This is a genomic window from Xanthomonas hydrangeae (assembly GCF_032697525.1).
GTDB classification, from domain to species: domain Bacteria; phylum Pseudomonadota; class Gammaproteobacteria; order Xanthomonadales; family Xanthomonadaceae; genus Xanthomonas; species Xanthomonas hydrangeae.
On sequence record NZ_CP103836.1, the window covers coordinates 4,428,265 to 4,658,950 of the forward strand.

Annotated in this window: 158 protein-coding genes, 1 other RNA gene and 3 pseudogenes (2 of these 162 running past the window's edge); 46 read left to right on the plus strand and 116 right to left on the minus strand. The window is 65.2% G+C overall.

What is annotated here, in order from left to right:
• The 29 genes and pseudogenes from NYR97_RS18820 to NYR97_RS18960 all read right to left on the minus strand — a co-directional run.
• Positions 1-1,233 carry the 5' end (the start) of a methyl-accepting chemotaxis protein gene (locus NYR97_RS18820; protein ID WP_316695244.1) on the minus strand. It extends 1,242 nt beyond the left edge of the window, so the window shows 1,233 of its 2,475 coding nt (coding positions 1-1,233); it begins with the start codon at positions 1,231-1,233; its stop codon lies beyond the left edge, outside the window.
• A gap of 89 nt (positions 1,234-1,322) precedes the next feature.
• Positions 1,323-3,572 (minus strand): methyl-accepting chemotaxis protein, encoded by a 2,250-nt coding sequence (locus tag NYR97_RS18825; RefSeq protein ID WP_316695245.1) that lies wholly within the window; start codon positions 3,570-3,572, stop codon positions 1,323-1,325.
• 388 nt (positions 3,573-3,960) lie between these two features.
• Positions 3,961-6,264 (minus strand): methyl-accepting chemotaxis protein, encoded by a 2,304-nt coding sequence (locus NYR97_RS18830; protein WP_316695246.1) that lies wholly within the window; start codon positions 6,262-6,264, stop codon positions 3,961-3,963.
• 213 nt (positions 6,265-6,477) lie between these two features.
• Complete coding sequence (locus tag NYR97_RS18835) at positions 6,478-8,832, minus strand: methyl-accepting chemotaxis protein (RefSeq protein ID WP_316695247.1); 2,355 nt, start codon at positions 8,830-8,832, stop codon at positions 6,478-6,480.
• 13 nt (positions 8,833-8,845) lie between these two features.
• Positions 8,846-9,495 (minus strand): annotated as a pseudogene (locus tag NYR97_RS18840) (transporter).
• A 316-nt stretch (positions 9,496-9,811) separates the two neighbouring features.
• Complete coding sequence (locus tag NYR97_RS18845) at positions 9,812-12,637, minus strand: methyl-accepting chemotaxis protein (protein ID WP_316695248.1); 2,826 nt, start codon at positions 12,635-12,637, stop codon at positions 9,812-9,814.
• Between the two features lie 55 nt (positions 12,638-12,692).
• Positions 12,693-14,870, minus strand: coding sequence for a methyl-accepting chemotaxis protein (locus NYR97_RS18850; RefSeq protein ID WP_316695249.1), 2,178 nt, complete (start codon positions 14,868-14,870; stop codon positions 12,693-12,695).
• Positions 14,871-15,218: 348 nt separating this feature from the next.
• A complete protein-coding gene (locus tag NYR97_RS18855) occupies positions 15,219-15,752 on the minus strand; it encodes a hypothetical protein (RefSeq protein ID WP_316695250.1) in 534 nt (177 codons plus the stop codon).
• A gap of 634 nt (positions 15,753-16,386) precedes the next feature.
• Positions 16,387-18,525, minus strand: a pseudogene (locus tag NYR97_RS18860) (methyl-accepting chemotaxis protein); the annotation flags it as partial.
• Between the two features lie 341 nt (positions 18,526-18,866).
• Positions 18,867-21,158 (minus strand): methyl-accepting chemotaxis protein, encoded by a 2,292-nt coding sequence (locus NYR97_RS18865; RefSeq protein WP_316695251.1) that lies wholly within the window; start codon positions 21,156-21,158, stop codon positions 18,867-18,869.
• A gap of 261 nt (positions 21,159-21,419) precedes the next feature.
• Positions 21,420-23,420 carry a chemotaxis protein CheA gene (locus NYR97_RS18870; protein WP_316695252.1) on the minus strand — a complete coding sequence of 667 codons (2,001 nt, stop codon included), beginning with the start codon at positions 23,418-23,420 and terminating at the stop codon, positions 21,420-21,422.
• 33 nt (positions 23,421-23,453) lie between these two features.
• Entirely contained in the window at positions 23,454-23,819 is a 366-nt protein-coding gene (locus NYR97_RS18875) for a response regulator (RefSeq protein WP_002806565.1), read from the minus strand.
• Positions 23,816-24,124 carry an STAS domain-containing protein gene (locus tag NYR97_RS18880; protein ID WP_006448510.1) on the minus strand — a complete coding sequence of 103 codons (309 nt, stop codon included), beginning with the start codon at positions 24,122-24,124 and terminating at the stop codon, positions 23,816-23,818. Before NYR97_RS18880 ends, NYR97_RS18875 begins: the two co-directional genes overlap by 4 nt.
• A 103-nt stretch (positions 24,125-24,227) precedes the next feature.
• A complete protein-coding gene (locus NYR97_RS18885) occupies positions 24,228-25,478 on the minus strand; it encodes a chemotaxis protein CheW (protein WP_316695253.1) in 1,251 nt (416 codons plus the stop codon).
• Positions 25,475-26,257 carry a ParA family protein gene (locus tag NYR97_RS18890; protein WP_055826914.1) on the minus strand — a complete coding sequence of 261 codons (783 nt, stop codon included), beginning with the start codon at positions 26,255-26,257 and terminating at the stop codon, positions 25,475-25,477. Before NYR97_RS18890 ends, NYR97_RS18885 begins: the two co-directional genes overlap by 4 nt.
• Before the next feature lies 1 nt (position 26,258).
• Entirely contained in the window at positions 26,259-27,233 is a 975-nt protein-coding gene (gene motD, locus NYR97_RS18895) for a flagellar motor protein MotD (protein WP_316695254.1), read from the minus strand.
• 7 nt (positions 27,234-27,240) lie between these two features.
• On the minus strand, positions 27,241-27,981 hold the full coding sequence (locus NYR97_RS18900) for a flagellar motor protein (RefSeq protein ID WP_026064871.1): 741 nt from the start codon (positions 27,979-27,981) through the stop codon (positions 27,241-27,243).
• Between the two features lie 852 nt (positions 27,982-28,833).
• Complete coding sequence (locus tag NYR97_RS18905; protein ID WP_316695255.1) at positions 28,834-30,969, minus strand: TonB-dependent receptor; 2,136 nt, start codon at positions 30,967-30,969, stop codon at positions 28,834-28,836.
• A gap of 81 nt (positions 30,970-31,050) precedes the next feature.
• Entirely contained in the window at positions 31,051-34,458 is a 3,408-nt protein-coding gene (locus NYR97_RS18910) for a hypothetical protein (RefSeq protein ID WP_316695256.1), read from the minus strand.
• Positions 34,455-35,345, minus strand: coding sequence for an ABC transporter ATP-binding protein (locus tag NYR97_RS18915; RefSeq protein WP_316695257.1), 891 nt, complete (start codon positions 35,343-35,345; stop codon positions 34,455-34,457). Before NYR97_RS18915 ends, NYR97_RS18910 begins: the two co-directional genes overlap by 4 nt.
• 585 nt (positions 35,346-35,930) lie before the next feature.
• The gene (locus NYR97_RS18920) at positions 35,931-36,686 is read right to left on the minus strand and encodes a class I SAM-dependent methyltransferase (RefSeq protein WP_316695258.1); all 756 of its coding nucleotides are present in this window, start codon (positions 36,684-36,686) and stop codon (positions 35,931-35,933) included.
• Between the two features lie 90 nt (positions 36,687-36,776).
• Complete coding sequence (locus NYR97_RS18925) at positions 36,777-39,746, minus strand: salicylate synthase (RefSeq protein WP_316695259.1); 2,970 nt, start codon at positions 39,744-39,746, stop codon at positions 36,777-36,779.
• Between the two features lie 4 nt (positions 39,747-39,750).
• Positions 39,751-40,527: a thioesterase II family protein gene (locus NYR97_RS18930; protein ID WP_316695260.1), complete on the minus strand. Its 777-nt coding sequence runs from the start codon at positions 40,525-40,527 to the stop codon at positions 39,751-39,753.
• Positions 40,524-41,669, minus strand: a complete 1,146-nt coding sequence (locus NYR97_RS18935; protein ID WP_316695261.1) for a Gfo/Idh/MocA family oxidoreductase — start codon at positions 41,667-41,669, stop codon at positions 40,524-40,526. Before NYR97_RS18935 ends, NYR97_RS18930 begins: the two co-directional genes overlap by 4 nt.
• The gene (locus NYR97_RS18940; RefSeq protein WP_316695262.1) at positions 41,666-51,352 is read right to left on the minus strand and encodes an SDR family NAD(P)-dependent oxidoreductase; all 9,687 of its coding nucleotides are present in this window, start codon (positions 51,350-51,352) and stop codon (positions 41,666-41,668) included. Before NYR97_RS18940 ends, NYR97_RS18935 begins: the two co-directional genes overlap by 4 nt.
• A complete protein-coding gene (locus NYR97_RS18945; RefSeq protein WP_316695263.1) occupies positions 51,345-52,589 on the minus strand; it encodes an MFS transporter in 1,245 nt (414 codons plus the stop codon). The genes NYR97_RS18940 and NYR97_RS18945 overlap by 8 nt, the downstream gene beginning before the upstream one ends.
• Positions 52,586-58,834: a non-ribosomal peptide synthetase gene (locus NYR97_RS18950; RefSeq protein WP_316695264.1), complete on the minus strand. Its 6,249-nt coding sequence runs from the start codon at positions 58,832-58,834 to the stop codon at positions 52,586-52,588. The genes NYR97_RS18945 and NYR97_RS18950 overlap by 4 nt, the downstream gene beginning before the upstream one ends.
• An 87-nt stretch (positions 58,835-58,921) precedes the next feature.
• Positions 58,922-59,359, minus strand: a complete 438-nt coding sequence (locus NYR97_RS18955; protein ID WP_316695265.1) for a hypothetical protein — start codon at positions 59,357-59,359, stop codon at positions 58,922-58,924.
• A 253-nt stretch (positions 59,360-59,612) separates the two neighbouring features.
• On the minus strand, positions 59,613-60,578 hold the full coding sequence (locus NYR97_RS18960) for a helix-turn-helix transcriptional regulator (RefSeq protein ID WP_316695266.1): 966 nt from the start codon (positions 60,576-60,578) through the stop codon (positions 59,613-59,615).
• A 267-nt stretch (positions 60,579-60,845) separates the two neighbouring features.
• Between NYR97_RS18960 and NYR97_RS18965 the strand changes: the two genes are divergently transcribed.
• From NYR97_RS18965 to NYR97_RS18975, 3 genes are read left to right on the plus strand one after another with little or no spacing between them, the layout of a single operon-like run.
• A complete protein-coding gene (locus tag NYR97_RS18965) occupies positions 60,846-63,017 on the plus strand; it encodes a TonB-dependent receptor (RefSeq protein WP_316695267.1) in 2,172 nt (723 codons plus the stop codon).
• Positions 63,007-64,911 carry an ABC transporter ATP-binding protein gene (locus NYR97_RS18970; protein WP_316695268.1) on the plus strand — a complete coding sequence of 635 codons (1,905 nt, stop codon included), beginning with the start codon at positions 63,007-63,009 and terminating at the stop codon, positions 64,909-64,911. The genes NYR97_RS18965 and NYR97_RS18970 overlap by 11 nt, the downstream gene beginning before the upstream one ends.
• On the plus strand, positions 64,908-66,701 hold the full coding sequence (locus NYR97_RS18975; protein WP_316695269.1) for an ABC transporter ATP-binding protein: 1,794 nt from the start codon (positions 64,908-64,910) through the stop codon (positions 66,699-66,701). Before NYR97_RS18970 ends, NYR97_RS18975 begins: the two co-directional genes overlap by 4 nt.
• A gap of 229 nt (positions 66,702-66,930) precedes the next feature.
• Here NYR97_RS18975 and NYR97_RS18980 read toward each other — a convergent pair.
• Positions 66,931-67,393: pseudogene (locus NYR97_RS18980) on the minus strand (chemotaxis protein CheW); the annotation flags it as partial.
• Between the two features lie 701 nt (positions 67,394-68,094).
• Here NYR97_RS18980 and NYR97_RS18985 point away from each other — a divergent pair.
• A complete protein-coding gene (locus NYR97_RS18985; protein WP_316695271.1) occupies positions 68,095-71,247 on the plus strand; it encodes a TonB-dependent receptor in 3,153 nt (1,050 codons plus the stop codon).
• A 157-nt stretch (positions 71,248-71,404) separates the two neighbouring features.
• On the opposite strand, the gene NYR97_RS18990 is transcribed toward NYR97_RS18985, so the two are convergent.
• Positions 71,405-76,498, minus strand: a complete 5,094-nt coding sequence (locus tag NYR97_RS18990) for a hypothetical protein (RefSeq protein WP_316695272.1) — start codon at positions 76,496-76,498, stop codon at positions 71,405-71,407.
• Between the two features lie 520 nt (positions 76,499-77,018).
• Between NYR97_RS18990 and NYR97_RS18995 the strand changes: the two genes are divergently transcribed.
• From NYR97_RS18995 to NYR97_RS19005, 3 genes are all read left to right on the plus strand, one after another.
• The gene (locus tag NYR97_RS18995; RefSeq protein ID WP_316695273.1) at positions 77,019-77,291 is read left to right on the plus strand and encodes an XAC0095 family protein; all 273 of its coding nucleotides are present in this window, start codon (positions 77,019-77,021) and stop codon (positions 77,289-77,291) included.
• Positions 77,288-77,704, plus strand: a complete 417-nt coding sequence (locus NYR97_RS19000) for a SymE family type I addiction module toxin (RefSeq protein WP_316695274.1) — start codon at positions 77,288-77,290, stop codon at positions 77,702-77,704. Before NYR97_RS18995 ends, NYR97_RS19000 begins: the two co-directional genes overlap by 4 nt.
• A gap of 354 nt (positions 77,705-78,058) precedes the next feature.
• Positions 78,059-79,168, plus strand: a complete 1,110-nt coding sequence (locus tag NYR97_RS19005) for a serine hydrolase domain-containing protein (RefSeq protein ID WP_316695275.1) — start codon at positions 78,059-78,061, stop codon at positions 79,166-79,168.
• 250 nt (positions 79,169-79,418) lie between these two features.
• On the opposite strand, the gene NYR97_RS19010 is transcribed toward NYR97_RS19005, so the two are convergent.
• The 60 genes from NYR97_RS19010 to NYR97_RS19310 all read right to left on the minus strand — a co-directional run bounded on the left by NYR97_RS19010 (position 79,419) and on the right by NYR97_RS19310 (position 146,849).
• Positions 79,419-81,077, minus strand: coding sequence for a chemotaxis protein CheA (locus NYR97_RS19010; RefSeq protein WP_183086768.1), 1,659 nt, complete (start codon positions 81,075-81,077; stop codon positions 79,419-79,421).
• 2 nt (positions 81,078-81,079) lie between these two features.
• A complete protein-coding gene (locus NYR97_RS19015; protein ID WP_006450905.1) occupies positions 81,080-81,706 on the minus strand; it encodes a protein phosphatase CheZ in 627 nt (208 codons plus the stop codon).
• On the minus strand, positions 81,706-82,098 hold the full coding sequence (gene cheY, locus NYR97_RS19020; RefSeq protein WP_002813536.1) for a chemotaxis response regulator CheY: 393 nt from the start codon (positions 82,096-82,098) through the stop codon (positions 81,706-81,708). The genes NYR97_RS19015 and cheY overlap by 1 nt, the downstream gene beginning before the upstream one ends.
• 35 nt (positions 82,099-82,133) lie before the next feature.
• Positions 82,134-82,907 (minus strand): RNA polymerase sigma factor FliA, encoded by a 774-nt coding sequence (locus NYR97_RS19025; RefSeq protein WP_210761753.1) that lies wholly within the window; start codon positions 82,905-82,907, stop codon positions 82,134-82,136.
• On the minus strand, positions 82,904-83,788 hold the full coding sequence (locus NYR97_RS19030) for a MinD/ParA family protein (RefSeq protein WP_006451802.1): 885 nt from the start codon (positions 83,786-83,788) through the stop codon (positions 82,904-82,906). Before NYR97_RS19030 ends, NYR97_RS19025 begins: the two co-directional genes overlap by 4 nt.
• Entirely contained in the window at positions 83,775-85,460 is a 1,686-nt protein-coding gene (gene flhF, locus NYR97_RS19035; protein WP_316695277.1) for a flagellar biosynthesis GTPase FlhF, read from the minus strand. Before flhF ends, NYR97_RS19030 begins: the two co-directional genes overlap by 14 nt.
• Before the next feature lie 679 nt (positions 85,461-86,139).
• On the minus strand, positions 86,140-88,212 hold the full coding sequence (flhA, locus tag NYR97_RS19040) for a flagellar biosynthesis protein FlhA (protein WP_316698358.1): 2,073 nt from the start codon (positions 88,210-88,212) through the stop codon (positions 86,140-86,142).
• A 17-nt stretch (positions 88,213-88,229) separates the two neighbouring features.
• Positions 88,230-89,360: a flagellar biosynthesis protein FlhB gene (gene flhB, locus NYR97_RS19045; RefSeq protein ID WP_316695278.1), complete on the minus strand. Its 1,131-nt coding sequence runs from the start codon at positions 89,358-89,360 to the stop codon at positions 88,230-88,232.
• A 286-nt stretch (positions 89,361-89,646) separates the two neighbouring features.
• Positions 89,647-91,227: a putative bifunctional diguanylate cyclase/phosphodiesterase gene (locus tag NYR97_RS19050; protein WP_316698360.1), complete on the minus strand. Its 1,581-nt coding sequence runs from the start codon at positions 91,225-91,227 to the stop codon at positions 89,647-89,649.
• A gap of 56 nt (positions 91,228-91,283) precedes the next feature.
• Positions 91,284-94,205: a ligand-binding sensor domain-containing diguanylate cyclase gene (locus NYR97_RS19055; protein ID WP_316698362.1), complete on the minus strand. Its 2,922-nt coding sequence runs from the start codon at positions 94,203-94,205 to the stop codon at positions 91,284-91,286.
• A gap of 290 nt (positions 94,206-94,495) precedes the next feature.
• A complete protein-coding gene (locus NYR97_RS19060) occupies positions 94,496-97,444 on the minus strand; it encodes a ligand-binding sensor domain-containing diguanylate cyclase (RefSeq protein WP_316695279.1) in 2,949 nt (982 codons plus the stop codon).
• Positions 97,445-97,551: 107 nt separating this feature from the next.
• Positions 97,552-98,343, minus strand: coding sequence for a flagellar biosynthetic protein FliR (gene fliR / locus NYR97_RS19065; protein ID WP_205391545.1), 792 nt, complete (start codon positions 98,341-98,343; stop codon positions 97,552-97,554).
• Between the two features lie 13 nt (positions 98,344-98,356).
• Positions 98,357-98,626 (minus strand): flagellar biosynthetic protein FliQ, encoded by a 270-nt coding sequence (locus NYR97_RS19070; RefSeq protein ID WP_005917968.1) that lies wholly within the window; start codon positions 98,624-98,626, stop codon positions 98,357-98,359.
• A gap of 90 nt (positions 98,627-98,716) precedes the next feature.
• Complete coding sequence (gene fliP, locus NYR97_RS19075; RefSeq protein ID WP_006449775.1) at positions 98,717-99,556, minus strand: flagellar type III secretion system pore protein FliP; 840 nt, start codon at positions 99,554-99,556, stop codon at positions 98,717-98,719.
• 1 nt (position 99,557) lies between these two features.
• A complete protein-coding gene (gene fliO, locus NYR97_RS19080; RefSeq protein ID WP_006449776.1) occupies positions 99,558-99,965 on the minus strand; it encodes a flagellar biosynthetic protein FliO in 408 nt (135 codons plus the stop codon).
• Positions 99,962-100,300 carry a flagellar motor switch protein FliN gene (gene fliN / locus NYR97_RS19085; protein ID WP_316695284.1) on the minus strand — a complete coding sequence of 113 codons (339 nt, stop codon included), beginning with the start codon at positions 100,298-100,300 and terminating at the stop codon, positions 99,962-99,964. The genes fliO and fliN overlap by 4 nt, the downstream gene beginning before the upstream one ends.
• A complete protein-coding gene (gene fliM / locus NYR97_RS19090) occupies positions 100,297-101,310 on the minus strand; it encodes a flagellar motor switch protein FliM (RefSeq protein WP_023903929.1) in 1,014 nt (337 codons plus the stop codon). Before fliM ends, fliN begins: the two co-directional genes overlap by 4 nt.
• Before the next feature lie 10 nt (positions 101,311-101,320).
• On the minus strand, positions 101,321-101,872 hold the full coding sequence (locus NYR97_RS19095) for a flagellar basal body-associated FliL family protein (RefSeq protein WP_316695285.1): 552 nt from the start codon (positions 101,870-101,872) through the stop codon (positions 101,321-101,323).
• A 165-nt stretch (positions 101,873-102,037) separates the two neighbouring features.
• Positions 102,038-103,339 (minus strand): flagellar hook-length control protein FliK, encoded by a 1,302-nt coding sequence (locus NYR97_RS19100; protein ID WP_316695286.1) that lies wholly within the window; start codon positions 103,337-103,339, stop codon positions 102,038-102,040.
• Positions 103,336-103,791, minus strand: coding sequence for a flagellar export protein FliJ (gene fliJ, locus NYR97_RS19105; RefSeq protein ID WP_055826858.1), 456 nt, complete (start codon positions 103,789-103,791; stop codon positions 103,336-103,338). The genes NYR97_RS19100 and fliJ overlap by 4 nt, the downstream gene beginning before the upstream one ends.
• A gap of 3 nt (positions 103,792-103,794) precedes the next feature.
• Positions 103,795-105,177, minus strand: coding sequence for a flagellar protein export ATPase FliI (gene fliI / locus NYR97_RS19110; protein ID WP_316695287.1), 1,383 nt, complete (start codon positions 105,175-105,177; stop codon positions 103,795-103,797).
• On the minus strand, positions 105,174-105,794 hold the full coding sequence (locus NYR97_RS19115) for a FliH/SctL family protein (RefSeq protein ID WP_316695288.1): 621 nt from the start codon (positions 105,792-105,794) through the stop codon (positions 105,174-105,176). Before NYR97_RS19115 ends, fliI begins: the two co-directional genes overlap by 4 nt.
• Complete coding sequence (fliG, locus tag NYR97_RS19120) at positions 105,791-106,780, minus strand: flagellar motor switch protein FliG (RefSeq protein WP_205394853.1); 990 nt, start codon at positions 106,778-106,780, stop codon at positions 105,791-105,793. The genes NYR97_RS19115 and fliG overlap by 4 nt, the downstream gene beginning before the upstream one ends.
• Positions 106,781-106,790: 10 nt before the next feature.
• Positions 106,791-108,521, minus strand: a complete 1,731-nt coding sequence (fliF, locus tag NYR97_RS19125; protein ID WP_316695289.1) for a flagellar basal-body MS-ring/collar protein FliF — start codon at positions 108,519-108,521, stop codon at positions 106,791-106,793.
• Positions 108,522-108,534: 13 nt separating this feature from the next.
• Entirely contained in the window at positions 108,535-108,906 is a 372-nt protein-coding gene (gene fliE / locus NYR97_RS19130) for a flagellar hook-basal body complex protein FliE (RefSeq protein WP_006449786.1), read from the minus strand.
• A gap of 698 nt (positions 108,907-109,604) precedes the next feature.
• Complete coding sequence (locus NYR97_RS19135; RefSeq protein WP_425613007.1) at positions 109,605-113,144, minus strand: glycosyltransferase; 3,540 nt, start codon at positions 113,142-113,144, stop codon at positions 109,605-109,607.
• Positions 113,145-113,215: 71 nt separating this feature from the next.
• Positions 113,216-113,440 (minus strand): hypothetical protein, encoded by a 225-nt coding sequence (locus NYR97_RS19140; protein ID WP_316695291.1) that lies wholly within the window; start codon positions 113,438-113,440, stop codon positions 113,216-113,218.
• 861 nt (positions 113,441-114,301) lie between these two features.
• Entirely contained in the window at positions 114,302-115,009 is a 708-nt protein-coding gene (locus NYR97_RS19145) for an FkbM family methyltransferase (RefSeq protein ID WP_316695292.1), read from the minus strand.
• Positions 115,010-115,041: 32 nt separating this feature from the next.
• Positions 115,042-115,791 (minus strand): 3-deoxy-manno-octulosonate cytidylyltransferase, encoded by a 750-nt coding sequence (locus NYR97_RS19150; protein ID WP_316695293.1) that lies wholly within the window; start codon positions 115,789-115,791, stop codon positions 115,042-115,044.
• Between the two features lie 43 nt (positions 115,792-115,834).
• Positions 115,835-117,109 (minus strand): hypothetical protein, encoded by a 1,275-nt coding sequence (locus NYR97_RS19155; protein WP_316695294.1) that lies wholly within the window; start codon positions 117,107-117,109, stop codon positions 115,835-115,837.
• A 278-nt stretch (positions 117,110-117,387) separates the two neighbouring features.
• Complete coding sequence (locus NYR97_RS19160; RefSeq protein ID WP_316695295.1) at positions 117,388-118,911, minus strand: FkbM family methyltransferase; 1,524 nt, start codon at positions 118,909-118,911, stop codon at positions 117,388-117,390.
• Entirely contained in the window at positions 118,908-119,531 is a 624-nt protein-coding gene (locus NYR97_RS19165) for an LbetaH domain-containing protein (RefSeq protein ID WP_316695296.1), read from the minus strand. The genes NYR97_RS19160 and NYR97_RS19165 overlap by 4 nt, the downstream gene beginning before the upstream one ends.
• Positions 119,521-120,666, minus strand: a complete 1,146-nt coding sequence (locus tag NYR97_RS19170; RefSeq protein WP_316695297.1) for an aromatic ring-hydroxylating oxygenase subunit alpha — start codon at positions 120,664-120,666, stop codon at positions 119,521-119,523. The genes NYR97_RS19165 and NYR97_RS19170 overlap by 11 nt, the downstream gene beginning before the upstream one ends.
• A 13-nt stretch (positions 120,667-120,679) precedes the next feature.
• The gene (locus NYR97_RS19175) at positions 120,680-121,345 is read right to left on the minus strand and encodes a PglD-related sugar-binding protein (RefSeq protein ID WP_316695298.1); all 666 of its coding nucleotides are present in this window, start codon (positions 121,343-121,345) and stop codon (positions 120,680-120,682) included.
• Positions 121,342-122,121 (minus strand): SDR family NAD(P)-dependent oxidoreductase, encoded by a 780-nt coding sequence (locus tag NYR97_RS19180; protein ID WP_316695299.1) that lies wholly within the window; start codon positions 122,119-122,121, stop codon positions 121,342-121,344. The genes NYR97_RS19175 and NYR97_RS19180 overlap by 4 nt, the downstream gene beginning before the upstream one ends.
• Positions 122,118-122,885: an SDR family NAD(P)-dependent oxidoreductase gene (locus tag NYR97_RS19185; RefSeq protein ID WP_316695300.1), complete on the minus strand. Its 768-nt coding sequence runs from the start codon at positions 122,883-122,885 to the stop codon at positions 122,118-122,120. Before NYR97_RS19185 ends, NYR97_RS19180 begins: the two co-directional genes overlap by 4 nt.
• Positions 122,882-123,922, minus strand: coding sequence for a ketoacyl-ACP synthase III (locus tag NYR97_RS19190; RefSeq protein ID WP_316695301.1), 1,041 nt, complete (start codon positions 123,920-123,922; stop codon positions 122,882-122,884). Before NYR97_RS19190 ends, NYR97_RS19185 begins: the two co-directional genes overlap by 4 nt.
• Positions 123,923-123,927: 5 nt before the next feature.
• Positions 123,928-124,152, minus strand: coding sequence for an acyl carrier protein (locus tag NYR97_RS19195; protein WP_006452276.1), 225 nt, complete (start codon positions 124,150-124,152; stop codon positions 123,928-123,930).
• A 65-nt stretch (positions 124,153-124,217) separates the two neighbouring features.
• The gene (locus NYR97_RS19200; RefSeq protein WP_316695302.1) at positions 124,218-125,327 is read right to left on the minus strand and encodes a DegT/DnrJ/EryC1/StrS family aminotransferase; all 1,110 of its coding nucleotides are present in this window, start codon (positions 125,325-125,327) and stop codon (positions 124,218-124,220) included.
• 121 nt (positions 125,328-125,448) lie between these two features.
• On the minus strand, positions 125,449-126,933 hold the full coding sequence (locus NYR97_RS19205; RefSeq protein ID WP_255085293.1) for a sigma-54 dependent transcriptional regulator: 1,485 nt from the start codon (positions 126,931-126,933) through the stop codon (positions 125,449-125,451).
• The gene (locus tag NYR97_RS19210) at positions 126,926-127,309 is read right to left on the minus strand and encodes a response regulator (protein WP_005997154.1); all 384 of its coding nucleotides are present in this window, start codon (positions 127,307-127,309) and stop codon (positions 126,926-126,928) included. The genes NYR97_RS19205 and NYR97_RS19210 overlap by 8 nt, the downstream gene beginning before the upstream one ends.
• Positions 127,310-127,317: 8 nt before the next feature.
• On the minus strand, positions 127,318-128,721 hold the full coding sequence (gene rpoN / locus NYR97_RS19215; protein ID WP_316695303.1) for an RNA polymerase factor sigma-54: 1,404 nt from the start codon (positions 128,719-128,721) through the stop codon (positions 127,318-127,320).
• A 225-nt stretch (positions 128,722-128,946) separates the two neighbouring features.
• Complete coding sequence (locus NYR97_RS19220) at positions 128,947-129,579, minus strand: response regulator transcription factor (protein WP_003482986.1); 633 nt, start codon at positions 129,577-129,579, stop codon at positions 128,947-128,949.
• A gap of 70 nt (positions 129,580-129,649) precedes the next feature.
• Entirely contained in the window at positions 129,650-130,216 is a 567-nt protein-coding gene (locus tag NYR97_RS19225) for a PilZ domain-containing protein (protein ID WP_316695304.1), read from the minus strand.
• Positions 130,216-130,509, minus strand: a complete 294-nt coding sequence (locus NYR97_RS19230; protein ID WP_115038934.1) for a hypothetical protein — start codon at positions 130,507-130,509, stop codon at positions 130,216-130,218. Before NYR97_RS19230 ends, NYR97_RS19225 begins: the two co-directional genes overlap by 1 nt.
• A gap of 8 nt (positions 130,510-130,517) precedes the next feature.
• Entirely contained in the window at positions 130,518-130,931 is a 414-nt protein-coding gene (fliS, locus tag NYR97_RS19235) for a flagellar export chaperone FliS (protein ID WP_023903949.1), read from the minus strand.
• A gap of 151 nt (positions 130,932-131,082) precedes the next feature.
• Positions 131,083-132,408: a flagellar filament capping protein FliD gene (gene fliD, locus NYR97_RS19240; protein ID WP_316695305.1), complete on the minus strand. Its 1,326-nt coding sequence runs from the start codon at positions 132,406-132,408 to the stop codon at positions 131,083-131,085.
• A 263-nt stretch (positions 132,409-132,671) separates the two neighbouring features.
• Positions 132,672-133,871, minus strand: coding sequence for a flagellin (locus NYR97_RS19245; RefSeq protein WP_316695306.1), 1,200 nt, complete (start codon positions 133,869-133,871; stop codon positions 132,672-132,674).
• Positions 133,872-134,189: 318 nt separating this feature from the next.
• Complete coding sequence (gene flgL, locus NYR97_RS19250) at positions 134,190-135,395, minus strand: flagellar hook-associated protein FlgL (protein WP_316695307.1); 1,206 nt, start codon at positions 135,393-135,395, stop codon at positions 134,190-134,192.
• Positions 135,395-137,269: a flagellar hook-associated protein FlgK gene (gene flgK / locus NYR97_RS19255; RefSeq protein ID WP_316695308.1), complete on the minus strand. Its 1,875-nt coding sequence runs from the start codon at positions 137,267-137,269 to the stop codon at positions 135,395-135,397. Before flgK ends, flgL begins: the two co-directional genes overlap by 1 nt.
• Before the next feature lie 11 nt (positions 137,270-137,280).
• A complete protein-coding gene (gene flgJ / locus NYR97_RS19260) occupies positions 137,281-138,471 on the minus strand; it encodes a flagellar assembly peptidoglycan hydrolase FlgJ (protein WP_316695309.1) in 1,191 nt (396 codons plus the stop codon).
• 1 nt (position 138,472) lies between these two features.
• Positions 138,473-139,591, minus strand: a complete 1,119-nt coding sequence (locus tag NYR97_RS19265; protein ID WP_006452264.1) for a flagellar basal body P-ring protein FlgI — start codon at positions 139,589-139,591, stop codon at positions 138,473-138,475.
• A 10-nt stretch (positions 139,592-139,601) separates the two neighbouring features.
• On the minus strand, positions 139,602-140,294 hold the full coding sequence (gene flgH, locus NYR97_RS19270) for a flagellar basal body L-ring protein FlgH (RefSeq protein WP_210761734.1): 693 nt from the start codon (positions 140,292-140,294) through the stop codon (positions 139,602-139,604).
• A gap of 38 nt (positions 140,295-140,332) precedes the next feature.
• Positions 140,333-141,118: a flagellar basal-body rod protein FlgG gene (flgG, locus tag NYR97_RS19275; RefSeq protein WP_006452262.1), complete on the minus strand. Its 786-nt coding sequence runs from the start codon at positions 141,116-141,118 to the stop codon at positions 140,333-140,335.
• 769 nt (positions 141,119-141,887) lie between these two features.
• Positions 141,888-142,643 (minus strand): flagellar basal-body rod protein FlgF, encoded by a 756-nt coding sequence (gene flgF / locus NYR97_RS19285; RefSeq protein ID WP_006450210.1) that lies wholly within the window; start codon positions 142,641-142,643, stop codon positions 141,888-141,890.
• A gap of 157 nt (positions 142,644-142,800) precedes the next feature.
• Positions 142,801-144,024, minus strand: coding sequence for a flagellar hook protein FlgE (gene flgE / locus NYR97_RS19290; RefSeq protein ID WP_205391516.1), 1,224 nt, complete (start codon positions 144,022-144,024; stop codon positions 142,801-142,803).
• Between the two features lie 31 nt (positions 144,025-144,055).
• Entirely contained in the window at positions 144,056-144,721 is a 666-nt protein-coding gene (locus NYR97_RS19295; RefSeq protein WP_205391515.1) for a flagellar hook assembly protein FlgD, read from the minus strand.
• Positions 144,722-144,758: 37 nt separating this feature from the next.
• Positions 144,759-145,166 carry a flagellar basal body rod protein FlgC gene (flgC, locus tag NYR97_RS19300; RefSeq protein WP_023903962.1) on the minus strand — a complete coding sequence of 136 codons (408 nt, stop codon included), beginning with the start codon at positions 145,164-145,166 and terminating at the stop codon, positions 144,759-144,761.
• Positions 145,167-145,169: 3 nt separating this feature from the next.
• A complete protein-coding gene (gene flgB, locus NYR97_RS19305; RefSeq protein ID WP_205391514.1) occupies positions 145,170-145,571 on the minus strand; it encodes a flagellar basal body rod protein FlgB in 402 nt (133 codons plus the stop codon).
• 333 nt (positions 145,572-145,904) lie between these two features.
• A complete protein-coding gene (locus tag NYR97_RS19310; protein ID WP_055826768.1) occupies positions 145,905-146,849 on the minus strand; it encodes a chemotaxis protein in 945 nt (314 codons plus the stop codon).
• 296 nt (positions 146,850-147,145) lie between these two features.
• Between NYR97_RS19310 and flgA the strand changes: the two genes are divergently transcribed.
• The 4 genes from flgA to NYR97_RS19330 all read left to right on the plus strand — a co-directional run bounded on the left by flgA (position 147,146) and on the right by NYR97_RS19330 (position 149,910).
• Entirely contained in the window at positions 147,146-147,790 is a 645-nt protein-coding gene (gene flgA / locus NYR97_RS19315) for a flagellar basal body P-ring formation chaperone FlgA (protein ID WP_006450204.1), read from the plus strand.
• A gap of 66 nt (positions 147,791-147,856) precedes the next feature.
• Positions 147,857-148,168, plus strand: a complete 312-nt coding sequence (gene flgM / locus NYR97_RS19320) for a flagellar biosynthesis anti-sigma factor FlgM (protein ID WP_006450203.1) — start codon at positions 147,857-147,859, stop codon at positions 148,166-148,168.
• 15 nt (positions 148,169-148,183) lie between these two features.
• Positions 148,184-148,516, plus strand: a complete 333-nt coding sequence (locus NYR97_RS19325; RefSeq protein WP_205391512.1) for a flagellar protein FlgN — start codon at positions 148,184-148,186, stop codon at positions 148,514-148,516.
• A gap of 167 nt (positions 148,517-148,683) precedes the next feature.
• Positions 148,684-149,910 carry an ATP-binding protein gene (locus NYR97_RS19330; protein ID WP_268211637.1) on the plus strand — a complete coding sequence of 409 codons (1,227 nt, stop codon included), beginning with the start codon at positions 148,684-148,686 and terminating at the stop codon, positions 149,908-149,910.
• A 141-nt stretch (positions 149,911-150,051) separates the two neighbouring features.
• Here the strand turns inward: NYR97_RS19330 and NYR97_RS19335 are convergent, their stop codons facing one another.
• Together NYR97_RS19335 and NYR97_RS19340 are read right to left on the minus strand one after the other, a co-directional pair.
• Positions 150,052-151,773: an EAL domain-containing protein gene (locus tag NYR97_RS19335; protein ID WP_006450200.1), complete on the minus strand. Its 1,722-nt coding sequence runs from the start codon at positions 151,771-151,773 to the stop codon at positions 150,052-150,054.
• A 3-nt stretch (positions 151,774-151,776) separates the two neighbouring features.
• Positions 151,777-153,870: a sensor histidine kinase gene (locus NYR97_RS19340; RefSeq protein WP_316695310.1), complete on the minus strand. Its 2,094-nt coding sequence runs from the start codon at positions 153,868-153,870 to the stop codon at positions 151,777-151,779.
• A 157-nt stretch (positions 153,871-154,027) separates the two neighbouring features.
• Here NYR97_RS19340 and NYR97_RS19345 point away from each other — a divergent pair, with 157 nt between their 5' ends.
• On the plus strand, positions 154,028-156,814 hold the full coding sequence (locus NYR97_RS19345; RefSeq protein WP_316695311.1) for a bifunctional diguanylate cyclase/phosphodiesterase: 2,787 nt from the start codon (positions 154,028-154,030) through the stop codon (positions 156,812-156,814).
• 102 nt (positions 156,815-156,916) lie between these two features.
• A non-coding RNA gene (locus tag NYR97_RS19350) (sX9 sRNA) lies at positions 156,917-156,993 on the plus strand.
• Between the two features lie 1,003 nt (positions 156,994-157,996).
• Here the strand turns inward: NYR97_RS19350 and NYR97_RS19355 are convergent.
• The 5 genes from NYR97_RS19355 to NYR97_RS19375 all read right to left on the minus strand — a co-directional run bounded on the left by NYR97_RS19355 (position 157,997) and on the right by NYR97_RS19375 (position 161,909).
• Positions 157,997-158,281, minus strand: a complete 285-nt coding sequence (locus tag NYR97_RS19355) for a hypothetical protein (RefSeq protein ID WP_316695312.1) — start codon at positions 158,279-158,281, stop codon at positions 157,997-157,999.
• Between the two features lie 83 nt (positions 158,282-158,364).
• A complete protein-coding gene (locus tag NYR97_RS19360) occupies positions 158,365-159,642 on the minus strand; it encodes a methyl-accepting chemotaxis protein (protein WP_316698365.1) in 1,278 nt (425 codons plus the stop codon).
• Positions 159,643-159,703: 61 nt separating this feature from the next.
• Entirely contained in the window at positions 159,704-160,318 is a 615-nt protein-coding gene (gene hflD, locus NYR97_RS19365; protein WP_205391507.1) for a high frequency lysogenization protein HflD, read from the minus strand.
• Positions 160,318-161,454, minus strand: coding sequence for a tRNA 2-thiouridine(34) synthase MnmA (gene mnmA / locus NYR97_RS19370; RefSeq protein WP_316695313.1), 1,137 nt, complete (start codon positions 161,452-161,454; stop codon positions 160,318-160,320). Before mnmA ends, hflD begins: the two co-directional genes overlap by 1 nt.
• A complete protein-coding gene (locus NYR97_RS19375) occupies positions 161,451-161,909 on the minus strand; it encodes an NUDIX hydrolase (RefSeq protein ID WP_205391506.1) in 459 nt (152 codons plus the stop codon). The genes mnmA and NYR97_RS19375 overlap by 4 nt, the downstream gene beginning before the upstream one ends.
• A gap of 261 nt (positions 161,910-162,170) precedes the next feature.
• Between NYR97_RS19375 and clpS the strand changes: the two genes are divergently transcribed.
• Entirely contained in the window at positions 162,171-162,491 is a 321-nt protein-coding gene (gene clpS, locus NYR97_RS19380) for an ATP-dependent Clp protease adapter ClpS (protein ID WP_043889778.1), read from the plus strand.
• 142 nt (positions 162,492-162,633) lie between these two features.
• Positions 162,634-164,916, plus strand: a complete 2,283-nt coding sequence (clpA, locus tag NYR97_RS19385; protein WP_115038957.1) for an ATP-dependent Clp protease ATP-binding subunit ClpA — start codon at positions 162,634-162,636, stop codon at positions 164,914-164,916.
• 147 nt (positions 164,917-165,063) lie between these two features.
• Here the strand turns inward: clpA and infA are convergent, their stop codons facing one another.
• The 4 genes from infA to trxB form a co-directional block, all read right to left on the minus strand.
• On the minus strand, positions 165,064-165,282 hold the full coding sequence (gene infA / locus NYR97_RS19390; protein WP_002813418.1) for a translation initiation factor IF-1: 219 nt from the start codon (positions 165,280-165,282) through the stop codon (positions 165,064-165,066).
• A gap of 78 nt (positions 165,283-165,360) precedes the next feature.
• Positions 165,361-166,110, minus strand: a complete 750-nt coding sequence (gene aat / locus NYR97_RS19395; protein ID WP_316695314.1) for a leucyl/phenylalanyl-tRNA--protein transferase — start codon at positions 166,108-166,110, stop codon at positions 165,361-165,363.
• A 192-nt stretch (positions 166,111-166,302) separates the two neighbouring features.
• Positions 166,303-167,421, minus strand: a complete 1,119-nt coding sequence (locus NYR97_RS19400; protein WP_316695315.1) for a GNAT family N-acetyltransferase — start codon at positions 167,419-167,421, stop codon at positions 166,303-166,305.
• A 57-nt stretch (positions 167,422-167,478) separates the two neighbouring features.
• A complete protein-coding gene (gene trxB / locus NYR97_RS19405; protein WP_023903978.1) occupies positions 167,479-168,447 on the minus strand; it encodes a thioredoxin-disulfide reductase in 969 nt (322 codons plus the stop codon).
• Positions 168,448-168,730: 283 nt separating this feature from the next.
• On the opposite strand from trxB, the gene NYR97_RS19410 reads away from it, so the two are divergent.
• From NYR97_RS19410 to crcB, 5 genes are all read left to right on the plus strand, one after another.
• Positions 168,731-171,088 carry a DNA translocase FtsK gene (locus NYR97_RS19410; protein WP_205391502.1) on the plus strand — a complete coding sequence of 786 codons (2,358 nt, stop codon included), beginning with the start codon at positions 168,731-168,733 and terminating at the stop codon, positions 171,086-171,088.
• A 446-nt stretch (positions 171,089-171,534) separates the two neighbouring features.
• On the plus strand, positions 171,535-173,460 hold the full coding sequence (locus NYR97_RS19415) for a DUF3857 domain-containing transglutaminase family protein (protein ID WP_316695316.1): 1,926 nt from the start codon (positions 171,535-171,537) through the stop codon (positions 173,458-173,460).
• 64 nt (positions 173,461-173,524) lie between these two features.
• Positions 173,525-174,196 (plus strand): outer membrane lipoprotein periplasmic chaperone LolA, encoded by a 672-nt coding sequence (gene lolA / locus NYR97_RS19420; RefSeq protein ID WP_205391500.1) that lies wholly within the window; start codon positions 173,525-173,527, stop codon positions 174,194-174,196.
• 159 nt (positions 174,197-174,355) lie between these two features.
• A complete protein-coding gene (locus tag NYR97_RS19425; RefSeq protein WP_316698368.1) occupies positions 174,356-175,645 on the plus strand; it encodes a replication-associated recombination protein A in 1,290 nt (429 codons plus the stop codon).
• 316 nt (positions 175,646-175,961) lie between these two features.
• Entirely contained in the window at positions 175,962-176,363 is a 402-nt protein-coding gene (gene crcB / locus NYR97_RS19430; protein ID WP_316695317.1) for a fluoride efflux transporter CrcB, read from the plus strand.
• A gap of 98 nt (positions 176,364-176,461) precedes the next feature.
• Here crcB and NYR97_RS19435 read toward each other — a convergent pair whose 3' ends face one another.
• The 3 genes from NYR97_RS19435 to NYR97_RS19445 form a co-directional block, all read right to left on the minus strand.
• Positions 176,462-177,667, minus strand: coding sequence for an acetyl-CoA C-acyltransferase (locus NYR97_RS19435; protein WP_316695318.1), 1,206 nt, complete (start codon positions 177,665-177,667; stop codon positions 176,462-176,464).
• 155 nt (positions 177,668-177,822) lie between these two features.
• Positions 177,823-180,195 carry a 3-hydroxyacyl-CoA dehydrogenase/enoyl-CoA hydratase family protein gene (locus tag NYR97_RS19440; protein WP_316695319.1) on the minus strand — a complete coding sequence of 791 codons (2,373 nt, stop codon included), beginning with the start codon at positions 180,193-180,195 and terminating at the stop codon, positions 177,823-177,825.
• 25 nt (positions 180,196-180,220) lie between these two features.
• Entirely contained in the window at positions 180,221-180,853 is a 633-nt protein-coding gene (locus tag NYR97_RS19445; RefSeq protein WP_316695320.1) for a TetR/AcrR family transcriptional regulator, read from the minus strand.
• A 219-nt stretch (positions 180,854-181,072) separates the two neighbouring features.
• Between NYR97_RS19445 and ndk the strand changes: the two genes are divergently transcribed.
• The 8 genes from ndk to NYR97_RS19485 all read left to right on the plus strand — a co-directional run bounded on the left by ndk (position 181,073) and on the right by NYR97_RS19485 (position 189,143).
• Positions 181,073-181,498 (plus strand): nucleoside-diphosphate kinase, encoded by a 426-nt coding sequence (gene ndk / locus NYR97_RS19450; protein WP_006448732.1) that lies wholly within the window; start codon positions 181,073-181,075, stop codon positions 181,496-181,498.
• Between the two features lie 18 nt (positions 181,499-181,516).
• A complete protein-coding gene (gene rlmN, locus NYR97_RS19455; protein ID WP_425613008.1) occupies positions 181,517-182,722 on the plus strand; it encodes a dual-specificity RNA methyltransferase RlmN in 1,206 nt (401 codons plus the stop codon).
• 10 nt (positions 182,723-182,732) lie between these two features.
• A complete protein-coding gene (gene pilW, locus NYR97_RS19460; RefSeq protein ID WP_205394850.1) occupies positions 182,733-183,521 on the plus strand; it encodes a type IV pilus biogenesis/stability protein PilW in 789 nt (262 codons plus the stop codon).
• Entirely contained in the window at positions 183,518-184,378 is an 861-nt protein-coding gene (locus NYR97_RS19465) for a RodZ domain-containing protein (protein ID WP_316695321.1), read from the plus strand. Before pilW ends, NYR97_RS19465 begins: the two co-directional genes overlap by 4 nt.
• Before the next feature lie 70 nt (positions 184,379-184,448).
• Positions 184,449-185,087 carry a YfgM family protein gene (locus NYR97_RS19470; RefSeq protein WP_205391493.1) on the plus strand — a complete coding sequence of 213 codons (639 nt, stop codon included), beginning with the start codon at positions 184,449-184,451 and terminating at the stop codon, positions 185,085-185,087.
• The gene (bamB, locus tag NYR97_RS19475; RefSeq protein WP_205391492.1) at positions 185,087-186,304 is read left to right on the plus strand and encodes an outer membrane protein assembly factor BamB; all 1,218 of its coding nucleotides are present in this window, start codon (positions 185,087-185,089) and stop codon (positions 186,302-186,304) included. The genes NYR97_RS19470 and bamB overlap by 1 nt, the downstream gene beginning before the upstream one ends.
• A 10-nt stretch (positions 186,305-186,314) precedes the next feature.
• Entirely contained in the window at positions 186,315-187,712 is a 1,398-nt protein-coding gene (der, locus tag NYR97_RS19480) for a ribosome biogenesis GTPase Der (protein WP_006448726.1), read from the plus strand.
• Positions 187,713-187,922: 210 nt separating this feature from the next.
• Positions 187,923-189,143 carry a molybdopterin molybdotransferase MoeA gene (locus tag NYR97_RS19485; protein ID WP_316695322.1) on the plus strand — a complete coding sequence of 407 codons (1,221 nt, stop codon included), beginning with the start codon at positions 187,923-187,925 and terminating at the stop codon, positions 189,141-189,143.
• Between the two features lie 157 nt (positions 189,144-189,300).
• Here the strand turns inward: NYR97_RS19485 and moeB are convergent, their stop codons facing one another.
• Positions 189,301-190,443 carry a molybdopterin-synthase adenylyltransferase MoeB gene (gene moeB / locus NYR97_RS19490; RefSeq protein ID WP_425613084.1) on the minus strand — a complete coding sequence of 381 codons (1,143 nt, stop codon included), beginning with the start codon at positions 190,441-190,443 and terminating at the stop codon, positions 189,301-189,303.
• 102 nt (positions 190,444-190,545) lie between these two features.
• On the opposite strand from moeB, the gene NYR97_RS19495 reads away from it, so the two are divergent.
• Both NYR97_RS19495 and xth read left to right on the plus strand, forming a co-directional pair.
• Positions 190,546-190,761 carry a hypothetical protein gene (locus tag NYR97_RS19495; RefSeq protein WP_316695324.1) on the plus strand — a complete coding sequence of 72 codons (216 nt, stop codon included), beginning with the start codon at positions 190,546-190,548 and terminating at the stop codon, positions 190,759-190,761.
• 194 nt (positions 190,762-190,955) lie between these two features.
• Positions 190,956-191,927, plus strand: a complete 972-nt coding sequence (gene xth / locus NYR97_RS19500) for an exodeoxyribonuclease III (RefSeq protein WP_316695325.1) — start codon at positions 190,956-190,958, stop codon at positions 191,925-191,927.
• Here the strand turns inward: xth and NYR97_RS19505 are convergent.
• Entirely contained in the window at positions 191,920-192,195 is a 276-nt protein-coding gene (locus NYR97_RS19505; RefSeq protein ID WP_115038990.1) for a hypothetical protein, read from the minus strand. The two genes, xth and NYR97_RS19505, sit on opposite strands and share 8 nt — an antisense overlap.
• Before the next feature lie 204 nt (positions 192,196-192,399).
• Here NYR97_RS19505 and NYR97_RS19510 point away from each other — a divergent pair, with 204 nt between their 5' ends.
• The 3 genes from NYR97_RS19510 to NYR97_RS19520 are packed head-to-tail and all read left to right on the plus strand — an operon-like array spanning position 192,400 to position 194,615.
• Positions 192,400-193,653, plus strand: coding sequence for a molybdopterin molybdotransferase MoeA (locus NYR97_RS19510; protein WP_316695326.1), 1,254 nt, complete (start codon positions 192,400-192,402; stop codon positions 193,651-193,653).
• A 46-nt stretch (positions 193,654-193,699) separates the two neighbouring features.
• Positions 193,700-194,269, plus strand: coding sequence for a molybdenum cofactor guanylyltransferase (locus tag NYR97_RS19515; protein ID WP_210761723.1), 570 nt, complete (start codon positions 193,700-193,702; stop codon positions 194,267-194,269).
• Positions 194,253-194,615, plus strand: coding sequence for a hypothetical protein (locus NYR97_RS19520; protein WP_316695327.1), 363 nt, complete (start codon positions 194,253-194,255; stop codon positions 194,613-194,615). The genes NYR97_RS19515 and NYR97_RS19520 overlap by 17 nt, the downstream gene beginning before the upstream one ends.
• Before the next feature lie 28 nt (positions 194,616-194,643).
• On the opposite strand, the gene NYR97_RS19525 is transcribed toward NYR97_RS19520, so the two are convergent.
• Complete coding sequence (locus tag NYR97_RS19525) at positions 194,644-195,642, minus strand: NAD(P)-dependent oxidoreductase (RefSeq protein WP_316695328.1); 999 nt, start codon at positions 195,640-195,642, stop codon at positions 194,644-194,646.
• 82 nt (positions 195,643-195,724) lie between these two features.
• Between NYR97_RS19525 and NYR97_RS19530 the strand changes: the two genes are divergently transcribed.
• The 7 genes from NYR97_RS19530 to cobA all read left to right on the plus strand — a co-directional run bounded on the left by NYR97_RS19530 (position 195,725) and on the right by cobA (position 206,011).
• On the plus strand, positions 195,725-196,297 hold the full coding sequence (locus NYR97_RS19530; RefSeq protein WP_316698373.1) for an ANTAR domain-containing response regulator: 573 nt from the start codon (positions 195,725-195,727) through the stop codon (positions 196,295-196,297).
• Between the two features lie 4 nt (positions 196,298-196,301).
• On the plus strand, positions 196,302-197,366 hold the full coding sequence (locus NYR97_RS19535; protein ID WP_316695329.1) for a CmpA/NrtA family ABC transporter substrate-binding protein: 1,065 nt from the start codon (positions 196,302-196,304) through the stop codon (positions 197,364-197,366).
• Positions 197,367-198,392: 1,026 nt separating this feature from the next.
• Positions 198,393-199,562 carry a nitrate/nitrite transporter gene (locus tag NYR97_RS19540; RefSeq protein WP_316698375.1) on the plus strand — a complete coding sequence of 390 codons (1,170 nt, stop codon included), beginning with the start codon at positions 198,393-198,395 and terminating at the stop codon, positions 199,560-199,562.
• Positions 199,563-199,620: 58 nt separating this feature from the next.
• Positions 199,621-202,038 (plus strand): nitrite reductase large subunit NirB, encoded by a 2,418-nt coding sequence (gene nirB / locus NYR97_RS19545; RefSeq protein WP_316698377.1) that lies wholly within the window; start codon positions 199,621-199,623, stop codon positions 202,036-202,038.
• Complete coding sequence (nirD, locus tag NYR97_RS19550) at positions 202,035-202,400, plus strand: nitrite reductase small subunit NirD (protein ID WP_316695330.1); 366 nt, start codon at positions 202,035-202,037, stop codon at positions 202,398-202,400. Before nirB ends, nirD begins: the two co-directional genes overlap by 4 nt.
• Positions 202,397-205,195 carry a nitrate reductase gene (locus tag NYR97_RS19555; protein ID WP_316695331.1) on the plus strand — a complete coding sequence of 933 codons (2,799 nt, stop codon included), beginning with the start codon at positions 202,397-202,399 and terminating at the stop codon, positions 205,193-205,195. The genes nirD and NYR97_RS19555 overlap by 4 nt, the downstream gene beginning before the upstream one ends.
• A 69-nt stretch (positions 205,196-205,264) precedes the next feature.
• On the plus strand, positions 205,265-206,011 hold the full coding sequence (gene cobA / locus NYR97_RS19560; protein WP_205394845.1) for a uroporphyrinogen-III C-methyltransferase: 747 nt from the start codon (positions 205,265-205,267) through the stop codon (positions 206,009-206,011).
• Between the two features lie 61 nt (positions 206,012-206,072).
• On the opposite strand, the gene NYR97_RS19565 is transcribed toward cobA, so the two are convergent.
• Genes NYR97_RS19565 through NYR97_RS19590 form a run of 6 tightly spaced genes read right to left on the minus strand, consistent with a single transcriptional unit; the run spans position 206,073 to position 212,106 of the window.
• On the minus strand, positions 206,073-207,128 hold the full coding sequence (locus tag NYR97_RS19565) for an acyltransferase family protein (protein WP_316695332.1): 1,056 nt from the start codon (positions 207,126-207,128) through the stop codon (positions 206,073-206,075).
• Positions 207,129-207,160: 32 nt separating this feature from the next.
• A complete protein-coding gene (locus NYR97_RS19570) occupies positions 207,161-208,462 on the minus strand; it encodes an NAD(P)H-dependent oxidoreductase (protein ID WP_316695333.1) in 1,302 nt (433 codons plus the stop codon).
• Positions 208,459-209,040 (minus strand): dTDP-4-dehydrorhamnose 3,5-epimerase, encoded by a 582-nt coding sequence (rfbC, locus tag NYR97_RS19575; RefSeq protein WP_316695334.1) that lies wholly within the window; start codon positions 209,038-209,040, stop codon positions 208,459-208,461. Before rfbC ends, NYR97_RS19570 begins: the two co-directional genes overlap by 4 nt.
• Entirely contained in the window at positions 209,037-210,086 is a 1,050-nt protein-coding gene (locus tag NYR97_RS19580) for an NAD-dependent epimerase/dehydratase family protein (protein ID WP_205391480.1), read from the minus strand. Before NYR97_RS19580 ends, rfbC begins: the two co-directional genes overlap by 4 nt.
• A 4-nt stretch (positions 210,087-210,090) precedes the next feature.
• Positions 210,091-210,864 carry a glucose-1-phosphate cytidylyltransferase gene (rfbF, locus tag NYR97_RS19585; protein WP_006451332.1) on the minus strand — a complete coding sequence of 258 codons (774 nt, stop codon included), beginning with the start codon at positions 210,862-210,864 and terminating at the stop codon, positions 210,091-210,093.
• A 57-nt stretch (positions 210,865-210,921) separates the two neighbouring features.
• Entirely contained in the window at positions 210,922-212,106 is a 1,185-nt protein-coding gene (locus NYR97_RS19590; protein ID WP_316695336.1) for a glycosyltransferase, read from the minus strand.
• Between the two features lie 239 nt (positions 212,107-212,345).
• Here NYR97_RS19590 and NYR97_RS19595 point away from each other — a divergent pair, with 239 nt between their 5' ends.
• The 5 genes from NYR97_RS19595 to NYR97_RS19615 all read left to right on the plus strand — a co-directional run bounded on the left by NYR97_RS19595 (position 212,346) and on the right by NYR97_RS19615 (position 216,657).
• Positions 212,346-213,521 carry an NAD(P)/FAD-dependent oxidoreductase gene (locus NYR97_RS19595; protein WP_316695338.1) on the plus strand — a complete coding sequence of 392 codons (1,176 nt, stop codon included), beginning with the start codon at positions 212,346-212,348 and terminating at the stop codon, positions 213,519-213,521.
• Between the two features lie 150 nt (positions 213,522-213,671).
• Entirely contained in the window at positions 213,672-213,929 is a 258-nt protein-coding gene (locus tag NYR97_RS19600; protein WP_316695339.1) for a KGG domain-containing protein, read from the plus strand.
• A gap of 484 nt (positions 213,930-214,413) precedes the next feature.
• On the plus strand, positions 214,414-214,923 hold the full coding sequence (locus NYR97_RS19605; RefSeq protein ID WP_006451335.1) for a ferritin-like domain-containing protein: 510 nt from the start codon (positions 214,414-214,416) through the stop codon (positions 214,921-214,923).
• Between the two features lie 174 nt (positions 214,924-215,097).
• The gene (locus NYR97_RS19610; protein WP_316695340.1) at positions 215,098-216,018 is read left to right on the plus strand and encodes a M14 family metallopeptidase; all 921 of its coding nucleotides are present in this window, start codon (positions 215,098-215,100) and stop codon (positions 216,016-216,018) included.
• A gap of 48 nt (positions 216,019-216,066) precedes the next feature.
• On the plus strand, positions 216,067-216,657 hold the full coding sequence (locus NYR97_RS19615; protein ID WP_205391475.1) for a DUF1349 domain-containing protein: 591 nt from the start codon (positions 216,067-216,069) through the stop codon (positions 216,655-216,657).
• A gap of 9 nt (positions 216,658-216,666) precedes the next feature.
• Here NYR97_RS19615 and NYR97_RS19620 read toward each other — a convergent pair whose 3' ends face one another.
• Entirely contained in the window at positions 216,667-218,478 is a 1,812-nt protein-coding gene (locus NYR97_RS19620) for an EAL domain-containing protein (protein WP_316698380.1), read from the minus strand.
• A gap of 776 nt (positions 218,479-219,254) precedes the next feature.
• On the opposite strand from NYR97_RS19620, the gene NYR97_RS19625 reads away from it, so the two are divergent.
• On the plus strand, positions 219,255-229,451 hold the full coding sequence (locus NYR97_RS19625; protein ID WP_316695342.1) for an autotransporter-associated beta strand repeat-containing protein: 10,197 nt from the start codon (positions 219,255-219,257) through the stop codon (positions 229,449-229,451).
• 226 nt (positions 229,452-229,677) lie between these two features.
• On the opposite strand, the gene NYR97_RS19630 is transcribed toward NYR97_RS19625, so the two are convergent.
• On the minus strand, positions 229,678-230,686 hold the 3' portion of the coding sequence (locus NYR97_RS19630; protein WP_316695343.1) for a S8 family serine peptidase. 1,772 nt of this gene lie beyond the right edge of the window; 1,009 of the gene's 2,781 nt are visible here — the last part of the coding sequence; its start codon lies beyond the right edge, outside the window; its stop codon occupies positions 229,678-229,680.

Genomic DNA, 230,686 nt, shown 5'->3' on the forward strand with positions numbered 1-230,686 from the left:
CATGGTGGCGTAGGCACCGGGGAAGGTTTCGGACTGCATGCGATAGCCGATCTGGCCGGTGTCGTGGCGCTGCGCCATCTCGCTTTGTGCGGCCAGCACGGCCTGCAGCTGTTCCTGCATCTGACGCATGTTGTCGAGCAACTGCCCGGTTTCGTCGCGGCTGGGCGCGGCGATGCGCTCGTCCAACCGGCCTTGCGCGATGTTGGCGGCCACCGCGGCGGCGCGGCGCACATTGCGGGTGAGCCTGGACAAGGTGTACCAGCCCAGCGCTGCAATCAGCACGGCCAGCACCGACAGGCCGGCGATCGCTTGCCACATCGCAGTGCGGGCTTCGACCAGGTGACGCTCGGACTGGCGCTGCAAGGCCTGCAACGACACGCCGCTCAAGTCCTGCATGGCCTGGCCGAGATCATCGAGCGCGGCATTCCAGCGCGTATCGGCCTGTGCGTCGCTGCCTTCCAGCGCGCTGCGCAGTGCAGCCAATGCCGCGTTTGCACGCGCTGCTTCGGTTTTGGCGGCAGTCGCCAGGGCGGAGTCGGGTTGCTCCAGCAAGCCCATCGCCTTGTCCAGCTCATGGCGAAAGCGCAGGTGGTTGCGTGCGAGCTGGCCCAGTTGTTCGCGCAGCATGGCGCGGCTGTCCGCTGCCTGCGAGGGGTCGTTGGCCGCGTCCAGCCGGGTCAGCGACTCGGTGGCATCGGGGCTGTAGATCAGCGTGGAGACCACCAGGTGGTAGCTCTCGATATACGGGGTGTAGACCAGTTGGCTGTCGTCGCGTAGCGCATCCAGCGCGGCAAATGCCTGCTCGCTCACTGCGGCATAACCCTCCGCTGCAACGCCGGCGATATGGCGTTTTTGCAAGGCGAGCAATTCTTTCTGGCTGCGTTCGAAACCGGGCATGCGCGCGGTGGTGGCGAGCAGCTGCTGCAGATCGCGATTGGCGCGTTGCGCGGCGTTACTGGCGGCGCTGCCGCTGTCCACATGTGCGGCGTGCAGGTCGGTGATCAGACCCAGCATCTGCCCGAGCGGGGCATAGCTGCGCAGTTCGTTGCTGCTGATGGCCACACTTTCATTGAGCTTGCCGCGATAGAGCAGCACCGGGATGACCATGCCTGCCAAGGCAAGCACACCGATCGCGCCGAGCTTTCTTGCGATTGCCAGATCGTCCCAGCGCCTGCTCCAGCGGCGCGGGGAGGGGGGGGCAGTCTGAGGCGACAGCGCGGGCGAAGTGGTCATTGATGCTTCTCGTAGGCGTACGCAACCTATCGGCCAATAGCTGCTATGCCTTGAGCCGGCCGGCACGATGGCCGGCCGGCTCCATTCAGTCAAAACTCCTGCCAGCTGCTGTCGTTGCTGGGTGCGGTGACCACAGCACGCGGCCTGGACGCGGGGCTGCGACCGGCTGCGGCGACCTTGGCCTTGACGGCCGTGGTCACTGCCGGGCGCAGCACCGCAGCGCGTACCGGTGCCTGGGCATAGGCGAGATCGGTCTTGAACACCGCCACCGCGTCGGTGAGCTGGGTGGCCTGGTCTTCCAGCGCACGTGCGGCGGCAGTGGCTTCTTCCACCAGCGCGGCGTTCTGCTGGGTGGTTTCGTCCATCTGGGTGATGGTCTGGTTGACCTGTTCGATCCCGGCCGACTGTTCCTGCGAGGCGGCGGAAATCTCGCCCATGATGTCGGTCACGCGCTGCACGCTGGCGACCACTTCGCCCATGGTCTTGCCGGCGGTGTGCACCAGTGCCGAGCCTTCGGCGACACGTTCGACCGAATCGTCGATCAGGCCCTTGATCTCCTTGGCCGCAGCAGACGAACGCTGCGCCAGCGTGCGGACTTCCGAGGCGACCACCGCAAACCCGCGGCCCTGTTCACCGGCACGCGCCGCTTCCACCGCCGCGTTCAACGCCAGGATATTGGTCTGGAAGGCGATGCCGTCGATGACGGAGATGATGTCGGCGATCTTCTTGGACGAGGCTTCGATGCCGCTCATGGTCTGCACCACCTTGCCGACCACGTCGCCGCCTTGCGAGGCCACGCTGGCCGCGCCGATGGCGAGCTGGTTGGCCTGGCGCGCGCCTTCGGCATTCTGCTTGACGGTGGAGGTGAGCTCTTCCATCGAGGCGGCGGTTTCTTCCAGGTTGGCCGCCTGCTGCTCGGTACGCTGCGACAGATCCTGGTTGCCGGCGGCGATTTCGCTGGCGGCGCCCTTGATCGAAATCGCCGAGGCCTTGATGCCGCTGACGATCTCGGCCAGCTGCGTGGCCGTGGCATTGGCATCGTCACGCATCTGCGCGAACACGCCGCGGAAATCGCCGCTCATGCGTGCGGTGAGATCGCCGGCAGCGATCGACTGCAACAGGCCGGACAACGCCTGCAGGTTGCCGTCGGCGGTGGACATCAGGTTATTGAGGCTTTCCACCATCACACGGAAGTCGTACTGGAAGCGCTCGGCATCGCCGCGGGCGCTGAAGTCGCCATTGGCGGCCGACTGGGCCAGGTGCTTGATCTCGGTATTCATCGCACCGAGGTTGAGCTTGACCTGCGCCATGGTGTCGCTGAGCACGGCCTTCTCGCCGGGCAGCTTTTCCATGTCCTCGGACAGATCACCGATCGCGTAGCGGCCCATGATCTGCGCCAGACGCATCTTCACCGCGATGTGCGAGCCCACCAGATTGTTGGTGTCGTGCGCCATGCGGCCGTACTCGCCCGGGAAGGCTGCCGCATCGATGCGGAAGCTGATCTGACCGTCGTCGTGGCGCCTGGCCATGTCGGTCTGCGCGCTGAGCAGGTTGCGCAGCTGCAGCTGCATCTTGCTCATGGCCTTGAGCAGGCGGCCGGCTTCGTCGTTGGCCTGCGTATTGACGTCGTTTTCCAGGTTGCCGCCGGCAATCGCTTCTGCGGCGCGGGTGGCGCGGCTCAACGGCTGGGTGAGGCTGCGGGTGATCAGCAGGCCCAGCGTACCGCTCAGCAGCACCACCAGCAGCGAACCGCCGATCAGCAGCTTGCGTGAGTCGTCCATGGATTGCAGTGCTTCAGCGGACGCCTCGCCGGCCAGCTTGTCCTGCAGATCGATGTTTTCGCCAATCTTGTCCTGCCATTGCTGCATTGCCGGTGCGGCCTTGGTCAGCAGCAGGGGCAGTGCCTCGTCGCTGTGATTGGTCATGACCAGATCGATGACCTTGTCGTTAAATCCCTTGGCGATCTCACGGCGGCGATCGATTTCCGCCCGGATGGCCTTGCCTTCTTCGGAGGGCGGAATTGCATACAAGGTTTCGCGTGCCTTGAGGTAATCGGCGCGCGCACCCTTGATGATCTCGATGAATCGGAGATTGTCTTCGTTGGAGGTCGGCAGCACGACATTGCGAATCTGCATCGAAATGATGTAATTGGCATTCATCATGTCGTTGGACAGCCGGATCTTCTCCATGTTCTGGTGCACCAGATGGTCCACGAGTGCGCGTGCAGAAGTCAGCCCACGATAACCGATGAAGGCGATGATGCCCGACAACACGATCAGCACAGCAAAAGCCGCCGCCAATCGAGGGCCGACGTTGTAGCGTTGGAGAAGTGCGGTCATGACAGATCCTGGATGGCGTTATGCGATGAAAGGGAGCGACCGAGCAGCGCCGACCACTTGCTGTATGCCGCGTCGCTATGCGCAGTAACGGCTCGCCATGCCAATTACTTAATACCTCAATAGCGTAAATATATAAGTCAAGTCATGCTTGTGAAAATGGCGTCGCCAACTAAATCGTTTTGCGGTCCGGATTAAAGGTTTCCAATTGTCGATCGCGCCGAACTCGACCGCTGACTAATAAATACATAAGTAAAATATTATTATCTATATGCGTTTATTCTTGCCTCATCGCTGAGGCTGCTTTCGAAACATTGCGGCAATAAAAAACCGCGCTCCCGAAAGAGCGCGGCTTGGACTGCAGCGACTTGTATGTCGGCAATCTGCGCGTTTAGAACTCCGCCCAATCCGACTCGTTGGACGGCGCCGCTGCAGCGGCAGTGCGTGCGGTCGACCGTGCGGTAGCCGGCTTGGAGGCAGCCAGCTTGGACACCGATGACCTGGCAGCGGGCGTCTTGGCAGCAGGCGCAGTGCTGGCGGCAGGGTGCTTGGCGGTGATGTGGCGCACCACCGGGGTGGCGCGTGTCACTGCTTCCAACTCGGCCGACAGCCGGAACAGCGCGACCGCTTCGGTGAGTTGCTGCGCCTGCTCTTCCATCGAGCGTGCGGCGGCGGTGGCTTCTTCCACCAGCGCGGCATTCTGCTGGGTGGCCTCGTCCATGTGGGTGACGGTCTGGTTGACCTGCTCGATGCCGGCCGACTGCTCCTGCGAGGCGGCGGAGATCTCGCTCATGATGTCGGTGACGCGCTGCACCGAAGAGACGATCTCGCTCATCGTGCTGCCGGCCTGATTGACCAGCGCCGAGCCTTCGGCCACCTTGCTCACCGAGTCGTCGATCAGGCTCTTGATCTCCTTCGCTGCGCCGGCCGAACGCTGTGCCAGCGTGCGCACTTCCGAGGCGACCACCGCAAATCCACGGCCCTGCTCACCGGCGCGCGCCGCTTCCACCGCCGCGTTCAACGCGAGGATATTGGTCTGGAAGGCGATGCCGTCGATGACGCTGATGATCTCGGCGATCTTCCTGGACGAGGTTTCGATGCCGGACATGGTGGTGACCACCTGGCCGACCACGTTGCCGCCGTGCGAGGCCACACCGGCTGCGCCGATCGCCAATTGATTCGCCTGGCGCGCGTGTTCGGCGTTCTGCTTGACGGTGGAAGTGAGCTCTTCCATCGAGGCGGCGGTTTCTTCCAGATTGGCGGCCTGTTGTTCGGTGCGCTGCGACAGGTCCTGGTTACCGGCGGCGATTTCGCCTGCGGCGGTGTTGATGGCCAAGGTGGAGTGCTTGATGCGGCCGACGATGTCGGTCAGGCGCTGGGTGGTGGCATTGGCATCGTCGCGCAGACGCGCGAACACGCCGTGGAACTCGCCATCCATACGCGCGGTGAGATCACCCTCGGCAACGGCGCCGAGCAACTGCGAGAGCTTGCCCAGATTGCGGTCGCTGACTTCCATCATCGAGTTCAGATCCGACACCATCACCGCGAAGTCGTACTTGAAGCGTGCTGCGTCGCCACGTGCGCTGAAATCGCCGGCGGCGGCGGCCTGTGCCAGCTGCTTGATCTCGGTGTTGATCGACAACAGGCTGGCCTTGGCCGCATCCATCGCTTCATGCAGGATCGCGCGGCTGGCCGGCAGACGGCGTGCGTCCTGGGTCAGGTCGCCTTGCGCGTACTGATTGAGGATGCGGACCGAATCGGTGATGGCATCCAGATGCTCGAAGATCATCGTGTTGATGCCGCCGGCCAGGTTGCCGTACGCGCCGGGGAAGTCTTCCGGCATGCGGTGGGTGATGTCTTCGGCCGCATGCAGGTGCGACATGCGCGCGGTCTCGTCGGTGAAGCGGCGCAGCATTTGCGTCATGCCACCGGTGGCCTCCAGCATTTGACCGATTTCGTCGTTGCTGGTCTTGCCGACCTGCACGCTCAGATCGCCACGCGAGACCGCCTTGATGGCGCCCAGTGCCTTGGACAGCGGGGTGGTGATGCTGCGTGCGATCAACCAGCCGAAGGTGACCGACAACGCCGCCATCAGCAGCGTGCCGAGCAGCAGCACCGCGCTGGTGAGTTTGAACGAGGCTGCGCTGGCGGTCACCATATCGCTCAGTGCCTTGGACTGCTGCGCATAGAGCTTGTCGACCGAGGCGAACAGTTCCTTGCGGATCTCGCCGGACTGCTTGCGCGAAAATTCCATCGCCGCGGCGCGGTCTGGGTCTGTGTAAAGCGTGCGCAGTTGCTGGTTGGCCGCGAAGTAGCGCTTGCTGGCATCGGTCAGCTTGGCGTACTCGGCCTTCAACGGCGAGGCGGCGCCGATCTTGGTATCCAGGGCCTTTTGCGTTTCGACATATTTGGCCTGGATCTCGTCCATGCGCTTGAAGAACATCGCATAGCGTTCCGGATCGTCAAGATTGACGAACTGGCCCACTTCATAGACGCGGAATTCGCCAGCGAAACCACGCAACTCGGACAGGCGGCTCAGGACCGGCACCACGTCCTGATTGATCAGGTCGGTTTCCTGCTGCATCTGCTTCATGCGTGAAAAGCCGAGTCCACCCAGCAGGGCAGTCAGCACGGCGCTCAGGCAGAAGGCAAACATCAGTTTGCGGCGGATCGGCCAGTCGTTGAACTTGTTCATCATTTACCTCGGGTTTACGCAGAGACGTTGTCCAGCACGCTAGCGGCCCGGCCGGAAGATTCTTTATTCATGAAGAAGAATCGGTCATGCGGCAGGCGCTGTTTCCATGGTCCAGGCTGCTGCAATACGCAGTTTCGATAGGGCAGGGCATGCGTGACGGTCGCGCGCGCAGCGCTGCGCACGCGACCGGTGCAGGGTTCAGAAGTCCTGCCACTAGCTGTCGTTGCCGGCAGTTGCCGCAGGCGTACTGCTCGATCGACGTGGCGACGCCGGTGCACGCGTCGCGGTAGCGGTTGCGCGCTTGGCTGCGGCGCTGGCCGATTTTTTCGTAGGCGCGGCAACGGCGATGCCGGGCGTCGTCTCCAGCGTGAAGCGCGCCACTGTCAGCGCCAGTTGCCCGGCCTGCTCTTCCATCGTGCGTGCGGCGGCGGTGGCTTCTTCCACCAGCGCGGCGTTCTGCTGGGTGGCCTCGTCCATCTGGGTGATGGTGCGGTTGACCTGTTCGATGCCGGACGACTGTTCCTGCGAAGCCGCTGCAATCTCGCCCATGATGTCGGTCACGCGCTGCACGCTGGCCACGATATCGGACATGGTGGTGCCGGCCTGGTGCACCAGCAGCGAGCCTTCGGTCACCTTGCCGACCGAGTCGTCGATGAGGTGCTTGATCTCTTTTGCCGCGCCGGCCGAACGCTGCGCGAGCGTGCGCACTTCGCTGGCGACGACGGCGAATCCGCGGCCCTGTTCGCAGGCACGCGCCGCTTCCACTGCGGCATTCAAGGCCAGGATGTTGGTCTGGAAGGCGATGCCGTCGATGACGCTGATGATCTCGGCGATCTTCTTGGATGACACCGCAATTGCGGACATGGTGGTCACCACCTTCGCCACCACCGCACCACCTTGCGAGGCGACACCGGCTGCGCCGATGGCCAGCTGATTGGCCTGGCGCGCGCTTTCGGCATTCTGCTTGACGGTGGAGGTGAGCTCTTCCATCGAGGCGGCAGTTTCTTCCAGGTTGGCCGCTTGCTGTTCGGTGCGCTGCGACAGGTCGTTGTTGCCGGCGGCAATTTCGCTGGATGCGGTATGGATGCTGCCGGCGGCCTGCTGGATGTGTCCGATCACCTGCGCCAGTTGCTCGGCGGTGCTGTTGGCATCGTCGCGCATGCTGGCGAATACGCCCTGAAAATCGCCGTGCATGCGTGCACTCAAATCGCCCTCGGCCAGCGCGCTGAGCAGGCGCGAGACCTCGGCGATGCTGCCTGCATTGGCATCGAGCAAGGCGTTGAGCTGTTGCGCCAACTGCAGGAAGAAGCCCTGCTTGCCGGCACTGTCGATGCGCTTGGACAGGTCGCCTGCGGCCGCGCTGCGTACCACGTCGGCCACGGCGATTTCGACCTGCGCTTCGGCGCTGCGGTCGCGCCATTCGCAGACAAACCCCAGGTGTGCGCCGGCCGCGTCGCGGATCGCCGAGACATCCTGCACGATGCAGGCGGCGCGATACTGCACTTCGCGCTGTGCCGAGCCCTGGCGATCCAGGCGTTGATAGATTTCCGCGTCCTGCGCGTTGCCCACTTCCAGCTGCGACACCGGTTGGCCGATCAATGGTGCAGCGCGGTCGTAGGCGGGTGCGCAGGCGTGGATATCGTCGGCGTAGGTGTGCAGCAAGGTCTTCAGCGCGTTGTTGGTGTAGATGATGGTCAGATCCGGATCGGCGATGTACATGCCGGTGGAAGCGTTGTCGAGCGCGGTGCGGATGCGCAGGTTTTCGGCGGCGATGCTGCGCTCGCGCTCCAATCGTTCGCGCAGATCGCGCTGCATGCGTGCCAATGCCGCCATCAGACTGCGTGCGTGTTTGGCGGCGACCGGAATCGGCTGATCCAGGCGGCCCTCGGCGATGTGTTGTGCGGCGGCCATGGCCAGCTGCGGTTCGCCGCCGAGCAGGCCGAACACCGAGCGCAGAATCCAGCCAGCCGCCAGCGCCAGACACACGAACGCGAGCACCACCGCGCCGCCTTGTTGCCACATCACCCGCTGGCTGTAGTGCTCGGCCTGGCTGCGGTTGGCCGCGTTCAAGGCCAGGATGCGCTCGCTGATCGCGCCCATGCGGGTTTCGAGCTGGCCGAATTTGTCGTTGAAATCGGCGTAGGCCGCGTCGCTGTCGGCATGGGTTTCGGCCAGTGTCATCACCTGATCGGCCGCGGAGATGTAGGCCTGCAAGGTCGGTGTCACCGCTTCCAGCTCGCTGCGCAATGCCGGGTTGAGCGGTAACGTGCGGTTGGCCTCCAGCGACTGGCGAAATTCTGCGGCGTGTTCGCCCAGCGAGGTGCGTGCGGCGGCAATGGCGGCATCGTCCTGCCTGGATGCGGCAAGCAGGGCGGCAGTGACATCGCCGCGCAAGGCGTCATGCATCATGTCCGCCTGCATGTGGTTGCGCAGTGCATCGGAAGAGATCACCTGCGCGGCGATCACCGCAAGCAAGCCGCGTTGGCCGTTGTAGCCGACGCCGCCCAGGGCGAGCAGCGCCAGCGCAGCCACCAGTACCAGAATGCCCAACATGTGCATGATTTTCATTGTGCGGCCTGTTTCAGAAGCGGAAAGACAGACCCACGCCGAGTGCGTGATCCGGTGAGCGGTCGTTGAGCCCGTGGCTGTACACCGCGTCCAATTGCACATCGTTGCTCAGCAGCCAGGCCGAGCCGACATCGAGCAGTGCCACGGTGCCGCCGTTCTCGCTGCTGGCGATTTCACGCCGGGCATCATGCCGGCCGAGATGCTGTCGCTGAGATCCCACTCGGCCACCAGCCGGAACGATGGCCGCGCGCCATGCCCGCGCAGGGCACGTGCGCCGCTGGGCAGATCCACATGCAGCAGCCAGGCCAGCGAGGTCTTGCCGCTGTCGGAACTGGCCAGATGGTGTTTGATGCCGAGCGCGACATCGGACATGCCGCTGAGCGTGGCTTCGCCGGGTGCGTCGATGCGCTGCCAGCCATCGGTTTCCAGCCGCAATTCCCAGGTCTGGCCCAGGCCGTAGCGGAACAAGGTGGGCGTGGCGTAGCCATCGATCGCGTCATCGCGTTCCCACGCGACGCTGGTTTCCACCTGCAGCCGGCGGTCGCCGACGGTCAGGCTGGACTCGACGAAATCGGGGCGGTCGGTGGCGATCGGATCTTCGGCGCGGGCATGGCCGACGACGCCGAACAGGATGAGGCAGCTGGCAAGAATACGTGGCTTCATGGCGACCCCTGAAACGCGCGAACATCCGGAACGCATACGTCTGCTTGTACTGTCTGACAACAGCGCGCATGCGGTGCTAGACCGGCTGTTGCGGTGGGGCGCAGGCAGTCGATGTCTTCCTCGCTAGCGGCAACGGCGGATGAATCTTGATGCGTGGCCGATGGACGGAGCTGTAGTCGGGGAGGGCGTCTGCCACGTGCCGGCTGTGCAGCGTGCGCGCTGCCTGGATCAATCAATGCTGCGGCATGCATCCGGTTGACGAGTGCAACCGGATGCCGCTACGCACACGCGTGTGCGCATGCACCGAACGCCTGTCTCAGAATTCGTGCCACTGACTGTCGTTGCCCGCGTTGCTGGACGTCTTGCCTGCCGCGTGAGGCTGCGGCGCTGGCATGTGCTTGCGGGCTGCTGGCGCACGCTTGGGCGATGGCGTGGCGCTGACGGCCGGTTTGACGTTCGATTTGGCGCTCGACGTGCCGATCGATTTGGTGGTGGATGCAGCAGGCTTGGGCCTGGCTGCCTGCGTGAGCTTGAACACTGCCACCGCGTCGGTCAGCTGGCCGGCCTGTTCTTCCATTGCACGCGCGGCAGCGGTGGCTTCTTCCACCAGCGCGGCGTTCTGCTGGGTGGCTTCGTCCATCTGGGTGACGGTGAGGTTGACCTGCTCGATCCCGCTGGATTGCTCCTGCGAAGCGGCCGAAATCTCGCCCATGATGTCGGTGACGCGCTGCACGCTGGCCACGATTTCACTCATGGTGGTGCCGGCCTGATGCACCAGCGACGCGCCCTGCGCAACCTTGCTCACCGAGTCGTCGATCAGGTGTTTGATTTCTTTTGCAGCGCCGGCCGAACGCTGTGCGAGCGTGCGTACCTCGGAGGCCACCACCGCAAATCCACGGCCCTGTTCGCCGGCACGCGCCGCTTCCACTGCCGCGTTCAAGGCCAGGATATTGGTCTGGAACGCGATGCCGTCGATGACGCTGATGATCTCGGCGATCTTCTTGGACGAGGTCTGGATGCCGGACATGGTGGTGACCACCTGCGCCACCACCGCGCCGCCATGCGAGGCGACATCGGCGGCGCCGATCGCCAGCTGGTTGGCCTGACGCGCGCTTTCCGCATTCTGCTTGACGGTGGAGGTGAGTTCCTCCATTGAGGCGGCGGTTTCTTCCAGATTGGCCGCCTGTTGTTCGGTGCGTTGAGACAGATCGTTGTTGCCGGCGGCAATTTCACTGGCGGCCGCACTGATCTGTGTGGCAGAGGTCTGGATGCCGGAAACGATCTCGGTCAACTGCGCCACGGTGGCATTGGCATCGTCGCGCATGCGCGCAAACACGCCCTGGAAGTCGCCATCCATGCGCACGCTGAGGTCGCCTTCAGCCAGCGCGCTGAGCAGGCTGGAAATACGCTCCAGTCCCTGCGCGGTGGTGTCCAGCAAGCCGTTGAGCTGACGGCCGAATTCCAGATAGAAGCCGTGCTTGTCGTCCAGTGCCAGGCGCTGCCCGAAGTCACCCATCAAGGCGGACTGCACCACTGCAGCGACTTCTCGTTGCGTGCTGACCTCGGCGCTGACATTGAGCCACAGCAACATGCTGCCGCTGCGATGGCCGTCGGCGGCATACAGTGGAGTCATGGTCAGGTCCAGCGTCACCGGACCGAAGGTGTAGCGTTCCAGGGAGGTGGACTGCAACTGCTGCAGGCGCTGCAAGCGCGCCCTGCCGTCGGCATCGGTGCCGAACACATACTCCAGCGGGTTGCCCACCACTGCATCGGCGCTGAATCCCTGCTGGCCCTTGGCATGAAATGCCGCTTCGCCGCATTTCAACGAGGCATGCAGTGCCTCGGTGATGAACACCGCATTGTGCTGCTCGTCGGCCAGCAGCACTTCCATCTCCGAATGCTCCAGCGCGGTGCGGATGCGCAGGTTTTCGTTGGCGATCTGCGCATCGCGCTCGATGCGCTGGCGCAGGTCGGTCTGCATGCGCTGCATGGCGCCCATCAGGCGGCCGACTTCGTCCTGGCGCTGCGCGGCAATCTGGTTGTCCAGCTTGCCGGAGGCAATCGCATTGGCCACCTTGGCAGCGGCATCCAGCGGACCCACCACCTGACGGCGCAACAGTGCAAACAGCGCAATGCTGAGCACCAGCGCCGAGCCCAGGCCAACTGCCAGAATGGTCCACAACAGACGATGTGCCTGCTGCATGATCGCCGCATACGGCACCACCACACCCAGCGCAAAACGCTCCTGCGCCTGACCGATCTGCAACGGCACATAGGCGCTGACCGTGCCGGCTGCATCCGGCGTGAAATCCAGATAGTCCTTGCCGGCCCTGGTCGCCTCCAGCATCGCGCGATAGTCGGCGCCGTCGGCCGGCTTGCCGATCCGCGCAGCGTCACGCGAGGCCAGAATCACCCCGGCAGGCGAGATCAGCTCGACATAGCCGTCGTCCATCGGTCGTAGCGCACCCAGGCGTTTCTGCAACGCGGCCAGGGCGAAATCCACCGAGACCACGCCCACATACCTGCCCTGATCCATGATGGGCGTGGACAAGGTGGTCATCAACACCGGCTTGCCGCCGATCTGGTAATCGTAGGGGCCGGCCACGATCTGCCGGCCCAGCTCGCGCGGTTTGAGGTTCCAGTCGCCGTCGCCGGGTTTTTCGTAACCGACCAAGGGTTCGCGGATCAGCGACTGGCCGTTGTAGGCCCAGTAGGTCATGAAACGACCGGTGTTGTCGTGGCCCTGGGCATCGACATAGTCGCCGTCCTTGCCATCGAAGGCCTGCGGCTCCCACAACGTCCCCATGCCCACCCATTCGGGATGGTTCTGCAGCTGGTCGTGCACGATCGCCGCCGCCGCATCGCGGCTCACCCCACCATGGGCACGCTGCGCCAGCAAGGCGCTGGCGACCGACTGGCCGGTGGTGAACGCCTGCCCCAGCTCGTTGCCGATCTGCTCGGCCTGATAGCGCGCCGCGTTCTGCATCGTGGTCTGTGCCGAGGCGATCAGCGCGCGACTGCTTTGCCAGTAGCTGATCGCTGCAGTCAGACCGAAACACAGCAATGCAGCCACTGCGGTGCCCAGCATCAGGCGGTACGCCAGACTGCCGCCGGAGCGAGATTGCGTGGAAGAAACGGTCATGGGAGTCGCTGCGAAAGAAGGGGTTGACTGCTGAAGGCGACGGTGTGGATGTTGCTCAGCCGGTGGCGAGCAGGGCTCCTGCGTGTGCGCCAACGCGGCTATGGCTGCGCTGTGCAGGAACCGCTGCGCTCACCCGGAAGCTGGACACCGCTTCGTCGAGCTGCTGCGCCTGCTGCTGCATGGCGTTGGCGGCGGCGGTGGCTTCTTCCACCAGCGCGGCGTTCTGCTGGGTGCTCTCGTCCATCTGGGTGACGGTGAGATTGACCTGCTCGATACCGGCCGATTGCTCCTGGGAGGCGGCGGAGATCTCGCTCATGATGTCGGTGACGCGCTGCACCGAGGACACGATCTCGGCCATGGTCTTGCCAGCCTGATCCACCAGCGCCGACCCCTGCGCCACCTTGCCGACCGAATCGTCGATCAGGTGCTTGATCTCTTTCGCCGCGCCGGCCGAGCGCTGTGCCAGCGTGCGCACCTCGGAGGCCACCACGGCAAACCCGCGGCCCTGTTCGCCGGCACGCGCGGCTTCCACCGCGGCGTTCAAGGCCAGGATATTGGTCTGGAACGCGATGCCGTCGATGACGCTGATGATCTCGGCGATCTTCTTGGACGAGGTCTGGATACCGGACATGGTGTCCACCACCTGGCTGACCACGTGCCCGCCTTGCGATGCCACCGATGCCGCACCGATCGCCAGTTGATTGGCCTGACGTGCGCTCTCGGCGTTCTGCTTGACGGTGGAGGTGAGTTCCTCCATCGAGGCGGCGGTTTCTTCCAGGTTGGCTGCCTGCTGCTCGGTACGCTGCGACAGGTCGTTGTTGCCGGCGGCGATCTCGCTGGCCGATCCGGTGATGGAACTGGCGGCTTGCTGGATGCGTCCGACGATGCCGGCCAGCTGCGTGGCGGTGGTGTTGGCATCGTCGCGCATGCGTGCAAACACGCCGTGGAACTGGCCGTCCATGCGCGCGGTGAGGTCGCCCTCGGCCAGCGCGGCCAGCAACTCGGACAGCTTGCCCAGATTGCGATCGCTGACCTCCATCATCGCGTTGAGGTCGTTGATCATCCGTGCCGAATCGTGCTTGAAGCGTGTGGCATCGCCGCGCTGGCTGAAGTCGCCATTGGCCGCGGCCTGGGCCAGGCGCTTGATCTCGGTGTTGATCGCCAGCAGGCTGGCCTTGGCCGCATCCATCGCTTCGTGCAGCAAGGCACGCGTGCCGGGCAGGCGTGCGGCGTCGCGCGACAGGTCGCCCTGCGCGTATTCGTTGAGTACCCCGATCGCATCGATGATGGCGTCCAGGTGTTCGAAGATCATGGTGTTGATGCCGCCCGCCAGCTCGCCGTAGACACCGGGGAAATCGGTCGGCATGCGGTGGCTGACGTCTTCGCCAGCGTGCATGTGCATCATCACCTTGGTCTGCGCGGAGAAGCGCTCCAGCGTGTGCACCATCTCGTCGGTGGCCTTGAGCATCTGGCCGATTTCATCGCTGCCGTGCTGGGCGGTGCGCACGCTCAGATCGCCACGCGCCACACCCTTGATGGCGGCGAGCGCACGCGACACCGGCTCCAGAATCGAGTTGCCGATCAGCCAGCCCACCAGCAGATTGATCAGTACCAGCACGCCGCCGGCCACGGCGACAATGCCGGTGAAGGCCAGCGCCTGCGCCTGGGTGTCGTCCAGATACACGCCGGTGCCGATCACCCAGCCCCACGGCTTGTACAGCGCCGCGTAGGAGGTCTTCTGCACCGGGTCTTTTTCGCCCGGCTTGGCCCAGGCGTAATCGACGTAGCCGCCGCCAGCCTGCGCGGCAGTGACGAATGCCGGAAAGATGCGCTTGCCGTCCGGGCTCAGCACATCGTTGAGCGGTTTGCCGTTGAGATCCGGGCGGGTGGGGTGCATCAGCATCACCGGCGCCTGGTCGGTGACGTAGATGTAATCCACACCGCCGCGTGCGCGCATGGTGGACAAGGTATGCAGCGCGGCCTTCTTGGCGGTCGCCACATCCATTTCGCCTTTTTCGGCGCGCTCGGCATACCCATTGACCACCGCAATCGCCATTTCGATCTGGCTCTTGAGCCCATCGCGGCGCGTATCGGTGAGATCCACGTATTGCATGCGCGCGGCGATCACCGCCAGCGCGATGATGCCCAGCGCCACCAACGCAGTCTGGAACAGGAACTTGCGCTTGAGCGGCACGTTGGCCAGCGTGTTTGCGATCGTGGTCTTAAACGTCATGGCAGGTATCCAGTGAAAGGATGTGTGACCGGGATATGTCGGATAGCGACCCGATTGCAGAAAGGTTGAGCGTTGCCCGACGGCTGGTGTGGGGGTGGCTTGCAGTGCTTTTTTGAAGCCATTTTTGAAGCCGTTGCTGGTCCCGCGCCGGCACACGACTCGGTAAGCCTGCGGCGGGTTACGCGCACCGTCAGGCCGCACAGCGCACGCCGCACGCCGACCTGGACGTCAGGTCGCGTGGATCGGCGCAGCGTGGGGGGCTGGCTGGAATGTGCTTGCGGTGCCACCACGACCGAGGAGTGGCGGGGTAGGCGTTTTGCGGATGCGCAGTAGTTTTGTTAGCCGCTCTTAGTTGCGCTGCGTGCTGCTGACGCTTGCCACGGACTGCTGCAGGTTCTGCAGTTCGCTCCACAACTGGTGGCGGGTATCGCCGTCGTGGCCGAGCGACAAGGCTTGTGCGGTTTGCAGATCGCCATCGTGCAGGGCGCGATTGGCCTGACGGTGTTGCGCCAGATACTGGCCCAACTGCTGCTGCACCAGCGCAAACTGCCGTGCCTGTTCGCCTTGCGGTGCAGTGGCCTGGAAGTAACCGGCATGCCGCGCGATACGTTGACGCAGATGGCCCAGACGCTCGTCGTAGGCATCGACGCGTGCGAGGTCATGCGAGGCGGCAAGCTGCGCACGCTGGTCGTCGCGCAATTGCACCAGATCGATGGCAAGCGACTGCAGCGCGCTCACCGGGACGTTGTCCAGAAGCACCGAGACCGGCGCCGCCGGTGCGGCGAAGGAGGGGGGCAACGACACACCGGCAGCCAGCAGCGCGACAACGAGCATGGAGCCCAGCATGTGGCGGGCAGAGCGTGTGGAATTGGTGGTGTGCATGCGGAGTTCCTTCGACGTAGCGCGGGCAAGACTGCCCTCATTGCTCTGTGTATCGGCCGCAGAAGCTTGCGCTTGATCACCTTTCGACCAACGGCAATGTTGGGTGGAATCTCAGGGGCCTTGCGATGTGGCAGGGGGGGCGAGGTGGGGTATGTCTGCCGGTTTTTGCCTGATAGCAAAACGCCCCGACAGGATCGGGGCGTTTTGAGCGTCAGTGGCAACGTGCGCGAAGCGTCTAGTAGCTGTGCCAGCATTGCGTGTGATTGGTGATTGGTGATTGGTGATTGGCTGCGGCGCCGTACCCTCACCCCAATCCCTCTCCCGGCGGGAGAGGGGCTATGAACCCTTCTCCCTGCGGGAGAAGGTGGCGCGAAGCGCCGGATGAGGGTACGGGCGAAGCCTCGTTCACTAAAAAGCGCGTCGCTGGAACTGGCAGAGCAGTTGGTGGACAACTTAATTGGCACAGGGCTTCGCTCCGTACCCTCACCCCAACCCCTGCTCCGCGCCCCGGCCCGCGCTTGCGGCGCGGGCGCTCCAAGGCACGCGCGCCGATGGCGCGCAAGCTGTGCCTTGTCGCCCCGGCGGGAGAGGGTCTTTAAATCTGGCGCCTTCAGCCCTCGCTCCCTTAAACCGCTGCCAGACGCCGCAGGGCCGGGATGTTCGTTGCCGACGGCAGCGCAGCGTTCGGCTGGATCTTGAAGATCGCCACCGCATCGGACAGCTCACCGGCCTGTTGTTCCATCGCACGCGCGGCGGCACTGGCTTCTTCCACCAGCGCGGCATTCTGCTGGGTGGCTTCGTCCATCTGCGTCACGGTGAGGTTGACCTGTTCGATACCGGCGGATTGCTCCTGCGAGGCGGCGGAGATCTCGCCCATGATGTCGGTCACGCGCTGCACGCTGGCGACCACTTCGGTCATGGTGGTGCCGGCCTGATTCACCAATAGCGAGCCTTCGGCGACCTTGCCGACCGAATCGTCGATCAGGTGCTTGATCTCCTTGGCCGCGTCAGCCGAGCGTTGGGCCAGCGTTCGCACTTCCGAGGCAACCACGGCAAAACCGCGGCCTTGATCCCCCGCCCGCGCCGCTTCCACCGCGGCGTTCAAGGCCAGGATGTTGGTCTGGAAGGCGATGCCGTCGATGACGCTGATGATCTCGGCGATCTTCTTCGACGATGCCTCGATGTCGGCCATCGTGGCGACCACCTTGTTCACCACCTCGCCCCCTTGCGAGGCGACGCTGGCCGCGCCGATCGCCAATTGGTTGGCCTGGCGGGCGCCTTCGGCGTTCTGCCTGACGGTTGAGGTGAGTTCTTCCATCGAGGCAGCGGTTTCTTCCAGGTTGGCCGCTTGTTGTTCGGTGCGCTGCGACAGGTCGTTGTTGCCGGCGGCGATTTCGCTGGCGGCGGTGTTGATCGAAACGGTGGCGTGCTGGATGCGCCCGACGATGCCGGACAGCTGCTCGGTGGTGGCATTGGCATCGTCACGCATCTGCGCGAACACGCCATGGAACTGGCCGTGCATGCGCTCGGTCAGATCACCCGCAGCAATCGCCTGCAGCACCTTGGACAGCGCGCCCAGATTGCCATCGGCGGTGGCCATCAGCTGATTGAGGCTCTCCACCATCGCGAGGAAGTCGTACTGGAAGCGCTGCGTATCGCCGCGCACGCTGAAGTCGCCATTGGCAGCGGCCTGCGCCAGCAGCTTGATTTCGCTGTTCATCGCCGAGAGATTGCGCTTGACCGCATCCATGGTGTCGCTGAGTACGGCTTTTTCGCCGGGCAGGCGGTCCATGTCCTGGCTCAGATCGCCGACCGCATAGCGCGACATGATGCGGGCCAGCTTCATCTTCACTGCAACATGCGATTCGACTAGTGCATTGGTGTCGCGCACCATGCTGCCGTATTCGCCGGGAAACACTGCCTCGTCCATGCGGAAGCTGATCTGCCCGCTGTCATGCCGGCGCGCCATCTCCTGCTGCGCGGCGGCAACGGCCTTGAGCTGGTCCTGCATGCCGCGCATGCTGGTCAACAACTGGCCGGGCTCGTCGCCGGGCTGCGGGCCGATCGGGTTGTCCAGCTTGCCGTGCGCGATCGCTTCGGCCACTTGCGTGGCTTGCGTCAATGGACGCACCAGGCTGCGCGAAATCAGCCACGCCAGTGCGGCAGCGAGGAACGCCGACAGCAGGCCGAAAGCGATCAAGGCCCGGTTGGCCAGCGCGACGCTGCCCAGGATGGCCGCTGCACCTGCAGCGTTCTGTTGGTTCTGCAGTTCCACTGCGGCGGCAATCGCGTTGGAGCGACGTTCCAGCAGCGGCTGCGCTTCACCGTTCAACAGGTGTTTGGCGCCTTCCAGATCGCCGTCGCGGGCCATTCCCAGCAGGCGATTATTGGTGGCTCGGGCGGCGGTGAGGCTGTCTTCGATGACCTGACGCGCGCGCATGCCTTCGGTGGTGGTCGGCAAACGCTTGAGCGCGGCCCACAGCTCCGCGTAGTGGGCGCGATTGGTCTTGAGCTCTGTGTCGATCGCGGGCTGTTGTTGCGGCGTCGCCAGCAGGAAGTCGCGGATATAGCGCTCGCCGAGCATGTTGCTTTCGCGCATCTGGTTGAGCAGCTGCGCTTTGCGGTTATTGATTTCGATGATGATCGAGACCTGGTTCTTGACCGTCTTGAACTCGTATAAGGCCAGGCTGGTGGAGCCGGCCAATAGAACGATCAACAAGGTGAAAGCCAACGCCAGGCGTCGCCCGACGTTGAGCGAATGCAGAAATTTCATGGTGTTCTCTGGGAGGGAGGGAGGAAAAGAGGTACAGCGGTAGCGTCCGCTCGCCGAGCTTCTTGAGCTGGCCGGCGTTCGCTGGCGCGCTTGCGTTCATGGTCATCGCGACGTCCGCGCGGGCGGCTGAGTGCGCAACGTCAGTACTGAGCAAGCGGAGCAGGGCGCGGCAGAATCGCCGAGCGCGGCGCGCAGAAACGTGCGGCATGAGCAAAGGGGCGCTGCCAAACAGGTCAACGCACGGCGCGGTGCGCAGCAATAAAGAAAAAGCCCCGGCAGCGCTGCCGGGGCTTCTCGTCGAGGTGGCCGCCAGAACCGCGGCCGTGCGAGGTGCTGAAAAATCAGAACTCGTGCCAGCTCGAATCGCCGTCGGCCGCTGCTGCGACCGATGCACGTGCGGCCATTGCCGGCTTGCGCCGGGGCTTGGCTGCAGCGGCAGTGGTGGTGCTCGCGGTTGCCGGTCGCTTGGCGACAGCGGCCTTGTCGTTTGCCACACGCTGCGGCGCTGGGCGGCTTGGCGTCGACGGCAGCGCCGCAGCCTGCTGCACCTTGAAGATCGACACCGCATCGGAGAGATGCCCGGCCTGTTCTTCCATCGCACGCGCGGCGGCGGTGGCTTCTTCCACCAGCGCGGCGTTCTGATGGGTGGCTTCGTCCATCTGCGTCACAGTGAGATTGACCTGCTCGATGCCGGCCGATTGCTCCTGCGAGGCGGCGGAGATCTCGCCCATGATGTCGGTGACGCGCTGCACCGACGACACGATCTCGGCCATGGTCTTGCCGGCCTGATCCACCAGTGCCGCCCCCTGCGCCACCTTGCCGACCGAGTCGTCGATCAGGTGCTTGATCTCTTTCGCAGCGCCGGCCGAACGCTGCGCCAGCGTGCGCACCTCCGATGCCACCACCGCAAACCCACGCCCCTGTTCGCCGGCACGCGCCGCTTCCACTGCGGCATTCAAGGCCAGAATATTGGTCTGGAAGGCGATGCCGTCGATGACGCTGATGATCTCGGCGATCTTCTTGGACGACACCTCGATGCCCGACATGGTGGTGACCACCTGCGCCACCACATTGCCGCCTTGCGCGGCGACGTTCGCCGCGCCGATCGCCAGTTGATTGGCCTGGCGTGCGTGCTCGGCGTTCTGCTTCACGGTGGAGGTGAGCTCTTCCATCGAGGCGGCGGTTTCTTCCAGATTGGCCGCTTGTTGCTCGGTGCGCTGCGACAGATCCTGATTGCCGGCCGCGATGTCGCTGGCAGCCGAATTGATCGAGCTGGTGGCGTGCTGGATGCGCGCGACGATGCTGGACAGTTGTTCGGTAGTGGCGTTGGCATCGTCGCGCATGCGCGCGAACACGCCATTGAACTGGCCGTGCATGCGCTCGGTCAGATCGCCGGCGGCGATGGCCTGCAGCAATTTCGACAACGAACTCAGATTGGCATCGGCGGTGGCCATCAGCTGATTGAGGCTGTCCACCATTGCGTGGAAGTCGTACTGAAACCGCTGCGCATCGCCACGCACGCTGAAGTCGCCATTGGCGGCGGCCTGTGCGAGCACCTTGATCTCGCTGTTCATCGCCGACAGGTTGGCCTTGACGGTGTCCATGGTGTCGCTGAGCACGGCCTTTTCGCCGGGCAGGCGATCCATGTCCTGGCTCAGATCGCCGATCGCATAGCGCGACATGATCTGCGCGAGCTTCATCTTGACCGCGATATGCGCGCCGACCAGGCTGTTGGTGTCGTGCACCATGGTGCCGTAGTCGCCCGGGAACGCGGTCTGATCCATGCGGAAGCTGATCTCGCCGGCATCGTGGCGTTGCGCCATTTCCGACTGTGCGGCGAGCACGGCCTGCAACTGACGCTGCATGCCCTGCATGCTCTGCAGCAACTGCCCGGCCTCGTCGCGGCTGTCGATATGGATGGCGTTATCCAGCTTGCCTTGCGCGATGGCACCGGCCACTCGCGTGGCGCGACCCAGCGGGCCGGCGATGCTGCGCGCAATGAACCAGCCGGCGAACGCGGCCAGCAACACCGCCAGCGTCATCGCCGCAATCATGATGCGCACCGAGCGCTGGTACGCCGCTTCGGCGCTGGCGATCTCGGTATTCATATGCGCGGTGTTGAACTTGGTCAGTTCCACCAGCTTGGCGAACAGGTCGCGCCGCGCCGGGCGCGATTGTTCGTCGGACACCGCATTGGCCGTGACCAGATCGCCGGCACGCACGGCTGCGCCGAGCGCGGCGTTGGCCTTGTAGTAGTCGGCGAGCTTTTGCTTGACCCCGTCGTACAGCTCGGCTTCTTTGCCGGGCATGGTGGTCTTGGCGTATGCGGCTTGTGCCAGATCCACTTCGCCGCGCGCCTTGTCCATGCGCTCGAAGTAGTTCTGTACCGCCTTCGGGTCGTCGGCATGCGCAAGTTGCGCAAGCTCGTAGGTGCGGAATTCGCCCAGCAGGGCGCGCATTTCGCTGAGCTGCTGCACCGCCGGTGCCCAGGTATGGCCGATCTCGCGCAACAGATGCGCATTGGCTTGCATGCGTGCCAGGGCGAACACGCCCAGGCTCAAGGTGATCAGTGCGGTAAACGAAAAGGCGACAGCCAGCTTGCGTGCGACGGCGAGATTGCGGAACCAGTTCATCGGAGTCATCTCTTGCTTACAGAGATCAATGGGCACCGTTGGCGTCTGGCAATGCATCAGGCGCGCTAGGACGGTCGCTGAGTCAGACGTGGCCGAGGGCCAAGACACACCGCGGGTCGTGCCATGCCGCGCGGGTTCGTAGATGCCGGCGGGCCCCAGACCGCCGGAAAACATCACACCATGATGTTGCTGTTGTTGCTGTTGTTGCCGTTGTTACGCGGCGTCCATGCCGCATCGCTGCATACCCTTGGACAGCTTGTGTCAGGCGGCTTGCGGTACGCGCAGTGAGCGCACCAGGCCACCGATGTCCACGATCAGCGAGACCCGGCCATCGCCCAGGATGGTGGCGCCGGAGACGCCCGGGATACGGCGATAGTTGTTTTCGATGTTCTTGACCACGACCTGCTGCTGGCCAAGCAATTCGTCCACTTCCAGCGCGATCTTCTGGCCGTCGCCTTCGACCACCACCACCAGCGATTCCTTGGAGGACTGTTGCCCGCCGAAACCGTAGTAATTGGTGAGCGACAGGATCGGCAGATATTCGCCACGCACCCGCAGCACCCGGCCGTCGCCGGCCATCGAGCGGACATCTTCCGGCGCCGGCTGCAGCGCTTCGAGCACGTAGGACAGCGGCAGGATCAGGGTTTCGCCGGCGACCGATACGGTCATGCCGTCCAGGATGGCCAGGGTCAGCGGCAGACGGATCAGCACGCGGGTACCGCTGCCGGCGCTGCTTTCCAGCTGCACTTCGCCACCCAGGCCCTGGATGTTGCGGCGGACCACGTCCATGCCCACGCCACGACCGGAGAGATCGGTCACTGCGTCAGCGGTGGAGAAGCCCGGTGCGAAGATCAGATCCCACACCTGCGCATCGGTCGGGTTGTCCGGCACGGCAATGCCGCGTTCGGCCGCTTTTTCCAGGATCTTGGCGCGATTGAGGCCACGGCCGTCGTCGCTGACTTCGATCACGATGTGACCGCCCTGGTGCGATGCAGCCAGGGTGATGGTGCCGGTCTCGTCCTTGCCGGAGGCGCGGCGCGCATCGGGCATTTCCAGACCATGGTCGATCGAGTTGCGCACCAGGTGCACCAACGGATCGGCAATTTTTTCGATCAAGCCCTTGTCCAGTTCCGTGCTTTCGCCAATCGTGCGCAGACGCACCTGCTTGCCGAGGCGGCTGGAGAGGTCGCGCACCAGACGCGGGAAGCGGCGGAACACCGCATCGACGGGCAGCATGCGCACGCCGATGACCGCTTCCTGCAGATCGCGGGTGTTGCGCTCGAGCAGATCCAGACCGGCAAACAACTGTTCGGCATGCGCCGGGTCCAGGCCGGTGGAGACCTGCTTGAGCATGGCCTGCGTAATGACCAGTTCGCCGACCAGGTTGATCAGGGCATCGACCTTGTCGACGCTGACGCGGATGGAGCTTTCGGCTTCGGCCGCGGCGGCCTTGGCAGGCGTGGCAACGGCGGCGGCAGGTTCTGCAGCGGCCGTTGGTGCAACCGCGACGGCGGCAGTGTCAGCCGCGTCGACCGCCAGGCTCGGCGGTGGGCCGGGCACGGCCATCGGGCGGATATCCAGCTCGCAATCGTCCACCACCCAGGCAAAGGTATCTTCGATCTTGCTGCGCGGAATCTTGCCGATCAGGCCCAGATCCCAGGCCAGATAGGCTTCCAGCGGGTCGATGTTTTCAAAGCCCGGCATGCGCTCCAGACGTGCGGCAATCTGCAGCGGGCCCAGGTGCTCGAGCTCGCGGATGATGCGCAGCGGGTCGTTGCCGCTCATGAACAGCGACGGCGCCGGGGTAAAGCCGATGTGCCAGGCTTCGGGTTCTTCTTCCTTCGGCTTGGCAACGACTGCAGCTACCGGGGCTTCGCCAGCCAGCACCGCGTTCAAGCGGGTGTGCACGGCCTTGACCGCAGCCGGGTCGGCCGGGGTGCCGTGTTCGGCTTCGCGCAGCAGGGCGCGCAGCACGTCGACCGAGCCGAGCATGGCATCGACCGCGTTGGGTGCGAGCTGGCGCTTGTTGGAGCGCAGTTCGTCCAGCAGCGTCTCAAGCACGTGGGTCAGGCCGGCGACGGCCTCGAAACCGAAAGTGGCAGCGCCACCCTTGATCGAGTGCGCGGCGCGGAACACCGAGTTGATGATTTCCGGGTCGCGGTTGCCCTCTTCAAGGGACAGCAGCCCGGCCTCCATCGCGTCGAGCCCTTCACGGCTTTCCTCGAAAAAGGTGGCGTGGAAACGTTGCAGGTCCATGCTCATGGGTGCGAAATCCGATGGTGAGGCGAGAGAGAATTAACCCAGAACTTTCTGGACGGTGGCGATCAGCTGTTCTGGATTGAACGGCTTGACCAGCCAGCCGGTGGCACCGGCAGCTTTGCCTTCGGATTTCTTGTCGGCCGCCGATTCGGTGGTGAGCATCAGCATCGGGGTGAACTTGTAGTCCGGCAGTTGGCGCAGTTCGCGAATCAGCGAAATGCCGTCCATGTTGGGCATGTTCACGTCGGTCACCACCGCATTGAAGCGCTGGCCCTTCGCGCGGCCCAGCGCAACGGCGCCGTCTTCGGCTTCTTCGACGGCAAAGCCGGCAGAGGTGAGGGCGAAAGAGACCATCTGGCGCATTGACGCCGAATCGTCCACCACCAAGATACGTGCGCTCATGCGGCGTTCTCCACAGATTTCAGGTTGTCATTGGATGCGGAAAGTCCGAGCGCGTCGGTGACGCCGAGCAGACGGACCGCATCTCTAAAAGTGTCGTTGCAGCCATCGAACTCGGTGTTCAACCCGGCCTGGCGGCGGGCCTGGACGAAGGCGCAGAGCAACTGCACGCTGGCGGTGTGGATACGGCGGACTTCACCGGCGTCAAGCACCAGGTCGCCATCCTCCGCGAGGACTGCGGCTAGCTTTTGCTTGAGGTCGGTGCTGGTCTCGATGCCGAGATCCTCACCCAATGTCACTGTGCTCATCGTTGCTCCGAACGGACGGTTCTATGCGTACTAACGGCGGGGGGCGGGAAAGCTTTAACGTTGAATCGCTGCGCGTGCATGCGCGCGTCAGCTATGCGGCGCATCAATGCAGCAGATGGCTGGCGTCGAGCAGGATCATCGGCTGATGACCCAGGCGCGCGACGCCGCGGAACAGGTTGTTGGAAATGCGGCACAGGCGGGCGTTGTCCGGTGGCTCGATCTGCTGATCGGTGAGGCTGGTGACGTCTTCCACCGCCGACACGCGCAGACCCATGGTTTCGCCGTTTTCTTCCAGCACCACCACGCGGGTGTGCAGGTCCATGTCCACCGCCGATGCACCGAGATGGATACCCAGATCCATCACCGGTACTACCTGGCCACGCAGATTCATGATGCCGAGCATCGCGCTGGGGGTGCCGCGCAATGGCAGCAGCGGCACCGGCAAGACCACTTCCTGCACCTTGAGCAATTCGAGTGCATACGTCTGTTCGCCGCAGCGCAGGCGCAGCCAACGCGTACTGCGTTCGGCCGCGCGTCGTTCGGCATGGATACGCTCGGCCTGGCCGGGCGCGAGCAGCGCTTCGAGGCCTTGCGGATAGATCGATGGCGGTGGCGCGCGGTGCGGTGCGATCGGCGCTTGCGCCGCGCGCGCAGGTGCCGGCGCGGCTGGTGCGGCAAGACCGAAGGCCGGGTCCGCGTCCATCTCCGACAACAGATCGGCAGCCAGCAAGTCGGCACTGGAGGCGGCGGTGCCGAAGGCCGGGTCTGCGTCCATTTCGGCCATCAGATCGGCCGTGCTCATGAACGGGCTGGGCGCGGCGGTGGCGAAGGCGGGATCGGCATCCATTTCGGCCAGGAAATCGGCGGCGATGTCTGCAGCGCTCGGCGCGGCAACGACGGGCGGGCCGAAGGCGGGATCGGCATCCATTTCGGCCAGGAAATCGGCGGCGATGTCTGCAGCGCTCGGTGCGGCAACGACGGGCGGGCCGAAGGCCGGATCGGCATCCATTTCGGCCAGGAAATCGGCGGCGATGTCTGCAGCGCTCGGCGCGGCAACGACGGGCGGGCCGAAGGCCGGGTCGGCATCCATTTCGGCCAGGAAATCGGCGGCAATCGCTTCGGCACTGAGGACGGGGGTGATTGCTTCCGGCACAGCGACGGCCTGCACGGGTGGCTCTGCCAGCGCGACATCTGCATCGGTGTCGGCAAGCGCCGGTGCCGCGGCGATGTCGGCAGTCGCCACCGCAGCGGTGACAGCAGCGGCAGTCGCGGCAGCGGGGATCTCCACGCCGGCATCGTGCAGCAGGCCTTCCAGATAATCGTCGAGCTCACCGTTGGCGGTGTGGTTGCTCATGCGGCTTGCTCCATGGGCAGCGCGTCATCGGCCAGCACCCATTCCAGCGCGCGGCGATAGGCAGACAGGCCACGGCCCTGATAGTCGCCGCCGGTGGCGGGAACGGTCAGTGCCGCAGCGTTACAGATACGGGTATCCACCGGCACCGCGTCTTCCCAGACGACTGCGCCGTAAGTGGCCTGCATTTCCTTGAGCGTCTCGGTGCCGGCGCGGGTGCGGCGGTCGAACAGGGTCGGCAGGATCGACACCGGCAACGGACGGCGACGCGAGCGCTGCACCATGTCGGCGGTGCGCACCATGCTGGCCAGGCCATGCAGGGCGAGCGGCTCGGCCTGGGTCGGCACCACCACGCGGTCGCAGGCCGCCAATGCATTGATCATCAGCAGGCCGAGCGTGGGCGGGCAGTCCAGCAGGATGTAGTCGTGCTGGCCGGCGTGGCGGGTCATCGCGTTCTGCAGCGCCAGGCCCAGGCCGGGCTGATTGGCGCTACGGCGTTCCAGCGTGGCCAGCGCGGCTTGCGCGCACACATACGACAGGCCGGGAATGCTGCTTTCGTGCGCCAGGCTGGCCAGATCGCTCGGCGGGGTGCCGAACAGGTCCAGCACCCCGCGCGGCGGCGGGTCCACCGCCACGCCGAACGCGCGGGTCAGCGAGGAGTGCGGATCGAGATCGACCAACAGCACCCGGTGGCCGAGCGCGGCCAGGCCGCGACCCAGTGCCAGCGTCGTGGTGGTCTTGCCCACGCCGCCCTTTTGGTTGGCGATTGCCCAGATACGCATCTCACTGCACTCCTTGAATTACGGCGGGGACGGAACTTGTGCCGCTTTCGGTGGTGACGGCCGTTTGGCCGCCGTCAGACTTGGGAAGCTTCGGCGCCCCGGCGGCGGTCGCATGCATCTGCGATGGCGGATCGGGTGCGAGTGAGCCAGCCGAATCAGCGAGGATGATCAACACCACGCGCCGGTTCGCATTCCGTCCCGCCTCAGTGCTGTTATCGGCACGTGCGCGGAATTCTCCATAGCCCACCATCGCCAATCGCTGCGGGGCGACGCCGTCGTCGGCAAACAGGTGCACCACGCTGGCGGCGCGCGCGGCCGACAGCTCCCAGTTGGAGGGGAACTGTGCGGTGGCGATCGGCTGGTTATCGGTATAGCCCTCCACGCGCACGCCGTTGGGCGCATCGCGCAGCACCGAGGCGAGGGTGGACAGCGTGTCGCGGGCGGTGCCGGCCAAGGCGGCCGAGCCGGTGCCGAACAGGATGTCGCTGTTGATCTCCACTTCGATCCACAGATCGTTGCGGCGGATGGTGATGAGTTTCTTGTCGATCAGCGGCGCCAGCGTCTTGCTCAGCTGCGCGGCCACCGCATCCATCTGCCGCTGCGCACGCGCCAGTTGCGCCTGGTTGCGCAGCGACACCGGCATGCGCATCTGCGCGGCCATCGATGGCAGCAGGGTGGGGTCGGTGGGGCCGTTGGAGGCGGCCATCTGTGCGCCGGCCTTGATCACCGACGGGCGGTCGTAATCGGCCCCCAGGGTCTGGGTCTTGCCGATCTGCACCGGGCTGGCGGCAGTGGACGAGCCACCGAACGCGGTGGTCAGCGCCTGTGCCATGACCTTGTACTTGCCCTCGTTGAGCGAGGAGATGGCGTACATCACCACGAAGAACGCCAGCAGCAGCGTCATCAGATCGGCATACGGAATCGCCCACGCTTCGTGGTTGCCATGGTCTTCGTGATGTTTGCGACGGCGGGCCATGGGGGGGCTAATGCAAGTAGCCTGCCAATTTCGATTCGATGTTGCGCGGGTTCTCGCCCTGGGCGATCGCGATCAAGCCTTCGATCGCCATTTCGCGCTCGTTGGTGCTGCAATGGATGACGCTCTTGAGCTTGGCGGCCACCGGCAGGAACAGCAGGTTGGCCGAGGCGATGCCGTAGATGGTGGCGGTGAACGCCGCGGCGATGCCATGGCCGAGCATGGCCGGGTCGGCCAGGTTCTTCATCACCGCCATCAGCCCCAGCACCGCACCGATGATGCCCAGCGTGGGCGCATAGATGCCCATGCCTTCGAACACCTTGGCCGCGGCAAGATCCTGACGCTCCTGGTTGTCCATTTCGATCTCGAGCATATGCCGCATGGATTCGGGCTCCACGCCATCGACCAGCATCTGCAGGCCCTTGCGCAGGAACGCGTCGTCCTGGCGCGGGAGCTGGTCTTCCAGGCCCAGCAGGCCCTGGCGACGGGCGATGTTGCTCCATTCGACAATGCGCGCCAGCAGCTGCGGGCGGTCGCTGGCCGGCGGCTGGATCACCCAGCGCAGGATCTTGAAGGCGCGCCGGAAAACCGCCGGAGAGGTGTGCAGCAGGATCGCCGCCACGGTGCCGACGATGACGATCACGAAGGCAGCCGGCGACCACAGCGACGAAATGCCGGCGCCTTTCAACACGCTGCCGCCCACGATCGCCACGATCGCAAGCACCAGTCCGATAATGCTCAGTCTGTCCATGCAAGCGGTATCGGCGCGAGCGCGGCGGACTTGATAGACGTGCTCGGTCGATGCGCCAGAAAGTTGTCGTTCTGGGCCATGCGCCCTTTTATCGCTGCGGGCTCAAGGCATCCGTAGCGCTCGTTTAAAGCCCCTCTCCCCCCGGGAGAGGGGTTGGGGTGAGGGTACGGCGAAGCACTACGCCTGTCGGTACTAGCTTCGGTAAGGGGCGGCAGCGCGGCCGGGGATCGGCTCCTCGGCTCGGTCAGACATCCTGTCTGACTCGCCGCGCGGCACATCCATGTGCCGCTCTCCGCCGATCCCCGGCCACGCTGCCGCCTCGGTACTTCGTTGCTGTGACTCAGTCGAGATGAGTGCATCGATAACGCCAGTCGCCTGAAGCCCCTCTCCCCCCGGGAGAGGGGTTGGGGTGAGGGTACGGCGAAGCACTACGCCTGTCGGTACTAGCTTCGGTAAGGGGCGGCAGCGCGGCCGGGGATCGGCTCCTCGGCTCGGTCAGACATCCTGTCTGACTCGCCGCGCGGCACATCCGTGTGCCGCTCTCCGCCGATCCCCGGCCACGCTGCCGCCTCGGTACTTCGTTGCTGTGACTCAGGCGAGATGAGCGCATCGATAACGCCAGTCGCCTGAAGCCCCTCTCCCCCCGGGAGAGGGGTTGGGGTGAGGGTACGGTTGGCCAGTGTTATTGCGGCACACGTACCCTCATCCGGCGCTACGCGCCACCTTTTCCCGATGGGAGAAGGGAACAAGTCGCCGCGCTAGCACTGCAGGTCACCTACGACCTGAAGACCTTGCCCAATCGCAGCGAGATGGAACGCGCCGTGTGGCGGCGTAGGTGTAAGTGGCGTGCGCTCAGAAAGCGTATTGGAACCCCAGCCCCAACGTGCGGCCGCGCGCCGGCAAGCCGGTGATGACGCCTGGAGCCGCGTAGTTGCCGTATAGGTCGTAGCGGTCGTCGCCGAGATTGTCGGCCCAGGCATACAGCTCGGCGTTGCCGTTTTCCAGGCCGATGCGCAGGTCGATTTTCTGGTAACCGGCCAGGTCGAAGTTGTTTTGCGGATTGGCCGGGCGATTGCCGACGCCGCGGTAGCCCAGACGTGCATTCAGCGCGGGCGCTGCCAGGCCCCAGAACTGGGCCAGTTCGCGGTGGTAGGCAAGACTGAGATTGCCGCTCAGGTGCGGAACATCGGAGACACGGTTGCCGGCGGCGACATCGCCACCGGAGACGCCAATGGCGGTGCTGGTGATGTTGGCATCGATGTAGCTGAGGCCGGCGCCGAGCGTCCAGCCGCTCGGCAGGTGCCAGTTGCCCTGCAGTTCGGCGCCCTTGCTGCGGGTGTCCGCATTGACCGTGCTGACCGCCAGCGTAGCGACGTCATAGCCAAGCAGATGGTCGTCGTGGACCTGGTTCAAGTACACCGCGCCGTCCAGCGAGAAACGTTGGTCTGCGGAGGCATGCTTGAAGCCGATCTCGCTGCTGTTCACGGTGGCGGCGCGATAGGGCCGGCTGTCGATCGGCTGGGTCGCGTAGTCGTTGAACCCCTGCGATTTGTACCCGCGTGCGTACACCGCGTAGAGGTTGGTGGTCTCGGTCCAGGCGTAGGACAGCGCGGTGCGGCCGGTCAGGTAATCGTCGCCAACCCGGCGGCTGTCGCCGACAGCGCTGCCGCCGACGCCATACAGCCCGCGGTAGGTCTTGCGATCGCGCGAGTAGCGCAACCCGCCGGTGAGCTTGAACGCCTCACCCAACGGCAGCGTGGCCTCGCCGTACAGCGCGTAGCTGTCGGTGCCGAAGTCGCGCTGCTGCTGGTTGCCGGTGCTTGCAAACAGCGAGTCGAAACTGCGTTGCGAATGCAGCAGGTTCACCCCGGTTACCCAGAACACCTGCGCCTGCGGCAACGAGGACCAACGCAGGTCCTGGCTGTTGACGCGTTCTTCGGAGAAGTCGGTGGCCAGATACTCGAACGCCGAGCCGAACAGGGCCTGGGTGAGACGGCGGTCGTACCCCTTGCCGCCGGTGAAGTCGGCACGGGTCTGCGCGGTGATCGAGGTGATGCGGCTGTTGTCCAGGTCATGGTCGATCTGCAGCGAGTAGCGCCGCATCTGCTTGCGGTTGCCATCGAACACGCCGGGCGTCAGGTCCAGGCTGGGCTGCTCGCCGAACGGACGCAGCACCTCCTGGGCCACCTCATGGCGGGTGTTCTGGCCTTCGAGGATCAGCAGCACCTTGGTGCTGTCGGCGAGCTCCCATAGCAGGCTGCCGCGCAGCGCAGTTTCGCTGGGTTCGACCAGTGGGCGGCCGTCCTGTGCGTTGTCCACCCAGGCGTCGTAGCCGCTGTGACGCACCGCGATGCGCCCGGACAGATGCTCGGACAGCGCGCCGCCAAGCGCGGCCTCCTGCAACTGCTGGCCCTGCTCGCCGGCTTCCACGCGCACATAGCCTTCGCGGTCGCGGGTTGGCCGGCGACTGGTCACATTGATGGCGCCGGCTTCGCTGTTGCGGCCGAACAAGGTGCCTTGCGGCCCCTTGAGCACTTCGACCTGCTCGACATCGAAGGTCGCCAGCGCGGCGTGGCGCATCGAGATCGCCACGCCATCGACATTCAACACAACCGAGCCGTCGTCCATGCTGACCTGATTGAGCGAGCCGACGCCGCGGATGCGGACATTGCCGTCGTTGCTGCCACCGTACGAACTGACGTCCACACCGGGCGTGTTGCGCAGCACCTCCTTGATGTTGAGCAGGCGCCCGGCCTCGATATCGCTGCGACGCGTCACGCTGAGGCCGAACGGCACATCCTTGGCGCTTTCGTCGGCCAGCCGCGCACTGACGCTGACGGTGGGCAGGTCGGTGGCCTGTTTGGCATCGTCGTTGGCGGAGTCGGCGAGCGCGGCGACCGGCAGCAGGGCCAGGACGATGGCCACGGCGAGCGCGTCGGCGCGGTGACGCGATCTGCCGCGAGCGGCAAGTAATACGGTGGACGGCATGGAGAATCCTTGGATGGGCAAAGGCGAACAGGAGAGGCGGCTGGCGCTGCTGCAGCGCCACGGTTGGCGGGCATCGCGCGATCAGGGCGGTGGCGCGCTGGCCGTCTCGGGATGCAGCAGCAGCTGTTGCGGGTTGCGCTGATAGGACGGCCAGGCGTCGAGCAGCAGTCCGTCGCTGTCGGGTGGATAACGCGTGTAACTGGAAGGCGCGGCCTGCAAGCGCACGACCCCGTCGCGACGCGTCAGCAGGCGGTAATGCGGGACGCTGTCGGTTGCAGGTTTCCAGCCGCCGCCGTGCCAGCGCCAGCGGCTGGCGTCGATGCGGGTGCCGGCGCGATCGCGCTGCAGTGACAGCTGCGAGGCCAGCGGTGCGCCCAGTTGTTCTGCGGCGGCCTGCGGCCCGGCGTGTGCGGCCAGTGCGTCGGCCAACGGCACCCGTGCGGCGAGCTGGCGGGTCACGTTGTCGAAATCCTGCGGACGCTGGCGCGCGGTCCAGTCCAACGCCGCCAATGCGGCGTAGTGCTGCGCCCAGCCGGAACTGCGCGCCAGGGTCAAGGCGCCGACCGGGACATCGCTGTCGGCCAGCACGCGTGCGGTGGTGTCCGAGCTGCGGATGAGTGCCTGCTGCAAGGCGGCCAGCCCATCGACATCGCCAACACACAGCAGGCCGAGCGCACCGGCTACGCCGTCGCCCAGCCAGGCGGCGCTGCGGCCCTGGCGCAGATCGGCCGCGTTGGCCAGCGCTTGCCGTGCCAGTGCCGAGGCGATGCGCGCGCGCCGCAGCGAGCGGCCAACGCCTAGATCGGCCACGTCCCAGCTGGGCGCTTCCGGCAACACCAGGGTGGTGCCGAGCAGACGTGGTTCGCCCAGGCCGCGCGGCCACTGCGCGATCTCCTGCACCACGCCGACGTGTCCCAGTCGCCGCTGCACGCAGGCCTGCATGGCCTGCACGTCGGTGCCGATACCGGGTGCGCTGTCGGCGCGCCAGCGGTCGTGGACGATCCGCAATGGACCCACCAGGGTCTGGTGCGGATCAGCCGCCCACGCCACTGCGAACGTCAACGGCCCCTGCGTCCGGCCATGGGTGACGGCAGTGGAGACGGCGCCGCCGCGTTGCAACGACCAGCGCCATGTGCCGCGCGGGGCGATCGCGTCGCTGGCGACCGATGCGGCATCGGGCGGCAGGACGGCAAGCGCACCCAGGCCGTAGCGACGCCGATCGCCGGCGTTTCTGAGCACCCGATCCGGATCCAGCCCCAGGCGCGGCGCAGCGTCCTGGGCACGTAACCAGAACCCAGCGTGACCCAGCCATGCCGGCTGGCCTTCGGCCGACCATCCGTTGGGCGCGAGCGACCACTGCAGTCGTAGCGTACAGCCGGGGGCACGGGTGGCGCAGGCGCCGAGCGGCACGACCAGATGCGCGTAGGCCACCTCGGCGCTCACGCGGCGGCCGTCGACCGTGGCGGCTTGCAGGACGAACCCGTTCGGCAGTTCGGCATGCAGGCTGCCGGTGGCCGCACGCACGCCGTGCAGCGTCCACGCTCCCTGCAGGCGCTCGGCGGCTGGATCGAGCTGCAGGCGCAGGTCGCCGCCGGCGACCGTGTAAGCACTGGCGTCGGCCAGCCAGCGCCGTTCCCAGGCGGCGTCCTCGCGCTGGATGAGCGCCAACGGCCGATAGCCGCCATGGCCGATCAGCTGTGCATTCAGCAGCGTACCCAGCGCCAGCAGACCGACCAGCGCAACGCTGGCGAGCACGCCCACCGGTCCGCGCAAGCGGTTGCCGATGTGCCTGGCGCCCTGGCGCAACCGGCTGTCGACACCGCGTGGCAGCACCAGCACAGCAGCGGCCACCAACGACGCGCACAGCGCCAGCTTGTAGCCGTCCAGGGCGAGCAGGTACGCGCGCCAGGGTGCCCAGCCGCTCAGCCCCGACAGCTGCAGATGGACCGGAATGCCGACCTGGTACAGCGGGTAGTCCGCCATCCCCAGCTCATGGTTCACCACCAGGATGAAGGTCAGCAGCATCGACAGGCTGTAGGCGACACCGGCCCGGCGGCACAGCGCATGTACCAAAAAGCTCACTAGGCCCAGCTCGAGCAGCGGCGGCGCCATCACCAGCAGCTGATAGAGCAGGGCATCGCTCAGGTCCAGGGCCGCAGGCAAGGCCAGCGCGGTGACCAGCACGGCGGCGGCACCCGGCAGCAGCGACAGCAGCACGGTCATGGCGATCACCGCCAGGGCGCGCGCGAACGGACGCAGCCAGACCGGCGCAGGGAGCGCATCGAACATGCTGTCGAAACCATCGACCTGGTCGCGTCGCCAGACCCAGCCGGTCAAGGCGGCGATCAGGAACGCGATCACCAGATAGGTGGCGTCCTTGAGCAGCGGCAGCAGCAGGTCCGGTCGTGGCAGCAGCGGGCCGTCGGCATGCCAGATGCCGTGGACGAATGCGCTGAGTACGCACATCGCGGCCAGGACGGTCATGCCGGCCCACCAGCCACGGCTGCGTGCGAGTTGACGTAGCTGCCAATAGGTTTCCAGCCACAGCGCGCTCCCCCAGTGCGAGGCAGCAACCGGCGCCAGTGACCGCTGCACGGCCGGCGTCTGGGTGGCCGCCGCGGCGGGTACCGCAGCCGCAGCAAGCGGTGCCGCCGCCTCCAGCACCATCGATTCGCGTCGGACGCCATGCAGCGCCCAGGCCAGCAGCGCCAGCGGCAGTGCACCCCACACTGCGCGATTGAGCACGAACCCCGGCGTCATCGGCAGCAACGCGGTGGATTTCTGCAGAGGCGTCCAGGCCTCGATGCGGGTATGCGCAAAGGTGAACAGCGACGGATCCAGCACTGCCGCCAACAGCGGATTGATGTCGCCGCCTTTGAGCACCACCACCGCGAACATCCACAGCAACATCAACAGCGCCGACAGACCGAAGGCGCCGGCCACGCTGCGGGTGCGCAGGGTGATCAGGTAGTACAGCGCGCCGATGCCGGTGCCGGCCGGCAGCAACAGCCAGCCCCAGGCGAACAGCAATGCGCGCCATGGCGGGGCCGCGATCGAGCCGGCTGGCACCAGGCCCAGCCAGCCCAGTACCGGGGCGGCGATGAAACCCACGATCAGCGCACTGGCCAGCAGCGCGCCGACCAGCGCGGCGCCAATGAAGCGTCCCCACAGCAACGCCGGCAGGCAGACCGGCAGCGACAACACCACTTCATGCAGATCGGCCTGGCGGTCGCGCAGCAGCGGTTGCGCAAACACCCAGGCCCAGGCGAAGAACAGGAAGAACATGCAGCCGGTGGACATCAGGTAGATCAGGCTGGGGGCGTTGCGCGGAATGTCGGTGCCGCCCATCTGCTGCACGTAATCGGCATTGGTCAGGCACATCAGCAGATAGCCGGTCAGGCCGACAAAGACCAGCCCGACGATGCCGCTGCGCAACCCGGCGCGCAGCTCCGCGCGCGCTTCCTGCAGCAGCAGCTGCGCTGCGCTCATGCCGCCTCCGCGGCGTTGGCGTGCGCCTGCGCCAACGCGGCGTAATACACGTCTTCCAGGCGCGGCAGGTGCGGCACGAAGCGTGGGTCCGGCGCTTGCTGCGCCAGTACGATCACGTGCGAGCCCTCGGGGCTGGCGGTGGCGTGCAGATGGGGCGGCAATGGCTGACTGCGCGGCACCACGCAGTGCCACAGGCGACCGCAATAGGGCGCGATCAGCTCGGCCGGGGTGCCTTCGGCGACGATGCGCCCGGCCGCCAGGATCGCCAGGCGCCGGCAGAGGTTTTCCACGTCCTCGACGATGTGGGTGGACAGCAGCACGATTGCGTCGGCCGCCACCTCGGCCAGTACATGATGGAAGCGATTGCGCTCGGCCGGATCCAGCCCGGCGGTGGGTTCGTCGACGATCAGCAGACGTGGCGCGCCCACCAGTGCCAGCGCGATGCCGAAGCGGCGCAGCATTCCGCCGGAATAGCTGGCGACTTCGCGGTCGGCGGCCTGGGCCAGATTGACCTTCTCCAGCAGGCCGTGCACTTCGTCGCGGCGCTCGCCTCGGTCGGTGCGTCCCTTGAGCCAGGCGAACCTATCCAGCAGCGTGCGCGCGGACATGCCGGGATAGGCGCCAATGTGCTGCGGCAGATAGCCCAGGCGGCGGCGCAGGTGGTCCGGGTCGGCGAGCACGTCCACACCATCGAGCTGAATCCGGCCGCCGTCGGGCGTCTGCAAGGTGGCCAGGGTTCGCATCAGGCTGCTTTTGCCGGCGCCGTTGGGCCCGAGCAGCCCATACATGCCCGATTGCACATGCAGGTCCACTCCGGCGAGCGCGTGGACGCCGTTGCGGTAGGTCTTGCTCAAGCCTTCGATCAGTAAGCCGGAGGTGGCGGTCATACGCGTCCAGTGCCTTGAAGAATGGGGGCTGTGAATGTGGAAGAGGCGCAGCACCGGCGACTTGCTGCGGCAGTGCCTGCGGGCGATGCGTAGGCGATGTCGGTCCGGATTTGGTGCTGCGCCAGTCAGGTGGTCGTGTGTGGCGTTGCATGCCGTCGCCGGTGGCAGCGGGATGCGCATACGTCGCTGCAGCCAGTGCCCGCAAAGGCCCGGTGCCGTCAGTACAAGTGGGCGATCACCCGCGCAGCGCTGGAGTGCCGAAGTCGCGTGCCGGTCCGCGCGGGCCGGCAGCGCAACGCCGGCACCTCCACTCACGCGAACGAGGTGTCGGTACGCAGCACAGGGGCTTGATGGTCATTGATGAAGTCGATGTCGGGCCGCAATCGCCAGGTGAAGATAATGTTATGTTTTAACATAACAATTGATGTCCGTCACGGTTAAGTGTGGTCGGCAGGGGCTTGCCTCGCGTAGGAATTCCGCGCGTGCAACCGCCGCTTCAGGTCTGCAGCGCGCGCAACGCGTGCCGGACCGTGCGAACGCGTTGCCGACGGCATCCGCACCATCGGCCAGGGCGTGACTGCACGCCTATGTCAGCCGCAGCAGCGCGGCAGGAACCGGGCTGTCGGCCAGCCGCTCTGCCGTGAAGCCGGCTGCGGCGGCTTCGTCCAAGACGGTGTCCAGGCCGAACGCCCGCCATTCGCGCTCGATCGCAAAGCTACGCAGCTGCGTATCGCCGTCGCTTTGACCAAAGCGCGTCCGCCAGCGGATCAGCTCCGGGTCCGCTTCGGCGGGTTGCCCACTGAGCCAGATCTGGTAACGGTGCCGTCCCACCTGGACGTCGGCCACCTGCGACTCGGGGATGGATTGCGGCCGGTCCAGCGGCATCACGTCCACCAGCACCACGCCTGCCGGTGCCAGCGCTGCTGCCAGTCGTGGCCAGAGCGCGCGCCGCGTGGGCGGGTCGAAGAAGCCGATGCATCCGCAGGCCAGCGCCACATCGATGCTGGCAGGCAACGGGGCCTGGGCGATGTCGGTGGGGTGCACGGTGACCCGGCTGCGCAGTTGGGCGTCGGCCAGGATGCGCGCCATCAGCCCTACGCGCATCGAGGCGGAGGGTTCTATGGCGTGGATGTCGGCCAGTGGCAAGGCGTCGGCGATGAGCTTGAGCGCCATGCCGGTGCCGGTACCGATGTCGAGCACGAGGCGTGCGTCGGGGCAAGCGGCGCGCAGGGCACCGGACACCGACGCGTGGCGCGCTTTCCAATGTTGTTCGGACAGGATGTCGTACCACTCGGCGGACTGGGTGTAGGCGTCCTGGGATGCGGCGAGGTTGTCTGTCATGGGGGATCCTGGTGAGCGGTGATGTGCGGCGATCGGCGCGGGGGAAGGCAGGCGTGTGTGCGAAGTCGTGCTGGCGCGGTGCGGGGGATGTCAGGCGGCGTCGTCGGGGCGGGGACGTCGACGTAGATGGCAAGCCACCGAGGCCAGTTTTTCGCAGGTTTCGGTCCATTCCCGTTCCGGGGTGGAGGAGGGCACCAGGCCGGCGCCGGCCTGCAGCCAGCAGCGCTCGCCGTGTCGGTAAACCGCGCGCAGGACCAGTGCGGCGTCCATCGCGCCGTCGCTATCGACCAGCAGGACGCAGCCGCTGTAGAGCCCGCGCGGCGCCGGTTCGTGGCGTCGGATGCTGTCCAGCGCCTCGCGTTTGGGGATGCCGGATGCGGTCACCGCCGGGAACAGCGTTTCGAAGGCACTCCAGGCATCGCGGCCCGATGCCAGCTGGCCGCTGACCCGCGAGGCCAGGTGTTGCACACTGCCTCGGCAAGAGACCTCCATGAACTCGCTCACGCCCAGCGAATCGGGGCTGCAGATGAGCGCCATTTCCTGCAAGGCGAGCTTCACCGAGACGGCGTGTTCGGCGATTTCCTTGGGGTCGGCGAGCAGCTCGCGGCGTAGCCGTTCGTTCTCTGCCGAGTCGCCGCACAGTGCGCGGGTGCCGGCCAGCGGTTGGGTGGAGACCCGGCCCAGGGCATCGATTTCCACCACCGTCTCGGGGCTGAATCCATACGCCTGGACGTCGCCGTCGCGCAGCAGGAAGGAGCGTGCCGGCGTGTTGCAGCGGCGGCCTGCCCGATAGCTGGCCACCATATCGAGGTCGGCCGGTGCGTCGACGGTGCGCGACAGAATGACCTTCTGGTAGGCCTGCGCATGCATCTCGGCAAGGGCAGCGGCGACGTGCTGCTTGTAGCGGTGCTCGTCGCCCGCGTGCGTGTCCACGGGGATCTGGACAGCTTGGCCAGCCGGCGGCTCGCTGGCGGCATCCTGGGCGAGCACGTGCGCCTGCAGTTGATCCAGATCGGCCGAACTCAGCGCACGCAGCAGCGCCTGGCCGGGGCGCAAGCGGATTTCGGCGCGGGGAATGGACAATGTCAGCAATGGCCGGCTGCCCTGGCTGCCGCCAAGGCCATATATCAGGTGGGCCAATTCGAAATCGGCGCGGCCATAGGCGCGCCAGCCTTCGAACGGAATCCCGGCGAGCGCCTGGGCGACGCCCGCGCATGGCGAGGACGCCGGGCCGAGCGCAGCGTCGCTGCGGCGCACGGTTCCATCCGGCTCGATCACCACCTGCAACAGCGCATCCAGGCCGATGCTGCATTCGTCGCCGCGTTCGTACAGCGTGTAGTGCTGCGACTCCACCGTGGCGGCCAGCCGCGTGGCCAGCTCCAGTGGCGCAGTGGTCACTGCGATGCGGCGTTCGGCGTAGCGCGCGGCGGGCGGCGGCGCTGCTTCGGACGCGCTGGCGCGGCGCTGCTGGGCGATTGCGATCAGCCGCTGCTTGTCGATCTTGCCCACCGGGGTCAGTGGCCAGGCGGCGATCGTCTCGGATTGGTCGGGCAGTTTGAAGGCGCTCAGGCCTTGCGCGCGCAGCGCCTGGCGCAGGCTGGCGGTGTCGATGCCGTTGTCGCTGGGCTGCACGAAGGCGCAGATTCGCTCGCCCAGCACTGCGTCGGGTACCCCCACGACCACCGCTGCCCCCACACCGGCCAGCTGGCCGAGTGCGAACTCGACCTCGGCGGTGGAGATCTTCTCGCCGCCGCGCTGGATCTGCTCCTTGAGGCGGCCTTCCACGATCAGGTTGCCGGCCGGGTCCTGGCGCACCAGATCGCCGGTGCGGTAATAGCCATCGCGGGTGAAGCTGCCGGCATGCTGTTCGGTGGCGCGGTAATAGCTGCCGATGGTGTAGGGGCCGCGGGTGAGCAGTTGCCCCACCTCGCCCGGCGGCACCTGTTGCTCGTGCTCGTCGACGACACGGATCTGGTCCTGCGGCGACAGCGGGCGTCCCTGGGTGTGCAGGATGGTGTCGACCGGATCGTCGAGCCGGGTGTAGCACAGCAGCCCTTCGGCCATGCCGAACACCTGTTGCAGCGGACCCAGTGCGTCGTGGACGCGCCGTGCCAGTGCCGGATCCAGCCGCGAGCCGCCGATCTGGACCAGGCGCAGGCTGGACAGGTCGCTGTCCTCCCAGTCGCGGGCCTGCACCCACAGCTGCGCCAGCGGCGGTACCAGCGCCACATGGGTGACGCGTTCGCGTTCGATCAGCGGCATCGCCTCGTCGCAGCTGGCACTGCGCGACAGCACCACGGTGCCGCCACGCGCCAGCGTGCCGAGGATGCCGGGGCAGGCCAGGGTGAAGTTATGCGCGATCGGCAGCACCGCCAGGTACACGGTGGTCTCGTCCAGCCCGCAGAGTTCGGCCGAGGCGCTGAAGTTGTAGGCGTAATCGCGATGGGTGCGCGCAATCAGCTTGGGCACGCCGGTGGTCCCGCCCGACAGCAACAGCAACGCGGTGTCGCCAGGCGCAGGCACCGGCCATGGCCGTGGTTCGCCATCCAGGCTGGCGAGCGCGTAGGTGCCGGGAGCCTGTGGGCCGGGCTCGCCATCGATGACCACCGCGCGCAGGCAGGGGTGCGCCTGCGTCATCTGCGCGGCCAGCGGCCGGTAGTCGAAACCGCCGAGCTGGTCCGGCACGAAATAGGCTGCCGGCTCGGCCAGGCGGCACAGCGCGTCGATGTCGTGCGCGCGCTGGGTGGGCATCGCCAACACTGGAATCACGCCCAGGCGCAGCAGGGCGAAGCAGACCGTGACAAATCCCATGCCGTTGGGCAGTTGCAGCATCGCGCGGTCGCCGCTGCGCAGTCCCACCGCATGCAGGCCGGCAGCCAGCCGGTCCACGCGGCGGTCCAGGTCGGCGAACGACATCCGGCTGTCTTCGTCCACCAACGCGGTGCGGGACGCATGCAGATGTGCCCAACGGCGCAGGCATTCGCCTAGCGCGGGATGCGGTTCGGACTGGCCGCAGGCCAAAGCGGCGTCTGCAAGCGGATTGCTGCTGAGTGCGTTCATCGAGTCACCTGGCGTGGATCACGCCTGTGGAGTGGAAGGCAAAGCGGCGCGCCAGATGGCGCAGGAAGGCGCGTGGCCGCCGGGTGGCGTAGAAGTGGTCGCCGGCGATGCAGACCGGGCCCTCGGCGTTGCGTAGCCACTGCGCCCACGCCGCAACCTCGCCGCGATCGGCTTCGGCGTCGTTGCTGCCGTGAATCAGCAGGGCGGGCGTGCGCAGGCGCTGCCGGTCCGATGACGCGGGGCGGTGGTAATTTTCGGTAGCGCGGAAGTCGGCGCGCAGCATGGGCAGGAACAGCGCCATCAGCGCAGGCTCGGCCAGCAGCTCGGCGCTGCAGCCGCCGATGTCGACCAACTGCGTCAGGAAGGCGCGGTCGTCCAATGGGCTGAGCCGCCGTCGCCCCCGCAGGTGGGGCGCGTGGCAGCCGGACAGCGCCAGGCCGGCCGGCGATGCGCCCTGGCGTTCCAGCAGCGCACAGGCCTCGAACGCGACCTGCGCCCCCATGCTGTGGCCGGCGAGCACTGCGCGCTGCGGGGCGATGTGCGCTTGCGCAAGCGCTGCGACCAGGTCGGCGGCGAGCGCACCGATGTCCGTGCTGCACGACTCGTGCAGGCGATGGTCGCGGCCGGGATAGATCGCCAGGGACACCTGCAGCTCGCCGGCGTCGATGCCGTGCCAGCTGCGGAAGGCCGCGCCGCTGCCGCCGGCGAACGGGCACAGCACCACGTGCAGCGCCGGGTCCGGCGCCGTCACCAGTGTGCGCAGCCTGCCGTCCGGGGTCATCGCGCCGCGATCGGTTCAGCGTGGCCCGGCGTGGCCGGTTCGCTCAGGTCGAGCAGGTCGAGCAGACGTGGCGCGGGCAGGCTGCGCCCGTGGGCGGGGCCGGCGCAGCGCAGCACCTGTTGCCACAGGCTGGCCAGGGCGAGTTGGTAATCCGGACCGAACGCCGATGGCAGCGCCGCGCCATCCAGATGCTGACGAAGCAGCTGCAGCACCCGGCCCACGCCGGTGGGACCGTCGATCTCGAGGCTGTGCCGCCAATCCGGCGGCGCCGGGTGCAGCACCTGGGTGGCGGGGCGCGCGAACGGATCCTGGCTCTGGTCGTGCGCGCGCTGGTACAGGCTGCGGTCGCTGTCGTGGTGGTGTGGGTCGTACAGCGCCGCTGTCCACAGCACCGGCCCGTGACTGGCTTCCAGCGACAGATAACCGGACGGCCAGCCCAGCGTGAGCTGGTGCATGACCAGGCTGTGCAGGTCCGGATCCTGCGGGTCCAGATAGGTCTGCAGGCGCAGCGAGGCCTGGCACTGCCCCAGGTTCAACCGCAGCAGGGCGAAGGCCCGATCCTGGTCGGCGGTGGCTTCGACAGCGACGTCTGCGGCGCTGCCAGGGACCTGGCAGGCCTGCAGCAACAGGTCCAGCGACGAATACAGCAGTTGCCGGCTGGTGGTCAGCTGGGCGAAATGCGCCGCCTCACCGTCCAGCAACTGGCGGACGCGGCGCGCCCGATCGATCCAGCACACGCCGGCCGGGGTATGCGCGTAGTAGCTGTTGATCCAGTAGGCCCGGCCGTGCGCATGCGCCAGTGCCTGCAGGCGTGCGGCGTCGTCCGGATGCATGGGGTGCTCCTGGATCACGTGCATCCCGCGGCGCAGGAAGGCCTCGGCCAGCGCCGTCCCGGTGCCGCCCACCACGGTGGAGCGCACCACCACGCAGGCGATGTCGATGTCGTCCGGAAGCTGTTCGATGGCGGTGTACAGCGGAATCCCGAAGGCATGCGCCAACTGCTGCGCGCGTGCACTGCCGGTCGCCAGCAGGCCCGCCAGCTCCAGACCGGGCTGGTCCTGCAGAAAGGCGTTGAGGTACATCTCGCCGAACTTGGCGCCGGCGATCAGCACCCGCCGGGGGGTGGGGGAGGAGGCGGTCATGCGGTCTGCTCGGCGATGCGATGGGGGCGTTGTTGCCACTGGCGGATCAGACCAGCGGCGCGTCGGGCACTGCCGTCGTCCATCAGCAGTTGCCAGTGGTCGGCCTCGAGCGTGTGCCGCTCGGCGTGCGGCGCCCACAGCGACCAGTCGTGCTCGGCGGGTGTCCAGTGCGCCGGGCGGCGGGTCGCGCTCAGCCACAGGCACGGCACCGGCAGCAGGTCCGGCGCGGGATGCCGGGCCAGCAGCTCCAGCAACCGCGCGATGCGCTCGATCCAGGCGCGCGCCTGTGCGGGATCGCAGGGGACGGCAGGCACCCCGGCTGCTTCGGCGTTGCGTGCGAAGCAGGCGAGCTGTGCGTCGGAGTCGAGCTGTTCCAGGTCGTCGGGCAGCGGCACCTGGACCCTGCCGTTGGCGATCAGGCGCAGCAGCGTCGCGCGGTTGGAGAAGGCGAAGTCGGCGCGGCAGACCGGATCGATCAGCACCAGCTCCACCTTCGCGCCGGCCTGATGGAGCTGGCGTGCGGTCTCGGCGGCGACGAACGCGCCGTAGGACCAGCCGATCAAGGTCGACGGCCCCTGCGGCTGCATGCGGCCGATCGCAGCGGCATGGCGTGCGGCCAGCGCGTTCAGGCTGCCGGCGGTCACCACCTCCGGAGCCTGCAGCCCGAACACGTCGGTATCCAGGGCATTGGCCAGCAGTCGATAGGCACCGAGTTCGCCATCGGAGGCATGCAAGACGAAGGCGCGCCCGGCTTGGCTACCGCGCGCCAGTGCGATGGGGGCAGGGGGGGGATCGGCCTCGCGCGGGGAATCGAGCAGGCTGCAAAATGCGGCCAGCACTGGATGGGCGAACAAGCCCTGCAGCGTGGCGCCGCGCAGGCCTTGCCGGTGCAACCGGGCAATCATCCGCGTGGCGATCAGGCTGTCGCCGCCGCACTGGAAGAAATCGCTGTCGCGCTGGATCGGCCTGGCCAGCAGTTCCTGCCAGATTCCGGCGAGCTGCCGCTCCAGTGCGGCACGATCGGCTGCGTCGTCGTCCCGCGTGCTGGCGCGCTGCGGGCTGTCGGCAGCGGTGGAAGGCGCTGCCGGCGCTGGTGCCGGCGTGGTGTCGGTGCTGCCCAGGCGTTCGCACTGGCGCAGTTGCAGGGCAGGAAGTCGCGTGCCGAAACGGGCTCGCAGGTCGTCTGCGATCGCCTCCAGGTCGAGCCGGCCGATGCGCTCGGCGCGGGCGACGATCAGGTGCTGGCGCAGCGGCGAGGGCGCCTGCTCCGGCCATGCCAATTCGATGCCGAAGCCGGCCTGCTCCAGGGCGCTGCGCCACATCGGCAGGTCGAGCATCGGCTTGTCGTCCAGAATGCGCGCGTCCTGATAGCCGACCAGGCCTTCGATGAAGCCGACACTGGCCATCTGCAAGGCGCTGTCGCGTTCGGTGGCCTCGGTCAGCATCAGCCGGCCGCCGGGCCTGAGCAGCATGCCGAGTCGGCGCAGCGTGCGCACCACATGGCTGGCGTCGTGCATCACCTGCCCGGCGAAGATCAGGTCGTAGCCCTGTGCCGGGTGCTGGTCGAAGTCGACCGGGCAGTTGATGTCGAGCAGGGCGTAGTCGACATGGGAGGTACTGGCGAACAAGGTGCGCGCATCGTCCAGAAACAGGGTGGAGACGTCGGTGAACCGGTACTGCGCCAGCCGCCCCTGCAGCGCCGGCAGCAGTTGCCGGGTGGTCGAGCCGATGCCCGCGCCGACTTCCAGCACGCGCAGGTCCGAGCGCCCTTCGCTCAGCGCGCGCGCCACCTGCGCGGCGTGCCCGTTGAGACAGCGCGAGGCGGGGTTGTCGATATAGAGCGCATGGGTGGTGGCAGCGCTGTCGGCGAACAGCAGTTCCAGCGGCGAGCGGGTGCCGGTGAGCAGGGCGGCATGTTGGTCGATGCAGCTGTCCAGATAGCCGGCGATGCTGCGGCACCACGGCGCATCCGGTGGCGCTTGCGCCGGGCCAGGATCGACGGCGAGCGCACGTTCGCAGACGAAAGCGTCGCCGTCCTGGCGCAGCCAGCCGCGTGCGCACAGCAGGTGCAGCCATTGTCGTAGCAGGCGGCGGTACTGGGGCAGCGCGCGCAGCCTGGCGTGGACCTCGTCCAGACGATGCCGCTGACCTTGCCGCTCGAACAACCCATGGCCCAGCAGCGTTGTGACGATGCCGCGCACCGCGCGCGTTTCCAGCCAGCTCCAGGCGCCGTCGAGCTCTTGTTGCTGCGCGGTATCGAGCGGCGCGAGCGGGCCTGGATCGCAGGGCGCCTGTTCGGAGGGCAGGCAGTCGCGGTCGGCGGCGACCAGTTGCACCTCGAGCGCGTCGCCTTCCAGGGCGGGCACCGCCTCGGCCTGCGCGATGTCGCTGCGTTCGCGCAGGGCGTCCTCGAGATCGCGTAGGTCGATGCCGGCGTCGTGCACCAGTGCAGGCCAGGGCGCGCGCGCGAATGCGGCCATGCCGCCGCCGTCCAGCAGCTGCATCAATCCGGCCTGCTGCATCACTTCCGGCTGCGCTGCCACCGCGGCCAGCACGGCGCGGTAGTCCTCGAACATGGCCTGGGCCGCTCCGTGTTCGAGCACCTCGTCCATGCAGTACCAACTGCACACCAGTTCACTATCGATCTCCATCACCTGGTGGTCGAGCCAGACCTGCGGGGTCTGCGTGAACACGTGTACCGGATCGCCGAGCAGTCCGGTCAGGGCCTGGTCGATGGCCAGCCCATCCAATGACACGCCGAGCATGCTGGTGAACACCACCGGCATCAGCGGCTGACGCTGGCGCCCGCGGCCCTTGCCGAGTTCGCGCAGCAGTTCCACCCCATTGACCTGGCTGTGCGCGAGGCGTTGCCACAGCCGCTGCTGCGTCCGTTCGATCGACGCGCGCAGCGAGATCGGACCGCTGAGGTCGAAGTCCACCAGCAGCACCGAGGTGAAGTCGCCGATCAGCGCGCGGATCTGCGGGTGGATCGGCCGGCGGTCGAAGAAGGTGAGGTTGAGCGTGAAGTCCGGCTGCCGCGACCAGCGCTCCAGGGTATGGGCGAACAGCGTCAACAGCGCCGCCGACGGCGTGACGCCCCAGCGCTGCCATTCCTGTTTGAGGGCCGCCCAGGCGGACGCGTCCAGCCGGGTCTGATAGGTGGTGAAGCGCGGCTGGGTCGTCGCACACGCGGCCGCCAGCGGCAGGCGCGGGGCGGGCGGGAGGTCGGCGAGCAGCGCTTGCCAGTAGCGCCAGGACGCCTGCCAGCTGTCCTCCTGGCGGCGGGCCTGTTCGGCCAGCACGTAGTCGCGGAAGGTGATGGGCAGCGGCGGTAGATCCTCGCTGCGGTATGCGCGGGCCAGGTCGTCCAGCATGACCTTGAAGCTCTGCACGTCGAACATCAGCAGATCCAGGTTCATGTGCAGCCGGTAATGGCGACCATCCAGTTCGCTGGCGACCAATTCGAACAGGGGCCAACGATCGGTGGGCGGCACGCGGTAGGACAACGCCTGTCGGGTGTCTGCGAGCGCCTGCTGCCGCTGTTGTGCAGAGAGCGCACGCAGATCGTGGCGTTCGATTCGGTAGACCGGCACCTGGGCGAGGATGCGCTGCTGGCCGTCGGCATCCACCACCATGCGCAACATGTCGTGGCGCTGCACCAACGTGTTCCAGGCGCGCTCCAGGCGCACAAGGTCGAACGCGTCGTGGCGCAGGTCCCATTCGAACAGCACATGGCAGGCCACGCCGCCGTAGTCGATCAGATCGGTGCGGCCGAGCCAGTAAGCGTGCTGGATCGCGGTCAGCGGGAACGGCTGGTGGCGGCCGGGCGCGTCGTGCTCCAGCGCGGCTGGCACCTGCCCGGTGGGGGTGACGGAGGCGGGGTCGCCGGCCAACGCGGCGATCAGCGTGGTCAGCCCGGTCACGCTGAGGTCGCGATACGCGCGTTCGGCGTCCAGGCGCACGCCGAGCTGGCGCTGGATGTCGCTGCTCAGTTCCAGGAACAACAGCGAATCGAGCCCCAACTGCAGCAGGTCGCGTCCGGGCGAGAGCCGGCTGGGATCGTCCAGCCGCAGTTGCGCGGCGATGCGCTCGCTCAGCCAGGCACTCACCGCCGCGGTGTCGTGGAGGTCGGTCGGTGCCGGCGACGACGTGGCCTGGTCGGGTGTGGCGTGGCCGGCGCGTGCGGTTCTGGCGTTGCTGGCAGCCGATGGGTCGGCGCCGACGACGGGCGCCAGCAGGGCGCGACGCTGGGGGTCCAGTCGCTCGGTCAGCACGCGCATGGCCAACCGGTAGGGCGCTGCGCGCATCACCGCCTGGTCCAGATGCCACAGGCCTTCGGCGCTGGCCAGCAGTCCCATGCCGCTGGTGGCGAGCTGGTTCTGCAGGGCGGGATCGACGGCGCGGCCGGTGTCGCCCCAGGCGCCCCAGCCGATGGACATGACCTTGGGCAAGGTGTGCGGATCTTGCGCCAGGGCCAGGCCGTCCAGATAGGCGCTGGCCAGCGCATGCGCGCCCTGGCCGGCGGCGCCCAGCGCCGCGGCGGCCGACGAATACAGCAACAGATAGCGTCCGTGATGTGCCTGCAGCCAGGCCTGTAGCCTGCGTGCGGCCTGCGCTTTCACCGCCAGCACCGCTGCCATCCGGGTGCGGTCCAGTGACGCCAACGGCGCATCGTGCAGCAGCCCCGCCGAGTGGATGACCCCGGCGATGCCGCCGTCTGCCTGCAGTGTCTCCAGTGCCTGGGTGAGCTGCTCCGGATCACCGACGTTACATGGCAGCCAGTGCAGCCGGCAACCGTCCCGTTCGCTCAGCATGTGCTGGAAGTCCGCCCAGTCCGCAGGGGCGCGCGGCGCCAACAGCGCGATCCGGCGTGCACCATGCCGGGCAAGCCATTGCACGCTGAGGCGGCCCAGGCCGCCGAAGGCACCGGTCACCACATGCCAGCCCGCATCCGCCAAGCCGGCAGGAGGCAACGCGGGCGCGCAGTGAGGCTGGGCAACCAACTGCGGCAGCAACACGCGGCTGCCACGCACCGCGATCCAGCGCTGGCCTGCCGCCGCGGCTGCGAGTGCCGGCAGCAGGTCCTCCCAGCCGGTCTGGGCATCCAGATCCACCACCGCGAGCGCGCGTGCGGGGTGTTCGGCGGCGGCCACCCGCAACAGTCCCCAGGCCGCATGGTGCACCGGGTCGACACGCGCATCGGCGCCGATCTTCCAGGCACAGCGGGTGACCACCACCAGCGGCTGGTCGCCCGAGAGCGCAGCCAGCAACGGGGTGACGATCGACAGTGGATCCTGGTCGCCGCTGTCCAGTAGCAGCAGTGCCTGCGGCGCCTGTGGCGCAAGCCGGACGCCTGCCGCGTGCAGCGCCGCCACGGTCTCTGCGGTGGCATCGCACAGGGCAAATTGCTGCGGCGTGGCAGCGCAGGCGGCAGCGATCGACCATTGCCACGCGTAGTGCGTGGCCGGGGCCGGCAGCGGCGCGGGTAGGCCCGGCGCGGCAGCGCAGGCGGCCAGGGTGAAGCGCCATCCGTCCTGGGCGTCGCCGGCCTCGATGTCGACCTGCGGCGCAGCGAATGGGGCAGCCCGCCAGCGCAGCCGCACCAGCGCCAGCTGCCTGGGGACTGCCGGCGTGTCGGCCGGAACCAGCGTCTGGCCGCTGCCGTGGCGACGCGCCAATTCGGCGCATGCGGCATGGACGCGCTCCTGCCAGCGCGTGTCCTGACCGGCACAGTCCGACCAATCGGCCAGATAGCAGCCGTCGTCGGTGAGCGCGTGACCGAGGATGCTGTCGCCAGCGCCGGCCTGCCAGGGCAGTACCAGGTCGGTCGCCTGTCCCGGTGCGGTCGCCAGCAGGATGTGCTCGCTGATTGTCGCGGTCGGGGTGCCGTCCTCGGGCAGCCAGTCGACGCGTTCGAAACCGGCGGCCAGGCAATGCTGCTTCCAGCGCGCAGTGCTGAGGAACAATTCGCCGCCACGGGCTGCGGCGTCATGCAGCGGTGCGACCAGCGGGCCGAACACGAAATCGAACAAGCGCATCGGCCGGGTGATCTCGCGCAGCAGCAGCCGGCCGCCCGGCTTCAGCAGCGGATAGAGGTTGGCGAGGGTGCGCCCGACATGCTGGGTGGCATGGATCACGTTGGCGGCCACGATCAGGTCGTAACCGGCAGCGTCGAAGCCTTGCGCCTGCGCGTCCTGCTGCAGATCCAGTTCGCGGTACGCCACAAAGCCGTACTGGGCGAACTTGCGCTCGGCGCGGCGGGTGAACAGCGCCGAGATGTCGGTGAAGTCGTAGTGCAGGGCGGGCTGGTCGGCCAGCTCGGGCAGCAACCAGGCGGTGGTGCCGCCGGTGCCGCCACCGACCTCGAGGATGCGGTAGGGCTGGTGCTGGCGGCGCTGCGCCTGGCGTTCCTGCATCAGACCCGCCAGCGTGCCGGCGGCGATCTGGTTGAAGTAGCGCCCGAAGCTGAAGTCCTGGTAGAGCACTTCGACACCGGCGGATGCGCCTTCGGGAAAGATGACCGCGACCGGCTCCACCTGACCGCTCATCATCGCGTACAGCTGCTCGCCGGCGCGGGCGACGGTATCGGCGATGACATCCAGACCTTCGCAGCAGGCGCGCAGCGTCTCGATCAGCGCCGCGCGCGGCTCCTGCGGAAGCGCGCCGGCGGCGCTGTAGCGGTGGTTGTCGCGGCGGTAGTAGCCATCCTCGACACAGGCATCGAGCAGGCGGGTGAGCAACTGGCGGTGGCGCGGCAGCAGGCGCCCGCCGCGCAGCACCTCCAGCACGCTCGCGCCTTGCTCGATGCGCGCGCCGACGCAGCGCCGCACCAGCGCGTCGACGTCGATGGCGTGCAGCTTGGTCACGCAGGCATACAGCGCATGCAGGCGTGGCAGATCGAGTTGGGTGGCGGCCTGCAAGGCGATGCGCCGGCCCGCCTCCAGTGCGCCTGACCCGACCCAGGACGCCTGCGCCGCAGCCCCGGGAACCGGTTCGGCTTCGCGCCAATAGCGTTCGGTGTCGAACGGGTACAGCGGCGCGTGGATCTTGCGACCCGATGAAGCCAGCAGGCTGTGCCAGGGGAGCTCCACTCCGGCCGCATACAGCTGCAGCAAGGCCTGCTGCAACTGGGCCGGCGCGGGTTGATGGCGCCGGGCGCTGGCGATCCACGTCGCTGCGTCCGCCAGCTCACGGGTGCCGATGCCGGTCAGCGGGGCGTCCGGGCCCAGTTCCAGGAAAACATCCGCACCCTGCGCGAGCGCGGTGCGCAGGGCCTGGATGAAACGCACCGGCTCGCGCAGATGGCGGCGCCAGTAGTCGGGTGCGTCGAGTCCCTGCGCGTCGATGACCTCGCCGGTCAGCGTGGAGATCAGCGGCAGGCGGCCGGGCGTGGCGTGCAGGCTGGCCGTCGCGCGCTGGAAATCGTCGAGGATGGGGTCGAGCTGCCGGGAATGCGCCGCGCCGGCAACCGACAGCCGGTTGCAGCGGATTTCGCGTGCGTCCAGCGCCGCAGCGAACGCGTCGATGGCCTCGCGCTCGCCGGAGAACACCAGATGGCGATCGCCGTTGCAGGCGGCCAGTTCCAGGCCGAGCGGCGCGGCCAGCGGCAGCAGGGTGGCGTGGTCGGCAAACGCCGACAGCATGCCGCCGCCGCTGCAGCGCTGCATCAGCGCGCCGCGCAAGCAGACCAGACGCATCACCGCATCGGCCGGGTAGTGTCCGGCGACCACTGCGGCGGCGAATTCGCCCACCGAATGGCCCAGCACCAGGTCCGGCTGCAGCCCCAGCGATTGCCAATGCGCGGCCATCGCCAGTTCGAAGGCGACGATCGCCGGCTGTGCGTAGTCGGTGCGTTCCAGCAGCGCGCCGTGCTGCCCCAGCAAGGCCTCGCGCAGCGAGGGCGTGAGCGGTTGGTCACTGCCCTCGCAGGCGGCCAGGCAGTGGTCAAGGCGGTCCGCGAAGGCGGGCGAGTGCCGATACAGGGCCTGGCCCATGCCGGGCCAGTGCGACCCCTGGCCGGTGAACAGCCAGGCCTGCTTGCCAGGCTCGCCATCGCCCTGCTGCAGCAGCACGTCGTCCTCGCCGGCGGCGCAGGCGGCCAGTGCGGCAGCGGTTTCCTCCGACAGCGGCGTGGCCAACCGGAAGCCGAGCTGCAACTGGCGGCCGTGCAAGGCGGTGTGGGCCAGATCGGCCGGCTGCGCGCTGTCCAGCGCTTGCGCATAGGCACCGGCCAGGCGCCGCAACGCGGCTTCGCTGGCGGCGCTGAGCAGCAATGTGCCGGTTTGGGCAGCGTTCGCGTCCGGGCCGGCGGCGGTCGCGGCGGCGCGCAGTGGCTCGGGCAGGCAGGCAACGATCAGGTGGCAGTTGGTGCCGCCGATGCCGAACGAGGAGACTCCGGCGCAGCGGATCGGCGCGTGCCACGGTTCGGCCTGGGTGGGGACGTGGAAGGGGCTGTCTTCCAGTCGCAGCGCCGGATTGGGGCTGCGGAAATGCAGGCACGGCGGAATGATCGCGCGCTCCACCGCCAGGACTGCCTTGAGCAGGCTGGCGATGCCGGCGGCGGTGTCCAGATGGCCCAGGTTGCTCTTGACCGACCCCAGTGCGCAGGCCGGGCCGTCGTCGCGCCGGTGGAACACCGAGCGCAGCGCCTCCACTTCGATCGGATCGCCCAGCGGGGTGGCGGTGCCGTGCGCCTCGATCAGGCCGATCTGCCGGCTCTCCACGCCTGCCAGCGTCATTGCCTCGCGAATCACCTCGCCCTGGCCGGCGACCGAGGGCGCGGTGTAACCGACCTTGCGCCCGCCGTCGTTGTTGACGGCACTGCCGAGTACGACCGCGACGATCGGGTCGCCGTCGCGCAGCGCGTCGGCCAGGCGGCGCAACACCACCGCGCCGGCCCCGTTGCCGCCGAAGGTGCCCTGGGCCTGGGCGTCGAACGGCCGGCACAGGCCATCGGGGGAGAAGATCATGCCCGGCTGGTACAGATAGCCCGATTGCTGGGGAAACGACACCGCGACCCCGCCGGCCACCGCCATGTCGCATTCGCCGGCGCGCAGGCTCTCGCAGGCCATGTGCACCGCTACCAGGGAGCTGGAACAGGCGGTCTGCACCGAGATCGCCGGGCCGTGCAGGTTCAACTTGTAGGCCGCGCGGGTGGCCACGTAGTCCTTGTCGTTGCCCATCAACGATTGCAGGCCCTTGACCTGCGCCACCTCGGCAATGCGCAGCGGTTCCTTGCCCGGATAGGTGCTGACCCGGGCGGAACCGAACACGCCGGTCTTGTGGGGCACCTGGCGGGGGGCATAGCCGGCGTGCTCCAGGGCATGCCAGGCGATCTGCAGGAACAGCCGCTGCTGCGGGTCGATCGATTCGGCTTCCTGGCGTGAATAGCCGAACAGGCCGGCATCGAAGGCGTCGGCATCGGCGACCACGCTGCCGACCCCGACGAAGTTGGGCGCATCGATGGTGGAAGCCGGCAGGCCGGCATCGAGCAGTTGCTGCCGCGAGAAGTGGCGGCTGCAGGCCTGCCCGTTCACGAGGTTGTGCCAGAGCGCCTCGTTGTCGGGAGCGTCGGCGAAGCGGCCGGCGTGGCCGATCACCGCGACCGGATCGCAGCCGGGATAGTGCTGGGTCACCAGGGCGCGAAAATCGGGTTGCGCGTTGCCGGGCGAGGCGTCATCCATTGCGGGGGCTCAGGCAGGTGTCGAGAGGGGCTGCCGGCTGCGCGCGAGCGCTCCGGCAGACGCGGCGACGCAACCGGCTGGCAGGCCACAGGCACAGCACGGCGACTGCGGCGAGCAGGGTCAGGGCGCTCTGGTAACCGGCGTGGTGCGCAAGGCGCAGGGTTGCCATGGACGCGGCCAGGGCGACGGCCATGTCCAGCGACTGGAACAGCGCGTAATCGGAGGCCGGCTGGTGCGGCCGCACCAGGCCCATCAGCACGTTGTAGAGCATCACAAAGCCAATCGCGGCAGCGGTGTTGACCAGTCCGAACACCACCAGCCAGGCGCTCAGCCCGAAACGCGAGTAGCCCAGCGCGATCGCGCAGGCCAGCGCGGCATGCAGCAGCATCACCGGCAGCAGACCGCGCGCTGCACCGACGCGCCGCGCCAACCAGCCACCGAGCACCACGCCCAGGCCGCTGGCGAGGGTGCTGAACACGGTGATCGCCTGACCCAGCGCGACCAGGCTCAGTCCCTGGTCCACCAGCAGCACGGTCTGCAGCGCCATCAGGCCGCGCATGGCCAGGTAGTAGATGGCGGTCAGCGCCAGCGCCGGCCACAGCATGCGCAGGCCGGCGGGATCGAACCGGGGCTGCGCGGGAAGCGTGCTGTGCGCAATGGGTTGACGCACCAGCAGCACCGGAATCAGCAGCAGCAACGACATCCCCGCCATGCACAGGAAGCCGGCAGTCCAGCCGGCCTGCTGCGCCACTGCCAGGAAGCCGAACACGCCCAGCGGAATGCCCAGGTAGCTGCCACCGACCTGGGCGGCGTTGGCGAGCGGGCGGCTGCCTGCGTCGGTGGTGCAGATGACGATGCCGTTGGCATAGATGCCATGGCTGGCCGACAGCAAGGTCAGCAGCATCAGCGCGCAGACCACCACGGCGGTGGAGCGGGTTGGGTCGGTCAGGGTGGGCGCGATCAGCGCGATGCCGGCCAGCGACGCAGCCATGCCGAGCTGCAACAGCACCAGACTGCCGAGGAAGCGGTTGCCGCGCAGCGACCGCGCATTCCGCTCGCACCAGGGCGCCCACAGGAATTTGCCGACCCAGGGCAGCATCGCCAGCGACAGCCAACTGAGCTGTGCAAGGTCCAGTCCCGCGTGGCGGTAATAGCCGACCACGCCCTGCATCACCAGGGCGGTGAGCATGCCCTGGTGCAGGTAGTAGCACCAATGCGGGAGGTAGCGGGCGATCATGCCTCGCCCCGCCGACGCTGTGCACGCGCCTTGCGCTGCTCCAGCAGCGTTTGCCGCCCGGGTTCCGGCAAGGGGGCGGTGGCGGGGGCAGCGCCGGCCAATCCAGCCAGATGCAGCGCCAGCGCGTGCGGCGTGGCATGTGCGAACAGGTCGGTCACCGCGAGGCCGGCGTGCCCGGCCTGGCGCAGCTGCAGATGTAACTGCACCAGCTGTAACGAGGAGGCACCTGCCTCGAAGAAGCTTTGCCGAGCGGCGATCGGCAGCTCGGTGACGCGTTGGAACTGTGCGCGCAACGTGTCCACCAGCACCGCATCGGCCGCTGGCGGCTGGGCGGCGGCAGCGGCGGTGGTCATTTGGGCGAGCGGCGCCGTTGCGACACGTGCGGTGGCGTGCCCCAGCGCCGGCGGCACCAGCGAGTCGAGTGTCAGATCCCAGGCGCCGGGATCGCCGGCGAGGCGGCGCAGCAGGGCTGCGTACTGGTCGAACATGGCCGACAGCTGCGCCGGGTCGAACAGCGCTTCCACCGCGTCCCAGTTGAAGCGCAGCTCACCTTCTGACTCGTAGACCTGGTGGTCCAGCCAGACCTGTGGCGTCTGCGAGATGCCCCGGCGCGGTTTCAGCGCTGCGGCCTGCGCCAGGAACCGGTCGCCGGCAAACCCGATTGCGCTGGTAAAGACCACCGGCATGGCCGCCGCCGACTGGCCGCGGCGCTGCGCCAGCTCGCGCATGACGCGGATGGCCGAGACATCGCGATGCACCAGGTCCTGCCGTAGGCGCTGCTGCAGCTGCTGGGCGCTGGTGCGCCAGTCCATGGCGGGCTGCCAGGCCACCAGCAGCAGCGAGGTGAAGTCGCCCAGCACCGCGTCGATCTGCGGATGCAGCGGACGCCGGTCGAACAGGGTGAGGTTCACGCACAATTCGCTGTCCGCGCTCCAGGCCGACAGCACCGCCGCGTAGGCGGACAACAACAACGCCGACGGCGTCAGCCCTGCCTGCTTGGCGCAGGCCTTGAGCGCGGCCCATTCGCCCACGCTGAGGCGGTCGGACAGGCGCACGAAGTGCGGCACGCCGATATCGACCGGATCGCGACGCAGCGGCAGTTGCGGCGCGGCCGGCAGGCGATCCAGTCGCCGCTGCCAGTACGCCAGCGAGGCGTCGCTGGGTGGCTGGCCGGCGATATGCGCCAAATAGTCGCGAAAGCCGATGTCCAGGTGCGGCAACGCACGCTCGGGGTCGGCGTAGAGCTGCTCCAGCTCGGCCAGCAGGATCTGCATGCTCAGTCCGTCCAGCAGCAGGTTGTCGAGGCAGACGAACACGCGGCCGTTGCCGCTGTCGTCCTCGGCTGCCTGCACGTCGAAGACCGGCCAGCGTGTCGGATCGAGCACCTGACAGGACAGCCGCGCGTACAGCGCGCTGGCCTCGGCGTGGTCGAAATGCGCGACGCGATGACGCTGCAGGGTGAACGCCGGAACTTCGGCCAGCACCTGCTGCCGGCCCTCGCGTACCACCGCGCGCAGCATGTCGTGGCGGGCGATCAGGCGGTTCCAGGCGGCCTCGAAGCGGGGCACGTCCAGGTCGGCGACCTCGAATTCGACAAAGAAATGCGCGCCGACGCCGCCGAGCGGGAAGCCGGGCTGGCGTCCCACCAGATAGGCCTGCTGCACCTCGGTGAGCGCAAACGGCGTGTGCCGCGCTGTCGGGTCGGCTCGCAGCTGCTCGGCACCACGATCGCCTCGCGTTTGCACGGTGGCCGCAAAGGTGGCCAGCGTGGGGTAGTCGAATAGATCGCCCAGGCGGGCAGCGAAGCCGGCCTGATCCAGTGCGCCGATCAGCCGGGTTGCCAGCAGGCTGTCGCCGCCGAGCTGGAAGAAGTGGCTCTGCCGGTGCAGCGCCGGCGCCTGCAGCAGCGCGCGCCACGCGGCGGCGATGGCGATCTCGACATCGCCACACGGCGGTTCTGGTGCGGCCTCGGCCGGTTGGGCGGGTTGGCAGAGCGCGCCCAGGGCCTGGTGGTCGACCTTGCCGTTGGCGGTGAGCGGCAGCGCGTCCAGGAAGACCAGTCGCTGCGGCACCATGTAGGCAGGCAACTGTGCGGCCAGCGCCGCCGACAGTTTGCGCGGATCGGGCTGGCGCAGCTGCGCAGGCGCACGCAGCACGAAACGTTGCTGATCGCCTGCCGCATCGACCAGTGCATCGTGCAGGCCGCGCTGCCGGAAGGCGGCCTGCCAACCGGCAGCGTCGCGCAGACGGCTGCCGAGCGCTTCCCCATCCTGCGCCAGCAGGTCGGCGCTGACCAGGGCCAGACAGGAGGCACTGCGCAATTCGAGCACGTGGATCAACGCCGCCGGCGCGGCCAGCATGGCGAGCGCGTCCAGTGCGTCATCGCCAAGCCGGTGCAAGGCGTTGCACGACAGCACCAGGTCGGCGCAGTGGGCCAATTCCATCTGCGCGGCGCGATCCCAGCGCCTCACGCAGGCATGCGGGTAGGCGGCAAGCCGGTCGGTTGCGCGCAGCACCATGTCCTGCGAGGCCTCCAGCGCGGTGTAGCTGAGCTGGTCCACGCCCAGGCGGCGCAGCAGCACTTCGGCGGCCAGACCGGTGCGTGCGCCGATCTCGACAGCGCGCACCGGGCGGCCCAGCGTCTGCGACAGCGCCTTGAGCGCAGCGGCCAGCGCATCGATTGCGGCAGGCGTGCCCCGGCTTTGCAACAGCAGCCGCTCGGGCGCCCACACTGCATGCTCAAGCAGGGTGAACGCCGGCCGTTGGTCGCGCAGAATCAGCGCCACGGCCTCATGGTGGGCGAGCAGGGCCTCGGCGGTTGCGCCGAGCGGGTCGCCGCTGGCAGGTTGCCAGGGCGCCTGATGGTAGAGCCGCCCGCGAACATAGCCCTGGCCCTGCGCAGCGTGGTCGAGGCGCTGCTGGCTTACCAGCAGGTCCAGCCAGCGTTGCAGCAGGCCGCGCCAGCGCGGCGCAATGCCCTGTTGGTGGACGATCGCATCGACATCGGTCGCTGCAGTGAAGTCCAGACCCTGCCGGCGTAGATGCGCGAGTACAAAGTCGGCGACCAGGCGTTCGACCTCCGGCTCACGCGTCGGCTCGGCGGCAATCGGCGCAAACAGACCGGCATAGTCGGCCGGCAGCGCAGGGTCGGCGTGGCGCAGGCTGTGCAATGCATCGCCCCGGGCCACGACGAAGGCGGCCAGCGATTTCTCGCGCTCGCCCACCGCCATCGCCACGGCCTGACGCACCCCGTCGATGCGCTGCAGGGCGGTCTCGATTTCGCCCAGCTCGATGCGGTGGCCGCCGATCTTGACCTGGGTGTCGCGGCGGCCAAGGAATTCCAGGGTGCCGTCGGGCCAGTAGCAGCCCAGGTCGCCGGTGCGGTACCAGCGGCCATCGGCGGCGGCGACGAACTGCCGGGCAGTGCGCTCGGGATCGTTGAAATAGCCCAAGGCGACGCCTTTGCCGCCGATCCACAGCTCGCCCGGCACCCAGTCGGGGCAGTCGCGGCCGTGATCGTCGACCACCCGGTAGCGCTGGTTGGCCAGCGGGGTTCCGTAGGGAATCGAGCGCCATTGCGGCGGCACGTGCTGCACGTCGCAGACGTTCGACCAGATCGCCGCTTCGGTCGCGCCGCCCATCGCGACGAACTGCCCGTCGGGGCGGAACGCCCGGTAGCGCTGCGGCAGGTCCAGCCCGATCCAGTCGCCGGAAAGCAGCGTCAGGCGCAGCCGGGCCGGCGCGTGCAGCTGCAGGCCCTCGCTATAGGTCAGCAGCATGTCGAACAACGCCGGCACGCTGTTCCAGACCGTGATGCGGTGGCTGTCGATGATCTGGCACCACGCGGCGGGATCCCGGCGTTGCGCTTCGTCGACGAGCACCAGGGCGCCTCCGGCCGCCAATAGACCGAAGATGTCGAATACGGAGAGATCGAAGTGCAGCGCCGACAGCGCCAGCACACGGTCGCCGGCCGCGAGCCGGTAGCGCTGGTTGATGTCGGCGCAGGTATTGAGCGCCGCGCGGTGCGAGATGGTCACGCCCTTCGGCGTGCCGGTCGAGCCGGAGGTGTAGATGACGTAGGCGGGGTGTTCCGGGTCCACGTCGATGGCGGCGGACATGGGCGCGTGGTCGATGGCTTCCTGCCAGCACAGCACCGGTGGATCGGTGGGGTCGGTGTCCTGTACGGCGCCGGGCTGTGCGTCGTCGCGGCAGGTCAGCACCACGGTCACGCCGGCGTCGCGCTGGATCTTGCGGCGACGTTGCGCCGGTTGGTCGAGCGCGACCGGCACGTAGACCGCACCGGCAGACAACACCCCCAGCACCGCGACCACCTGTCCGATGCCCTTGGACATGACGATGGCCACCGTGTCGCCGGGGCGCACGCCGTGATCGGCGAGCGCCCCGGCGCAACGCCGCGCCTGCTCGGCCAGATCGGCATAGCGCAACGAGCGGGTGCCGTGGATGAGCGCGAGCGCCTGCGGGTTGCGCTCGGCGGCGGCGAAGAAGCCCTGATGCAGCAGCCCGCGCGGGACCGGCCGCGCGGTGGCGTTGATCCGCGCGCGCACCTGGCGCTGGGTGGCCGGCATTGGGTCCGGCAACGGCAGGTGCCACGCGTCTGCGTCGTCCACCAGGCGGCGGACCAGCGCCATGTAGGCCTCGAACAAGGTGTCGACCAGACCCTGCGGGAACAGCGTCGCGTTGCTGTCCCATTGCAGGCACAGCGCCGAGTCGTGTTCGAACGCCAGATGGTCGATCCAGACCTGCGGCGTCTGCGAGATCCCCCAACCGGGTTCGCCCAGCAGCGGGCCGGTGCCATCGCCGTACAACGGGCGGCCGAGGTTGCTGGTGAACACCACCGGCGCACCGTGCGGATGGGTCTGCTGCTTGCGCAACGCGCGCAGCAGTTCCACGCCCGACCAGTGGCGATGTTCGTAAGCGTCTGCGAAGGCGTCCTGATTGCGTTGCGCGAGCGTATCGAACGCGGCGCCTTCGCCGCACAGGTCGAGCAGCAGCACATTGGTGAAGTCGGCGAGCATGCGCTCGACCGACGGATGCAGCGGCTGGCGGTCGAACAGGGTGAGGTTGAGCAGCAGGCGCGGCTGATTGCTCCAGCGCGCCAGCACGGCGCCGAAGCAGGTCGCCAGCGCCATGGTCGGGGTCACGCCGCTGGCGCCTGCATGGGTCTTGAAGCGTTCCCAGTCGGCGCTCTCCAGTGCGGCGCGGTGCCGGCGGATGCGGACCGATTCGATCCGCTCCGGTTCGCAGGCCAGCGGCAGCGCCGGTGCGCGTGGCAGGGTGTCCAGCCGGTCCAGCCAATGCCGCTGCGCACGCTCGCGGGCGGGTCCGGTCTGGTGCTGCAGTTGGGCCAGATAGCTGCGGAAGTCGTAGCCGGGATCGGGCGCCGCAAGCGTGTCGCCGCGCAGCAATGCAGCCAGTTCTTCGAACACCAGCGTGAAACTGGCCGCGTCGAGCACCAGCAGATCGATGTTGACGTGCAGCCGATGGCGGCCATCAGGCAGCAGCGAAAGCTGGAAATCGATGGTTTCGCCGCGTTCGACGGCCAGCACGCGATGCCCGAGCCGTTCGCGCAGATCCAGCAGGGCGGCGTCGCGCGCGGCGGTGTCCATCGCACGCAGGTCGTGGATGGCCAGACCGGGCCACCGGGATTGCGCGTCGTATTGCTGCAGCCCATCGCTGCGAAAATGCACGCGCAGCATAGGATGGCGCTGGATCAGCGCCTGCACCGCTGCTTCCAGCGCCCGGCTGGACAGGCCGGCGCCATCGAATTCCTGGTAGAGGTGACAACCGACCCCGCCGAGCGTTTGTTGTGGGGAGCGGCCGACCAGATAGGCATGCTGCACCGGCGTCAGCGCGAAGGCCTCGCCGTCGCGCATCTGCGGCCACCCCGATGGCGCGGCGGCCGGCACGTGCGCGGCGGCGGTCCTGTGCCGCAGCAGGCGGCTCCACCCGGCTGCCGTGGGCGCGGCATACAGCTCGCGCAGCGTGACCTTGTAGCCGCGTTGGCGCAGCCGGTTCAGCCACGCCATCAGATGCATGGAGTCCATGCCGAGCTGGATCAGACTGGCATGCGCATCCAGGTGTGCGGTCGGGATGCCCAGGTCGGCTGCGAGCTCGGCGTGCAGTGTCGGGTCGGTTTGCGCAGGATCCGTCTGCAGCGCGGCGGTGCTTGCGGGAGCGTGGCGCTGGATTTGCGGTTCGGTGTCAGAGGCCACGGTCGAGCTCATAGGGATCGTTCCAAGCCGACATGACGCGTGTCGGCAGCTGGCGGAAGCAGCGCCGAGTGCGGCGCAACCGCAGGGGCCGACAGGCCGTCATCGTTCCGGTGCCGGCTCGGCCGCAGCCACGCCGGTGACCTGCGCGGCCGCCAGCCAGGCACGCGCCTGGGCCAGTGCCTCGGCATGCGTGGCGACGATCCGGTAGGGATACGCGGCCTGACCGGAGGCGTTCCACGCGTCGGCCTGACGCGCGTACTCGCCACGCGCCGCCGGGTCTTCCACCACGCGCACCGCGCCCAGGCAGTCGCGTTGTTGCAGGGCGAAGCTGTCCTTGCTCCAGCGGCTATAGAGCGTCATGAAGTGCGCCGACTGGCGCGGCAGTTGCGCGCCTTGCAGCAACAGCACGTGCGGCTCGGCACGCGCGTAGACAGCCTGCAGTTGCGCCATCAGCGCACTGGCCTGCGCATCGGGCACATGCTCCGGCATGTGCAGCGCGACCAGAGGCCAGTCCCGGGTGTCGACAAACGGAGTCATGCAATGCCTCTGGAAGGAAAGCCGGCGGCGATCGGTAGCACAGGGGCCGGCACACCGCCATCTGCGCGCACCGACCCGTCACGCCGCGCTTGACGCAGGGCGGCGTGCTGCCTGATTGAGCAGTAAATGATAAGTATTCGTAATTGTGCTGCCGCCCGGATCAGACTTTTCTCGGCCCGTATCCGGTCAGTCCCCAGGCGCGTGGGAAGGCCGGTTGCGCGATCGTCGATGCGGCGACCGCGCCGGCGTGGTCTCAGCGCTGGCGCTTGAACGCCGAAGGATTGACGCCGAACTGCTTGCGGAAGGCGGCCGTGAAGTGGCTCGCGTTCGTGTAGCCCAGGTCGGCGGCGACCACGGTCACCGGGGCATGGCCGTTGCACAGACGCGCGCGCGCCATGTGCATCCGTTCGTGCTGGAACAGCCCATAGATGCTGTGGTCGAACAACTGCCGGAAGCCGCGCTTGAGCGTCACCGCGCTGAGGCCGGTTTCCCGCGCCAGTTCGGTGATGGTGGGCGCCTTGCTCAGATCCGCCAGCAGCAGGTCGCGTGCACGCAGCAGTTTTTTCTGGCTGGCCGGGCACAGCGCGTGCTGCTGCGAGGGTGCCTGTTCGCAGCGGGCTTCCACAGACAGGCCCACCAACACCAGCGCCTGGCCCAGCAACCACAGCGGGGACGCGGCCTTGCGCAGATCCGGCCGTGCCGTCGCCGCCCGCAAGGCCTCGCTCAGGGCGTGCGCCGTGGCATGCATTTCGGCGCCGCAGCGCTGCATGTCGCAGCAGTGCGTAGCGTCCAGATCCCGGCGCAGCGATCCGCCCAGGTCAGGCATCCAGTCGGCAAGCAGATCCGGGCGCACCGAGACGGTCACCTGCTCGAAGCTGCCTGCGTAGGACGACTTGCTGCTACAGCCGGGGGTGTAGTTGATGCAGCTCATGCGTTCTTCCAGCACATGCTCGATCTCGCTGCCGCGTTCACGCATCGCGAAGCTGCAGCGGCCATGCAGGGCGCAGGAGAAATGCACCCGGTCCCAGTCGTCGCGCACGCTCATGGTCACCGGCTGGGGGAAGTGCGCCCGCCACAGCAGCACATCGACACCGGGTTGCGGTGTCACATGAATCAGTCCGCAGGATGCGTCGGGTTGCAGATCCGGCACCGCCGTGCCGGCAAGTAACGAGGACACAGTGACCTCGGAAGCGATCTGCGGCGTGGGGGTGGAGTTCATGCGACCTGCTTCATTAGGTGATGCGGATCCGGGGGGAGTGTGAACCGATTCGGGTAGTGTAAAAAATAAGAATCATTATCGTTAACTGCTAGGACGATGTGACGACTGTCGCTTCGGCTTGGTTCAGCAACGGGGCAGGTAGGCATTGCACGTCGTTGAGCGTTTTTGGGTGTCTGCGTGCTGCTGCAGCCGGCCGGCGTCTGCCGCCAGCTACCTGCTGACCGCCACGCAGCCGCTTTTTTCCCATTCCGATCAGGAGCCCAGTCCGTGCAGCACCCGTTCGTCGCGCAGACGCCGCAAGGCCGTTTCCAAACGCTCAATTCCCTGACCCTGGCGTTGCTGGCTGCGCTTGCCGCCGCGCCGAACGTGTCGGCAGCGCAAGGGAGCTCGCCGAGCCGTTCCGCCGAGGACGCCGTGTCGGACCCGGGCGCCAGGGTGGAAGGGCAGGTGACGGAACTGGATGGACTGACAGTGACCGCGCGCCTTGCGGCAGAGCACGCCAAGGATATTCCTTTCGGAATCGGCGTGATCGCGGGCAGCGAGCTGGAGACCCGCCGGCAGCTCACGCTGGAAGAGGCGCTGCGCGCCACGCCGGGTGTGAACGTCTGGAGCGATGGCTCGCCGCACAGCGCGAACGTACTGATCCGCGGTACCGGCTCGATCAATCCGGTCAGCACCGACGATGGCGCGGTGGCGCTGTCGATCGATGGCGTGCCGCTGTCCATGCGTTCGATGTCGCTCGGCACGCTGGATATCGAGCGCGTGGAGATCCTCAAGGGCCCGCAAGGAACCTTGTTTGGCAGCAATAGCCGGGCCGGTGCGATCAATGTCATCACCAACAAGCCTACCCGCGAGCTGCAGGCTTACGTCCGCGGCGAGATCGGTGAGCAGGGCCAGCATCTGGAAGAAGCGGTGATCAGCGGCCCGTTGTCGGAATCGCTCAGCGGTCGTTTCGCGATCCGCAATAGCGGCGCTGATCACTGGGTCGACAACGCGCGCACCGGCGAGCCGCTGTCCGAGCCGCGCAGCCTGATGTTCCGTGGCAGCGTGTTTTGGGACAACGGCGCCGGCACCAACCTGCTGTTCACTGCCGACCGCGAAGACGCCAGGCGCAACCTGGGCTTGGCAGTACTGCGGCCCTACGACGACCCACCGGTGATGGATGTCACGCCGGGCCTGTACGACGACAACGACAAGACGGTGGAGCGCTATGCGGTCACCCTCAACCACGATCTGCCGGTGGGGCGGCTGACCTCGGTCACCGGCTACACCCGGTTCGATACCGACTTCGTGGGCGGTTACGACGCACGTGCGATGCAGGCCATGTTCGGCATACCGGCCGAAAACATGCAGCGCAGCAGGATGGACGGCAACACGCTCAGCCAGGACCTGCGCTGGACCTCCCTGCCGGGCGCGGCGGTGTTCTGGGTGACCGGCGTGAACCTGTCGCGCGCGCAGCGCAGCTTCGACCAGCTGTACATCAGCAGCAACCAGGCCATGGAACGGGACTACCAGACCGATAGCCACGCGTTGTACGGCGAAGTCACCTGGCCACTCACCAACGTGCTCAAGTTGACCGGCGGCCTGCGCCATACCTGGGACCACAAGTCCTACGATGCCCTCTACGCCGGAACCGTCTCCGACTACCGCCGGCTACGCGACGACTATTCCACCGGGCGGGTGGCGCTGTCCTATGTGCTGACGGCGACCACCAACCTGTATGCCGCAGTGTCGCGCGGGTACGAATCGGGGGGCATCGGCGACTTTCCGACCCAGGTGGCCGACAGCGTGCCGTTCAAGCCGGCCGCGTCCAATGCGCTCGAGGTGGGTTTCAAGACGGAGTCTGCCGACGGCCGTTATGCGTTGAATGGCGCGCTGTTTGCCACCCGGGTCAAGGACGACCACTTGATGGGCTTCGATCCGGCAACGCTGGCCACCTCGACGGTGAATGCCGATACCCGCAGTCGGGGCGCCGAGGTGCAGGGAACCTGGCAATTGGGCGAGGGATTCTCGCTGTCGGGCGGGCTGAGCTTCATCGATGCCGAGATCACCAGCAACGTGTCGGGTGTGTCCGGCGGCGATATCCGCACAGGCAACCGTTCGCCCGACGTGCCCAGGTGGGGCGGCACCCTGGGTGCGGCGTACATGCGGCCGCTGGCGGTGCGCTGGCTCTCCGCGCCGGTGCTGAATGCCCGGCTCGACTATCAGTACGTCGGTACGCGGGCGGCCGACACCCAGAACCACTTCGATCTGAACAAGTATCAGAAGGTGGACGTGCGGATCGGGGTAGCCTCCGGCGGCACCGAGATCTATGTGTTCGGCAGCAACCTGCTCGACGAGCAGTACGACCTGTACGGGTTCGCGCCCGCCGCGCCCACCTATGTCGGCGCTCCCGCGCGTGGCCGCACGCTGGGTGTCGGTGTCAGGCATGACTTCTAGGGCGGCCAACAGGCAAGCGAACACCGACGGGCCAGCGTCTGCGCCCGCGCCATCCACGCGCGCACCGGCGGAACGTGGCCAACCGCATGCCTGGCAGATCATGCAGCCGGTGCGTGGGCAGATCCGGCTGGCGATGGGTCTTGCCGCCACCGCTGCGCTGCTCAACCTGGGTTCGCTGCTGGCGCTGGCGCTGGCGGCACGTCAGCTTGCCGAGGTGTCGGGTCGCTGGCCGGTGGCGGCGCTGCTCGCTGCGGCGGCATGCCTGGTGGGCGGCTATGTGATGCGCCTGTCCGGGTTCAATCAGTCCCATGCGGCCGCCTTTCGCCTGGAGGCCTTGTTGCGCCAGCAACTGGCGCAACACCTGACGCGCGTGCCGCTGGGCGAGATCCAGCGCTGGGGCGCGGCGGCGCTGTCCAAAGTGCTGCAGGACGACGTCAAGGCGCTGCATGTATTCGTTGCCGATAGCACCCCGCTGTATGCGCGGGCCTTTGTGATGCCTGTCTGCACCGGTCTGGCGTTGCTGTGGCTGGACTGGCGACTGGCGTTGACCACGGCGGCGCCGCTGGCGCTGGGGTTCGGCGTGCTGGCGCTGGCGATGCGGGGCGGGGCCGAGATGGGCCGGCGCTACAACCAGGCCCGCGAACAGGTGAGCGCGGCGGTGATCGAGTTCGTGCAGGCGATGCCGGTGGTGCGCAGCTTCGACACCGGCCAGGCGACTTTTGGCCGTTATCGGCAGGCACTGGACGGGTATCTGGACGTGCTCACGCGCTGGTACCGTCAGGCCGGGTTGTCGGCGCGCGTGTCCTTCGCCGTCTTGAACCCGCTGCCAACGCTGCTGGTGCTGCTGTGGCTGGGCGGATGGCTGCTGCTGCGCGGGCAGCTCGCGTTCGGAATCTGGGTAGGCGCATTGCTGCTGAGCGCTGGCATGGCCGAAGCGATGATGCCGATGATGCTGCTGCGGCAGATGGTCGAGAAGGCGCAGCTGAGTGCGGCGCGCATCCAGGAGGTGCTGGCATTGCCGGTCCAGCCGGTGCCGGCGGCGTGCGTCAGCGTGCCGGCGGATGCCGGAGTGGTGTTCGACAATGTCAGCTTCGGCTATGCGCAGCAGGCAGGAGCGGCGAATGGAGCGGCCGAGCCGCCGCAGGAGCGCGCGCTGAGCGGCGTGAGCTTCCGCGTCGAACCCGGCACCGTCACCGCGCTGGTCGGTCCTTCGGGGGCGGGCAAGACCACCGTTGCCCGGCTGATTCCGCGCTTCTGGGACGTGCTGGAGGGACAGGTCAGCATCGGTGGCGTGGATGTGCGCGCACTACCCACCGAGATGCTGATGGCCCAGGTCGGGTTCGTGTTCCAGGACACCTTCCTGTTTGCCGACACGGTGGCCGACAACATCCGTCTCGGCGTGCCGGATGCGGACATGCACGCGGTGATCGACGCCGCTACCGCCGCCCAGGCGCACGCCTTCATCCAGGCGCTGCCCAAAGGCTACGACACACCGGTGGGGGAGCGTGGCGCCGCGCTCTCCGGCGGGCAACGGCAGCGCATCGCCGTTGCCCGCGCGATCCTGCAGAACCGGCCGATCCTGGTGCTCGACGAGCCGACTGCGTTTGCGGACCCGGAAAACGAACTGGCCTTGCTGACTGCGCTGTCCGCGCTGATGCGCGGCAAGACGGTGATCATCGTGGCGCACCGTCTTGCCACGGTGCGCGATGTGGACCAGATCCTGGTCTTCGAGCGTGGGCGGCTGGTCGAATCCGGGCAGCATGCTGCGCTGGCTGCCGGCGGGGGCGTGTATGCGCGGCTCTGGGCGCATCACGCGCAGGCCCGGCGTTGGGCCTTGCGCGGGGCCGATGCTGCTGGGCGGCCGGCCGATCGCGCGGCGCAGGTGGTGCCATGAGTGCGGTGCCGAGGCCGTTGTCGCAGTTGTCCACGCTGCTGGTTTCCACGCGGACGGCCTGGCGCCGGCTGCTGGGGGTGATGGGATCGCACGCGCCGGCCTTGCGGCGCTGCCTGGCCGGGCTTGCCGCCGCTGCGGTCCTGCAGGGACTGGCGCTGGCCTGCGTGTTCCCGCTGTTGGCGGCGGTGTTTCCTGCACCGGACCCGGGCAGGGCGCTAGGCTGGCTGGCCGCCATGACGGTGCTGGCCGGCATCGCCACGGTGCTGCGCTGGCGTGCGCAGGGGTTCGAGTACGGCGGTCGATTGGCCCAGGTCACTCACGCATTGCGCCTGCGGCTCGGCGAGCAACTGCGCCGCATGCCGCTGGAGCGCTTGCGCGAGAACCGCGCCGGGGAGATGAACGCGCTGCTGCTGGGCAATGTGGACGAGCAGCTGAATTACATCGTGGCCATTGCCAACCTGATCCTGAGCGCCACCGTCGCGCCGTTGGCGCTGGCGCTGGCAGTACTGGCGTTCGACCTGCGCCTGGGGGCATTGCTGCTGGCGGTCTTCCCGCTGCTCTGGGGACTGCATCGCTGGCGTCGTCCAGCCTTCGCCCGCGACATGCGCGGCCTGAACGACGCGCATTGGCGCTGTAATGCCGATCTGGTCGAGTACACGCAGGGGCTGACCGCGCTGCGCGCGGCTTGCCAGGAAGGCGGTCGCGTGGGGATGCTGCACGCCGGTTTCGAGCGCCTGCGCCAGATCCAGACTGCGGCCCATCGTCAAGGCGTTCGCCCGTCGGTGGTCACCGCCAGCCTGGTCGAGTTGGGCCTGCTGGGGGTGGTCGTCGCGGCAACCGGATGGGTCGTGTCGGGAAGGCTGCAGCCTGCGGCGGTGGCCGCGGTCATGCTGATCGTGGTGCGCTTGTCCGAACCGATGGCGACCCTGGTCAGTTACACCGTGGTGCTGGAGATGATGCAGGCCGCGCTGGAACGGATCGAGGCGCTGCTGGCCATTCCCGCGCTGCCGGTGCAGATGCCGCAGGCGTTGCCCGATCGGTTCGATGTGTGCTTCGAACAGGTCTGTTTCCACTATGCCGACGCCCCCGGCAGCGTCGCGCTGATGAACTTCAGCGCGACGTTGCCGGCGCAGGCGATGACGGCGCTGGTAGGCCCCTCCGGCTCCGGCAAGACCACCGTGGCTCGCTTGCTGCTACGTCATGCCGACCCGCAAGCGGGGAGCATCACGATCGGCGGTATCGACATCCGTCGCATGTCGCCGGAGGTGTTGAACGCTCTGGTGTCGGTGGTGTTCCAGGACGTCCATCTGTTCGACGACACGGTGCTGGCCAACATCCGCATGGGACGCCCGGATGCCGATGACGCACAGGTGCGCGCTGCCGCTGCGGCTGCGCAGTGCCTGGACTTCATCGAACGCCTGCCGCAGGGCTGGAACACGCGGCTGGGCGAGATCGGCGACCGGCTGTCCGGTGGCGAGCGCCAGCGCATCTCGATCGCCCGCGCCTTGCTCAAGGACGCGCCCATCGTGGTCCTGGATGAGCCCACCGCCGCGCTGGATACGGAAAGCGAGCTGGCGGTGCAACGGGCCATCGATACCCTGGTGCGCGACAAGACGGTGATCGTGATCGCGCACCGTCTGTCCACGATCGCCGGCGCCGACCGCATCCTGGTGGTGGAGGATGGCCGGCTGGTGGAGCAGGGCCGGCATGCGGAACTGCTGACCTGCAATGGCCGTTATGGCGCGCTGTGGAATGCGCAGCAGGTGGCGACGGCGTGGCGGGTGAGCTGAGCGATTGCTTGCAACACGTCCAACACGCAGCCGTTGCGCTAGATCACGCCGGTTGACTGCGCATGTATGGAAACGACAACGGCCGCTATGCGCGGCCGTTGTGATCACATCGAGCAACCCGGATCGTCACCACGATTCCCGATTCCCGATTCCCGATTCCCGATTCCCCATTCCCCATTCCCCATTCCCCATTCCCCATTCCCCATTCCCCATTCCCCATTCCCCATAATCAATGATCGCTGGAGCGCAATCCATCCACATCCAGGATCAGCGCCATGCGGCCGTCGCCGATCAGGGTGGCGCCGGCGTAGCCGGGCAGGCCGCGCAGGGCACGGGGCAGGGGCTTGATCACCCTTCCTCGCGGCCGCGGACCTGGTCCACCACCAGGCCGAAACGGGTTTCGCCGGCCTGCAGCAGCACTACGGTCAGCAGCGGCGGCTGTTCGGCAGGTACGCCCAGCCAGCGACGCAGGTCGATCAGCGGCAGGGTGTGCGAGCGGCGGTCCAGCACGGCGCGGCCGTAGAATTGGTGGAGAAGCCCGGCATGAAGATCAGATGCAGGCACTCGTCGGTGCTCAGACGGGCAGCGGCTTCGGCGTCGATCAGGCCCTTGTTGCGGGCGATTTCGCGCAGGCGCTCGGGGTCGATGCCGGCGCCGTCGTCCTGAATTTCGATGCTGACGTAGTCGCCTTCGATCGCCACGATCGCCAGCACCAGTTCGATGATGCTCAATCTGTCTATGCAAGCGGTATCGGCGCGAGCGCGGCGGACTTGATAGAGCCAGATGGTTGAGAGCGCCAGAAAGTTGTCGTTTTGCGGCATGGGCCGCTTCCACTCGGGCATCGATGCAGGGTTTCCAGGTCATCGGCGCATGCGCTTCCGACCAGGGCGTGTCATCAAGCCCGCAGCAGGCCGCGCCGCCTGTGCGCCTGCACGCAGGCATCGAGCGCGCGCATGTTCGGTGTGGCGATCGCGATGGGGACGGCCGCCAAGCGGCGTGTGGTGGGCGATGCCCTTACGTCAATCCAGTCTCTTGCTGAGCCCGGTTTTAAATGAGGTATGTGCTGGCGCTTCGGTTAACCGCTTGCGTCCGGTTGCGGGCGAGGGTGTGTTGCTTGCAGCGATCACGCTGCTGCAGCCGGCGACGCAGCAGGCCCTACCGTGCCGTGTGCAAGCGTGGCCGGCCGGCCGCCCATCGTGGACGGCTTGCAATGCAGCAGGTCTGTTGCGCGGCAGAATGCGCTGCCGCATGGGCTGTGCTACTTAGCTTTCCACGCCATTAGAACGATCTAATTGCATCTGCATGGGGAAGCGGACGCAAGAGGAGGGGGCAGGCTGCCGCAACGACGCCGGATATTTTTTGTGTCACTTCGCGCAGCGTTCCTGGCCGATCGTTGGATCGACAGACATCCGCCGAAGCCAATCACCTTTGGGAGAGCATGATCGAAATGAACTGCATGCCATTCACACGCCACCGCAGCACGCTGTCCGCCGGGATCGCCATCGCCTTGTTCGCGAGCGCCGCCTCCACCGCCGCCGCCCAGCAGGCCGACGGCACGCTGGCGCCCACGGGCCAGGCCGAGGTGCAGGCTACGGACCTGGACGCGGTGACGGTGACCGGCTACCGCTACGCGATCGAAAAAAGCCTGGAGCAGAAGCGCAACGCCAACGCCGTGGTCGATGTGATCACCGCCGAGGACGTGGGCAAGTTCCCCGACAAGAACGTGGCCGATGCGCTGCAGCGCGTGCCCGGCGTGGTCATCAGCCGCGACGGCGGCGAGGGCAAGAACGTCAGTGTGCGCGGCCTGTCCTCGGAGCTGGTGCTGACCGAATTGAACGGCAACTACATCGCCACTGCCGAGTCCAACGGCGACCCGACGCGCTCGTTCAACTACACGCTGCTGCCGTCGAACCTGCTGGGCAGCGCGGAGCTGTACAAGACCCCGGAAGCGCGCATCGACGAAGGCGGCATCGGCGGCACGGTGATCCTGCAGACGCGGCGCCCGCTGGAACTGGAGCCAAACTCCGGCTTCGTCTCCGCCGAGGGCACCTGGTCCGATACCAGCAGGAAGACCGACGGCCAGTTCTCCGGCTCGTACGCGTGGCACGACAAGGACAACCGCTTCGGTGTCTTCGTGGGCTACACGCAGCAGAAGCGCACCGCACGGACGCTCGATGCCAGTACCGAGAGCTGGCAATGGTACGGGCGCGACGAAGTCGGCCCGGCGGTCGACGTGAACGGAAATCCCTCGGACTTCAATGCCAACTGGTGGGGCGGGACCGGTTTCTGGAACCAGGACGGCGATTACTCCACCGGTTTCATGATGCCGACCGCGGTCAGCCTGGGCGCCAAACGCGAGGAGCGCGAGCGCAAGGGCGGGCAACTGACCTTGCAGTTCAAGCCGACCGACGACCTGACGCTGACCGCGAACTACTTCCGCTTCGACCTGTCGCAGGACTCGCAGACCAATACCATCAAGATTCCCGAGTGGAACATCGCCCGTTACAACGGCGACGGCAACTGGCGCGGCGGCCGTCTGCTCGACCGGCTGCAGTTCGATCCCAGCGGCACGATCGTCACCGGCGCCGCCTACAGCCTGCGTCCGGGCAAGACCTACTATTGCAGCGAGGCGCAGGCCGCCGCGGCCGGCCTGCCGCCGGGCGGCTGGGGCTCGGACGACTGCACGGTGCCGACGCCGCAGATCACCGGCAGCTACAACATCGAAAAATCGCAGTCGCAGACGGTGGACCTGGGCGGCGAATGGCGTGGCGAGCAGGTGGACGTGGCGTTCAAGGCCGGCCGCACCTGGGCCAAGGGCGGGCCGGAGCTGCAGTTTTCCCTGCCGATCAAGCCGCGCCTGCAGAACGCCGACGGTAGCTGGACCAACGCCAACTTCGCCAGCGCCTGGGACCTGACCGGCACGCCGTCCATGACGTTCTCGCCGGAGCTGATGCAGAACCTGCGCGACGGCATCCTGCAGGTCGACCTGGGCTCGACCGGCTCGTCCTGGACCCGCAACACCAATCAGCAGCAGTACGCGCAGATCGACACCACCTGGCATTTCGATGGCGAGGTCTTCGACTCGCTGCAGTTCGGCCTCAAGCGTCGCGACGGCGGCATCCACCGCAGTACCGGCAACAACTACTGGGTGTGCCCGGGCACCGATCCGGGCGACTACGACAACCGCTACTGGAACGGGCGCTGCAATGCCATCGCCACCCAGTTCTCGCCGGGCCTGCTGTTCCCGCAGGACAACCTGGCCGGTGGCGTCAACGCCAGCGCGTTCCCGGCGATCAACTTCCCGGGCTACATCGGCTACTTGAACCAGACCTACGGCGCGATGCAGACCCGCAGCGAAGACAACTTTGTCTACAACGTCGACGAAGAGATCTATTCCAGCTATCTGCAGCTCAACTTCCACACCGAGCGGCTGCGTGGCAACGTCGGCGTGCGGGTAGCGCGTACCGGCCAGCGTGCCGAGTCCACCGACAAGGTGACCGCCTACAACGACTACTTCTTCGACGGCGCCGACGGCAATCCGCTGGCCTGCCAGCAGGGCGCCGCCACGCCCGGCGGCGCGCCGGCTGACACCTATTGCGGCACCGAAGGCTACTGGCGCTTGGCCGACAGCGTGCAACGCACCGAGTCGTTCGTGGTCAGCGGGCTGGACCGCAACTACACCGACGTGCTGCCGAGTTTCAACCTGGCCTACGACCTGACCGAAAACCTGTTGCTACGCGCGGCAGCCGCGAAAGTGATTGCACGTCCCAGCTACAACGACATCGCCGCGCCCGGCAGCCTGGAGTTTTACAGTCCCGAGTACGTGGCCGACCGGCGCCTGACCGGCGGTGCCAGCGAGCAGGGCTGGTACGGCTCGGGCAGCAACAAGAACCTGGAGCCGTACAAGGCCAACCAGTTCGACCTGGGGCTGGAATGGTATTTCCAGCCGGGCTCGGTGGCAGGTGTGGGGCTGTTCCGCAAGAACGTGGAGAACTTCGCGGTCGACGTGATCAGCGACGTCAACATGATGGTCGACGGGCAACCGGTCACCGTGCAGAACTACAGCACCCAGGCCGGCGGCCAGGACGCGGTCTCGCAGGGTGTGGAGCTGTACGCGCAGCACACGCTGTCGTCCGGCCTTGGTGTGCAGTTCAACTACACCTACAACGATGCCAGCAAGGCGGCGGTGCGACTGGAAGACGGTACCGAGGCCGGCGAGACCGCCATGCCGGGCAGCGCCAGGAACCAGACCAACCTCACCGTGTTCTACGAGACCGACAGCCTGCTGCTGCGCGCCTCATACAACCGTCGCGGCGAACTGGTGCAGGGCCTGGTCAACGGGTTGAACGTCTTTGAGGAGCCGTACTACCAGATCGATCTGAACGCGGCATACAACATCACCCCGGCGCTCAGCCTCACCGCCTCGATGCTGAACCTGACCAAGCAGGAGTCCCGCTCGCACCTGGGCGAGGACACCCGCGCGCGCTTCTATACCGGCGGATACGCAGGCCGGCTGGCGTACCTGGGGCTGACCTACAAGTTCTAGGTCCCAGCGTGTCGCGCCCATGCCTGCCGCGTGGCGGACGGTATGGGCGCGATGGTAAAGAAGTGAACCTGGAACCGTTATTCAACCTGGAACCGTTATTCACAAGCTCAAGAACATCTGGGCGCTGCGAATCCGCCGCTAACCGAAGTTTGACAAGCTAAGCAGCTGCGTTCGAGCCTGGAGGCGTTGAAGGCATGACCGGTGACGATGTCGCTAGATAGTCCCGCAACTGAAAAGCCAAGGACGAACCGGCCTCTACGAGCCTGTCCAGCACCTCCAGAGTAGCCTGCCTGAGGGATACGTCTCGTAGGAGCGCCTGACGGTGCTCGTGCACCGCTACTTGGCAGACCGTCTCAGTGTGCCAGAGGATGCTTCCTTCGTTGAATAAGTCAGAAGGAGCCTTCGATATCGCGTCCCTCAATTGTCCTAAGGCGGAGGGCACTGCTGTTGACCTTCCGACACCTGCCATTAGCGCAAGAAGATGTTCGAGCGCGTGCCAGCTGTCACCTGCTGCGACAAGGCAGTTGGCGACGAAGCGAGGGCGGTTTCGCAGCAGCGGCAAGTCATGGAAGGTCTTGGTCCATGGAATGGACTGAAACAGCAGCACGGCGAGCGGCTTCTCGTTCTTGCTGTACACGTGTCGCGAGCGAGTGTGCAACGACTCGTCTAGAAGGACTTTCGCTGCCGCCCGATCCCATACCCGCCAGAAGGCATCCGCGTTGGCGTACTCTTGCTTCATGCACCCACGAAGGGTTGACTCCAGCACCCTTTCAGTGAGCTCTGGGCCGTGCTCGATGCAGTAATCAAGGGTTTCGAAGATCGGCGTCTTGTCGGTGGTCTGAACTAGCAGTTCAGACGCCAATAGGTCGCCCACCTCCCAGCGCGCTTCGAAATCGACATAGTCTGGGTCGTACCGATCAATTCGCGCCTTGCCTTCCTGATCGGCCATGAGGCGGGCAAGCGTTGTAAGCGCCTGGACTCTCCAAGTTTCTGGCGTCTCACTGCGGGCGGCATCGAGTGCAATCGTCCACTCTTTGACAGCGCCGAGGCTTCTGGGACTAGGTCTAGACGCCAAATTCCCGCCTGTAAGGGCTACGACTAACCCCTTGCTGGTTACGTTCCGCGCTTCTTCGACGAAGTCGGGCTTGCGTCTTCGCGCTGCGCCGATTGTGGTGTCGAGCGCTTCGGCGTACTGCGCCAGCGCCGTAGTCAGGATATCGGCGAGAAGAGGCTGCTTTGGTCGCAGAACCTCGGAGATGGCAAGGGCTCCTGCCCGGCGAACCTTCCAGACGGGCTCTGTAATGATGTTGGCGAGGGACTCGGGCAGTTTTGGGTGGCTTGGGGCTACGCTTGCCAGCAAGACGAGCGTCTTGGCTCTCAACTCGCCCGTCGCAGGGCTGCGAAGGACCCAAGCGTCGTTGTCCAGGCGCTTCGAGGTAACTTCGAGGAGATAGTCTTTGGCCCATTGAAGCGCTCCCGAGGTGTCGGTCGGCCAGCGCTGAATTAGCGCGCAAGGAAGGTTGTCATCCATCCCCCACAGCAAGGCCTCTTCCTGCCCATCAATCTCTTCAAGAAGGCGCTGGAACTCTTCATACACCTCAGACGAGGAGGAGAAGCGGTCTACGGCCCCCTGGGACGAGGGGAGCGTTGGCTGCGTCACCGTTCCCGCCCAAAGCCGGACAGCCGCCAACCGGTTCATGAGTTGACTTCTTGACTCCGCTTGGTCGCTCACTTGCTTCAGGTCGGGTTCGAGGTTAGCGATTTCCAGAGGTACGAACTTCCCATCGCCAACTAGCTCGCCGAACTTCATGCCTCGAGCATCCATGCGTTTGAGCCCCATGCGCCAACCGTCAGGCACGTCTTGGGCATATTTGAGATCTTCGATGTGCTTATCGAGTATCGCAAAGATGCCATCCCGGAGGTCGGGGCGGATAATCTGCAACTGAAGTAGGAGCATCTCCAAGTGCTGCTTCCTGTGCGGTAGCCGGTTGCTGGCGATGCGCTCCTTTTGCCTCTCCTCGCCCAGGCCGTCGTGGCCACCATGGATGGCTAAAGCAGTCGACTCTCCCACGTAACGCGCGATGTCGTCGACGAAGAGCTGCGGGCAGCTGAAGAGCGGCAGAAGCTTTTCAGTGACAAGGCTCGGATGCGCCATCAGTACGCCTGCCACCAATCCTGTAGTGAAGCTCGACTCGCCGCTCTCCAAGATGAACTTGAGTGCCTCCGAGATGATCTCCGGCTGCACCTTCGCCTCGACCAACAGCCTTTCCTCCAGCGCCATAAGGGCGCAGTTCAACACATAGCAGGAAACGGAGTGGCCGCGATAGGCCGCCCAAAGTCGCCAGTTGTGGATGTGGGCCCGTCCGTTGGGACTTTGCTCCGGCGGAAGAACGGTGACTTCCTCAGGATGCGATTTGGCAAATGACAGGGCTGCGTGATTGCAGAGCTGCACGACAAAGCGAATGCTCTTGGCAAAGGAGTAGAGCAAAAGGCACCGGAAAGGTCCTTGTAGCACGGAGGGAGGGAAGAATGCATGGCTTGCCCTCTGACTGAGGCCCATTGCTGCCTCCCAGCCGACCATATCGAAGTGACGTTCGGCTCGAAGCCCATGTTCGGTGTAGAGCACCCAGAATGCAGTGCGAACTAAATCCGCGTTGAAGTAAATCGGCTCCCCACAGTGCTTGATGTTTGTAAGAAATTCCAAGCGCTCTTCGGCGTAGACGTCGCGATCTTCTCGGTCCTCGGAGATCCGTTTAACAAGTGCATCGATGAACACCTTGAACTTGGCGGGGTCAGCTCCAGAGCAACGACACAAGAGCTCGTAGAACCGCCGCCCGAGAGACTTCTGTCTGTACCATGTGTCGTTGTCTCGCCAACAATAGCGCTCGGCCATAGTAAAGACGTCGGTCACACGTGGGCTGGGCTTATGCCAAGCGTCATCGTGCGCGACCGCATCCTCGGCGAGTTGGACAACCCATGAGTGGGCTTCCGGCGGCAGAGATGGGAATGCCGTTGCGACCAGCCCAATCATTACGTCCCAAGCCTTGCCTACCGGTGCAGCCATCCCGATCCGGGAAAGAAGTTCTTTGTTCGCGGAGTCGGCCGCCAAGTGCGAGTAGTCGATGGAGGTCGGACCCTTGCAAGCAACCCTCAGTAGGTGACACAGGCGCTGAAGCAGAGCCGCGCTGCTGAAAGTGCCATTGCTTCCAAGCTTTGCGACCAGCTCCTCAACTCGCTCAGAGCGCAGAAGCCCGATGGCTATCTCATCGCGCCAAAGCTGCGCAATCGTCGATTCAGGCCGGAGAGCTGCCTCCAAGAGCGCGTAGGCATCATCATCGCCTTCAGCCGATCTCTGAGCCGTCCATGAGCGCAGAGCTCGTCGCATGCCCGCATGTGAGCCGAGCTTCGTGAATAACGCTAACCAGTCCCGCTCCGCGGAGCGCACCTCACGTTCTACTCGAAAGAACAGCGACCAATCCTCCAAGACGTCATGTGCCGGGGCTACTCGGTCGGCCTCGTCCTTCGCGAGCACAGCGTCTTGCAGGAGCGACGTCACAGCTTCAACGTCCGGGGGGGGCTCGACGAACTGCGCAAATCGCTCGGTGCGCAGGTAGCAGACTTGGTCGAAGGTCGCTAAACGGCTTGTGCGCATGGCGGCCGAAAGGCCTCTGCTGGGCGCAATTCGCTCTGTCCAAAGCGCCCGCCTAAGGTCGTTGCCCGAAGCACTTGGTAGTGCAGTTCCTGCGGCGGCGTACTTGAAAGCAAGCTGCAGGTAGTAGGGCGTGCGCAGAACCTCTTTTACACCTGAGTCTTTGGCGACAATCTCTTCAAGCGGGCTTGCGACTACCGCGGTGGCAATCTCCGCGTCCGTGAGCAGAGGAACGTCTATGACTTGGCTGGAAAAGCTATAGAGGAAGTTTGTGTACAGTCCGTTGAGAGCATAGGAGCGCGTCGTGATGCAGAGCCTCGAAGACTTGTTCTTGCGAACAAGTGCGAGCAGCTCTTCGAGCGCGCCTGGGTTCTGTGACTCCAGAGCCTTCTCCAGCGAGTCGATGATGACAGTGGGTGCCCCTGTGTGCAGCAGTGTATCGATGCCCAGCACCGGGTCTTGAAGCCCGTTCAGGGACTGGACTGCTGCCAAAGTCGGCGCATCCAGCTCATCAGCCCTGAAGAAGAACAATGGACCGGACTCACGACGCAAAGAAGCGAGCTCAGAGACGACCGCCGACTTTCCTGCGCCCGGCCCGCCAGTAATGATGACGAGTTGGCGGTCATCGAGTGCTGACAACACACGGCCTAAGCACTCGCCTCTAGGGATGTGTGCGCCATTGGGCAGGTTTGTCGAGATGAGGGAGAGTTGAAGTAAGGCTCGCTGAGTCAAACGCTCAGCAATATTGCTCAGTGCGCGCGAGGAAGTCAGGCGGCTCATTGCCGCTTGCAATCCTTCTTTGGCCGTCTGAGACCACGTTCTTCGAGTGACAGTCCCTACTGAAATGCCTTGCTCTTGCACATATGAGACAAGGCCATCCCATACCAGCTCTCCTGAGTCACTTGGTTGCCCTGAGGTCAAGAGTGCTTGGACGAGGCTGAGCTCCTGTGAGGATTCGGTGCCCAAGTCATGAATGTCAACACGAAGACGCTGGAGCAGCTGGAAGACAAGCTCCTCAGTGTACTTGTCGGTCAACGTTTCCTTCGAAACCGTCTTGAACGCTTCCCAGGTTTCCTTGTGCTTTTTGTCGAAGAGCTTGGAGTTCACCTTCTGCAAGTAGTCAGCGAGATCTACTGATGCACGGGAAAGTTCGCAAAGACGCTTTGCTGCCTGGTTAGCGGCCGTCGCCGGGGCGATGGTCGCAAGAACCAGCACGTCACAGCCGCGGTCAAAAGGGCTTTTCTCGATACCGAGGAAGTCGCGCCAGGCACCCTGCAGCCCGTCGATAAAATCTGTGTTACCAGCAGTGGCATTGAGGCCTCGCTTGCACTGGACGAGTTGTAGCCAACTTTCCTTGGGATCACGGAGCCGACAGTAGACATCGTCAGTGTGAGCGCCTTTATAGCGAGCTTCAAAGCGCAGTTCTTCAACCCAGGCACCGTGCAAGCAAAAGGCTGTAGGCAAGCCCGTAAGCATGTTAGCTAGGTACAGGGCGCCCACGCGGGCCTGAAAAACGCCGCCACCGCCGCCAGTGGCGACAGTGCTCATCACTTGCGTGCCGTGCAGCGGGTCGCGCGGGGTGACTTCCTTCTTCTTACTCATTGCAAAGTCTCTCTCCGCTGCGCGGCGCATGCTGGAGACGATCATAAAGGGTAGCGGCACGGTTCGTGGAACCTGCAGCAGAGCTATGCAAACTGCGCAGCGAGGAGCATTGCGACACCGGTCCAGCCTGGCTGGAAAACAACGGTTCTGTCCGTGATGGGGTCAGGTGCACTTATCAGGCGACGGCACCCTGCTTACGTGGCCCTTATGGAACTGCGCCAGCGGCGCACACAGCCGCGCGAGACCCGCCAGCGTGTATTGACACGCCAGACCGCGTACTTGCAATCTAGGCCCAAGGAGCGTCGAAACTCCTCTAGTAGCGGTACCCACCTCCGTCAAACCGGTGGGTTTTTTGTGCCTGCATCCCGCAGGTACAAGCCGACGCAATGCCTGTGTCGGGAGGGCGGCTAATACAACACCCGCAAGGGGAATACGCCCGCCGGCTACTAGCGGTTTCGAACCTCCCGACATCCCGTCGCCGTTGGCGGCGGTTCTTGGGTTGTTCCAGGAGGGCGTTGCCATGTCTACCGCACCATCCATGCCGGCTTCGGTGCCGGGTTATCTGTTGCCAGCTTCCGCCCACAGCTTGCTGAGCGAGGTAGGCGAAGTGCTGCGCCGGCTGGCCGCACGCGCGGCCGTTGAGCAGGCCAGCGACGATCTTGCGCAGCAGTTGCTCAACCAGCCCGGCGTGTTGTCGCAGGCCTTGCGTAGCCTTTCTGCACGCATCGACGTGGCGTTGCAGCAGTGCGTCGTTGCACCCAGCGCTACCCGCCGCCAATCGGAGGCGCCATGACACGCCACCGCCCACCCACCACATCTGCCAGCACGCGGCCCACCCGCACGCGTACGCGCTCCGCGACACCCAAGCGGGTGCAGTGGGTGATAGTGGAGCCCGACCGCACCAAGCTGCCACCGATGCTGCCGCCCGACCCGGATGCCTCCCCGCAAGGTCCCGGCACGCTACGCGCACCCCGCCGCGCCCGCCGCCCGCGCCAATGCACCGTCAGCTACACCCATTACCCCGGCGCCCACGACCACGCCGGCGACCAGCACGTGCCCCACGTCCGCCTCAGTGGCCTATGGCTGGAACAACTGGGCTTTGCCATCGGCACCAAGCTGCGCATCACCGCCAGCGAAGGGCAGCTACTGATAGAGGTGTTGACGCCGGTGGAGGTGCCGGCCAAGGCACGCAGCGTGCGGCGATGATGCTACGGCTGACAGACGCCTTGCGATTGACCTGAAATAACGGTTCCAGGGTCACTTCAAAAGAACGGGGTCAGATTCACTTAAGGAAGTCAACCTGACCCTGAGGTTTGGACCCGTTATTCGACAAATAGCTGCATTGTTGAATGGCCGGGATTGGTGGAATGCGGAAAGGCTGGTTTCGAAGCAGCTAAAGCGATTCCCGCCGCTTAGCCGTATCACCAAACCGGCGAGAGATTTCTGTCTTGCGAGGTGGCGACACCATACAACGTCGCGTATGCGGACAGGAAGCATCCGTCAGAATAGGGTGATACCCTCTGCATGGCTCAAACGCTGATGTTGGAGTGAGGAGTAAAAATGGTCGCCTCGATTAAACGCCGCACTGTTTTGGCTGCGGCATTATCCATGGCCCTGCCGATGCGTAGCTTTGCCAAACCCGGAATTGAAGCTGATAGCGTGTCCTCGGCCCTTCGCCGTCGCGTAGCCGAGGAAAAGCAGGGCACCGGGGCCGTATTGGGGGTGGTACGCGCAGGCGAATTGAAGACCTTCCACTACGGAACGGTTGGCCTAGGTAAACTCCAACAGCCGAATGATCGGTCAGTATTTCAGATCGCCTCGCTAACCAAGATATTTACGGCACTATTACTTGCTGATTGCGTTCAGCGGGGTGAAGTGAATCTCGTCGATCCACTATCAATGTATATTGCAGTTCCTCCCGCCACCTTCGACGGGAATGAGATCACGCTTCTCGATTTAGCCACTCATACGAGTGGGCTACCACTTCGGCCATCCAGTCGCACCGGCCTCAGTCAAGATAACCCCTACGCCGGCTACACCGAGAGCGATCTTTGTGCTGATTTAGGTCGTGTCCATCTCACGCGCTTACCGGGGTCGAGTTTTGAATACTCGAATTTTGACTACGCGTTATTGGGTTACGCGTTGTCACAGCGCCTTGGCAAAACGTATGCTGACCTCTTGCGAGCTCGCATTCTTGAACCGCTTCGTATGGACGAGACTACGCTTACTCTATCAACGGCGATGCATCGCCGGGAAATTTGGGGTTACGATGCGGACTTCCACTCGGCTCAACCCTGGGAATTTGGTGCGCTTGCGCCGGCAGGCGGCCTTTTTTCGACGGTAAAGGACCTGTCGAAATTCATGGCACTTTGGACAAACAAAGAAAGCGGTCCCCTCTCGCGGGCGGCTTCAATGATGCTGACCGTAGATAGGCCCGGCGATAATACCGATACCAGAATGGGTATCGGCTGGCGGAAGGTCCACCCGGATGGCCAGAGCATAGCTTGGAGCAATGGAAATGGCGGCGGCGTTCGTAGCTTCATGGGCTTCAACGCCGACACGCGCGTCGCCGCAATCGCGTTTATCAACAAAACATCGGGTTTTGGATTTGACGATATCGCGCTTGGGATGCTTGCGCCAGCTGGCTCGCATGTTCCCCCGTTTTTCTAAAACCCGGGCTGGTTTAAGGTGCTTAGATATTAGCTGGATGGGAAATAACGGTTCCAGGTTCACTTCCACGGCAGCCTGACCGTCGCCAAACCATCTCCCGCATGCCTGCGCGCGTAGCGACATAGATCGAAAGCGATGCTGGTAGTGAAACAACAACGGCCGCAGTACGCGGCCGTTGTCGTTAGATCAGGCATCCAGGATCGTCTTGACGATTCTCGATTCTCGATTCTCGATTCTCGATTCCCGAAGCTCAATGATCGCTGGAGCGCAATCCATCCACATCCAGGATCAGCGCCATGCGGCCGTCGCCGATCAGGGTGGCGCCGGCATAGCCGGGCAGGCCGCGCAGGGCGCGGGGCAGGGGCTTGATCACCACTTCCTCGCGGCCGCGGACCTGGTCCACCACCAGGCCGAAGCGGGTTTCGCCGGCCTGCAGCAGCACCACGGTCAGTAGCGGCGGTTGTTCGGCGGGCACGCCCAGCCAGCGGCGCAGGTCGATCAGGGGCAGGGTATGCGAGCGGCGGTCGAGCACGGCGCGGCCGTCGAACCAGCCCAGCGAGGTCTGCGGGGCGTGCAGCACCTCGACCACGCGTGCCAGCGGCAAGGCATACACCGCTTCGCCGGCCTGCACCAATAGCGTAGGCAGGATCGCCAGGGTCAGCGGCACGCGGATCATGAAGCGGCTGCCGCGGCCCAGTTCGGACTGGATCTGGATCTGCCCGCTGAGTTCGCGGATGCGCGATTGCACCACGTCCATACCGACGCCACGGCCGGAGATGTCGGTGACCTCGGCCTTGGTCGAGAAGCCCGGCATGAAGATCAGATGCAGACACTCGTCGGTGCTCAGACGGGCAGCGGCTTCGGCGTCGATCAGGCCCTTGTTGCGCGCGATTTCGCGCAGCCGCTCGGGGTCGATGCCGGCGCCGTCGTCCTGGATCTCGATGCTGACGTAGTCGCCTTCCTGCTGCGCAGACAGCCGCACATGACCGCTGCGCGGTTTGCCGGTGGCTTCGCGCAGGGCAGGGGACTCGATGCCGTGGTCGATCGCGTTGCGCACCAGATGCACCAGCGGATCGGCCAGGGCTTCGACCAGATTACGGTCCAGTTCCGTCTCGGCGCCGATCAGTTCCAGCTCCACTTCCTTGGACAAGGTGCGCGCGACGTCGCGGGCCACCTTGGGGAAGCGCGAGAACACCTTGCTGACCGGCTGCATGCGGGTGCGCATGACTGCGGTCTGCAGGCGCGCGGTGGCGATATCCAGCACGCTGACCGCGCGATCGAGTTCTTCGTCGCGCAGGCGGGTGCGCAGGGTCTTCAAGCGATTGCGCGAGAGCACCAGTTCGCCGATCAGGTTGACGATGGCGTCCAGGCGCTTGGTATCAACGCGCACGGTCTGTTCGGCTTCGGCACCTTTTGCGGCTGCTTTGGGCGCGGCTTTGGCGCCGGGCGCCGGTGCGTGGCCGTCGTCGTGCGCGGCGTTAGCCACCGCAGCCAATGCGGCCTTGGGTGCGGCCTTGACCGCCGGCGGGCCGCTCTTGGCATCGAACTGCGCGATCAGCGAGGCCGGTGCGTGCGGCACGGTTTCGCCCGAGCCCATCGCATCGAGCATCGCCTGCAGATAATCCAGCGACTGCTGCGCGGCATCGAAGTGATGCGCCTGCAGCACCGCCTGGCCGGAGCGCGCCATGCCGAGGGTTTCTTCAGCGGCGTGGCACAGCTCGACCATGGGCTTGATCGCCAGAAAGCCGGCGCCGCCCTTGAGCGTGTGGAAACCGCGAAACACCGCGTTGAGCTGGTCGGCTTCGTCCGGTGCCTGTTCCAGCGCGACCAGCTGTTCGCCGAGGCGATCCAGGATTTCCTGGGCCTCGACGATGAAATCGGCAGCAATATCGTCTGGAACAGCACTCATGGTTACAACCCCAATCCGGACAGCAGGTCGTCGGCGTCGTCCTGCGACACCGCGTGACGGTCCAGGCCCTTGACTGCAGGACCGGCAAGACCGCCGTCGTCTTTCTTCGGCTCGGTGCTCTTGGGCGGCAGGCCGAGTGCGCCGAAGCCTTCGTGCACGCGCCGCACGATGCCGGCCACGCGACGGATGATCTGCCCGCTCAGGTCCTGGTAGCTCTGCGCCAGCGACAGTTCGGTCAGGTTGTGGCGCATCTTGTCCATCAGCGCGCCCTGGTCCTGATTCAGACCGCCGTCGCGCAGCTGGTTGGCCAGCTCACGGCATTCTTCGACCAGGTCCAGCGTGCGATGGCTGGCCTTTTCGGTCATTTCCACCACGTGGTCCAGGCGCGAACACGCATCGTCCAGCTCGCCGGCTTCTTCGGGCACGGTGGGCAGTTCGCCCAGCGCCTGACCGAGTTCGCGTGCGAGCCGGCTCAGGCCCTGCATCATCGGACGGGTGCGCAAGGCGGCGAGGTGGTCGACCTCGCGCTTCCAGGCGGCTTCGTCGCCGCTTTCCAGTGCATCGAGCGCGCCTTGCAGGCGGTCGATCAAGGCAGCGCGTTCGGCATTGGTTTCCACGGTGGCGTTCATCAGGCGGTCGCCGCCAGACGTTCGAACACCTTGCCCAGCTTTTCTTCCAGCGTCTGCGCGGTGAACGGCTTGATGATGTAGCCGTTCACGCCGCACTGGGCCGCTTCGATGATCTGCTCGCGCTTGGCTTCGGCGGTCACCATCATCACCGGCAGGTGCTTGAGCTTGGCGTCGGCGCGGATGTTGCGCAGCAGGTCGATACCGGTCATGCCGGGCATGTTCCAGTCGGTGACCACGAAATCGAACGGGCCGGCCCGCAACGCAGCCAATGCGCTGTTGCCGTCTTCGGCCTCTGCGGTATTGGTGAAGCCAAGATCGCCCAACAGATTCTTGACGATACGTCGCATCGTCGAGAAGTCGTCCACGATCAAAATCCGCATGTTCTTGTTCACATCAAGCTCCTAACACGAAAAAATACGCGAAAAAATTAGTCGTCAATTTCGACACCGGCATCGGCCAGTTCGAAGACCTTGAGGCGGCCGCGCAGACGCACCACGGCCTGGCCGTGGATCTGGCAGACGCGCGATTCGCTGACGCCGAGCACGGCGCCGATTTCCTTCAGGTTCAATTCCTGTTCGTAGTACAGCGACAGCACCAGCTGCTCGCGCTCGGGCAACTGGCCGATGGCCTTGCCCAGCTCGCGGCCGAACTCGCCACGCTCCATCATCTGCTGTGGGTTGGGCCCACCCTTGGCGGTGGTGTCCAGCTCGCCGTGATCTTCGATCCGCGACTCCAGGCTCAGCACCTGGCCGCGCGCGGCGTCTTCCATCAGACGCAGGTAATCGGGCAGCGGCATTTCCATCGCGGCGGCCACTTCGGTGGCGGCGGCGGCGCGGCCGGTGTTCTGTTCGATCTTGCGTACTGCAGCAGCAGCGTCGCGGGCACGGCGGTGTACCGAGCGCGGCACCCAGTCGCCACGGCGGATCTCGTCGATCATCGAGCCGCGGATACGGATCGAGGCATAGGTTTCGAACGAGGCGCCCTGGTCGGAGTCGTAACTGCGCGAGGCTTCGATCAGGCCGATCATGCCGGCCTGGATCAGGTCGTCCACTTCCACGCTCGCCGGCAGGCGCGCGGCCAGATGGTGGGCGATGCGGCGCACCAGGTCGGCGTGCTGGGTGACGATGTCGTTGGCGTTGTTGCGTTGCACTGCACGGTACTGCGCTGTGGCCGTCGTTGCGGTAGCGGTAGCGGTACTCATGCGGCGACTCCCCGTTGGATGATGCGTTCGACAAAGAACTCGACGTTGCCGCGCGGCACCGTGGGTGCCTGCCAGCGCGAGGTACGCCGCGCGATTTCTGCGATGGCCAGCGCCGACGGACTGGCGGGGTAGGCCTTGATGACGGGTTGCTGACGCTGTACCGACAAGCGCAACCAGTCGTCCTGCGGCACATGGCCGAGGTAGTTCAGCGACACGTCGCCGAGGAATTTCTCGCAGACCCGCGACAGCTTGTCGTACAGCAGGCGGCCTTCGTTGGGGTCGCGCACCATGTTGGCGATGATCTGCAGACGGTCCACGCCGCGTTCGCGCGAGAGCACCTTGATCAGCGCGTAGGCGTCGGTGATCGAGGCCGGCTCGTCGCAGACCACCACCACGGTGTCCTGGGCGGCCTGGCAAAAGGTCAGCACGCTGTCGGTGATGCCGGCGGCGGTGTCGATGACCATCACGTCCAGGTCGCGTTCCAGTTCGGAGAACACGTTGACCAGGCCGATGTGCTGGGCCGGGGCCAGTTCGGCCATGTGGCGGCGACCGGAGGCGGCAGGAACCACCAGCACGCCACCCGGGCCTTCGATGATCACTTCGTCCAGCGTGCAGCGGCCGGCGATCAGGTCAGCCAGGGTGTACTTGGGCGACAGGCCCAAGACCACATCCAGGTTGGCCAGGCCAAGGTCGGCGTCGAGCAGCAGGGTGCGCTTGCCCATCTCGGCGAGGGCCACGGCCAGGTTGGCGGAAATGTTGGTTTTCCCCACGCCGCCCTTGCCACCGGTCACGGCAATGGTGCGCACCGGGCCCAAGGGCTCGGGACGGGTCGCCGTCAGGGGGAAGGCGTTGGTCAGCTTGGCGTATTCACGCGACTGCATGGTTGTGCTCCGGAGTACAGGGCTTATCGGCAGCGCGCCGCAAATCTTCAAGGCGAAGAACGAGACTGGCGGCATTGGCGCGGTGCAGGTCGTCAGGGACCCGCTGTCCGTCAGTCACCCAGGTGATGGGCATTTGGTGGTCGACCACCACCGACAAGGCGCTGCCGAAGCGGCCGGTCTCGTCGAGTTTGGTCAGCACCACGCCTTGGGGTTTGGCGTGGGCGAAGCGGCGTACGACCTCGTCGAGGTCGGAAAAATGGGCGTTGGCCGGCAGCACCAGCAGCGAGGTGACCTGGTGCGCGGCGCGCAGCCAGTTCAGCTGCGCGGCCAGGGCGCGGTCGCGCTGGCCCATGCCGGCGGTGTCGATCAGCACCAGCTTGTAGTCGCGCAGGCGCTCGAGCAGTTCCAGCAGGCTCTCGGCGCTGTCGGCCTCGTGCACCGCGATGCCGAGCTGACGGCCGTAGCTGTGCAGCTGCTCGCGGCCACCGACGCGCTGGGTGTCGGTGGTGACCAGGGCCACGTCGCGCGGGGCGTGCTGGGCGGCGAAGCGCTGGGCGAGCTTGGCGATGGTGGTGGTCTTGCCGGCACCGGTCGGGCCGACCAGGGCGATCACGCCGCCGCGTTCCAGCGGGTCGATCGGAGCCACCGGCAGACGCTTGGACAGCAGGCCCAGCATCAGCCCGCGGCCGCGGTGCAATTCGGTATCGGCCGGGATCTGCAGGGCCACATCGCGGATCAGACCGGCGTCGAAGCCGTAGTCGTCCATCAGCTCCAGGGCCTGCGCACGCACCGGGGAGCCACGCAGGCGCTCGTCGGTGAGGCGGTTCATTTCGCGCTCGATCATCTGGCGCATCAGCGCCAGCTCACCGCGCAGCTGCTTGAGTTCTTCGTCGTTCTGCGGCACCGGGGCGGCGGCGACCGGCACCGCGGCCAGGGCGACCGGGGCGGCGACCAGCGGCGGCAATGCGGCCGGCGGCAGGATCTGCGGCAGCGCGTCGTCCATGTCGAAGCCGTCGTCGTCCTGCTCGTCGTCGTCCTGCCCGTAAGCGGCGTGGGTGGCGAGCGCGGCGGCCATGATCGGCGTGCGTGCCTGCACCGGGGCAGCGTGCACCTGAGCCTGTACCGGTGCGGTGGTCAGGAAGTCGGCGAACAGCTGTTCCGGCACTGCCGACAGCGCATGTTCCTGGCGCGGTGCGGCGGTAACCGCAACGGCGTGGGCCAATGCTTGAGCGGCGGCAGACGGGGCGGCGGCAGTCCGCACCGGTGCGGCGGCCGGCGCCGAGCGCGGCACGTTGACCGGCTGGCGCAGCGCCATCGCGGCGATCATGTCGTCTGCGGCGCTGGCAACACGCTGACGCTGGCTGCTGCCGGTGTCGCCGGCCGGCTTCAGCGGGGCGTGGAACGGCGCGGCCGGCCTGGCCGGGGCCTGCTGGACCGACGCATGCTGGGCAGGTGCTTGTTCGATCTGTGCCGCCGCAGCGGCCGGAGTCTCGGAGCGCGCGGTTTCCAGAGCGCGCTGCACGAGTTCTTCGTCGTAGTTGCTGGCAGCGACGATCTCGATGCCTTCGGCGGTACGGCGGTTGGACAGGATCACTGCGTCCGGGCCGTGTTCTTCACGCACCATGCGGAATGCGGTGCGCATGTCCGGGGCAACGAAGCGTTTGATCTTCATGGCAAGTGCCTCCAGGAACGGGACCCGCCGGACGCCGGACGGGTGCGCGATGAATGTGGGTGTGTTGCCAGCGTCATGAGTTGCCTGTCCCGTTCGGTTGTTCCAAGTGCTGCTGCTCGCCCTGCAGCGATCAAGCTGACTGCGGTCTCGCCAGAGCTAATGCACGCGGCGTGCCAAAACGCGGTGCCAGGGTTCCGGCGCGGGGATCTGCAGGGTCAGGACAGGATGGAGCTGTGCGATCGGCCCGGCTGCAAGATTCCAAGTCACTGGTTTGATTGACTTTTCTCTAGGGGCGCAATGCGTTGGCATCCACTGTGCGGGTGGATGCGCTGGCGGGTGGGAGGTCGAGCCTGGAGCGCCTGGAAAGCCTCAAAACGGCTGGCGTCGTGCAATCGATTGGAGGTTTGGACGAGTGGCGGCTTTCCGACGCGGTGGTCGGTCGCCTGTCTGCAGCGAGAGGGCCGGGCGCGGGTGGGTTCGTAGGAGCGCCCTTGGGCGCGAGGGGCCGTCCCGGTAAAGCCCTCGCGCCCAGGTGCGCTCCTACAGGTGTCGGCGACCTTGCCTGGTCCGCAGCATGTCGTCGGATTGTCCGGCGTGTTGTAGGAGCGCCCTTGGGCGCGACGGGCCGTCCCGGTAGAGCCCGTCGCGCCCAAGGGCGCTCCTACGAGGTGCGTCAGCCTCAGCTGATCGTGCCGACCAGCTTCAGGCGCTTGTCTTCCGGTACTTCGCTGTACGCCAGTACCGACAGGGTCGGCACGCTGTGGCGGACCAGGCGGGCCAGCGCGGCGCGGACCTGGCCGGGTACCAGTACCACCGCCGGTTCGTTGCGGGCTTCCTGCTTGCCGACGCAATCGGCCAGGCTCTGGTGCAAGCGCTCGGCCAGGCCGGGTTCCAGCGCCACGCCGTTGCCGTGGGTGGATTCCTGCAGCACGCGCTCCAGCTGCGGAGCCAGCGTGTAGACCGGCAGCTCGGCCGACATGCCGGCTATCTCCTGCACGATGAAACGGCCCAGCGAGGTGCGTACCGCGGCGGTGAGGGTGGTGGGGTCCTGGCTGTGCGGGGCGTGTTCGACCAGCGCTTCGACGATCTTGCGCAGCTGGCGTACCGGGATGCGTTCGATCAGCAGGTTCTGCAGCACCCGCACCACCACCGACAGCGGCAGCGCCTTCGGGGTGAGGTCCTCGACCATCTTCGGCGCGGTCTTGGCCAGGGTCGCCAGAAGCTGCTGTACTTCCTCGTGGCCGAGCAGTTCCGGGGCGTGTTCGCGGATCAGGTGCGACAGATGGGTAGCGACCACGGTGGCCGGGTCGACGACCGTGTAGCCCATCGATTCGGCGTAGGCGCGTTGATGCGGCTGGATCCAGGTGGCGTCCAGGCCGAACGCCGGGTCCTTGCCGGGAATGCCGTCGAGCTGGCCGAGTGCGCCGCCCGGGTCCAGTGCCAGTTCGCGATCGGGATAGATTTCCGCAGTGGCCACCGGTACGCCGTGTACCAACAAGCGGTAGGCGTTGGCCGACAGCTCCAGGTTGTCGCGGATATGCACCGGCGGCACCAGAAAGCCGATGTCCTGGGTGAGCTTGCGGCGCACGCCCTTGATGCGCGCCATCAATTCGCCGCCCTGGTTCTTGTCCACCAGCGGGATCAGCCGGTAGCCCACTTCCAGGCCCAGCGGGTCGATCGGGCGCAGCTCGTCCCAGCTCAGTTCCGAACTGGCCTGGGCGGCGGTGGCCGCCGCAGCGGCCTTCGGGTCGGTGGCCGGATCGCCGGTGGGCGGGATGACCAGGCTGCGCTTGTACATTTTCCAGGCGATCACGCCCAGGATCAGGCCGAGCGTCAAAAACGCGACGTTCGGCATGCCCGGCACCAGGCCGACCAGGCCCAGGATGGCCGCAGCCACCGCAAGGGCGCGGTGCTGGCCGAACACCTGGCTGATCATGGCCCCGCGCATGTCCTGCGCACGCGAGGCGCGGGTGACCAGCAAGGCCACCGAGGACGACACCAGCAAGGCCGGTAGCTGCGCCACCAAACCGTCACCGATGGACAGCAGGGTGTAGGTGGAGGCGGCATCCACAAAGCTCATGCCGTGCTGGAACATGCCCACCGCCATGCCGCCGATGAGGTTGATGAACAAAATCATGATGGCGGCGATGGCGTCGCCGCGGATGAACTTGTTGGCACCGTCCATCGCGCCGTAGAAGTCGGCTTCCTCGCGCACTTCTTCGCGGCGGGCCTTGGCTTCCTCGCGCGTCAGCAAACCGGCGTTGAGGTCGGCGTCGATGGCCATCTGCTTGCCGGGCATGGCGTCCAGGATGAAGCGCGCGGTCACTTCCGACACGCGCCCGGCACCCTTGGTGATGACCACGAAGTTGATGATGGTCAGGATCGCGAACACCACGATGCCCACCGCGTAATTGCCGCCGATGACGAACTGGCCGAACGCCTCAATGACCTTGCCGGCCGCAGCGTGGCCGTCCTGGCCGTTGATCAGGATCACGCGGCTGGAAGCGACGTTCAGCGCCAGGCGCAGCATCGTGGTCATCAACAGCACGATCGGGAAAATGGTGAATTCCAGCGGGCGCTGCACGTAGATCACCGCCAGCAGCACCATCAGCGAGATGGCGATGTTGAAGGTGAACAAGGCATCCAGCACCGGTGCGGCCAGCGGCACCATCAGCATGGCCAGCATGGCCATCAGCGCCAGCGGGGCGCCCAGGCCGTTGCGCAGCAACTCCATGACGCGGCGGGCGTTCATCGGGGCGGGTTGGGCGCTCATGCGCTGGCTCCCTTGCCGAACTCATCCACTTCGAGGGAAGGCAATTCCGGCATCGGGCCGCCGTTCCAGCCACGCAACTGGTAGACGTAGGACAGCACCTGGGCCACGACCGAATAGAGTCTCACGGGAATTTCCTTGCCGATTTGCGCTTCTCTATACAAGGCGCGTGCCAAAGGCGGGGCGGTGACGATCGCCACCCGGTGCTGTTCGCAGGCTTCTCGGATGCGGAAGGCCATTTCGTCCACGCCCTTGGCCACCACGATCGGGGCGCGCATCTTGCCGCCCTCGTACTTGAGCGCCACCGCGTAGTGGGTCGGATTCATCAGCACCACGTCGGCCTTGGGCACCGCTTCCATCATCTGGCGCTGCGACATCTGCATCTGCATCTGGCGGATGCGGCCCTTGACCTCCGGGCTGCCCTCGCTTTCCTTCATCTCGCGCTTGATCTCTTCGCGGGTCATCTTGAGCTTCCGCAGCCAGTTCCACTTCTGGTACGGCGCATCGATGGCGGCCAGCAGCACCAAGGCCCCGGCGGTGTAGAACAGCAGGCTCTTGGTGAAGTCCAGGCCGTTGCCCACGGCCTGTTCCAGCGGCTGGTTCACCAGCGAGCGCAGGCCGTGCAGGCCCTTGGAGATGCACAGGCTGGCGGCCAGCCCGACGAACAGCAGCCTCAGCACCGACTTGACCAGCTCGGCCAGGCTGTTGCTGCCCCACATGCGCTTGATCCCGTTGGCCGGGTTGAGCTTGGTGAGGTCGGGCATGATCGCCTTGCCGGAAAAATGCAGCCCGCTCATCAGCAGCGGGCCGGCCAGGCCGGCGGCCAGGCAGATGCCGATCAGCGGCACCATTACCCAGAGCAGTTGCAGCAGCAGATCGCCGAAGTGGCCGAACAGCGCCATCGGGTTTTCACGCATTTTCGGGTCCGGGCTGAGCGCGGTCTTCATCCAGACGCTGGCGCCGTCGCCGATGCCGCGGGCCAGGGCCATCAGCGCGAACACGCCGGCACCGAACACCGCAGCGGTGGACAACTCGCGCGACTGCGGGATGTTGCCCTGCTCGCGGGCTTCGCGCAGGCGTTTTTCGGTGGGAAGCTCTGTACGTTCGCCGCCGTCTTCGGACTCGGACATGGAGGTGCCGGTGACTTGTCAGCCCTGGCTCATGCAAGCAGCGTTCCAGTTGGTGGGGCTGGGATTGGGGAGTCGGGAATCGGAATTGGGGATTCGGATTAGGGAATCGGGACGCAGCGGCCGCGCGTGGAGCCGCTGGCGGGGTCCTGTAGTTGGGTGGTTAGCGGGGAGGCCGCAGGTCGGGAATCGGGCGCGAGGGCTGACCAACTGCAGGCTGGTGCTCGGCTCGGTTGGCGGGTCGTTGAGCGTGGATGCCGGTCTACGGTCGTTTTTTGATGCTTTTTGCTCAGCTGGCCTGGCGGCGCACGCCATCGCGCTGGGCGACCACCGTGGCGATAAAGCGCTCTGCGTCCATCGGCCGGCCCAGCAGATAGCCCTGCAGCTGGTCGCAGCCCAGCCGTTCCAGGGTGTTGCGCTGGGCGGTGGTCTCCACGCCCTCGGCCACTACCTGCAGGCGCATGGTGTGGGCCAGCGCCACGACGGCCGCGACGATGGCGATGTCTTCGGGGCAGGTGTCCATCGCCTGCACGAAGCTGCGATCGATCTTGAGTTCGTGTGCGGGCAGCTTGCGCAGGTAGAGCAGGTTGGAATAGCCGGTGCCGAAATCGTCGATGGCGATGCGCACGCCCAGCGCGTTGAGCTGGGCGAGCGTGCGCAGGCAGGCATCGGCATCGCGCATGGTCATGGTTTCGGTGATTTCCAGGGTGAGCTGGCCGGGCGAAATCATATGCTCGGCCAGGGTGGTGGCTACTTCGTCCAGCAGGCTGGGCGAGGCCAACTGCGTGGCCGAGAGGTTCACCGCCACCCGCCAGTCGCCATGCCCGGCCTCGCGCCAGGCGCGTATCTGCCGGCAGGCCTGCTGCAGCACCCAGCTGCCGAGCGGGCCGATCATGCCGCTGCGTTCGGCCAGCGGGATGAAGCTGTCCGGCGGCACCAGGCCGCGTTCGGGATGCTGCCAGCGGATCAGCGCCTCGGCGCCGATCGGGCGGCCATCCTCGGCGCAGTATTTGGGTTGGTAATGCAGCACGAACTGGCCCAGCTCCAGCGCGCGCGGCAGGTCCTGCAGCAGCTGCAGGCGCTCGCGGGTGGTGCCGGTCATCGAACGCTCGAAGAAGCTGTAGCGGTTGCGCCCGGCCTGTTTGGCGTGGCGCATCGCCGCATCGGCATGGGTCATCAGTTGATGCTCGCTGCCGGCGTCGTCCGGTCCGGCATCTTCGGGATATAGCGCAATGCCGACGCTGCTGCTCAGGCGCAGCTCCTGGTCGCCGACCAGGAACGGCACCGCCAGCGCCTGCAGCAGATGCGCGGCGATCGCGGCGGCGTCCTCGGGGTCGGCGATGTCGGACACCAGCGCGAACTCGTCGGCGCCCAGCCGCGCCAGGCTGCCGTTGGCGCGGCGGTGCGCGCTCATACGCCCGGCCACCGCCACCAGCAGCTGGTCGCCGAACTGATGCCCGTAGCCGTCGTTGACCGCCTTGAAGCCATCCAGATTGATCAGCATCACCGCAAAGCGCTGCCCGTCGCGCTGGGCGCGGTCGATGCTCTGCAGCACGTGTTCGTGCAGCAGCACGCGGTTGGGCAGGCGGGTGAGCGGGTCGTGCAGCGCGGCCAGCACCAGCTCGGCATTGGCCTGCGCCAGCGATTGCGCCAGCACATCGGTGCGCTGCTGGAAGCGCCGCGACAGCACCGAGATCACCAGCGCCAACACCAGCAAGGCCAGCGTCACCACCACCACTACCGCGGTCAGCCATGACAACGGCAACTGTGCGCCGGTTGTGGCGACGCAGAGACTCGCTGGCGCGAGATGCGCGGCAGCCTTGCCGTCGGCTGGGATGCAGTACGCACGCATGCACGGCGGTTGCGGCATATCGCGCACATCGGCCCGGCAGCCGTTCGCGGCACTGGGGTGGTGGGAGTGACTGCTCATGCCACCGACGACGCAGGCTCCTCCGGTTCGATGCGATTGCGTCCGTACCGCTTGGCCCGGTACAGCGCCTCGTCGGCGCGCGCCAGCAGCGTGGCCGCCGTGTCGCCGATCCGGAACCAGGCCACACCGACCGAACAGGTTACCGGCAGCGGGCGGGCGGCGCCCACTTCGTACGGGGCCACGCTGAGTTTTTCGTGGATGGCGCGCAGCCGGTGCTGGCTGTGTTGCGACATGCCCGGCAGCAACAGCAGCAACTCTTCGCCGCCGTAACGGCCCACGCGGTCCGAATCGCGCAGGCAGGCGGTCAGCCGCGCGCCGACCTTGGCCAGCACCGCATCGCCGACCAGATGCCCATGTTCGTCGTTGACCAGCTTGAAGTGGTCCAGGTCGATCAGCACCACCGCCAACGGATGCGCACCGTGGGCGCAGGCCTGCAGTTCTTCGGCCATCGCCTCGAGCACGCCGGAGCGATTGAGCAGGCCGGTCAGCGCGTCGTGGCTGGCCTTCAGTGCCAGCGCAGCGCGGGCGCTTTCCAGCTCGCGTTTTTCGCGCTCCAGCTGATAGGTGCGCTCGGCGACCAGCTCGGCGAGCATGCGCTCGCGCGCGACCAGATGACGGTGCCGCCAGCGCCACAAACCGGCCAGCAGGGCGCTGCCGATCAGCAGATACAGCGCGATTGCCGGCGGGCTGCGCCACCACAGCGGTGCCACCGCGAACGGCAGGTCGGCGATCGGCGAGGTGGTGCGTCGGTAGCGGTCCAGCAGCTGCACCTGCAGGCGGAAATGCCCGGACGGCAGCGGCGGTTGGTCGATCGACAGCGTGTCGCTCTGGATCCATTCGTTGTGCAGACCGAGCAGGCGATAGCGCACCGTGAGCCGGCTGGGATCGTCGTAGACCTCCATGCTGGACAGCTCGATATGCAATGGTCTGTCGCTCCAGCCGAGCAACTGACCGCGCTGCACCGGCACCCCACCGCGGCTGACGCTGTCGATACGCACGCTGGGCTGGCGCTGGTCGAACAGGCGCGCCGGGTCGCGCAGATGGCTCACCCCGCGCGCGGTGCCGATCCACACCGAGCCATCGGGATCTTCGGCAAACGCCGCTTCGGACACGTCGTCCCACAACAGCCCCTGCGACTGCGACAGATGCGCCCAATGCTCGCCGTCGTAGACCTCCACGCCGCGTGCGTGACCCACCCAGACCCGGCCGACACTGTCGCCGCGCAACAGGTACACGCTGACGTCGGCGAGCGCTTCATCGCTGACCGCCTGCAGATCCACTTCTTCGTCCAGCAACAGGCCGTGCCATAGCCCGGCGCGATAGAACGCCAGCCACACTTCGCCGCTGTCGCTGATATGGAATTTGCTGATCCACGGGTCGGAGGCGCCGCCATTGACCTTTACCTTCACCTTCGACCAGCGCGCGCCCTGCAGCCGGAACAGGCCATTGGCGCTGGAGACCCACAACGTGCCGTCGGCAGTCTGCTGGATATCGGTGTAGGCGATGGCCGGCATCTGGCTGACCATCTGCAGCGTGCCGCCGTCCAGCGGCCGTTCGAGCGCAAACAGGCCACCGGCAGTGAGCACCCACAGCCGGCCCTGGCGGTCGATGATCAGACGCCGCCCGGTACGCGGAAGTTTGGCGACCTCGGCGCTGCGCCCATCCGGCCAGTTGCGGCGCACGAAGCCGGCCGAGTTCAGCGTCCACAGGCTGCCGTCGGCGCTGCGCGCCATACCCACCACCTGAATGCCGGAGGCGAGCAGCGCGGGCACGAAGCGTGCGTTGGGGTTGGCCTGGCGGCCCACGCCATGTTCGTTGCCGACCAGCAGCGCGCCCTGCGCATCGCGGGCGATCGACCAGGTCGGCGCCACTGGCATGCCTTGCGAGGCGTCCCAGTTCTCGATCCACTCGTAGCCGGCCCAGCGCACCAGGCCTTCGCCGTCCACGGTCATCCAGATGTCGCCGTCGCGGTCCACCACGATGGCATCGCTGCTGCCCGGCGGCAGCCCGTTCTCGGTGCCGAAACTGCGCCACTGGCCGTTTTCCCAGCGCACCAGTCCGTCGTTGCGGCGCACCAGCACCCGTCCCTCGCGGTCGAGCACCAGCGGCGCCTGCTGCCCGACGGTGCTGCCATCCAGCAACGGCAGCGGCCGCACGCTGAAGGTGGCCGCGCCCGGTGCGCGGTAGAGCAGGGTGCCGGTGCCACGTACCCACAATGCGCCGTCGTGGTCGCGCAGCACGCTGTACCAGCGATCTTCCGGCACGCCTTGCTCGGGCCCGTACACCTGCACCTTGCGCTGCGCATCGATGGCGCATAGCCGCTTGGCACAGCCGGCCCACAAGGTGTCGCCATCCACCGACAGGCTCAACACCTTGGATAACTCGGGCACGCGCACGCGGGTGGCGGTATCCAGCAGCGGCTCGCTATGCCAGCGGCCGTTGCCGCGTGCACTCAGCCGCTCCAGCGTGCCGCCGTTTGCCAGCACCGTGCCCCACGGCGGACTGGCCAGCAGCATGCCTTCCTGCAGATGCTCGGCCTCGTACGGCGCCAGTCTGCGGAAGCCGTGTTCGTTGCCGACGAACAGCGTCTGGAAGCCGGCCACCCACAATGTACCGTCGGCGGTTTCGGTCATCGAGCTGATCGATTCGTTGCGCAGGCCATCCAGCACCACCTGCTGAAAACTGCGTCCATTGAAGCGATACAGGCCGCTTTCGGTGCACACCCACAGCAACGTGGCGCGGGTCTGCAGCAGGCAGGTACCGGCCAGCCCGAGCAGGCCCTGGTCATGGGCGTAGCGGCGAATGCTCGCGCTCTGCGCGCCGGCCAGATCGGCCAACGACAGCAACGCCAGCAGCAGCACCGCGGCAAACGGCGCGCGCCGGCTCGACGACCTCCACTGGCGGTACTCACACCCCACGAGCGTTGCACTCTCCCACGCGTCGGCAGGTGTGGTCCGCGCCTTGCGCGGGTGTCTCACGCTTGCCATGGGCGGCCCCCATAGTAGGCCGCAGTAAACCGACTAACGGCTGTTCACGCGTGTTTCTTTAATACGCGCAGCAACACGATGGCGTGATTGCCACCCGGCAGTCGATTGCATGCGAGCTCGACAGGCGCTGGTATCGGTTTGCCGGCAGCGTAGTCGAATCGGGTTGTGCGTTCACTGGAACGCCGCTTTCGATGTATTTCAAGGCGCTTCGGCGCTAACGCTCAACTGTCGGCGGCGTGCTCAGGCGCGGTGTGGTCGTAGTCGATGCGATTGCGTCCACTGCGTTTGGCGCGATACAGCGCTGCGTCGGCGCGCGCCAGCAACTGTTCTAGGGTTTCGCCCGGCTGAAACCAGGCCACGCCGATCGAGCAGGTCACCGCCAGCACGCTGCCGTCGATCGGGTAATCGCCACAGATGCCGCGATGCAAGGCCTGCAAGCGATGCGTGGAGTCGGGATTCAGACCGGGCAGCAGCGCCAGCAATTCCTCGCCACCGTAGCGTCCGATCCGGTCGTCGCCGCGCACCAACGTATCCAGGCGCCGGCCGACCTCGGCCAGCACCGCATCGCCGGCCAGATGGCCGTGTTGGTCGTTGACCAGCTTGAAGTGATCCAGATCGATCAGCACCACCGCCAACGGCTGCGCCTGGACCGTGGCACGCGCCAGCATGCCGCGCAGCGCGTGCAAGATGCCGGCGCGATTGAGCAGGCCGGTCAGCTCGTCGTGGGTGGCCTTGAGCGCCAGTTCGGCGCGCGCGACTTCCAGCTCGCGCTTGTCCTGCTCCAGCTCGGCGGTGCGTTCGGCCACCAGTTGCTCCAGCTCGCGTTTGCGCCGCAGCAGTTTGCGCGTGCGCCAGCGCAGCAGCACGATCACGGCCGCGATGCCCAGCAGCACGTAGCCGATCAATGCGGGAATGCCACGCCACCACGGCGGATGCAGCACAAAACGAAAGCGCGTGATCGGGCTGCCACTGCGTTGATAGGCATCCAGCACCTGCACTTCCAGCGTGTAGGTACCGGGCGGCAGCAGCGGATAGGTCAGGTGGCTGAGCGAGGTGGTGGTCCAGCGCGCCTGATGGCCTTCCATCCGGTAGCGGAAGCTGATCCGGTCGGCGCCGCCTTCCACGCCGGGCGTGGCCAGATCGATATCCAGCGGAATGTCGGACCACTCCAGCGCCGCCCCGGCGCGTACCGTCTCGGTGCCGCGCCGCACGTGCGCGATCTCCACCTGCAGCGGTTGTGCGGCAAACAACCGCTGCGGGTCGAGCAAGTGGCTCAGTCCGCGGCTGCTGCCGATCCACAGGCTGCCGTCGTCGTCTTCCAGAAACGCGTTGGACGACAGGTCGTCCCACAGCAGACCCTCGCTGCGCGTAATGCGCGACCAGCGGCCTTGCTGATACAGATCCAGCCCATGGCTGCTGCCGACCCACAGCCGGCCCTTGCGGTCGTGGCGCAGGATGAAGGGCATCACCTTGGAGATCAGCGGGTCGTCGACCGTCTGCACCGACATACCGCCGTCGGCCTGCAGGCGACCGTGCCAGAGCCCGGCCTCGCGTAGCGACAGCCAGATTTCCCCGTCCGGTGCGAAATCGATCTGAAACATGTCCTGGCTGGGCAGCGAGCCGCGCACCGGCACGCGCACCCACTGCGCGCCCTCGCGGCGATACAGCCCGTCGCTGGTCGCCGCCCACAGCCGCCCCTGGCGGTCGACATCGATGTCGCCGACAAACTTGCCTTGCAGTGCCGGCTCGAAGTTCAGCGCATAGGGCGGGGTGGTCTGACCGCGTGCCAGCCCGCGCGGGGTCGAGATCCAGACCGAACCGGCGTTGTCGAACAACAGCTTGTAGCCCGGCCTGGGCATGTCCATCACCACGCGGGTCAGCCCGGTGTGCGGATCGCGCCGGGCAATGGCGCCGGAAAAGTACGACACCCAGGCCGCGCCATCCGGTGCCACCGCAAGGCTGAGCGTTTGCGACAACGGCTTGCCGTTTTCCAGCAACCACGGCTGGGCGCGCTGGGCATGCCGGGGCAGCAGGGCGGCGCCGCCATCTGCACCAACCGCCAGCATGCCGTTGGGCAGGCGCTGCATCGCCCAGGTCGGCGCCGATGGCATGCCTTGCGGCTCGGTCAGATGCTCGATGCTGCCGTAGCCGAGCAGGCGTTGCACCCCAAGCCCACGCGTGCCGATCCACAAGGTGCCGTTGCTCTGCAACAGCAGTGGGCCGACCATGGCATCCAGCTGCAGGCCCTGGTCGGGGCCGATGTCGTGCCAATGGGTGCCGTCCCAGCGCACCAGGCCATGATCGGAGCGGGTCAGCATGCGCCCGCGCGCATCCTCCACCATGGTGGTGGCACCGGACATGGTGCTGAAGCTGCTGTGCGCGCTGGCCGGATGGGTTTGGAAGCGGCGTGCGCCCGGCTCGCGCGACACGATGGCGCCGCCGCCACGCAGCCACAGCCGACCGCCGCGTTCGCGAAAGATCACCCGCCAGCGGCGCGCTGGCACGCCATCGGCTTCGGAGAGGGATTCGACCACCTTGCCGGCTGCATCTAACCGGCAGACGCCAGCGCCGCACGACGCCCACAGAAACTGCCCATCGGCCAGCAGGGTGCTGCCCGGTGGCTGCAGGATTCCATCGGGCGTACGCAGCGGCAGCGGTTGCACCTGCCATTGCTTGCCCGCGCCCGGCGTCACCGCCAGCAGCGCCCCTGCGCTGATCACCGCGACCCCATCGCGGTAGGCGGCGATCACATTGCCGGCATCGGCGCGAATGCGCTTGCCCTCGCGCAGCACCTGGACGAACTGCTCGCCGTCGCGCACGAACACGCCATTGGCGGTGGCCACCCACAGGCGCCCGGCGCTATCCAGCGTCAGGCCGCGGGTGAAGCGCGCGTCCAGGCCCTGATCCTGGCCGACGGCAATGAAGCGCTCGCGCTCGAACCGGTGCAACGCCAGTTCGGTGGCTACCCACACCACACCGCGGCGATCCTCGACCAGCCCGGTGATGGTCATGCCCTGCAGGCCATCGGCCTGGGCGTAATCGCGGATGCTGTAACTCTGCGCCTGCACGCTCGCGATACTGGCCAGGCCTGTCACAAGCAGGCAGAGCCATGCCCATGGCGCAATGCTGCGCACGGCAGGACGGGCGAACAGCGCAGACACGTTGGGCATCGGTTCCCGCAGGCGTGGCAATGAGAATGTGATGACTGGCGATTGGCGCCGTCAGAGATCCTGTGGCGTTGACGGCTTGCCGGCCAAAAACTTGAGGCAGTTCACACTTACGTCGTCAATGCTCTGGCGGCGTCGAACGCAGTGTCGAACATGCGTTGCACGGGCGGCGCGAATTCGCTGGCGAAGCTGGACAGCAGAAACAGGCCCAGCAGCACCGTCAGTGGCAGGCCCAACTGCATCGGATTCAGTGCCGGCGCCGCCTTGGCCAATGCGCCGAACGCCAGGTTGACCGCCAGCATCGCCACCATCATCGGCAACGCCAAGGTGAGCCCGCCGCGCAGGATCTGCAGGAACAGCGTCGGCGCCACTTCGGCAAAGGCGGCCGCATCCGGCACTGCGGTGCCGATCGGCAGGGCCTTGTAGCTGTCCACCAACAGCGAGATCACCGCTAGGTGTCCGTTGGCCGCGAAGAACAGCAGCCCGAACCCGATGTAGAACCACTGTGCGATCACGCCGGAGGTCACCCCGCGCAGCGGATCGGACATCTGCGCAAACGACAGACCAGTGGATTGCGACACCAGCTCGCCGGCCAACGCGCCGGCCTCGAAGATCAGCTTGAGCATGAAGCCCATGCTCGCGCCCACCGCCAGCTCGCGTGCCACGCTGAGCACCGCCTGCGCGGTAAAGCCATCCCACTCCGGTACCGGCGGCAGCAGTGGCGCCAGCACCATCGACAAGGTGCCGGCCAGCATCACCCGCACCCGCCCGGGCACCGCACGCGTGCCGATCAACGGCATCGCGGTCAGCAACGCGCCCGTGCGCAGCATCGTCCACATGATCGCCCCGACCATCGCAAACGCGCGCTGGCCGTCGATCACCATCTGGGTGGCGGCATCCATCCGGTCTGGCCTGCTAACCGATCAGATGCGGAATGCGCTGGAACAGCGCAATGGTGAACTCCACCAGATGCCCCAGCAGCATGCTGCCGGTGGCAAACAAGGTCGCTGTCAATGCGACAGCTTTGGCGACGAAGGCGATGGTCGGTTCGTTCAACTGGGTGGCCGCCTGCACCACACCAATCACCACGCCGACCACCAGCACCGCCAGCAACATCGGCCCGGCAATCCACAGGACGGTGACCAGGCCACCACGCAATTCAGTCAGGGCGATTTCAGGGCTCATGGAGTGGGCTGATGCAAGTGGGGGGCCAGAAGGCCGGGATCGGGGGATTGGGGATTGGGAAATGCATGAACGAAAAGCCAGGTCACGCGGCTACGACGCGTTGAAGCTCGCTGCCAGCGTGCCCACCACCAGCACCCACCCATCCACCAGGATGAACAGCAAAATCTTGAACGGCGCCGAGATCAACATCGGCGACAGCATCATCATGCCCATCGACATCAGCACGCTGGCGACCACCAGGTCGATGATCACGAACGGAATGAAGATCAGAAAGCCGATCTCGAACGCGGTCTTCAGCTCGCTGGTCACGAACGAGGCCACCAGCACCGGGAACGGCACTGCATCCGGGCCGGCATACTTGCCGTCGCCGGCCATGCCGGCAAAGGTCATCAGATCGGTCTCGCGGATCTGCGCCAGCATGAAGGCGCGCAGCGGCTGGGTGGTGAGCGTCCAGGCGGTGGAGAAATCGATCTGGTTGTTGAGGTACGGCGACAGGCCGGCGCCCCACATCTTCTGCCACACCGGCATCATCACCAGCGCGGTCAGGAACATCGACAGGCCCAGCAGCACCTGATTGGACGGGGTCTGGCCGGTACCCAGCGCCTGGCGCAGCAGGCCCAGCACGATGGTGATGCGGGTGAAGGCGGTCAGCACCAGCAGCATCGACGGCAGCAGGGTGATCGCCGTCATCAGCAGCAAGGTCTGCAGCGGCAGGCTCACCGGCTGGTCGCCGATGCGGCCGACGCTCACGTTCGGCAACGAAGGCAACTGATTGGCGCCGGCTGGAGCGGGCGCCGCAGCGGGAGCGGCTGCCTGGGCCATCGCCGGCAAGGCGGCCGGTGCGGCGGCGGCCAGCAGCGGGCAGCTCATCACCAGCAGGATCAGGATCAGGCGCAGGCTGCGCCCCCAGCGATTCCAACGACTGAACATGTCACGGGTCCTTGCGCAGCTTCTGTGCCAGCAGCTGGGCGAAATTGGGGAGTTGCTTGAAGTTGGGCAGGGTGGGGGCCGGGGTGGGCGGCAGCGGTTCGGGCAGGGTGTGCAAGGTGCTGATGCCGCCGGCGGTGACGCCCAACAGCAATTGCTGGCCGTTCACCTCCACCACCACCACGCGTTCCTTGGCACCGACTGCCAGGCTGGTCACCACGCGCAGGCCCTCGGTATTGCGGAAACCGCTGCCGGGCAGGCGCTTGAGCAACCAGCCCAGGCCGACGATCAGCGCGAGCACCAGCAGCAATGCAAAGACCGCGCCAAACAGGCTGGGCGAGGACGGCGCCTGCGCGCCGACCTGGCTGGCCTTGGCCGCGACCGGCGCGGCAGTGGCCAGCAAGCCGATCACCGCAGCCTCCGGATCCGTTCGCTGGGGCTGACCACGTCGGTCAGGCGGATGCCGAAGCGGTCGTTGATGACGACCACTTCGCCGTGCGCGATCAAGGTGCCGTTGACGTACACGTCCAGCGGTTCGCCGGCGCCGCGCTCCAGTTCCACCACCGAGCCCTGGTTGAGCTGCAGCAGGTTGCGGATCGGGATGCGCGCGCGGCCCACTTCCAGCGACAGCGTCACCGGCACGTCCAGGATGACGTCCAGGTTGAGGTCGGTGGCATTGAGGTCGCGCTCGGGCTGCAGGCTGTCGAAGGTGGCGGGCGCGGCGTCGAGGATTTCGGAGTTGATCATTTGCTGGGGTCCTGGGATGGAACGGCACGCGGGGCTTGCACGCCGGGCGGGCGTACGGCGGTGATCTTGACGGCGTTGTTGCCATTGGAAACGCCGAATTCGCCGGTGAACAACGGGATTTCTTCCACGCACAGCGGCACCTGTGCAGGCAGGTCGATCGGCAGGATGTCGCCGATTTTCAACCCGGTGAGCTGGCGCAGACTCATGCGCTTGCTGGCCAGCACGCTGGACAGGGTCACCTCGGCGGTATCCAGCTGCTCGCGCAGCATCACGTTCCAGGAGTCGTCGCGGTCGTTGCGGTCGCTCTGGATGCCGGCATCGAGCAATTCGCGGATCGGCTCCAGCATCGAATACGGCAGGGTGATGTGGATCTCGCCGCCGCCGCCTTCCAGCTCCACATGGAAGCGGCACACCACCACGTACTCGCGCGGGGTGACGATGTTGGCGAAGTGCGGGTTGATCTCCGAGTTGATGTACTCGAAGTCCACTTCCATCACCGGCGCCCAGGCTTCCTTCAGATCGGCGAAGGTCTGCTTGAGCATCAGCTGCACCACGCGCATCTCGGTGGCGGTGAATTCGCGCCCTTCGATCCGGGTGTGGTAACGGCCGTCGCCACCGAAGAAGTTGTCCACCACGGTGAACACCAGCGTGGGTTCGAACACGATCAGACCGGTACCGCGCAGCGGTTTGAAGCGGATCAGGTTGAGGTTGGTCGGCACGTACAGCGAGTGCATGTACTCGTTGAACTTGACCAGGTCGATGCCGCGCACCGACAGGTCGGCCGAGCGCCGGATCAGGTTGAACAGGCCGATGCGCCACAGCCGCGCGAAGCGCTCGTTGACCATCTCCAGGGTCGGCATGCGCCCACGGATGATGCGGTCCTGGCTGGACAGGTCGTACTGGCGCGCCTCGCCGGGCAACGGCTCCGGCTCGGTGTTGACCACGCCCGAATCCACGCCGTGCAGCAGGGCATCGATTTCATCCTGGGAAAGCAGATCGCTGACGCTCATGGGGCAGGCCTTACTGGGTAACGAAACTGGTGAACAGCAGTTCTTCGACGCACTTCTTGCCGGTCTCGCTGGTCATGACCTTCTGTGCTTCGGCCAGGGCGGCTTTCTGCAGCTTCTGCTTGCCGACCAGGTCGGCCACGTCGGTGGCCTTGGTCTGCGACAGCAGCATCAGCAGATGCGCGCGGATGGCCGGGGCGTTTTCGGTGATGAGCTTGAGTTCTTCCGGGTCGCGAGTGACCAGCTGCACTTCGACCTGCAGGTACTGCGGGCCATCGCCGGGGTCGGCCAGGTTGACCACGATCGCCGGGTCCATCGGGAAGTACTGGGCCGGCTTGGGCACTTCGGCGACCTTGGGCGCGGCGTGCTTGCCGCCTTTCTCATCGCCCTTGTGGCCGAAGAAGAACCACGCGCCGCCGCCAGCGGCCGCAAGTACCACCACACCGATGGCGATCAGCAGGATGGACTTCTTGCCACCCTTCTTCTTTTCGCCTTTCTCGTCTTTGTCTTCGGTCTTCTTGGGTTTTTCGGCGGCTGCCACAGTCTGCTCCAGGGGAATGCTCACCCTGTGGATGCAATTGGCATGCCAAAACCGCGACGGTTTCCTGGCGCAATCTGCGCGCCAACGTAAACAGCCCCGCAAGCCTTGCGCTGCGAGGGGAGGCGGGCCGCGCGCGCATCATGCCGCCGCGCGGTTTTCGGTCGCGCCGGGGTAATCCGGCGCAGTACTTCAGGCGTAGGCGTCCAGCAATCCACGCTGGCGTAACACCACCGACGGAATTCCGACGGGCGGGCTCTCGTCCAGGGTGAGGCCGTTGCCATCGCGCCCACTGCCGTTGCGGTTGCCGGCCTGGCCCTGCTGTTGCTGGCCCACATCGGCCTGGCCCAGCTGGAAGCCGTTCTGGCCGAGCATTTCGCGCAGCCGCGGCAGGCTTTGTTCCAGCGCCTGGCGCACCTCGGCGTTGGCCGAGGTGAAGCTGGCGCTGACCTTGTCGCCATCCAGATGCAGGCGCACCTCGACCGGGCCCATCTCGTTCGGAGTCACCTTGATGTGGGCGTGGCCGATCTTCTGGTCGGCCAGCCAGCTCATACGCGCACCGATGGCATCGTCGAAGGTGTCGCTGCCCATTTCCGGGGTCGGGGTGGGCGAGGCGCTGAACACCGGCGCCGGATCCTGCAGGCGGCCGAGCGTGGCGGCCGTGGTGGTCGGCAATACGAACGCCGGTGTGTCCGGGGCTGCCGGGCCTGCGGAATCGTCGGCGCTCGGGTCCAGTGCCTTGGTGGCCATGCTCATCAGCGCGGCGGTCTGGGCGTCGCCGCTCAAGGCGGTGACGGAAGTGGGCTTGGCGCCTGCGGCGGCAGCCGGTGCCAGTGCGCCCAACGAAGGCAGGGCGGTGCCGGCGGTTGCCGTGGCGGTAGGTGCGGCGGCATCGGTGGGCAGGGCGGTTGCACTTGCCGTGCCGCCTGCTGCTCCGGCCATGCTGGCGGTCAGGGCCGCTGCCGCGGCAGCCAGCACCTCGCCACCGGGCAGGGCTTGCGCCAGCAGGCCCATGCCGAAGCCGCCCAGACCTGGCGGTGGCCAAGTGGAATCGGTCGCGGTGGCTGTCTCGGCAGGTGCGTCTTCGCTGGCGGTCGCGGGTTTTGCGTTCTTGCCGGTCTTGGCGGTGCCTGCGGCAGAGCTACTCTCGGCTGTAGTTGATTCTTTGGTGGAGCCCGACTTGGCGGGCTTTGCGGCCTTGCCGTCGCCGTCCTGCGCACGCGGCCGTGCAGTGGCATCGCCGGCTGCATCGTCGCCGTTATCGTTGTCGTCGCGCTGCTTGTCGGACTGGCTGGGCTTGGGCGCGGCCTGCTTGGCCGGCACGCGCTCGGGCGCCTGCGGCGGGGCCTGGTTCGGCGTGTTGGCCGGATTGAGCATGCGCGCGAACTGGTCCTGGCCGGCGTCCGGCTCGGACGACGGGTCGCTGTAGCTGGATTTCTTGCCGGTGCCGGCAAGCGCGCCAAGACCGGCGGCAAAAGCGGACAGGGGGTTCATGCGGATTCTCCATGGGTGTCTTCGCTGCGGGCCAGGCGCGAACGACGCGCGCCGAGGTCGTCCATCTCACGCTGGTCGCGGCGTTCGATCACCTTGTTCTCCTGTGCGCGGTAGCTGGCAGCCAGTTGCTCCAGTACCTGTTTTTCGCGGCTGGCCAGCAGCAGGCGGGTGCGTTCGGCCTCCACCTTGTTGCGGTTGCTTTCCACGGTCTGCGCCTGCTGCAGCACGGCGCTGTCGAGCCGGTCCAGAAAGGCGCGGCGGTTGGTCAACGCCGCGGCGCTGGTGCCGGCCATATGGCTGTTGGCGTATTCCTCGGCGTAGCGGCGCAGTTCTTCCAGGCGCGACTGGTGCGTGTCCAGGGCGCGCTGGCGCTCGGCCAGATCGCGCGCGACCTTGTCTTCCTGTTCCTGGGCGCGGCGCAGCAGGGGGTCGATCCGTTTGGATTGCATCATGGATTAGTTCTCGGGTTCGACCAGCCGCTGCAACGCGGACAGGCTGTCGGGCAGGTCGGCGGCCCGGTGGACGTCCTGGCCGAGGAATTCGACGATCTCAGGCCAACGCGCCAAGGCTTCGTCGGTGGCAGGATCGCTGCCGCGCTGGTAGGCGCCGATGGCGATCAGGTCGCGGTTGGCGGTGTAGGCCGACAACAGGCGCTTGAGCTTGCGGATGCGCAGGCGCCAGGTGTCGTCGGCGATGTCCTGCACCACGCGGCTGACCGAGGATTCCACGTCGATGGCCGGGTACAGGCCACTGTCGGCAACCCGACGCGAGAGCAGGATGTGGCCGTCGAGAATGGCGCGCGCGGCGTCGGCGATCGGGTCCTGCGGGTCGTCGCCTTCGGTCAACACGGTGTAGAAGGCGGTGATCGAGCCGCGGCCCTTGGCGCCGTTGCCGGCACGTTCCACCAGCGCCGGCAATTTGGCGAACACCGACGGCGGGTAGCCGCGGGTGGTCGGCGGCTCGCCGACCGACAGGCCGATCTCGCGCTGCGCCTGGGCAAAACGGGTCAGCGAGTCCATCAGCAGTAGCACGTTCAAGCCCTGGTCGCGGAACCATTCGGCGATGGCAGTAGCGCGGTAGGCGCCGTGCAAACGCGCCAACGGCGGGCGGTCGGCCGGGGCGGCCACCACCACGGCGCGGCGCAGGCCTTCTTCGCCCAGGGTGGTTTCGACGAAATCGCGCACTTCGCGACCACGTTCGCCGATCAGCCCGACCACGATCACGTCGGCCGAGGTGAAGCGGGTCATCATGCCGAGCAGCGTCGATTTACCGACGCCGGAGCCGGCGAACAGACCGACGCGCTGGCCGCGGCCGATCGGCAGCAGCGCATTGATCGCGCGCACGCCGACATCCAGCGAGGTGGTGATGGGCTCGCGCGCCAGCGGGTTGATCGACACGCCGGCCATGCTGACGCTGCCTTCGCCGCGGATCGGGCCCTTGCCGTCGAGCGGGGTGCCGTCGCTGTCGATGACGCGGCCGAGCAGGCCTTCGCCCACTTCCACGCCGCCGCGGCGCCGCGAGGGCACCACGCGGGCGTTGGGCAGCAGGCCATGCAGCTCGGCGCTGGGCATCAGATAGGTGCGTTCGCCGGCAAAGCCGACCACTTCGGCATCGACCCAGCCGCCGTCGACTTCGACCTTGCAGGTGGCGCCCATCGGCGCTTCGCAGCCGGTGGCTTCCAGGGTCAGGCCGACCGCGCGGCGCAGGATGCCTTCGCGGATCAGGGTGCGGCCGGCCGTGGGCTCCAGCCCGAGCCCGCTCAGGCGGGTGGCCAGGCGCAGGTTGCGCGCGTCCAGCCAGTCGGCCGGGGCCGGGGTGGCTCCCAACACGTCGCTCACAGGCCCGCTCCGGATTTGCGCATGACACTCTCCAGCGCGGCGCGCAGGCGCGCATCCAGGGTTCCATCCACGCGCACGCTTTCGGCGTGTACGCGCAGGTCGCCGCGGCTCAGGCTCAGGTCCGGGGCCACGCGGGTGGTGCTGCTGGGCGCCAGATGCGGCAGCAGCGCGGTGATGTCGTCCGGGTGCAGGCGCACCTCGACTTCGCGACCGGCACTGCCGACCGCGTCGATGGCTTCGTGCACCAGATCGGCCAGCAGCTGCGGTTCGACCTGGTAGGCACGCCCGACCAGGGAACCGGCGATGCGCACGGCCAGCTCGCCGAGCGCGCCGACCACTTCGTTCTCCAGCCGCGCCAGCGGGCGAGTGAAGTTGTCCAGGATGCCGTCGATCTGCGCAGTCAACCGGCGCACCTCGGACTGGCCCTGGGCGAAGCCTTCGGCATGCCCGCGTTCCAGACCTTCCTGACGGGCGGCATCTTCGATCGCCTGGATCTCCTCCAGGGTCGGCGGACGCAGCACCGGCTCGTAGACGGCCGGTTCGTCGAAGTCGGTTTCCGGCGGCGCCGGGGCCATGTGCAGGTCGGGGGCCAGCCAGCGGGTGACGATGTCGTTCATACCATCGCCTCCGCACCGGCGCCGCCCAGGCTGATGGCGCCTTCGTCAGCCAGGCGGCGGACAATGGTGAGGATTTCCTTCTGCGCCGCTTCCACGTCGGCCAGGCGTACCGGGCCACGCGCTTCCATGTCTTCGAGCAGGATCTCGGCGGCGCGCTGGGACATGTTGCGGGTGATCTTCTCGCGCACCTTGGTGTCTGCGCCGCGCAGGGCCAGACCCAGGCGCTCGCCGGAGACTTCGCGCAGCAGCGTCTGCAGGCCGCGGTCGTCCAGGTCCACCAGGTTGTCGAACACGAACATCAGGTCCTGGATCTTGCCGGCCAGGTCGGCGTCGATCTTGCCGATCTCGCCCAGCACGCCCTGGTCGGCGCCGGTGTCGAGGAAGTTGAGGATATTGGCGGCCACCTTGATGCCGCCCACGTTGGACGACTTGAGATTCTGGTTGCCGGAAAATTGGCGCTCCATGATGTCGTTGAGCTCGCTCAGCGCATTCGGCGGAATGCCGTCCAGCGTTGCGATGCGCAGCAGCACGTCGGCGCGGGTGCGCTCGGGCAGCAGCTTCAGCGCTTCAGCGGCCTGGTCGCTGTCCAGATGTGCCATGACGATGGCGATGATCTGCGGGTGCTCGTTGCGCACCAGGTCGGCGACCGCGCGCGGGTCCATCCACTTCAGGGTGTCCAGGCCGGTGGTGTTGCGGCCGAGCAGGATGCGGTCGATCAGGCCACCGGCCTTGTCGGCGCCCAGCGCCTGGATCAGCACGTTGCGGATGTAGTCGTCGGCGCCCACACCCAGCGAGGTCTTGCCGGCTAGTTCGCCGTTGAAGTCGTCCATCACCCGCTCGACCTGGTCGCGCGAGATGCCGGTCATGGTGGCCATGGCGATGCCGATCTTCTGCACCTCCTTGGGGTCCATATGCTTGAGCACTTCGGCGGCGTCGCTTTCCCCAAGCGACAGCAACAGCACGGCGGCGCGCTGTACTCCGGTCATCGGCGGTGTTTCAGGCTTCACTGGCGACCCATCCCTTTACGACTTGTGCGACACGTTTTGAATCGGCTTTGACGGCTTCGCGTGCGACCCGCATGCGTTCTTCGTAGGCGTCCGGCAGGGCGATCGGGACTTTCTTGTCCTGACCGAGCTGGGCGGTGTCTTCTTCCAGGCGCGGCATCAGGTCGTCATCGTCGACCATCCGCACATCCGCGCTCTGCGGAGTGCCATCCTTGCCGCCCTTGCCTTGCTTGTCCTTGACCACGGTCACGCCGGTGAGCTGACGCAGGGTGGGGCGCACCACACCGAACAGCAGCGCCAGCACCACCACCGCACCGACCAGCAGGCGCAGACCGTTCTGCACGCGCGGGTCTTCCCACCACTTCGGGCCCTCTTCGCCGGCCACCGCTTCACGCACGAACGGGGCATTCATCACCGACACCGTGTCGCCACGTGCCGCGTCGAAACCCACGGCCTGCTTGACCAGGCCCTCGATGCGGGTGAGCTCGGCGGCGGTCAGCGGCTGCTCGACGATCTTGCCCTTGGCACCGGGGCGCGGGACGTTGTCCAGCAGCACCGCCACCGACACCCGCTTGATGCGGCCGGCCGGCTGGCGGGTGTGTTGCAAGGTGCGGTCCAATTCGTAATTGCGGGTGGCACTCTTGGAACTTTCGGTCGGCGCGGCAGGCGCGGCGGCCTGGCCATTGGCAGCGGCCGGGGTGCCCGGTGCGCCGGCAGTGGCGTTGGCGGCCGGCGTCGGCGGCTGGCCGGGGCTGTTGCTGGTGGCGCCCGGGGGACCTTGCGGGCCGGTGGCGCTGGTGCTGGTGTCGTTGATCTGCTCGCTGCGCAGCTTGGCCGGCTCGCCGTTGTAGAGCTCGCGGGCTTCTTCGACCACCGAGAAATCCATGTCCACGCTGACTTCCGGGTTGACCCGGCCGGCGCCGGTCATCGGCTCGAGCAGCTCGCGGATGCGCTGGTTATAGGAGCTTTCCTGGCGGCGCACCTGTTCGAACTGGGCGGCGTGCTGGGCGGCGTCGCTGTTGGGGTCGGCGATGGAGAGCATGCGGCCGCTCTGGTCGACCACGGTGACGCGCTCGGGGGTCATGTCCGGGATGCTGGAGGCGACCAGGTTGACGATGGCGTCGACCTGGTTGCGTTCCAGGCCCTGGCCGCCGCGCAGCTCCAGCACCACCGAGGCGCTGGCCACGTCGCGCTGGCGGGTGAAGGCGCTGGGCTTGGGAATGGCCAGATGCACGCGGGCCTCGCGCACCGGGCGCAGGGTGCCGATGGTGCGCGACAATTCGGTTTCCAGGGCGTGCTGGTAGCGGGCGTTTTCCACGAACTGGCTGACGCCGAAGCCGGGGTCTTTTTCCATCAGCTCGAAGCCGCCACCGGTCTCTTTACCGGTCAGGCCGGAGCCGGCCAGTTTCAGGCGGGCGTCGTACAGACGGTCCTGCGGCACCGAGATGGCGCCGGTGTTCTGGTCGATCTTGTACGGGATCTGCGCGGTGCGCAGCAGGTCGGCCGCTTCGGCATTGCCCTTGTCGTCCAGGCCGGTGTACAGCGACTGGTAACCGGGTTTCTGCGACCAGTAGAACACCGCCAGACCGGCCCCCACCGCCACGGCGATCATCGCCATCATGGTCAGCTTGCGGGTGATCTGCAGGCTGCGGACACGGTCGAACCATTGCCCGGCCTTCTCGGCGTTCTGGTTGATGTTTTCTTTGGAAATCGCGAGTGCCATGTGTCGTCAACCCTTACAGCGGCATGTTCATGACGTCCTGATAAGCCTGGACGAGACGGTTGCGGACTTCCACGGTGGCGCGGAAAGCCACCTGGGACTGCTGGGAGGCGACCATGACCCGTGCCAGATCGGCACTGGGGTCGCCCATTTCGAATGCTTTGGCCAATGCGCCGGACTTCTGCTGGGCCTCGTTGACGCCGCCGATGGCGCCGCGCAAGGTCTCGCTGAAGCTCGGCGCCTGGGTGGCCGGTGTTCCCTGCGTGCCGGCCAGCCCCTGAATCTGGTTGCCGCGCGCCGCATCGCCCACCGCGCCCATCGGGCCTTGGCCCATCTGCGTCTGGTAGCTGCGGATCTGCGAGAGGATGGAGGTAACGGAGTCGCTCATGGGTGCGGTCAGCCAGGGAGGCATCCACACCGATGCAAGCAGCGTGCCGAAACCGCGCCGGGATTCCGGCGCCGGGGCGGGGAGGACTGCCGTAGCTGGGCTGAGTGTGATCTGCGGGTGCAACTTTCTCTGCGCTAGCGAGGCGGGCACCTAGTGTTGAGTCGGGTGCTTCTTTAGCCGGGCCTTGTCGACAGGGCGCGCGTTTGTTCAGCCGGTTTGTCTAGGCAAGGCGCGGGCCTGTCTGGCGAAGAGCGACTGATCTGCGGCTTGGCTGCAGGGTCCTTGCCCGCTCACCATCGCGGGACACGCTGCAAGTACGTCCTTGTAAGCTCTTACGCGGCATCCATGCCGCGTAAGGTCCCGCGACGGTGAGCGGGCAAGGACCAGCCGAGATGGTCGGTGTGCAGGGTGTAAGCAATGCATGACGTGCTTCTGATGCGCTGGATCTCTGTAGTTGCGGCCCGTACTCGCAAGCCAATGCAACTCGCGAGATGGCCCGCCTTTTACTTGGCTACCGACCAACTTCCTGGTGCGGTGTCCTCGCCCTCGACCGATCAGGCTTTTGGTCCATTCGTCTGACTGCAGCTAAATGACGCCGTGACTCGACATCACTGTAGCTGTGAGCTGGTTGAATCGGGCCGACGTGGCTTGATTTCCAAGATGTCTCAGCAGTGCTGCGTGCATCGGCCCCTGGGCAACTAATCAGGCAACCACGCCTCACGCCAGCGATCGAGATTGCTGCCGGTCAACATCCAGTCGCGGCGTACCACCTCGCGCAACGCAGTGCCCTTGGCGCGCGCCGCAGCCGGGTCGGCCAGGTGCTCCCGGATCGCACCGATCCAGTCGCGGTAGCGGTTTTTCACCAGCGTCACCGGCAGGTTGCCTTGGTAGCAGCGCACGTCGCTGGCGATCACCGGGTAGCCGCAGGCACCGTATTCGAGCAGGCGCAGGTTGCTCTTGCACTCGTTGAACAGGTTCTGCTCCACCGGCGCCAGCGCCAGATCCAAGTCCAGCGCGGCCAGCGCGGCGGGATAGTGATCGATCGGCACGCCGGGCTGGAACTGATGGATGTGCTGGCGCAGCGCGAACGGGTACATGCCCATGAACACCCATTCGACCTCATCGGCGAGCTCCTTCACCACGTCGGCAATCAGCTCCAGGTCGCCGGTATGGCTTGCACCGCCGGCCCAGCCGATACGCGGCTTGCCGCCCTGGCGTTCCTCACGTTCGCTCCGTGCCGGCAGCTGCTCCCACCAATGCGGCGGCAGACGGTTTTCAGCCACGCGGATGTCGCTGTGCAACCCGGCGAAGGCCTCGGCCAGCGCCGGAGTGGACACCACGAAGCGGTCCACCATGCCCAGCCCGCGCCGCACGGTCTTGAGGATGTCCTTGGGCATGTGCTCGCGGTGGGCATTCTTCAGCGGCAGATTGGGCAGGTAGTCGTCGAGCTCGTAGACCTTGAACGCGCGCGACAGCGCCTTCATGCGCCGCATCGCTTCCAGTCGCGGCTCGCCGACCTGACGTTGCAGGATCACCACGTCGGGATCCTGGCGCGCCAGCTCGCTAATCTCCAGATAGCCGTTGAACAGCACGCCTTCGACCATGCCGGCTTCGCGCAAGGCGCGCAGTGGCTGGATCACCCGATAGTGGCCGCAGCCTTCGATATCGGCCGGCAGTGCGATCACGCTCGGCAGCGGCCGCCACGACTGCAAAGGCCGCCAACTGGCACGCGGGTCGGCCAGCTGGAAGCCGGCGCCGGGATCCAGCGAGAAGCCTGGGTTGTAGGCCGGGTCGTTGGCCATCATCGGCAGCCAACGCGCGTACATCGCCTCTTCGTCGAGAGCGCTGGCCGGCGCCGCTTCGGGTGGGTCGATCAACAACTGCGCGCGCGCGGCGTAGACATTGAGATAGCCGGCCTGCTGCAGGCGCAGGCACAGATCGACATCGCTCCATTGCGCCAATGCCGGCTCCTGCGCAAAGCCGCCGGCGTCCAGGAACAGCTGGCGCGGCAGCATCAGGCATTCGCCACTGAGCGCGCTGTAGTTCTGATCCAGCTGCAGGCGCTGCAGATAGCCCGATTCGTCGAACGCGGCCCCTTCGAATGCGCGTGCTGCCGGTGCACCCAGGCCCAGCAGCAAGCCGGCGTGATGCACGGTGCCGTCACCGCGCAGCAGCTTGCCGGCCACCGCGCCAACCTCGGGACGCAGGGCGTGGTTTAGCAACTGCGCCAGCCAATCGGCCTTGATCGCTGCGGCGCCGGCCGCCAACCACAGCAAGACCTCCCCACGTGCCTGCTCGGCCGCCGCATTGCAGGCCGCCTCGGGCGAGGGGTCGCCTTCGAAGCGCAGCACGCGGATTTGCTGCAGGCCGAGGTTGTCGATGCCCGCCAGCCAGTCGCGCAGCCCCGGCTCGGCGCTGTCGCCGCGATCCAGCAACAGCAGCTCGTAATGCGGGTAGCCGGTGTTGGCGAGCACGCTTTCCAGGCAGCGCTGCACCTGCGCCAGACGTCCATCCACCAGCACCAGGATGCTGACCACCGGCTGCTGTGCATGCCGGTAATCCACCGCGTGCCGGCCGGGGCCGTTGCTGCTCACCACCGCGTCCACGTACCCGCGCGCGGCAAGATGGCGGCTGATGGCGCGCTGCTCGTCTTCGTCGCCATGCCGCGTGGTGGCCGATGCCACCAGCAAGGGTTCGGCGATGTGCTGGATGCAGGCCAGGCCATAACGCTCGACCAGCCCAAGCTGGTAATCCAGTTCGAAGGCATCGCTCGTTTCTGTTGCAAAGCCGCCATCGGCCAGTAGCGTTTGGTGCCGGAACAGCCAGTGCCGCGACATCGTCGACGGCGCACTCAGCAACATGTCCAGATACAGCGCCGGCCGCATCGCCAGCCCCAGCTGACCGCCGTCCAGCGCGACCACTTCATCGGCGTAGATGGCCTGACACGTGTCCGGCAGCGCGAGCATCTCCAGCGCCAGCATCAGCAGGCCGCTGGCGGTGAACAGGCTGCCGGCCTGGACCAGCAGCACCCAGTCGATGGACTGTTGCGTGGCGATGGTCCGATTGAGGGTAGGCACCAACCCGTCCTGACCGATCAGCACACCGCGCTCGCCGTGCTCGGCGGCTTGCTGCGGCGAGCTGCTGATCACCCAGGTTTGCTGGTTCCGATAACACGCCACCGCCGCCAGGCTGGCCTGGGTTGCGGCCACCGCTGCCGCATTGCCGTCGCTGTCGACCACCATCACTGCAATCCGCGGGCCGCCCGCATGCGCCTGCAGGCGCGCATCGATCAAGGCGCGTTGGACCTCGCTCGGATGCCGCACGCCCAGCCAAGTGGCCGGCGACACCCGCTCGGCCATGCCGGCGCTCTGCATCAACGCGTTGACCAGGTCTACCGACTTGAATACCCGCGCCTTGTGCGGGCTGAGCGGGGCGACACGCACCTGGCGATTGTCGCCGGTCTCGCGCCGCCAGCCCAACTGGCGGATGCCCTGGCGCAGATCTTTGTGGCCCTGGTCGCCGACCCCGACCTGATCGCGGCCGGCCTGACTGAACTGCGCGCTGGACACGCGAAACTGCGTGAGCGGGCCGGACAGCAAGGCCAGGTTGCCGTGACGCAGCAGCTTGACGTAGATCGCCAGGTCACCAACCCAGTGGATGGCCTTGCCGTTCAACATCATTAGCTCATTGCCCAGCGCCACCAGGTCTGCGCGCCGTGCAAGCACGCAACTCGGCTCGCCGATGAAGTTGATGGCGTGGTCGGCCAGGAACGACACCAGCTCCGGCCCGTCGATCAGCACGTCCTCGCCAAACGGGAAACTGGTGGACAGGATGTCGGGCAATGTGGCGCCGTCGTCGTCGATCCGCAGCCGGCGCGAGGACGCCAGCGCGGTGCCGGGGTTGCGCTCCATTGCGCCGACCAGCTGCGCGACGCAGTCCGGCTCCAGCACGTCGTCGTCGTGCAGGAACTTGACGTAGTCGCCTTGCGCCAGGCCGATGCCCTTGATGGTGCTGCCCAGCTCGCCGAGCCGGGATGCATTGCGACAGTAGCGGATCGGAAACGGCGCGCCAGCCAGCCTGGGGGCCAACAGCGCTTCGATGGCGCCATCGCCATTGTCGTCGCAGATAACCAGCTCCAGCGCCGGGTAGGTCTGCGCCAGCACGCTGTCCAGCGCCTGCGCGACATAGCGCGGCTTGTAGGTGGGCATGACGATGCTAACCAGGGCAGGAGAGCTCACGGGCGGTTGTCCGAGTTGATCGTTCAAGATTTATCCGATGCTAGACGCGGTGCCGGCGCGAACCTGTCCGATCATGCCGGCAGGCGGCGAGTATCGAAATGGCCGAGAACCGATGCAATATGCATGCCGTTCGACGCATGATGCGTTGTCATCGGGAGCAGTGGCTGCGATGGAACCGTGTAGGCAGCCTTCCCGTCCTTGCTCCTGAAATAACCAGTGCGCTTCGTTACGGGCAGTTTGGCGTACAAAAGCCAGCGGTGACTGGTCAGCGGCGTGGCACCGGAATTCGGCAGCACTCATCACGTCCATCGCATGTGTTGCAGATGGAGTGCAACGAATAACGCCAAATCGACGCGCCGTGCGTGCCTCGCTCGCGCGCACGGGCGTCGTCGATGGAAATACCCTCGACCGGTGGGCGGTGATGCTAGACAAGGTTGCAAGGTTGCCGAGTGCTGCGATGCAGTTTTCTTACATGTCAACGATGGACACGTCGAGGGCACAGTGCATTCGAGGTCCGGGCCGATGGGCAGTCAAAGGCCGGTGGGCAGTCTATCCAAAACGTCATAAGTGATGTTGATACTGCCGTTTCCGCTCGTTACCAGCCAAATGCCATAGCCAGGGGGTAGGTAAACCTGATATGGGAAATGGTCCGAGGGAGGAGCAACGCCGAGGAATATTACCCTTTTGGTTCCGTCCCCATATCCGGATGGCGCCGATGTATCTGCGTAAACGGCAAGGCCTATTGCGGATGAGGCGCCACTCAGACTGCATGTGCGAATCACGAGGCCATACTGGTTAGTGGCGGGAGAGACAATTTGCGTGACTACGTTCGCTGCAACGCCAACATTTGCGAATTGAGTTCCTACCGGAACGATCGTTGTCTTGCCCGAGATTTCCATGATGGTTGCCTCGCTTCAGAGATGAGTCGATGGAATGATATCCATCGAGATTTACGGGGCGTTTCGAAGGACGCCGCGCATGCCGAACCATGACACTACTCAGGAGAGGATAAGCTAGCAAGTTGAATTTTTCGCCGCGTCAACAGTCCGGCTCATGACGTTAAATGACTGGTCGTTAGCATGCTTGCACAAGTCGACGTCGGCATAGACCGCCTGGCAGGTTTCCGGCTGCGTTCATGGCTGCGGCAGATCTTGCGACTATGCTGAGTCCTTGCGATAAACCACTTCGATCCAATCAGTGCGCAAGCTCTTGGGGTTCTTCGACAGTTTGGCGATGTCCCACAACGAAAAGCCGGCCGCTTGCATCAGGTTGACAACGTCAACGAAGCTGGTGGTCTTGCCATAGAAGTCGTATAGCCCGATCTCGATAACCGCGCAGTCGGTGTGCTGCAGTATCGCAGTTGCGCCCTCCAGCACCTGACGCTCAAACCCCTGCACATCGATCTTGAGAATATGTACGTGGGCGATCCCTAGCATGGCGCAGGCGTTGTCGAGGGTGGTCTTGCTGACCGCAATTTCCTCGTTCGTCGCCTGCTGCGCATAGCCAAGCGAGTCGGTAGAATCCGCATTGATCGGCAGCAATCCGCCCAGGTGCGAGATGCTCTGCCGGTAGTAGTGACCGACTTCTTCCTTCTCGCCCAGTGCAACGCACATGGTGGTTGTGCCGAACTGCGCAGCCACTTTTTCCAGTTCGGCAAAATTCTGCGGGTCCGGTTCGAACGAATACAGCTGGCAAACCGGATAGATCGACTTGAAGTGCTGGATCGACTCGCCGCGATGCGCGCCCACGTCCAGCACTACCGGAGCGTCGGTCTTCAGTAACTGATCGAAGAAGCGGCGTGGCGAATACGCCTGGGCATGCGCTTCGTTTCTGAGATCGGAAGTTCCGCAGATGGGCGAATGCATGCCGGGCTGCGTGTGGGACGTCTTATCCTGTGTCATGACGCGTTCTGCTCACCGAGCTGCATCATGCGTAGTGCTGCTTCCACCCGCACTACATCAGCCGGCGTATCCACCGCGATCGATTGGTTGCTCATCTGCACCATACGCACTTCAAAGCCAAGTTCCAGAAAACGCAGGATCTCGATGTCCTCGATTTCTTCCAACGTGGTCTTGCAAGATACCGATGCAAATGCCTGCAAAGCCTGCTTGGGAAACGCATACGCACACACCTGACGCCAGGCACGCCGGAACTCGCCTTGCTTGGTGATCGGGATCGCCGCACGCGACATGTACAGCAGACGCCCATCCGGGCGAACGACCACCTTGGGCACGCTCGGATTATGGAATTCGTCGATGTTGGCGACCTGGCAGTAACCGTTGATCACATCACTCGGCGCCCCTGCCGCAGCGTCGATCAGCAAGCGTACGTCCTGCGGATTGAATAGCGGATCGTCACCCTGCACATTGATATAGGTGTCCACGTCGAGCTGTTGTGCGACTTCGGCTACACGATCGGTGCCGGTCAGGCAGCCGCTGGAGGTCATCAAGGTGCGGATGCCGGCCTGCTCGCAGGTACGTTGAATCACATCGCAGTCGGTGGCGACCAGAATGTGCTCGGCCGGCGCCGCCTTGGCGCACTGTTGATAGGTGCGCACGATCATGGGCACGCCGCCCAACTCGATCAGCGGTTTTCCGGGCAGGCGTGAGGAATCACGTCGCGCGGGGATGATGATGGCGTAAGTCATAGAAGTCTCCTGGCAACCGATGGCATTGAGTGGCGAGGGCGACTCAGCCGACTCTGCCTTGCCAAAAATCGGTGGAGTTGAGATCCAGCCTGCTGACTGCCTCGGCAGCCTCCAGCACAGCATCGCTGTCGGTGAACAGCCGGTTCCACAAGTCCATCGAGAAACCGTAGCTGTTGTCGCGCGCCACATTGAACAACGGGACGAACTTCAACGACGACCAGTTCAGATGCGGCTCCAGCGCCAGCAGACTTGACTTTGCAAAACGGTAGCCATCGACCAGAGTTTCGGCCGGGAATCCAAGCCGGCGTGCATAGTCCTTCCACAACGACGATTCGAAGGCGTATTGGCTGAGTTCTTGAAAATGCCGATTTGGCGCAAGTTCGTTCGTTGGAGAAAATTCGTCGTCCGCATAATTTGCCGGTCGCGGATCCTCTGGCATCGACCACAATGCCAGCATGTCCTGTGTCCTACCAAGCATGGCTTTCTCGGTGAAAAGGAACGGGATGTTTCGACACCCTCCCGATAAAGAAATTGCGATCTTTCCTTGATTGCGTTTGCCTCTAAAATGGACATTGATGGCGTCGTGGGTTGAGCCGGTCAGCACATTGTCGCTACGGCAACGCACCGCAAACTCGATACCTTGCTCAGCCAGATGCTCCACGCCCAGGCGTGCTGAGCGCAGCACCGCATTGCGGTAATTCAGACCCAGGTTGTCCGGTTGAGGCACCAGAATCAGCTTATCCAGCCAGGGCCTGCAGCGGTCCAGCAGCGCGCTTGGTTGGTGGTCCCAGGTCACCATGCACTGATACGCCCAGGGGAAATGCAGGCGATTCCAGGCCAGCACCAAGGGCGTAAAGTCGAACGCGAGCCCCTGCACGAAGATGCCGGTATCCGCCTTAGTCAGTTGGCGCGACAGTTGCAGCTCGGGCAACAAGCGTGAGAAATCCTGCAGCTCTTGCAGTAGTGCAATGCTGCCCTGGTCGTAATCGACGGCACGTACCGTGCGGAAATGGCCGTGTGCCTTTGCAATCTGGTTCATCACCTCTGCCGCGTGATTGGAGAAGATGACGATCAGCACATCATCGACCGATTCGTCCTCCAGCGCCGAAGGTGATCTGACCGGCAGGCCATGGACAGTTTTGCCCTGATTCTCCGACCGTGGGCAGATGGTGTACTGCAAGTTCAACTGCTGAGCGATGGCTGGATAGAAATCGCGGAAAAACTGTCCAGCACCCCAGCCGATCAACTTGGTGGTGCGCGGATTCAGTCCTGGATATTTGATGGTGGCTCGCTCGATCGAGCCGACTGCTAACGCCATGACAGGGCTTCCTTGTGTTCTTTGCTAGTCTTACTGTGTCATTGAATTCGGAGAGTTGTTGTTCTTCGTCGAGCAGCTTCGCGCCGATTGCGATGGCGATCATCCCGCGCCATGTCGCGATCGAGTCGGCGACATGGCGCTGGGCGCCTGACAGGTGCCGCGTGGGCGGTCATCTTCGGAAAAAGCGGGTTGCGCGCATCGCGACGATTTTTTTCTAAGCACCCCGCGTTCGGGGGCAGTCGTCGCTCTATCTCTCCAATTCGCGAATTTCCTCCGGCTTACTCCGCCCAAGGTGGCGGTGCGGCACCTGCGACGGGCGATGCATACAAAACGAGGTCGTAGTAGTGGCCGGGAGAGTGCTGGCGTAGACGGAAGTGATAGCCATCCACCAGTTTGTCCAGTTGCCCCACTATATCCAGTAGATCCTGGGCGTAGTGGTACACGCAAATAGCCATACGGGGGCGCTGGGTACGGATGAGGTGAGATGCGCCTTCAAGTGCCCTGGCTTCAAACCCTTCGATGTCCAACTTCAGTAGCGTCAGCTTTTCCAATTCGTCGTCCAGGCGTGTAGTAGCCACGGAGATACCGCCATCCGGCGAAACATGGCTGGAAACCGTGCCGGTCTCCTCGAAGCGCAGCGTCGTCTGTTCGTTGGAGATGGCTTTTTTTATGGCCTTGAAGTTATGCGGGGGAAGGGGGAGGGCTCTGGCGATGCCCTCCAGTTTCTGAAAGTTGATGCTATCCGGTTCAAAGGCGGTGATGCTTTCGTAGCGATAGCGGGATGCTTCTAGAAACCTGTGGACGATGGGGCCCTGGAAGGCTCCGCCATCGCAGAAATGTTCACGCTGCCCCAGCTGGAAGGTACTGCTATCGGCGAATTCTGAAAAGTACTCGTTGATCGGCGTAGCCCAGCAGTCAAGCAGGAGGCTGGAATCGTAGGTCAGGCGGAACAACAGGTTGCTGTAGAGCGTAAAAACGCTGAAATCGTCGTCAAGTCGATCCGCGAAACGCAGAAATTCCTCCAGGCGTAGAAGCGTCCGCTGACGGTATACCTGGGCAGGCTCATATACGGCGAGCAGCCCACAGTGAGCAACGGCCATGCAGGCATCTACCCTTTCAATGCCTGCTTGTTCGCAGAGCTTGCGTGCCAGGCCGGATTCTCCCGGGCTGTAGGAAAAATCGATGGCCAATGCCTGGGAGTGCTGGGCCGCTTGTTCGATGAACTGGCGCGAACTCCAGCGCGGCACCCCATGAACGGTGTCGCTGTCGCTTGGCTGGTCATCAATGGCGGCGATGACATGGCTGGAGTGCTGGACGATCTTTGGACCATAAATGTTGCCAATGCCCGAGCGCGGATGGAGCAGAAAGAGGGGGCGCTGCTCAAAGCGTGGGATCAGCGGATCCAGGGAAGGCGCAACGCTCAGTTGCTCAATACCCGCACTGGTGCAGAGGTCGGTTGCAAACGCCCGTCCACGCGGGCTGCAAGAGAAATCGATAGCGATCGCATCGGCATACTGCCCCGCCTTGGCAAGAAACTCCTGACTGCTCCATCGCGGCGCGCGGTGAATACGGTCCAGGTGGATGCTTTGGTCATCGATTGCGGCAACGACATGGCGCAGGTGGGCAACGACCCTGGGACCATGCACCATGCCTGCATAGGACTCGGGAGCGACGAGGAATACAGGACGGTTGGCAATCGCGGGCAGGCGCGCAATGACATCCTCGAGTGCAGGGCGCTCCTGCTCCGCAATACGGAGAATCCGTTGGCGAAGCTGCTCATTTCTTGCGTTCATGAACGTCATCTCTCGTAGGTATGAATGGGGGCGTCGTAGCGGACGTCGAAATAGGTCTTGGCAGGCACGTCCTCGCGGTAGGCACGCGGCCAACCGAGTTCGCAGCTTCGTCCCACCTTGACGCCCCCACTCACGATGGCTCCGGTGCGCAGGATGCTGTTGCCGCCGATCTCGACGCCCGCGCCGATTTGCACACCATTCTCTATCCAGCATGAAGATTTGACGCGGCATGCCGGTCCGAGATGCGCGCCGGCATGGATGACGGTGTTGTAGTCGATCCTGCACCCGTGGCCTACGACAGCATTGGCACCCACGAATGCGTTGAGCCCGATGACCGTGTCAGCGCCGATGGCTGCGCTGACATGGATGAAGGGCTCCAGCTTGAAGCCACGTTCCATCGCCGCCTGCATCAGTTCTAGGCGCTTGAAGTTGCCGAAGCGTTCGTCGAACGCCACGAACATGGCCCCGTCGCTCGGAGTCAGTCCATCCAGCACGCCAAGATCGAATTCGTGTTCCGCGTCTTGTGGCACATCGATCCTGATGACCGTCTCGTCCTGACGCGCCTGCTTCCAGGCGTGAAAGGCCAGGTCGAGATATGCGCTGCTACCGATGATCCACCTAGATTTCATGTTCGGTCTCCATCAGCAGCGTGTACCAGCGTTCGACCAGGCGATTCATGGATTCATAGGCTCCCTGGGTGGGTAGCGGCGCGTCGGTGTGCAATGCCGCCTGCACCCGTTCCATGATCTCCACGTCTTCACCCACCACCACCTTGCTGCCGTGCATCTGTGCCAGTAGCACTTGGCTGGAAGAAACGTAAGGCTGTTTCCTGCGTGCGCTAAACCAATAGATTTCCAGGTCGGTCCGGTCCGGTGCGACGGGAATGTGGTGTTCCAGCGTGAAGGAATAACCGCCGTTGGGACTGGCGATATGCAAGTTCGGGAAGGCCAGCCAGTTGAAGTAGGCGTCCTGCTTGCCCCAGCGTTCCACTTTCTCGTGCCAGCCGAAGTGCTGAAGCTTGGGGATGGGCGCTTCAGCACCACCGAAGCTGAAGCGACGCATTTCGCACCGCAAGGCTGCGGGCGATGTGTCCTGCAAGGCTCCCATGGACTCATTGGCTTGTTCCTCGTTTACCTGCGGAACGAAGCTAACGCTTTTGGCCAGTGTCCTGGGGTGGACGAAGCGCGGGTGATTGGCATCCCGAAGATTTTCGTAAGCGAGTTTCCAGTTGTATCGGCCATGCCATGTGGTCACCATGACCTCGGTGTCATAGGCATTGGAACTGCTTTCCAGCAAGGCGATGAAGTCTGCCGAAAACTGCTCCTCGATCGGCATCGGGTCGGGATCGAGGTTGACGAATAGCAGGTTGCCCACCTCGCGCAGCGCGAACTCGCGCAGCTTCAGGCCGTGCCGTTCCTCATCGCCGAAGCCATAAAGTGCATCGCATTCGGGGATGTTCTCGACCCGGCCGTCGGCGTCGTACTTCCATGCATGGTAGGGACAGACCAGCGGGCGCTTTCCCACCGCAGCGGTCTGCAGCAGCGCACTGCGGTGCAGGCAGACGTTCTCGAACGCACGCAGGCGGCCCTGGAAGTTCTGGATCAGCACCGGAATGCCGGCGAGCCTGCGGGTGATGAAGCAGTTATTGTCGGGCAGCAGCGTCTTCAGGCCGGCAAACAGCCAGGCCTTGCGGAAGATCTTGCGTTGTTCGCGGGCGAAGATGTCCGTGGACAGGTAGTAGCTGGGGTGCATTCGCGATCGCATCGGCGGGGCTTCCTCACGCATCCTTGTAATAGATGACCCGGGCCGGGTTGCCGAACACGCTGGCGCCCGCCGGCACGTCCTTGACCACGACCGCACCGGCGCCGACCACTGCACCATCGCCGATGCGGATGCCGGGCAGGATGGTGGCGTGCGGGTGAATCGTCACTTCGTTGCCAACCACCGCGCCGCCGCCGATGAAAACGAAACTGCCGATCTGCACGTAATCGCCGATACTGACCTCGTGCGCGATGATGGACGTGGAGAGTACGGTAACGAACTCGCCGAGCCGGCTACCCGACCCAATGGAAACGCGCGAATCGAACACGCCTCCGCGCCCGATGTAGCCGGCAGCGGCCTCGCGCGACGGCGGCGGATGAAACACGATGAAGTCGGCCCCCTTGTCGATCAGCGCACGGGAATAGCGCCGCCGCGCTACAGGGTCTCCGATCGCGCAGATGAAGATATCGCCTTCGACGGGGTGATAGGTGGAGGGGTCTCCTACGATCGGCCAACGCGATGTGCCATGCAGATGCGTGCGGTTATCCAGAAATCCCTTGATGTCCCACTCCACCCCATAGGCTGGATCTTCGTGATACGCCAGCGATGCGATATCCCGCCCAAAGCCACCGGCGTTGACGATCAGCAGGTGGTAGGGCGGGGCAGGTGTATCGGCGGTCATGCGAATTCCACGCCTCCATCCATGCTGAAGGCCTGTCCGGTCACCTTGCTGCTGGCATCGGAAAGGAAATACAGACAGGCCAGCGCCACGTCGTCGGGCTGTCCGATGCCCAGCGGATAGCGCTTGCGGCTTTCTTCGAACCAGGCCTTGTCCTCGTTAATCAACGAGGTCTCGACCAGGCCGGGGCAGAGCGCGTTCGCGCGGATCTTGCGGCGCGCCAGCTCCAGCGCCAACGGCCGTAGCGTGCCGACCAGTGCAGCCTTGGAGCCGGCGTAGGGGCCCACACCCACCGTGCCGGTGAGTGCGGCGATGGATGAAAGGAAGATCACCGAACCTCCAGGCTTCAGCGATTGCCGCGCCAACAGGTGGCGGGTCAGCATCACCGGCGCCAGATAGTTGATGTCCATGACCTCGCGCAGGAATTTTTCGCTGACCAGCTTCATCGGCGACAGCCCGCGAATGCCGGCGCTGTGCACCACACCGTCGACGGGCCCGCAATCGGCAGCGAGCTGTTGCACGATAGCCGCATCGCTCAGGTCGCCAGCAAACATGCGATGGCCGTCGCCGTGCAGCGATGCCAGCGTGGTTTGCAGACGCTCCGCATCGCGCCCGGTGACGATCAGGCGTGCCCCTGCGGCGGCGCATGCGCGTGCGACCGCTTCGCCGATGCCTTTGGATGCGCCGGTCACCAGTACGGCCTTGCCGTGCAGGCCATACATGTCGCGCAGCAGCGCGGAAACGGGATCTTCTGCTGCCATGGTGGTGTCGATGCTCATAGGCGGATGGGCAGGGAAATCCCGCCATCGATGGTCAAAGTGCTGCGGGTAATCCAGCGGCTGGCCGCCGACAGCAGATACACCGCGCCTTTGGCGATGTCATCCGGGTCGATGCGCCCCAGCGGCGTCAGCCCGATCTTGTCGTCCAGGTCTGCTGCGGTGCCCAATTTCTTCAGCATGGGCGTGTCCACGTAGCCTGGCGCGATGCAGTTGGCGCGGATGCCGTGTTTGGCCTGTTCGAGCGCCAGCGTGCGGACCGCAGCTTCCAGCGCTGCCTTGGATGCTGCGTAGCCGGCGGCGGCCTGAGGCGCCGCGCGTGCGGACAATGCCGAGATATAGACCAGCGATGCGCCTTCACTCAGGCGGCGCTTGACCAGCAACTGCTGCGTCAGCGCGATCGGTGCCAGATAGTTCACCGACAGCATCTGTTGCAGATGCTTTTCTGCGGCCATGCGGAATGGCACCAACGCCGCGATGCCTGCGCAGGAAACCAGCCCGTGATACCGCTCTGCAGCTTTGAGCAGACGTATACGGGTGTCTTCTTCGGTCAGATCGCCGGCCACTACCGCATGCCCGCTGCCCTGCAACGCGACGGCAACCGCATCCAGTCGCGCGATATCGCGCCCGGTGAGCACCACGCTCGCACCCAGACGCGCGCACAACGTAGCGACCGCAGCGCCAATGCCCGACGACGCGCCGGTCACCAGAACGGTCTTGTTTTGCAGCCCGAACGCATCGGTGGTTGCTGCAGGTGTGGCCGTCATGACTCGATCAAATCAGGAAACACCGCGCCCTCGAGATCCACCAGGCAGGTGCCCCACGACAGCCCGATGCCGAAGCCGCATAGCAGCACGCGCTTGCGGCCGGATTCCAGTTCCTTGTTGATACGCGCGGTCATGGTCACCGGCAGCGAAGCGCCGCTGGTGTTTCCGAAGTCGCGCAGCGTGGAGGGAACTTTTTCCACCGGTAGACCGAGCTTCTTGCGGATGGTTTCGTTGATCATGCGGTTGGCCTGGTGGAACACGAAGTAGTCGATGTCCTCTTTGGCCACGCCGGTGTAATCGAGCAGTTTCTGCACTGCTGGCGGGATGCGCTGGGTGGAGAAGCTCAGCACTGCCACGCCGTCCAGGATCAGGTCCACACCACGTTTCCAGGCACCATCCGCCTCGTCGCGATACGGCACCAAGTGCTGGATGCCGACCGGTTCGCGGTGACCGCCCACCGGCAGGATGATCGCCTTGTAGCCACTGCCATCGCTGTTGAGGTCAAAATGCATCGGCGGCGCATCGGTGCTGAATTCCAGCGCGGTGGCGGTGCCGGAATCGGAGAAGATCGGGTCTTCCAGATTGGCGCTGCGGTCACCGACCAGCAGCAGGCCCTTCTTGACGCCGCCTGCGGCGATCATCGAGCCGAGCAGGTTGATGCCGAACGGGTAGGCCGAACAGCCCAGATTGACGTCGAAGGCGACCGTGGCGTGCGACAGCCCCAGCCGGTCCTGCAGGATGATCGCGGTGGCCGGAATCGGATAATCCGGCGATTGGGTCACCACGATCAGTGCATCGATCTCCTCGCGCTTCCACTGCAGTCTTTCCAGCAGCACTTCGGTCGCATCGAAGGCCAGGTCGGAAAAACACTGCCATTCCGATGCCATGCGGCGCGTCTCGATGCCAATGTTGCGCACCAGGCGTTCGCGCTCGGAGCGGATCTGCGGCCGGCAATCGGTGAGATTGGACACCACCCGCTTCGGCACGCATGTCGCCATGCCGGCAAAGCGAACGTTGTGCAGCGTGGAGGTCGGCATGGTGCTTACGCCTCGGTCAGTTTGTAGAGATCGCCGACAGTGATGGCCGTGGTCAGGTCTTCGCCGGTGATGGTCTTGCCGTATTCCATATCGAACATCACGATCACACCCAGCGCGGCCAGCGAATCCCATTCCGGGAGTTCGAGCAGCACGGTGTCGGTGGTGACCTCGACCGGCTCCTGAAAGTCGGTGGCGGAGAGGAAGTTCTCGATAAACGTTGCCTGGGTCATGCGATCTCGCCTGGTTGCCTGTTGAAGATGCGGTGGGCTGAAAAATAACGTGGAGCGGGGTGCCGTCATGTTGCCTGTTGGCCGGCGATCAGGTCGGCAATGGTATCGACCTGTTCGCTGGTCAGGCCAGGAAAGATCGGCAGGCACAACACCTGCGCCGCCACCGAACGGGCCACCGGCAGCCATGCCGGTGCGGATGAGGGCAGGGCGCGATACATCGGGAAATCGCTGATCAACGGATAGAAATAACGTCGTACAAGAATGCCGTGCTCGCGCATCAATTGGTATAGCGCATCGCGTGCCAGCGGGTAGTCGTCCTGCACCAGAATCGGAAAATATGCGTAGTTGGCAGTGGCGTGATCGGGGCGCGCAACACAGCGGATGCCGCGAATGTCGCTCAGTCGCTGCCGATACTGCGCATCGATGGCGCGGCGCTGCGCGATGGCGTGATCGATGTGCTTGAGTTGCAGCAGGCCGAACGCCGCGCTGATCTCATTCATCTTGCCGTTGATGCCCGGCGCCACCACCGTGGTTTCGTCGACGAAGCCGAAATTCTTCAAGTGCCCGATGCGTTGGTAGGTCTTTTCATCGGGGCAGACGATGGCGCCGCCCTCGAAGGTGTTGAACACCTTGGTGGCATGAAAGCTCAACACGCTCAGGTCGCCATGGCGCAGGATCGAGCCGCCGGCATCGCGCACGCCAAAGGCATGCGCCGCGTCGTAGATCACCTTGAGGTTGTAGATATCGGCGATGCGCGTGATGGCAGCGGTGTCGCAGGTCGTGCCGTAACAATGCACCGGCATGATGGCGGTGGTCTGCGGCGTGATGGCCGCTTCGATCTTGGACGGATCCATGTTGAGCGTCACCGGGTCGATGTCTACAAACACCGGGGTGATGCTCTTCCACAACAGCGAATGCGCGGTGGCCACGAACGAGTAGGGCGTGGTGATCACTTCACCGGTGATACGCAGTGCCTGCAATGCGGTGATCAGCGCAGTGGTGCCGTTGGTCAGCAACGCCAGATGCGAAACGCCGAGGTAGTCGCACAGTGCGCGCTCGAGTGCCCGATGCATCTCGCCACCGTTGCTGAGGATGCGGCTGGTCCAGATCTGCTCCAGATAGGGCAGAAATTCTTCCAGCGGCGGCAGCAGCGGACTGGTGACGGGTATGGTCATCAAACACTCGGCAAGTGGAGTCGGCACGTCGATGTCGATTCCGTTCGCAGCCGATGACTGCGAACGGAGTGATCCTGCTGAAGCAAGCGCTGTGCCAGCAAACGTGGCCGGCGCGCTGGTCCTAGTTCGCCAGCTCGGTTTGCTCGCGATCGATGCCGTACTTGCGCAGCTTTTCCACCAGCGTGGTGCGGCGCAGGCCGAGCAGTTGGGCCGCATGCGCCACCACGCCCTGGGTGCGTTCCAACGCTTCGTTGATCAGCGCCAGCTCGATGTTTGCCATGTGACCACGCAGGTCGATGCCATCGTCGGGCAGGCTGGACGCGGTGGCCGGTTCGGTGGTGGCCGATTTGGGCTGCAGCGTCACCACATTGCTGGGCAAGGTGCTGACCTCTGCGGGTGCAGCAACCAACGCCGGCTCTGGCGGAAGTTCGAGCGCGGTGGCTGCGGCAAAATCGCCGCGATAGCGTGCCGGCAGATCCTGCACGCGCACCAGACCGCCCGGGTGCAACACCGCAAGGCGCTCCACTAGATTGGTCAGCTCGCGTACGTTGCCCGGCCAGTCGTAGCTGCGCAGCGCCTGCAAGGCTTCGTCGGCAAAGCGCACTTCGCCGCGCCCGGTGCGCGCCAGTTGCCCGGCGATGGTCTGCACCAGAATGGCCAGGTCGTCGACGCGTTCGCGCAGCGCCGGCATTTCGATCGGAAACACGTTGAGGCGATAGAACAGGTCCTCGCGGAACTGGCCATCGCTGATGCGCGTTTCCAGATTGCGGTGGGTGGCGGCGATCACCCGCACGTTGCAGCGGATGGTCTGGCCACCGCCCACGCGCTCGAAGCTGCGCTCCTGCAGCACGCGCAGCAGCTTCACCTGCATCGGCAGGCTCATGTCGCCGATTTCATCGAGCAGCAGCGTGCCGCCCTCGGCCATTTCGAAGCGGCCCTTGCGGGTGCTCAGGGCGCCGGTAAAGGCGCCTTTTTCGTGGCCGAACAGTTCGCTTTCCAACAGGTCCGGCGGAATCGCGCCGCAGTTGATCGCCACAAACGGCCCATCGCGCCGTGGCGAGTGCTGGTGGATGGCGCGAGCGACGACCTCTTTGCCGGTGCCCGATTCGCCCAGCACCAGCACGGTGGTGTCGAACGCCGCCACCTGGTCGATCAAGCGGCGCAGACGGGTCACCGCCTCGCTGTTGCCGGTCGGGCCGGTGTCCTGTTGCACGCCGGCCTGATGCTCGGCATCCAGCCGCTTGAGGCTGGCACGGCGCAACAAGGCTTCCAGCTGCGCGTGGCGCAGCGGCGTGTCCAGCGTCCAGACGTTGGCTTCGTGCAGCCCGTGCGTCTGCGCAAACGCGCTAGGGCTGCCTTCCATCAACAATACCGGTGGCGGCAGCTTGGCATCGGCCAGCCAGTCGAAGAACTTGTCGGCCTGTGCGGCATCCTGCGCCGAGCCGACCATCACCGCCATCCACTCGTCATGGCGATGGCGGCCAGGATTGATGTCGGCGCCGTCGGTGACCCAGCGTGGATTGAAGTCCATGAACTCGAGCAGCGACACTGTGCGCTCGGCGCGCACGGCATCGCTGTCGATCAACAGAATGCGGGACTCACTCATTCCTGGCTCCTTCCGTCAGGCCCTCCAGGATTGGCATGACTTCCTGGATATAGGACAGCTTGCTAACAAAATTGTCAGCACCCGCGCGAAGAGCATGTTCACGATGCTCTGCATCGTCGAAGTGGCTCGCGATGACAATATACGGCGGATCGTCCTGCGTCTTGATCAGACGGGTCGCCTGCAACCCGCCCATCTCAGGCATGGCCAGGTCCATCAACACGACATTGGGGCGCAGCGACTCAGAGCGCTCGATCGCTTCCAGCCCATTGGCGGCACTGCCCACGATATTGAGCCACTCCACTTTGCGAAAATGACGCATCGCAGCGTTGATGAAGCCCTCGTGGTCGTCGACCAGCAGCACGGTGAGTTTGCTCATAGTAATCCTTATCCTGCCCGGGCAAGCAGCGGTTTGTTGATGCGGCGGCGCTCGCGTGCCGGGGCGATGTCGAGTTGTTCGCGGTACTTGGCCACAGTGCGACGGGCAATGTTAACGCCCTGACGCGACAACAGCCCGGCGATGGCTTCGTCGGCCAGCGGCCGGCCGGCCGGTTCGCTTTCGATCAGTCTGCGCACCATCGCCTTGACTGCCTGGCCGGAGACGCTGGCGCCTTCCAGACGCACGGCAAAGAAATGCTTGAGCTCGAAGGTTCCGCGCGGGGTCTGGATGTATTTACCGGTGGTAATGCGCGAAATCGTCGATTCGTGCATGCCGATCTCATCGGCGATTTCCTTCAGCGTCAGCGGTGCCATGGCTTCTTCGCCACGCACCAGAAACGCAGCCTGACGCTCGACGATGGCACGTGTGGCACGCAGCAGGGTCTCGTAGCGCATCGACAGACCGCGGGTCAGCCAGCGCGCCTCTTGCAGCATGTCGCGCAGCGGTTGTGCAGCGTCGCCGGCCTCGGCCAGTGCGCGCTCGTGCACGGGATTGATACTCACGCGATGCGTGGTGGCCGGGTTCAATGCCACGCGCCAGCTGCCATCGGCATGCCAGGCGAGCACATCGGGAATCACGCTGACGTTGCTTTCCTGCAGCAGGTCGTCGCCCGGGCGCGGTTGCAGCGAGAGAATCAGGCGCACCGCTTCGCGGGCGTCGTCGAGCTCGGCGTCGTGCGCGCGTGCCAGCAATGCGTAGTCGTGGCTGGCCAGCAATTCCAGATCGCCGGACAAGATGCGCGCAGCCAGATGGCGTGCAGGCACGCGGCCGGGCAGGGCGCTCAGCTGGGCCTGCAGACACTCGCGCAGATCGCAGGCGGCTAGGCCGGCCGGGTCGCCGTGCAGCAGGCGCTGACGGATCGCTTCGACTTCCTGCACGGTCATACCCAAGCGAGTGGCGCCGAGCTGCTGCAGGGTCGCCAACGCTTCGCTCAGATAGCCGGCGTCGTCGGTCTGCTCCAACCAGAACGCGGCGGCCGCCAATGCGGCCTCATCCAGGTCCAGCGCCAGTTCGCGCAGGATGCGCACATGCGGGTCGGTGGATTCGCCAGCGGCAACGCGCTGCATGCGGTCGTCGTCGCCATCGTTCCAGCTGCTGCTCTGCACGTCCCACATCGTGCTCTCGGGCAGCTCGTCGAAGGCGGCGATATCGGAGGCGCCATCATCGCTGGTCGCGACGTCGTCGTTGCTGTCGGCCAGTTCTTCCAGCTCCAGCAGCGGATTGGTTTCCAGCGCGCGACGGATTTCCAGTTCCAGCTGCATGCCGTCCAATTGCAACAGACGGATCGACTGCAACAACTGCGGGGTCAGGTGCAGTTGCTGGCCAAGCTGGGCGGAAATGGTCGTCTTCATCGAAGCGCTTCCGTAAGGGCGCCGCATGTAGCGGCGATGGAACGCATCTTGCAGGACAACGCGACGGGTTTCTAATCAGGGAGTGGTGTGAGGTGACTCATGATATTCCTGACAGTGTGTCAGGAACTTCCTGACACTACAGGCGGACTCAAGCATGCCCGCCGGAATCCCGTCACTGTTTTGGCCTCCAACGGCCGCCAGACGCTCGCAGTCGAGCGTAACGCCTCAGACCAGCTCGTTGTGATGTTTGGCGGCCAGCAGCACCAGATCGTTGGCGCGCCGGCAACCGAGCGACTCCATCATGCGCGCACGATGCGTCTCCACCGTCTTGACGCTGATGCCCAGGTCGGCGGCGATTTCCTTGTTGCTCTGGCCGCGGCCGATCTCGCGCAGGATCTCGCGTTGCCGCGGGGACAGCGCGGCAATGCCGACCGGCTTTTCGCGGCCCAGCATCGGCGCGATCATCTTGGAAGAAATCTGCGGGCTCAAAAACACCTGGCCGGCGGCTGCAGCACGCAGCGCCAGTTCCAGTTCGAGCGGCGCGGCATCTTTGACCACGAAACCGACCGCGCCGCGATCCAGCGCGTCGCGCACATGCACCGGGTCGTCGTGCATCGACATCATCACCACATGGGTACGCGGCGCGGCGCGCAACACATCGGTCATGGCATCCAGGCCGCTACGGCCGGGCAGGGACAGGTCCATCAACACCAGATCGGGTCGGTGCAGGGATGTCATATCCAGGGCTTGTTGCGCATTGCTGGCCTCGCCAACGACATCGATGCCGGCGAAGGTTTGCAGCAGCCTGGACAGGCCGGCACGTACAAGGGTGTGATCGTCGACGATGATGACTCGCACGGCGCAGAAGAGACCTTTTTTCAGTAAAGGGCACCTTAGCCGACCCGGCGCCTGGCGCCAACAGGCGGCGTCAGCGCTGGCGGCGGGCGTCGGCGATCTGACGGCGATGCAGACGGAACAGATGGCGTTCCAGTGCGTCCTGCAGGCCGGGCGAGAGCGGCGCAAACCGCAGCCACAGCCAGTGATCGTGGCCATCGTGGGCAGTTGCCAGCACCTCTGCGGGCAGCTGTACCAGTTCAGGAAGCCAGTCGGACGGCTGCAGGCAAACGCTGCCAACCGTGCCTGGCGGCTGGCTGCTTGCGCAACTCAGGCGGATCCCTCGGACCGACCAGCGCACCGTGCCCTGGATCAGGCCGGTGTCGGCTTGCCGCACCAGGCGGCCGATCAAGGCCAGCATCAGGTCGAGTTTGGCATCCATGCGCTGCACCAGCAGCGGCAGGTCGCCGCGGTCTTCGCTGGTTTCTTCGCTGCGCAGGTCTTCCACCTGGCCCAGGCTGCGCAGCAGGGTTTCTGCGGCGCTGTGCGAGCCGGCATCGCTCCCGGCGCGGAAGCCGGCCGGCAGACGCAATTCGCAGCTGAGCGTGTCGGCGAACAGCGCGGCATCGGCCGATGGCGCGAGTGGGCCGAGCGTACTCATCAGATCCGTCCGACCCGAGCGTAGGCGCGGCTGGCCGTCGACGAGGTGCGCTGTGCGCGGATCAGATCCAGCAGCTTGCGGCGACGCTCGAGCATCATCCGCATCAAGTCCTGCTGCATGGTGTGCAAGGTCTGCAGCGCGTCGCGGTCCTGGCTCAGGTCCACATGCTGCGCGTATTCGCGCAGGTGCAGATCGTGGCTGTCCAACAGGAACGGCATCACCTCGAACTCCTCCTGCGCCATGGCGAGGCGGATATCGGCGATTTCGGCTTGAAGGCTTTGCGCGCTATGCATGGCTGGACTCACGAGACGGCAGAAAGGCCGCGTTGTTCGAGGGGAATGGAGTTCCACGCCGAGTCGATTTCGCTGAGCAGTTCCAGCGCTTCGGTCAACGCAGTTTCGTCGTTATGCAGATTGGCTGCGGTCAGGCGCTGCATGACGTAGTCGTACAGTGCCGACAGGTTACCTGCGATCTCGCCGCCGGCTTCGTGATCGAGCGAGCCGTTCAAATGACCGACGATGGCGCACGCTTCGCCGATGGCCTTGCCCTTGCGGGCCTGGTCGCCCTGCGCCAGGCAGGCCTGGGCCAAACGAATGCGCTGGCAGGCGCCGGCAAACAGCAACGACACCAGCTTGTGCGGGTCGGCTTCGGTCACGCTGGTGGACACGCCGACCTTGCGGTATTGCTCGGCATATTGGCGATTGGAACCGTACATGGATGACTCCCTCAATTGGCTGGCCTTCGCGGGTCCTGGAGCGGGGTGCTCCTGCGACAACGCTCCTGCCAACAGGCAAGGCCGACATCACGATAGGTACTACTTGTATCGGCAACACCGGCGTACGACTTGAGGACTGCGATCACGGAAATCAGCTTGTCAACAGGCTGCTGAGCGAGCTGGTGCTGCTCTGCAGTTTGCTGATCATGGTTTCCATTGCGGTGAACTGCGCGGTATAGCGATCGCTGAGCTTGACCATGCGTGCGTCGAGGTCGTCCAGGTCGGACTCATAGCCCTTGATGGTCTTGTTCAAGCTGTCCGAACGCAGGGTCAGGGTGCCGGTGGTGACGTTGACGTTGCTGTCCAGCAACTTGGTCATGGCCGAGCCGTACTTGCTGTCCTTGCCGAACACCTCGGCAGCGGCGCCGCCGTCGGCGGCAACGGCGGTGTCGAACTTGCCGCCGTCAAAGCTCATCACCCCATCCTTGTCGATGGTCAGGCCCAGTGCCCTGAGCTCGGTGAGATTGCCGCTGACCTGGCCGCGCAGCTGCTGCTGCAGGCCGCGCACCAGCGGGTCGCCGGTCAACGCCGCAGCCGTCTTGGTGGTGGCGTCGTAGGCGCTGCTCTTGGCCAGCAGCGTGTTGGCGGTGTTATAGGCCGCGGCATAGGCAGTGAGGTTGGCCTTGAGGCCGCTGGTGTCTGCTGCAACGCCCAGCGTGACCTTGGTGCCTTCGGCGGCCTTGGTAAGGTTGAGCACCACGCCCGGCACGATGTCGGTGATGGTGTTGGAGCTGGAGGTGCGCTCGAAGCCATCCACACGCACCAGCGCATCGGCCGCGGCCACGGACTGGTTCAAGCCGCCGCTGACGCCGGGGCCATAGGTGAGGCTGCTCAGGCTCGGGTCGCTGGCACTGACGGTCAATGCGCCCTTGGTGCCGGAGTCGACCGCGTTGAACACCAGGTGCTGGCCATCGTTGGCGGTGACCACGCTGGCGGTGACGCCCTTGCCACCGGCGGCCTTGTTGATGGCGGCGGCGATGTCGGTGAGCTTGTCGGTGCCGCTGATGTCCACCGTGATGCTTTTGTCGCCATAGCCGATGGTCAGCGTGCCGCTGCCCACCGTGGCATCGGCAGTGAAAGCACCGGAAGCCAATTTCTGAGAGGCGGCCAGCGAGACCACTTCCACCGAGTAGTTGCCGGGGGCAGCCGAACTGGTGGTGGTGGCGGTGAAGCCGGCATCGGTCGGCACGGTCGCCTTGTAGGCGTTGGTGTCGGCACTGCTGACGACCTTGTCCAGCGCAGATTTGAGCGTGGTCATGCTGCTCTTGATCTGGCTGATCGCCGACAACTGGGTCGTCGCGGCGGTCCCGGCCTTGTTGATACGGGCCTGCTCCGGGTCTTTCTGCCGGGAGACCAGGGTGGACACCACAGTTGGGATGTCCAGACCGGAGCCGGAAGTACTGATCACCGATGCCATGTTGCATTCCTCGTCTGGGCGTCCACAAAAGATGGACGCATGGGATTACGAGACGGGTATCGGCCGCATCCGGGGGGACTTTAGCGGCGGCGACGCGTTTCGCTCACGGGATGAGGTGATGCAATTTTCATGCCCGAGCCGCGTCAAGAAACCCGCGCCACCCCGGCGTGCCGCGCCATCGGGTCAAATCTGCGGCCACAAAAAAGCCCCTCCGGGGAGGGGCTTTGGACGTGCTGCAAAGCGCTGCTGATTTACTGCAAAAGTTACTGCAGCAGGCTCAGCACGTTCTGCGGAACCGACTTGGCCTGGGCCAGCATCGCGGTACCGGCCTGCTGCAGGATCTGCGTGCGGGTCAGCTCGGCGGTTTCCTTGGCGTAGTCGGTGTCGCGGATACGGCTACGCGAGGCCGACAGGTTTTCCGAGGTTGCGCTCAGGTTGGCGATGGTGGAGGTGAAGCGGTTCTGCACCGCACCCATGTCGGCGCGCGAGGAGTTGACCGCAGTCAGCGCCTTGTCGACGATTTCCAGGGCCTTCTGCGAACCGGAGAACGTGGAGATATCCAGGCTGCTCAGGGTCGAAGCGGTGGAGCCGGAAGCGGCCGAGGCGGTGTTGATGCCGGCGCCGACGGTGATGCCGGTGGCGCTGGAGGTACCGGCCGACAGCGAGGTGAAGTCCTGGCCAGCCTTCAGCGATTCGATCTGCACCGTACCGTCGGACTTGATCGAGGCGTACATGCCGGTCTGGTCGAGCTTGTCGTTGATCGCCGCAGCAACCTTCTTGTTGACATCGGCAGCGGTGTCGCCTGCGCCAACCTTGACGTCGGCGATGGTGACGCTCTTGGCCGAGCCGCTGGCGTCCTTGAACGACAGGCTGATGCCGCTGACCGAACCAGACGCGGTGGCGGTGCCGGTCACGCCAGCGCCGGAGACGGCGGCAGCGAAGTTGGCCTTGCCCAGCGAATCGACATTGGCGTCGACGATGCTGTTGATGCCGATGGTCTGGCCGGCGTCGGCGCCGACCTGGAACAGCGCGCCGGAGAAGTCGCCGTTCAACAGCTTGGTGCCGTTGAAGTTGGTCTGGTTGGCGACGCGGTCGATTTCAGCGGTGAGCTGCTTGACTTCGGAGTTCAGCGCGTCACGGTCGGTGGCCGAGTTGGTGGCGTTGGACGACTGCACCGACAGCTCGCGGATACGCTGCAGGTTGCTGCCGATTTCGACCATCGCGCCTTCGGCGGTCTGGGCCAGCGAGATACCGTCGTTGGCGTTGCGCGAGGCAACGTCCAGGCCGCGGATCTGCGTGGTGAAACGCTCGGAGATCGCCAGACCTGCGGCGTCGTCCTTGGCGCTGTTGATGCGCAGACCCGAGGACAGACGCTGGATGCTCGTCGACATGCTCGCGCTGCTGGTGTTGAGGTTACGCTGAGCGTTCAGCGACATTACGTTGGTGTTGATTACCTGTGCCATTTTGATTTCTCCTAAGCGATTTTTCCGGCAAGGGGGACTTGCCCGGAGCCTCCGCAGGGGGGCCATCAAGTTGGCCGTTGCCGCTGCTGAGATGAATAACGGCGTTGCGTCGGGAACCTTTAGCGAAATCCAGTATTTTTTTACTGTTTTTCTGCTGCAGGACGAAATACGGAAACGTTGTGTATCAAGGGGTTTGGTTTATTCGGCAGCACCCCGTGAATCTTTAGTGTTGGTATAACTTTCTACAAATAAACTCCGTCCGCCTGCACAATGCTCACGCGCAGGAGCGAAGAAAAACCCTGGTTTTCTGCTGCAAAATCAGCGGAGCAGGTTGAACAACGACGACGACTGCATCTGCTGAAAAATCGTTTGAGCGGCCTGCAACGAGGCCTTCTCGAGTTCGTACTGCCCGATCGCCGAGGCGTAGTCCAGATCGCGGATCGACGACAGGGTGGTCTTGAGCGTGACTTCGTTGGATTCAAGCAAGGAGTTGGCGTTGTCGATGGCCGACAACTGCGCGCCACCGGAGGCGCGCGCATCGATCATCTTCGACGAAGCCTGCGCGATGTCGCGCATGGAGGTCTGCAGCGTGTTGATCATCGCTGCCTTCTGCGGCTGGGTCAGCGTATCGGAGTTGAGCGCGCCGACCAGATCGTCGATGGTGGAAAACACGTCCTTGGTGGTGGAGGCGCCGATCTGGAAGCTGTCGCCGACCGCCGGTGCGCCGCTGATGCGCATGCGCACGCCGGCCGCGGTGATGTCGTCGCCATCCTTGTAGGTGCCGGTGCTGACCACTGCATTGGTGCTGTCGCGCACCTCGTAGGTGTCGGCGGCGGTGAACTGCACGCTGTAGCTGCCGCCGTTCCAGCTGCCGGTACTGGCATCGCGGCTGAAATCCAGCAGCAGCCCGGTGCCGGTATTGGCGTTGGAAGGGTGCGCGTCCACGGTGCCGTCGCCGGTGCGGATACGCATGAAGATTTCGCTGCCGGGCAGGGTGTCGCTGACGAAGGTGTCCGGCGCCACTTCGACCTGCTTCTGGGTCTGATCGCCGTTGTAGACGACCCCGCCATTGCTCTTGATGAAAGGTGCGCTGCCATCGGCGGTGCCGCCGAACAGGTAGCGCCCGGTACCGTCGGTGCTGTTGGCCAGGCTGACCATGCTGTCGCGCAATGCGGTCAGCTCCGAGGCGATCGCCTTGCGGTCGTCGGGGCTGAGCGAAGAGTTGTTGGCCTGCACCGCCAATTCGGTGACGCGCGCCATTTTGTCGCCGGCTTGCGAGAGCGCGTTTTCCTGCAGGCCCAGGCGGTTCTGCACGTTGTTGGCGTTCTCGCCGAAACGCGTGATCGCGGCCAGCGCACGGTCCAGGCCCACTGCGGTGCCTGCGGCGACCGGATCGTCCTTGGCGGTGACCAGGCGCTGGCCGCTGGACAGCTGCGACTCGAGCTGGTTCAGCCGCGTCTGCTTGGCGCCCATCGAGGCGATCGACTGGCTGTACATCATGCTGGTGGAGATACGGTCGGTCATCAGCGTACGGCGCCCAGGATGGCTTGGAAGATGGTGTCGGCGGTGGAGATCATCTGTGCGGCGGCCTGATAGGCCTGCTGCAGCTTGAGCATGTTGGCGGCTTCCTCGTCGAGGTTGACGCCGGAAATCGAATCGCGGCTGGCCTGCGCCTGGTCGTTGATGACCTTCTGCGCGTCGGCGGCGTAATCGGCCGCACGCGCCGCCGAGCCTACCGAGGTGGTCAGGCCCGACAGCGCGCCGTTGAGCGTGACGGTGCCGCCGCTGAGCGCTTTGGCATCGTCGATCTTGGCCAGCAACTTGGCATTGCCGTTGTCGCTGGAGCCGGCGCCCATCGGGCCCACGCCGAACGTATCGCCGGCCTTGGGCGCGCCATCCAGCGTGAAGCTCCAGCCGTTGGCGCTGATGGTCTGGCCAGCGGTGTAGGCGAACGGGCCGGTACCGTCGATGGTGTATTGATTGGCGTCGATGAACTCCACCGACGACGGGGTCAGCAGCGCCGGGTTCTGCGCATTGGTGACCTTGACGTCGCTGATCTTGCCCGAGCCCAGGTTGGCGACGGTGGCGGTGGCCTTGACCGGGGTAGCGGCGGCAATGCGCGAGGGGTCGGTGATGGCCACCGATAGGGTACCGGCCAGTCCGGCGGTGGGTTGCAGCAGGAATTTGTCGCCGCTGGCCGGCGTACCGCCCACCACCATGCTTACGCCATTGAGCACCAGCGGATTGGCAGGGGTGCCGGTGCCGGTCATCGGCACCGCCGCGCCGGTGCTGGCGCTGGTGGCCTTCCACGCAGTGCCGTCGAAGCTGAGCGTGACGTCCTGCCCGTCCACCGCCGACATGTTGCTGAAGCTGGCGCTCAGCGCCGCGGTGCCGGTGTTGCCCGGATTGGCCGCGGTGGTGGGCGAACCGATGTTGAAGAAGTTGCCGCCCATCGCGCCGTACAGGTCCATGCCCTGCGCGTGACCGGCGTTGAAGGTGCTGGCCATGCCCACCGCAAGGCGACCCAGTTCGGCCTGGGCCGGCTCCAGCACGCTGCTGCGAAATTCCAGCAGGCCGCCGATCTGCCCGCCGAGCGAGTTGGCGCTGAGGCTGACATTCTGGCCCTGGGTCTGCATCGCCACCTGCAGCTTGGTCGGCTGGTAGGGGTCGGCGACGGTGGTGAGCTTGGACGAGGTGGTCCCCACCACCAGCGCCTGGCCACCGGCGGTGAAGACATTCATGAAACCGCCGTCCTGCATCACCGCAGTGCCGCCGGTGTAGCCCACCAGCTTGCTCACCAACGCATCGCGCTGGTCGAGCATGTCCGGCGACGCGTTGGCCGCGCTGTTGCCGATGGTGCCGTTGATCTTGGCGATCTGCTGCGTCAAACGGTTGACCTCGTCCACCGAGGACGTCAATCCGCTGTTGACCTCGTTGCTCAGGCTGTCCATCTGCCCGTTGAGCTGCTTGAAACGCGTCGCCAGCGAATTGCCGCTGTCGAGCATGCTCTGGCGCTCGGCGGTGGAGGAGGCATTGGACGACACCGCACTGGTGGAGTCGAAGAAGTTCGACCACAGCCCGGCCACATTGGTGGCGGTGTTGGAATACAGCGCGTCCACGCGGTTGGACAGCGACGACAGCTGCTGCAGCCGCGAGAGTTCGCCGCCGCTGTCGAGCAGGCGCGAGATGGCCAGCTGGTCGGCGATCCGGCCCACGTCGGTGATCTTGGCGCCATTGCCCACGAACGCGTAGCCCATGTCGGTGGGCGTGCGCGTTGCAAATTCCACACGTTGGCGGCTGTAGCCTTCGGTATTGATGTTGGCGACGTTATGGCTAACGGTCGACAACGCCCGTTGGAAGGCGATCAGCGCACTGGTCCCGGTGGACATGATGGACATGGGCGTTTACCTCAACGACGGATGGTGCCAAGCCCGGCGGGCTCGGCGGTGCTGGCGTAGCGGTTGGACAGGTCGGCCGCCGCGTTGCCGATGGCGGCCACCGCGCGGTCGATGGTCGGACCGTTGGCGATCGCCGCGATCTTGGCCGCATAGCCCGGATCGGTGGCGTACCCAGCCTGTTGCAAGCCGCGTGCAAAACCCTTGATATCGGTGCCGGCCTGCAGTGCGGGCTGGTAACGACTGTTGTTCTTCAGTAGCCGCACGTAGTCGGCAAAGCTCTCTTCGGCCGAGCCGTAGGCACGGAAATCGGCGGTTTCGGTGGTTTTGACGCCATTGACATATTCGTGGGTGCCGGTGGTGACCTTGTCGCCGCTCCAGCCGGTGGCCTTGATGCCGAACAGGTTGTTGGAATCGCCGCCATTGCCGATACCGCGACGGCCCCAGCCGGTTTCCAGCGCGGCCTGTGCGACCAGCGCACGCGGATCCACGCCAAGTTCGCGCGCGGCTTTCTGCGCATGCGTCCAGATCTTGGCGACGAAGCCTTCCGGGGTGCGCTCGCCCAGGCTGGCGGCGGCGCTGCTGGCCGCGCTCGCATTGACCGCGGCACTGGCATCGGCGGCATCGCTGACAGCCACATCGCTCCAGCGATCGTTGGCTGACGGCCAGCTCAGTGCGGCCGCATCGTCGCCGCCGGACTCGCCACCGCCGGTACGCCCGGCGATCAGATCCAGCACCTGGCTCATGCCGATACCGGTCAGGCCGCCTGCGCCGATGCCTGCAGCGGTGCCGACAGCTGCGCCCAGGCTTGCACCGACGCTGCCGGCCGCGCCATCGCGTGCCGGCAGCGGCAACGAGGCATCGCGCTTTCCGGCCACCAGGGCGTAGGCCTTGGCCGCATCGGCGGTGCTCAGCGAGGTGTTCAACGCCGGGCCGCCGGTGTCGCCACTCAACTGCTTGGAGATCATCGCCGACAGACCCAATCCCTTGCCTTCGGTCAGCGCCTTGGCCATCTGCTGGTCGTACATTTCGCGGAACATCTGGTTTTCACCCGGAAACATCGGGTCGCCGGAGCTCGCATCGCGCATGCTCTTGACCAGCATCTGCGCGAACTGTCCTTCGAGCTGACGTGAGACCTTGTCGATCTTTGCCGGATCGGCCTTGGTGCTCGGGTTGAGATCAATGGGCGAGGCTGCGATACGCATGTCAGATGACCTCTAGCTCCGCCGTCAGCGCGCCAGCCTGCTTCAGAGCTTCGAGAATGGCGACCAGGTCGCCGGGAGCCGCGCCCACTTCGTTGACTGCGCGCACGATCTGATCGAGCGTGGTGCCGCCTTCGAACTTGAACATGCGGCTGCCTTCGGAGGTGGCCGTGATGGTCGATTGCGGTGTGACTGCGGTGCGGCCGCCACTGAAGGCGCCCGGCTGGCTGACGTTGGTGTTCTCGCTGATGGTCACGGTGAGCGAGCCATGCGCGATGGCGGCCGGCATCACCCGCACCAGCTGGCCGATCACCACCGTGCCGGTGCGTGCGTTGACCACCACCTTGGCCGGCGCGTCGCCCGGAGAGAGTTCGACGTTTTCCAGCCGCGCCAGCAGGCCGATACGGGCGCCCGGATCGGTGGGCGAGCGCACCGATACGGTGACGCCATCGACCGCACGCGCGGTGCCGGCGCCGAAGCTGTTGTCGATCGCCGCGACCATGCGCGAGACGGTGGTGAAGTCGTTCTGATGCAGGTTGAGGGTGATCTCGCCGGTGCCGGCAAACACGTCGGGCAATGCGCGTTCGACCGTGGCGCCGTTGGGAATGCGACCGACGCTGGGAATGTTGACCGACACCCGCGAGCCATCCTTGCCCTGCGCGCCGAAGCCACCGACCACCAGGTTGCCCTGGGCCATCGCGTAGACCTGGCCATCGGCGCCTTTCAGCGGGGCCATCAGCAGCGAGCCGCCGCGCAGCGACACCGCGTTGGCGATCGAGGAGACGGTGATGTCGATCGGCTGGCCGGGCTTGGCGAACGGCGGCAGTTCGGCGTGGATGGCCACGGCCGCGACGTTCTTCAGCTGCGGATTGACGTTCGCCGGAACATTGACGCCCAGCTCGCCGAGCAGGTTCTTCAAGCTCTGCACGGTGAAGGGCGCCTGGCTGGTGCGGTCGCCGCTGCCGTCCAGGCCAACCACCAGGCCGTAGCCGACCAGCGCGTTGCCGCGCACGCCGCCGACCTGGGCGAGATCCTTGATGCGCTCGGCCGAGGCGGGCGCGGCGATCGCGCAGACCGCCACAGCGGCAGCGAGCAGACGGAAGGGCAGGGAAGACAGATTCATGGTCGCAGGCTCAGTAGGGCGACAGACGGGAATTGAAGAAGCGGCTCAGCCAGCCCATCGCGTTGGACTGCGCGATCGCGCCGCGGCCGCCGTAGGCGATGCGTGCGTCGGCCACCTTGCTGGAGGGCACGGTGTTGTCCGGGGCGATGTCGGCGGCGCGCACGATGCCCTGCACCTGCACCAGCTCGTCGCCCTGGGTCAGGCGCAGGTTCTTCTGCCCCTGGATCACCAGATTGCCGTTGGGCAGGCGCTGCATCACGGTGACGGTCACGCTGCCCTGCATGCGGTTGCTCTGCGCGGTATTGCCCTTGCCGGCAAACGTGCGGTCGCCGTTGGTGGAGTTGCGCAGCACGTCGTTGCCGCCGACGGTGAGCGGCACGCCGAGCAACGTGGGCGTGCTCATGTCCACGGTGTCGGCCTTGCTGACGCTGGTGTTGGCGGTGGACGAGGCGGTGGTGCTTTCCACCAGGTTCACGGTCAGCAGGTCGCCGACATCGCGCGCACGGCGGTCGCCGTACAGATTCAGGCCCGGGCCGGCGGCATAGATGGCACCGGCGGTGGGCTGCGCCACCGGCGCGACCACCGGCACGATCGGCGCCAGTTCGGCGAACGGCCGCACGTCGCCGGCTGCCACGCAGCCACCCAGCAGCGCGCTGCAGGCGAGGGCAAGACCCAGAGAGGAGAGAGAGGGCAGGCGTGACATGGCGTGAGTTCCTGAGAGGGCAGCGACCGGCGAGCCGATCAGACGTTGTTGTTCAAGTAACCGAGCATCGAGTCGGTGGTGGAGATCGCCTTGGCATTCATTTCGTAGGCGCGCTGCGTCTCGATCATGCTCACCAGCTCTTCCACCGTATTGACGTTGCTGCCTTCCAGTGCGCCCTGTACGGTGGTGCCCAGGCCATTGAGGCCGGGGGTGCCGTTCTGCGCGGGGCCGGAGGCGGTGGTTTCGACGAACAGGTTCTCGCCCTTGGATTGCAGGCCCGAGGGATTGATGAAGTCGGTCAGCGTCAGCGCGCCGATTTCCTGCGCGGCGGCCTGGCCGGCCAGGGTCACGCTGATGGTGCCGTCGTTGCCGATGGTCAGCGACTGCGCGCCTTCGGGCACCTGGATGCCGGGCTGCAGCGGGTAGCCGCTGTTGGTGACCACTTCGCCCTGCGCATTGATCTGGAAGGTGCCGTCGCGGGTGTAGGCAGAGGTGCCGTCAGGCATCTGCACTTCGAAGAAGCCGCGGCCGTTGACCATCACGTCGAGCGCGCGGCCGGTCTGCTGCTGGCTGCCCTGGTCGAAGCCCTTGAAGGTGGAGACCACGCGTACGCCGGTGCCCAGCTGCAGGCCGGTCGGCAGTTGCGTCTGCGCCGACGTCGAGCCGCCCGGCGCACGCACCTGTTGATACAACAGGTCTTCGAACGCCGCACGATCGCGCTTGAAGCCGGTGGTATTGGTATTGGCCAGGTTGTTGGAAATGACCGACATGCGCGTCTGCTGCGCATCCAGTCCGGTTTTGGCGACCCACAAAGCCTGATTCATGACCCGATTCCTCGTTAGACCCGGGGATGTGTTCCGGGCACGGCTGGGTATATGCACGTGCTGTGCCAAATCCGCGCCGGATTTTTGCCGGCTGTGCGCTGGATCACGCGGAGTGGGCGCGGCGGCCTTCGCGGGGCAGGGCTGGCGGCGGGTAGGCCGCGGCTAGGCGGCGCGCGTTGACCTCAAAGGCTAGTCAGTCGAGGGCGCGGTGCCCTCACCGCTCGCGGGACACGCCGCAAGTACATCCATGTAGGCTCGGTGGCGGCATCCATGCCGCCACACGGTCCCGCAAGCGGTGAGGACACCGCACCAGAAAGATTGCTGGTCGCTTTGTTGAAAGCCATGCACATCGACCATCTCGACTGGTCCTTGTCCGCCGACCGTCGCGGGACCTTACGCGGCATGGATGCCGCGTAAGAGCCTACATGGACGTACTTGCGGCGTGTCCCGCGATGGTGGGCGGGCAAGGGCCCTGCAGCCAAGCCACAGATCAGCCGCTCTGCCTTGCGGCGTGTCCCGCGATGGTGGACGGGCAAAAGGGCCCTGCAGCCAAGGTGGGTGCGCAGGGGGCCCGCAGCCAAGCTGCAGATCAGCCGCAGCGAGGGCCCAGATCATTCGCTCTGCAGTAGACCTGCATGTGCGAGGCCATAGTGGCCAAACGACATGCCGATTGCGCAAGCCTGCCACGCCGCCTTGCGCCAGCTCTCGAATTGGATGGCAAAACCCAGCGGGCCGACTAGTAATTGCGCAGTCGCCTGGGCGATCCCGTTTAGCCGTTCAGCCGCATCATCGAATTGGCCGATTGTGCGTTGTCGTCGCCGTTCTTGATGATCTTGACCTGCATTTCGAACTGACGTTGCAGCTGGATCATTTCCACCAGCGCGCCGGCGGCGTCCACGTTGCTGCCTTCCAGCATGCCGCTGTTGATGGTCTTGCCGGTGGCAATCTGGAACGCCTGCGCCGGGTCGGTGCTGGTGTTGCGCATCAGCCCGTCCGGGCGCCGCGTCAAACGGTCGGCGGGGGCATCGACGACCTTCATCTTGCCGACGATGGCCATGGTCTGCGGGCCTTCGCCTTGCGGAATGATCGAGATGCTGCCGTCGCTGCCGATTTCCATCGCCTGGTGCGGCGGAATCGTCATCGGGGCACCGCCCTCATCCAGCACCGCATGCCCATTGGCGGTGACCAGCTGGCCATTGGCGGTAAGCGCCAACTCGCCGTTGCGGGTGTAGGCCTCGCTGCCGTCGGGCGACTGTACCGACAGCCAGCGGTCCTGCTGCAGCGACACGTCCAGCGGGTTGCCGGTGACCTGTTGGTGGCCCTGGCTGCGATCGAAGCCTTGATCCACGTGCAGCGCATCGATCCGCGACGGATAGCCCTTGCCCTGGATCTTGAACGCCTCGGTGTTGGCCAACGCGGCCTTGAACCCCACCGTATCGACGTTGGCGAGATTGTGCGACACGGTGCCCTGCGCCTGCAGGGAGGCGCGGGCGCCGGTCATCGCAACGTAGAGAGCTTTGTCCATGGGGCACCGGGAATCGGGAATCGGGAATCGGGAATGGAGAATCGGGAATCGCAAAAGCGGGATTGCGGGGACTGGGGAGTAGGGGGCAAGGCCGGCATCGATTACGCGCGACGCCGGCTCTTACGATTCCCTAATCCCGATTCCCCATTCCCAGTCGTTAACGGATATTGATGATCGTCTGGGTGACCTGATCCTGGGTCGAGATCATCTGCGAGTTGGCCTGGAAGTTGCGCTGGGCCACGATCATGTTCACCAGCTGCTCGGTCAGGTCCACCGTGGAGGCTTCCAGCGAGCCGGATTCGATCTGGCCCAGATCCGAGGTGTCCGGGGCGCCGACGCGGGCGGCGCCGGAGGTGTAGCTTTCGGCCCACATGTTGTTGCCCTGCGACTGCAGGCCCTGCGGGTTGACGAAGCTGGCCAGGGAGACCTGGCCCAACGGCTTGTCGGCACCGTTGGAATAACGCGCGAACACCACGCCGCTGGTGTCGATACTGATTTCGTTGAGCTTGCCGCTGGCGTAGCCGTCCTGGCGGGTGTCGCGCAACGCGAAGGCTTCGCCGTACTGGGTCGAACCGCTGACATTGAGCTGCATGTTCAGCACGCCGGCACCGGTGCTGGGGGTGAACGGGTCCATCGCGATGATGCCGTTGGCCGGGGTGGTCAGCGCGCCGGTATCGGAGAACTGCAGCGTGGTCGGCGCACCGACCGCGGCGCCGTCCACGTAGTTGTGCACCTGCCATTCGTTCGGGTTGGCCGTCTTGACGAAGTAGGAGGTCTGCACATGGCTGACGCCCAATGAGTCGTAGACGTTGATGCCGCCGGTGGAGTGGCTGTAGGTCTTGTCGTCGGCCGGGTTGAACGGGGTGACCGTCGGTGCGGTGGCGTTGCCGGGAAGGGTGAAGGCCAGGTTGACCGTGGAGGTCGACTTGGGCGGGCTGTCGGTGGTCAGCAACTGCAGGTCAGACAGACGGCCCACATCGAACCCGTTGCCGCTGGGGTTGGGCGCGAAGACCTGCAAACGCGCACCCTGCGGGTTGACCACATAGCCGTTGGCATCGGTCTGGAAGTTGCCGGCGCGGGTGTACATCTTGGCGCCGTTGGAGGACACGGTGAAGAAGCCTTCGCCGGAGACCGCCAGGTCCAGGCTGCGCCCGGTCGGGTCGATATTGCCCTGCGAGAACTGCTGCGCCACATTGCTCACGCGCACGCCCGAACCCACCGCATTGCGCGACAGACCATAGCTGGTGCTCTGGAACATGTCGGCAAACTCGGCGCGCGATTCCTTGAAACCGGTCGTGTTGACGTTGGCGATGTTGTTGGAAGTCACGTTCAGATCGGCATTGGCTGCGTTGATGCCGGACAACGAGGTATTGAAAGCCATGGATGAGGTCCTTTGAGTGTCGGTTGCCGGCTCAGCTGACGCGGAGCACGTTGGCGAGCGGGGAAGTGCCTAGCCCGGTCAGGTTGAGATACAGGCCGTCCGAGCCGATCGTGACGCTGTCCACCGGTGCGTCCACGTAGGTGGGCAACTTGCTTTTGGCACCGGCGGTGTCGGTCTGGGTGGCGGTGACGCCGTACTTGCCGGCGGCCATGCGGTTGCCGTTGGCATCGGTGCCGTCCCAGGCGAACGACACCTCGCCAGCGGCGCTGGCCGGCACGCTGAGCTGTTTGACGAACGCGCCGTTGGCATCGGTGATTTCGAAATTGACGGTGCCGGCCGAAGTGGCGGCGACCACGCCCTTGGCCGAGTTGGTGGCGTCGATGGACACCTGCGCCGACGGCACCAGCACGTTGTGGCCAACCAGCGCCGCGCCCTTGAGCACCTGATCGCTGCTTTGCGATGCAGAAAAATTGCTGACCTTGGTATTGAGATCGCCAATGCCCTGCACGGTGGAGAACTGCGCTAACTGGCCCAGAAACGCGCTGTTTTCCATCGGTTTGAGCGGGTCCTGGTGCTGCAGCTGCTCGGTCATCAACTTGAGGAAGTCGGCCTGGCCGAGCGCTTCTTCCTTCTTGGCGACGGTGCTGCTGGTGCTCAGGCCGAGCGTTTTATAGAGGTCACTGCCGATCGTGCTCATCTGGAAAGGTCCGTTAGTAAAGGTCAGCTAGGAAGGGTCAGCGACCCATCGTGAGAGTCGCGAGCGCCAGTTCCTTGGCGGTATTGAGCATTTCCACGCCGGCCTGGTAGTTGCGCGAGGCCGAGATCATGTTGACCATCTGCGCCACCGGGTCCACATCGGGCGAGAACACGTAGCCGTCGGCATCGGCCAGCGGATGGCCGGGCTCGTAGCGCCGGATCGGCGGTGCGTTGGTGGTGGTGATCTCCTTGACGTTCACCGAGGTCAGGCTGGGATCCTGGCGGTTCTGCTGGGCCTGGAAGATCGGCTCGATCGGCTTGTAGGTCGCCTCGGCCGAGCCTGCGACAGAGTCCGCATTGGCCAGGTTGGAGGCGATCGTGCTCAGGCGGACCGACTGCGCATGCAGTGCAGAGCCGGCCACATCGAAGATGGGAAGATTGCTCATGACTTATTGGCCCGTGATCGCGGTGAGCATCGAGCGCACCTTGGATTCGAGGAAGCTCAGCGAGGCGCGGTATTCCAGCGCGGCGCGGCCGTAGGCAGCGCGTTCGGCGTCGGCATCGACGGTGTTGCCGTCCAGGCTGGGCTGGTCGGATTCGCGGGTGATCTGGAACGGGTTGAGCCCGCCGCTGCTGCCGATCTCATAGTGCTTGGCGTCGGTGGTCTGCAGCAGACTGCCGTCGCGCACGCCTTCGGCGGATTTCAGCGCGGCCTCGAAGTCCATGTCCTTGGCCTTGTAGCCAGGGGTGTCCACATTGCTCAGATTGCTGGCAATGAGCTTCATGCGCTGCTCGCGCAGCGGCAGAGCATCGCCGTGGATGCCGAGGAAGGACGAAATGGAGTTGGACACGGTGCTCTCCCGCGAAGTGTTACCAGGGAGAAAGCAAAGTTTGTGCCAATCGAGGTAGTGCGGGCCGCAGAACGCGGAGAATGATCGGTGCTGCCGACGAACGGCACCTTGGCCGTCCGCGAAACGCGATGCACCTGTGTCCGTCACGACGTTGATTCAATCAAGCGCGCCAAGCCGAAGGTTCGGCACCACCTGAGGCGGTCTGGCGTCGGCAGGTGTCACTTCAAAAGCGCGTCGACGCACCGACCAATTTATATGACGCGGAGTCCTTTGCAGCCCGGCGCGACGCCTTGTTGCTGCGATCGGCTCGGATCCAGCAGCCGATTGGCCTGATCAGGCCGCTTCGGCGACCACTTTCAGGCGTGCCAGCACATAATCGGCCAATTCGTGGGCGCTGTACTTGGCCACGAAGGCATTGGCGCCGACCTGCTCGACCATGGCGTTGTTGAACACGCCCGATAGGGATGTGTGCAAGAGCACGTACAGGCCTTGCAGCCCAGGCGTGCGCCGGATTTCCGTCGTCAAGGTGTAGCCATCCATCGCCGGCATTTCGATGTCGGAGATCACCATCGCGTAGCGATCGGCCGGGTTTTCGCCCGACGCTGCCACCTGCAAGAGATGGTCCAGCGCCTGGCGGCCGTCCGACAGCAAGGTCGCCGCGACGCCGAGCTGGTCGAGCACGCTGCGGATCTGCTGACGCGCCACCCGCGAGTCGTCCACCACCAGTACCTGGAACTGGCGGTCGTAGGCGACCAGCTGCAGCGACGGATCCAGCTGCACGTCCTTGCTGACCTTGGCGATGTCGGCGAGCACGCTTTCCACGTCGATCACCTGGATCAACTCACCCTGGAAACGCGTCACCGCCGTCAAATAAGTGGCTTCGGCGCCAAGTTCCGGCGGCGGATGGATGTCTTCCACCGCAATATTGACGATGCGCTCCACGCCGCTGACCAGAAAGCCCTGCACCGAGCGGTTGAATTCGGCCACCACCAGATAGCCGGGGCCGTTTTCGGAAAGCGTGTCGCGCTCCGGGTGGCCGATGGCCAGGCCTAGGTCCAGCACCGGCACCGAGCGCCCGCGCACGTCGGCCACGCCGGCGAACTCGGTTGGCAGGCCGGGCACCTGGAACAGCTCCGGGCGGCGCAGCACTTCTTGCACCTTGAAGACGTTGACGCCAAAAAGCTGGCGCCCGCCCAGCCGGAACAGCAGCAGGGCCAGTCGATTGTGGCCAGCCAGACGGGTGCGCTGGTCGATGCGGTTGAGCAGATCGTGGGTCATGGGGCAGATATCGACAGCGCCATCGGAAAACTTGAGCGGTTTTAAGGTTGGCGTGGGGCGCTGTCGGGAATCGGGAGTCGGGAATAGGGAATCGCAAAAGCGGAGGGCTTTCCGCAGCAAGCCCGAGGCGAGGGGCCGTGCTCTGACGTACTTACGGTGTTCACTAAGCAAATCGCACATCAGCAACGAAGACCGACCAAGGCTCAGCCCCCGACCGATTCCCCATTCCCGATTCCCGATTCAAAACAGGCACACCTCTTGCACTGTCTGTTCCGTCTTCCTCCGGATCTGGTCCCATGCGCCTGCTACTGCTTGTCATTCTGTTGGCTGCCGCTCCGGCCTGGGCTCAGAGCTACCAGTCTGTGGATTCCATCCGTGCTGCCGCCCTGGCTACCGTCGGCCCCGATGCCGAGGCGGAGGCCACGCTCGATCCGGGCCTGCGCATGCCGGCCTGCCCGATCGCGCTGCAGGCGCAGCCCACCGGAACCAACACGGTCGAAGTGGCCTGCCCGCAGCCGGCCGGCTGGCGTCTGTTCGTGCCGCTGAAGGTGCGCCGCAATCAGGACGTGCTGGTGTTGCGCCGGGGCATCAGCGCTGGAGAAACCATCTCTCTGGCCGATATCAGCATCGAGAAACGTGATGCCGCGCGCATTGTCGGTGCGGTCCTGGCCGATCCGGTGGCTGCGGTGGGCAAGACCGCCCGGCGCATTCTGCCGGCCGGGTCGCTGCTGTCGTCGAACGATCTGGTCACGCAGCGGCTGGTGCGGCGCGGCGATACGGTGCCGCTGGTGTCGCGCAACGGCGGTCTGGAAGTGCGCATGAGCGGTCGCGCCTTGTCGGACGCCGGCGAAAACGAGCGCGTCTCGGTAGAGAACTCGTCCTCGCGCCGGGTGGTGCAGGGGATCGTCGAAGCGAGCGGGACCGTTGTGGTGTCCAGATAGAAATTCGCTATAAAGTTTTTTTTTGGCATGCCGTTATCCCCTACGACCTGTAGAGGAGTTCCTGACATGACCCAGAAAATCGAAGGCAATCTACCGACCGCCGCCACCCTTCGTACCGCCGCCACAAGCAGCAAGATCGCTTCGGCCGGTGAAGACCGCGCGTCCCCGATTGCAGCACTTCCGCCCACCGACAGCGTCAAGCTGACCGGCGAGGCCACCAACCTGCAGAACTTGCAGCGCACGCTTTCGCAGTCCTCGGCGATCGACACCGGTCGCGTCCAGGCAGTGAAGGAGTCGTTGCAGAACGGCAGCTATTCCATCAACCCGGATGCCATCGCCAGCCGCATGATGGATCTGAATCAGCAACTGGCCGGTTAATTCCCAGCCGAAAGGATGAACGTGAACGAGTTCCTGCAACGTCTCAGCGACGCGCTGGCCGGCGAACGCCAGGCATTACTCGAGAACGACATCGATGGGTTGATGCGGCATACGCAAGACAAGCTCTCGGCACTGCGCGCGCTCGAAGCGCGAATGCCAGAAGGCGAAGAAGTGCGTCTGCGCGAACTGGCCGAAGCCAATCGCGCCAACGGCGCGCTGCTGGCACGCCGGCGTCGCGAAGTGAACTGGGCGCTGCGTCACCTGGGCCGCACCGAGAGTGCACCGTCCTATGACGCCAAGGGCCAATCGAGCGTGCTGCGCGGCGGACGTTCGCTGGCAGTGGCTTAAACCCAAGTCACGTTGCATAGAGAGCATGCGCGTGCTGTCCGGCGCACACCCGTGACGCAATCGATCTGCTCGGGCGATCTGCTCGACTTGTCAGAGCGTGGCCTTGCGCAATACGGCACGTGAGCGGTTGGGCGTATATTGACGCGTCTTCTACGCCGCCTCTTCCCGTGACTGCCAAGTTTTTTCTCAATCAGACCCTATTGCCATCTTCGGACATGCTGCGCGCCTTCGGCGATCAGATGCTCGAGGGCGTATTGCTGTTCCGCGCAGACGGGCAGCTGATTCTGGCCAACGCCATCGCGCGCCAAAGCCTGTGCAAGGAAGACCCCGACGACGATCGCAATCTCGGCGAGCGGATCTCGCAGGTCTTGCCGTCCGATGCGCTCAATCAGGCGCGTAGCAAGGGCACCTGGACCGGCAGCCTGCCGGTCGGCGACCGCGTGGTCATCGCGCATCTGTACTACAACGAAGAGCAGGGCGTCGGGCACTTTCTAGCGTTGTTCCACAACATCGAAGGCCAGCAGGATTACGAGCGCGAGCTGCAACAGCGCCACGCAGAATTGCGCCAGGCCTACCTGCGCTTGAACGGTGCGCAGGACAAACTGCTGCAATCGGAAAAGATGGCCTCCATCGGCCAGCTCGCCGCGGGCGTGGCGCACGAAATCAATAATCCGATCGGTTACGTGCACTCCAACCTGGGCAGCCTGCAGGAATATCTGCGCAGCCTGTTCACGCTGATCGAAGCCTACGAGCGCGCGCTGCAGGCGCCGGATCCGAAGGCGCTGATTCCCGAAATCGACGAGATCCGCAACCGCGCCGACATCGACTTCATCAGTCGCGATCTGCCGCAGTTGATGGCCGAATCGCGCGAAGGCATCGAACGGGTGACCCGCATCGTGCGCGACCTCAAGGACTTTTCGTATTCGGACCGTTCCGAGTCGTGGAAGATGGTGGACCTGCACGCCGGCCTCGAATCGACGATCAACATCATCTGGAACGAGCTCAAGTACAAGGTGACGCTTGAGCGCAATTACGCCGAGCTGCCCTTGGTGGAGTGCCTGCCGTCCGAGCTCAATCAGGTCTACATGAACATGCTGCTCAACGCCGGCCAGGCGATTGTCGAGCGCGGCACGATCACCGTCACCACCGGCCGCGACGAGGCCGAAAACGTCTGGATCCAGTTCCAGGACACCGGCGCCGGCATCGCCCCGGACCTGATGCAACGCATCTTCGACCCGTTCTTCACCACCAAACCGGTCGGCAGCGGCACTGGTCTGGGCCTGTCGATTTCCTACGGCATCATCAACAAGCACCACGGCCGTATCGACGTCGAAAGCACACCGGGGCAGGGCGCGAGTTTTCGCATCGTGTTGCCGGTGCGGCAGCCGCGGTAGCGCTTCGCGCTGGGATTGGGGAATCGGGAGTAGGGAATCGGTAGAGCGGCGTGCGCTGGCGCTTTGGTTTTGAGGCACGACTTTGCACGCGGAGAATCAGGCGGTAGAGATCTGCTCTACCGATTCTCCATTCCCGATTCCCTATTCCCGGCCGTTACGCAGCTCATCGTGCGTGCGGAAGGCCTGACGAATGTGCTCGCGCAGTTCGTCGTCGTTCCAGGGTTTGGTCAGGAAGCGGTAGATCGCACCGCGGTTGATCGCCTCGGTCACGGTGGCCAGATCCGTGTAGCCGGAGAGCACCAGACGCACGGTGTCGGGGTAGAGCATCTTGACCCGGCCCAGGAACTCGGTGCCGCTCATGTCGCTCATGCGTTGGTCAGAAAGGATCACCTGCACGTCGTTGGTGGCGAGCAGGTCGAAGGCATCGCGGACATTGCCGGCGGCCAGGATCCGGTAGCCGTCGCGGCGGAACAACCGCACCAGCGAGCGCAGCACGTTTTCTTCGTCGTCCAGCAACAACAGCGTGCGGTCGGGGCGGCTTTCGGCAAACGATTCCGGGCGCAGATAGCGGCGACGTAACGCCATGCCGGCCGACTCGGCCGACATCGGTTCGCCGAACAGATAACCCTGGAAGATGTCGCAATCGTTGCGACGCAGAAAGCCCAGCTGCGCCTGCGATTCCACCCCGTTGGCGATCACCGTCATGCCGAGCTGGTGGCCCATCGCGATGATCGCGCGCGCAATCGCCGCCTCGCGGCTGCCGGCCGGTGCGCTCTTGATGAAGCTGCGATCGATCTTGAGTCGATCCACCGGATACCGCACCAGCGCGCTCAGGCTGGAATCGCCGGTGCCGAAGTTATCCAGACTCAGGCTGATGCCTTCGTTGCGCAGGTTGGCCATCGTCTCGTGGACGAAGTTGACGTTGTTGGTCAACGCGCTTTCGTTGATCTCCAACGTGACGAATTGCGCCGGCACGCCGGCGGTCTGCAACATGCCCATGACCTCGTTGAAGAAGCCCGGGCGCAGCAACTGCAGCGTGGACACATTCACCGCAATGCTGAAGTCGTCGAACCCCTGGTCGCGCCACAGACGCGCCTGGCGCACCGCGTTCTGCAGCACCCATTCGCCGATCTGCACGATCACGCCCAGGCGCTCGGCGGTGCGCATGAAACGCTCCGGCACCAGCATGCCCAGCGTCGGCGACTGCCAACGCAGCAAAGCCTCCATGCCCACGATGCGGCCATCGCGCGCGCTCACCAGCGGCTGATAGCGCAGACGCAGCTCGCCATGCGGAATCGCATCCACGATCTGCCGCGCGATGATGCTTTCGCTATGCGCACTGGTGGTCGAGTTGCGCGTGTACAGCCGCACCGTGTTGCCGCCTTCGCGCGCAGCCTGGTAGCTGGCTTCCTCGGCGTAATCGAGCAGGATCGACAGCGAGCTCGAGTGTTCCGGGCACAGGCTGATGCCGACCTTGCCGGTCATGAACAAGGTGTACGGCAATACCGATAACGGCAATTCCAGCTGCTGGCGGATCTCTTCGGCGAAATCTTCCGGCAATGGGGTGTCTTCGCGACGCACCGCCACCACCACCATTTCATCGCTGCCGTGACGCCACAACTTGCCGCGCGCGCCAAGGAAATCCTGCAGCCGGCGCGCGACCAGCGTCAGCGCCTGATCGCCGACCTCGGCACTCATGTTCTCGTTGATCGAGGCAAAGTGATCGATATCGATATGGAACACCATCAACGGCGGGCCGCCGGATGCGGCAGCGTCCACCAGATGCAGCAGTTCGGGATTGCCTGCACCCAGGCGTGTGGGTTTGACGATTTCCAATCCAGGCGGAATAACCGGGCTCCACATGACTCAACGTCCACCATCGTCGTGGACGGACTCGCCGACCGGGTGATAGGGCAGGCGCAACGTCACGCGCGTGCCTGCTCCGGGGGCTGATTCTATCGCGAGCGCGCCGCCGACGGTTTGCGCACGCTCACGCATCACGATCAGCCCGAGACCGCGCGGGCCTTCGGGTTCGAAGCCATCGCCGTCATCGCTCACTTCCAGGCGAAAGCTCTGGCTGTCGATCGTCTGCAGGCTCATGCGCACTTCGCCCGCGCAGGCATGCCGCAACGCATTGGTCAGGCTTTCCTGCGCGATGCGAAAACACGCCTGTTCGATTTCGTTGCCGGGGCGTACGTCCAGGGCCTGGATATCCAGTTCCAGATGCACCTGCGAGGCGCGGAACAACATCGACGCCTGCCAGCGCAGCGCCGCTTCCAGACCCAGTGCATCGAGTTGTGGCGGGCGCAACAGCATCGACAGATTGCGCAGCTTGGTCACCGTGCTGTCGGCCAGCGACACCACCTCGAGCAGATCCTCGCGACGCGCGGCCGGGTCCAGCTCGTCCAGCGCCGCATGCGCAGACAGTTTCATCGCAGTGATCGCCTGGCCGATATCGTCGTGCAGATCGCGCGAGATCGCGCGGCGCTCGTCTTCCTGCAACGAGAACAAGCGCTTGGCCATCGCCTGCAGTTCGGCATTGCTTTCGGCCAGGGCGTCGCGCATACGCTCGGGCTCGCTCAAATCGCGCACCACCAGCAACTTGCAGGCGCGCCCGCCGTAGCGGATATCGCCAGCCGACAGGCCGGCATAAAAGGTGCTGCCATCGCGACGGCGCATCGCCCGTGCGCTGGACACCGGCTCATTGCGGTCGCTGCCTGCGCGCAGATACTCGCGCACGATCGGCAGATCGTGCTCGCCGACCAGCGTCTGCAACGGTTCACCCAGAATGGTCTCGCCCTGGAAGCCGAACTGCGCCGAGCCTGCCGCATTGGCATACATCACGTGCTCGTCGGCCAGGATCAGCACACCATCGGGCAGCACACGCACCAGCTCGCGGAACTGCTCCTCGCGCTCGCGCAGCAGGCGCCGCGATTGTTCGCGCTCGCTCACATCCTGCAGCGTGCCGTGGATATGGCGTGCGCCGCTCGTCGTGGTGACGCTCTCGGCACGCAGGTGCACGGTGCGCGGCTGCGAGTCGCCGCCAGTGAGCGGTAGCAGCACATCGATCTGCACCTGCCCACCGGTGCACATGTCTTCGATCATCCGTTCGATGCGTGCCTGGGTGGCGGTATCCGAGGCGGTCAGCAATTCTTCCAGTCGATGTTCGCGGCGATGCATCGGCACGCTGCGGCCCAGCAACCGATACACCGCCGGCGAATAACGGCCCAGACCGGTTGCGCGATCCAGCTGCCACGAGCCCAGCCGCGCGATGCCTTGCGCTTCTTCCAGCCGCTCAAGCGCTTCGTCGCGCAGATGCTGCGCCTGGCGCTCCTCGCTGCGGTCCACGGTGACCACCAGGCGGGCAGGGCCGCTGGCCAGATGCAGCTGATTGCTGCGGATCTCGACATGGCGCGGGCCGCTGCGGGTCAGCAGATCCTCGTGCAGGGTGCAGGTGTCGTCGCCCTTGGCACGGATCTGGGTGATGATTTCTTCCAGGCGCGCGCCATCGGCGTTGGGCCAGATCGCCTGCAGCGTCTGCTGCAGAAACTCGTCGCGCTCCCAGCCAAAGAATTCCAGCGCGGCCGGGTTGGCATCCAGGATGCGCAGCGTGGCCAGGTCGTAGATTAGGGCCGGGCTGGGCAGGGCCAGGAACTTGGCCTGCAGCAGTGCCTCGGACTGCGCCAGCTGGGCGTGCTCTTCCACGATCAGCGCCACAAAGCGGCGCAGCACCAGATGGATCACGATGCTCGACACCACCAGAAAGCTCGCATCCGACCAGCGCTCCGGCATGGCGGCGCCGGCCAGGTGCAGCAGCCGGTTGCCCAGCAGCAGCCACACCACACCGGTCAGCAGATACAGCCCTGTCAGCGTCCACAGACCCTGTTGCAGGCGTTCGGCGAGGCGAAGTCGGGAGACGGGGGCGGACGAAAATGCGGGCGCGGCAACGGGATCAGGCATGGGTCCGCGAACGACCTTTGGAGCGGCGATGCAGCCATCTTAGCCGTAACTCGGCCCGGTTCGGTCGTGCCGCAAACAGGCACCTCAACTAATCGGCAAAACGGCCGTTATCCATTGCGACTCCGAGGCAGGGGTCGATTCTTCGGAGTGTTCCAGAGTGGACTCAGGCGTCATTGCAAGCATGCTGCAGCACCCGTTGACCTCAGCGGTGGTGTTGTTGGATGCGCATGGTCAGCCTCTGGCGGCCAACCGCGTTGCGCAGTCGCTTGGATTGCCGGCAACCCTTGGTGCCTATGCCGAAGTTCTGGAAAGCAGCCGGGCCCAGGTGGCCGATAACGGCGGCATGGCGGCCTGCGTGCTGCCGGGCACCGGCGGCGGGCGTCTGGAAGGTTGGTTGCGCGCAGTCTGCGACGAACACGGCCAGGTGATGGCCTTCACCCTGAGCATTCCCGAGCCGGTGGGCGCCGATGGCACCAGCCGTTGGGAAATGGGTCTGGACAGCGCCGATCACGGTTTGTGGGACTGGGATATTCCTGCCGACGTGGTGTACCGCTCGGAGCGCTGGACCCGCATGCTCGGTTACTCCGAGCAGCCGCTGCCGAACAATCTCACTGCCTTGTCCGGGTTGATTCACCCCGACGACCACGCGCTGGTCAGCGCCGCCGTACAGGCGCACCTGGATGGGCGCACCGATACCTATGTGGCCGAATTCCGCTTGCGTCAGAGCGACGGCCAGTGGCGCTGGATCCTCGATCGCGGCCGCGTGGTCTCGCGGACCGCCGACGGCCGCCCACTGCGCATGGTCGGCACGCATACCGACGTGCATCACCACAAATTGCTCGAGCAGCAGCTGCGCGAGCAGCAGGCCCAGCTCGAAGATGCCCAGCGTATCGCCAGCATGGGTAGCTGGAGCTTGGACACGCTCAAAGCCGCGTTGTGGGTCTCGCCCGATTTCCTGCAGCAGCTGGGCATGACCCAGGTACGGCTGCAGAGCATTCGCGACATCCTGCGTGTGCTCGGCCGGCCCTCGATTGCGCAGCTGCGCAGCGCCTGGCGCAAGATCAAGCACGAAGGCATGCCGATGCATTTCGAGCTGGAAATCAATGGCCTTGCCGGCATCAATCCGCATCATCTGCGGGTGTGGGCACAGCCGGTCTTCGATGGCGACGGCACCATGGTGCGCCTGCTCGGCCAGTTGCAGAACGTCACCGAGCAACGCCAGACCGACGCGTTGATCCGCTGGCGCACCGAGCTGCTCAATCGTGTCTCCGCGCTGGGCAAGATCGGCGGCTGCGAGATCGAGGTCGATACCCGGCGCATGCAGTGGACCGAAGAGTGCTATCGCATCCATGGCCTGCGCAAGGAAAACATCACCCTGGAGCAGGCGCTGTCGCTGTACACCCAGGATTCGCGCGACGCCTTCGAAGCGGCGCTGTTGCGTATTTCCGATGGCGGCCTGCCCGAGCAGCTGGAGCTGTGTTTCTACCGCAACTCCGGCCAGCGTGTGTGGGTGCAGGTACTGATCGAACTGGACCGCCGCGAAGGCCTGCCGCCGCGTTTTGTCGCCTTGTTCCGCGATGTCACCCGCGAACGCGAAGCCAACGAGCGCATCGAGCTGCTGGCGCACTACGACCGTCTGACCGGCTTGCCGAACCGCTTTCTGCTGCGCGAGCAGGCAGAGAACGCGATTCGCGAAGCGCACGAGCGCGGTCAGGTGCTGGCGATGCTGCTGATCGATCTGGATGGCTTCAAGAGCATCAACGATTCGTTCGGCCATGCCACCGGCGACAACCTGCTCAAGCTGGCGTCTTCGCGCCTGCATCAGCATTTGCGCAACAGCGATCTGTTCGGGCGCTTCAGCGACGACGAGTTCATCGTGCTGCTGCGCGATCTGGGCGAGCCGGAAGATGCCGGCCACGTGGCGCGCAAGTTGATCAGCGCGCTGGGCGAGCCGCTGCGCAAGGACCACGTCACCCTCAAGCTCGGTGCCAGCATCGGGATTGCGCTGCAGGGCGATGGCCTGTCGGATTTCGATAGCCTGCTGCGCGCCGCCGATGCGGCGATGTATGCGGCCAAGGAATCCGGCCGCAACACCTTCCATTACTACAGCCAGGACGTGCTGCTGCGTGCGCAGCGCCGCCTGGAGCTGGAGCACGCGCTGCAGGGCGCGCTCGAGCGCGAAGAATTCACGCTGGTCTACCAGCCGCTGGTCAACACGGTCGGCGATACCTCGCCGGCGATCGAAGCGCTGATGCGCTGGAATCGTCCTGGCCATGGCCCCTGCAGCCCGGTCGAGTTCATTCCGATCGCCGAGGAATGCGGCGAAATCGTGCGCCTGGGCGAATGGGTGATCGGCGAAGCCTGCCGCCAGGCGGTGGTCTGGGACCGCGCCGGGCTCAATTTCAGCCGCATTGCGGTCAATGTCTCTGCGGTGCAGCTGCGCGAGCGCGGCTTTGCCGAGCGTGTGCTGGAAATCTGCCGCGACAACGGCTGGTCGCCGTCGCGGCTTGAGCTGGAACTGACCGAGTCCGCATTGATCCGCGATTCGGATTCGCTGCGCCGCTGCTTCGAGCTGTTCGAGCAGAACGGCGTGCTGCTGGCGGTGGACGATTTCGGTACCGGCTTTTCGAACCTGCACTATCTCAACCGTTTCCCGGTGCAGCGCCTGAAGATCGACCGCAGCTTCGTGCAAGGCATGCTCGACGACGCCAACACCGCCGAAGTCACCCAGGCCATCGTGCATCTGGGCCATGCGCTGGGTATGCAGGTGGTGGCCGAAGGTGTGGAAACGGTGCAGGAAGACGCGCTGCTGCGCCTGCAGGGTTGCGACGAGATCCAGGGTTACTTCTACTCACGCCCATTGTCGCCGCGCGACATGGCGCAGTGGCTGCGCGAAGCCGAAGCCGGCATGCGGCTCGGTGCGCGTCTGGTCATCGCCAACTGACCCAGTGCGTGGCATCGCCTGCATTTAGAGCGGCTAACAAAACTACCGTGGAGTAGCCGGGCGGATGCAGTCGGTGCTTGGCATGTACTAATCGTGCTTGGCATATACCACTCATGCACTCCGGTTCGTCCGCGGTTTCCACGCCCATCCTGACGACTGCTCGCTACGTTGTGTCAGCTGCTGCTAGTCAATCGAGGGCGCGATGCTCTCACGCGATGCTCTCACCAGCGCCACGCAGCAAATCCCAGCCGCGCAATCTAACCACTCTTCACGACAAGCGAGCTATCGCGTCGTAGCGTCGTTTAGCTAAAGTCAAAAGTTGAGTCAGTCGAGGGCGCGGCGCCCTCACCGCTTGCGGGACACGCCGCAAGTACGTCCATGTAGGCTCGGTGGCGGCATCCATGCCGCCACACGGTCCCGCAAGCGGTGAGGACACCGCACCAGGACGTTGATCGGTGGCCCAGGTAAAAGCATTCCAGATGCTCGACTTGCGTTGGGAAGAGGGCAGAACGCACTGTTATACGAACAACGCGCTAATGCACTGCTCGCAACCATGCACACCGACCATCTCCACTGGTCCTTGCCCGCCCACCGTCGCAGGACCTTACGCGGCATGGATGCCGCGTAAGAGCCTACACGGACGTACTTGCGGCGTGTCCTGCGATGGTGGGTGGGCAAGGGCCCTGCAGCCAAACCAAAGACCAGCCGCTCTACGACCGATCTATCCGCAGTCTCCAAAGACGTGAAGACAACGGAGATGTCGAGTCATAGGAAGCAGCGCTTAGATGCAAACAAACGCTTGGTCAATCGAGGGCCCTGCATCCAAGCCGCAGATCAGCCGCTCTGCAACAACACAGTGCGAGCGTCTAATACCCCCAAGAAAACCGAGATCTCACGGCCTTTTATCGCGAGCAAGCACCCAGCTCGCAAGCGCACTCGCGCGCAAGAGGTGTCGTGCCACATCGTTCCCATGACATCGCATCGATCGAAGCGTCAAGTTGCGTTGTGTCGCAGAAGTCGCAGAGCAGGCGGGCAGGGGAGACGTCACCCTGATGCTGCAATCGAAAGGTGCTGCGTGGTTCAGAGCCAGGCTTGTCGGCACCGCCTAACCAATCATCGATAACTCAGGCAGTCACGACAACCAGCGGGGCGCCTGCCGAGGCACGCCCCGCCGTTTCGACATCAGCGTCCGGACACGCTGACCGCAGCACCGTCCAGGCCCAGATCCCAGGCCACGGTGGCGAACAGCAATTCTTCTTCGCTGCTGCTACGGCGCGGATGGATCAATGCCTGCACCTCCGCACGTGCCGCACATTCCAGCTGTTCCAACGCAGCCGGCATGCGCACGCGTCGCGGCGTGGGCCGGGCAGCATCGCTCTGCGCGATGCGCTCGGCCTGTGCGGCCGCCACGACCGCTGATTCCAGCACGGCGGTGGGTACATCGAGGGTCGGGGTGAGAAGCGTCATGAGCGGAACACCAGGTCGTTGCGGAACGACAAATCCCCGGAAGGCCGGGGAATGTCGGGGTCAGATGGTGCGTGGCATCGGTCTTAGAACAACTCGACCGTGCCGGCACCCATGCCTTGCTGTGCCACCGGCTTGTGCGGCGGGCGTTCCCACTCCACACGCATGTCGCGCAGGCGGTTGGACACCTTGGCCAGCGCGGCGACCAGATCGCTGTCGTACACGCCGCCATTGCGATGCAGCAGTTCCTGCAGCGCCACCGCTTCACGGTTGATCGCGGTGAGGCGATCGAGGTGCGTGTGGATCCCGCTCAGCGTCTGCGTGGCGATGTCCTCGAACTGCAGGGCACGCACCGCTTCGGCCACGCTACCGTCGATGGAGCGTGCGCACTCGGAAATTTCGCGCATGCCATCGCCCAACGAGGCGTTGATCTGAGCGACATTCTCCAGCATCGCCGCCGATTCATGGCGGGCTTCGCGGGAGCGGTCCATGTGGCGCGAGGCCAGCTGCGAGACCGTTTCACGCACCTTGGAGATCGATTCCTTGGAGCTGTGCGCCAGCTTGCGGATCTGTTCGTTGAAGGTGGTGGAACGCTCTGACAGGTTGCGCACCTCGTCGGCGACCACCGCGAAGCCGCGACCGGCTTCACCGGCACGTGCTGCTTCGATGGCGGCGTTCAAGGCCAGCAGGTTGGTCTGGTCGGCGATCGACTTGACGTCTTCCAGCAGCGCGAAGATGCCATCCAGGTGCTGCGCCATCTCATCGATGTGATGCACCGTGTTGGTACTCTGGCCGCTCACCTGTTCCAGCGCTTCCACCAATTGCTCCATGCGGGAACTGGCGTGCTGGGCGAAGCGGGCGACATCGACGCCGGCGCTGCCATCGTCACCGGCACGGTCGACGATGCGGGCCAGTGCCTGGCTTTGCTGGCGCGACTTGCGGTTCATCGCTTCGAAGCTGCCACCCAGACCTGACACGGCCTGGCGGATCAGTTCGCGGGCACGCTCGACTTCCGAGCGCGAACCGTCGACTTCGTTGCTGACGAACGTACGCAGTTCGTTGAGCAGTTGGTCCTGCTCGCGCAGGATGCGGGTCTGGTCAGGATTGCGCCGGAACTGGGAATACGTCACCCAGGCAGCGAAAACCAACCAACTAAGGGTCATGGTCGCCAGGATCGCCCAGCGCACCGAAGCGGGCCAGTCGAATCCGACAGCGAAGGGAAACAGCAAGGTCAGAGCCAAAGGGGCGGCTAGACGGATCAGTGGACGTGAATACATGGGCGTTCTCGGCAGAGTCACGGTTGCTGTATCGGCCGTACCCCCTTTGTCTTTAGCGACGATCGCCACATCGTCTCGCCCATTCAACCGCTGTTGACGCGCGCCAGCGGCCGCTAGCGCATGCGTCAAAGCATGTTTGTCGCGGAACTCAACGCAGCGCGCGGTCCACCGCTTCGAGCATTGCGCGCTTGGCAAACAAGAAATCCCACAGGCTGCCACCCATCTGGCGCCACAACACCGCCGAGCGGACCGCTGCCAGCAGCAAGGCGCGGATTTCCGCCACCACGCCGGCCTGGCCCAGGTAATGCGGGTTGCCTTGCACCATGACCTTGGGGCGCAGATGGCTGATGGTTTGCGCATACAACCCGCCCAGCGTACTCAGCACGTCGGGGTGGCCGCTGTCGCCCAGGGTCTGTGCCTGGCGCGCCGCAGCCTCGATCCCGTTGGACACGGTGGTGACGGTGGCGGTGTCGCGCACGAAGCGGCGCTCCAGCTGCAGCACCGCCAGCGCCAGCCGCGGCAGTACCTCGTCCTGGCCCTGATTGCGGAAATAGTTGTGCAGCAGCCGCAGGCCTGGCGCCAGGTCGGTTGGCGAGCCGTACACGGCCTCCGGCGAGGAGGCATCCACCCGGAACACGCTGTCCATGGCGGTGCGCACCGTCGCCGCTTCCGAATGCCCGGTTTCGGCAATCCGCCGTACCTGCTGCAAGGCCTGCGCGACGCCGGCCAGCGCCAGCACACGGTGATCCATGGAAGAACTCATCAAGCCACTACCTCAGGTAAAAAAGAAGATCCCGCCAATTGGCGTTCCATCGGTGCATCGGTGGCCGCAATCACTGCGCCCCCCAAGCATTCTTCGCCGTCGTACAGCACCAGCGATTGCCCCGGCGTCACCGCACGCTGCGGCCGCTCGAAACGCACCTGCACGCTGCCATCGTCCTGCACCTCCACCGTGCACGGTTCATCGGGCTGCCGGTAACGCGTCTGTGCGGTGCAACTGAAGCTGCGCGCCGGCGGTGCCCCGGTGACCCAATGGGCCTGCTCGGACTGTAGCCAGTGCGATTGCAGCAGCGGGCTGTCGCGGTCCTGATCGACGTACAACACGTTGCTCGCCACATCCTTGCCCACCACGTACCAGGGCGCTGCAGCACGCCCACGCACGCCGCCGATGTTCAGGCCTTCGCGCTGACCCAGGGTGAAGTAGAACACCCCCGGATGTTCGGCGATGCGCTGCCCCTGCGGGTCGCGGATCTCGCCGGTGCGCGCGGGCAGATAACGGCCCAGGAACTCGCGAAAGTCGCGCTCGCCGATGAAGCAGATGCCGGTGGAATCCTTCTTGGCATGCGTCGGCAGACTGGCGTCCTGGGCGATCCGGCGCAGCGTACTTTTTTCCAGATCGCCGATCGGAAACAACGTCGCCGCCAGCTGGGTCTGCCCCAGTTGATGCAGAAAATAGCTCTGATCCTTGCCGCGGTCGGCACCACGCAACAGGCGCCACCGCCCGCCGCTATGCGCAACCCGCGCGTAGTGACCGGTGGCGATGCGTTCGGCGCCCAGCGCCTGGGCCGCATCCAGGAAATGCTTGAACTTCACTTCGCGGTTGCACAGCACGTCCGGATTGGGCGTACGTCCGGCTGCGTATTCGGCCAGAAAATGCTCGAACACGCCGCCCCAGTACTCGCTGGAAAAATCGCGGAAGTGGAACGGAATACCGAGCACCCCGCACACCGCCACCGCATCGCGGCGATCATCCTCGGCGCGGCAATCGCCGCTGCCGTCATCGGCCCAGTTCTGCATGAACAGCCCGGCGATCAACTCGCCTTGCTGGGCAAGCCGCCAGGCTGCCACCGACGAATCCACGCCACCTGACACGCCAACGATGATGCGCGGCGTGCTCATGCGACGTGCTGCACCAACGACAGCGGATAGCGCTGGCCGGCCAGGTAATCTTTCACGACCTCCCACACCAGCGGGCTGCGCAGCCGGGCGGCCGAGCTGCGCAGTTCTTCCGGCGTCATCCATAGGGCGCGTACCACACCGGTATCCAGGCTGCGCTCGGGGTGATGGGTCAGCGCATCGGCGACGAAGGCAAAGCGCAGAAAACACTGGCCGCTTGGCGCCACCCACTGGTAGGTGCCGATGAACTGGGTCAGCTGCACATCCCAGCCGGTCTCTTCCAGGGTTTCGCGCACCGCAGCATCCAGCAGACTTTCGTTCGGCTCCAGATGCCCGGCCGGCTGATTCAGCAGCAGGCGTCCGCCGATGGTTTCCTCCACCTGCAAAAAGCGCCCGTCGCGCACCACCACAGTGGCGACGGTGACATCCGGGTGCCAGCGTTCTAGGGGGGTGTTCATCGATATTGGTTCCGGTCGATGGAAAACCGGCACGCGGCATCCGCGCTCGCCACGACCACAGCCCGGCCTACAGCTCGGCTCGAACGATCCTGCGTACCAAGCGGCGGCACGGATCGTTGCGTAGTGGAGACGCACGACGGTGCCAGCGGCAGCGCGGTCACGGAATCGGTCATCAAGGGCAGCCAGGGAATCGGAGACAAATTGTGCGGGCCGCAGCGCAAATCGTCCAATGCGCACAACGATGAACCGTATAATGGCCACATGCCTCGTAATACTACGCACGAACACGATCACGGCCTGATGGTCGAAGCCAGCAAGCCTGAAGTGGCGCCACCGCCGCGTTATCAGGTGCTTCTGCTGAACGATGACTACACCCCGATGGACTTCGTGGTGACCGTTCTGGAGCAGTTCTTCAACCTGAGCCTGGAGCAGGCGACCCAGGTCATGCTGCATGTCCATACGCGCGGGCGCGGTGTCTGCGGGGTCTACAGCCGCGAGGTCGCCGAGTCCAAAGTCGCGCAGGTCAACGAGTTTTCGCGGATGAACCAGCACCCGCTGCTGTGCACGATGGAGCAGACCTGAGTTCGGTCAGGGATCATCCCAGCAGCGCAACACTGTGGCTGCAATCACATGCTAACGCCGTCTGAACATACCTATCCGATAGGGTTGTGGTAAATCCCAACAAAAGCCGCATATTGTTGGCAACAGCCGTTCGGAGTTACCAATGTTCAGCAAAGACCTAGAGCAAACCATCGGCCAGTGCTACAAGCGAGCACGCGAGGCGCGTCATGAGTTCATGACTGTCGAGCACCTGCTGCTCTCGCTGCTGGACAACCCGTCCGCCCAGGCAGTGCTCAAGGCCTGCGGTGCGGACCAGGTGCGTTTGCACAACGACCTGGAGCAGGCGATCGAGGCCTCGGTCTCGCGTCTGGCAGAAGACGATGGCCGCGATACGCAGCCGACCCTTGGCTTCCAGCGGGTGTTGCAGCGCGCTGTTTATCACGTGCAGTCCTCGGGTAAGAAGGAGGTCACCGGCGCCAACGTGCTGGTCGCGATCTTCGGCGAAAAGGACTCGCACGCGGTGTATTTCCTGAATCAGCAGGACATCACCCGCCTGGACATCGTCAATTACCTCTCGCACGGCATTGCCAAGCTCGGAGAAGACGGCGAGCAGCCGTCCGCGTCCGACGGCGAGCCCAAGAGCGAAGGTGGGGAAGGCGAGGCCAAGGGCGATGCGCTGGCCGAGTTCGCCACCAACCTCAACGAGCAGGCCCGCAACGGCAAGATCGACCCGCTGGTCGGCCGTGCCGACGAAATCGAGCGCACCATCCAGGTGCTGTGCCGCCGGCGCAAGAACAACCCGCTGTACGTGGGCGAGGCCGGCGTGGGCAAGACCGCGATCGCCGAAGGCCTGGCCAAGCGCATCGTCGACAACGACGTGCCAGAGGTACTCGCCGAGGCGGTGATCTTCTCGCTCGACCTGGGCGCGCTGGTGGCCGGCACCAAATACCGCGGCGACTTCGAAAAGCGTCTGAAGGGCGTGCTCGCGGCGCTGAAGAAGGTGCCCAATGCGGTGCTGTTCATCGACGAAATCCACACCATCATCGGTGCGGGCTCTGCGTCGGGCGGCACCATGGATGCGTCCAATCTGATCAAGCCGGCGCTGTCATCGGGCGAGCTGCGTTGCATCGGTTCGACCACGTTCCAGGAATACCGCGGCATCTTCGAAAAAGACCGTGCGCTGGCGCGTCGCTTCCAGAAGATCGACATCGTCGAGCCGACCGTGGGTGAGACCTTCGAAATCCTGCAGGGCCTCAAGCCCAAGTATGAAGCGCACCACGGCGTGACCTACGCCGACGACGCGCTTCAGGCCGCCGTAGATCTGTCGGTCAAGCACATCGGCGACCGCTTGCTGCCCGACAAGGCGATCGACGTGATCGATGAGGCCGGTGCGCGTCAGCGCCTGCTGCCGGAAGGCAAGCGCAAGGAGTTGATCGATATCGAGGAGATCGAGACCATCGTCGCCAAGATGGCGCGGATTCCGGCCAAGCAGGTCAGCGCGACCGACAAGGACGTGCTGCAGCATCTGGAGCGCAACCTGAAGATGGTGATCTTCGGGCAGAATCCGGCGATCGAGACGCTGGCCGGCTCGATCAAGCTCGCGCGTTCGGGCCTGGCCAATCCGGAAAAGCCGATCGGCAACTTCCTGTTTGCCGGCCCCACCGGCGTGGGCAAGACCGAAGTGACCAAGCAGCTTGCGCTGCAGCTGGGCATCGAGCTGGTGCGCTTCGATATGTCCGAGTACATGGAAGCGCATTCGATCAGCCGTCTGATCGGCGCGCCTCCGGGCTATGTCGGTTTCGACCAGGGCGGCCTGCTGACCGAGAAGGTCGTCAAGACACCGCATTGCGTGCTGCTGCTGGACGAGGTGGAGAAGGCGCATCCGGACATCTTCAACATCCTGTTGCAGGTCATGGATCGCGGCATCCTCACCGACACCAACGGCCGCGAGGCGAACTTCAAGAACGTGATCCTGGTGATGACGACCAATGCCGGTGCCACGCAGGCATCGCGGCGCTCGATCGGCTTTACCAAGCAGGATCATTCCACCGATGCGATGGAGTCGATCCGTCGTGGCTTTACGCCTGAGTTCCGCAACCGCCTGGACGCGATCGTGCAGTTCCAGCCGCTGGGCTTCGACCACATCCTGCGGGTGGTGGACAAGTTCATCATCGAACTGGAAATGCTGTTGCAGGAAAAGCACGTCTCGCTGTCGGCAACCCCGACCGCGCGCGACTGGCTGGCCCAGCATGGTTTCGATCCGCTGATGGGTGCACGCCCGATGTCGCGCGTGATCCAGGAGAAGATCAAGCGCCCGCTGGCCGACGAGTTGTTGTTCGGCAAGTTGATCGCCGGTGGCCGGGTCAACATCGACGTCAAGGATGGCGAGCTGGTGGTGGAAGCGCATCCGGAACCGGAGCGTCTGCTGCCGGCGACAGTCGACTGATCGCTTTGCGGTCTTGAAACGAAAAGCCGCTCATTCGAGCGGCTTTTTTATGCCTGCGGCATTCCACAGAAATGCGTGCTCGCACACAAATCGCAGGCACGACAAAAAGCGGCCAGTGGCCGCCTCGCGTCTCAGCACCAGAACCGCTTACTTCATGCGGTAGGTAATACGACCCTTGGTCAGGTCGTAGGGAGTCATCTCAACTTTGACCCGGTCGCCGGTCAGGATGCGGATGTAGTTCTTGCGCATACGGCCGGAGATATGGGCGATGATTTCATGCCCGTTTTCCAGCTTGACCCGGAACGTGGTGTTGGGGAGCGTCTCGCTGACGCTGCCTTCGAATTCAATGGAATCGTCTTTCGACATGTAATCCTGTGCAATCACGGTTGGCCCGGAGGGCCGTAAGGGACAGCATTTTACGCTCCATCGCCCAGGGGTGCAAATTTATGTTAAGCGGACGTCAGCGAGCGCGCTGGCAGGCCGCTCGCCGTAGCGCTCAGACCAGTTGCCTGGCAGCGCAGGTTGGGTGACCTGTCGCCGCACCTGCTGCAGGAACTGCGCGCGTGGCAGGCGTTGCGCGCCCAGCCGCATCAGGTGCGGATTTTCCACCTGCGCATCGATCAGCGGCCATCCGCAGCCATGCAGATACTCAGCGAGCGCTGCCAGCGCTACCTTCGAGCCGCCGCTTTCGGCGCTGAACATGCTTTCGCCGAAAAACATCTGGCCGATCGCCACGCCGTAGATGCCGCCAATCAAGCGCGCACCATCGAACACTTCCAGCGAGTGCGCGTGGCCCAGGCGGTGCAGTGCGATGTAGGCCTGCTGCATTGGCGTGGTGATCCAGGTGCCGTTCTGCCCTGCGCGCGGTACCGATGCGCAAGCGTCGATCACCTGCGCAAAGGCAGTGTCGGCACGCACGGTCCAGGTGCTGTTGCGCAGCTCGCGCCGAAAGCGCGAGGACAGATGCACGGCATCGGTACGGAAGACCGTGCGCGGATCCGGGCTCCACCACAGGATCGGCTGGTCGTCGGAGAACCACGGGAATACACCGTGCGCATATGCGTTGAGCAACCGCTGCGGCGACAGATCGCCGCCGAGTGCGAGCAAGCCGTCCGGTTCGCGCAAGGCGTGTTCGACCGGCGGAAACGGCGCGGCAGGATCGGCGTCAAGCAGGTAGGGAAGGGGGCGCGACATGCGGGGAGTTTAGAGCCTGCCATGCAGTTCGCACTGGGGGCGGCTGTCAATCGGCTGCACTCACCTGACGACATCGTCGTGTGTCGTCAGCGACTCTCAGCCGAAGAGCGCAGCGCGCTTTCGCAGCCATCAGGCACGTATGACGACTGCGTCCGTCGCGACGCGTCAGGCATGCGGGTCAACTGCGTGGCATTAATCACGGAATGGGCTGTGCTCGAACAGCTCACGCGCATGTTGGGCGACAGCCTCGCGCTCATCCGCGCACCATTGCGCCAGCGGTTCGCGAAAGGCAGGGTCGGCGATCCAGTGGCGGCTGCGCACCAGCGTCGGCAAAAAGCCCCGCGCGATCTTGTGTTGGCCCTGAGCGCCCGGTTCGAACCGGCTCAGGCCTTGGTGTAGGCAATATTCGATGCCCTGGTAGTAGCAGGTTTCGAAGTGCAGCCCCGGCAGCGCTTCGCCGCCCCAGTAGCGGCCGTACAAGGTGTCTTGGCCGCGCAGGCACAGCGCGCCGGCAATTGGGTGTCCGTCCAGTTCGGCCAGAAACATCACCAGTTGACGTGGCAGGTGCTGGGCCAGGTGTCGCAGGAATTCCGGCGTCAAAGCCGGCGAGTTGCCGTATTCGTTGAAGGTCTTGAGGTAGAAGCCGTACATCGCGTCCAGATCGGCAGCGCTGGCCTCGTCGCCGTGCACCACGCGCAACTGCACGCCGGCGCGCTGCACCTTGGCGCGCTCCTGGCGGATGTTCTTGCGCCGCTTGTGATCCATCGCTGCCAGGAAACTTTCGAAATCGCTCCAGCCGCTGGCGTTGTGCCAGTGGTATTGCAGGTCGTTGCGCTCCAGCCAGTCGGCATCGAATGCGGCGTCTTCGTCGACCGGGTAGAAATTCACGTGGGCCGACGACAGCCCGCTGCGCTCCACCAGTTCGCGCATCGCCGCGAGCAGCTGCGGCCGCCATTGCGCCGCGCCAAGCAGGCGCGGGCCGGTCACCGGCGAGTAGGGCACGCCGCACAGCCACTTGGGGAAGTACTCCTGCCCGTAGCGCGCATATGCATGTGCCCAGGCGTGATCGAACACGAATTCGCCGTGCGAGTTGTTCTTCAAATATCCCGGCGCAGCGGCGACCAGCGTGTCGCCCTCCCACAACGTCAGGTGCAACGGGTTCCAGCCCCAGTCCGGGCGCAGGCAGCCTTCACGTTCGAGACCTTGCAGGAAGGCGTAGGACACGAAGGGATGGGTGCCGTTGTGCAGCGCATCCCAGGCGCCGGCCGGAAGCTCGTCCAGCCGGCGGCACCAGCGGGCAGTAACGCTCATGCGCACGGCCCGTGGGAAGCGAGGTTGCCCGCAGGGCGCAGCCGGCTGTCAGCCACCTCAGGCGCTCTTGTCGAGATAACGCTCGGCATCCAGCGCTGCCATGCAGCCGAAGCCAGCCGAGGTGATCGCCTGGCGGTAGTGCTGGTCGGCCACGTCGCCGGCAGCGAACACGCCGCTGACCGAGGTCTCGGTGGCCGCGCCGTTCAGGCCGGAGCGGATTTCCAGGTAGCCGTTGTTCATCGCCAGCTGGCCGTCGAACAGCTGGGTGTTGGGATGGTGACCGATGGCGACGAAAAAGCCGTGCGCGACGATCTCGCGAGTGCTGCCGTCGAGGGTGGACTTGACCCGCACCCCGGTGACGCCGGCATCGTTGCCAAGCACTTCGTCGATGGCGTGGTGCCAGACGGTTTCGATCTTGCCGGCGGCAACCTTGGCGAACAGCTTGTCCTGCATGATCTTTTCGGCGCGCAGCGTGTCGCGGCGGTGCACCAGATAGACCTTGCGGGCGATGTTGGACAGGTACAGCGCTTCTTCGACTGCGGTATTGCCGCCGCCGACCACCACCACGTCCTGGTCCTTGTAGAAGAACCCGTCGCAGGTGGCGCAGGCGGACACACCGCGCCCCTTGAAGGCTTCTTCGCTGGGGATGCCCAGGTACTTGGCGGTGGCGCCGGTGGCGATCACCAGCGCATCGCAGGTGTACTCGGCGCCGTCGCCGGTCAGCCGGAACGGGCGCTGCGACAGGTCGGCGGTGTGGATGTGATCGAAGATCACCTCGGTCTCGAAGCGCTCGGCATGCGCCTGCATGCGGCTCATCAGGTCCGGGCCCATCAGGCCATGGGGGTCGCCCGGCCAGTTGTCGACCTCGGTGGTGGTCATCAGCTGGCCGCCCTGCTGCAGGCCGGTGATCACCACCGGCTTGAGGTTGGCGCGCGCGGCATAGACCGCGGCGGTCCAGCCGGCCGGGCCGGAGCCCAGGATCAGCAGGCGGGAATGCTTGGCGGGACTGGCAGATGAGGCGCTCATGTATACTCGCGATCTAGGAAAAGGCAGGGCTGGCGCATGAATTCGCGCCCCTGTGGCGGCATAGAGTGGCGGTCCCCACCCGGTGAATCAAGGCGGCGCGATGGAACTGCATGAACCGCAGATGGCATGGTCCACCCAGTACGCGTAGTCGACGCCGCCTTGTGCGGCGTTTTTCGTTGACCGCCGAGCGACACGGCAGGCAGTGGATGTCCAACAGCTGAAACTGTGGCGTCAGTCGTTTATTATCAATCACTAACAGCATTTTTCTAAGGTCTGGCTACAGGTGGCAAAGCAGGTTCCCGAACGCAGCAAGCCCGCAGAGGGCAAACCGTCCTCGCGCAAGACGGCGGTGGCGGACAATCCGCGTCGGCAAAAGCTCTGGCGCGATCTGGCATTGATCGCGGTGGCGCCGTTGCTGCTGTATCTGCTGGCCAGCCTGTTCACCTATTCGGCGGCCGATCCAGGCTGGTCGCAGACCGGCAGCGTGGTCGCGCCGGTGCATAACATGGGCGGCCGGGTGGGTGCATGGACGGCCGACGTGCTGCTGCAGCTGTTCGGTTATGTGGCGTTCCTGCTGCCGGTGGTGCTGGGCGCGGTGGCCTGGATCGCCTTGTTCGGCATGGACAAGGAAGGGCAGGCCGAGGCCGATCTGGGGCCCGCACTGCGCCTGGTCGGCATGGTCGGTTTCCTGATTTCTTCGACCGGCTTCCTGCACCTGCGCCTGTTCACCGGCGATGTGGCCGGGGCCGGCGGCATCCTGGGGCGGTTGGTCAGCAATTCGCTGAGCGCCGGGTTCGGTGCGCTGGGCGCGAACCTGTTCGTGATGGTGTTGTTGCTGGTGTCGATCACGCTGGCCACGGGGTTGTCGTGGTTTGCGCTGATGGAACGTATCGGTAAGGCGGTGCTGGCGCTGGGGCCGCTGATGCAGCGCAAGACCCATCAGGCCACCGAGTGGCAGCAGACCCGCGTGATGCGCGAAGAGCGCGAGGAAGTGCGCAAGGTCGATGCGGTCAAGCAGGCCAAGCGCGAGCCGGTCAAGATCGAACCGCCGCCGGCACCGGTGGTGGAAAAGAGCGAGCGTGCCAAGCGCGATACCCAGATCCCGATGTTCCAGGGAGTGAGTACCGACGGCTCCGACCTGCCGCCGCTTGCGCTGCTGGACGATCCCAAGCCGCAGGCCAAGGGGTATTCGGAAGAGACGCTGGAAACGCTGTCGCGGCAGATCGAATTCAAGCTCAAGGACTTCCGCATCGAGGCGCAGGTGGTCGGGGCCTATCCGGGTCCGGTGATCACGCGCTTCGAAATCGAGCCGGCGCCGGGCATCAAGGTCAGCCAGATCAGTTCGCTGGACAAGGACATCGCACGCGGGCTGTCGGTCAAGTCGGTGCGCGTGGTGGACGTGATTCCGGGCAAGTCGGTGGTGGGTCTGGAGATCCCCAACGTCACCCGCGAGATGATCTTCCTGTCCGAACTGTTGCGCTCCAAGGAGTACGACAAGTCGCCGAGCCCGCTGACCTTGGCGTTGGGCAAGGACATCGCCGGGCGCCCGACGGTGGCCGATCTGGCGCGCATGCCGCATTTGCTGGTGGCAGGTACCACCGGTTCGGGCAAGTCGGTGGCGGTCAATGCAATGGTGCTGAGCCTGCTGTTCAAGGCCTCGCACAAGGAGCTGCGGATGCTGATGATCGACCCGAAGATGCTCGAACTGAGCGTCTATCAGGGCATCCCGCATTTGCTGGCGCCGGTGGTCACCGACATGAAGGAGGCCGCCAACGGCCTGCGTTGGTGCGTGGCCGAGATGGAACGCCGCTACAAGCTGATGAGCGCGGTGGGCGTGCGCAACCTGGCCGGCTTCAACAAGAAGATCAAGGACGCCATCGACGCCGGCCAGCCGATGATGGACCCGCTGTTCAAGCCGAATCCGGAACTGGGCGAGGCGCCGCGCCCGCTGGAATCGCTGCCGTTCATCGTCATCTTCATCGACGAATTCGCCGACATGATGATGATCGTCGGCAAGAAGGTCGAAGAGCTGATCGCGCGCCTGGCGCAAAAAGCGCGTGCGGCTGGCATCCATCTCATTCTGGCCACGCAGCGGCCGTCGGTGGACGTGATCACCGGCCTGATCAAGGCCAATATCCCGACCCGCGTGGCGTTCCAGGTCAGCTCCAAGATCGACTCGCGCACCATCCTGGATCAGTCCGGCGCCGAGGCGTTGCTGGGCAACGGCGACATGCTGTATCTGCCGCCGGGCACGGCGCTGCCGGACCGCGTGCATGGCGCCTTCGTCAGTGACGAAGAAGTGCATCGTGTGGTCGAGCATCTCAAGGCGAGCGGGCCGGTGTCGTATGTAGAAGGCGTACTGGACGAGGTGCAGACGATGGGCGATGGCACCGTGGTGGGTGCGACCGGCCTGCCGGAGAGCAGCGGCGGCGGCGGCGATGAGTCCGACCCCTTGTACGACGAAGCCCTGCGTATCGTCACCGAGACCAGGCGTGCCTCGATCTCCGGCGTGCAGCGGCGCTTGAAGATCGGCTACAACCGCGCCGCGCGTTTGATCGAAGCGATGGAAGCGGCCGGCGTGGTCAGCCAGCCCGAGCACAATGGCGACCGTACCGTGCTGGCACCGCCGCCGCCCAAGTAATCGGCGGCCGGCAACGCGGCGCGTGTCGGCTTACGCGTGACGCCGCGTTCCGGGCTTAGGGGCGGCTAACATGCCGTGGCGAGAGGCCGCCTGGCGGTGAGCGCAGTTGTGTTGTTGGCCGCATCTTGGTTGATACAGTCAGAAGCCAAGGTCAAAACGCCGAGTCGGTCGAGGGCGCGGTTCCCTCACCGCTCGCGGGACACCCCGCAAGTACGTCCATGTAGGCTCAGTAGCGGCATCCATGCCGCCACATGGTCCTGCAATCGGCGAGGACACCGCACCAGACAGGTTGCTGCTTGGTTTTGTCGGCCGCTCTTATCCGGATTGCGTGCGCATGCCCGCAGACACATGGATGCGGCGATGTTGGATGCCGGTGCCTGACGCTGCCGCGCACACCGGCTACCCTGTTGCACAAGGGCCGCTTCGGCCCGCCGTGATCGAGACCCATGCTGCGTCGTCCTGTGTTGCTGCTTCTGCTGCTGATCTCATTGCCGCTGCTGGCTCAGGCCCAGCAGCAGGCCGCGCCTGCCGCCGCTGCGGCACGCACACAGGCCGACACCAACTACAGTTTCGTGCGCTATCGCGCCGACTACGAAGTACGTGCCGACGCCAGCAGCGTGGAAACCGACGAGTACGAGATCCTGCTGAAGACCAAATCGGCAGTGGAGCAGTTCAGCCAGGTGCGGCTGAGCTACAGCGAGAAGATGGAGACCCTGGAGGTGCTGCAGGCCTACACCGTCACCGCCGAGGGGCTGCGCCAGGACGTGGCGGCCGACAAGATCTACACCCAGGAAAGCTATTCCAGTGCGGCGGCGGCGATGTATGCCGACCGCAAGGTCAAGGTGGTGGTGTTCCCGAATCTGGCGCCGGGCGCGCGCATCGTCTATCGCGTGCGGCGGGCGCAGAACACGCCGTACTTCCCCGGGTATTTCAGCCTTTGGGAGACCTTCAGTGTGTTCGCGCAATACGACGATGCGGTGGTCACGCTGGTGGCGCCGAAGGCGTTGCCGATGCATTTGTCGGTGCGCGGGCTGCAGGGAGGGACCAAGCCGGTGGTGCGCGGCGACCAGGCGCGCTGGGAGTGGCGCTATCAGCGCACCACGCCGATGAAGAACCAGAACTGGAGCGCGGCGACCTGGGAATTCAGCCCCACCTTGATGGCCAGCACCTTCGACAGCTGGTCGCAGATGGGCCTGGCCTACCACGTCAAGGGCGGCCGCGCCGCCGCGGTGACGCCGGCGATCCAGTCGCTGGCCGACGAGGTGACGCGTGGCATCGACGACCCGCGTGCGCAGGCAGCGGCGTTGTATGCCTGGGTCGCGCGCAATATCCGTTATGTGGCGGTGTACCTGGGCAACGGCGGGCTTGAGCCCAATAGCGCCGACAGCATCCTGGCCAACCACTATGGCGACTGCAAGGATCACACCGTGATTCTGGAGGCCTTGCTGGCGGCCAAGGGTATTGCCAGCACGCCGGTATTGATCGGCGCAGAAGGCGGTCCGACGTTGCCGCCGATTCCGGTGCTTGGTCGTTTCAACCATGCGATCACCTATATCCCGGCGTTCGATCTCTACGTGGATTCGACCAACCCCTACGCGCGCTTCGGCCAGCTGCCGGCCGGCGATCTCGGCGCGCCGGTGGTGCATACGCTGGACGGCAAGGTCACGCACACCCCGCCCAACGACCGCAAGGTCAATCGCTACGTCGCGCGCACCGAGTACCGCTTCACCCCGCAAGGCGGCCTGCAAGGCATGACCACGCTGGATAGCGGGCAGACCGGCGAGGTGGGCTTGCGCGCGATGTTCGTGCAACTCAACGCGCAGAACCGCAATCGCATCGAAGAATCGATCATTGCCCAGTCCGGCTTCGACGGCACCGGCGATCTGCTGATTCAGGGCGACCCGCTGGATCTGGATGCCCCGTTCAATTACCGCTACACGTTCCAGGCCAACGATGCGGTGGATTTTTCGGTGGTCGGCGGCATGACCTTGCCCGATATGCCCGGTGCCGAATCGACACGCGGGATCTATACGACCACCTCGGCCGAAGACAATCTGACTCCGTTCTACTGCAACGACAGCGTGCGCGAAGAAACCTATGTGGTGAGCTTCCCGGCGACGGTGCCGATCATCGCGATCCCGCGCAGCAGCACCTTTCGCAATGCCGCCGGCGAGTATGCGGTCGAGTGGACGCGTCAAGGGCAGACGGTAACTGCGGTGCATCGGCTGCAGCGTGCCGCAGTGCGTGGGCCGCAGGCGCTGTGTCAGCCTCAGGATTACCGCGCATTCCGCGAGCTCTACCAGCAGGTGCGGCGCGGGTTTCGCGGGCAGATCGTGTATGGCGATCTGTCCAAGGTGCAGACGGCACAGTGAGAGGGGTCGATTCGTCGCTGCTGCGATCTGAACGTGTCGTGCGATAGCGCTCGCCCATTCATCTATGAAGTATCAAAATCCACGCATTCCCTATTGGAAGACCGCGATGCATCGCCAGCTCCGTTATGCCGTTCTCGCCACCGCCCTGTTCGCCGGCACTGCGTTTGCCGGTGCACGCCAGGAGCTGGATACGTTCACGCGCGGCCTCAAAGGGCTGGACGGGCAGTTCAGCCAGCAGGTCTCCGATGCCAATGGCCGGGTCAAGGAAAGCTCAAGTGGGCGGGTGGCATTGTCGGCGCCGCGCCAGTTCCGTTGGGAGTACGCCAAGCCCTACAAGCAGCTGATCGTTGCCGACGGCAAGAAGGTGTGGGTGTTCGACCCGGACCTGGAGCAGGTCACCGTGCGCGCGCAGGGCAGCGAAGAACAGAACAGCCCGTTGGTCGCCTTGATCGATCCGGCACGCCTGGACAAGCAATACGACGTCAGCGAAGAGGCTGCGCCGCGTGACGGGCTGCAGTGGTTGTCGCTGACGCCCAAGGTGGATACCGAAGCCAGCTTCCAGATGGCCTCGCTGGGATTCGGCAAGGAGGGTCTGGCCAAGATGGAGGTGGTGGACGCAGTCGGCCAGCGCACCGCGATTAGTTTCAGCGGCTGGAAGCGCAATCCGGCCTTCGCTGCGGACACCTTTCGCTACGCCCCGGCCAAAGGCGTAGACGTGGTCGGCGACGCGCAGTAAGCCCTCGTTCGACGCATCCGCACTGACAACGGCCTTCTTCGCAGAAGGCCGTTTGCTTACGCGATACAATGACGCGTGGCACGAACCAAGCTCCCCATCGCTCCCGAAGCCGATCTGCTCAGCGTAGACGGCGAGCATCTGCGCCCGCTGGCCGAGCGCATGCGTCCGCGCACCCTCGACGAGATGGTCGGGCAGAAACGCCTGCTGGCACCCGACAGCGCATTGCGACGCGCGGTGGAATCCGGTCGCGTGCATTCAATGATCCTGTGGGGGCCGCCCGGTTGCGGCAAAACCACCCTGGCGCTGCTGCTGGCGCATTACTCGGATGCCGAATTCAAGGCGATCTCGGCGGTCTTGTCGGGATTGCCGGAAGTGCGCCAGGTATTGGCCGAGGCCGCGCAGCGCTTTGCCAGCGGCCGCCGCACGGTGTTGTTCGTCGATGAGGTGCATCGCTTCAACAAGGCGCAACAGGACGCGTTTTTGCCGCATATCGAGCGCGGCACGATTCTGTTCGTCGGTGCGACCACCGAAAATCCATCCTTCGAATTGAACTCCGCATTACTGTCGCGTTGCCGCGTACATGTGCTGGAAGGGGTCTCGCCGCAGGACATCGTCGAGGCCTTGCAGCGGGCCTTGCATGATCCGGAGCGCGGGCTGGGACAGGAGACCATCCAGGTCAGCGATGCTTCGCTGCTGGAAATCGCCAGCGCCGCCGATGGCGATGTACGCCGCGCACTGACGCTGCTGGAGATCGCCGCAGAACTGGCAGGCGGCGAGGGTGGCCAGATCACTCCGCAGACGCTGCTGCAGGTACTGGCCGACCGCACGCGTCGCTTCGACAAGAACGGCGAGCAGTTCTACGACCAGATCTCGGCGCTGCACAAATCGGTGCGTAGTTCCAATCCCGATGCGGCGCTGTACTGGCTCACGCGCATGCTCGATGGCGGCTGCGACCCGGCGTATCTGGCGCGGCGGCTGACCCGCATGGCGATCGAAGATATCGGCCTGGCCGATCCGCGTGCGCAGAGCATGGCGCTGGAAGCCTGGGACATCTACGAACGCCTGGGCAGCCCGGAGGGCGAGCTGGCGTTCGCGCAACTGGTGCTGTATCTGGCCAGCACCGCCAAGTCCAATGCCGGCTACGCGGCCTTCAATCAGGCCAAGGCCGAAGTACGCGCCACCGGCACCCAAGAGGTGCCGCTGCATCTGCGCAATGCGCCGACCAAGCTGATGAAGACGCTCGGTTACGGGCAGGACTATCAATACGACCACGATGCCGAAGGCGGCATTGCGCTGGATCAGACCGGGTTCCCCGATGCGATGGGCGAACGGGTCTTTTACAACCCGGTGCCGCGCGGGCTGGAGATCAAGCTCAAGGAAAAGCTCGATCGTTTGCGCGCGGCGCGCGAGCAGGCCAGGGCTGAGAAGGCCCGCAAGCCGGCGGGATAAGCAGTGACAACGCTGGATAGCATCGCGCCCTGGAGCTGCACGCCGTCTGGACTAAAGGGATGTGTTTGCCAACCCTGCCGGCACGGCGTTCTGTGCCCGGCGCGTGTTTCTCGACTGGAGGCCAGCGAGAAAACGAATGCGCGGCCACTGAGCGGACGCGGCCGATGCCCGGTACGGCGTCACCACTCGTACAATCCGGCTTGAGCGCGCCGTCGATGACCTGATGCGAGCTCGCCACGTTTTGTTCGCAGCTTTCGGGAATGACAATGCACGACACGCACTTGCAGACGCAGCCAATCCATTGCGGAACGCGCGCATGAACGCACCGGTGTGGTGGCAGCAATTGCTGCTGGCGATGACCGGCGGCGCGCTCGGATCGGGCCTGCGCTTTGCCATTGGCGCGTCCTTGCTGCAGCGCTTCGGTACGGGATTTCCATGGGGCACCCTGACCGTGAACCTGGTCGGTTCGTTCGTCGCCGGTGTGTTGCTGGTGTGGCTGGATGCGCGCGGGCCCTCGAGCTGGCCACTGCGGGCCTTGTTGATCGTGGGCGTGATCGGCGGGCTGACCACGTTCTCGTCGCTGATGATGGAATGCCTGATGTTTGCGCGCACCGATCGCTCCGCGATGATCGGCGTGTATCTGGCAATCACGCTGGTGGCCGGCTTGGCCTTGGTGTTTTTGGGTGCACGCACCGGTCAATGGCTGGTGGCGCGCTGAAAGTAAAAGAGGGCGTGCTTTTGCACACCCTCTCGTTCACTGCATGTCGATGCAGTGCGAGATCGTGACAACGCCCCGATCTCGTGCCAGACAGTGACTTACAGCGCTTCGATGATGCCTGCTGCGCCCATGCCGGTGCCGATGCACATGGTGACCATGCCGTACTTCTGCTGACGACGGCGCAGGCCGTGCACCAGGGTGGCGGCACGGATCGCACCGGTGGCGCCCAGCGGGTGGCCTAGGGCGATGGCGCCGCCGAGCGGGTTGACCTTGGACGGATCCAGTTCGCTGTCGCGGATCACCGCCAACGCCTGGGCGGCGAAGGCTTCGTTGAGCTCGATCCAGTCGATCTGGTCCTTGGTCAGGCCGGCCTGCTTGAGTGCCTTGGGAATCGCCGCGATCGGGCCGATTCCCATCACTTCCGGACGCACGCCGGCCACCGAGAAGCTGACAAAGCGCGCCAGCGGGGTGAGGCCGTAATCCTTGATCGCCTGCTCGGAGGCCAGCAGCACCGCACCGGCGCCGTCGCTCATCTGCGAGGAGTTGCCGGCGGTGACGCTGCCGCCGAACTGGCCGTTACGGAACACCGGGCGCAGCTTGGCAAGGCCTTCGAGCGAGCTGTCCGGGCGCGGGCCTTCGTCGGTATCGACCAGCCGCTTGCGCAGCGCGATGACATTGCCTTGCAGGTCAGGCTGGTGCGAGAGAATTTCGTACGGGGTGATCTCATCGCGGAACTCGCCGGCGGCGATCGCAGCGATGGCTTTTTGATGCGAAGCGAGCGCAAACGCATCCTGATCCTCGCGCGAGACCTTCCATTCCTCGGCGACCTTCTCGGCGGTGATGCCCATGCCGTAGGCGATGGCGACATGGTCGTCGGCGAACACGTTCGGCGACATGGCGACCTTGTTGCCCATCATCGGCACCATCGACATCGACTCGGTACCGCCGGCCAGCATCAGGTCGGCATTGCCCAGGCGGATCTGGTCGGCCGCCATCGCCACGGCCTGGATGCCGGACGAACAGAAACGGTTGATGGTCTGGCCGGCCACGGTGTTGGGCAGGCCGGCCAGCAGCACGCCGATGCGCGCCACGTTCATGCCTTGCTCGCCCTCGGGCATGGCGCAGCCGATGATGGCGTCGTCGATCTGCGACAGATCGATGCCCGGCGCCTGCGCCACCACCGCGCGCAACACGTGCGCGAGCATGTCGTCAGGACGGGTATTGCGGAACACGCCCTTGGGCGCCTTGCCGACCGGGGTACGGGTGGCGGCGACGATGTAGGCTTCTTGAATCTGCTTGCTCATGGCTATCTCCGATAGCCGGGAATCGAGAATGGGGAATCGGGAATCGCAAGTGCGGATTCGCCTGAGTTCACCATCTTCATCACCCGGCAGAATAATGGGGAGAAGCGGGGAGTCGGTTGGGCTTTTACCCATTCCCGATTCCCCACTCCCGATTCTCAGTTCCGCAACGGCTTACCCGTCTTGAGCATGTGCCCAATCCGCGCCTGGGTCTTTTCCTGCTGGGCCAGTTCGACGAAGTGCTTGCGCTCCAGTTTGAGCAACCACTCTTCGTCGACCAGCGCGCCGCGATCGACCTGGCCGCCGCACATCACCGTGGCGATGCGGGTGGCGATTTCATAGTCGTATTCGCTGATGAAGCGGCCTTCCAGCATGTTGACCAGCAGCATCTTGAAGGTGGCGATGCCGACGTCGCCGGCCACCTGGATGCGGCGTGCCGGCAGCGGCGCGCGGTAGCCGCCTTCGGCCAGTGCGCGCGCTTCGGCCTTGGCGATGTGCAGCGCTTCGAAGCTGTTGAACACGATCTTGTCGGTGCCACGCAGCAGGCCCAGTTCCTGGGCATTGACCGCCGAGTTGGAGACCTTTGCCATCGCGATGGTTTCGAAGGTCTTCTTCAGCTCGGCGAACACATCGCCACCCGGGCCGGCGGCAATCGATGCGCGCACGGCGATTTCCTTCAGACCACCACCGGCCGGCAACAGGCCGACGCCGGCCTCGACCAGACCGATATAGCTTTCCAGCGAGGCCACCGTCTTGGCGCTGTGCATCTGGAACTCGCAACCGCCGCCCAACGCCAGCCCGCGCACGGCCGAAATCACCGGCACCTGCGCGTACTTGATGCGCTGGCTGGTGGCCTGGAAATTGGCGACCAGCGCTTCGAACGCATCGACCTTGCCGGCCTGCAGCAGACCCAGTGCGCCGGCCAGATCGGCACCAGCGGAGAAGGGCTCCTTCTGCTGCCAGATCACCAGCCCGGCGAAGTCTTTCTCCGCGCGGCCAACCACTTCCTGCAATCCGTTGAGGACGTGGTCGGAGACGGTATTCATCTTGGTCTTGAAACTGACCACCGCGATGTCGTCGCCGTCATGCCACATGCGCACGCCATCGTTTTCGAACACCGTCTCGCCCGGCGAGAACTGCTCGCCCAGCAGCGGATCGGGGAAGCGCTGACGCTTGTACACCGGCAGCGCCGAACGCGGCAGCTTGGCATCGTGCGCCGGGCTGTAGGAGCCTTCGGCCGCATGCACGCCATCGCGGCCGTCGAACACCCAGTTCGGCAGCGGCGCGCTGCTCATGCTCTTGCCGTTGGAGATGTCTTCGGCGATCCACTGCGCCACCTGCTTCCAGCCGGCAGCCTGCCAGGTCTCGAACGGGCCCAGCGACCAGCCGTAGCCCCAGCGGATCGCCAGATCCACATCGCGCGCGGTCTCGGCGATATCGGCCAGGTGATAGGCGCTGTAGTGGAACAGGTCGCGGAAGCTGGCCCACAGGAACTGCGCCTGCGGGTGCTGGCTCTCGCGCAGCTTGGCGAACTTCTCCGCCGGATTCTTGATCTTGAGGATCTCGATCACTTCCGGTGCGGCAGTGCGATCAGCGGCGCGGTAATCCTGCTTCTGCAGGTCCAGCACCACGATGTCCTTGCCGACCTTGCGGAAGATGCCGGCGCCGACCTTCTGGCCGAGCGCGCCCTTGGCGATCAGCGCGTCCAGCCACTTCGGCGACTTGAAATACTGGTGCCACGGGTCGTCCGGCAGGGTGTCGCCCATGGTCTTGATCACGTGCGCCATGGTGTCCAGGCCGACCACGTCGGAGGTACGGTAGGTCGCCGACTTCGGGCGCCCGACCAGCGGGCCGGTCAGGCCGTCCACTTCATCGAAACCCAGGCCGAATTCCTGCGTGTGATGGATGGTGGCCAGGATCGAGAACACGCCGATGCGGTTGCCGATGAAGTTCGGGGTGTCCTTGGCATACACCACGCCCTTGCCAAGCGTGGTGACCAGGAAGCTTTCCAGCCCTTCCAGCACCGCCTTGTCGGTGCCCTTGGCCGGAATCAGCTCGGCCAGGTGCATGTAGCGCGGCGGGTTGAAGAAGTGCACGCCGCAGAAGCGGTGGCGCAATTGCTCGGGCAGCACGTCGGAGAGCTTGTTGATGCCCAGGCCGGAGGTGTTGGAGGCCAGCACGGCGTGATCGGCAACGAACGGGGCGATCTTCTTGTACAGGTCCTGCTTCCAGTCCATGCGCTCGGCGATCGCCTCGATGATCAGATCGCAATCGCGCAGCTGTTCGAGACCGCTCTCGTAGTTGGCTGGCGTGATCGCCTCGGCCAGGGATTTGCTGGCCAGCGGGGCAGGGCTGAGCTTGCCGAGGTTGGCGATGGCCTTGAGCACGATGCCGTCGGCCGGACCCTCCTTGGCAGGCAGGTCGAACAGCACGGTGTCGACACCGGCGTTGGTGAGGTGCGCGGCGATCTGCGCGCCCATGACGCCGGCACCGAGCACGGCGGCACGACGGACTAGCAACGGATTGGACATAGCAATTAGCCTCTTGGCGGAACGTTTACGGTGTGGAATGAGCGCGGAAACCGGGTTCCGCAAAACGAATCAGTTCGTGCGCGGCACGCGCGCGGTGGTCGGCCTCGCTGACGCCGGTCGGGCGCTTGATGAGGCCGAAATCGGCCATCGCATAGGTGAGCGCACCGGCCAGAAAATCCAGCCGCCAGTACAGCTCTTCCTTGCTCAGGCCCGGCACGCAGGCGGCGATGGCCTTGCCGAATTCGCGCAGCACATGCCCGTAGTGGTCGGACAGGAACTTGCGCAGGTTGTCGTTCTTTTCGGCGTAGGCACGTGCGATCACGCGCACGAACGCGCCGCCGCTCTGGCGGTCCTGCGCCATCGCCAGGGCAGGCTCGACGAAGGCCGCCAGCACCGCGGTGAGTTCGCCCGGATGCGCCCGCTTGGCGGCTTCCAACTGCTGCAGCCGCGCGGTGGTCATCTCGTCCATGCGGCGCCGGAATACCTCGTTGACCAGGTTCTCCTTGGAGCCGAAGTGGTAGTTGACCGCGGCGATATTGACGTCGGCCTGGGTGGTCAGCTGGCGCAGCGAGGTGCCGGCGAAGCCATGCTGTGCGAACAGCTCCTCGGCCGCGCCGAGAATGCGGTCCTTGGTGGAGAAGTGAGCGGGCTTGGGCATGCGCAGGGGTAGAACTCAATCAAACGATTGTTTGAGTCTACGGGCTGGAGATCGCGCCGGTCATGCGGCAATGCAGCACGATTCAGGAGGCGGTGTGCAAAGGTCTTCACTAAGCGATAGAATTGACCATCGCAAAGAAGCCTAAGCCCGCGTTTTGACGCGGGTTTTTTTCATGATAACCTCGGGTCTTAAAGTGGCCCGCCCAACGGAGATCTTCCCATGGCGCTGGAGCGCACCCTGTCCATCATCAAGCCCGATGCCGTCGCCAAGAACGTCATCGGCGAAATTTACAGCCGTTTCGAAAAGGCCGGCCTGAAGATCGTGGCCGCCAAGTACAAGCAGCTGTCGCGTCGCGAAGCCGAAGGCTTCTATGCCGTGCACCGCGAGCGTCCGTTCTTCAATGCGCTGGTCGAGTTCATGATCTCCGGCCCGGTGGTGATCCAGGCGCTGGAAGGCGAGAACGCCGTTGCCGCACACCGTGACCTGCTGGGCGCAACCAATCCCAAGGACGCTGCGCCGGGCACCATCCGCGCCGACTTCGCCGATTCGATCGATGCCAACGCCGCCCACGGCTCGGACTCGGTCGAGAACGCTGCCAACGAAGTCGCGTATTTCTTCGCCGCTACTGAAGTGGTCTCGCGCTGAGGCCGAGAGAGTCGAATCGTGAATGAGGTCGTGATCCCCTCCGTGCTGCAGGACGTCTCTGTCCGTACCCCGGAACTGCGCAAGCAGAACCTGCTCGACCTCGACCGCGAGGGACTGGAGCGCTTCTTCGCCGACACGCTCGGCGAAGCGCGTTACCGTGCCCATCAGGTGATGAAGTGGATTCACCATCGCTACGTCACCGATTTCGACCAGATGACGGACCTCGGCAAGGCGCTGCGTGCGAAGTTGCACCAGCATGCCGAGGTCCTCGTCCCGACCGTCGTGTTCGACAAGCCTTCCACCGACGGCACCCACAAGTGGCTGCTGGCCATGGGCACCGACGGCAAGAATGCGATCGAGACGGTGTATATCCCCGACAAGGGCCGCGGCACGCTGTGCGTGTCCTCCCAGGTCGGCTGCGGCTTGAACTGCACCTTCTGTTCGACCGCCACCCAGGGCTTCAACCGCAACCTCACGACCGCCGAGATCGTTGGGCAGGTGTGGGTGGCGGCGCGCCATCTGGGCAACGTGCCGCACCAGCAGCGTCGTCTCACCAATGTGGTGATGATGGGCATGGGCGAGCCGCTGATGAATTTCGACAACGTCGTGCGTGCGATGAGTGTGATGCGCGACGATCTGGGCTATGGCCTGGCCAGCAAGCGGGTGACGCTGTCGACCTCGGGCCTGGTGCCGATGATCGACCGGCTGTCGACCGAGAGCGATGTCTCGCTGGCGGTCTCGCTGCATGCGGCCAACGACGCGCTGCGCGAAAGCCTGGTGCCATTGAACAAGAAGTACCCGATCGCCGAGCTGATGGAGTCGTGCGCGCGCTATCTGCGCGGCAACAAGAAGCGCGATTCGGTCACCTTTGAATACACCTTGATGAAGGGCATCAACGACCAGCCGGAGCATGCGCGTCAGCTGGCCCGCTTGATGCGCCAGTTCGACAATGCGGTGCAGTCCAAGGATGCCGGCAAGGTCAACCTGATTCCGTTCAACCCGTTCCCGGGTACGCGCTACGAGCGCTCTGGCGAGACGGAGATCCGCGCTTTCCAGAAGATCCTGCTCGATGCGCAAGTGCTGACGATGGTTCGCCGCACGCGTGGCGACGATATCGACGCCGCATGCGGACAGCTCAAGGGGCAGGTGATGGACCGCACCCGTCGCCAGGCAGATTTCCTGCGCACACTGGAAGGCCAGGCCGATCGCGATGCGGCAGCGTGATCTCGCGTTAATGGCGGCCGTGGCGATCGCGCTTGGCGCGGTCGGCTGCGGTGGTCGTAATGCCAAGGCCGGGTCGGTCGAGACCGTGGAAGAAGTCGCACCGGTGTATGCGTTCCGCGACAACACGGCGACCAAGAGCCGCCTGGCAGTGCAGGAAAAACTCGGTCTGGCCAGCAACCGGCTGCAAACCGGTGATTATGCCGCTGCCGAAGAGCAGGTCCGCGCGGCGTTGAAAAAAGATTCGCAGTCGGTGGATGCCATCGGCATGTTGGCGCTGATCCAAGGCGCCAGAGGCGATGTTGCCGGCTCCGGTGCTTCGTATCGTCGCGCGGCAGAACTCGCCCCGCAGCGTGGCGATGTGTTGAACAACTACGGTGCGTGGTTGTGTGCGAATGGTTCGCCGGCCGAATCGCTGATCTGGTTCGACCGTGCATTGACCGACCGCACCTACGCATCTCCTGCTTCGGCGCTGGGGAATGCAGGCGGTTGCGCACTCAAGGCCGGCCAGCCGGAGCGCGCTGTCAGCGATCTGCGCAAAGCACTCGAACTGGATCCGGCTAATCCGTATGCGCTCGAGTCGATGGCGCGTTCCGAAGCGGGACGTCGCAATTATTTCGAAGCCCGCGCATTTGTCGAAAGACGTCTTGCGGCTGCACCAGTCACTGCTTCCGTGTTACAACTCGCCATTCAGATTGAGCAAGGGCTCGGCGACAAGGTAGCCGCCGGCCGTTACCACCAGCGGTTGGTCAAGGAATTCCCTGACGCAGCGACCGCCAACCCCGGGGCCAATGCATTGTGATCAATGATTCCCATCCGAACCCTTTCGAGCAGGAAAAGGGCTGCGGACAGCATTTGCGCGAAGCGCGCGAAGCAGCAGGTCTGAGCGTGGAAGATGTCGCCGGCACGCTGCGCATGCCGGCACACGTGGTGCGTTCGTTGGAGCAGGAAGAGTGGCAGCGTCTGGGCGCGCCGGTCTTCGTGCGCGGTCAGCTGCGCAGTTATGCGCGTCTGCTGCATGTGGACCTGGAGCCGCTGTTGCTGCAGGCGACCATTGCGCCGGTCGAACCGGTCACCTTGGTCAGCCATACGCATACCCCGCGTGCGCGCCGCATTCTGGAGAGCACCGCGCGCAAGGCGATGTATGTCGTCATCACCGGTGTGTTTGCCGTACCGGTCTGGTACGCGACCCGCTCGCATCTGGATGGCAAGGCGCCGAGTACGGTGTCGCTGGACAGCATGCCGGAAGCGGCAAACACCGGCACACCCGCCGCGGGTGCAATGCAGCCGGCCAATGCGCCACGCGAGCAACCTGCGCCGTACATCGCGTCGATGACGCCAGTGCCGCGGGCCACGCCCGACGTGGAGACGCCTGCAGCTGCGGCCGCCAGTGGCGGCAGTTTGTCGTTGAGTTTCAGCGGCGACAGCTGGGTGCAGATCCTGTCGCCTGATGGCAGCGCGGTCGAGAAAGCGCTGGTGCGTGCCGGCGAACGGCGCAGCTATTCGCCGGGGCAGGTGGGTCGCATCGTGCTGGGCAATGCGTCGGCGGTAGAGGTTCAGCAAGGCGGCAGTATCGTCGATCTGAAACCGTTCCAGCGCGCTAACGTGGCCCGTTTTGCGGTATCCTCCGACGGCTCCGTGGTACCTGCTTCCGAGTGAAGCGGACTGCGGTTTTTCATTTTTCCCTATTGATGTTCCGCGCCTCCGGGATGACGGAGCGAGAGTACGCATGGCGATCGACGATCTGCTGGACGAACACGAACAAGGCGAACGCGTTCGTTCCTGGTTGAGAAAAAATGGCGCGGGTCTGGTGGGCGGCGTCGTGGTTGGCCTGGCCCTGATCCTGGGCTGGCAGTGGTGGCAGAAGCACACCAACACCCAATCGGTGGAAGCCAACACCCGTTACGAGGCGGTGGTGAAGTCGATCCAGGGCAAGGACCTGGACAAGGCCGCCAAAGAGATCGTGGCCCTCGACGACGGCAAGGGCGGTGTTTACGCCGAGCTGGCTGCGCTGCGTCTGGCCAAGGCCCAGGTGGATGCCGGCAAGCACGCCGAAGCGATCAAGACATTGCGCGACGTGCCCGCCGAAGGCGAGCTCAAGCAGATCGTGCAACAGCGCCTTGCGCGCGTGCTGACCGAAAGCGGCAAGCCGGACGAAGCGATCAAGCTGCTGGCCGATGCGCAGGACCATACCAGTCTGGAGATCCGCGCCGATGCGCTGGTCGTGCAGGGCAAGCCGGATGAAGCGCGTGCGCTCTACGCCAAGGCCCTGACCACGGTGGATGTGGCCTCGCCGCAGCGCCGTTTGCTGGAAACCAAGCTGATGGATGTGGGCGGCAAAGTGCCCGATCCGGCGGAGCCGATTTGATGAAGCAGGTTGATATGTACAAGCGCATTGCATTGATCGCCCTGATGGGCGTGTCGCTGGCGGGTTGCAGCACGGTCAAGGGCTGGTTTGCCGGGAAGGATGCTGCTGCCAAGAAGGCGCAGGAACCTGCCGAACTGGTCAAGTTCGAGCCCTCGGTCAAGGTGGACAAGCTGTGGTCCACCGGCGTGGGCAAGGGCGAGGGCCATATCGGCGTGCGTCAGCGCCCGGCCGTGGCCGATGGCAAGGTGTACGCCTCGGCGATCACCGGTGGCGTGGAGGCACTGGACCTGCAGACCGGCAAGCGCGTGTGGGAATACAAGCCCAAGAAAGAAGAGCGCAACGATCGCAAGTTCAAGCAGCGTCTGTCCGGTGGCCCCGGCGTTGGCGAAGGCCTGGTGGTGATCGGTACGCTGTCTGGCGACGTGATTGCGTTGAACCAGGCCGATGGCACCGAAAAGTGGCGCGCCAAGGTACCGAACGAGGTCATCGCTGCACCGGCCATCGCGCAGAGTCTGGTGCTGGTGCGCAGCAACGACGGTCGCGTCAGCGCCTTCGATGCGACGACCGGTGAGCGCCGCTGGTTCCATGCCGAGGAAGGCCCGACCTTGTCGGTGCGCGGCAATGCGCCGATCGTGACCGGCCCGGGTGTGGTGTTCGTCGGCAACGACAGCGGCACCTTGAGTGCGCTGGCGCTGCAGGACGGCCGCCCGTTGTGGGAACAGGCCATCGGCGTGCCGGAAGGCCGAACCGAGCTGGAGCGCATGTCCGACGTGGATGGCGCACCGGTACTCGACGGCACCACGCTGTACGCAACCAGCTTCAAGAACGAAACCCTCGCACTGGAAGGCCCGAGCGGCCGTCCGCTGTGGACGCGCGATCACGGCGGCGCCGGTGGCGTTGGCGTGTCGTCCAGCGTGGTGGTGGTGTCTGATAACGCCGGTTCGGTGTGGGGCCTGGACAAGAGCAGTGGAGCGGCGATGTGGTCGCAGGCTGCGCTTGCACGGCGCTCCCTGACCGGTGTTGCCATCCAGGGCGATTACGCCGTGGTTGGCGATTACAAGGGTTATCTGCACTGGCTGAAACTCAGCGATGGTGCACTGGCCGCGCGCGCTCGCGCTGGACGCGACACGCTGCTGGCGCAGCCGATCGTCGTGGATGGCATTTTGTTGGTACAAAACACCGATGGCGATATCACCGCCTTCCGGTTGGCACAATAAGGACTTTGCGATGCTGCCCCTGGTCGCCCTGGTTGGACGGCCCAATGTCGGCAAGTCCACCATTTTCAATGCGCTGACGCGCACCCGTGACGCGCTGGTCCACGACCAGCCCGGCGTCACCCGCGACCGTAACTACGGGGTCTGCCGTCTCGACGAAGAGCGCCCCTTCATCGTCGTCGATACCGGCGGCATCGCCGGCGACGAGGAAGGTCTTGCCGGCGCCACCGCGCGTCAGGCACGTGCCGCTGCCGGCGAAGCCGATCTGGTGCTGTTCGTGGTCGATGGCCGCGAAGGCGCGTCCTCGCTCGACGACGAGATCCTGGCCTGGCTGCGCAAGCTGGCACGCCCGACCGTGCTGGTCATCAACAAGATCGACGGCACCGACGAAGAAACCGTGCGCTCGGAGTTCGCGCGCTACGGGTTCTCCGATGTGGTGGCGCTGTCTGCCGCGCATCGGCAGGGCATCGACGAGTTGCTCGAAGAAGTCGGTGCGCGCTTGCCTGCCGAAGGTGCCGGCGAGCTGCTGGATACCGACCCGGCGCGTGTGCGCATCGCCTTCGTCGGCCGCCCGAATGTGGGCAAGTCGACGCTGGTCAATCGCCTGCTCGGCGAAGAACGCATGATCGCCTCGGAAGTACCGGGCACCACGCGCGATTCGATCGCGGTGGACATGGACCGCGACGGGCGTCAATACCGCTTGATCGATACGGCTGGCCTGCGTCGTCGCGGCAAGGTCGAAGAGGCGGTGGAGAAGTTCAGCGCGTTCAAGACGTTGCAGGCGATCGAACAATGCCAGGTCGCGGTGCTGATGCTCGATGCCGGCGAAGGCGTCACCGATCAGGACGCGACCATTCTTGGCGCGATCTTGGACGCTGGCCGCGCGTTGGTAGTGGCAATCAACAAGTGGGACGGGCAGAGCGACTATCAGCGTGCGCAGGCCGAAGACCTGCTATCGCGCAAGTTGGGCTTTGTCAGCTGGGCCGAGGCGGTGCGGATCTCCGCGTTGCACGGTTCAGGCATGCGCGAGCTGTTTCAGGCGATCCACCGCGCGCATGCCTCGGCGACGCATGAATTCAGCACCAGCGAAGTCAACCAGGCGCTGGAAATCGCCTACGAGACCAATCCGCCGCCGAGCATCCGTGGTCACGTTTCCAAACTGCGTTACGTGCATCCGGGTGGCGCAAATCCGCCCACCTTCATCGTGCATGGCACGCGTCTGAAAGTGTTGCCGGAGTCGTACAAGCGCTATCTGGAAAACTTCTTCCGCAAGCGTTTCAAGCTGGTCGGCACGCCGGTGCGTTTCATCTTCCGCGAAGGCGCCAATCCGTACGAGGGCAAGAAGAACACGCTCACCGAGCGGCAGGTGGCGCGCAAGCGGCGTTTGATGAAGCACGTCAAGGGCAAGTAGGCAGGGCTGCCGCGCCGGGCGTGGCGTGTCATCTTCGACGAGCTGGCATGCGTGGCGTGCTAGCTCCAGCTTGGGTTGAGTAACGCGCCTGGAAGCTGCCGTGTTCGCGCGGTTCGTGCTGGTCGGAGTGCCGGCCACGCCCTCTGACGGGCAGGCGATCGTTCGGGTCGCCGCTCTGAGCCAGCGTGGCGCACTGGTATCCTGCGCGCCATGACCGACTATCCCTCCCGCATTCCGTATGCGCAGGCGCTGCAGATTCTGCAGGCCGTTGCGGTGCAAAACCGCCCGCCCGATGAAAACATCGCCACCTCGCGTGCCGATGGGCGGATTTCCGCTGCCGATCTGATTGCACCGCTGGCACTACCGCCATTTGCCAACAGCGCGATGGACGGCTTCGCGTTGCGACATGCCGATGTCGCTGGCGGCGATGCGTCGTTGCAACTGGTCGGCGAACAATTCGCTGGCGAGCGTTGGACCGGCACGCTCAGCGCAGGCCAATGTCTGCGCATCACCACAGGCGCGCCGCTGCCCGATGGCGCCGACACCGTGATCCCGAAGGAAGATGCAGACGAGCGCGAAGGTGTGGTGCGTTTCCGCACGATGCCTGCGTTGGGCGCGGCGGTGCGTCTGGCCGGCAGCGACGTGCGCCCGGGCGATCTGGTAATCCAGAGCGGGCAGGTGTTGACGCCTGCCCGCATCGGGTTGGCAGCTGCGCTCGGTCTGTCGCGGCTCGCGGTGGCGCCGCGACCGACCATCGCGGTGCTGGCCACCGGCGATGAGTTGGTGGAGCCTGGCATGCCGCTGGGGCCGGGGCAGATCTACAACAGCAATCGCGACATGTTGATGGCGCAGCTACGGGCCCTGGGTTACGCGCCGACGGCATGGCCGACCTTGCCGGATGATCCGCAGCGGATCCGCACCATGCTGGAAGATGCAGCCGCTGCATTCGATGTGGTGATCACCTGCGGCGGTGTCTCGGCCGGGGAAAAAGACTATCTGCCGCAGCTGATCGGCGAACTGGGCCGCATCCACTTCTGGCGCGTGCGCATGCGCCCGGGCATGCCGGCGGTGCTGGGGCAGATCGGCCGCTGTCTGGTGCTGGGTTTGCCGGGCAATCCGGTGTCGGTGCTGGCGACGCTGATCGCCTACGGTGTGCCGCTGCTGGATGGCTTGCAGGGGCGTAGCGAGCCGCGTCCGGTGTGGCATGCAGCGCTGGCAGGCCCGTGGGAAAAACGCCACGAACGCCTGGAGTTTTTGCGCGGCCGCCTGGAGTGCGGCGAGGACGGGCGGTTGACCGCGCTGCCGCATCGCGGCGATGCGTCGCATCTGTTGCGTGGTGCGGCCGACAGCAATGCACTGATCGTGTTGCCGGAGCCGGCACGACGCTTCGAGGCGGGCGAGATCGTGCGGGTGATTCCTTACGCGCTTTGATCGCTCACTGGATCAGTGGCGAACAACACGTGGCGATCGCTCTCACGCGCGTGTGCGGCAAGCGTGTAGGCGGCAGGTCGAAGCGCTGCGGCCGGGCGGTGTGCCATGACCCCGCTCAGGCCTGGCTGACGCTGCGCAGTCGATTTAAGTGCCGCTTTCAGCCGACTGCGCTGCCGCAGAACGCGGCGTAGTCGGCATAGCCGGGGAACGCGGTGCCAGGCGCGCAGACCGGGCAATGCGGATCGGGTGGCAGACGGATTTCGCGAAAGCGCATGGCCAAGGCATCGAAGCTGAGCAGGCGCCCGGTCAGGCTGTCGCCGATGCCCAGCAGCAGCTTGATCGCTTCGCTGGCTTGCAGCAATCCGATGACGCCAGGCAGTACGCCGAGAACGCCGGCGTCGGCGCAGCTGGGGGCAAACTCCGGCGGTGGCGGTTCGGGGAACAGGCAGCGATAGCAGGGCGCATGCCCGCGGTTGCGGCCGGCATCGAACACGCTCAATTGCCCTTCGAACTGCTGCACTGCGCCATAGACCAACGGTTTGCCGAGTTTGACGCAGGCATCGTTGAGCAGATAACGCGCAGGAAAATTGTCCGCACCGTCGATCACCACATCCACGTCCTGCAGCAATGCTTCGACATTGCTGGCGGTGACGCGTGTCTGCAGCGCGTCGACCTGCACGCGTGGGTTGAGTGCGGCGATGCGCTGCGTGGCCGAGGCGACTTTCGCGATACCCACGCTGTCTTCGGTGTGCAGAATCTGGCGCTGCAGATTGCTGCGATCCACCACATCGTCGTCGGCGATGCGCAGATGGCCGACACCGGCAGCGGCAAGATAAAACGCAGCCGGCGAGCCAAGCCCGCCCGCGCCGACCAGCAATGCGCGCGCGCGCGCCAGCCGCTGCTGGCCTTCCAGACCGACCTGCGGCAGGCGTAAATGGCGCGAATAGCGCTCCAGAAAATCCTGTTCGTCCGCCGGCAGCGTGGGGCGCACCAGCGGCAGGCCGTCGTTCGTCCACGCGGCGGTGCCGCCGAGTACCGAAGACACCGCCGTATAGCCGTGCGCACGCAGCACCTCGGCCGTCTGCGCCGAGCGCTTGCCGCTTTGGCAGATCAATACGATCTCGCGCGTGTGTTCGGGCAGATGCCGTGCGGGTGCGGTTTCCAGATCGCTCTGCACGATGGCCAGTGCGCCTTCGGCCTGGCCGCTGGCGCGTTCGTGCAGTTGCCGGATATCGATCAACAAGGCGCCCTGCATGGCACGAGCGCGGGCGTGGGCGGGAGTGATGTCGTGGCTGCTCATGCCGTTATTGTCGCGCAAACCCCGATACGGCGATGTGCTGGCTGGCGGCGTTGGCATCAGGCTCACCGAGGTCGCGGTAGCGTGACGCAAAAGGAGACAGTCATGACACCCGAGATCGATGCGCAACTGAAACACCTCGCCGACGAATTGCCTAATATCCGACGCCAGCACCCGGATGATTTCTGGGATGTCTTCCATGCACGTGCGGAGACGATCACAGCGAAGGCCGATTCGACGGAACAAGCCGCACAGATCGTCAAGCGGATCGACGAGATGCTGGCGGCCCATCAGCTCGGGCCTGCGGATCCTGGAGCTTGACCAAGCGTTTCGCGATGCAAGGCCGACAAAACCGGTTCGGCAGCGCCTGCTGCTTCGGCATTGACTGCTGAGCTAAATGTGCGGCATGGCCGTCACATGGGCGGGGTAAGCGAAGGCTTCACCTCGCTTGAGCATCGGCTTCATGCGGCTGCAGCCATTGTCGTTACCCTACGCAGAGGGCCGCTCGCATTCCCATGTCAGCCACCACACGCAAGATCGCCACCTTCAACGTCAATGGCATCCATAGCCGGCTGCCGCATCTGCTGGAATGGCTGCAGCGCGAGCAACCGGACATCGTCGGGTTGCAGGAGCTGAAAGCCACGCAGGAGGCGTTTCCGGAACAGGCGATCCGTGACGCCGGCTATGGGGTGATCTGGCAGGGCGAGAAGTCGTGGAACGGTGTGGCCCTGCTTGCACGGGGCGCAGACCCGGTGGAGATTCGTCGCGGCCTGCCGTGGGACCCAGGCGATAGGCAAAGCCGCTATCTGGAAGCTGCGATTCATGGCGTGGTGGTGGCCTGTCTGTATCTGCCCAACGGCAATCCGCAGCCGGGGCCGAAGTTCGATTACAAGCTCGCCTGGTTTCAGCGCTTGATCCGCCACGCCAAGACCTTGGTCGAGTTGCCGCATCCGGTGGCCTTGATCGGCGATTTCAACGTGGTGCCGACCGATGCGGATATCTACGACCCCAAGGGCTGGCGCAAGGATGCGTTGCTGCAGCCCGAAAGTCGCCAGGCATATGCAGCGCTGTTGCAGCAAGGCTGGACCGACAGCTTGCTGGCCGTGCATGGCGATACACCCATCTACACGTTCTGGGATTATTTTCGCCAGCACTTTGCGCGTGACCGCGGCTTGCGCATCGATCATCTATTGCTCAATCGCATGTTGGCGCCCGGCTTGCAGGATGCCGGCGTGGACAAGTGGGTGCGCGGCCTGGAGAAGGCAAGCGACCATGCGCCGACCTGGATCATGGTGCGTGTGCCGGATGCAGGTGCAGAGACGGTGGCTGCGCCCAAGCCACGCAAGCGTGCGGCTGTGAAAAAAAAGACGCCTGCGCGCAAGACGGACAACAAGGCCGCATCGAAGGCAGCCGCGAAAACGACCGCAGCAAAAAAACCGCCGCCCCGCACTACCAAGCCGCGCAAGGCAGCCAAGCGCGTCAGCTGATGCCACGCAGCTGGCGATGCTTGATCCGTTGCAGCACATAGCCGGTGATGGCGGTCAGCAGGATCAGTGCATTGCTGACGATAAATACCGCATTGCCGACCAGATAGCTGTAAACGATAAACAACACCGAGGCGCTGATCTGACCGACAAACAACCAGCGTGAGACACCCTGTGCCGCAGGCGACTGCCATTGCTTGTAAATCTGGCGTATCAAGGTGGCGATCAGAATGGCGCTGGCGAGCCAGCCAACAAGGTCGACGAATTGCATGGTGTGCAAAGATGAAAAAACTACCTGCAAGTGTGCGGCGCTGCGTGTTGACAATGCGTTCGAGCAGCGTCGAGCGCTGGGGTGATCGCGTGATCGGTCACTGATGCATTCGCCGTCGCAATGCCGTCTCGGCATGCCTGTACCAGCCGCGCTGGAGGCCGGTATCCTAGCCAGGTCATCCATCGGTCGGCAGTCGCCTTGCTCATGATCAGCTACGCCGAAGCCCTTGCACTGATCCATCAGCAGGTCGCCACGCTTGCCAGCGAGTGGGTGGACAGTGCGGATGCGCAAGGCCGCGTGCTTGCGCAGGCATTGTCGAGCCCGGCCGAGCTGCCGGCTTTCGACAACAGTGCGATGGATGGATTTGCGCTGGTCACCGATGGCCGTGGTGCGATGACCGCGAGTGAGCACGCGGTCGGTGGCACCGTTGCCGCAGGCGAAGATGCGGGTGGCATTACGGCAGGCACCGCCTGGGAAATCATGACCGGTGCCGGCTTGCCGGCGGGTGCGGATGCCGTGGTGCCGATCGAACAGGTGGAGCTGCTGGCGCATGACGGCGCACGCCCCAGCCGCATCCGGCTGCGCGCCGATGTGCGCGCGGGCCAGCACATTCGTCGACGCGGTGAAGACGTGGCCTTGCACGATCGCGTGATTGAGGCTGGCACGGTGCTGCGCGGTGCACATCTGATGCTGTTGGCCGGGCTGGGCTGCACGGGCGTGCAGGTGGTGCGGCGCCCGCGTGTGGCCTTGATCGCGACCGGCCGCGAATTGGTCGGCGATCCTGCGCAGCCGCTGCAGCCCGGCCAGATCCGCGATGGCACCAGCAGCTATCTGCTCAGTCAGTTGCAGGCTGCGGGTGCGGAGCTGGTATGGCGCGGTCAGGTGGGTGATGACGCTGCCGCCTTCGATGCGGCGCTCGCGCAAGCCCGACATGCGGGAGCCGACGTGATTTTGAGCACCGGTGCGGTGTCGCGTGGTCGCTACGATTTTGTGCCGGATGCGTTGGCGCGACATGGGGCGGCGTTGCTATTTCATAAGGTGGCGGTGCGGCCAGGCAAGCCGGTGTTGTTGGCGCGCTTTGCGGACGGCGCGCTGTATTTCGGTTTGCCGGGCAACCCGATGGCCAGTGCTGCAGGGCTACGTTTTTTTGTCGAGCCGGCCTTGCGTGGTTTGCTGGGCATGCCTCTGGAGCGCGGATTGCGTGTTGCGCTGCACACACCGATGCATGCACGACCGATCTGGCGGCAGCACCTGCGCGCACTTTTGAGCTGCAGCGATGCCGGTGTGCTCTGCGTGCAGATCTTGCCGCAGCAAGAATCCTTTCGCGTAGCGCCGTTGTTGCAGGCCAATGCGTGGGCGGTGCTGGAGCCGCAGGACGACGGCGCCGCGCCCAGTACGACGGCGCAGGTGTTCGGGCTGGGCCATCTGCAGCCGGCTGCACCGGCGATTGCGCCATGAGCGTGTGCCGGCACGCAACGCGGCGCAGTGCCTGCGAGCAGGCGGCATGACCGCCACACATCCGTGGATCGGTGTGGTGCTGGCCGGCGGCCGTTCCTCGCGCATGGGCCAGGACAAGGCGCTGCTGCCGTGGCGCGGGCGTCCGTTGGTTGCGCATATGCAGGCGTTGCTGCGCGATGCAGGCGCGCTGGATGTGTTGATCAGCGGCGATCGTCCTGGTTATGCAGGGATTGCCGATGCTCAGCCGGACCTGGGGCCGCTGGGCGGCCTGGCCAGCGTGATCGATCATGTGGCCGATGCAACCACACTTGTGGTGGTACCGGTCGACATGCCGCTGCTGTCCAGGCCATTGCTGGAGCGACTGCTGGCGCCACCACCGCAACGCTGCGCCGCTTTCGAAGACGAAATGTTGCCGATGCGTCTGTGCGTGGATGGCGTCGTGCGTGAGGCGCTTTCGGTGTTGATGGCCGGCGCTGCATCGTCACGCTCGCTGCGCGCCTTGCAGCGTTCACTGCAGTGCCATCGCGTGGCTGTCACCGCCAGCGAACGCGGCGCGTTCGTCAATTGCAATACGCCCGAGCAGTGGAGTCAGCTCAGTCATGAAAATCCAGATTGAAGGTCAGCAGCTGCGCTTTCGCATCGACGAAGCCGAATTGGCCGAGTTGCTTGCCGGGCGCACGGTCGATAACGAAAGCCGCTTGCCGAGCGGGCAGGGCGCGCGATTGGTGCGCCACAGCGTGAGCCTGACCGGCGGTCACGCGGCCTGCAACTGCGCCACCGATCATTGGCAGTTGTCGGTGCCGCGCGATGCGCTGGAGGAGCATGTACGGCAGTTGCCCAGCCGCGATGGATTGAGCTTCAGCTTCGATGCCGGGGCTGGCCATGCCGAACACACGGTGCTGCGCGTGACCTTCGATGTCGATGTGCGCGACAGTGCGCGCAAGCGGTTTCCGAAAGCGTGATCCAGCTGCAGCCGCAGGTGCGTGCCGCTTATGCGTTGGCGTGAATGCTGATGGCAATGCCGGGCACACGATCACACGCCAGGGCACGTGTATGCAGCGCTGCTTCAATCGCAGCAGCATCGGCATCGCTGTAGCCGGCGCCGCTGCGCAACGCGACCACGTGCAGGCCTTCTGTCGCCAGTTCCAGCAACAGATGCCGTTGTGCATCGGCATCGCGCGGCAAGGCGCGGCGTGAGGCATCGCGACGCGCCAGTTCCAGCACCGCATCGGGGATGTCGTCGCCGACCAGCAGCACGTCGGCCAGGTTCATCGCGCGTAGCGCTTTCAAGGTGAGCAGGCCGGGATCGCCCGGGCCGGTGCCGACCAGTTGTACGCTGCCACGCGCCGGCACCGCGCCGGCATCGTCCAGTGCCGCGGTGAACGCGGTTTCGGCGGCGTCGTCGTCGCCGGCTTGCAGCAGCAACGGCACTTCGCCGTCGATGACGCGGTCGAACCAGCGCCTGCGACGATTCATATCGGGGAACTGGCTGCGGATACGCTCGCGGTGACGCGCAAATAGTCCAGCGAAGCGGCCGACCGAGGCATCCAGCTCGCGCTCCAGCCGTTCGCGCAGACGCCGTGCCAGCATCGGGGCAGCGCCCGCGGAGGAGATGGCGATGACCAGCGGGTCGCGGTCCACGATCGCCGGCACCTGGTAGGTCGACAGCTCCGCATCGTCCACCACATTGACCAGGCGCTGACGCGCGCCGGCGGCAGTGGCGACACGTTGATTCAAGTGCGCGTCGTCGGTGGCGGCGACCACCAGCCACACATCGTCGATCCAGGCTGGATCGAACTCGCCGCCCAATTGCTCGAAGCGACCGGCTTGCATCAATACATCGAGTTCGGGCGAGAGCGCATGCGCATACAGACGGATCTGCGCGCCGGCCTTGAGCAGGGCGAGCACCTTGCGCGTGGCGACCTCGCCACCGCCGATCACCAACACGGGGCGCGCTTGCAGGTTTGCGAACAACGGGAACAACGGCATCAGACGGACTCCGAAAAGATGACTCGCACCGGCAGCATGTTGCATGGCACCATCCAGCCACGTCCACGCCTCGCCGCCGCCAATGCGTGTTTTGCTGGTCAACGATACCGAAAAGCCGATTGGCGAACTGCGCCAGGCATTGACGCGCGCCGGTTATACGGTGCTCGACGATGTGGCCTCGGTCGGTGCGTTGCTGCATGCGGTGCAGAGCCAGCAGCCGGATGTGGTGGTGATCGATGTGGACTCGCCTTCGCGCGATACCTTGGAGCAACTGTCGATGCTGCACGCGCATGCGCCGCGCCCGGTGGTGATGTTTTCCGGCGACGGTGACGATGCGTTGATCCACGCAGCCGTCGGCGCAGGCGTCACCGCGTATGTGGTCGATGGCCTGGCACCGACGCGGCTGGCGCCGATCGTGCAGGTGGCGCTTGCCCGATTCGCGCAGGAAAGCAGCATGCGCAAACGTCTGGACGATGTGCAGCAGGCGCTGCAGGACCGCAAGCAGATCGATCGCGCCAAGGGCCTGCTGATGGAAAAACGTGGCCTGAGCGAGGCTGACGCCTACGCGGCGCTGCGCCAGCAAGCGATGAAGCAGGGCGTCAAACTGGCCGAAGTGGCGCGACGTATCGTGGCCGTGGCCGAGTTGTTGGGATGAACACATGAGCCAAGCCGACCTCCCCGTATTGCGCGTGGCCTACATGCCGCTGATCGATTGCGCACCGCTGATCGCGGCGCAACGGCTGGGCCTGGACCGCGCGCATGGCTTGCAATTGGAGCTGCAGCGGCAGGCGTCATGGGCCGGCGTGCGCGACCGTCTGCTGGCCGGTGAGGTCGACGCGGCGCATGCGCTGGCCAGCCTGGTGTATGCGATCGATCTCGGCATTGCCGGGCCGCAATGTCCGATGGCGTTGTTGATGACGCTCAATCACAACGGCCAGGCGATCACGCTGGCACCTGCGCTCGCGCAGGCCTTGGCCGATGGTCACGCGTTGCCGCAGGTGCTGGCAGGTTTGGGGCGCCGCGCTGTGTTTGCGCAGACCTTTCCCACCGGTACGCATGCGTTGTGGCTGTATTACTGGCTGGCCGCGTGCGGGGTGGACCCGATGCGCGATGTGGATGTGCTCAGCATTCCGCCGCCGCAGATGCCCGCGGCCTTGGCTAGCGGCTTGGTCGACGGTTACTGCTCCGGCGAGCCGTGGGCAGCGGTTGCCGAGGCGCAGGGCAGCGGTTTGCGGGTGATCCGCAGTGGCGAGCTGTGGGCGGGGCATCCGGAAAAAGTGCTGGCCTGCCGGCGCGAGTTCGCCGCGCTGAAACCGGAGTTGACCGAGCGCCTGACCGCCTGCGTACTGGAGGCCTGTCGCTGGCTGGATGCGGCGCCGGGCAATCGCGCGCAGTGTGCGCAGTGGTTGGCCGAGCCGCAGCATATCGGTGTGTCGGCTGCGCATCTGGCGGCGTGTCTGGACGCCGATATCGAGATTCATGCGAACGACGCGACGGCGCTGGCCTTTCATCGCAATGGTGCGGTGAACATGCCGTGGCTGTCGGACGGCGAATGGTTCCTGACCCAGTTTCAGCGTTGGGGCTGGCATGACATCCTCGACGACGACATCGCGCGGCTGCGCGATATCCATCGATTGGACAACTATCGGCGCGCGGCAGCCCGCGTGGGCGTGGTTGTGCCGGACGGCGATCACCGCAGCAATCGGTTGTTCGATGCGCTCTAGGGCGTATGATTACATGACCGCGTTAGCGCTGCGCTGGAGCGCTTTACCGGCAAGGCAACCGGCATGGACCAGCATGCATTCCGAACTCCTACGCCTGCCCGCAGTCACTTGGCGTCTGGGTCTGTTGCAGAGCGTTTGAACTGCGGCCTGGTTGCAGGGCCCTTGCACGCCCACCATCGCGGGACACGCCGCAAGTACATCCGTGTAGGCTCTTACGCGGCATCCATGCCGCGTAAGGTCCCGCGACGGTGGCCGGGCAAGGACCAGTCGAGATGGTCGGTGTGTATGTTTGCAAGCATTGCATTGCATGGATTGCTCGGCGGATGGATCGTCAGCCAGCTATTTCACCTGATCTACGATCCGCGCAAGCATGCCAACACAACCAGCCACGACGAGCTCTTCACCGAGTTGCCGACCAACAGCCTGGTGCGGTGTCCTTGCCGATTGCGGGACCGTGTGGCGGCATGGATGCCGCCACCGAGCCTACATGGACGTACTTGCGGCGTGTCCCGCGAGCGGCGAGGGCGCCGCGCGCTCGACTAGCTAGGCTTTTGACCTAGACATTCGATCGGTGTGCACGCGTGCTAGATGAGGCTTCCGAGCACCAGCCGTGCAGTAGTTTTGTTCGGCGCTATCAGGCGTGCCAAGCGGCAGAGCAAGTGGTACACGACGCCCGCTGTTGGTGCAAGGCTGCACGAAAGACGGGAATGGTGAGCTGCACTGGCGTGTCGGTAGGTCGTCGTGAAATCGGACGTGTTGCATCCAACACACTATTTTTCAATGACTTGTAGCGTCGTGATGCTTGGGTGAGCAAGTTGGCACGTTGATTGCGTAGCGATTACGTGCAGGTGCAACGGCGTGCCTGCAACAACACGAACACGATGCAGCGGATCAACGACGATCCGCATGCATCCAGGACAACGGCGTCCTTCCGGTTTTACCGGAGGGGCGCCGTTTTTTTTGGCCATCGCATTCGAAGAGGTCTCTATGCAGCGCTCGTTCTGGCGATCCGGGCACACGCCCACCTTGTTCGCATCCTTTCTGTATTTCGACCTGAGCTTCATGGTGTGGTATCTGCTTGGTCCGCTGCAGGTGCCGATCGCGCAAGCGCTGGGACTGGATACGCAGCAGCGCGCCTTGATGGTGGCGGTGCCGATCCTGTGCGGCGCGGTGTTGCGACTGGTGCTGGGCATGCTGGCCGACCGTATCGGTGCCAAGCGCGCCGGCGTTGTCGCTCAACTTGCGGTGATTGCCTCGTTGTTCGGCGCATGGCAGTTGGGCGTGCACAGCATGGGGCAGGTGTTGTTGCTGGGCGTGCTGCTCGGCATTGCCGGCGCCTCGTTCGCGGTCGCACTGCCGTTGGCTTCGCGTTGGTATCCGCCCGAGCATCAGGGCACCGCGATGGGGATTGCCGGTGCGGGCAATTCCGGCACGGTGCTGGCTGCATTGTTCGCACCGATGCTGGCGTTGGCGTTCGGTTATCAGAACGTGTTCGGACTGGCGTGCATTCCGTTGCTGCTGACGTTGATCGTGTTCGTCTTGATCGCGAAAGAAGCGCCGGCGCCGGTCGCACGCAAGCGCTGGGCCGACTATGGCCGCGTACTGGTGGGCAATCGTGATGCGTGGCGCTTCATGTTTTTTTACTCGGTGACCTTTGGCGGATTTTCCGGGTTTGCCAGTGCATTGCCCGGCTATTTTCACGATCAGTTCGACTTCGATGCGCGCACTGCAGGGTGGGCGACGGCCGCCTGCGTGTTGGCGGGTTCGGTGATGCGTCCATTGGGCGGGGTGATTGCCGACCGCGTTGGCGGCACGCGTGCCTTGCTCACGGTGTATCTGTTGGTTGCCGCGTTGGTGGGCATCGCAGGTTTCGGTGCCGGCGGCGCGATGGTGACGCTGGCGTTGTTTGTGTTGACCTTGTTATGCCTGGGCGCCGGCAACGGTGCGGTGTTTCAACTGGTACCGCAGCGGTTTGCACAGGACATCGGGGTGATGACCGGCTTGATCGGAATGGCCGGCGGCATCGGTGGATTTGCGCTTGCTGCAGGCTTGGGCGTGCTCAAGCAGCACACCGGCAGCTATGCGATCGGCATGTGGTTGTTCGCGGCCTTCGCACTCGGTGGCTGGGCGTTGCTGGCCGGGGTCAAGACGCAATGGCGTAGCGAATGGTCCAGCGCCGGCGCGGCGCGGGTCTGACATGTCGACAGGAATCCAGGCAATGAAGCAACCCAGACTCGTCGTCATCGGCAATGGCATGACCGGCATCCGCACCGTGGAGGAACTGCTCAAGCTGGTGCCGGGCATGTACCAGATCACCGTGTTCGGCGCCGAGCCGCATCCCAACTACAACCGCATCCTGCTCTCGCCGGTGTTGGCCGGCGAGCAGGAGTTCGACGATATCGTGCTCAATCCGCTGCAGTGGTATAGGGACAACGGGATTCATCTGCACTTGAACAAGGAGGTCACGCGCATTGATCGCGTGCGCCGTCGGGTGATCGCCGCCGATGGCACCGATGCCGAGTACGACCGCTTGTTGATCGCCACCGGCTCGGTGCCGTTCGTGTTGCCGATTCCCGGTAACGACTTGAAGGGTGTGATCGTATACCGCGATATCCAGGACACCCGCACGATGATCGAGACCGCGCGCAGCAAGCAGCACGCGGTGGTGATCGGCGGCGGTTTGCTCGGTCTGGAAGCGGCCAATGGCTTGAAGCTGCGCGGGATGGACGTGACGGTGGTGCATCTGGCCGGGTGGTTGCTGGAGCGCCAGCTCGATCCGGTGGCGGGCAATCTGTTGCAGCAGGCACTGCGCGCGCGCGGTCTGGAGTTCAAGCTCAGCACAGCGACCAGTGCGTTGCTGGGCAACGCGCAGGGCGACGTGATCGGGGTGAGGTTTGCCGATGGCAGCCAGATCCCGGCCGATCTGGTGGTGATGGCAGCGGGCATCCGCCCGAATACGCGCCTTGCCGAAGAAGCCGGTATCCATTGCTCACGCGGCATCGTGGTCAACGACAGCCTGCAGAGCTTCGATCCGCGTGTGTATGCAGTGGGCGAGTGCGCAAATCATCGTGGCATTGCGTACGGCCTGGTGGCACCGTTGTTCGAGCAGGCCAAGGTGTGCGCGAATCATCTGGCGCAGTTCGGCATCGGCATCTATCGCGGTTCGGTGGCCTCGACCAAGCTCAAGGTCACCGGCATCGATCTGTTTTCGGCAGGCGATTTCATGGGCGGCGATGGCTGCGAGGAGATCGTGCTGTCCGATCCGGCCGGCGGGGTCTACAAGAAACTGGTGATCCGCGACGACGTGCTGGTGGGTGCCTGCCTGTATGGCGATACCAGCGATGGTGGCTGGTACTTCAAGTTGCTCAAGGACGGCACGCCGATCCAGGCGCAGCGCGATCACTTGATCTTCGGCGAAAGCGCGTTGGGCGATGCCGGTACCGGCGGGCAGGACCGTGCCAGTGCGATGGCCGACAGCGACGAGGTCTGCGGCTGCAATGGCGTGTGCAAGGGCACGATCGTGAAAGCGATCAGCGAGCAAGGCCTGTTCACCGTCGATGACGTCAAGAAGAACACCAAGGCGGCGAGTTCGTGCGGATCGTGCACGGGGCTGGTCGAGCAGATCCTGATGAACTGCCTGGGCTCCAACTTCCAGGAAACGCCGAAAACCAAGGCGGTTTGCGCATGTACGGACCTGAGCCATGGCGAAGTGCGGCGCGCTATTCGCGAACACAAGTTGCTGACCCATGCGCAGGCCTACGCCTTCATGGAATGGCGCACGCCCAACGGTTGCGCCACCTGCCGGCCGGCGATCAACTACTACATGCTCTCGACCTGGCCGCATGAGGCCATCGACGACCCGCAATCGCGTTTCATCAACGAGCGGGCGCACGCCAACATCCAGAAAGACGGCACATTCTCGGTGATTCCGCAGATGAAGGGCGGGGTGACCAATGCCGGCGAGCTGCGCCGCATTGCCGATGTCGCCGACAAATATGCGGTGCCGATGGTCAAGGTGACCGGTGGCCAGCGCATCGATCTGCTCGGGGTCAAGAAAGAGGATCTGGTGGATGTGTGGCGCGATCTGGGCATGCAGTCCGGGCATGCGTACGGCAAGTCGATCCGTACGGTGAAGACCTGCGTGGGCAGCGAGTTCTGCCGCTTCGGCACGCAGAACAGCACGCAGATGGGCATCGATCTGGAAACCATGCTGGCCAATATGTGGAGCCCGCACAAGGTGAAGCTGGCGGTGTCCGGTTGCCCGCGTAATTGCGCCGAATCCGGCATCAAGGACGTGGGCATCATTGCGGTGGATTCGGGGTGGGAGCTGCATATCGGCGGCAATGGCGGCATCAAGACCGAGGTCGCGCGCTTCCTGGTCAAGGTGACCACCGCCGATGAAGTACGCGAGTACACCGGTGCGTTCTTGCAGCTGTATCGGGAGCAGGCCTATTACCTGGATCGCACCGTGCACTACATCGCACGGGTGGGGCTGGACTACATCCGCGCACAAGTGGTCGATGACGCGGCCAATCGCCGTGCCTTGTACGAGCGCTTGCTGTATTCGCTGGAAGGCCTGGTCGACCCATGGAAGGCGCGTATCGCCGGGGAACGGCGACAGGAATACCAACCGCTGCGCATTGCCGCGCCGGCCGCAACGGTGGAGGAATGAGCATGCACGACAACGCCTGGATCCGCGTCTGTGCGCTGCAGGAATTGCCTGCGTTGGGCGCACGTGTACTCGATATCGACGGCATCCCGACGATCGCCTTGTTCCGCACCGCCAGCGATCAGGTGTTCGCGTTGCGCGACCGTTGCCCGCACAAAGGCGGCCCGTTGTCGCAAGGCATCGTGGCTGGCGACACCGTGACCTGCCCGTTGCATGGCTGGGCGATTGCGTTACAAAGCGGGCAGGCCTGCGCGCCGGATGTGGGCTGCGCGCCGCGTTATCCGGTCAAGGTGGAAGCCGACGCGGTGTGGATCGTGCTGCAGCCGGTGTCGCAACCCGATGCCATCGCCGAGCCGGCTGCATGAGCGAAGGCCTGCAGCAGGTATCAGCCAGCGCGACCGTGCAGCCGCACGCGTCCTCGCCGATGCATCGCATCACGCGCTCGACGTGTTGCTACTGCGGCGTGGGCTGCGGTGTGCTGATCCACAGCGAGCACGACGACACTGGCGAGCGCATCGTCGGGATCGAAGGCGACCCGACGCATCCGGCCAATCATGGGCGTTTGTGCAGCAAGGGCCTGGCGTTGCCACAGACCGTCGCCAGTACGCAGGGGCGCGTGCTTGAGCCCGAGTTGCGTCGTCATCGGCAGGCACCGCGTGCGGCGGTGAGCTGGGATCAGGCGCTCGATCACGTGACCAACAAGCTGGCGGCGATCGTCGAAGAGCACGGCCCGGATGCGGTGGCGTTCTATCTCTCCGGGCAGTTGTTGACCGAGGATTACTACGTGTTCAACAAGCTCGCCAAGGGCTTGCTCGGCACCAACAATATCGACACCAATTCGCGCCTGTGCATGTCCAGCGCGGTCACCGGCTACAAGCTCGCCCTGGGCGCCGACGGCCCGCCGACCTGCTATGAGGATCTGGAACTGGCGCAAACGGTGCTGTTTGCCGGCAGCAACATGGCGTATGCACATCCGGTGCTGTTTCGCCGCCTGGAAGATGCACGCGCATGCAATCCCGGGATTCGCTGGATCGTGATCGATCCGCGTCGCACCGACACCGCGGCCATGGCCGACCTGCACCTGGCGATCGAGCCCGGAACCGACGTCGCCCTGTTCAACGGCATGCTGCATCACCTGATCTGGGAGGGTCTGGTGGATGCGCGTTTCGTTGCGGCGCATACCGAGGATTTCGACGCCCTCAAGCACATGCTGCGCGAGTACACACCGCGCATGAGCGCCGAGATCTGCGGGATCTCGCATGAGGATCTGGTGCAGGCGGCCGAGTGGTTCGGACGCAGCCCGGCGGCGTTGTCGCTGTATTGCATGGGCCTGAATCAATCCGCGCATGGCACCGACAAGAATCTGGCCCTGATCAATCTGCATCTGGCGACCGGGCAGATCGGCAAGCCGGGTGCAGGGCCGTTTTCGCTGACCGGCCAACCCAATGCGATGGGCGGGCGCGAGGTTGGGGGGATGGCGACGATGCTGGCGGCGCATCGCGAGATCGGCAATGCCGACGACCGTGCGGAGCTGGAACGCTTGTGGAATTTGCCCGCCGGCCGTGTGAGCGCCATTGCCGGCACGCCGGCCGTGCAGTTGTTCGAGCGCCTGCGTGCAGGCACGCTGAAGGCGGTGTGGATCGTGTGCACCAACCCCGTGCATTCGATGCCGGAGGCGGAGGGCATCCGTGCCGCACTGGAGCAGGCCGAACTGGTGATCGTGCAGGATGCGTTTTCCGGCACCGACACCGTGCCGTATGCCGATGTGCTGTTGCCGGCAGCCAGTTGGGGGGAGAAGGACGGGACGGTGACCAACTCCGAGCGCCGCATCACCCGCATGCGCAAGGCGGTGGACGCGCCGGGCCAGGCGCGTGCGGATTGGTGGATCGCGCGCGAAGTGGCACGCCGCCTGGAGGCACGCCTGGCGCCCGCCGAGGGCGAGGGATTATTCGCGTTCGATACCACCGCGCAGATCTTCGACGAGCATCGTGCGCTGACGGTTGGCCGCGATCTGGATATCGGTGGGCTGGATTACGCGATGCTGGATTGCGGCCCGCAGCAGTGGCCGTTTCCGGCCGGTGCCGCACACGGGCAGGCACGGCGCTATACCGATGGCGTGTTCGCCACCGGCAACGGAAGCGCGCGCTTCCATGCCACGCCGTACCGCAAGGTGGCCGAGCCGACCTCGGCACGCTTTCCGATGCGGCTGCTGACCGGCCGCCTGCGCGACCAGTGGCATGGCATGTCGCGCAGTGGGCGTGTGCCTGCGGCGTTTGCGCATAGCCCGGAACCGGCTTTGCGCATGCACCCGGACGATGCGACGCGACGCGGTCTGGTGGCCGGCGAACTGGTGCAGATTGCGAGCAAGCGCGGCGCGTTGGTGCTGCCGCTGGAACTCTCCGACGAACTGCGCTCGGGTACCGTGTTCGCCGCGATGCACTGGAGCGGGCAGAGCCTGTTCAGCGGCGGCATTAATGAAGTGAGCAGCCCGGCGGTGGATGCGCGCTCGCAGCAGCCCGAGCTCAAGCACGCAGCGGTGCGCGTGGAGAAAGCCGTATTCGGCTGGCATCTGCTGGCCGCACGGCGCGGTGATGCGTTGGCCTTGCAACAGGCGCTGCAGCCGCTGTTGCGCGAGTGCGGCTATGCATCGCTGCGGCTGCATGCCGAGCCGCTGGCGGAGGCAGGCGGGCACTGGGCGGTGTTGCATGCGGCCTGCGAACGCGCACCGGATGCGCAATGGCTCGATCGCCTGATCGCTGCCTTGCAGCTGCCGGCCGGCGCGGACGTCCTGGAATACCGCGATCTGCGCCGCGGCCTGATGCGCCGCGTCGGCTGGCGCACGCAGGACGGCCACAGCCATATCGATGGCCTGTTGCTCACCGCTGCGCAGCCCAGCGAAGCCGATCACTTCGTGCTTGCCACCGCATTGGCAGGCAACGCGTGGCGTGGTCCGCGACTGGCAGTGTTTGCGCAGACGCAACGCGCGCCCAGCGACCCGATCGTGTGCACCTGCATGCAGGTGTCGAGGTCTGCGATTCATGCCGCCATCGACGACGGCGCCGATCTGGATCAGCTCAAACAACGCCTGGGCTGCGGCAGCGTCTGCGGCTCCTGCGTTCCGCAACTCACCCGGCTGTGCCGGCAACCACGGCTCGCCTGAGCGCACGTCCCTACTTCCACACACCGCGAGATCTTTCTTATGTCCGTCAGTCATTCCTGCACGCGCGATGTGGTGTTGTTGTCTGCCGGCCCCGGCGATCTGGAACTGCTCACGATCAAGGCAGTCAAGGCGCTCGCCGCCGCGCAAGTGGTATTGCTGGACGATCTGGCCAACCCGGACATCGTCGAACTCGCACCGCAGGCGCGGGTGATCCGGGTCGGCAAGCGCGGTGGTTGCAGATCGACGCCGCAAGACTTCATCTGCCGGCTGATGCGGCGCTACGCCTTGCAGGGTTTGCGCGTGGTGCGCGTCAAAGGTGGCGATGCACTACTGTTCGGACGAGCAGGGGAGGAAATCAGCTTCCTGCGCCGCGCCGGGGTGGGTGTGCAGATCATCAACGGCGTCAGTGCCGCATTCGCCGCCGCCGCTGCGCTGGAAGTATCGTTGACCCATCGCAGCCATTGCCACGGCATCACCTTCGTCACCGCGCATACGCACGATCACGGCGAGCCGAATTGGGGCGCGCTTGCTGCCAGCGGCACGACGCTGGGGATCTACATGGGGCTGCGGCGCGCCGATGCACTGGCCAGTGCGTTGCTGGCGCATCTGCCTGCCAGCACGCCGGCGGCCATCGTGCAGGCCGCTACGCGGCCCGAGCAGCAACGTCGGCTCACCACATTGGGCGAGCTTGGAAGCACTGCGGCGGCACTGCTACCGGGTTTGCCGACCTTGCTGCTGGTGGGCACTGCGTTATCCGAGGCGGCAGCGCGGTGCGATGATCGTTTCGGCGTGATGTTGGAGCAGGCGGTGGGTTGAGCGCGATTTCAAAACGGGGGTCTGCAAGGTTGTGCGCGCGGCTTTATCGCGGAAAAGATGCTCACTGCACAACGCGGCGCTCCAACGTGCGACGCGCATGCCGCAAGGCGATGCGCTCGTAACACAGGTGATAGACCACGCCGAGCAGCAGTGCGGCGCTCACGCTGAGCAGCAGGTTCACCGGCCAGGTGGCCAGCGGCCCGAGTCGGCGTGTGGTGCGCGCCACCAGCGACATCAGCGGCATATGCACCAGGTAGATGGCGTACGACGCATTGCCGAGCAGCAGCGGGGTCGGGCCGATGCGCAGCCAGCCGCGCCATTCGGCCCGCACCAGGCCGACCAATGCGCCGGCGATCGCCAGGCCGAGCAGCGGCGAATGCACGCGTTGCATGCCATCGAGCATGAAGCACAGCAGCGCGACCACCGCGACCGCGATGCTGGCCCACAACGGCCAGCGTGCGGCGCTCAACACCGCGCGTGCGGCCAGCATGCCGAAGACGAATTCCAGGGTGATGGGATGCAGCAGCAGCGCACGCCAGGACACATCGATCGGCTGCTCGAACGCTGCGCCAAACGCCGTATAAAGCAGCGTCACTGTCGCCCACGCCAGTGCGCACCGCAACGGATGCCCGCTGCGAAAGAACAACCATGCCAACGCGTAGAACATGAGCTCGTAACTCAGCGTCCACGCCACGCCCAGGGCGGAGGCTCCATCGACCGGCAGCAGGGTCAGCGTGGCAAACCACGACCAACCCATGTCGCCATCATCCAGGCTGGGCCGCAGCGCGTAGGCCAGCGCCAACGCAACACCCACCGGCCAGTACGGCAGATAGATGCGGCTTATGCGGCTGCTGGCGTAGTCGCGGCTCCAGCCTGGCGTGCCCGCGCTGGCGTGGTTGACGTAGTAGATGATGAAGCCCGACAGCACGAAGAAAAAATCCACGCCCAGATAGCCATGCGCCAACGCTGCGCCCAGCCATGCGGGTAACCGCTGCACCAGGTGCGTGGTGGGCAGGACGCTGTGGCTGAGTACCACCATCATCGCGGCCAGCGCACGCCCGGCCTGCAGGACGCGGATGGTGGGACGGGCAGGCAGCGCTGCCATCGGCTGCGACATCGGCACGCGGACGCAGGCCGATGTCTCTGCGCTCAGGCGGCCATTTCCGCAGCGTCGGCAAAGACGCTGGCCTGTTCCGCACGTAGCCGGTCGATCAGGCGGTTGGCCGGCAACTGCACGTCGTCGTAAGTCAGCACCTGGTCCTTGGCCACCGCATGCCGCAGCACGCAGCCTTCGGCCACGCCCATCGGCAACAGCCGTGCGTTTGCGGTGACATCGGCGCGCTCGCATTGGCCGTAGCTCATGTAGCCGCCGAGCCCGTCGATGGTTTCGCCGGTGGCCAGGTCGCGTTTGGCGGTGGCGATCACTTCCACCAGCGGCGCACCGAGCGGCTGCAGCACTGCATCGCCGAGCAGCACCACGCGCGCTACCGACAACGGCACTTCGAAATGGCACAGGTGATACGGCGTGTAGAAGCTGTACAGCGGGCCTTCGCCGAGCTTGTAGAGATTGAGGTAATGCTGCTGTTTGGCATCGTCGTGACTGGCCAGCACGAACACGCCGGGCGAAGGCAGGGCGCCCACCACGTAATCCACCGCGCCGCCCACTGCACGTAACGCCTCGATGTCGTAGCGCTCGGTCAATGCGTCCACATGCGCGCGATGCTCATGGCCGGTCATGCCGCGCTGCAGGATCGACATACCGGTGCCGTTGGCCACGATCGCCTGTTCGAAGCTGATCTTGGTGCCATCGGCAAAACTGGTGACCATATGCGGGTCCTGGCCCCACTTCGCGGCGAAGCCGGCTTGTGTCGCCGGTGTGCGATACGGGTCCTGCAAGCCTTTGATATTGCCGCACAGCAGCGGCGTCAAACCGATCGAGCGCACGAACCGATACAGGTTCATCTGCACCCCGGGCTGGTCGCCATCGCAGGCGCTGAAGATCATCCCGGCCGCATCGGCCTTGCGCTTGAGCAGCGGGCCGACGGTGCCGTCGAGCTCGGCGTTCATCGTGACCATGTGACGACCATGGGCGATGGCGCCCAGGCTGATGTGCGCGCCGTACTCGATGGCGCCGGTGGCATCGATCAGGCAATCCAGTGCGTCGCATTCGTAGACCAATGCAGGGTCATCGGTCACGGCAGGAATGCCGGCAGCCATCTGGCGCTTCAATTCGGTGGCGCCATCCACCACACGTGCATGCTGGCCGGCCTGGCGGTACGCCTCCAGCGCCTTGTCCACGCTGCGGTTGCAGATCACCGACACCCGCATGCCCGGCACCGAGTGCGCGATCTGGTTGACGATGCCGCGTGCCATGAAGCCCGCACCGTACAGGCCAACCCGCAATGGGCGACCTGCGTCGGCGCGTGCCTGCAAGAGACGATCGATATTCATGCGCGCTCCTTCTGGGTAAGCCCGGCAAGCTGCGCAATGCCGTGCTGGTGTTCGTTGAAGTCTGGCCAGGCGGCATCCTTGTCGGATATCAGCTGCGGCTCGAGCGGCCACTGCAGGCCCAGACGTGGATCGTTCCAGCGCAAGCCGCGCTCGGCCTGCGGAGTGTACATCGCACTGGCGAAGTAGAAGGCTTCGGTCTGCGGCTGCAAGGTGATGAAGCCATGCGCAAAGCCGCGCGGCACGTACAGCGCCAGACGATTGTCTGCAGTCAATTCGGTGCCGTACCACTGCAGGTAGGTGCGCGAATCCGGGCGCAGATCCACGATCGCATCCCATAGCCCACCGCGAATGCAGCGCACGATCTTGACCTCGGCGGCAGGCGGCAATTGGTAGTGCATGCCGCGCAAGGTGCCGGCCTGCGCATTGAACGAATTGTTGACCTGCACGAACTGATCGACCAGGCCGGCCTGCGCCATTTCCTGGGTGCAAAACACCCTTGCAAACCAACCGCGCGCATCGCCGCGTTGCTGCGGCTCGATCACAAACGCGCCTGCCAGCGGGGTAGGGTGAAAGATCATGCAGCCACCCTCAGGTCCGCTGCGAGGGTGCCGGCATCGACCAACTGCTGCAGGATGCGCAGCCGGATGAAGTCCGAGCTCTGGCGGAAGTCGCCATCGGTGAAGCCGGCGCGCTGCAGATCGTCGCGGAGTTCGGTGATGGTGGAGCGCAGGGTTTCCTGCGGTTGATGCTCGGGAGCCAGACGTTCGAACAGGGAAAAATCCACACGATACGAGCGGCTGTCGGCCGGCGCGTTGCTGGAGATCGACACCGTTGCGCTGGGAATCGCCACACCGACCGCATGCGCCAGATCGCGTACCTGCACATTCCAGCGTGCCGAGCCGGCATTGACGAACAGGAACTGCCCACCGGCCAGCGGTGTGCGGCTCAATGCCCAGTCGATGGCGCGCGCCATATCGCGCACATGGATCAACGGTCGCCACGGCGAGCCATCCGACAGTACCTCCACGGTGCCGTTGGCGACGGCGCTGGCGACGAAGTCGTTGAGCACCAGATCCAGCCGCAAGCGTGGCGAGGCGCCGCAGGCAGTGGCAAAACGCAGGCAGGTGATCACCATGTCGGTGTCCAGCTGCGCAAGCGCACGTTCGGTATCGATCTTGGAATGCGCATACGCGGTCAGCGGGGCGATGGCGCTGGTTTCCGAGCGCGGCGTGCCATCGGCGGCTGCCCCATACACGCTGCAGCTGGAGGCGAACACGAAGTGGCGCACGCCGGCCTGTGCGGCGGCATGCGCCACGGCAACGCTCGCCTTGCAGTTGATCGCGTCGGTGACCAGCTCGAAGCGCTTGCCCATCGCATCGTTGGAGATCGCCGCCAGGTGCACCACCGCGTCGAAACCCTGCAGTTGCTGCGCGGTGAGGTCGCGCACATCGCCGAACCATTGCTGGTCCAGCACGACTTCCGGCAGGCGCCGCGGGTCGGACAGGCAATGCGCGAACCAGCCGCGATCCAGCCCCACCAACCAGGCCTGCGGATAGCGTTGTCGCAAATGCGCGGCCACTACCGGCCCGATATAGCCCATGTTGCCGGTGATCAGAATGCGCATGCTGTTACTCCCACACGCGCCAGGGCGCGCGATTGGACGACCAGAGGGTTTCGAGATGATTGCGGTCGCGCAGCGTGTCCATCGGCTGCCAGAACCCGTCGTGGCGATAGACGCTCAACTCGTCGCGGTCGACCAGCGTTTCCAGCGGGCTGTTCTCCCACACGGTGGCATCGTCTTCGATCACATCGATCACGCGTGGGTCCAGCACGAAAAACCCGCCGTTGATCAATCCGTCGCCATCCAGCGGTTTTTCGCGGAAGCCGGTGACGTGTTCGCCCTCCACCCGCAACGCGCCGAAGCGGCCGGGCGGTTGCACCGCAGTGACCGTGGCAAGCCGGCCTTCGCGTTGATGCAGCGCGATGGCTGCGCCGATATCCACATCGGCCACGCCATCGCCGTAGGTCATGCAAAACGCCGATTCGCCGCGCAGATGCTCGCGCACGCGGCGCAGCCGGCCGCCGGTCATGGTCTGCGCACCGGTGTCCACCAGCGTCACCCGCCAGGGTTCGGCGCGGGTGTTGTGCAAGGTGGTCGTATTGCTGCCGAGGTCGCAGGTCACATCCGATTCGCGCATGTGATAGTTCATGAAAAAATCCTTGATCACTTCGCCGCGGTACCCCAGACACACGACGAAATCCTGGATGCCGTGGTGCGCGTAAATTTTCATGATGTGCCACAGGATCGGCTTGCCGCCGATTTCCACCATGGGCTTGGGGCGGATGGCGGTTTCTTCGGAAATGCGCGTTCCCAGTCCGCCAGCCAGAATGACTGCTTTCATTGATACGTCCTTTGGGGGCTGGAGCATTGCGTGATGCCGGAGCACTGCGATGCAACGTTATGCAGTCATGCTCAGCACGGGTGCCGGGGAGCAGGCAGCGTGTTCGGCCATGGCCGCCAGGTTGTCGAGCATGGAAAAACGCTCGGTCATCAACGCCGGGCGAGGCAGCTGCAGCGTCTGCAGAATCTGCGCCCACCGGTGCGCCCAGTCGTGCCGGCGTAGCGATTGCACGGTATTGTGCAGGCGTGCGCGATCCAGCCGCTCGCTCTGCTGTTCCAGATCGTGCAGAAACTGGCCGATGTCGCGGACGTCTGATGGCAGGTCGATGACCGCATCGTCCCAATCGAAGAACTGCCGGAATTCCGGGCAGCCTTGCGCAGAACCCAGCACGATCGCGCCGCCTGCGGCACCTTCGAAATAGCGCGTAGCCAAGGCCTGTTTTTTCACACCCTTGAAGAAGCCTGCCGTGTCGACAGTGAAGTCGTGGGCCATGAAGAACTTGGCGCGCTTGATCATGGCGGTCGATTGCAGGCGGTGCGCAGCCCAGTCCTGCACCGCACCGCCGCGTAGCACGTCGTGCAGATAGAAAAATCCCGGGTTGGCCTGCGCATGCGCCAGCAATTGCGCATGGACCTGCGGCACGCGCCGGCCAATGCTGACCACATCGATGCAACGCTGTGGCGCACGCGGCAGCGGGGTTGCCAACAAGGTGTCGCACGCGCTAGCCAGAAACGACACCGGTGTGCTGGTGTAGCCACGCAGCGCATCCACGCAGCTGGCATTGAGCACGAAGACATGATCGAACTGATCGAGCAGTTTCAATTCGGTCTTTTGCGATTCCAGCAGCTCAGGCCAGGTTTCCAGCAGGTACACCACACGCGTGCGGCAGCGCTTGCGCCAGCCGTCCATGCGTCCGAGCGCGCTCAGCTCTCTGGGGAACTGGCACACATAGAAAAACAGGTCGTAGTCGTGCTCGACTTTGCGTGGCTGTGCATTGGAGAGGGCAGGCCGCCCGCTCAACCGATGCAGCGCGGAGGCGCCGCGATGCTTCAGTTCGTTGAGCAGATACGACACACCCGGATTGACCCCGCGCCCACTGGTGTACTCCGCCGCGGGCGGACACAGCAGGTCTGCATGTTCCAGGCTGCCGATGACATTGAGCAAGGCATAGGCCTGCCCGTTGAAGGCCTCTGGCCAGGCCTGGTAATTGGAGGCCAGCAGGACCGAGCGCGTTGCGTCCATCGATACTCCTTCGGTTATCGCACCTGCCAACCGGCCGCGACTGCTTTTACTCGGGTGGGTAAAACAACGCACGCCCCAACCAAGGCCAGGAAAACGTTCGTCGCCTCGCATCACTGTGCGGTTCAACATAACCTGACCTAAATATAAGAGCAGATAGTGAGAAAAAAGTGATACCGGTCGCGACAATCCTGTGCGCTATGGTGTATGTCCGCTGAGTTTCCGATGGTTCGAGGCCGAATATGCACGACGTTGAATGTGTGGTGGTGGGCGCAGGCGTGGTGGGGCTGGCGATTGCGCGCCACCTCGCGCTGCAGGGGCATGCGGTGTTGGTACTGGAATCGCAGGCCGCGATCGGCACCGGCAGCAGTGCGCGCAATAGTGAGGTGATCCACGCAGGTCTCTACTACCCGGCCGAGTCGTTGAAGGCGCAGTTGTGCGTCAGCGGCAATACCGTGTTGTATGCCTATTGCGAGCAACGTCACGTGCCGTATCGGCGTTGCGGCAAATTGATCATTGCGTGCGATCACGGGCAACGCGAACAACTCGACCGGCTGCATCACAACGCGGTGGCCAGTGGTGCGCACGGTGTTGTGCCGCTCAGTCAGGTGCAGGTGCGAGCGCGCGCGCCGCAGCTGCGTTGCGTTGGCGCTCTGGAGTCCACCGCCACCGGCATCATCGACAGCCATGCATTGATGCTGGCATTGCAGGGCGATGCCGAAGCGCACGGCGCCACCGTGGCGCTGCGCACGACGGTGGAACACGTCGAGCCAAGTGCAGCGGGATTCCGTCTTGCGATTGCAGGTGACGGCCATGCGCCGGTATCGCTCACCTGCAACTGGCTGGTGAATGCGGCCGGCCATGGCGCGCCACCCCTGGCTGCCCGCACCGATGGTTTGCCCGCGCGTGCACAGGTGCGGGCCTACTTCGCCAAGGGCAGCTACCTCACGTTGGCCGGCCGCTCACCGTTTGGTCAATTGATCTATCCGCTGCCCGAACCTGGCGGCCTGGGCGTGCATCTCACCCTGGACCTGCACGGGCGTGCACGCTTCGGCCCTGATGTGGAGTGGGTAAGTGCGCCCGATTACCACTGCGAGCCAACGCGGGCAGACAGCTTCGTTGCGGCGATACGGCGTTACTGGCCTGGCTTGCCGGAGGGCGCATTGCAGCCCGGCTATTGCGGCGTACGGCCGAAGATCAGCGGGCCCGGCGAGGCGGCCGCTGATTTCCGCATCGATGGGCCAGGCCTGCACGGCATCGGCGGGCTGGTGAATCTGTTCGGCATCGAATCGCCGGGGTTGACCTGCTGCCTGAGCATCGCCGCGCACGTTGCCGCGTTGCTGGAAGATCGCCCATTGCAGGCGAGCATTGGTAGCGCTACCCATGCATCGCCGCAAGCGGCAGGTACCTCCTGCTGACAGGAGTGCAAGATTTGCACAGCGAGCGCAGCCGTTTTTTCCGACACCCCATGGACGTGCACCGTGTGGCCTGCGTTTGCGGGTTGGCACGATTGTTGCGTTGGCCCCATTACCCAATGGCGTACCAACGAAGCATCGAGAGGAGGCACAGTGGAAGACGGACAGAACGTTACTCGTAGCCGGCGCGGCTTTGCCGCATTGGATCCTGAAAAGCGCCGCGTGTTGGCCAGCAGCGGTGGAAAAGCTGCCCACGCCAGCGGCAATGTACATGAATTCACCAGCGACGAAGCACGTGAGGCGGGTCGCAAGGGCGGCCAGGCAGTCAGCCGCGACCGCGATCATATGTCGCGTATCGGCAGCAAGGGTGGCCGTTCCAAGCAGGCCAAGCCGCAGGAAGAAGCAGTCTAAATCCGCCGTTCGGGGCGCCGATGGCGTGCCGGTGCGGGTTGCAGCACGACAGGCTCTGCGTCAGCTGGATGCAGGGCCTGTTGCGTTTTTGGGCAGGCACTTCGCGATGTCGTTCGAGGTCTGCAAGCACAAACGATTGCAGCACCCCATCGCTTGAGGTCGCCTGATGGCGATTGGATTGGAAAGGCGCGGTCTTCAATCTGTTGGTGCGCAACGCATCGGCAAGGGTGAGGAAAATTTTGCACACCTTGTGCGGCGCTGCCATCGATTGCAGGGAAATTCTTCACCCTCCATGTCGCGCCGCTGACAGTGTCTGCAGGTTTTGCATAGCTGCCAGACGGTTGACTCGACTCTTGCCGGCCAATTCGCTGAGTCGTGATGTCAATTGCATGTGGACGTCCCACTGCGCGCTCACCTGGTGCAGCCGTGTCTTTCATGCGGCGCGCGCCACGCTGAAGTCCTCGCACACAACAGGAGATGTCGCATGGCCGAACCCCAGGAAAATTTGATGGACTGGTTGCGCGATGCGCATGCCATGGAGCAGCAGGCCGAGCAGATGCTCAAGGCCCAGGCGGCGCGCATCGAGCATTATCCCCAGCTCAAGGCACGTCTCGAGCAGCACCTGGAAGAGACGCTGGGCCAGCAGCGCCTGGTCGATTCCTGTATCGAGCGCCTTGGCGGTTCGCCGTCGGTGATCAAGGACACCATGGGCAAGATGGCCGCGTTCGGCCAGGCCATGGGCGGCATGACCACCTCCGACGAAATCGTCAAGGGCGCGATGGCCGGCTATGTGTTCGAGAATCTGGAGATCGCCACCTACACCGCGTTGCTGGGTGCAGCCAGGACGGTGGGCGATGTGCAAACCCAGCGCGTGTGCGAGCAGATACTGGAGCAGGAACATGCAATGGCCGACTGGTTGCTGGACTATCTGCCGCAGCTGACCGAAGAATTTCTGGTGCGGGATGCAACCCCGGGCGTCATTGCGAAGAAGTGAGCCGCAACGCGGGCCGCCGCGCCGTGTACTGGTGAACACAGAAGGCCCTGCGATGCAGGGCCTTTCTGATTCCGAGACAGGCTTGGATGCGGCAGCGTGCGCGATCTGGCACTGCCATGGACCGGCTTGTTCGCAACGCTTACCCTTGTCGGTCTTCGGCAAACGGTTGCAGTGATGACAGAGCACACGGCTTATCCGATCGGCAGTGCAGGGCGCCCCTGGGGTGAGGCAGAGCGCAGTGCATGGCGTGCACGCCAGCTGCGCCAGCGCAGCTATGCTGACGATGTCGTGCAGCCCATCGAGTGCATGGATGCGCGCTTTGAACGCGTGCACTACGCAACGATCAGCGCGGCAACCGAACACTATCGGTTGATGGCATTGCGAACTGCCGACTGGGACCCTGCGCTGCCGTGTGCACTGGTCACCGGCGGTGTGCATGGTTACGAAACCAGTGGCGTGCAGGGCGCACTGCAGTTCTTGCAGCAACGCGCCGGCCACTACGCGGGCCGGATCAATCTGCTGGTGGCACCCTGCATCAATCCATGGGGGTATGAGCGCATCCAGCGCTGGAATGCCGATGCGATCGATCCGAATCGTTCCTTTCGCCAGGACAGTCCTGCAGCAGAATCGGCCGCGTTGATGCAGCTGGTCGCCGCACTGCCCGGGCAGATGCACGTGCATATCGATCTGCACGAAACCACCGACAGCGACGAAACCGAATTCCGCCCGGCGTTGGCCGCGCGCGACGGTATTGCGTACGTGTCGGGCACTATTCCGGATGGTTTCTATCTGGTCGGCGACAGCGAAGATCCGCAACCGGAATTTCAGCAGGCCGTGATTGCGGCGGTGGCGCAGATCACCCACATCGCGCCTGCCGATGCGCAGGGCCAGATCATCGGCGCACCTGTGGTTGGCCATGGTGTCATCAACTATCCGGTGCGGCGTCTGGGCTTGTGCGCCGGCGTGACGCAGGCGCGCTATCGCACCACCACCGAGGTGTATCCGGACAGCCCGCGGGCAACGCCCGCGCAATGCAATGCGGCGCAGGTGACGGCGATCTGTGCGGCACTGGATCACGCGCTGGCACATGCGTGAAGACGCGCAGCCGGGGAAAAGCAGGTCACAACAAATTCGGAGATCAGCATGCCGCATGACACGGCCTGGCACGGTGGTATCTGGCTTAACCGGCCGAAGACGGTGGAGATCGATGGTGACACCTTGGAGATGGTGACCGACCAGGCCACAGACTTCTGGCGGCAGACCCATTACGGATTTACCCGCGATAGCGGGCATTTTCTGGGCGTCACGGCTGCAGCGGGTTTCACCGCGCAGCTGCGCGTGCGCGCTCAATACGCATCGCTCTACGACCAGGCCGGCATCATGGTGCGCCTGGACGAGCAGCGCTGGGTCAAGGCGGGCATCGAACTCAGCGACGGCCGCGCGATGCTCAGCAGCGTGCTGACCAATCCGGTGTCGGACTGGGCGACCGGTCCCTACGAAGCCGACCCAAAGGATTTCTGGATTCGCGCCACCGTAGCCGAGGGTGTGTTGCGCCTGCAGGTCTCTGCCGATGGACGCAGCTGGCCACTGATCAGGCTATGCCCGTTCCCGGTGGCCGATACCTATCGGGTCGGGCCGATGTGCTGCACGCCGGAGCGCGCGGGGTTGAAGGTGCGTTTCTCCGACTGGACGCTGGGTCCACCATTGGGCAAGGCGCTGCACGATCTGAGTTGAACCCTGCGCTCACGGCAGTCGCTGCGCGGCCAGCGCCTGCGCAACGTAAGCGGCCACCAGGTGCGCTTCCATCGGGCGGGCGAGCAGATAGCCCTGCGCTTCGTCGCATCCCCAGCTGCGCAACAGCGCAATTTCGTCGGCATGTTCGATGCCTTCGGCCACGGTGCGATAGCCCAGCGCATTGGCCAGCCGCACCACCGCCTCGGCGCGCATCTGCATGCCGGCCTTGGTGGCGATGCCGGTGACCAGCGAGCGATCGAGCTTGAGCACGTTGACCGGCAACTCGGTGAGGTAACCGAAGTTGCTGTAGCCGGTGCCGAAATCGTCGATGGCCACGCTGACGCCGGCATCGCGCAGTGCGCGTAGCCGAGGGACTGCTTCCACATTGCTGCGCAACCAGCGGCCTTCGGTGATTTCCAATTCGATCCGCGAGGTGGGGATCGCCAGTTCCCTGCAGCGATTGATGACATCCGCAGCCAGATTGAGGTTGCCGAAATCGCGTGAAGACAGATTGATCGAGATCGAGAAATCCAGCCCCTGCGCCCGCCACTTGGCCAGCTGCACCAGCGCAGTTTCGATCACCCAGTTGGTGACGGTGCACATCAGGGCGGTCTTTTCGAACAGGGGAATGAATTCGTCCGGGCCGATCGGACCCAGACTGGTGTGGTGCCAGCGCAGCAGCGCTTCGAAACCGATCACCGACAGGTCGGCAAGGTCGATGCGCGGCTGAAACACCAGCCGGAAATCACCGGCGTCCAATGCACGTTCTGCGTCCAATGCCAGGCGGTAAGAGCGCTGAATCGCATCGTCGTGCAGGGCGCTGTACCAGCACACGATGGCGTGGTTGTTGATCGCATCGCCCAACGCCACTAGCCCCTTGCGCATGACATCGTTGGTGTCGGGTTGCTGCGGCGCAAAGCGCACAACGCCGGCGTGAAAGGTCAACGACATCGGCACGCCGGCTGCATCCATCGGCTGATGCAGCATGTCCCGCAGATCAAGCAACAGGTCTTCCATCTCGTCGGGCGCAGAGTTCAACAGAAAGAACGCAAACCGCATCGGTGCCACGTGATACACGGTGGCCTTGCCACGCAGTGCGCGGGTCAGCACGTAGCTGGCGTGCCGTATCAGCTCTTCCAACGGTTGCATGCCCAACGCCTGACGCGCTTCGTTGGCGGCCTGGGTGTCGTAGACTTCGATGAACGAGGCGATGGTCGGCACGCAGTGGCTGCCGAAGGCGAGGGCATCCAGATCCGATTGCAGCTGACGCGCATTGAGCAGGCCGCTATGCGGTTCGCGACGGCCGGCGCCGAACTGCAATTCAAGTTGCGCGGCGGCCACGTTGGCGAACATCAGCAGTTGCTGATGCTCCTGGCTGGCCAGATGGCGCTCACGCGTATCGATCACGCACAGCGTGCCGGAGACACCGGTTTGCGGCGTGCCGACCGGCACACAGGCGATGAAGCGCGCCGGCAATCCGGGAAACGCTGCATCGCCCAATTGAATTGGTGCCAGCGCGGAGTGACCGATCAACTCGGAAACGCCGTTGGCGGCGGCATTGACCTGGCAACACGACGCGATGGCCTGTTCGACATGGCCGATGCTGATGCCGCGCGCCGCCAGTACACGTAAGCGGCCGCCTTCGGTAATGGTCAGCGCAGCAGCAGGCGCTACCAATGCATGGCAGACCAGGCGTGCGATCTGATCGAGCGGCTCCATCCCGCCCAGATCGATCGGCACCCCCGACCAGTCGGCATGCCGTTCCTGCGTTTTGTTGTCCAGAGCAAGCGTCATGTCATCAGAGTCCGTGTTGAAGATCACACACTGCATGGCTACTAGAAACAAACCGGAGTCATCGGCAGGTGACGAACATCTGGGATCTGCTCCACATCCCCTGCCCGATGTAATGCACGAAAAAACGGTATCACATCAGCAGACTCTGCAAGCGTTGTTTCAATAATTTTCGCTCAGTGCAGATACTCGGTCGGCTGGGATCCAATGGAAATTTTCATTGGTATTAATCCAGAAAAACGATTGCAATAATTCTCCAAACGATTGCAATGATTCTCCAAACGATTGCAATACAAGTCCCTGGACTGCTGGCTGCATATACGAATTTTTTGCATCGCAGCATACTTGAATAATATGCCATGCCTGTTGTTCGGTTCGCTAGCAAGGCTGGGCGCGCGCATCTTTCCTTTCTCATCCAACAGGCTCATCTAATCAGATTCCGCGTAGATCGTGGATATATTCCCATTTTCATGGTGAAGCGGGTGGTGCATGGAGCGTGCGCCATTGCGGATGAGGCTCGTCGTTACCTCTAGCGAGCCCGAGCAAACCAGTCGACAGATTTTGTTTGTGTAACGGATGAGTTTATGGTTAGTGATATTCCGCACAGTTTCATACATGTCGCTTCGCCTATTAATCGCAGCATGTTCTTTATCGAGATTGGTATTAAACGCCGTCACGCTTGAACTGCCCAGGTCTGAAGCAGTACATCCTGTTTTAAACCGACTCAACCATTGGTCAACTCTCGTCTTTGAAGGCGCGTGCATGGGCACACGCCGGTCTCTGTACGGCAATCAGGGGAAAATGAAATGAATCGTGCATTTGCGCTGGTCTGGAACGCGGCGATTGGCAATTGGGTCGTGACGCATGAGTTGGTGCGTCGGCGGCGCAAGTCCGGGGCAACCCGTCGTTGTTTGTCGAGCCTGGTTGTGTTGGCGGTGGGGGCCGCTGCTCCCGCTCTGGCCTGGGGAGCATGTACACCGGCGCTACCTGCGGCGGGCGCAACCGTCACCTGCACCGGATTGCCGATCACCAGCAACAGTTTCGCCAGCGGCGCAAACAACTTGACCGTCAATGTCGCAGCCGGCACGCAAATGACTGCCGGGTTGCTCGGTGGCACAGCCATCGCGCTCAGTGGTACCAACGCCACGCTCAACAACAGCGGCACCGTCGATCCGTCGGTGCTGGGTCTGTTGTCGGTGTTGAGCACCGGTGTCACCATGGGCAATGCCAGTTCCACGTTGGTCACTGCCAATAACCTAAGCACCGGCACGATCTACGGCACCGGCGGCCTGCTCGGTGCCAACCTGCTCAATCTCGACGGCATGGCGCTGGGCATTACCTCGGCCAGCAATGGCGTTGTGCAGATCAACAACGCAGGCCTGATCGATAGCCGTGCATTGTTGAATCTATCGGTACTGAGTTCCGATACGCCGGTGATTGCGGTCAGCGGCGGCGGTACCGTCAATGCGGTCAATACCGGCACCATCAACGGACGTGTGGGCTTCCAGAGTTCGGCCACCGGCAATACCTTCGTCAACTCGGGCACCATCAACGGCAGCGTGTCGATGGGGGCGGGCAGCACCAACAGCTTCACTGCGGTGACCGGCGGCAGCGTCAACAGCAGCGGTGGACTGGCGCTCGAACTGCTGGGGCCCGGCGGCTTGCTGAGCTTCGCGCAGACCGGCGTGGTGGATGGTGGTGCAGGCGGCACCAATACATTGATCCTGCAGAATTCAGTAACCGGCACCGGCACTGGCAGTACCGGTGTTGGATCGCTCAGCACGGCGCAGTACATCAATTTCGGCAGCCTGCGCGTCAACAGCGGTACCTGGTCGGTCGGTGGCGGCAGCAACTTCGGCAGCAGCGCGCTCAATGGCGGCGTGTTGCAGTTCGCAAACCCTGCCCAGCTCGGCACCAGCATCGCTGCCAATGGCGGTGCACTGGAAGCCACTGCCGCAGGGTTGACGTTGAATCCCACCGGCGGCATCGCGCTGGGTGCAGGTGGGTTGACCTTGCAAGGCGCCAACGGCTTGACCGTCACCAGCCCAATCACCGGCACCGGTGCGCTGACCAAGACCGGCACCGGTGCCCTGGGTTTGAGCGGTGCCAATACCTTCAGCGGCGGCGTGAACCTGCTCGGTGGCGCGCTGACCGTCGGCAACAACGGCGCGCTGGGAAGTGGCACCGTCAACGCAACCGGCGGCAGCGTGCTTTCAAGTGCTGCAGTCGATTTGCCGAATGCGTTCGTACTCGGCAATAACGTCAGCATCGGTGGTGCCAACAACGTGCGGCTCGGCGGTGTTGTCAGTGGAACGGGCGCGCTGACCAAGGTCGGCACCGGCACGCTGACCCTTGGCGGCACCAATACCTACGCCGGTGGTACCTCGCTGGGTGCTGGCACCGTGCTGCTGGAAACCTCCGGTGCGCTCGGCACCGGCACGGTGACCGCAGCGGGCGGGCTACTGGATACCACCGCTGCGCTGACACTGAACAATGCATTTGCGCTGACCAACACCCTGGGCCTGGGTGCCAGCAGCAACGCGCTGACCTTGAGCGGCACGCTTGCCGGTGCCGGTGGCATCAACAAGACCGGCACCGGCACGCTCGCGCTCAACGGCACCAACACGTATACCGGCGGAACCACGCTGGCATCGGGCGCATTGCAGCTCGGCACGGCGTCCGCACTGGGAACGGGCGCATTGAATGTCACCGGACCGGCCAACCTGAGCACCGGCGCTGCGTTGACGGTGGCCAACGGCATCAACCTCGCAGGTCCGTTGAACTGGACCGGCGCGCAGGCGCTGACCCTCAGCGGTGCCATCACTGGCGGTGGCAGTTTGATCAAGAGCGGTGCGGGCGACCTCACGCTGACCAACAGTAATGCCTATACCGGCGGTACCACGCTGAGCACCGGGCGGCTGGTGGTTGCCTCCAACGCGGCGCTGGGCACCGGCACGCTGACCGCCAGTGGCGGCGTGCTCGATGCGGCCACAGCGGCGACGCTCGGCAATGCCATTACGTTGACCGACACCATGGGCGTTGGCAGCAACGGCACCGCCTTGAACTTGACCGGCACGATTGGCGGCAGCGGTACGTTGAACAAACTCGGCACCGGCACACTCACGCTCGGTGGGCTCAATACCTATGCCGGCGGCACGCTCCTCAATGCCGGCGTCCTGCAGGTGACCAATGACGGATCACTCGGCAGCGGTGCATTGACCGTCACCGGTAATGCCAGTCTGCAGGGCACGGTACCTACCACGGTGGCCAACGATATTGCGCTGACCACCGGCGCGCTCAGCCTTGATGGCACCCAGGCACTGACCCTGAGCGGCGATATCAGCGGTGCGGGCAGCCTGATCAAGTCCGGTAGCGGTGACCTTAGCCTGAGCGGAAGCAATGTGTACAACGGTGGTACCACGTTGAGTACAGGGCGTTTGTTCGTGGGCAGTAACTCTGCGCTGGGTCTTGGGACACTCAGTGCCGCTGCCGGCACCACGCTGGATTCGACAGCGGTGACCACGCTCGCCAATGCCATCGCATTGGCTGGCGCAGTCGACATCGGAGGCAGTAACGCACTGACGCTCACCGGCGCAATCACGGGCGCCGGCAGTCTCGACAAGCTTGGTCCCGCCAGCCTGACCTTGTCGGGCAACAACACCTATGCCGGTGGTACGCGGCTGTCCGCAGGCAGCTTGGTGCTCGACAGCGATACCGCACTGGGCACAGGCACCTTGACCATCGGCGGCGGCCTGCTCGACAGCACCGCGGCACGCATCGTCGATAACAACGTGGCACTGGAAGCGGATCTGCAACTCGGCGGCAGCCAGGATCTTGCGCTCAACGGCGTTGTCAGCGGCGTGGGTGGGTTGATCAAGGACGGCGGCGCCACACTCACCCTGGGGGGACCAAACACCTTTGCCGGCGGCGTGGATCTCAATGCAGGCGCGTTGCTGATCGGCAACGCCACTGCACTGGGCAGCGGCGTGCTGACGGCGGCCGATGGCACGCAACTGCAAGCCACCACGGCAACCACGATCGGCAACGATGTCGCCTTGAACGGCGCGCTCTCGCTTACCGGCAACAACGATCTTGGCGTGACCGGCATCGTCAGTGGCGCAGGTAGCCTGATCAAGCAGGGTACTGGTGCGCTTACGCTCTCCGGCAACAACCTCTACACCGGTGGGACCGTGCTGGACGCCGGTACGTTGGTGGTCGGCAGCAACACTGCACTGGGCACCGGCGCACTCACTGCTGCCGATGGGACGCAACTCACTGCCAGCACTGCAGTGACGTTGCAGAACGCGCTCAACGTTGCCGGTCAACTCGGCATCGATGGCCAGGACCTCACGCTCGATGGCGTGATCGATGGCGCCGGCAGCTTGATCAAGAATGGTCCCCAGACGCTCACCCTCACTGGCAACAATACCTGGGTGGGCGGCCTGCAATTGCAGGGCGGCGCGTTGCTGGTCGGCAGCGATACCGCACTGGGATTAGGCACGCTGACTGCGGCAGCTGGCACCACGCTGGATGCCACCACCGCAGTGACACTGGGCAATGCGCTCGCATTGAACGGCGCGTTGACGCTGCCCGGCACGCAGGACACCACGCTCAATGGCGTGATCAGCGGCATCGGCAGTCTGGATAAACAAGGCGCGGCCACGCTGACCTTGAACAACGCCAACAGCTTCAGCGGCGGCGTTGCGCTGGATGCAGGGCGTGTGGTGCTGGGTAACGACACTGCGTTGGGTGTGGGTGGTCTGCTGGTCGGCGGCGCTGCGGAACTGGATACCAATGCAGCGCTGACGCTGGGCAACACGGTGCAGTTGAACGATCAGCTCACCCTGATCGGCAGCAACGATCTGACCTTGAACGGTGCCATCAGCGGTACCGGTAGCCTGATCAAGAATGGCGCCACCACGTTGTCGCTCAATGCAGGCAACACGTACGCAGGCGGCACCACATTGGCGGCGGGCACCATTGCGGTCGGTGCGAACGATGCGCTTGGTACCGGCAGCCTGTCGGTCATCGGCAACGCGGCGTTGAGCAATGCGATCGCGGTGGCATTGGGCAACGACATCGCACTTGGCGCAGCGCTCACCGTGGACAACGGCGCAGACATGCTGGTCAGTGGCAACATCAGCGGTGCAGGCGATTTGATCAAGACCGGCGCCGGGACCCTGACCTTGAATGGCAGCAACAGCTACACCGGTCCGTTGGCGATTCAGGCCGGCACGCTGGTGGCCAGCACCGGCGCGGCGCTGGGCAATGCCAGCAACGTCGATGTGGCGGCGGGCGCGGTGTTGAATCTGACCAACGGCGGCTTGATCACCGCGCTCAGCGGTGCCGGCAATGTCGACACCGATGCGGGCGGTACGCTGCAACTGGGCGGTGGCGATTTTGCCGGCAGCCTGGGCGGTGGCGGCAATCTGGACAAGGTCGGCACGGGCACGGTGCGCTTGCTCGGCGCCAGTGCAATTGGCGGTGCCACGCAAGTCAGTAGCGGCACCTTGGATGTGATCGGCAGTCTCGGCACCAGCGCGTTGAACGTGGCGCTCGGCGGCACGCTGACGGGCACCGGCACCAACGGCAGTGTGGCCAGTGGCGTCACCATCGGCGATGGCGGCCGGCTTGCGTTGACCAGTGGCTCCTCGCTGAGCGTGGGTGGCTTGTCGCTGGCACCGGGGGCGTTTGTCGATGTTGCGCTGGCAGCGCCGAGCAATACGCGTCTGCTCGCCGTCAACGGCGATCTCACCCTGGACGGCACGCTCAACATCACCGACATCGGTGGCTTCGGCACCGGCGTGTATCGCTTGATCGACTACACCGGCCTGCTCACCAATAACGGGTTGGCATTCGGCGTGATTCCCGGCAGCGTGGATCTGAGCCAGCTCGCCCTGCAGACCGCCATCGGCCAGCAGCTCAATCTGGTGGTCACCGCGCCGGGCAGCATCGTGCAGTTCTGGGATGGCGTGCAGACCACCGCCAATGGCACCGTCGATGGCGGCGCCGGCACCTGGGGTGCGGCCACCAACTGGACCAGCCAGGACGGCACCGCCAACAGCACCTGGCAGGGCGATTTTGCGGTGTTTGCCGGTACCGCAGGTGCGGTGGGCGTGCAGGGCACGCAGAGCATCGGTGGCCTGCAGTTCGTCACCGACGGGTATCAGTTGACCGACGCCGGCGCCGGTGCGCTGGACGTGGTCGCACCGTTGACCGCAGTGCGTGTGGACCCGGGTGCAACGGCCACGATCGACGTCGCGATTTCCGGCGTTGGTGGCGTGGAGAAACTCGACACCGGCACGCTGGTGCTCGACGCGGCCAATAGCTACACCGGCGGTACGGCACTCAGCGGCGGCACCCTGGTGCTTGGCGACGCGCAGGCACTCGGCACCGGCACGTTGACTGCGGCAGCCGGCACCAACCTCGATAGCAATCAAGCATTGGCAGTGGGCAATGCGGTAGTTCTCGGCGGTGCGCTCAATCTGGTTGGCAGTAACGATCTGACCTTGTCCGGTGCGATCAGCGGTGCGGGAAGTCTGATCAAGAACGGTGCGTCCACGCTGACGCTGGATGGCGCCAACAGCTATGTTGGCGGCAGCGTGTTGAACGCGGGCACGTTGGCGGTTGGCAGCAACAGCGCGTTGGGTGTCGGCAGCCTGTCTGTGCTGGGCAATTCCACCTTGAGCAACGCGATTGCGCTGGCCTTGGGCAATGCGGTCAATCTGGGTGCCGATCTGACCATTGCCAGTGCAGACGATCTGGCACTGACCGGCGCCATCAGCGGTGCCGGTGCGTTGACCAAGAATGGGTTGGGCACACTGACCTTGTCCGGCCCCAACAGCTTCACCGGCCCGGTGGCGGTGCAGGCCGGCGTGCTGGCGACCGCTGCACCTGGTGCGCTGGGGAATGCCAGCGCAGTGGATGTCGCGGCAGGCGCCGGGCTCTCGTTGGGCAGCAACACGGCGTTGGGTGCGGTGACCGGGCAGGGCAATGTCGCGATCCTTGGCGGCAATACGCTGCAGCTGGGCGTCAACAACGTCAGCAGCACCTTTGCAGGCAGCCTGAGCGATGCCGGCAATCTGGAGAAGGTGGGCGCAGGGACGGTGCAGCTCACCGGCACCAGCACGCTCGGCGGCGCCACCCTGATCACCGCAGGCACGCTGGATGTGGATGGCATTCTGGCCAGCACCGGCGGTGTGACCGTTGCAACGGGCGGCACGCTGAGCGGTAGCGGCGAGGTCGCCGCACCGGTCACCGTCAACGATGGCGGGCGCCTGGTGGTGACCAGCGGTACGGTGTTGACCACGGGCACGTTGAACCTGGCGCCCAACGCAAGCATCGATGCCTTCCTCGGTACACCGAGCACCACGGGTGTGTTGGCGGTCAATGGCGATCTCACCCTGGACGGCACGCTCAACATCACCGACATCGGTGGTTTCGGAAATGGCGTGTATCGCCTGATCGATTACACCGGCGCACTGACCAATAACGGTCTGGGCTTCGGCACCATTCCGGGCACCATCGATCTCACCCAGTTGGCGCTGCAAACCGGGTTGTCGCAACAGGTCAACGTGGTGGTCTCCGCACCCGGCACCAACGTGCAGTTCTGGGACGGTGCGCAGACGCTGGCCAACGGCAGCATCGATGGCGGCGCAGGCGTGTGGGCAGCCGGTCCGACCAACTGGACCACGGCCGATGGCTTGCTCAACAGCGACTGGCAAAACAGCTTCGCCGTCTTCGCCGGCCCGGCAGGTAACGTAGGCGTGCAGGGCACACAAGGCATCACCGGGATCCAGTTCGCCAGCGACGGCTATGTGCTGAGCGATGCCGGCGCCGGTGCACTGAGCGCCAATGCGGCCACCACCATCGTGCGCGTCGATCCGGGCGCCACCGGCACCATCGATGTGACCATCGGCGGCACCGGCACGCTGCAGAAACTCGATACCGGTACATTGATCCTGGGCGCCGCCAACACCTACACCGGCGGCACCGCACTCGGTGGCGGCACGCTGGTGTTGGGCGATGCACAGGCATTGGGTACCGGTACGCTGACTGCGGCAGCGGGCACCACGCTGGATACCGATCAGGCACTGACGGTCGCCAATGCGCTGGATCTGAGCGGTGCACTCACGCTGGCGGGCAGCAACGATCTCACCCTGACCGGTGAGATTGGCGGTGCCGGTGGCTTGATCAAGAACGGTGCGACCACGCTGACGCTCAGCGGCAACAACAGCTATGCCGGCGGCACCGTGCTCAGCGATGGCACCCTGGCGGTCGGCAGCAACACCGCGCTGGGTAGCGGCGGTTTGTCGGTGGTCGGCGATGCGGTGCTGAGCAATGCAGTTGCCGCAACACTGGGCAATGCGGTCACGCTGGGCGCTGCGCTCACTGTCGATAATCCGGCGGATCTGACCCTGGCCGGCGACATCAACGGCAGCGGTGCATTGATCAAGACCAACACCGGCACGCTGACGCTCGATGGCAGCAACAGCTACACCGGTGGCACCACGCTCAACGCCGGCACGCTGGTAGGCGATAGCGCAAGTTTGCAAGGCGCGATCGTCGACAACGCGACCCTGGCATTCAATCAGGTGGGCGATGGTGTGTTCACCGGCTCGATCACCGGCACTGGCACCGTGATCAAGGATGGTGCCGGCGCTCTGTTGCTCAACGGTGCGAATGGTTACACAGGTGGCACCACGATCGTTGCAGGGACGTTGATCGGCGACACCACCAGCCTGCAGGGCGACATCGCCAACAACGCGGCCCTGGTCTTCAATCAGGCCACCGGCGGCGTGTATGCAGGCACGGTCAGCGGGACGGGTTCGCTGCAAAAGGCTGGCACTGGCGTGTTGCAGTTGATCGGTCCCAACAGCTACACCGGCGGCACGGTGGTCAGTGCCGGTACGTTGATCGGCAACACCACCAGCCTGCAGGGCAACGTGGTGGACAACGGCACGCTGGTGTTCGATCAGGCCACCGATGACGTGTTTGCCGGCGCCGTCAGCGGCACCGGGAGCGTGATCAAGCAGGGTACGGGCGCGCTGACGCTTGTCGCTCCCAATTCCTATAGCGGTGGTACTACGATTGCCAGCGGCAGCCTGATCGGCAACACCACCAGCCTGCAAGGCAACATCCTCGACAACGCGGTGCTGGTGTTCGATCAGGCTGGCGCCGGTACATTTGCCGGCAACATCACAGGTAGCGGTGCGTTGATTAAGACCGGGGCCGGTGCACTCACGCTGGATGGCGTTAACGCCTATCTCGGTGGCACCACCATCGCTGCCGGTACGCTGGTCGGCGATACCGACAGCCTGCAGGGCAACATCGCCAATAACAGCGCGCTGGTGTTCCAGCAGACCACCAATGGCACCTACGCAGGGACCTTGTCGGGCACTGGCAGCCTGCTCAAGGATGGTGTGGGTACCTTGCTGGTCACCGCAAACAGCAGTGGCTTCACCGGGCCGACCACGATCGCCGCAGGCACCCTGAGCGTAGGCAACCCGGCCAATCCGGGCGCTGCGTTGGGCGGACCGGTCACGGTGGGACCGGGCGGCACGCTCACCGGTAGCGGCAGCGTGGGCAGCCTGATCTCGGGCGGCACCGTTGCGATCGGCGGCACCACCGGCACGATCAGTGTCGGCGGCAATGCCACGCTCGGCAATGGCTCCACCTTGCTGGTTACGCCTGGAGCAGGTGGCGCGGTTACACCCATCAGCGTGGGCGGTGCGGCCACGTTGTCCCCGGGCAGCACTCTGCAGTTGGTGCGTGCGACGGATCTGCCGTTGTTTACCGAGATTCCGGTCATCAACGCCGCTGGCGGGCTCACCGGACAGTTCACCAACGTTGTTTCTGATTACGCTTTTGTAGAGCCGAACGTTAGCGCCAGCGCTACTGCGTTGTCGGTGTCGCTTGGTCGCAATACCGTCGCGATGGTCGACGCTGTCAACACACCCAACCAGCAAGCTACTGCGTCTGCGGTAGATGGGTTGCCGACCACCAATCCTGTTTATCAGGCAGTCGTACGCCTGCCCGACGATCCGGAAGCAATCCGCACCGCGTTTGCCTCGCTGTCTGGCGAAAGCCATGCCAGCACGGCCACCGCGTTGCTGGATAGCCGCTTCCTGCTGAGCGGCGTCGGCAACCATCTGCGTGGCGATAGCCAGGACGCGCGCGTGGGAGACACCACGGTATGGATCACCGGTCGCAGCCTGCCCAATCGTATCGATGGCAATGCCAATGCGGCCTCGGTACGGCGCGAGGACAACGGCATCATGGCCGGCGCAGAACGGCGCATCGGCGAGCGCAGTGTGCTCGGTATCGCGGTCGGTAATCAGGACATCGAAACCCGCTCGCGCGAGTCCTTCGATCGCTCCGATATCGATGGCACCCATGCCGGCATCTACGGCCAGGCCGAATGGTCCGCGTTCGCGCTGCAAGCCTCGGTGGACTATGCCGATTACAGCGTGGACAGCACGCGTCGGGTGATGCTGCCCGGCGTGCTCGAAGAGCGGCTGAGCAGCAATTACGATGCGAAGGCCATCACCGTGTCGCTGGAAGCGGCCTGGAATCTGCGCACCGGCAACGCGGTGTACAGCCCCTTCATCGCGGCCGACTACACGCATCTGAAGACCGATGGTTTCAACGAGCGCGGCGGCATTGCCGGGCTGTCGGTGGACAGCGCCAAGGACGAGTACACCACCAGCACGGTGGGTGTGCGTGGGCGTTGGCAGCTGGGCCAGGCGGCCGGGTTGTATGCGTCGGTGGGTTGGCGGCACGCGTTCGGCGACCGCGCTGTGGAACGTTCTGCCGGTTTCATCGGCACCGGCTCGCAGTTCTCGGTGCAGAGCGTCACCCTGGCGAAGAATGCGGTGGTGGGCGAATTGGGTGTCAGCCTGATCACCTCGCCTGCCAGTCGCCTGTCGTTGTCGTTGCAAGGGCTCAACGGCGATGGCCAGACCGCTTACGGCGGCCAGGTCACCTGGGGCTGGAACTTCTGATTCACTGCAGACCAAAAAGCCCCGGCACTGCCGGGGCTTTTTTTGGGCCGATACAAAGGCACGCACATACAGCGTCATGCTTGCACTTGCACTTGCACTTGCAGTTGCAGCGCACCCGCAATCGCTGGTCGGCTGCGTCGGCAACCGCAGCGTGGGCGTCGTGCATGCCGACTCCGCGTACCGGCCATGCAGCCTTGCGGCCACACTGCCGGTCTGCAGCCGGCGCTTAGAACTGCCAGCGCAGGCCGACATTGGCGTTGACGCTGTTGGCATCCGAACGACCACGCTCGGCACCCACGTTGCCGTAGATCGAGAACGCATCGTTCACCTGGTAACGCACACCGACCGAGGCACGCAGCGATTGCTTGGACACCGGCTCGCCGGCGACGTTGAAGCGCGCTTCCGGCAAATCGGTGAACCATGCGGTGAAGTCGGCGTTCGGGTTGCCGAACAGCGAGCGGTAGGCAACCAGACCATCGAAGCCCCACTTGCCGCGCGTCAGATGGCCACGCACGCCCACTTCGCCGTAGCCCGCGCGTAGCGTGTCGCTGTCGGCACTCAAGCCCAGGCCGGTGGCCGATGCTTCGCTGAAGGCATCCTGCTTCTGGCTGACCACACCGACGGCGACGAACGGCGACAAACCCGCGTGCGGCAGCAGGCCGAGTTCGGCGCGCAGCGACCAGTTGGTGTCGTGGCGACGATCCTGCAGACGCTCGCCGATGCTGCCCGCTTGCACGCTGCGTTCGGTTTCCACATTGCTCATGCCATACGAACCGATGCCCGAGAGGTAGGCCTGGCCGATCGGCTGATACAGATACGCCGTCATCGCATAACGGTCCGAGCGCAGACGGCTGGCCGAGGCATCGATGTTTGCACGGTCCTGACCCGAGCTCACCGCCGCACCCACGACCGTGCCGGTGCTGCCCACCGGAAGATCCACACCGAAGGTGGTGGACTGCTGGGTGTAATCGGCCGAGTCGAAACCGTTGCCGCCCAGATTGCCGTCCAGATAGCTGCCCTGCATCCAGGTGGTCAGCGTGGTGGTGTCGGCCAGGTAGGGCAGGCGATCGGCAGCCACGCGCGCATCGTTGAGTGCGGACTGGAAGCCCAGCGTGCGCTCGATGCCGTGTACCTGGCCAGCCAGGGTCGGCAGCGACGCGGCAACCTGCGCATCGGTGGCCGCCAGCAGCGAGCCGGTGGCGCTGATCAAACCACCCAGATTGTCGGTATCGCCC

Excerpts from the sequence above, each read along its gene's own strand:
- NYR97_RS18935 (WP_316695261.1), bottom strand. The coding sequence starts at position 41,669 with ATGACCGCCTCCTCCCCCACCCCCCGGCGGGTGCTGATCGCCGGCGCC.
- NYR97_RS19610 (WP_316695340.1), top strand. The coding sequence starts at position 215,098 with ATGACAGAGCACACGGCTTATCCGATCGGCAGTGCAGGGCGCCCCTGG.
- NYR97_RS18925 (WP_316695259.1), bottom strand. The coding sequence starts at position 39,746 with ATGAACGCACTCAGCAGCAATCCGCTTGCAGACGCCGCTTTGGCCTGC.
- NYR97_RS18850 (WP_316695249.1), bottom strand. The coding sequence starts at position 14,870 with ATGACGTTTAAGACCACGATCGCAAACACGCTGGCCAACGTGCCGCTC.
- NYR97_RS19175 (WP_316695298.1), bottom strand. The coding sequence starts at position 121,345 with ATGACCGCCGATACACCTGCCCCGCCCTACCACCTGCTGATCGTCAAC.
- flgA (WP_006450204.1), top strand. The coding sequence starts at position 147,146 with ATGCGCCTGCTACTGCTTGTCATTCTGTTGGCTGCCGCTCCGGCCTGG.
- NYR97_RS19155 (WP_316695294.1), bottom strand. The coding sequence starts at position 117,109 with ATGGCGTTAGCAGTCGGCTCGATCGAGCGAGCCACCATCAAATATCCA.
- NYR97_RS19205 (WP_255085293.1), bottom strand. The coding sequence starts at position 126,933 with ATGAGTGAGTCCCGCATTCTGTTGATCGACAGCGATGCCGTGCGCGCC.
- NYR97_RS19400 (WP_316695315.1), bottom strand. The coding sequence starts at position 167,421 with ATGAGCGTTACTGCCCGCTGGTGCCGCCGGCTGGACGAGCTTCCGGCC.
- fliE (WP_006449786.1), bottom strand. The coding sequence starts at position 108,906 with ATGAGCGACTCCGTTACCTCCATCCTCTCGCAGATCCGCAGCTACCAG.
- NYR97_RS18900 (WP_026064871.1), bottom strand. The coding sequence starts at position 27,981 with ATGGACAGACTGAGCATTATCGGACTGGTGCTTGCGATCGTGGCGATC.
- NYR97_RS19185 (WP_316695300.1), bottom strand. The coding sequence starts at position 122,885 with ATGACGGCCACACCTGCAGCAACCACCGATGCGTTCGGGCTGCAAAAC.
- flhF (WP_316695277.1), bottom strand. The coding sequence starts at position 85,460 with ATGAAGATCAAACGCTTCGTTGCCCCGGACATGCGCACCGCATTCCGC.
- fliF (WP_316695289.1), bottom strand. The coding sequence starts at position 108,521 with ATGGCACTCGCGATTTCCAAAGAAAACATCAACCAGAACGCCGAGAAG.
- NYR97_RS19050 (WP_316698360.1), bottom strand. The coding sequence starts at position 91,227 with ATGCCGCAACCGCCGTGCATGCGTGCGTACTGCATCCCAGCCGACGGC.
- trxB (WP_023903978.1), bottom strand. The coding sequence starts at position 168,447 with ATGAGCGCCTCATCTGCCAGTCCCGCCAAGCATTCCCGCCTGCTGATC.
- NYR97_RS19535 (WP_316695329.1), top strand. The coding sequence starts at position 196,302 with ATGAGCCAAGCCGACCTCCCCGTATTGCGCGTGGCCTACATGCCGCTG.
- NYR97_RS18870 (WP_316695252.1), bottom strand. The coding sequence starts at position 23,420 with ATGAGCATGGACCTGCAACGTTTCCACGCCACCTTTTTCGAGGAAAGC.
- NYR97_RS18855 (WP_316695250.1), bottom strand. The coding sequence starts at position 15,752 with ATGCACACCACCAATTCCACACGCTCTGCCCGCCACATGCTGGGCTCC.
- hflD (WP_205391507.1), bottom strand. The coding sequence starts at position 160,318 with ATGAGTTCTTCCATGGATCACCGTGTGCTGGCGCTGGCCGGCGTCGCG.
- flhA (WP_316698358.1), bottom strand. The coding sequence starts at position 88,212 with ATGAACGCCCGCCGCGTCATGGAGTTGCTGCGCAACGGCCTGGGCGCC.
- NYR97_RS19190 (WP_316695301.1), bottom strand. The coding sequence starts at position 123,922 with ATGCCGACCTCCACGCTGCACAACGTTCGCTTTGCCGGCATGGCGACA.
- xth (WP_316695325.1), top strand. The coding sequence starts at position 190,956 with ATGTCAGCCACCACACGCAAGATCGCCACCTTCAACGTCAATGGCATC.
- NYR97_RS19525 (WP_316695328.1), bottom strand. The coding sequence starts at position 195,642 with ATGCCGTTGTTCCCGTTGTTCGCAAACCTGCAAGCGCGCCCCGTGTTG.
- clpS (WP_043889778.1), top strand. The coding sequence starts at position 162,171 with ATGCCTCGTAATACTACGCACGAACACGATCACGGCCTGATGGTCGAA.
- NYR97_RS18905 (WP_316695255.1), bottom strand. The coding sequence starts at position 30,969 with ATGCCGTCCACCGTATTACTTGCCGCTCGCGGCAGATCGCGTCACCGC.
- NYR97_RS19245 (WP_316695306.1), bottom strand. The coding sequence starts at position 133,871 with ATGGCACAGGTAATCAACACCAACGTAATGTCGCTGAACGCTCAGCGT.
- fliP (WP_006449775.1), bottom strand. The coding sequence starts at position 99,556 with ATGTTCAGTCGTTGGAATCGCTGGGGGCGCAGCCTGCGCCTGATCCTG.
- mnmA (WP_316695313.1), bottom strand. The coding sequence starts at position 161,454 with ATGAGCACGCCGCGCATCATCGTTGGCGTGTCAGGTGGCGTGGATTCG.
- NYR97_RS19565 (WP_316695332.1), bottom strand. The coding sequence starts at position 207,128 with ATGTCGCAGCCGATGGCAGCGCTGCCTGCCCGTCCCACCATCCGCGTC.
- NYR97_RS19165 (WP_316695296.1), bottom strand. The coding sequence starts at position 119,531 with ATGAAATCTAGGTGGATCATCGGTAGCAGCGCATATCTCGACCTGGCC.
- NYR97_RS19555 (WP_316695331.1), top strand. The coding sequence starts at position 202,397 with ATGAGCGAAGGCCTGCAGCAGGTATCAGCCAGCGCGACCGTGCAGCCG.
- NYR97_RS18945 (WP_316695263.1), bottom strand. The coding sequence starts at position 52,589 with ATGATCGCCCGCTACCTCCCGCATTGGTGCTACTACCTGCACCAGGGC.
- lolA (WP_205391500.1), top strand. The coding sequence starts at position 173,525 with ATGAAGTATCAAAATCCACGCATTCCCTATTGGAAGACCGCGATGCAT.
- NYR97_RS18955 (WP_316695265.1), bottom strand. The coding sequence starts at position 59,359 with ATGACTCCGTTTGTCGACACCCGGGACTGGCCTCTGGTCGCGCTGCAC.
- flgL (WP_316695307.1), bottom strand. The coding sequence starts at position 135,395 with ATGACCGACCGTATCTCCACCAGCATGATGTACAGCCAGTCGATCGCC.
- NYR97_RS18875 (WP_002806565.1), bottom strand. The coding sequence starts at position 23,819 with ATGAGCGCACGTATCTTGGTGGTGGACGATTCGGCGTCAATGCGCCAG.
- NYR97_RS19010 (WP_183086768.1), bottom strand. The coding sequence starts at position 81,077 with ATGAGTGCTGTTCCAGACGATATTGCTGCCGATTTCATCGTCGAGGCC.
- NYR97_RS19375 (WP_205391506.1), bottom strand. The coding sequence starts at position 161,909 with ATGAACACCCCCCTAGAACGCTGGCACCCGGATGTCACCGTCGCCACT.
- NYR97_RS19025 (WP_210761753.1), bottom strand. The coding sequence starts at position 82,907 with ATGAGTACCGCTACCGCTACCGCAACGACGGCCACAGCGCAGTACCGT.
- NYR97_RS19510 (WP_316695326.1), top strand. The coding sequence starts at position 192,400 with ATGATCAGCTACGCCGAAGCCCTTGCACTGATCCATCAGCAGGTCGCC.
- flgK (WP_316695308.1), bottom strand. The coding sequence starts at position 137,269 with ATGTCCATCATGTCCACCGGGACCAGTGCGCTGATCGCCTTCCAACGG.
- NYR97_RS18890 (WP_055826914.1), bottom strand. The coding sequence starts at position 26,257 with ATGCGTATCTGGGCAATCGCCAACCAAAAGGGCGGCGTGGGCAAGACC.
- fliR (WP_205391545.1), bottom strand. The coding sequence starts at position 98,343 with ATGGATGCCGCCACCCAGATGGTGATCGACGGCCAGCGCGCGTTTGCG.
- NYR97_RS19470 (WP_205391493.1), top strand. The coding sequence starts at position 184,449 with ATGGCGATCGACGATCTGCTGGACGAACACGAACAAGGCGAACGCGTT.
- fliG (WP_205394853.1), bottom strand. The coding sequence starts at position 106,780 with ATGACCGGAGTACAGCGCGCCGCCGTGCTGTTGCTGTCGCTTGGGGAA.
- NYR97_RS18830 (WP_316695246.1), bottom strand. The coding sequence starts at position 6,264 with ATGAACAAGTTCAACGACTGGCCGATCCGCCGCAAACTGATGTTTGCC.
- NYR97_RS19435 (WP_316695318.1), bottom strand. The coding sequence starts at position 177,667 with ATGAGCAAGCAGATTCAAGAAGCCTACATCGTCGCCGCCACCCGTACC.
- rpoN (WP_316695303.1), bottom strand. The coding sequence starts at position 128,721 with ATGAAGACGACCATTTCCGCCCAGCTTGGCCAGCAACTGCACCTGACC.
- rfbF (WP_006451332.1), bottom strand. The coding sequence starts at position 210,864 with ATGAAAGCAGTCATTCTGGCTGGCGGACTGGGAACGCGCATTTCCGAA.
- NYR97_RS19030 (WP_006451802.1), bottom strand. The coding sequence starts at position 83,788 with ATGCAGTCGCGTGAATACGCCAAGCTGACCAACGCCTTCCCCCTGACG.
- fliD (WP_316695305.1), bottom strand. The coding sequence starts at position 132,408 with ATGGCATCGGTGATCAGTACTTCCGGCTCCGGTCTGGACATCCCAACT.
- nirD (WP_316695330.1), top strand. The coding sequence starts at position 202,035 with ATGAGCATGCACGACAACGCCTGGATCCGCGTCTGTGCGCTGCAGGAA.
- NYR97_RS18995 (WP_316695273.1), top strand. The coding sequence starts at position 77,019 with ATGTCTACCGCACCATCCATGCCGGCTTCGGTGCCGGGTTATCTGTTG.
- NYR97_RS19340 (WP_316695310.1), bottom strand. The coding sequence starts at position 153,870 with ATGCCTGATCCCGTTGCCGCGCCCGCATTTTCGTCCGCCCCCGTCTCC.
- NYR97_RS19180 (WP_316695299.1), bottom strand. The coding sequence starts at position 122,121 with ATGAGCATCGACACCACCATGGCAGCAGAAGATCCCGTTTCCGCGCTG.
- nirB (WP_316698377.1), top strand. The coding sequence starts at position 199,621 with ATGACCGGCATCCGCACCGTGGAGGAACTGCTCAAGCTGGTGCCGGGC.
- der (WP_006448726.1), top strand. The coding sequence starts at position 186,315 with ATGCTGCCCCTGGTCGCCCTGGTTGGACGGCCCAATGTCGGCAAGTCC.
- NYR97_RS19485 (WP_316695322.1), top strand. The coding sequence starts at position 187,923 with ATGACCGACTATCCCTCCCGCATTCCGTATGCGCAGGCGCTGCAGATT.
- NYR97_RS19230 (WP_115038934.1), bottom strand. The coding sequence starts at position 130,509 with ATGCATAGCGCGCAAAGCCTTCAAGCCGAAATCGCCGATATCCGCCTC.
- NYR97_RS19415 (WP_316695316.1), top strand. The coding sequence starts at position 171,535 with ATGCTGCGTCGTCCTGTGTTGCTGCTTCTGCTGCTGATCTCATTGCCG.
- flgH (WP_210761734.1), bottom strand. The coding sequence starts at position 140,294 with ATGTCACGCCTGCCCTCTCTCTCCTCTCTGGGTCTTGCCCTCGCCTGC.
- NYR97_RS19160 (WP_316695295.1), bottom strand. The coding sequence starts at position 118,911 with ATGACGTTCATGAACGCAAGAAATGAGCAGCTTCGCCAACGGATTCTC.
- NYR97_RS19115 (WP_316695288.1), bottom strand. The coding sequence starts at position 105,794 with ATGAACGACATCGTCACCCGCTGGCTGGCCCCCGACCTGCACATGGCC.
- crcB (WP_316695317.1), top strand. The coding sequence starts at position 175,962 with ATGAACGCACCGGTGTGGTGGCAGCAATTGCTGCTGGCGATGACCGGC.
- NYR97_RS18825 (WP_316695245.1), bottom strand. The coding sequence starts at position 3,572 with ATGACCGCACTTCTCCAACGCTACAACGTCGGCCCTCGATTGGCGGCG.
- NYR97_RS18930 (WP_316695260.1), bottom strand. The coding sequence starts at position 40,527 with ATGACCCCGGACGGCAGGCTGCGCACACTGGTGACGGCGCCGGACCCG.
- NYR97_RS19495 (WP_316695324.1), top strand. The coding sequence starts at position 190,546 with ATGACACCCGAGATCGATGCGCAACTGAAACACCTCGCCGACGAATTG.
- NYR97_RS19520 (WP_316695327.1), top strand. The coding sequence starts at position 194,253 with ATGAAAATCCAGATTGAAGGTCAGCAGCTGCGCTTTCGCATCGACGAA.
- NYR97_RS19335 (WP_006450200.1), bottom strand. The coding sequence starts at position 151,773 with ATGTGGAGCCCGGTTATTCCGCCTGGATTGGAAATCGTCAAACCCACA.
- flgG (WP_006452262.1), bottom strand. The coding sequence starts at position 141,118 with ATGAATCAGGCTTTGTGGGTCGCCAAAACCGGACTGGATGCGCAGCAG.
- NYR97_RS19100 (WP_316695286.1), bottom strand. The coding sequence starts at position 103,339 with ATGAACCCCCTGTCCGCTTTTGCCGCCGGTCTTGGCGCGCTTGCCGGC.
- NYR97_RS19605 (WP_006451335.1), top strand. The coding sequence starts at position 214,414 with ATGGCCGAACCCCAGGAAAATTTGATGGACTGGTTGCGCGATGCGCAT.
- NYR97_RS19150 (WP_316695293.1), bottom strand. The coding sequence starts at position 115,791 with ATGACTTACGCCATCATCATCCCCGCGCGACGTGATTCCTCACGCCTG.
- NYR97_RS18920 (WP_316695258.1), bottom strand. The coding sequence starts at position 36,686 with ATGACAGACAACCTCGCCGCATCCCAGGACGCCTACACCCAGTCCGCC.
- NYR97_RS19210 (WP_005997154.1), bottom strand. The coding sequence starts at position 127,309 with ATGAGCAAACTCACCGTGCTGCTGGTCGACGACCACGAGGGCTTCATC.
- rfbC (WP_316695334.1), bottom strand. The coding sequence starts at position 209,040 with ATGATCTTTCACCCTACCCCGCTGGCAGGCGCGTTTGTGATCGAGCCG.
- NYR97_RS19145 (WP_316695292.1), bottom strand. The coding sequence starts at position 115,009 with ATGCATTCGCCCATCTGCGGAACTTCCGATCTCAGAAACGAAGCGCAT.
- NYR97_RS19005 (WP_316695275.1), top strand. The coding sequence starts at position 78,059 with ATGGTCGCCTCGATTAAACGCCGCACTGTTTTGGCTGCGGCATTATCC.
- flgE (WP_205391516.1), bottom strand. The coding sequence starts at position 144,024 with ATGGCTTTCAATACCTCGTTGTCCGGCATCAACGCAGCCAATGCCGAT.
- NYR97_RS19310 (WP_055826768.1), bottom strand. The coding sequence starts at position 146,849 with ATGACCCACGATCTGCTCAACCGCATCGACCAGCGCACCCGTCTGGCT.
- NYR97_RS19060 (WP_316695279.1), bottom strand. The coding sequence starts at position 97,444 with ATGCCCAACGTGTCTGCGCTGTTCGCCCGTCCTGCCGTGCGCAGCATT.
- NYR97_RS19015 (WP_006450905.1), bottom strand. The coding sequence starts at position 81,706 with ATGAACGCCACCGTGGAAACCAATGCCGAACGCGCTGCCTTGATCGAC.
- NYR97_RS19625 (WP_316695342.1), top strand. The coding sequence starts at position 219,255 with ATGAATCGTGCATTTGCGCTGGTCTGGAACGCGGCGATTGGCAATTGG.
- NYR97_RS18845 (WP_316695248.1), bottom strand. The coding sequence starts at position 12,637 with ATGACCGTTTCTTCCACGCAATCTCGCTCCGGCGGCAGTCTGGCGTAC.
- NYR97_RS19530 (WP_316698373.1), top strand. The coding sequence starts at position 195,725 with ATGCGTGTTTTGCTGGTCAACGATACCGAAAAGCCGATTGGCGAACTG.
- pilW (WP_205394850.1), top strand. The coding sequence starts at position 182,733 with ATGGCGGCCGTGGCGATCGCGCTTGGCGCGGTCGGCTGCGGTGGTCGT.
- NYR97_RS18960 (WP_316695266.1), bottom strand. The coding sequence starts at position 60,578 with ATGAACTCCACCCCCACGCCGCAGATCGCTTCCGAGGTCACTGTGTCC.
- NYR97_RS18915 (WP_316695257.1), bottom strand. The coding sequence starts at position 35,345 with ATGACCGCCACCTCCGGCTTACTGATCGAAGGCTTGAGCAAGACCTAC.
- NYR97_RS19200 (WP_316695302.1), bottom strand. The coding sequence starts at position 125,327 with ATGACCATACCCGTCACCAGTCCGCTGCTGCCGCCGCTGGAAGAATTT.
- flhB (WP_316695278.1), bottom strand. The coding sequence starts at position 89,360 with ATGTCCGAGTCCGAAGACGGCGGCGAACGTACAGAGCTTCCCACCGAA.
- flgJ (WP_316695309.1), bottom strand. The coding sequence starts at position 138,471 with ATGCGTATCGCAGCCTCGCCCATTGATCTCAACCCGAGCACCAAGGCC.
- flgC (WP_023903962.1), bottom strand. The coding sequence starts at position 145,166 with ATGAGCAATCTTCCCATCTTCGATGTGGCCGGCTCTGCACTGCATGCG.
- NYR97_RS19445 (WP_316695320.1), bottom strand. The coding sequence starts at position 180,853 with ATGCCCAAGCCCGCTCACTTCTCCACCAAGGACCGCATTCTCGGCGCG.
- NYR97_RS18940 (WP_316695262.1), bottom strand. The coding sequence starts at position 51,352 with ATGGATGACGCCTCGCCCGGCAACGCGCAACCCGATTTTCGCGCCCTG.
- NYR97_RS19615 (WP_205391475.1), top strand. The coding sequence starts at position 216,067 with ATGCCGCATGACACGGCCTGGCACGGTGGTATCTGGCTTAACCGGCCG.
- NYR97_RS19170 (WP_316695297.1), bottom strand. The coding sequence starts at position 120,666 with ATGCGATCGCGAATGCACCCCAGCTACTACCTGTCCACGGACATCTTC.
- NYR97_RS18950 (WP_316695264.1), bottom strand. The coding sequence starts at position 58,834 with ATGAGCTCGACCGTGGCCTCTGACACCGAACCGCAAATCCAGCGCCAC.
- infA (WP_002813418.1), bottom strand. The coding sequence starts at position 165,282 with ATGTCGAAAGACGATTCCATTGAATTCGAAGGCAGCGTCAGCGAGACG.
- bamB (WP_205391492.1), top strand. The coding sequence starts at position 185,087 with ATGAAGCAGGTTGATATGTACAAGCGCATTGCATTGATCGCCCTGATG.
- NYR97_RS19000 (WP_316695274.1), top strand. The coding sequence starts at position 77,288 with ATGACACGCCACCGCCCACCCACCACATCTGCCAGCACGCGGCCCACC.
- NYR97_RS19325 (WP_205391512.1), top strand. The coding sequence starts at position 148,184 with ATGAACGTGAACGAGTTCCTGCAACGTCTCAGCGACGCGCTGGCCGGC.
- NYR97_RS19515 (WP_210761723.1), top strand. The coding sequence starts at position 193,700 with ATGACCGCCACACATCCGTGGATCGGTGTGGTGCTGGCCGGCGGCCGT.
- NYR97_RS18880 (WP_006448510.1), bottom strand. The coding sequence starts at position 24,124 with ATGAGCACAGTGACATTGGGTGAGGATCTCGGCATCGAGACCAGCACC.
- NYR97_RS19580 (WP_205391480.1), bottom strand. The coding sequence starts at position 210,086 with ATGCGCATTCTGATCACCGGCAACATGGGCTATATCGGGCCGGTAGTG.
- NYR97_RS19070 (WP_005917968.1), bottom strand. The coding sequence starts at position 98,626 with ATGAGCCCTGAAATCGCCCTGACTGAATTGCGTGGTGGCCTGGTCACC.
- aat (WP_316695314.1), bottom strand. The coding sequence starts at position 166,110 with ATGTCGCGCCCCCTTCCCTACCTGCTTGACGCCGATCCTGCCGCGCCG.
- NYR97_RS18970 (WP_316695268.1), top strand. The coding sequence starts at position 63,007 with ATGACTTCTAGGGCGGCCAACAGGCAAGCGAACACCGACGGGCCAGCG.
- fliS (WP_023903949.1), bottom strand. The coding sequence starts at position 130,931 with ATGTACGGTTCCAATCGCCAATATGCCGAGCAATACCGCAAGGTCGGC.
- NYR97_RS19295 (WP_205391515.1), bottom strand. The coding sequence starts at position 144,721 with ATGAGCACGATCGGCAGTGACCTCTATAAAACGCTCGGCCTGAGCACC.
- NYR97_RS19505 (WP_115038990.1), bottom strand. The coding sequence starts at position 192,195 with ATGCAATTCGTCGACCTTGTTGGCTGGCTCGCCAGCGCCATTCTGATC.
- clpA (WP_115038957.1), top strand. The coding sequence starts at position 162,634 with ATGTTCAGCAAAGACCTAGAGCAAACCATCGGCCAGTGCTACAAGCGA.
- flgF (WP_006450210.1), bottom strand. The coding sequence starts at position 142,643 with ATGGACAAAGCTCTCTACGTTGCGATGACCGGCGCCCGCGCCTCCCTG.
- NYR97_RS18835 (WP_316695247.1), bottom strand. The coding sequence starts at position 8,832 with ATGAAAATCATGCACATGTTGGGCATTCTGGTACTGGTGGCTGCGCTG.
- NYR97_RS19425 (WP_316698368.1), top strand. The coding sequence starts at position 174,356 with ATGCGTCCGCGCACCCTCGACGAGATGGTCGGGCAGAAACGCCTGCTG.
- ndk (WP_006448732.1), top strand. The coding sequence starts at position 181,073 with ATGGCGCTGGAGCGCACCCTGTCCATCATCAAGCCCGATGCCGTCGCC.
- fliN (WP_316695284.1), bottom strand. The coding sequence starts at position 100,300 with ATGATCAACTCCGAAATCCTCGACGCCGCGCCCGCCACCTTCGACAGC.
- NYR97_RS19440 (WP_316695319.1), bottom strand. The coding sequence starts at position 180,195 with ATGTCCAATCCGTTGCTAGTCCGTCGTGCCGCCGTGCTCGGTGCCGGC.
- NYR97_RS18975 (WP_316695269.1), top strand. The coding sequence starts at position 64,908 with ATGAGTGCGGTGCCGAGGCCGTTGTCGCAGTTGTCCACGCTGCTGGTT.
- NYR97_RS18885 (WP_316695253.1), bottom strand. The coding sequence starts at position 25,478 with ATGAGCAACCACACCGCCAACGGTGAGCTCGACGATTATCTGGAAGGC.
- fliJ (WP_055826858.1), bottom strand. The coding sequence starts at position 103,791 with ATGATGCAATCCAAACGGATCGACCCCCTGCTGCGCCGCGCCCAGGAA.
- NYR97_RS18910 (WP_316695256.1), bottom strand. The coding sequence starts at position 34,458 with ATGAGCGCAGCGCAGCTGCTGCTGCAGGAAGCGCGCGCGGAGCTGCGC.
- NYR97_RS19570 (WP_316695333.1), bottom strand. The coding sequence starts at position 208,462 with ATGAATATCGATCGTCTCTTGCAGGCACGCGCCGACGCAGGTCGCCCA.
- NYR97_RS19355 (WP_316695312.1), bottom strand. The coding sequence starts at position 158,281 with ATGACGCTTCTCACCCCGACCCTCGATGTACCCACCGCCGTGCTGGAA.
- NYR97_RS18865 (WP_316695251.1), bottom strand. The coding sequence starts at position 21,158 with ATGAACTGGTTCCGCAATCTCGCCGTCGCACGCAAGCTGGCTGTCGCC.
- fliM (WP_023903929.1), bottom strand. The coding sequence starts at position 101,310 with ATGAGCGTCAGCGATCTGCTTTCCCAGGATGAAATCGATGCCCTGCTG.
- NYR97_RS19225 (WP_316695304.1), bottom strand. The coding sequence starts at position 130,216 with ATGAGTACGCTCGGCCCACTCGCGCCATCGGCCGATGCCGCGCTGTTC.
- moeB (WP_425613084.1), bottom strand. The coding sequence starts at position 190,443 with ATGAGCAGCCACGACATCACTCCCGCCCACGCCCGCGCTCGTGCCATG.
- motD (WP_316695254.1), bottom strand. The coding sequence starts at position 27,233 with ATGGCCCGCCGTCGCAAACATCACGAAGACCATGGCAACCACGAAGCG.
- NYR97_RS19265 (WP_006452264.1), bottom strand. The coding sequence starts at position 139,591 with ATGAATCTGTCTTCCCTGCCCTTCCGTCTGCTCGCTGCCGCTGTGGCG.
- NYR97_RS18990 (WP_316695272.1), bottom strand. The coding sequence starts at position 76,498 with ATGAGTAAGAAGAAGGAAGTCACCCCGCGCGACCCGCTGCACGGCACG.
- NYR97_RS19590 (WP_316695336.1), bottom strand. The coding sequence starts at position 212,106 with ATGGACGCAACGCGCTCGGTCCTGCTGGCCTCCAATTACCAGGCCTGG.
- flgM (WP_006450203.1), top strand. The coding sequence starts at position 147,857 with ATGACCCAGAAAATCGAAGGCAATCTACCGACCGCCGCCACCCTTCGT.
- NYR97_RS19195 (WP_006452276.1), bottom strand. The coding sequence starts at position 124,152 with ATGACCCAGGCAACGTTTATCGAGAACTTCCTCTCCGCCACCGACTTT.
- NYR97_RS19595 (WP_316695338.1), top strand. The coding sequence starts at position 212,346 with ATGCACGACGTTGAATGTGTGGTGGTGGGCGCAGGCGTGGTGGGGCTG.